This is a genomic window from Marinobacter sp. (genome assembly GCF_048266785.1).
GTDB lineage: Bacteria > Pseudomonadota > Gammaproteobacteria > Pseudomonadales > Oleiphilaceae > Marinobacter.
The window spans coordinates 280,691-445,446 of the sequence record NZ_JBLWYX010000002.1 but is presented as its reverse complement, the minus strand read 5'-3'; the positions used below and the strand labels follow the sequence as shown (position 1 = coordinate 445,446).

The 164,756-nt window shown below is 55.4% G+C and carries 145 protein-coding genes (1 of these 145 cut by a window edge); 72 read left to right on the top strand and 73 right to left on the bottom strand.

The annotated features are described in order from the left end of the window. From ACN0V1_RS05540 to cysQ, 8 genes are all read right to left on the bottom strand, one after another. A partial coding sequence (locus tag ACN0V1_RS05540) for a sugar nucleotidyltransferase (protein WP_417544035.1) occupies window positions 1-448 on the bottom strand: 448 nt, incomplete at its 3' end. Then, the gene (gene rfbD, locus ACN0V1_RS05535; RefSeq protein ID WP_417544034.1) at window positions 449-1,297 is read right to left on the bottom strand and encodes a dTDP-4-dehydrorhamnose reductase; all 849 of its coding nucleotides are present in this window, start codon (window positions 1,295-1,297) and stop codon (window positions 449-451) included. It lies immediately after the preceding gene. After that, window positions 1,294-2,421 (bottom strand): dTDP-glucose 4,6-dehydratase, encoded by a 1,128-nt coding sequence (locus ACN0V1_RS05530; RefSeq protein ID WP_417544033.1) that lies wholly within the window; start codon window positions 2,419-2,421, stop codon window positions 1,294-1,296. The genes rfbD and ACN0V1_RS05530 overlap by 4 nt, the downstream gene beginning before the upstream one ends. Next, window positions 2,418-2,819 carry a GNVR domain-containing protein gene (locus tag ACN0V1_RS05525; protein ID WP_417544032.1) on the bottom strand — a complete coding sequence of 134 codons (402 nt, stop codon included), beginning with the start codon at window positions 2,817-2,819 and terminating at the stop codon, window positions 2,418-2,420. Before ACN0V1_RS05525 ends, ACN0V1_RS05530 begins: the two co-directional genes overlap by 4 nt. Continuing rightward, on the bottom strand, window positions 2,807-2,962 hold the full coding sequence (locus tag ACN0V1_RS05520) for a hypothetical protein (RefSeq protein ID WP_417544031.1): 156 nt from the start codon (window positions 2,960-2,962) through the stop codon (window positions 2,807-2,809). Before ACN0V1_RS05520 ends, ACN0V1_RS05525 begins: the two co-directional genes overlap by 13 nt. Before the next feature lie 204 nt (window positions 2,963-3,166). After that, window positions 3,167-3,940, bottom strand: coding sequence for a Wzz/FepE/Etk N-terminal domain-containing protein (locus ACN0V1_RS05515; RefSeq protein ID WP_417544030.1), 774 nt, complete (start codon window positions 3,938-3,940; stop codon window positions 3,167-3,169). A 137-nt stretch (window positions 3,941-4,077) separates the two neighbouring features. Further along, window positions 4,078-4,557, bottom strand: a complete 480-nt coding sequence (gene rfaH / locus ACN0V1_RS05510) for a transcription/translation regulatory transformer protein RfaH (protein ID WP_417544029.1) — start codon at window positions 4,555-4,557, stop codon at window positions 4,078-4,080. A 46-nt stretch (window positions 4,558-4,603) separates the two neighbouring features. Further along, entirely contained in the window at window positions 4,604-5,371 is a 768-nt protein-coding gene (cysQ, locus tag ACN0V1_RS05505) for a 3'(2'),5'-bisphosphate nucleotidase CysQ (RefSeq protein ID WP_417544028.1), read from the bottom strand. Between the two features lie 162 nt (window positions 5,372-5,533). Here cysQ and ACN0V1_RS05500 point away from each other — a divergent pair, with 162 nt between their 5' ends. Both ACN0V1_RS05500 and ACN0V1_RS05495 read left to right on the top strand, forming a co-directional pair. After that, entirely contained in the window at window positions 5,534-6,895 is a 1,362-nt protein-coding gene (locus tag ACN0V1_RS05500; RefSeq protein WP_417544027.1) for an MBL fold metallo-hydrolase, read from the top strand. Next, window positions 6,892-9,099 carry a mechanosensitive ion channel domain-containing protein gene (locus ACN0V1_RS05495; protein WP_417544026.1) on the top strand — a complete coding sequence of 736 codons (2,208 nt, stop codon included), beginning with the start codon at window positions 6,892-6,894 and terminating at the stop codon, window positions 9,097-9,099. Before ACN0V1_RS05500 ends, ACN0V1_RS05495 begins: the two co-directional genes overlap by 4 nt. 81 nt (window positions 9,100-9,180) lie before the next feature. Here the strand turns inward: ACN0V1_RS05495 and ACN0V1_RS05490 are convergent, their stop codons facing one another. The 3 genes from ACN0V1_RS05490 to ACN0V1_RS05480 form a co-directional block, all read right to left on the bottom strand. Next, window positions 9,181-10,653 carry an O-antigen ligase family protein gene (locus tag ACN0V1_RS05490; RefSeq protein ID WP_417544025.1) on the bottom strand — a complete coding sequence of 491 codons (1,473 nt, stop codon included), beginning with the start codon at window positions 10,651-10,653 and terminating at the stop codon, window positions 9,181-9,183. A gap of 52 nt (window positions 10,654-10,705) precedes the next feature. Beyond that, a complete protein-coding gene (locus ACN0V1_RS05485) occupies window positions 10,706-11,314 on the bottom strand; it encodes a pilin (RefSeq protein ID WP_417544024.1) in 609 nt (202 codons plus the stop codon). A gap of 236 nt (window positions 11,315-11,550) precedes the next feature. Then, window positions 11,551-12,036 (bottom strand): pilin, encoded by a 486-nt coding sequence (locus tag ACN0V1_RS05480; protein WP_417544023.1) that lies wholly within the window; start codon window positions 12,034-12,036, stop codon window positions 11,551-11,553. Between the two features lie 386 nt (window positions 12,037-12,422). Here ACN0V1_RS05480 and pilB point away from each other — a divergent pair, with 386 nt between their 5' ends. The 11 genes from pilB (at window position 12,423) to ACN0V1_RS05425 (ending at window position 24,549) form a co-directional block, all read left to right on the top strand. Continuing rightward, a complete protein-coding gene (gene pilB, locus ACN0V1_RS05475; protein WP_417544022.1) occupies window positions 12,423-14,138 on the top strand; it encodes a type IV-A pilus assembly ATPase PilB in 1,716 nt (571 codons plus the stop codon). Between the two features lie 2 nt (window positions 14,139-14,140). Next, the gene (locus tag ACN0V1_RS05470; protein WP_417544021.1) at window positions 14,141-15,361 is read left to right on the top strand and encodes a type II secretion system F family protein; all 1,221 of its coding nucleotides are present in this window, start codon (window positions 14,141-14,143) and stop codon (window positions 15,359-15,361) included. Window positions 15,362-15,524: 163 nt separating this feature from the next. Further along, window positions 15,525-16,400, top strand: a complete 876-nt coding sequence (locus ACN0V1_RS05465) for a prepilin peptidase (RefSeq protein ID WP_417544020.1) — start codon at window positions 15,525-15,527, stop codon at window positions 16,398-16,400. Window positions 16,401-16,408: 8 nt separating this feature from the next. Next, on the top strand, window positions 16,409-17,008 hold the full coding sequence (gene coaE, locus ACN0V1_RS05460; RefSeq protein WP_417544057.1) for a dephospho-CoA kinase: 600 nt from the start codon (window positions 16,409-16,411) through the stop codon (window positions 17,006-17,008). Next, window positions 16,980-18,101: a hypothetical protein gene (locus ACN0V1_RS05455; RefSeq protein WP_417544019.1), complete on the top strand. Its 1,122-nt coding sequence runs from the start codon at window positions 16,980-16,982 to the stop codon at window positions 18,099-18,101. The genes coaE and ACN0V1_RS05455 overlap by 29 nt, the downstream gene beginning before the upstream one ends. Before the next feature lie 177 nt (window positions 18,102-18,278). After that, the gene (gene tsaA, locus ACN0V1_RS05450) at window positions 18,279-19,022 is read left to right on the top strand and encodes a tRNA (N6-threonylcarbamoyladenosine(37)-N6)-methyltransferase TrmO (protein ID WP_417544018.1); all 744 of its coding nucleotides are present in this window, start codon (window positions 18,279-18,281) and stop codon (window positions 19,020-19,022) included. A gap of 43 nt (window positions 19,023-19,065) precedes the next feature. After that, window positions 19,066-21,426, top strand: a complete 2,361-nt coding sequence (locus ACN0V1_RS05445) for a response regulator (RefSeq protein WP_417544017.1) — start codon at window positions 19,066-19,068, stop codon at window positions 21,424-21,426. A 56-nt stretch (window positions 21,427-21,482) separates the two neighbouring features. Then, entirely contained in the window at window positions 21,483-21,671 is a 189-nt protein-coding gene (gene yacG, locus ACN0V1_RS05440) for a DNA gyrase inhibitor YacG (RefSeq protein WP_417544016.1), read from the top strand. 137 nt (window positions 21,672-21,808) lie between these two features. Continuing rightward, on the top strand, window positions 21,809-22,369 hold the full coding sequence (locus ACN0V1_RS05435; protein WP_417544015.1) for a YfaZ family outer membrane protein: 561 nt from the start codon (window positions 21,809-21,811) through the stop codon (window positions 22,367-22,369). Window positions 22,370-22,661: 292 nt separating this feature from the next. After that, entirely contained in the window at window positions 22,662-23,597 is a 936-nt protein-coding gene (locus ACN0V1_RS05430; RefSeq protein WP_417544014.1) for a glucosaminidase domain-containing protein, read from the top strand. A gap of 37 nt (window positions 23,598-23,634) precedes the next feature. Further along, window positions 23,635-24,549, top strand: a complete 915-nt coding sequence (locus ACN0V1_RS05425; RefSeq protein WP_417544013.1) for an acyltransferase — start codon at window positions 23,635-23,637, stop codon at window positions 24,547-24,549. Between the two features lie 27 nt (window positions 24,550-24,576). Here the strand turns inward: ACN0V1_RS05425 and ACN0V1_RS05420 are convergent, their stop codons facing one another. The 4 genes from ACN0V1_RS05420 to zapE form a co-directional block, all read right to left on the bottom strand. After that, window positions 24,577-27,264 (bottom strand): LuxR C-terminal-related transcriptional regulator, encoded by a 2,688-nt coding sequence (locus ACN0V1_RS05420; RefSeq protein ID WP_417544012.1) that lies wholly within the window; start codon window positions 27,262-27,264, stop codon window positions 24,577-24,579. Between the two features lie 162 nt (window positions 27,265-27,426). Next, a complete protein-coding gene (locus ACN0V1_RS05415) occupies window positions 27,427-28,788 on the bottom strand; it encodes a DUF1329 domain-containing protein (RefSeq protein WP_417544011.1) in 1,362 nt (453 codons plus the stop codon). A 33-nt stretch (window positions 28,789-28,821) separates the two neighbouring features. After that, window positions 28,822-30,723 (bottom strand): DUF1302 domain-containing protein, encoded by a 1,902-nt coding sequence (locus ACN0V1_RS05410; RefSeq protein WP_417544010.1) that lies wholly within the window; start codon window positions 30,721-30,723, stop codon window positions 28,822-28,824. 257 nt (window positions 30,724-30,980) lie between these two features. Continuing rightward, on the bottom strand, window positions 30,981-32,114 hold the full coding sequence (gene zapE / locus ACN0V1_RS05405; protein WP_417544009.1) for a cell division protein ZapE: 1,134 nt from the start codon (window positions 32,112-32,114) through the stop codon (window positions 30,981-30,983). Between the two features lie 194 nt (window positions 32,115-32,308). Between zapE and ACN0V1_RS05400 the strand changes: the two genes are divergently transcribed. Continuing rightward, complete coding sequence (locus ACN0V1_RS05400; protein WP_417544008.1) at window positions 32,309-32,737, top strand: YhcB family protein; 429 nt, start codon at window positions 32,309-32,311, stop codon at window positions 32,735-32,737. On the opposite strand, the gene ACN0V1_RS05395 is transcribed toward ACN0V1_RS05400, so the two are convergent. The 11 genes from ACN0V1_RS05395 to ACN0V1_RS05345 form a co-directional block, all read right to left on the bottom strand. Further along, window positions 32,738-33,481: a Nif3-like dinuclear metal center hexameric protein gene (locus ACN0V1_RS05395; RefSeq protein ID WP_417544007.1), complete on the bottom strand. Its 744-nt coding sequence runs from the start codon at window positions 33,479-33,481 to the stop codon at window positions 32,738-32,740. Between the two features lie 68 nt (window positions 33,482-33,549). Further along, a complete protein-coding gene (hisC, locus tag ACN0V1_RS05390) occupies window positions 33,550-34,602 on the bottom strand; it encodes a histidinol-phosphate transaminase (RefSeq protein ID WP_417544006.1) in 1,053 nt (350 codons plus the stop codon). Then, entirely contained in the window at window positions 34,595-35,905 is a 1,311-nt protein-coding gene (gene hisD / locus ACN0V1_RS05385; protein WP_417544005.1) for a histidinol dehydrogenase, read from the bottom strand. The genes hisC and hisD overlap by 8 nt, the downstream gene beginning before the upstream one ends. A gap of 279 nt (window positions 35,906-36,184) precedes the next feature. Continuing rightward, a complete protein-coding gene (hisG, locus tag ACN0V1_RS05380; protein WP_417544004.1) occupies window positions 36,185-36,823 on the bottom strand; it encodes an ATP phosphoribosyltransferase in 639 nt (212 codons plus the stop codon). Between the two features lie 29 nt (window positions 36,824-36,852). After that, a complete protein-coding gene (gene murA, locus ACN0V1_RS05375; protein WP_417544003.1) occupies window positions 36,853-38,115 on the bottom strand; it encodes a UDP-N-acetylglucosamine 1-carboxyvinyltransferase in 1,263 nt (420 codons plus the stop codon). Window positions 38,116-38,312: 197 nt separating this feature from the next. Then, entirely contained in the window at window positions 38,313-38,549 is a 237-nt protein-coding gene (locus tag ACN0V1_RS05370) for a BolA family protein (protein WP_417544002.1), read from the bottom strand. A 25-nt stretch (window positions 38,550-38,574) separates the two neighbouring features. Further along, window positions 38,575-38,898: an STAS domain-containing protein gene (locus ACN0V1_RS05365; RefSeq protein WP_417544001.1), complete on the bottom strand. Its 324-nt coding sequence runs from the start codon at window positions 38,896-38,898 to the stop codon at window positions 38,575-38,577. Further along, on the bottom strand, window positions 38,895-39,506 hold the full coding sequence (locus ACN0V1_RS05360) for an MlaC/ttg2D family ABC transporter substrate-binding protein (protein WP_417544056.1): 612 nt from the start codon (window positions 39,504-39,506) through the stop codon (window positions 38,895-38,897). Before ACN0V1_RS05360 ends, ACN0V1_RS05365 begins: the two co-directional genes overlap by 4 nt. Window positions 39,507-39,579: 73 nt before the next feature. Then, window positions 39,580-40,029, bottom strand: coding sequence for an outer membrane lipid asymmetry maintenance protein MlaD (gene mlaD, locus ACN0V1_RS05355; protein WP_417544000.1), 450 nt, complete (start codon window positions 40,027-40,029; stop codon window positions 39,580-39,582). 34 nt (window positions 40,030-40,063) lie between these two features. Next, complete coding sequence (mlaE, locus tag ACN0V1_RS05350; protein ID WP_417543999.1) at window positions 40,064-40,846, bottom strand: lipid asymmetry maintenance ABC transporter permease subunit MlaE; 783 nt, start codon at window positions 40,844-40,846, stop codon at window positions 40,064-40,066. Continuing rightward, a complete protein-coding gene (locus tag ACN0V1_RS05345) occupies window positions 40,843-41,655 on the bottom strand; it encodes an ABC transporter ATP-binding protein (protein WP_417543998.1) in 813 nt (270 codons plus the stop codon). The genes mlaE and ACN0V1_RS05345 overlap by 4 nt, the downstream gene beginning before the upstream one ends. Window positions 41,656-41,929: 274 nt before the next feature. Here ACN0V1_RS05345 and ACN0V1_RS05340 point away from each other — a divergent pair, with 274 nt between their 5' ends. The 12 genes from ACN0V1_RS05340 (at window position 41,930) to yjgA (ending at window position 51,284) form a co-directional block, all read left to right on the top strand. Further along, window positions 41,930-42,910 (top strand): KpsF/GutQ family sugar-phosphate isomerase, encoded by a 981-nt coding sequence (locus tag ACN0V1_RS05340; RefSeq protein WP_417543997.1) that lies wholly within the window; start codon window positions 41,930-41,932, stop codon window positions 42,908-42,910. A 21-nt stretch (window positions 42,911-42,931) separates the two neighbouring features. Then, on the top strand, window positions 42,932-43,498 hold the full coding sequence (locus tag ACN0V1_RS05335) for a KdsC family phosphatase (protein WP_417543996.1): 567 nt from the start codon (window positions 42,932-42,934) through the stop codon (window positions 43,496-43,498). Window positions 43,499-43,500: 2 nt separating this feature from the next. Then, a complete protein-coding gene (gene lptC / locus ACN0V1_RS05330; protein WP_417543995.1) occupies window positions 43,501-44,121 on the top strand; it encodes an LPS export ABC transporter periplasmic protein LptC in 621 nt (206 codons plus the stop codon). Next, window positions 44,105-44,647: a lipopolysaccharide transport periplasmic protein LptA gene (gene lptA, locus ACN0V1_RS05325; protein ID WP_417543994.1), complete on the top strand. Its 543-nt coding sequence runs from the start codon at window positions 44,105-44,107 to the stop codon at window positions 44,645-44,647. Before lptC ends, lptA begins: the two co-directional genes overlap by 17 nt. A 27-nt stretch (window positions 44,648-44,674) precedes the next feature. After that, a complete protein-coding gene (gene lptB / locus ACN0V1_RS05320; protein WP_417543993.1) occupies window positions 44,675-45,400 on the top strand; it encodes an LPS export ABC transporter ATP-binding protein in 726 nt (241 codons plus the stop codon). Window positions 45,401-45,573: 173 nt separating this feature from the next. Next, a complete protein-coding gene (locus ACN0V1_RS05315; protein ID WP_417543992.1) occupies window positions 45,574-47,121 on the top strand; it encodes an RNA polymerase factor sigma-54 in 1,548 nt (515 codons plus the stop codon). Window positions 47,122-47,226: 105 nt separating this feature from the next. Continuing rightward, window positions 47,227-47,535 carry a ribosome hibernation promoting factor gene (gene hpf / locus ACN0V1_RS05310; RefSeq protein WP_417543991.1) on the top strand — a complete coding sequence of 103 codons (309 nt, stop codon included), beginning with the start codon at window positions 47,227-47,229 and terminating at the stop codon, window positions 47,533-47,535. A gap of 85 nt (window positions 47,536-47,620) precedes the next feature. Continuing rightward, window positions 47,621-48,091, top strand: coding sequence for a PTS IIA-like nitrogen regulatory protein PtsN (gene ptsN / locus ACN0V1_RS05305; RefSeq protein WP_417543990.1), 471 nt, complete (start codon window positions 47,621-47,623; stop codon window positions 48,089-48,091). A 29-nt stretch (window positions 48,092-48,120) separates the two neighbouring features. Continuing rightward, window positions 48,121-49,005: an RNase adapter RapZ gene (gene rapZ / locus ACN0V1_RS05300; protein WP_417543989.1), complete on the top strand. Its 885-nt coding sequence runs from the start codon at window positions 48,121-48,123 to the stop codon at window positions 49,003-49,005. Between the two features lie 6 nt (window positions 49,006-49,011). Beyond that, window positions 49,012-49,281: an HPr family phosphocarrier protein gene (locus ACN0V1_RS05295; protein ID WP_417543988.1), complete on the top strand. Its 270-nt coding sequence runs from the start codon at window positions 49,012-49,014 to the stop codon at window positions 49,279-49,281. 94 nt (window positions 49,282-49,375) lie between these two features. After that, on the top strand, window positions 49,376-50,737 hold the full coding sequence (gene mgtE, locus ACN0V1_RS05290; protein WP_417543987.1) for a magnesium transporter: 1,362 nt from the start codon (window positions 49,376-49,378) through the stop codon (window positions 50,735-50,737). A gap of 22 nt (window positions 50,738-50,759) precedes the next feature. Then, window positions 50,760-51,284, top strand: coding sequence for a ribosome biogenesis factor YjgA (gene yjgA, locus ACN0V1_RS05285; protein WP_417543986.1), 525 nt, complete (start codon window positions 50,760-50,762; stop codon window positions 51,282-51,284). 9 nt (window positions 51,285-51,293) lie between these two features. On the opposite strand, the gene ACN0V1_RS05280 is transcribed toward yjgA, so the two are convergent. Genes ACN0V1_RS05280 through ACN0V1_RS05250 form a run of 7 tightly spaced genes read right to left on the bottom strand, consistent with a single transcriptional unit; the run spans window position 51,294 to window position 60,435 of the window. Beyond that, window positions 51,294-52,133 (bottom strand): carbon-nitrogen hydrolase family protein, encoded by an 840-nt coding sequence (locus ACN0V1_RS05280; protein WP_417543985.1) that lies wholly within the window; start codon window positions 52,131-52,133, stop codon window positions 51,294-51,296. An 11-nt stretch (window positions 52,134-52,144) separates the two neighbouring features. After that, window positions 52,145-55,912 (bottom strand): YhdP family protein, encoded by a 3,768-nt coding sequence (locus tag ACN0V1_RS05275; protein ID WP_417543984.1) that lies wholly within the window; start codon window positions 55,910-55,912, stop codon window positions 52,145-52,147. Window positions 55,913-55,951: 39 nt separating this feature from the next. After that, a complete protein-coding gene (gene rng / locus ACN0V1_RS05270; RefSeq protein ID WP_417543983.1) occupies window positions 55,952-57,433 on the bottom strand; it encodes a ribonuclease G in 1,482 nt (493 codons plus the stop codon). Beyond that, window positions 57,430-58,032, bottom strand: a complete 603-nt coding sequence (locus ACN0V1_RS05265; protein WP_417543982.1) for a Maf family protein — start codon at window positions 58,030-58,032, stop codon at window positions 57,430-57,432. The genes rng and ACN0V1_RS05265 overlap by 4 nt, the downstream gene beginning before the upstream one ends. A 2-nt stretch (window positions 58,033-58,034) precedes the next feature. Next, window positions 58,035-58,511, bottom strand: coding sequence for a rod shape-determining protein MreD (gene mreD, locus ACN0V1_RS05260; RefSeq protein WP_417543981.1), 477 nt, complete (start codon window positions 58,509-58,511; stop codon window positions 58,035-58,037). Further along, window positions 58,511-59,365 (bottom strand): rod shape-determining protein MreC, encoded by an 855-nt coding sequence (mreC, locus tag ACN0V1_RS05255; protein WP_417544055.1) that lies wholly within the window; start codon window positions 59,363-59,365, stop codon window positions 58,511-58,513. The genes mreD and mreC overlap by 1 nt, the downstream gene beginning before the upstream one ends. A gap of 29 nt (window positions 59,366-59,394) precedes the next feature. Continuing rightward, a complete protein-coding gene (locus tag ACN0V1_RS05250) occupies window positions 59,395-60,435 on the bottom strand; it encodes a rod shape-determining protein (RefSeq protein WP_072797766.1) in 1,041 nt (346 codons plus the stop codon). A 273-nt stretch (window positions 60,436-60,708) separates the two neighbouring features. On the opposite strand from ACN0V1_RS05250, the gene ACN0V1_RS05245 reads away from it, so the two are divergent. The 5 genes from ACN0V1_RS05245 (at window position 60,709) to ACN0V1_RS05225 (ending at window position 67,012) form a co-directional block, all read left to right on the top strand. Beyond that, entirely contained in the window at window positions 60,709-62,118 is a 1,410-nt protein-coding gene (locus ACN0V1_RS05245) for a mechanosensitive ion channel domain-containing protein (protein WP_417543980.1), read from the top strand. A gap of 92 nt (window positions 62,119-62,210) precedes the next feature. Beyond that, window positions 62,211-62,498, top strand: coding sequence for an Asp-tRNA(Asn)/Glu-tRNA(Gln) amidotransferase subunit GatC (gatC, locus tag ACN0V1_RS05240; protein ID WP_417543979.1), 288 nt, complete (start codon window positions 62,211-62,213; stop codon window positions 62,496-62,498). A gap of 40 nt (window positions 62,499-62,538) precedes the next feature. Beyond that, a complete protein-coding gene (gatA, locus tag ACN0V1_RS05235; protein ID WP_417543978.1) occupies window positions 62,539-63,996 on the top strand; it encodes an Asp-tRNA(Asn)/Glu-tRNA(Gln) amidotransferase subunit GatA in 1,458 nt (485 codons plus the stop codon). A 6-nt stretch (window positions 63,997-64,002) separates the two neighbouring features. Then, the gene (gene gatB, locus ACN0V1_RS05230) at window positions 64,003-65,469 is read left to right on the top strand and encodes an Asp-tRNA(Asn)/Glu-tRNA(Gln) amidotransferase subunit GatB (protein ID WP_417544054.1); all 1,467 of its coding nucleotides are present in this window, start codon (window positions 64,003-64,005) and stop codon (window positions 65,467-65,469) included. A gap of 187 nt (window positions 65,470-65,656) precedes the next feature. Next, window positions 65,657-67,012: an MBL fold metallo-hydrolase gene (locus ACN0V1_RS05225; protein ID WP_417543977.1), complete on the top strand. Its 1,356-nt coding sequence runs from the start codon at window positions 65,657-65,659 to the stop codon at window positions 67,010-67,012. 3 nt (window positions 67,013-67,015) lie between these two features. Here ACN0V1_RS05225 and ACN0V1_RS05220 read toward each other — a convergent pair whose 3' ends face one another. Next, window positions 67,016-67,963, bottom strand: a complete 948-nt coding sequence (locus ACN0V1_RS05220; protein ID WP_417543976.1) for a LysR family transcriptional regulator — start codon at window positions 67,961-67,963, stop codon at window positions 67,016-67,018. A gap of 133 nt (window positions 67,964-68,096) precedes the next feature. On the opposite strand from ACN0V1_RS05220, the gene ACN0V1_RS05215 reads away from it, so the two are divergent. Continuing rightward, on the top strand, window positions 68,097-69,512 hold the full coding sequence (locus ACN0V1_RS05215; RefSeq protein WP_417543975.1) for an acetyl-CoA carboxylase biotin carboxylase subunit: 1,416 nt from the start codon (window positions 68,097-68,099) through the stop codon (window positions 69,510-69,512). 19 nt (window positions 69,513-69,531) lie between these two features. Continuing rightward, window positions 69,532-71,337, top strand: coding sequence for a sodium-extruding oxaloacetate decarboxylase subunit alpha (oadA, locus tag ACN0V1_RS05210; RefSeq protein WP_417543974.1), 1,806 nt, complete (start codon window positions 69,532-69,534; stop codon window positions 71,335-71,337). A gap of 99 nt (window positions 71,338-71,436) precedes the next feature. Here the strand turns inward: oadA and rimO are convergent, their stop codons facing one another. Further along, the gene (rimO, locus tag ACN0V1_RS05205; RefSeq protein ID WP_417543973.1) at window positions 71,437-72,780 is read right to left on the bottom strand and encodes a 30S ribosomal protein S12 methylthiotransferase RimO; all 1,344 of its coding nucleotides are present in this window, start codon (window positions 72,778-72,780) and stop codon (window positions 71,437-71,439) included. Window positions 72,781-73,088: 308 nt separating this feature from the next. On the opposite strand from rimO, the gene ACN0V1_RS05200 reads away from it, so the two are divergent. The 4 genes from ACN0V1_RS05200 (at window position 73,089) to ACN0V1_RS05185 (ending at window position 77,508) form a co-directional block, all read left to right on the top strand. Then, window positions 73,089-73,499: a PilZ domain-containing protein gene (locus ACN0V1_RS05200; RefSeq protein WP_417543972.1), complete on the top strand. Its 411-nt coding sequence runs from the start codon at window positions 73,089-73,091 to the stop codon at window positions 73,497-73,499. A 167-nt stretch (window positions 73,500-73,666) separates the two neighbouring features. Then, the gene (gene cysD, locus ACN0V1_RS05195) at window positions 73,667-74,575 is read left to right on the top strand and encodes a sulfate adenylyltransferase subunit CysD (protein ID WP_417543971.1); all 909 of its coding nucleotides are present in this window, start codon (window positions 73,667-73,669) and stop codon (window positions 74,573-74,575) included. A 1-nt stretch (window position 74,576) separates the two neighbouring features. Further along, window positions 74,577-76,235: a sulfate adenylyltransferase subunit CysN gene (cysN, locus tag ACN0V1_RS05190; protein ID WP_417543970.1), complete on the top strand. Its 1,659-nt coding sequence runs from the start codon at window positions 74,577-74,579 to the stop codon at window positions 76,233-76,235. Between the two features lie 256 nt (window positions 76,236-76,491). Beyond that, complete coding sequence (locus ACN0V1_RS05185; RefSeq protein WP_417543969.1) at window positions 76,492-77,508, top strand: nucleoid-associated protein; 1,017 nt, start codon at window positions 76,492-76,494, stop codon at window positions 77,506-77,508. Window positions 77,509-77,656: 148 nt separating this feature from the next. Here the strand turns inward: ACN0V1_RS05185 and trmH are convergent, their stop codons facing one another. Then, window positions 77,657-78,388 (bottom strand): tRNA (guanosine(18)-2'-O)-methyltransferase TrmH, encoded by a 732-nt coding sequence (trmH, locus tag ACN0V1_RS05180; protein WP_417543968.1) that lies wholly within the window; start codon window positions 78,386-78,388, stop codon window positions 77,657-77,659. Window positions 78,389-78,723: 335 nt separating this feature from the next. Here trmH and miaB point away from each other — a divergent pair, with 335 nt between their 5' ends. The 5 genes from miaB (at window position 78,724) to lnt (ending at window position 84,358) form a co-directional block, all read left to right on the top strand. After that, complete coding sequence (gene miaB, locus ACN0V1_RS05175) at window positions 78,724-80,070, top strand: tRNA (N6-isopentenyl adenosine(37)-C2)-methylthiotransferase MiaB (protein ID WP_417543967.1); 1,347 nt, start codon at window positions 78,724-78,726, stop codon at window positions 80,068-80,070. 449 nt (window positions 80,071-80,519) lie between these two features. Further along, a complete protein-coding gene (locus tag ACN0V1_RS05170; protein ID WP_417543966.1) occupies window positions 80,520-81,503 on the top strand; it encodes a PhoH family protein in 984 nt (327 codons plus the stop codon). Further along, window positions 81,500-81,973, top strand: a complete 474-nt coding sequence (gene ybeY, locus ACN0V1_RS05165) for an rRNA maturation RNase YbeY (RefSeq protein WP_417543965.1) — start codon at window positions 81,500-81,502, stop codon at window positions 81,971-81,973. The genes ACN0V1_RS05170 and ybeY overlap by 4 nt, the downstream gene beginning before the upstream one ends. After that, complete coding sequence (locus ACN0V1_RS05160) at window positions 81,970-82,818, top strand: HlyC/CorC family transporter (RefSeq protein WP_417543964.1); 849 nt, start codon at window positions 81,970-81,972, stop codon at window positions 82,816-82,818. The genes ybeY and ACN0V1_RS05160 overlap by 4 nt, the downstream gene beginning before the upstream one ends. Next, complete coding sequence (gene lnt, locus ACN0V1_RS05155; RefSeq protein ID WP_417543963.1) at window positions 82,808-84,358, top strand: apolipoprotein N-acyltransferase; 1,551 nt, start codon at window positions 82,808-82,810, stop codon at window positions 84,356-84,358. The genes ACN0V1_RS05160 and lnt overlap by 11 nt, the downstream gene beginning before the upstream one ends. Window positions 84,359-84,532: 174 nt before the next feature. On the opposite strand, the gene ACN0V1_RS05150 is transcribed toward lnt, so the two are convergent. Next, on the bottom strand, window positions 84,533-85,081 hold the full coding sequence (locus ACN0V1_RS05150; RefSeq protein WP_417543962.1) for a zinc ribbon-containing protein: 549 nt from the start codon (window positions 85,079-85,081) through the stop codon (window positions 84,533-84,535). A 286-nt stretch (window positions 85,082-85,367) separates the two neighbouring features. Between ACN0V1_RS05150 and leuS the strand changes: the two genes are divergently transcribed. The 4 genes from leuS to ACN0V1_RS05130 all read left to right on the top strand — a co-directional run bounded on the left by leuS (window position 85,368) and on the right by ACN0V1_RS05130 (window position 89,921). Beyond that, window positions 85,368-87,953, top strand: a complete 2,586-nt coding sequence (gene leuS / locus ACN0V1_RS05145; RefSeq protein WP_417544053.1) for a leucine--tRNA ligase — start codon at window positions 85,368-85,370, stop codon at window positions 87,951-87,953. 1 nt (window position 87,954) lies between these two features. After that, entirely contained in the window at window positions 87,955-88,542 is a 588-nt protein-coding gene (gene lptE, locus ACN0V1_RS05140) for an LPS assembly lipoprotein LptE (RefSeq protein WP_417543961.1), read from the top strand. Continuing rightward, the gene (holA, locus tag ACN0V1_RS05135; RefSeq protein WP_417543960.1) at window positions 88,539-89,546 is read left to right on the top strand and encodes a DNA polymerase III subunit delta; all 1,008 of its coding nucleotides are present in this window, start codon (window positions 88,539-88,541) and stop codon (window positions 89,544-89,546) included. The genes lptE and holA overlap by 4 nt, the downstream gene beginning before the upstream one ends. A gap of 111 nt (window positions 89,547-89,657) precedes the next feature. Next, the gene (locus ACN0V1_RS05130; RefSeq protein ID WP_417543959.1) at window positions 89,658-89,921 is read left to right on the top strand and encodes a hypothetical protein; all 264 of its coding nucleotides are present in this window, start codon (window positions 89,658-89,660) and stop codon (window positions 89,919-89,921) included. A gap of 214 nt (window positions 89,922-90,135) precedes the next feature. On the opposite strand, the gene ACN0V1_RS05125 is transcribed toward ACN0V1_RS05130, so the two are convergent. The 8 genes from ACN0V1_RS05125 to bioB all read right to left on the bottom strand — a co-directional run bounded on the left by ACN0V1_RS05125 (window position 90,136) and on the right by bioB (window position 99,427). After that, a complete protein-coding gene (locus tag ACN0V1_RS05125) occupies window positions 90,136-91,932 on the bottom strand; it encodes an acyl-CoA dehydrogenase C-terminal domain-containing protein (RefSeq protein ID WP_417543958.1) in 1,797 nt (598 codons plus the stop codon). 236 nt (window positions 91,933-92,168) lie between these two features. Beyond that, window positions 92,169-93,968: an acyl-CoA dehydrogenase C-terminal domain-containing protein gene (locus tag ACN0V1_RS05120; protein ID WP_417543957.1), complete on the bottom strand. Its 1,800-nt coding sequence runs from the start codon at window positions 93,966-93,968 to the stop codon at window positions 92,169-92,171. Window positions 93,969-94,579: 611 nt separating this feature from the next. Next, window positions 94,580-94,825, bottom strand: a complete 246-nt coding sequence (locus tag ACN0V1_RS05115) for a flagellar biosynthesis protein FlgE (RefSeq protein WP_417543956.1) — start codon at window positions 94,823-94,825, stop codon at window positions 94,580-94,582. A gap of 64 nt (window positions 94,826-94,889) precedes the next feature. Further along, window positions 94,890-95,582 (bottom strand): dethiobiotin synthase, encoded by a 693-nt coding sequence (gene bioD / locus ACN0V1_RS05110; RefSeq protein WP_417543955.1) that lies wholly within the window; start codon window positions 95,580-95,582, stop codon window positions 94,890-94,892. A 15-nt stretch (window positions 95,583-95,597) separates the two neighbouring features. Continuing rightward, window positions 95,598-96,437 carry a malonyl-ACP O-methyltransferase BioC gene (gene bioC / locus ACN0V1_RS05105; RefSeq protein ID WP_417543954.1) on the bottom strand — a complete coding sequence of 280 codons (840 nt, stop codon included), beginning with the start codon at window positions 96,435-96,437 and terminating at the stop codon, window positions 95,598-95,600. Further along, window positions 96,434-97,180: an alpha/beta fold hydrolase gene (locus tag ACN0V1_RS05100; protein ID WP_417543953.1), complete on the bottom strand. Its 747-nt coding sequence runs from the start codon at window positions 97,178-97,180 to the stop codon at window positions 96,434-96,436. Before ACN0V1_RS05100 ends, bioC begins: the two co-directional genes overlap by 4 nt. Then, entirely contained in the window at window positions 97,177-98,352 is a 1,176-nt protein-coding gene (gene bioF / locus ACN0V1_RS05095) for an 8-amino-7-oxononanoate synthase (protein WP_417543952.1), read from the bottom strand. Before bioF ends, ACN0V1_RS05100 begins: the two co-directional genes overlap by 4 nt. A gap of 16 nt (window positions 98,353-98,368) precedes the next feature. Next, complete coding sequence (gene bioB / locus ACN0V1_RS05090) at window positions 98,369-99,427, bottom strand: biotin synthase BioB (protein ID WP_339781522.1); 1,059 nt, start codon at window positions 99,425-99,427, stop codon at window positions 98,369-98,371. A 329-nt stretch (window positions 99,428-99,756) separates the two neighbouring features. On the opposite strand from bioB, the gene ACN0V1_RS05085 reads away from it, so the two are divergent. Beyond that, complete coding sequence (locus tag ACN0V1_RS05085) at window positions 99,757-100,212, top strand: ComF family protein (RefSeq protein WP_417543951.1); 456 nt, start codon at window positions 99,757-99,759, stop codon at window positions 100,210-100,212. An 11-nt stretch (window positions 100,213-100,223) separates the two neighbouring features. Here the strand turns inward: ACN0V1_RS05085 and ACN0V1_RS05080 are convergent, their stop codons facing one another. Then, window positions 100,224-101,333 (bottom strand): NAD(P)/FAD-dependent oxidoreductase, encoded by a 1,110-nt coding sequence (locus tag ACN0V1_RS05080; protein ID WP_417543950.1) that lies wholly within the window; start codon window positions 101,331-101,333, stop codon window positions 100,224-100,226. A gap of 181 nt (window positions 101,334-101,514) precedes the next feature. On the opposite strand from ACN0V1_RS05080, the gene ACN0V1_RS05075 reads away from it, so the two are divergent. From ACN0V1_RS05075 to cmoB, 4 genes are read left to right on the top strand one after another with little or no spacing between them, the layout of a single operon-like run. After that, entirely contained in the window at window positions 101,515-102,516 is a 1,002-nt protein-coding gene (locus ACN0V1_RS05075; RefSeq protein WP_417544052.1) for a serine/threonine protein kinase, read from the top strand. A 30-nt stretch (window positions 102,517-102,546) separates the two neighbouring features. Further along, complete coding sequence (locus ACN0V1_RS05070; protein ID WP_417543949.1) at window positions 102,547-102,933, top strand: kinase; 387 nt, start codon at window positions 102,547-102,549, stop codon at window positions 102,931-102,933. Then, window positions 102,926-103,681: a carboxy-S-adenosyl-L-methionine synthase CmoA gene (cmoA, locus tag ACN0V1_RS05065; protein WP_417543948.1), complete on the top strand. Its 756-nt coding sequence runs from the start codon at window positions 102,926-102,928 to the stop codon at window positions 103,679-103,681. Before ACN0V1_RS05070 ends, cmoA begins: the two co-directional genes overlap by 8 nt. Before the next feature lie 25 nt (window positions 103,682-103,706). Next, on the top strand, window positions 103,707-104,699 hold the full coding sequence (cmoB, locus tag ACN0V1_RS05060) for a tRNA 5-methoxyuridine(34)/uridine 5-oxyacetic acid(34) synthase CmoB (protein WP_417543947.1): 993 nt from the start codon (window positions 103,707-103,709) through the stop codon (window positions 104,697-104,699). A gap of 70 nt (window positions 104,700-104,769) precedes the next feature. On the opposite strand, the gene ACN0V1_RS05055 is transcribed toward cmoB, so the two are convergent. From ACN0V1_RS05055 to ACN0V1_RS05005, 11 genes are all read right to left on the bottom strand, one after another. Beyond that, complete coding sequence (locus ACN0V1_RS05055; protein ID WP_417543946.1) at window positions 104,770-106,065, bottom strand: adenylosuccinate synthase; 1,296 nt, start codon at window positions 106,063-106,065, stop codon at window positions 104,770-104,772. An 87-nt stretch (window positions 106,066-106,152) separates the two neighbouring features. Then, window positions 106,153-107,334 carry an ATP phosphoribosyltransferase regulatory subunit gene (locus ACN0V1_RS05050; protein WP_417543945.1) on the bottom strand — a complete coding sequence of 394 codons (1,182 nt, stop codon included), beginning with the start codon at window positions 107,332-107,334 and terminating at the stop codon, window positions 106,153-106,155. 182 nt (window positions 107,335-107,516) lie between these two features. Then, entirely contained in the window at window positions 107,517-108,392 is an 876-nt protein-coding gene (gene hflC, locus ACN0V1_RS05045) for a protease modulator HflC (RefSeq protein WP_417543944.1), read from the bottom strand. Window positions 108,393-108,394: 2 nt separating this feature from the next. Further along, window positions 108,395-109,588: an FtsH protease activity modulator HflK gene (hflK, locus tag ACN0V1_RS05040; RefSeq protein ID WP_417543943.1), complete on the bottom strand. Its 1,194-nt coding sequence runs from the start codon at window positions 109,586-109,588 to the stop codon at window positions 108,395-108,397. 79 nt (window positions 109,589-109,667) lie between these two features. After that, window positions 109,668-110,966 carry a ribosome rescue GTPase HflX gene (gene hflX / locus ACN0V1_RS05035; RefSeq protein WP_417543942.1) on the bottom strand — a complete coding sequence of 433 codons (1,299 nt, stop codon included), beginning with the start codon at window positions 110,964-110,966 and terminating at the stop codon, window positions 109,668-109,670. 115 nt (window positions 110,967-111,081) lie between these two features. After that, window positions 111,082-111,333 carry an RNA chaperone Hfq gene (hfq, locus tag ACN0V1_RS05030; RefSeq protein ID WP_144775711.1) on the bottom strand — a complete coding sequence of 84 codons (252 nt, stop codon included), beginning with the start codon at window positions 111,331-111,333 and terminating at the stop codon, window positions 111,082-111,084. A gap of 40 nt (window positions 111,334-111,373) precedes the next feature. After that, window positions 111,374-112,381, bottom strand: coding sequence for a tRNA (adenosine(37)-N6)-dimethylallyltransferase MiaA (miaA, locus tag ACN0V1_RS05025; RefSeq protein WP_417544051.1), 1,008 nt, complete (start codon window positions 112,379-112,381; stop codon window positions 111,374-111,376). A 130-nt stretch (window positions 112,382-112,511) separates the two neighbouring features. After that, on the bottom strand, window positions 112,512-114,431 hold the full coding sequence (gene mutL / locus ACN0V1_RS05020; protein WP_417543941.1) for a DNA mismatch repair endonuclease MutL: 1,920 nt from the start codon (window positions 114,429-114,431) through the stop codon (window positions 112,512-112,514). 20 nt (window positions 114,432-114,451) lie between these two features. Further along, window positions 114,452-115,792, bottom strand: coding sequence for an N-acetylmuramoyl-L-alanine amidase (locus tag ACN0V1_RS05015; protein ID WP_417544050.1), 1,341 nt, complete (start codon window positions 115,790-115,792; stop codon window positions 114,452-114,454). A gap of 52 nt (window positions 115,793-115,844) precedes the next feature. Beyond that, on the bottom strand, window positions 115,845-116,342 hold the full coding sequence (gene tsaE, locus ACN0V1_RS05010; protein WP_417543940.1) for a tRNA (adenosine(37)-N6)-threonylcarbamoyltransferase complex ATPase subunit type 1 TsaE: 498 nt from the start codon (window positions 116,340-116,342) through the stop codon (window positions 115,845-115,847). Next, window positions 116,339-117,901 carry an NAD(P)H-hydrate dehydratase gene (locus ACN0V1_RS05005; protein ID WP_417543939.1) on the bottom strand — a complete coding sequence of 521 codons (1,563 nt, stop codon included), beginning with the start codon at window positions 117,899-117,901 and terminating at the stop codon, window positions 116,339-116,341. The genes tsaE and ACN0V1_RS05005 overlap by 4 nt, the downstream gene beginning before the upstream one ends. A 147-nt stretch (window positions 117,902-118,048) precedes the next feature. Between ACN0V1_RS05005 and queG the strand changes: the two genes are divergently transcribed. Further along, window positions 118,049-119,128 (top strand): tRNA epoxyqueuosine(34) reductase QueG, encoded by a 1,080-nt coding sequence (gene queG / locus ACN0V1_RS05000; RefSeq protein WP_417544049.1) that lies wholly within the window; start codon window positions 118,049-118,051, stop codon window positions 119,126-119,128. Here queG and orn read toward each other — a convergent pair. Next, window positions 119,123-119,665, bottom strand: coding sequence for an oligoribonuclease (orn, locus tag ACN0V1_RS04995; RefSeq protein WP_417543938.1), 543 nt, complete (start codon window positions 119,663-119,665; stop codon window positions 119,123-119,125). The two genes, queG and orn, sit on opposite strands and share 6 nt — an antisense overlap. A 257-nt stretch (window positions 119,666-119,922) precedes the next feature. Here orn and rsgA point away from each other — a divergent pair, with 257 nt between their 5' ends. Continuing rightward, a complete protein-coding gene (rsgA, locus tag ACN0V1_RS04990; protein ID WP_417543937.1) occupies window positions 119,923-120,978 on the top strand; it encodes a small ribosomal subunit biogenesis GTPase RsgA in 1,056 nt (351 codons plus the stop codon). Window positions 120,979-121,002: 24 nt separating this feature from the next. Here the strand turns inward: rsgA and motB are convergent, their stop codons facing one another. Together motB and motA are read right to left on the bottom strand one after the other, a co-directional pair. Then, window positions 121,003-121,962 (bottom strand): flagellar motor protein MotB, encoded by a 960-nt coding sequence (gene motB, locus ACN0V1_RS04985; RefSeq protein ID WP_417543936.1) that lies wholly within the window; start codon window positions 121,960-121,962, stop codon window positions 121,003-121,005. A gap of 39 nt (window positions 121,963-122,001) precedes the next feature. Then, window positions 122,002-122,853: a flagellar motor stator protein MotA gene (gene motA, locus ACN0V1_RS04980; protein WP_417543935.1), complete on the bottom strand. Its 852-nt coding sequence runs from the start codon at window positions 122,851-122,853 to the stop codon at window positions 122,002-122,004. 196 nt (window positions 122,854-123,049) lie between these two features. On the opposite strand from motA, the gene asd reads away from it, so the two are divergent. Beyond that, on the top strand, window positions 123,050-123,907 hold the full coding sequence (asd, locus tag ACN0V1_RS04975; protein WP_417543934.1) for an archaetidylserine decarboxylase: 858 nt from the start codon (window positions 123,050-123,052) through the stop codon (window positions 123,905-123,907). A gap of 168 nt (window positions 123,908-124,075) precedes the next feature. On the opposite strand, the gene epmA is transcribed toward asd, so the two are convergent. Both epmA and efp read right to left on the bottom strand, forming a co-directional pair. Beyond that, window positions 124,076-125,044: an EF-P lysine aminoacylase EpmA gene (epmA, locus tag ACN0V1_RS04970; RefSeq protein WP_417543933.1), complete on the bottom strand. Its 969-nt coding sequence runs from the start codon at window positions 125,042-125,044 to the stop codon at window positions 124,076-124,078. Between the two features lie 7 nt (window positions 125,045-125,051). Then, on the bottom strand, window positions 125,052-125,627 hold the full coding sequence (efp, locus tag ACN0V1_RS04965) for an elongation factor P (RefSeq protein ID WP_144775687.1): 576 nt from the start codon (window positions 125,625-125,627) through the stop codon (window positions 125,052-125,054). Between the two features lie 45 nt (window positions 125,628-125,672). Between efp and epmB the strand changes: the two genes are divergently transcribed. From epmB to ACN0V1_RS04950, 3 genes are all read left to right on the top strand, one after another. Then, window positions 125,673-126,722 (top strand): EF-P beta-lysylation protein EpmB, encoded by a 1,050-nt coding sequence (gene epmB / locus ACN0V1_RS04960; RefSeq protein WP_417543932.1) that lies wholly within the window; start codon window positions 125,673-125,675, stop codon window positions 126,720-126,722. Window positions 126,723-126,946: 224 nt separating this feature from the next. After that, complete coding sequence (locus ACN0V1_RS04955) at window positions 126,947-128,755, top strand: GTPase (protein ID WP_417543931.1); 1,809 nt, start codon at window positions 126,947-126,949, stop codon at window positions 128,753-128,755. Window positions 128,756-128,946: 191 nt separating this feature from the next. Continuing rightward, complete coding sequence (locus tag ACN0V1_RS04950; protein ID WP_417543930.1) at window positions 128,947-131,031, top strand: EAL domain-containing protein; 2,085 nt, start codon at window positions 128,947-128,949, stop codon at window positions 131,029-131,031. A 43-nt stretch (window positions 131,032-131,074) separates the two neighbouring features. Here the strand turns inward: ACN0V1_RS04950 and serB are convergent, their stop codons facing one another. Both serB and parC read right to left on the bottom strand, forming a co-directional pair. Next, a complete protein-coding gene (gene serB / locus ACN0V1_RS04945) occupies window positions 131,075-132,307 on the bottom strand; it encodes a phosphoserine phosphatase SerB (protein ID WP_417543929.1) in 1,233 nt (410 codons plus the stop codon). Continuing rightward, entirely contained in the window at window positions 132,300-134,594 is a 2,295-nt protein-coding gene (gene parC / locus ACN0V1_RS04940) for a DNA topoisomerase IV subunit A (RefSeq protein ID WP_417543928.1), read from the bottom strand. The genes serB and parC overlap by 8 nt, the downstream gene beginning before the upstream one ends. 276 nt (window positions 134,595-134,870) lie before the next feature. Here parC and ACN0V1_RS04935 point away from each other — a divergent pair, with 276 nt between their 5' ends. Continuing rightward, complete coding sequence (locus tag ACN0V1_RS04935; RefSeq protein WP_417543927.1) at window positions 134,871-135,113, top strand: hypothetical protein; 243 nt, start codon at window positions 134,871-134,873, stop codon at window positions 135,111-135,113. 85 nt (window positions 135,114-135,198) lie between these two features. On the opposite strand, the gene ACN0V1_RS04930 is transcribed toward ACN0V1_RS04935, so the two are convergent. Beyond that, window positions 135,199-135,780 carry a YceI family protein gene (locus ACN0V1_RS04930; RefSeq protein ID WP_417543926.1) on the bottom strand — a complete coding sequence of 194 codons (582 nt, stop codon included), beginning with the start codon at window positions 135,778-135,780 and terminating at the stop codon, window positions 135,199-135,201. Between the two features lie 58 nt (window positions 135,781-135,838). Next, entirely contained in the window at window positions 135,839-136,399 is a 561-nt protein-coding gene (locus ACN0V1_RS04925; RefSeq protein WP_417543925.1) for a cytochrome b, read from the bottom strand. 534 nt (window positions 136,400-136,933) lie between these two features. Between ACN0V1_RS04925 and ACN0V1_RS04920 the strand changes: the two genes are divergently transcribed. Then, window positions 136,934-138,229 (top strand): EAL domain-containing protein, encoded by a 1,296-nt coding sequence (locus ACN0V1_RS04920; protein WP_417543924.1) that lies wholly within the window; start codon window positions 136,934-136,936, stop codon window positions 138,227-138,229. Here ACN0V1_RS04920 and ACN0V1_RS04915 read toward each other — a convergent pair. The 5 genes from ACN0V1_RS04915 to ACN0V1_RS04895 form a co-directional block, all read right to left on the bottom strand. Further along, window positions 138,216-139,991, bottom strand: coding sequence for an SLC13 family permease (locus ACN0V1_RS04915; protein WP_417543923.1), 1,776 nt, complete (start codon window positions 139,989-139,991; stop codon window positions 138,216-138,218). The genes ACN0V1_RS04920 and ACN0V1_RS04915 overlap by 14 nt on opposite strands. 112 nt (window positions 139,992-140,103) lie before the next feature. Beyond that, window positions 140,104-141,999: a DNA topoisomerase IV subunit B gene (gene parE / locus ACN0V1_RS04910; RefSeq protein WP_417543922.1), complete on the bottom strand. Its 1,896-nt coding sequence runs from the start codon at window positions 141,997-141,999 to the stop codon at window positions 140,104-140,106. Between the two features lie 116 nt (window positions 142,000-142,115). Then, the gene (locus ACN0V1_RS04905; protein ID WP_417543921.1) at window positions 142,116-142,637 is read right to left on the bottom strand and encodes a protease complex subunit PrcB family protein; all 522 of its coding nucleotides are present in this window, start codon (window positions 142,635-142,637) and stop codon (window positions 142,116-142,118) included. Continuing rightward, window positions 142,634-145,309 (bottom strand): S8 family serine peptidase, encoded by a 2,676-nt coding sequence (locus ACN0V1_RS04900; protein ID WP_417543920.1) that lies wholly within the window; start codon window positions 145,307-145,309, stop codon window positions 142,634-142,636. Before ACN0V1_RS04900 ends, ACN0V1_RS04905 begins: the two co-directional genes overlap by 4 nt. Window positions 145,310-145,428: 119 nt before the next feature. Then, window positions 145,429-146,049 (bottom strand): TetR/AcrR family transcriptional regulator, encoded by a 621-nt coding sequence (locus ACN0V1_RS04895; RefSeq protein ID WP_417543919.1) that lies wholly within the window; start codon window positions 146,047-146,049, stop codon window positions 145,429-145,431. Window positions 146,050-146,205: 156 nt separating this feature from the next. On the opposite strand from ACN0V1_RS04895, the gene ACN0V1_RS04890 reads away from it, so the two are divergent. The 8 genes from ACN0V1_RS04890 to ACN0V1_RS04855 all read left to right on the top strand — a co-directional run bounded on the left by ACN0V1_RS04890 (window position 146,206) and on the right by ACN0V1_RS04855 (window position 157,993). Continuing rightward, entirely contained in the window at window positions 146,206-148,002 is a 1,797-nt protein-coding gene (locus tag ACN0V1_RS04890) for an acyclic terpene utilization AtuA family protein (protein WP_417543918.1), read from the top strand. Window positions 148,003-148,153: 151 nt separating this feature from the next. Continuing rightward, complete coding sequence (locus tag ACN0V1_RS04885) at window positions 148,154-149,020, top strand: SDR family oxidoreductase (protein WP_417543917.1); 867 nt, start codon at window positions 148,154-148,156, stop codon at window positions 149,018-149,020. Between the two features lie 9 nt (window positions 149,021-149,029). Beyond that, on the top strand, window positions 149,030-150,646 hold the full coding sequence (locus ACN0V1_RS04880) for an acyl-CoA carboxylase subunit beta (protein WP_417543916.1): 1,617 nt from the start codon (window positions 149,030-149,032) through the stop codon (window positions 150,644-150,646). Window positions 150,647-151,024: 378 nt separating this feature from the next. Further along, a complete protein-coding gene (gene atuD / locus ACN0V1_RS04875; protein WP_417543915.1) occupies window positions 151,025-152,191 on the top strand; it encodes a citronellyl-CoA dehydrogenase in 1,167 nt (388 codons plus the stop codon). A 148-nt stretch (window positions 152,192-152,339) separates the two neighbouring features. Then, complete coding sequence (locus ACN0V1_RS04870; RefSeq protein WP_417543914.1) at window positions 152,340-153,158, top strand: enoyl-CoA hydratase/isomerase family protein; 819 nt, start codon at window positions 152,340-152,342, stop codon at window positions 153,156-153,158. Window positions 153,159-153,312: 154 nt separating this feature from the next. Next, window positions 153,313-155,283 carry an acetyl/propionyl/methylcrotonyl-CoA carboxylase subunit alpha gene (locus ACN0V1_RS04865; RefSeq protein ID WP_417543913.1) on the top strand — a complete coding sequence of 657 codons (1,971 nt, stop codon included), beginning with the start codon at window positions 153,313-153,315 and terminating at the stop codon, window positions 155,281-155,283. Then, window positions 155,280-156,107, top strand: a complete 828-nt coding sequence (locus ACN0V1_RS04860) for an SDR family oxidoreductase (RefSeq protein WP_417543912.1) — start codon at window positions 155,280-155,282, stop codon at window positions 156,105-156,107. The genes ACN0V1_RS04865 and ACN0V1_RS04860 overlap by 4 nt, the downstream gene beginning before the upstream one ends. A gap of 62 nt (window positions 156,108-156,169) precedes the next feature. Continuing rightward, window positions 156,170-157,993 carry a long-chain-acyl-CoA synthetase gene (locus tag ACN0V1_RS04855; RefSeq protein WP_417543911.1) on the top strand — a complete coding sequence of 608 codons (1,824 nt, stop codon included), beginning with the start codon at window positions 156,170-156,172 and terminating at the stop codon, window positions 157,991-157,993. A gap of 390 nt (window positions 157,994-158,383) precedes the next feature. Here the strand turns inward: ACN0V1_RS04855 and ACN0V1_RS04850 are convergent, their stop codons facing one another. After that, complete coding sequence (locus ACN0V1_RS04850; protein ID WP_417543910.1) at window positions 158,384-159,364, bottom strand: NADPH:quinone oxidoreductase family protein; 981 nt, start codon at window positions 159,362-159,364, stop codon at window positions 158,384-158,386. Between the two features lie 224 nt (window positions 159,365-159,588). On the opposite strand from ACN0V1_RS04850, the gene ACN0V1_RS04845 reads away from it, so the two are divergent. From ACN0V1_RS04845 to ACN0V1_RS04825, 5 genes are all read left to right on the top strand, one after another. Further along, the gene (locus ACN0V1_RS04845; protein ID WP_417543909.1) at window positions 159,589-160,206 is read left to right on the top strand and encodes a trimeric intracellular cation channel family protein; all 618 of its coding nucleotides are present in this window, start codon (window positions 159,589-159,591) and stop codon (window positions 160,204-160,206) included. 119 nt (window positions 160,207-160,325) lie between these two features. Further along, window positions 160,326-161,624, top strand: coding sequence for an NCS2 family permease (locus tag ACN0V1_RS04840; protein WP_417543908.1), 1,299 nt, complete (start codon window positions 160,326-160,328; stop codon window positions 161,622-161,624). Window positions 161,625-161,654: 30 nt separating this feature from the next. After that, the gene (locus ACN0V1_RS04835; RefSeq protein ID WP_417543907.1) at window positions 161,655-162,197 is read left to right on the top strand and encodes an adenine phosphoribosyltransferase; all 543 of its coding nucleotides are present in this window, start codon (window positions 161,655-161,657) and stop codon (window positions 162,195-162,197) included. A 52-nt stretch (window positions 162,198-162,249) separates the two neighbouring features. Beyond that, window positions 162,250-162,912 (top strand): fumarylacetoacetate hydrolase family protein, encoded by a 663-nt coding sequence (locus ACN0V1_RS04830; RefSeq protein WP_417543906.1) that lies wholly within the window; start codon window positions 162,250-162,252, stop codon window positions 162,910-162,912. Between the two features lie 47 nt (window positions 162,913-162,959). Continuing rightward, the gene (locus ACN0V1_RS04825) at window positions 162,960-164,270 is read left to right on the top strand and encodes an ABC1 kinase family protein (protein ID WP_417543905.1); all 1,311 of its coding nucleotides are present in this window, start codon (window positions 162,960-162,962) and stop codon (window positions 164,268-164,270) included. 203 nt (window positions 164,271-164,473) lie between these two features. Here the strand turns inward: ACN0V1_RS04825 and ACN0V1_RS04820 are convergent, their stop codons facing one another. Then, window positions 164,474-164,756, bottom strand: partial view of an SIR2 family NAD-dependent protein deacylase gene (locus ACN0V1_RS04820; RefSeq protein WP_417543904.1) — the 3' end only. The gene runs 401 nt beyond the window's last position; the window shows 283 of its 684 coding nt (coding positions 402-684); its start codon lies beyond the right edge, outside the window; the stop codon is at window positions 164,474-164,476.

Here is a 164,756-nt window from a genome sequence, read left to right as displayed (position 1 = left end):
CGTCAAACTCCACCACGCCAAAGCGTTCCGGGTCGGTAACCTGATAGCCGAATACGGTGGCGCCTTTGCCCCTGGCTGCTGCGGTTTGCAGCATATTACTCAGACCCTGGCCGTAGTAGATGTTATCGCCCAATACCAGGCATACGGTGTCTTGCCCGATAAACTCCTCACCAATGATAAACGCCTGCGCCAAACCATCCGGGCTGGGTTGCGCGGCGTAGGTCAGGTTAATACCCCATTGGCTGCCATCATCGAGCAAGCGTTTGAAACCACCCTGATCTTCCGGGGTGGTGATCACGAGGATGTCCCGGATACCCGCGAGCATGAGAACAGACAGCGGATAGTAAATCATCGGTTTGTCGTACACCGGGAGCAACTGTTTGGAGATGCCTCGGGTAATGGGGTACAGACGGGTGCCGGAACCGCCAGCGAGGATGATGCCTTTCATTTACTGCTCCAGGTATTCGCTAAGGGTCTGACCCAGTTGGCTTTGCCAATCTGGCAGTCGGATGCCCAGCGATTGTTCGAGTTTGCTTACGTCCATACGCGAGTTCAGCGGCCGGGTTGCGGGCGTAGGGTAATCGCTGGTCGGGATGGGGTTTGCTGCGGTGTTTTGGCCCGCCAGGCGGAAGATTTCCCTAGCGAAGCCCTGCCAACTGGTTTCGCCTTTGGGGGCCAGATGGTAGAGGCCTTTTGCCATCCGGCTGTGGATGGCCAGGGTGGTTACCTGGGCAATCAGCCTTGCGGGCGTGGGGGCGCCAATCTGGTCTGCCACTATGTTGAGTTCGGTTTTGCTTTGCGCCAGGCGCAGCATGGTTTTCATGAAGTTGTCGCTGCGGGCGCTGTACACCCAACTGGTACGGAAGATGAGGTAGTCCGCGCCACTGAGTTCGATGGCCTGGTCACCCTGAAGCTTGGTTTTGCCGTAGTGGCTCAGAGGACTTGTGGGGCTGGTTTCCTGCCACGGCGTTTCGCCAGTGCCTGGGTAGACATAATCGCTGCTGTAGTGGACCAAACGGGCGTTGTTGGCGGCGGCGTATTCCGCTAACTGTTTTGGTAGACCAGTGTTGAGGCGCTCGGCTTCTGCCAGTTGCTGTTCGGCGGCATCTACCGCAGTCCAGGCGGCGGCGTTTACGATCAGATCCGGCCTGGTGTCGGTCAGGTATTGGTTAACGGCCTGTTCATCCATCAGGTCCAGTTCTGCCCTGCCCGGGGCTGTGGTGGTGCCAAGGGGGGAGAGGGTGCGGTGGAGTTCGAAACCCACCTGGCCAGTTTTACCCAGGAGTAGAATGTTCATGCCCCTGCCCCCAGACGTTCTCGCTGATAACTGCCATCTTGTACCCGTTGGCACCAGTCCAGGTTGTTGAGGTACCACTGCACGGTTTTGCGGATGCCGGTTTCGAAGGTTTCTTCCGGGGCCCAGCCGAGTTCTTTCTGGATTTTGCTGGCGTCTATGGCGTAGCGCATGTCGTGGCCGGGGCGGTCTTTTACGTTGGTGATCAAGTTCCGGTAGCTGCGCTCCTGCGGACGGAGTTCCTGGAGGATGTCGCAGATGGTGTGGACGACTTCGATGTTCTGTTTTTCGTTGTGGCCGCCGATGTTGTAGGTTTCGCCGGGTGTGCCTTCTTTGACCACTTTGTAGAGGGCACGGGCGTGGTCTTCCACAAATAGCCAGTCGCGGATCTGGTCGCCTTTGCCGTAAACCGGGAGTGGCTTACCTTCTAGGGCGTTGAGGATCACCAGCGGGATTAGCTTTTCCGGGAAGTGGTAGGGGCCGTAGTTGTTGCTACAGTTGGTGACCAGTACCGGCAGGCCGTAAGTGCGTTGCCAGGCTCGTACCAGGTGGTCTGAGCTGGCTTTGCTGGCTGAGTAGGGGGAGCTGGGGGCATAGGGGGTTTGTTCGGTGAAGAGTGGTAAAGATTGCCCCCTCTCCCCTGGCCCCTCTCCCACACGGGGAGAGGGGAAGTTTCTCTCACCCTCGGAATTGTCGTTGGGGTGCGGGAGGTCGCCGTAAACTTCGTCGGTGCTTATGTGGTGGAAGCGGAAGTTTTCGCAACGGTCAGCGCTCATTGTCTGCCAGTATTGACGGGTAGCTTCCAGCAGGGTGTAGGTGCCGACGATATTGGTTTCTATGAAATCGGCGGGGCCATCGATGGAGCGGTCTACGTGGCTTTCGGCGGCCAGGTGCATGATGGCGTCTGGCTGGTGTTGGGCTAACACGCGATCCAGTTCGGCTCTATTGCAGATATCTACTTGTTCGAAGGCGTAACGTTCGTTACTGCTCACCTCAGTTAGGCTTTCCAGGTTGCCGGCGTAGGTGAGTTTGTCGAGGTTGACCACTTCATCTTGGGTGTTGCTGATGATATGGCGGATGACTGCGGAGCCTATGAAGCCGGCGCCGCCGGTTACTAACAGTTTCATAATTTCTCTTCAGCTTTATTGGATTTGATGAAGGCACGTATGAAGACAACAAATATACCCAGCATGCCCCCAAGCATGACGGCTGAAATAACAATCAAAGCTCGCTTTGGCTCACTCTTCTCTTGCGGTGCAACAGCCGGGTCTACGGTCTTGAACACGTATTCCGGCTGCGCGTTGGCCAGCATTACCGTGCGGGTTTCGCTTTCGATCAGTTGATAAAATACCTGTTGCATGCCGGCGATGTTTGTTTCACTAAGCTTGCCTTCCAAATAGGCTATGCGTGCTTCTGAGGTTCCTACATCTTCCCGGCGCATGTGCTCGTTGATGCTCGCAATCAGTTTTGTGGCCCATTCTTTCGCAGCAATCGGCGACAAGCTCTTGATGCTTACCGTAAGCATTCCGCGGTGTCTTTATTCTCGCTTACGCTCAGGTGATTTTCCCTAAAGGCTTTGACCAGGTCCCAATCGGTCGGTGCGAAGCTTTCGTCTTTATCGTCTAGTTGCCATTCACCGGTGTCGGTGTCGGCTTCGTCTTCGCCCATCACCTGGCCTTACACACCCATGGACTGCCAGCCGGGCACGTACATCCCCCGGCTCAAGCCAGGGCGCCGCTGACGCTAAATTGCCGGTCAGGCACGCTACCGCCCCACCGACCAGGGCCCAGTGTTTTAAGGTCATAGAAATAAGTTGCCGGCAATTACAGAAAAAGCCAAGGAGAATAAAACACGCTCCCAACTGCATCGCTGTCAGCGCGCGCTTGCCAAATGCTCTCTTACAGTAACCGCAAACTCACTCATAAAGGCGACAAAAACACCCAACATGCCACCGAGCAATACCGCCAACACCATAATCAGGCTGCGCTTCGGCGCTATTTTCTCAGCACTTTGACGGCTGGTAACAAGCACCTCAACTCCATGAAAGCCTTCGAGCTCACCCTCAAGCCTTGAACGCCTCTCTATGGCGCCAGCTATCGCTTCACCGGCGTCCTTCTCACCCTTCAATGTGTCAATGGCGCTTTCCAGCGACTCTATTTGGCGCTTAAGACTTTCCTGCTTTCCCTCAACCAAGACATCTTGATGCCCCTTTACGCTTTTGACCAACGCACTATGAGCGGCGCTAACGGCTTTTCCATCATCCTTGGTCGCGCTGCTGCTGAAACGAATGAGGCCGGTGCTTTCGGGGTTATTGAAGGACAGATCAAAGGGCAGTTTTCTGCCCTGTTTTTCGCGATAAATGGTTTGTACTTCCGGTAACCAGCGGCTTTCCAATGTTGCAATTGTCGTTTCTGGTGGCTGAACAAACTCTCCGTTGTCTTTTTGAGCGATCTGAATAAGGCTGGAGTACTCATACTCATCCGGCATCCACACTGCGTATGCTAAGCCAGCTAGCGTGACGGTAATAAAGACAACGTAAAAAACCCGACGCCTGCGGATAAACGTTGCAACGAGGTCAACCAGACTGATTTCATCAGAATAATCTGGCCGTTGACCGCCAGGAATCGTGTTTTGCGTATCATTCATTTAACTGTAGCCCGCGATATATAACTTGTAATTGAAGTATGAGATTTGGCGAGATCTAATTCAGCGCCGGAAAGACCTCCAGTTTACAGTGTATGGCTGATCATTTCCGTTACCTGCCAGTAAGTAATTCTCGCTGTTTAACGCTTTATTGCCGAAACTGGCACCTTCACCGATTGCTGCTTCTGCATAAAGCTAATCAGCACAATGGCCCGATCTTCACCATCATACGCCTGAAAAACGGCATTGATTCCCTCAAAGGGGCCTTCGCCCAGTTGAACCGCCTCACCAGACTTGAGCCCACCCTGCCGTGTAACAGAATCAAGACTGTCTTTGACGTGCCGAATAACGTCATCTGCTATGGCGGCAGGCTTGTTAGCGAAGCTGACGACACGAATCACACCGCGGGTGGAGCGCAGTTTTGCCCATGCTGGGTCCGTTTGCTCCAGGTTGACGAACAAATAACCGGGAAAAAGCGGCTCAAGCTTTTTGATGCGCTTCCCCGCTTTGATTTTTTCAACCTGGATCTTCGGGTAAAAACAGGCGATATCCTGATTCTGCAAATGGGCAAGTGCCCGATCGCCTTGGGCGGGCTTGTGTTGGAGTGCGTACCAAGTCATACGATTCCGGTGTCAGTTGATAATGAGCCGTGATCCTGAAAGCGCCTCAGAAGTACCAGTTCCCTGCAGCGATGAAATACGGATTTAGCACATCCTCTTTGCCGTACTGCAAAGGCTGGCCCTCCAACGAGTGCACGTTTCCGCCGGCGGCAAGCAGCACGGCGTGGGCTGCGGCGGTGTCCCACTCGCTGGTCGGCCCCATGCGCGGATATATATCGGCGTGGCCTTCTGCTATTCGGCAGAATTTGAGGGAACTGCCAGCCTGAATCGTTTTGTGAGCTCCGAGAGCCTTAATAAAGGTACGCGTCTCATCATTCATGTGATTCTTGCTGGCAACGACGCGCTTGGTTGCCTGGGGCTCTGCCACGCGGATGCGGTGAATTCGCCCGGTTCGGTCACGCTTGTGAGCGCCTTCACCTTTAACACCCCAAAACGCTTCCTTTAGTGCGGGGGCCGTGACGACGCCCATTACCGGCTCACCGCCTTCAATCAGCGCAATATTTACCGTGAACTCGCCAGAGCGTTGGGTAAACTCTTTGGTGCCGTCAATCGGATCAACCAGCCAGAACCGCCGCCATTGCTTGCGCTCCTCCCAATCGGCCTGGGCACCCTCCTCTGAAAGAATCGGTATGTCCCGGCTTAAACTGCGCAGGCCCTTTACTATGATCTCGTGGCTCGCAACATCTGCCGCTGTGATGGGCGATTCGTCTTCCTTGTAGCTCACTGTAAAGTCGGACTGGTAGATACGGAGCACTTTTTCACTGGCTTCATCCGCGATTTTAATCACATCCGCGAGTAATGAGCTGTATGGCATGGATTGCATCCTGCGTCGTTTGTATACCCGTATAGTAACAAATAGTGAGGGCCAGTCGCATTCGGGCTTTTCTGACTCGTCGCTTTCAGGCACCCTGATACAACAACATTAACTGCGTCTCAGAGGCCCTGTTGCCTCGTCAGCCAGAAAGGTCTTTTACGTATGAAACTTCGTTTCCTCGGCGGCACCGGCACGGTAACCGGTTCACGCTACCTGCTTTCCGATGATAAACACCGGGTGTTGATCGACTGCGGTATGTACCAGGGCGTGAAAACCCTGCGCCGAAGGAACTGGGCGAAGTTCCCTGTAGACCCCAGCACCATTGATGCCGTGGTTTTGACCCACGCCCACATAGACCACACAGGGTACCTGCCGGCGCTGGTAAAAAACGGCTTCAAAGGCAAGATTTACTGCACACAGGGCACCCACGATTTGTGCAAGGTACTGCTTCCGGATGCGGGTTACCTGCAGGAAGAGGACGCGAAATACGCCTTCCGCAAGGGGTTCTCAAAACATGCACGCCCCGAGCCGTTGTTTACCGTGAAGGATGCCTGGGAAGCCCTGAAACACTTTGAACCCCTTCACTACCACGAAACCTTCGAGCCGGTGAAAGGCTTTGAAGTGACCTTTACCCCCGCCGGGCACATTCTGGGCTCTGCTTGCGTGCACGTTCATCACAAAGCTCATGACCGCACAGTGGTCTTCAGCGGTGATGTGGGCCGCCAGAGTGACCCGATCATGCGACCACCGGAGCCCATCAGGAAAGCCGACGTACTGGTGTGCGAATCCACCTACGGCGACAGACTGCACGAGGAAACCGACCCGGAGACCGAGTTGGCAGAGATTATCACCCGCACCGCAAGCCGTGGTGGCATTGTTTTAATACCGACTTTCGCCGTTGGCCGTGCCCAGATGTTGCTCTACGTGATCCACAAGATCATGAGAGAGGGGCGCATTCCAAAACTGCCGGTATTTCTCAACAGTCCCATGGCGATCAAAGCCACAGAGATTTTTTGCAAACACCATAAAGAACACAAGCTGAGCGCCAGCCAGTGCGAAGTAATTGACAACCATACCGAGTTCGTCCGCACCGTGGACGAATCCATCAAGCTGGACTCGGTTCGCTACCCCTGCGTAATTGTATCCGCCAGTGGCATGGCCAGCGGCGGCCGGGTTCTCCACCACCTGAAAACTCTGCTGCCAAATCACCGGAACAGCGTGGTTTTCGCTGGTTTTCAGGCTCCAGGAACCCGGGGCGATCGGTTAGTGGCGGGTGTAGAGTCGGTAAAAATACACGGGGAATACTGGCCAGTAAAAGCCGAGATCCACAATATGGGCTCCCTCTCCGCTCACGGCGACTATAATGAGCTCCTGCAATGGCTTGAACAGGGCTCTCTTGAACCAGAGAAGGTGTACGTTACCCACGGCGAGATGCTGGCCAGCGACATCATGCGCAAGCGCATCAGTGAGAAATTTGGATGGGACTCAGAAGTGCCGGATTTGTTTGAAGAGGTTGAAATTTGAAGCTCACTGCGCTCTTTTTTGGCTTTTTCTTACTGTTTTCTGCGGTTGGCGCGGCTCAAGCCCAACCCTTCACGCTCCCCGGTATACCCGGGCTTTCGGGCGGATCTTCCGAACAGACAGACAAAGAAGAGGCTTCGCCCGAAGAACTGGAGGCGTCCCTTGAGGTAACCATTCAGGCCCTGCAAGACGACGATAGCCGGCGGGCTCTGGTCAAGCAACTCAAGTCCATACAGCAGGGGCTGCAGGCTGAAGCGTCGCAAACTGCAAAAGAATCCGCCACCGACCATGGGCTGCTCGGTGCGCTTTCAGTTTTTTTCGGTGACGCAACCAGCCCAAATAGCTCTGCAGAAACATCCCTTGGAAAATGGAAAACGCATTTTCACAACGCCTACCTTGCTGCCGATAAACTGTTGACGGGGGCATCGTTTCGCGTACTGGCTGAAACCATAGCCGGGCTTACGGTGTGGCTCGTGGCACTTTGGGGGCTTTCACGCCTGGCCCGTCTGTTTTTTGCCTGGCGCGACTGGCCAGTGCAAATGCCAAGACAGCCCAGAACGTGGATGCTGGTCGCACATTTCGCGCGGCGCATTTTACCCTGGCTGATTACCTTTACCGCGCTTCTGGCAGGCCTGCCGACGTTCGGCATGTCGGAAAGCGCTCAAACCACGGTGTTAATTCTGGCTTACGCCGCTCTCGCTGCCCGCGGGCTGACGTCATTCTTTGATGTAACTATCTCCATTTTCTCCAGTGGCCATCGCCAGACCGCCGTGCTTATCCTGCGCCGGCGAATGCTGGTGCCCCTGTTCATTATCGGCGTACTCTTCGCCCTTGGGGATGCGCTGGGCACAGCGGAGCTCACCTCACTGCTCGGCACAGAACTGGCCAGTGCGCTGGCTCTGACCTTCAGCATCGTTGCCGCCCTGCTGAGCTTCTTCCTTATCGTTCGAAACCGCCGCCCTGTTACTCACCTGATCCGCAACCGGCCCTACAAGCAGCGCAAAGACCAGAGCGTATGGCGGGAAGTAACCGCCCTGCTGGCCCGGCTTTGGCATATCCCGATGCTGCTGGCCATCAGCGCCTCGGTGGTCGCGGCGTTTGTGAACGATGGAGAGGCAGATGCGGCCTTGGGTAAGGCCATGATCGGCGCGCTACTGCTTGCGGTAACGCTCACTATCCAGGGGCTCTTTGGCATTCAGGAGAACAGTCCCAAGCACCAGGCGCTTAGCAAGTTCAGCCAAAGGTTGGTGCGCTTTGGTTATCGCTTGCTACAGACCGCAGCATGGCTGGCGTTTTTTGAGCTGATTCTGCAGATCTGGGACTTGTCCCTGCTGGGCCTGGGTGAAAAACCGCCGATCAGCATCGGCTTAACCAACAGCCTGATCGGTATAATTCTCACATGGCTGATTGCCAGTATCGTCTGGATTTTTGTGGATGAGCTTCTGGAGCGGGCGCTGCGCGGCGACGAACGCAATAAGCGGATCAACCCCGCAAGGGCTCAGACCATTGTTCCCATTGCCCGAAACACCCTGTTCATCACGATTATAATTATCGCTATATTTGTGGGCTTGGCCACGCTGGGCGTCGATGTAACACCCCTTCTGGCAGGTGCCGGTATCATTGGTTTGGCAGTCGGTTTTGGTGCCCAGACGCTGGTTCAGGATTTGATTACAGGCCTGTTCATTGTGGTTGAAGACTCCATGTCCGTGGGCGACTTTGTGGAGATCAACGGCTTCATGGGAACCGTGGAAGGGTTTAACTTACGCACCGTTCGGATGCGAGATCTTGAAGGCGTTGTTCACCATATTACCTTCAGCAAAATCAGCTCCATTCACAACATGTCTCGCCAGTTTGGTATCGCGCTGATCAAGATCCGGATTCCCCGCGAACTGCCTATTGATGACGCCATACTTCTGATGAACGAGACCGCTGAGGAATTGCGAACACAGCCGGATATGCGGTGGCTGATCTGGTCGCCGCTTGAGATGCAGGGCATTCACTCGTTTGAGGAAGGTTGCCCGGTGTTGCGGATGCGGATGCGGACCAAGCCAGAGTGCCAGTGGGATGTCTCTCGGGCCTTTAATCTACTACTGAAGCGGAACATGGAAGAACGATACCTTGATGTTGCGGCACCGAGGATTAGTGTTCAGATGGATGGGGAGGGGGGGACTCGCTCACCATTGATAGAAGGCCAAACAACAAGATAGCGTTTAATTATAAGGGTCAAGTGCTCATTGCCCAGACAATGCTCTAACCGACTGATTTTGGCTGTCCATCATTAGTTTTTACTAGGGCATTTGGCTCGGGTGGCGAGGGAAATTCCCGTGAAACCAAAACCGTGGCAGCGTACCCGCTGACACATTTTCATTATAGAACTCTAGATCGTTCTCCATAGCCTTGTGATATGCCGACACCTCATTCAGCCAGTAGAGAGATGACAAGCTTATTAGCAACCCGACCAAAACGGCTGCCGCCCCCCTTGCTTTGGGATATATGGGTGTAACCGGTCGCGACTCTGGCGTAATCAACCTCCAGAACACACAGAGCACCAAAAACCCGATTAGCATCGAACCGGGAGCCATAAATACTGCGGAAACACCGGCATGCAGTAAAGCGGCAGAAACCGATGCAGTATAGGCCGCTAAAGGCAGGGCCAGATCATTATTTTCGCCGGCACGCACTTCATCTCGTCGCTGCCAGAAAAGTCGGACTGCCTGACCAACCAGCAGCAAAAGAACACCAATCAAGAGCCAGCCATACTCAGCAGCCCACATTAAATACATATTGTGGGGGTGGCCAAATTTAGGAGACTGCCGGTAGCCTTCAGTCAAAATTTCATGGGTCAGCCAGGATTGTGGCCCCACACCAAAGGGGAAGTTTTCAAGGCTCATTCGCCAAGCTTCGATGAATAAAGGCATTCGGCCAGAGGTATCCGCCTTCAATGCACGAATACTAATTTCATCCAGCAACAACGAAGGGATGAGTACGGAAAGAAGCAACCATGCAATTACGCCATACACCAGATACCGTAAAAATATCTTCATCCAGGGTAGCGCCGGGCGACCAATCAAAACAATCGCGACAAGCGCCCCGAATGCGAGCCCCAACATAGTTCCCCGAGAAGACGACAGTAACACCACCCACCACCAAAGCGCCGCGCCCAGCGCAATGAAAAATCGCCACAACCTTTGATTCCGGAGCGGCCCCACAAGCACTGCCAGTGGAAGTAATGGCAGGAGCCAAGTGGCAATATGGCTCCAATAGCGAATACTCACAAAGCCCCAGGGAATAAAACTCGACAAGTTTGCGACCTGATCAGAAAGTGCAAACAGGTAAACAGTTATAGTGGCGCCACCATAAAAAGCAGCTGTGGTCGCTGCGACACTCACCAAAACAACGACCCAGTATTGCCTATGCTTGTCACTTCCCGGCAAACTGCCCACCAGCACGAAACCAAGAAAGAACACTGCATACATTCCAGGCTCAGCCCAGTTATAAGGGGCCTCGCCAAACGCCTGTGCCAACAAAACAAACCCACCCGCGACCAAGGTGACAGGCCATATACGCCCAAGCAGAGCCCAACCGTGCTGATAAACCAAAACGGCTACTGAAAAGCTAACCGCCAGCCCCAGAAGACCCACCAATATAAACCGCTGTGAAGCATAACCACCAAATGGCAGCGACAAAAAATCTGCAAATAAAACGCTGGCAAACACCGCAGCAACCAATAACCAAAGAGCAGCATTCCAGGATTTTTGCATTACGTCCTCTGGTGCAAGGGAAAAAACTGAATTTGGGGTTAGATTGGTAGGTTTACAGCCGGCAACCGGAAGGCAGATATGACGACTTCCAGCTTGATGCGGCTGTATTATCAACTACACACTCCCACTTCCCTGTTGCATCGCGATCAAAGCGCAGAATCAAACCTGTCAAATTTGGGTGGGCACTGCCGCCCAAGGTCACTTGAAGCTGACCTGACCCGTCAGGATTGAGTGTGCCTATATTGACGGCCTGGACGCCATTAGTAAGGTTTGACGGGTTATAGCCAATATCATTATTGGCAACGCTTCCACCGGAACCTGTGCGCTCTTCAAATGAGGCCTTATAAGCTGACAATTCACCTACCGCCCGGTTTGTCTGGGTTTTTATTATATATCCCTGATAGGCAGGGATAGCAATGGCAGCCAATATGCCGATGATCGATACAACGATCATGAGTTCTATTAAGGTAAAGCCGGAATTTTTAGACATCAGCGTCCAGACTCTGGCAGTTGACTTACATCCTAATTTAGCAAATTCAGAGCCAAAATCCTGATTGGAGATTAAATTATTGCGAGGAGGGCTTATGTTGCTGCGTGTCTGTCCATGGTGATTATAGCCGGGCCTTTGGAAATCAAGCCAGGCTAGGCTGCGCCTGTCCATGATCAATCTACCTCCCTTCCCTCTGAATACAACCTTCTAATCTGGCAAACCTAGCCGGAGCTTTGGCGTGCCTGGTATGCAGTCCAATCGCTGAAGATTGTTTATTTTACACACAGGTTTTGACATAAACCCCGGAATACACGTATCAGAAACAGCAAAGGCCCGAGGGTCGAAACCGCCGGGCCTTCGGAAATCAAGTCAGGCTAAGCTGTGCTGTCCATGATCTGTGATTTATTTTAGCTAGCTGGGCACCCTGCTGGAGCGTAGCTATCCTTCCAAGCGCCAGCAGGAGCACTGCTGGGATCAATAGTACAAGTCCATACGCCAGTTGCATCCCGTGCGACATTAACTACTGCGCCGGTAACAGCCGCACTTGAATCTCCGCCCAAGGTCGCTACGAGTGTGGGAGCTGCAGTACCGCCAGCCGTAATTGTAAATGTAGAAACTAGATTAGACTTCGCTTGATCAAAACCAACGTAGAAGTCGGTCGGACCCTCGTCGGCGGGGACGTTCGTAATTGTGCCACCGCGAAGAAGCGCTTCTTCAGCGTTAGTCTTCACCGCTGAAATTTCACCAACTACACGAGTAACCTGAGACCGCGCAATATAATCCTGATACTGCGGAATTGCGATAGCAGCCAAAATACCAATAATCGCCACAACGATCATCAATTCAATCAGCGTAAAACCCTTCTGAGCATGATTAATTTTCATGTTCTTCATATTCGACCTCTGCTTTTGTCGTTAAGAAACCCCAAATGACCCGGGATCGATGGAGCCTTGCCCCGTGACCAATTCTATTGAGCCTGAACCAGCACAAGCACCTTGTATGCCAACCACAAAAACACCGCCACAAAGCACCACCAATCAACCACCTACCCCATACCGTCACGCCCAAAACGAAACACTCAGCCCGTCAACTCTCAGCCCCTACCCGTCACCCACTGACAAATTTTGTCACCTGCCTCATTCACGTCCCTAACAGGATCAACCCAACTAATCCCCCTAAACCAACACACACCTTTCCAAACCCGGAGCAGCCATCTAAACTCTCCTCAATCGACAAAAACCTTTTTTCAGTCACTTAGGCGGCACTCTTTACTCAGTTTATGGCTACTAACCAAAGTAACATCACGCTTACCGGTCTTGCCCGGCGCTTTGTGGATGACGGGCTTCTTGAAGAAACCGTCGCTAAGGATGCTTTTTTACAGGCATCTCAGAATCGGATTCCACTGATCACCTACCTCACCCAGAACAAGCTGGCAGACAGTTCCAAACTGGCTTTTTCGGCTGCGATGGAATTTGGAGTGTCGGTTCTGGACCTTTCGTCATTTCTCCCGGAAATGATGCCGGAGAAGGTGGTCGACGAAAAACTGGTGCGAAAGCACAACGCTCTTCCTCTATACAAGAGAGGCAATCGTCTTTTTATTGCAGTGTCCGACCCTACGAACATTCAGGCGCTGGATGAAATCAAGTTCAACACCGGCCTGAGCACCGATCCCATCCTGGTGGACGATGCGAAGCTCCGTGAAGCTATCGACAAATATCTGGAATCCCATGACACCAGCATGGGTGATCTGGACGATGCGGATCTGGAGGGTGTGGAAACCGAGAGTGGCGAACAGGAAGATGAAGGGGCCGTGTCTGCAAATGATGTAGATGATGCGCCCATCGTAAAGTATGTGAACAAGATGCTGCTGGACGCCATTCGTGGTGGCGCCTCGGATGTGCATTTTGAGCCTTATGAGAAAACTTACAGGGTTCGATATAGGACAGACGGCATTTTGAAGGAGATGTCACGGCCCTCCATCAAGCTGGCACCCAAGATTTCGGCCCGTATAAAAATCATGGCCCAACTGGACATTTCCGAGCGGCGGGTTCCCCAGGATGGCCGGATCAAGATGAAGCTGTCCAAGACCAAGGCCATCGATTTCCGGGTCAACACCTTGCCGACGCTTTGGGGTGAGAAAATCGTTCTTCGGATTCTTGATCCCAGCCAGGCCAAACTCGGCATTGATGCGCTGGGCTATGAGGAAGACCAGAAAAAGTTGTATATGGATGCACTAGCCCAACCACAAGGTATGGTTCTGGTTACCGGCCCTACCGGCTCGGGTAAAACCGTCTCTCTTTATACCGGCTTGAACATCCTCAACACCGCAGACATCAATATCTCCACGGCGGAGGATCCGGCGGAGATCAACCTTGAAGGCATTAACCAGGTTAACGTGAACAACAGGGTAGGCTTGGGCTTTGCTGAGGCACTGAGGGCATTTCTACGCCAGGATCCGGATGTGATCATGGTGGGTGAGATTCGAGACCTTGAAACCGCCAATATTGCCATCAAAGCGGCGCAAACCGGTCACCTGGTTCTCTCTACACTCCACACCAACAGTGCGGCAGAAACCCTCACCCGAATGATGAACATGGGCGTCCCCGCCTTCAACATTGCAACGTCCGTCAGTTTGATTATTGCTCAGCGCCTTGGTCGACGCCTGTGCAGTGCTTGCAAACAGACTGGTGATGTACCTAAAGACATACTTTTGACCGAGGGGTTCACACAGGAACAAATTGATACAGGGTTCAAGTTGTACCACCCCAAGGGCTGTGATAAATGCAATGGTGGATATAAAGGCCGCGTCGGTATTTACGAGGTGGTCAAGGTTACCGAGAAGCTGGCCAGCATGATTATGGAAGAAGCCAGCTCCATTAAAATTGCACAGCAGGCTCAGGCAGAAGGCTTCCGGAATTTACGCCAATCGGCACTACTGAAAGTGATGGAGGGCGTGACCAGCCTTGAAGAAGCCAACCGCGTGACGAAGGATTAAGCATGGCAGAGAAAGCGCAAAAGCTGGAATCGTATATCTGGGAAGGTAAAGACCGGAGGGGCAACAAGTCCAAAGGCGAGCTTACCGGCTCCAATTTGGCGCTGGTAAAGGCTCAGCTCCGAAAGCAGGGCATCATTCCGGATAAGGTCAAGAAAAAGCCTAAGCCTCTGTTCGGCGGCAGCAAGAAGATCACACCTTTTGACATTGCCATGCTTACGCGGCAACTGGCAACGATGATGAAAGCGGGTGTGCCGTTGGTTCAGAGTTTTGATATCGTCACTGACGGCCTCGAAAACAAAGGACTGCAGGACTTGGTGATGGCTATCAGGAATGATATTTCATCTGGCACCAGTTTTGCCGGGGCGCTTCGCAAACACCCTAAGCACTTTGACAATCTTTACTGCAACCTGGTGGATTCCGGTGAAAAGGCTGGTGCGCTGGAGAAGATGCTGGATCGCATAGCTACCTATCTTGAGAAAACTGAACTACTCAAGAAGAAAGTCAAAAAGGCGATGACCTATCCCATTGCGGTCGTTGTTGTAGCGATCGTTGTTACTGCCATTCTTCTGGTTAAGGTTGTTCCCCAGTTTGAAAGCCTGTTCCAGGGCTTTGGAGCAGAACTTCCGGTGTTTACCCAAATGGTTGTACGACTTTCTGACTGGATGCAGACGTGGTGGTTTGTGGTGCTTCTGGGCATTGTGGGCACCATATTCCTGTTCAAGGAGGCCAATCGCCGATCACAGAAGTTTTCGGATTTTGTAGACAAATATGTCCTTAAACTGCCTGTTGTAGGCGAAATTCTTGATAAATCTGCTGTTGCCAAGTTCGGCAGGGTTCTGTCCACTACCTTTGCTGCGGGTGTTCCCCTTGTAGACGCTCTGGATTCTGTTGCAGGTGCCACGGGCAACGCAGTTTATCGCGATGCCATTCAGCGCATCAAAAACGATGTTTCCAGCGGCACCCAGCTGCAGGCTTCCATGCGGGAGCAGGATATTTTCCCGGTGATGGCGGTGCAGTTGACGGCTATTGGTGAGGAGTCCGGTAATCTGGATGAGATGCTGGAAAAGGTGGCTGAGCATTATGAAGGCGTGGTTGATGACATGGTGGATAACCTGACTGCTTTGATGGAGCCGATGATTATGTCGGTTCTTGGTGTGCTTGTGGGTGGGTTGATTATTGCTATGTATCTGCCGATCTTTCAGATGGGGCAGGTTGTTGGGTAGGGTGCCGCCCCGGCCCCTCTCCCCCGGCCCCTCTCCCGCTGGGGGAGAGGGGAGCTAACTGCACTGGCCCCAGACTTTGGTTTTTAGCCCCTCGCCCCCTGCGGGAGAGGGGTTGGGGAGAGGGGTGGGTGTTTTTTTGAACATTAATAATTTGAGCTTTTGAATGGCTACACTAGACATCTTCCTCTCAACTCCCTGGCTTCTATACCTCGTTGTTATTTTCGTCTCCCTATGTATTGGTAGCTTTCTGAATGTGGTGATTCTGCGCTTGCCGAAAATGATGCATCAGGATTGGCGCTGTCAGTGCGAGGCGTTTCTGGAGGTTTCGGAAGCGGAGCGGAAACAGGAGGAGCCTGTAACGCTTTCCAGCCCGGCCTCTACCTGCCCTTCCTGCGGCCATAAAATCCGGGCCTGGGAGAACATTCCGGTTATCAGCTATCTGTTTCTTGGCGGGAAGTGTGGCAGCTGCAAAACACACATTTCGATCCGTTATCCGGTGATTGAAGCGGTAACGGCGTTGTTTTCCGTGATGACGGTTGTGATCATTGACCCATCCGAGGCCGCCTTGTGGTCGCTTCTTCTGGTCTGGGCGCTGGTTGCCCTGACCGTGATCGATTTCGATACCCAGCTTCTGCCGGACAGCATCACCCTGCCCTTGATGTGGCTTGGGCTGATGTTGAGCTATTTCGGGTATCTGGGCGATTTTGACAGCGCTTTCCTGGGGGCAGTTTTTGGTTATCTTTCCCTTTGGTCCGTTTACTGGCTGTTCAAGCTGGCAACTGGCAAAGAAGGCATGGGGCACGGTGATTTCAAGCTGCTGGCTGCTTTGGGCGCCTGGCTGGGGTGGGAGTTGTTGCCCGCAGTGATTCTGTTGTCTTCTGTGGTGGGTGCCGTTGTGGGTATCAGCCTGATGGCGTTCAAGAAGCATGGCCGTGAAGTACCTATTCCGTTTGGACCCTACCTTGCGGCTGCCGGGTTGTTGTGTTTATGGTTTGGCGTTGAGATTCAGGAATTCTGGTACGGGCTGTTAGGGGTTTGACGCATCAGATGATCATTATCGGGCTTACAGGCGGTATCGGTTCTGGCAAATCCACAGTCGCGCGTCAGTTTGGCGCTTTGGGCGTGCACTGGGTGGATGCGGACGATGTAGCCAGGGAAGTGGTTGAGCCGGGCATGCCTGCGCTGACCGCTATTGCCGATCACTTCGGGCAGGACATTCTCACAGTCGGCGGGGCGCTCGACAGAGCACGCCTTCGGCAGATTGTGTTTGAGCAGCCGGGGCAGCGCGCGTGGCTTGAGGGCCTGCTGCACCCGATTATTCGCGAAGAGCTGATTCGCCAACTACATCCTATAGATTATACTTTGCCTTACGTTCTGTTAGTGTCTCCCTTGCTGCTGGAAACCGACCAGCACAAACTGGTTGAAAAAGTACTGGTGGTGGATGTTCCCGTGGCGGTTCAGATAGAGCGTACCGTGGCCCGGGATACCAACTCCCGCGAACAGGTTGAGCGGATTATTGCCGCTCAGATATCCCGTGAGCAGCGCATCAGCAAGGCGGATGCCGTAATTGATAACAACCAGCCCACAGAAAACGTTGCTGCCGAGGTTCGCGCATTGCATGAAAGGTTCATGGTGGACTTTGGTTGATCAACTCCGCTTCAGGCACGGTTCGGCTTTTGCCCGAACGGTTACAGCATTGTTCCTTCTAATCAGCACAAACAGTTACGGCATTGAACCCGTGTTCAAGGTTCAGGAACACTCGATAAGCGACGCCCTGGCGCCTGACAAACTGCCACTGTCGTTCTATACGTTTGACCCGGATGAGTACTGGGCAGAGCCGATGGACTCTTATTGGACGGGCTTCAGCAATTTTATCCTGCGGCAAGAGCGTATTCAGAGCCCAAAAGTTCAATCCCTTGGGAATTGGGCCGATCGGACACTCTCCGGTGAGAGCCATAACCTTCCAAACAACGAAAGCTACCTGCGCCTTGGCTTCGCCACCGAATCCGAATACGGCGACCCGGCCCAATTCGAGCCGGAAGTCCGGTTCCGTTTGGATATACCCACCACGAAACGTAAACTGCGCCTGGTTATCGAAAGCGATAGCGACGAGCTGATTCCCCTGGAGGAACGTCAGCGCGACCGGCAACTCACAGACCCCAACCGAACAGACACTGAAACAACCGGCGCTTTACGGTACCTCTCGCAAATCGGCGATGCCATCAACCTGTCCAACGACATCGGCGTGCGCCTGCGCCTTCCTCCGGATGCGTTCTGGCGGGCAACCGCGGAAAAGCGCTGGAAAGCGGATGCCGACTGGGCCATGCGCGCACAGCAGCGTTTTTATTTTTACCATCAGGATGGCTGGGGTGCCCGCACCTGGCTCAGTGCCAGTCGGGCTGTTGGTAATGGCTGGCGGTTCTGGTCGTCCTCTGAGCTAGAATGGGTTCACCGTGACAGCAAGTTTGTGGCGGCGCAGATTTTCAGTACAGACAAGCGGATCAATAATCGTTCCACCCTCACCCCCCGTATCGGCGTTGTTGGCGAGAGCAAACCTGGCTGGCGCACAACGTCTGCTTTTGCCGATCTCACATGGCGTTACCGGCTCCACAGCGACTGGCTGTTTGCCGAAGTCATCCCGGCGTTAACCTTTCCCAGAGAAGAGAGCTTCAAAGACCGGGGTTCGTTGCTTTTTCGCGTAGAAATGTTCTTTTCAGGTAGTATTGATCGTGACTTCTAGTACGCTTATACCGCTGACTCGGTGCCAAGAAGGTCTGCAAGCAGGGTCTTCCGGGAATGTCGGAGGCCATGGACGGCCGGAGACAAGCGCACATGGATGTGCTCGTAGCGGTTCCCGGAAGACCCTGCTTGCAGACCTAGGTTCGGTGCATGAACTTGTAATCGCGAATTAAGGCCTATGCCCAGACACCACTCTATTCCTGCATCAGATGCTCTGGCGCTTAAACCCATTGCCATTACCCACTCCTGCTTCAAAGACAAATTCGGAGTCCCGCGCCAACCTGGCCTCACTCGCCACGCCAGAGCCGATCTGATTATTCAGCCACCCTACGATCGGGAAGATGCTTTTCGGGGCCTGGAAACAGCCAGCCATCTTTGGCTGATCTTCCAGTTTCACGAAGCCGTTCGGGCAGAGTGGCGGCCAGTAGTTCGGCCACCTCGTCTGGGTGGTAACCGGAAAATGGGCGTGTTCGCCAGCCGTTCACCGTTCCGGCCTAACAGCCTTGGGTTATCCGTAGTCCGTAACGAAGGGCTTGTGCGTAACGACGACCATCTGGCCCTGCAGATAAGCGATCACGACCTGATAGAGGGCACGCCGATTCTGGATATCAAACCTTACCTGCCGTTTGCAGATTCGGTACCGGATGCCGCTCTGGGTTGGGCTGAAACGGCGCCTACTGAACGCCTGGACGTTTCTTTCCTGCCAGAAGCCGAGGCACAGCTTGCCAGCTTGCCACCAGAGCAGTACCCGGATCTGAAGCTGCTTATTACCGATGTGGTGAGCTACGACCCCCGCCCTTCCTTTCGCAGAGGTCGTGATGAGGAGCGTATTTACGGAGCACATCTTTATGATCTGAACGTGCGATTCCGGTTTATGAACGATCATTCACAGAAACGTGTCGAAGTGCTGACGGTCTGTTAGACTTCCGTTGGTGATTTAGTAGTCGACACAGGGAATTTGTGCCTTGCCTTCAAATCGGTTTTTCACGCGCATGGGTATCCGGCCGCTGGCAATGCGGCTGCTTGTGTATGTGCTGCTGTTCAGCCTGGTCATTTCCCTGGTTGCCACCGGCGTGCAGATGATCGGTGAGTTTGAGCGTCGCAAATCCGATCTTCAGGAAACCCAGCAGCGCGCCGCAGGGCTGGTCTCCGGCAGTATGAGCAACAACATCTGGCTGATGAATTTCAGCGAGGTGGCCAACAGCCTGGATGACATGCGGGCGGTAGAGGCCATTCACTACGCCAGAGTTGTGACCTCCACCGGTGAGGAGTTCAGTACCGGCGGCTATCCTGAAGGCCGGGTTATTTCACAAACCTTCCCGTTGATATTCGATCGCTCAACCTTCCGCGGCCCGGAAAACATGGGCACGCTTACGATCACCTCGTCGGTTGAGCAGATTTATTCGGGGCTACGCAACGGCGCGCTGATTAACTTGCTGTTTCAGTCGATTGTGGTGATGCTGGGCACGCTGGGGCTTGTGATCATCGTGCGTTTCACCCTCTCTCGCCACATGGAATCCATGGCAGACTACGCTGCACGGCTGAACCTGGATGCACTGGTGGATCCGCTCAAGCTGAAGCGCAGACCACCCATAAAACCTGATGAGCTTTCCGAGCTTGAACAGGCGCTTAACAAGATGCGGCTTCAGATTCTGGAAGATACCCGGTCACTCCGGCAGACCACCCTTCAATCCCAGGATGAACGGGATGAGGCGATACGGGCCAACCGCGCCAAAAACCAGTTTCTCGCCAATGTAAGTCATGAGCTGCGCACACCTCTGCAGTCTGTTCTCGGATACGCCAACCTGCTGACCGACACACCGCTTGACCAGGAACAGAGCGAGTACGTGCACACCTTGCTCAACGCCTCTGAAAGCATTTCTGCCATCATTAACGATCTGCTGGACATTTCCAGCATGGAAGCTGAAAAGCTTGTGCTTGAGGATATTCCTTTCGATCTGCGGGAAACCCTGAACGACTTGGTGCACATGCTGGGCCACCGTGCACGTGAGAAAGGGCTGGCATTGGAACTACGCATTGACGAGGAGCTGCCCTGGGCGCTCAGGGGTGACCCGGCGCGGATTCGCCAGGTCTTGCTGAATCTGGTATCCAACGCGATCAAATTTACAGATTCCGGGCACGTGTTGATCAGTATCGAAGTGCTGGGGCGCCGGGATGAGAAGGTTCGCCTGCGCCTGGCGGTAGAAGACACGGGCATTGGCATTAACCCGGAAGACAGTCCGCTGGTGTATGAGCCTTATGTGCAGTTGGGCCAGAGATTCCAGCGCCAGCTACCCGGTGCCGGGCTGGGGCTGACTATTTGCCGCCAACTGGTCAATCTGATGCAAGGCTCTCTGGATCTGGAAAGCCGACCCGGGGAGGGCTCTACCTTCTGGGTTGAACTGACGCTGCCCGCAGCGCCTGAGAATGGATCACGCATGCGCCCGGACACACGCATGCTGAAAGGAAAGCGCGTACTGGTTGCCGATTCCTACGAGCTGTCCCGCAAGATTACGCTGGAAATGCTGTCGCGCCACGATGTCCACATCGAGGCCGTCAAATCCGCCGGAGAGGCCCTGACCTCGTTACGCCTGGCGTTCGACAGCCAGGAGCCGTTTGACGCCATTATCCTTGACGGCTTTTTGCCGGATATGGACAGCAATCTGCTGTGTCGCCAGGTACGCGGCAACCCGTTATGGGCGGATATGCGCCTGCTGATTCTCTCATCCAACCCACAGCGTGGCGATGCCGAACATTTCCGCCAGGCCGGGGCGGATGCCTTTCTCAGCAAGTCCTTGAGGGAATCCTGCCTGACCCCCATTCTGAACCGGCTATTCGAGGACGCCACAAAGGAAGATCGGTGCTTCCTTACCCGGTTCTCGCTGCAAGCCACTGATGATACTGAAAAACGCCGCGAGCTCACCTCTCGCCGTATGAAGGTGCTACTGGTCGAAGATAACCCGGTAAACCGAACGTTAACCCGAAGGCTGTTAGAGAAACTGGGGTGCGATGTGATGACGGCAAATGATGGTGAGGCGGCATCCAGCTTGTGGCAATGGCATCCTTTTGATTTGATATTTATGGACTGCGTGATGCCCAGGGTTGACGGCTTCGAGGCCACCCGTCGCCTGCGGGCATGGGAAGAAGCCCGTAAGCGCCAACGGGTACCCGTCGTCGCTCTTACCGCCAGCGCTATGGAAGAGGATGAAGAGCGCTGCCGTCGGGCCGGGATGGATTCATTTGTTGCCAAGCCTGTCAATATTGAAATGCTACGGGCAGTACTGGAACAATACGCCCATGGCGCTCCTGCAAAAGCCCCTGTATAACGCCGCCGAGCTCCATGCGGCAACCGCACATACGATTAACGATTTGAAAGGTCCACATGAACGTAGAATGTCCCACCTGCAAAAAATCCGTGGAATGGACGGAGTCCAATCCTTCAAGACCATTCTGCTCAGAACGCTGCAAGCTGATTGATCTTGGCGCCTGGGCCAATGAGGAATACAGGGTTCCGGCGGAGAATGCGTCTCCGGATGACCTGGATCAAGGTGGCGAAACAACGCGCCACTGAATTTTATGGGTACAGCTGCCTGACTCCTGTCCACTAGCTTACAGCGGGCTTACACGCTTGTAAGTTGTGGTACCCGGAGTAGGCCGTTACCATTCGCCCACAATCAATACCTGCACTGCAATCAAGAAGGTAAAAGAATGAAAGTATCCCGTATTTCCGTGTTAGTTCTCTCTATCGCTGCTGCACCTGCGTTTGCCAGCGACCTGGATTTGAGCCTGACCAACGACTCCGTAAAGGGCCAGGTGAACTTCTTCGGCAACAATAACGACCTCCAGCTCGGCGCCGGTTACACTTACCATGAAGGTAGTCGCCATATTGGCAACGTGGATTTTCATGCCCAAGGCCGCACTGCGCTGGGTAACCTGCCCACCACTGCGGGCATCGGTTTGCGCGCCATAGGCTGGGACGACGACCGCCTGGATGGTGGCGCAGTGGGCCTTGGTGGCTTTGCTACTGTGAATATTCCCACCGTCCCGGGCCTGTCGTTCACTGGCGGCTTACACTATGCCCCACGAATCCTCTCGTTTGGTGATTCGGAAGACATGACCAGCCTTGAGCTACGCGGCAGCTATCGCGTTATCCGCAACGCGGAACTGTTTGCCGGTTATCGGTACCTGAATACCGAGCTGGATTCGCCGTACCGGGGTAACATTAATCTGGACGAAGGCGTTATGGCTGGTATGAAGATTTTCTTCTAAACCCGCTTGATTATCTGGCACGGGCGCCCTCTCCGGGCGCCCGTTTCCTGTCCTTCCTCACGCTGTCCTGAAACCTGCACTGCTAGACTGATCAGAGCCAGTTTTTCCTCATGTACCGGGACAATGTTAACAGCGAAGAGCGACTCGGCCTTTTGAGCGCGACTCAGCTACTGTGAACCCTCAGACAACCCTGCTCGTACAACCTGTTATAATTATGAACATCATCACCCGGATCGACCGAGCGTTCAGGCTCGCTCGCCGGGTACACAAACAGGTTGTGACGAGAGGTTTTATGTCGGCTGCAATGCGCTCGCTAATGCTGGTTGTTCCCTTAATCGCTTTTGCCGTAGGGGGCGCTCTTTACGTTCCATCGGAACGCTCAGCCAATGACAGAAATACCGGTTCGGAACCCGCCCTGAGCTCACTACCTCCACTGCCCTCTTGGGCTCGCGAGGACCTGCCGGATTTCTCGGGTTATCAGGACACCACTGAAAAGAAGGTCGCGTTTTTCTCGTTTTTGTACCCTCGCATTGTGCTTGCCAATTCCCGCATTCTCATTGAGCGGGATTATCTTGACAGCCTCGCCAACGAAACCGCCCTGTCAAAAAAAGAGCACACCTGGCTTGCAGCTCAATCCAAACGTTTGCGGGTGGAGGAAGAGCCTGGTAGTCCCGCGCAATTTGCCCTGCTGAGAAAGCGCCTGGACGTTATTCCGCCTTCCTTGATTCTGGCGCAGGCGGCCAATGAGTCGGCCTGGGGTACGTCGCGTTTTGCGCTTCGAGGCAACAATCTGTTCGGCCAGTGGTGCTTCTCCAGGGGCTGTGGCCTGGTACCCCTGAGCCGCATTGAGGGTGCCAGCCATGAAGTGGCCTCCTTCCCGTCGCCCTACCACTCCGTAAGGGCCTACATCCAGAACCTGAACCGGCATGCGAGTTATCAAGGCCTGCGCGACACTCGCCTCGATGACAGGGCATCCGGCGATCCGCTATCCGGGCTTGCCCTTGCCCGCGGTTTGATCAGCTACTCCGAGCGCGGCGAAGAATATGTTGATGAAATTCGCTCGATGATCCGCTATAACAATCTGGAGTTCTATGATATTGAATTCAGGAAAATTCTAAGCGACCGCAGCCCCTCGCACCTGAAGGATCTGGCCTCGGCAAGCGCGGAGGAAGCTCTGCTCCCGGGTCAGATTGCGAGAGAGAACACCCGCACTTCGGTCGAGGGCTGAGCTCCGATTAACCCCTGATAACCAGAGACATTCCCGCATGCTTTATTTTCTGCCTGCGCCGCTGAAGGGAACCCTGGCAGCCCTGTCTGTGCTCGTCAACACGCTCGTACTCTTCCCGTTTCTGATGTTGTTTGCGCTACTCAAACTTGTGCTGCCCGTAATTACTATTCGCAAGGGTTGCACCGTTGTGCTGAATAACATTGCCCGTTTGTGGATCGGGGTCAACAACCTGGTGATGGATGTTCTGCACCAGGTTGAGTGGGATGTGCGGGGTGCAGAACATCTCAGCCGCGAGCACTGGTATTTCGTTACCTGCAACCATCAAAGCTGGGCTGATATTCCGGCCATACAGTACGTACTCAACAGTCGGATTCCTTTGCTCAAGTTCTTTCTGAAAAAACAGCTTATATGGGTTCCGTTGCTGGGCGTTGCCTGGTGGGCACTGGACTTCCCCTTTATGCACCGCCACACCAAAGAGCAACTTGCCCGGAAGCCAGAATTGAAAGGCAAGGACATCGCCGCTACCCAGGCTGCGTGCGAGAAGTTCCGCTATACGCCGGTGACCATCTTCAACTTCATGGAAGGAACCCGCTTCACCCTCGCCAAACAAAAACGCCAGAACTCTCCTTACAAACACCTCCTCAAGCCAAGGGCGGGCGGTACGGCGTTTGTTCTGGGCGCCATGGGCGAAATGCTGCATACCATGCTGGATGTGACGATTGTTTATCCCGGGGAGCACCGCAGTATAGGTATCTGGGATTACCTCAGCGGGCGTATCCGTACCATTGTGATCGATATCCGGGTGCGGGAAATTCCGACGCAGTTTCTTGGAATGGACTACGAGAACGGGCGCGAAACGCGGGTGGAATTTCAGCGCTGGGTTAGCGAATTATGGGCCGAGAAAGACGCCCGTATTGAAGCCATCAAAAACGAGAACCGTGCCCAAGCCTGACTCGGCTCCTCACACGTCTCACCGGCGTTACAGGAGCCCCAGCTCCCGGGCACGAACAGTCGCCTGGGTACGGGAGCGCACTTCCAGCTTGGCGTTTATACGCCGGGCGTGAGTCTTTACCGTATGCAGCGAAATGTGCAGCTTGTCGGCGATTTCCTGGTTCGATAAACCTTTGGCGATCAGCTCAAGCACGCTCTGCTCGCGGTCACTGATTGGCTCAGCCAGCAACGCAGGCAAGGTTTTTCCCGCTATGCCAAACAGCTGACCCAAGGCGTCCCGGAACGGGGTTTCAGGCAGTTGGCCGTATGTCTTTTCCATCAGATCCCTGAGTTCAGGCTTGAGCTCTGCGAACGGGCTTATGAAGTGTTCCTTTTCCGCTTCGGATACAACACCTACAAGAATCTTCTGAGCCGATGTAATGCCTTTATCTTCGCTGACGAGCAGAGCAGCCAACAGCCGCATGTGTATGTCTACGCCCCAGGGAATCGCTTCATCATAGCGTTTACGTATGTTCGCCAGGGTTTCCCGAGCCCTTACGGTTTCGCCTCGTGCGAGATCCAGGCGTACCTGAAGGCAGTCCAGTAACCCGGGCATCATCGGAAAGAGTTCCGGCACGCATCTGGCTTCCCGATAGGGCTCCAGCCGCGCAAGCGCCTGGGCAACACTTTCAAGCTGATTCTGAGCCAGCCAGCAACTGGCTTTCAGGGCTTCAAGCACCGGAACATAGAGGGATTCATCCACCTGCCAGGTATGCATGGTGCGCTCGGCTCGCCCGATCCACACAAACGCATCTTCCAGACGGCCCTGAGAGCGACACATTAACACCCGTATTGCCATCGCCAGCAGTAGCCCGAGATCCCGGGTCTGCTCTGCATGGCGACCACAGGTGACCAGTAGCCGATCGGCCTCTGCGTCGCGCCCCTGATGCCAGAGCACGAGGACCAGATTCAACTGCAGCCGCGTTTCCCCGATTCGGGCGGGACGGGCGAGTTCCTGTACAACGGTATCCAGGCCAGTCCGCAGCAACTGCTCTGCATGCCGAAGCGCGCCTTTACCCAATTCAATCCGGGCATGGGCGTATACCGCCAACGCTTCTGAGCCGGAATCCCCTGCCTCCCTGGCCAAGCGGGAAGCAGCACGATTGGCTTCCCGGGCTTCTGAGAAACGCCCGGATGCACACAAAGCACTGGCACGCACCATCTGCGTGACCAGTTGGCCCTGAGTTGAAAGTTCCCGCCCGGAAAGCGCACGCTCAGCCATTTCCAGAGCCGGCGCCACCTGCCCTTCTCCGCGTAGAATAAACGCTCTGAGTGCGCAGATCCGTGTTTCATGTTCTTGCCGGGTCATATCATCCATGCCATCAATCAGGGCCCGAGCCTGTCGGAACTGTCCGCCAATGGCATGCACCCAGCTGTAGACAATTCTCAGCCTGGGGCTGCGCTCAAGCAATGGTGCCGGAAGGCTTTTGCGCAAGCGCAGTAACGAAGCCGTATCCTGCCCCAGCAACAGCGCCTCGGAACCCTCAGATGCAATGCGGATCACTTCCTCTGCATCGCCTGCCAACAGCGAGTATTTCAAAGCTTCGGGGAATTGGTTGCGACTGCCAAACCAGCGGCTCGCTGCCAACATCCTGTCGGAATAGCCCGCCATCACCGGTGTTCTGAGCCACTCCATCAACAAGGGATTGAGCCGGTACCAGCGCCCCCAACCCGCCATGACCTTTATCGGTAACCCACGCTCACAGGCCTCGGAAGGCAGCAACACACCCTCTGGAATCAGCGATTCAAATGCGAGAAACAGCTCGTCAGAGCACAGCCCCAGTTCTGATATGGCTCTGAGGGAGCGGACCTGCCCGGGAGTCAGGCTGCCCAATACGGATTCCTTTAAAAACCGTTCAACACCGGGTGTATCTGAAACAGCGTGCCTTTCCGAGCTTTGACGGATATCCCGGCGATAAAGCGCCAGTGGCGTAGGCCAGCCCTCCGTGAGATCGTACAGATGATCAATCGCCACACTGGTTAACTGTTGATCACTCAGAACCTCCCGGAAAAATTCAAAGGTTTCGCTTCGGCTGAACTCCAGCTTTTCGGTGCCTATGCGGGTGAACCGGTTTTCCAGTTCCAGAGCGTGGGTCTCATAGGGCAACGCCTGCCTTGAAAGCATGACGACTGAAAAATGAGGCGGTATATCGGCCACCAACTGCTGAAGCAAGGCAACGGCGGCCGGGTTCGTAATGTGGTGAAGGCCGTCCAGAACCAGAATGGAAGACCGTGGTGCCTGCGCCTTTCTCAGACCCATGAGCATTATCGCAAGCGCATCAGGGAAGGTAGCGCCGCCTTGCAGGCTGCTTTCAGAGGATTCGGGAATATCCAGTGCTACGGACAACAGGCTAAGAAAACGGGTGGGCGCGTTATCCTGTGAGTTCAGTGTCAGCCACCGGACACAGTCATCGCTGATCCCCGCGGTCTGAATTCCCATAGCCAAAGAGTGGGATTTTCCATATCCGCAGGGGGCTTCCACGAAAAGCACACCGCGCGACGTTAATGCATCGGCAATCAACGCATTGAGATGATGGCGCGCCAACGAATCCCCTGGAACGATCGGTGCCTGTAATCTCTGCTTCAGCATATCTCTTACGAGTTCGCCACGCTGAAGTCCGCTGTTTGCTGACTGGAACTCGTCATTGGCTGCATAGCCATCATGGAATGATTTCACACACTGCCCCGGTACGCCTTTAGTATGATAGTGAGGTTAAACCAATTGAGGGGCTGGCTGCAAAGTTTTGACGTGAAAGGTATTTATTTGGTGGCAGTTTTTTATCACAGAAACAGAAACGGCGGGCCGAGGCCCGCCGTTTCTGTAGATCTACATACCCGTTTAGCGGGTTCCGGCTCTGCGTAGAGCAGCCGGAGTGTAATCTCTGGACTGGCGCTTGACGCCAAACTGATAAGGATCGACTTCCTCGTTTGTCAGACCCAGAACCAGATAGCGGCCAGACAAGAGATCGTACAGGGTTTCAACCGCATACCAGGGAACGATCTGATCGTAAAACTGCATGGCGTGGGCTTCTGCCACACGCCAGAGCTCACCACGACCATCGTAGTGGTCGATGACCGATGCCTGCCAGGTGTCTTCATCAATATAGAAATCACGCTGAGCATAAATATGGCGCTCGCCCTCTTTCAAGGTTGCGCGCACATGCCACACTCGGTGGAGCTCGTAGCGAGTCAAATCCTGATTGATATGACCAGCCTTGACGATATCATCGTAACTCAGGCCCCGGTCTACCAGCTTGTAGGAGTTGTACGGAATGTACATTTCCTTCTTGCCAACCAGCTCCCAGTTGTAGCGATCTGGTGCGCCGTTGAACATATCGAAGTTATCTGACGTACGCATGCCGTCAGATGCAGTACCCGGTCCGTCGTAGGCAACCTGAGGTGCACGGCGAACACGTCGCTGGCCAGCGTTGTATACCCATGCCCGACGCGGTTCTGCAACTTGGTCAATGGTCTCATGAACCAGCAGCACGTTACCTGCCAGACGCGCCGGAGCCGTGATGGCCTGCTTGAAGTAGAACAGCACGTTGGGGTCTTCGCCCGGTTTGTAATCCGTCAGGTAGCTTCTCCAGGTCAGTTCATCCTGAAACTTCACGACGGAGTAGGCGCCGTTGGCGGTAGGCGTTGCCTGCCCGACATTACGCTGCACCGAACCACCACGATAGCGCGTGATGTGGTTCCAGATTGCTTCCAGGCCGTTCTGCGGGATCGGGAATGGCGTCGCATTCTGGTAGTTGCCCAGACCGTTACCGTCCTTGATCAGCTCTGTACCGGTCGCATTCTTGACCGTTTCATCCATGATGTCTTTCGGATAGGCCGCTGTGCGATGAGTCTCGTAAACGGGAAGCACATAGTCCGGGTATTGCTTGATCATTGCTACCTGCCCGGGGGACAGCTTGTCTGCGTATTCCGCTACGTTGCTCTGATCAATGGTGAACTGGGGCGTCTCATTCGGAAACGGATTCACATAAATGCCGTCTCCCTTGTAGCCAGCGGGGGGCGTTGTCAAACCCCCTGTCCACGCAGGAATAGCGCCGCCATTACCGGCTTTTTCTGCGCCCATCGGTGTCAGGGAATCACCGAGCTTGGCTGCTTCTTCGGAAGAAACTGCACCCCAGGCTTGGCCTGCGACAAGAGTCGCGGCCAAAACGCCCGTCGCCAGTAATTTCTTGTTTAGTTTCATTTAAATTACCTCGTTAAACGAATTCTTGGCGGTTCAGAATGAGTAGGAAACGCTAGCGCTCACAAAATCACGATCCGTCAGCTCATTATACGGCTTGCCGCCGAAAAAGTTTGTGTAACCGATGTTGCCTGTAATCCTGTTCTGATAAACCGCCTGAAGGGAGAGGCCAATAGCCTTGCTACCTTCGTTGAAGGCCCCACCCGGCTGCGGGCTGTAACCTTCCACATCGTGGCTCCAAGCCAACTGAGGTAACAGATTTACCCCTGCAATTGCGTTCGAATACTCCCAAACCAGCCGTGTACGATAGCCCCAGGAGAAGTCGGTTGTGAAACCCTCGTTGTTACAGTAATTGGTGTTGATGTTCGCACCAGCGGCACAGAAATCGCCCGTGAAGTTGGCCCCATCCAGCGGCAAGGCACCGATACCGAATGTTCCTGAGCGTCCGTAACGGGCTTCATCGTAATCCGGCAGGTCGTGTACGTAGGTCGCGCCAAACTCTGTAATCAGAGACAGGCGGCTGGCTCCCATTACCTGATCAAAGAATTTGATCAGCGTGAACTGAGCCTGGGACACATTAAACCGGTCGTAACCCGCAACAGGCTTGCCGGCAAGATTGGCGCCCCCGCTTTCTTCAAGTCGCTGCCGTTCAAGGCCGCTCAGGGTCTGGCCGTCAGGCCCCCGCTGCTGCAGGCCACCGAAGATCAGCTCGAATGCGTTCCACTGCAGAGGGACATTGTCGCGGAAACTGTACTCGGCCCCAAGAGACCAACCACCGGGTGTAGTGGTGTTGATGCTGATACCATAAAGGTTGATGTTCTCGGGATACTCAATGAAATAGCTTGGGAAAGTCGAGAACGGCAAGCTCGGGTCGTTTGTCTGGGTCGCACCAGGGCTGGACGGGTTGTTCACCAGCCCACTTACGTATGGCAGGCGGCTGTTGTACTTGATGTAATAGAAGCCAAGCTCGGAATCGTTCAGGGCCGGCACGTACCAGCGCAGAGCCACACCGAACTGATCTTTCTCATCCGCCTCAACATCTCCGATACGCGGCGCAACAAAGCCCTGCGCGAACGCCTGGGAATCCGGCAACTGGCCGGCCAACAATACAGGGCCACAACCGTCAGCCGCGAAGTCGTTGGTCGAAAAGAAGGTTCCGCAATCGTCGGGACGAACCGGCTCCCAGTCTGTCTGAACGAACGTTTCGATTGTTACATTCTCGGTAATGCCGGCAGACATGTACAACATCTCCACCGGCAACAACGCGTCTTTCAGCTCAGACCCCGGGGCCCGGAACGCAGGTACGTCTACAGGGTTGATAACGTTGATGCCGCCCTGGATAAAGGTACTTTCACCCCAACTGAGCACCTGATTACCATAACGAATGCTGACGGGCACGTCGCCGAAGTACCAATTCGAGAAAATGTACGCATCAAGAATTTCGCCGCCGGAAGCATTGTCCTTTGCGCTGCTGTTGAGCTCACGCTGCTGGCCGACATCATCCGTTGCACGCCCCTCATCTTTCAGTTCGAAGTCGTACCAGTAACGCCCGCGCAGAAAGCCACCGACCCGGGTCAGGTACTGACTGTCGACTGCGTAGTCGAGGAACAGCTCACTGTTGCCTTTGACGATCTTGGAGTAGGTATCGCCCTTGTCAAAGTTCTGGTTGCCATCATCGTAGTTATTTGTAGACGCGCCAATATTTGCAAGCGGCCCGCCGGGAGCATATTCGGGGCCAAGGTTACCTTGGCCAATCAGACGCTTGTCACTATCTTCGACTCGCCAGCCGGCACCGGCGGAAAGCGTGGTGTTGAACTGCGCTTCCACATCCCCGAGGTAAAAGGAGTACGCAGAAGCCTGACCGGACATACCGGCCGCCACTGCCACAGCGAGCGGTAATCTTGTCCAACGCTGCCATTGGTGTGTTTTTCTTGTCATTGGAAGGCTACTCCATTGTTGTTCTGAGTCGCTGCTCTGATTATTGGTGTTCACGATGTATAGGAGGCTTCATGCACAGTGCTCGTGATGTAAGCACTATAGCTAACGCTGTCCAGTGCTTTGATCAGTCAAAAGTATGATTTTGCACTCGCTACCCGCTCACCACCCCGATCGGCGCCGGGTTTCCTTGTTGTGCGTTCACTATAGACAACAATTCCGGATGCAACCACTTTGCTTTTGATCGTTTTTTGCTCTTGCTACGGCTTGTGCGGAGCCTCCAGATATTCCTGTGACTGCATTTCCAGAAGGCGCGATTCGGTGCGTTCGAATTCAAAGCTCAGGCGCCCGCCGGAGTATAGTTCGGTTATCGGAGCAGCCGCTGAGATAATAACTTTCACATTGCGATCGTAGAACTCGTCAATCATGTTTACGAACCGGCGCGACTGATCGTCTTTTTCACCTCCCAGAACGGGAACATTACCGACAACGATCGCGTGGAACTGGCGAGCCATCTCAATGTAGTCGTTCTGGCTACGAGGACCATCACAGACATCCTTGAAATCAAACCAGACCACGTCATCGGCGTGGGCCTGTGCGGGAATCTTGCGGCCGTTGATCTCGATGGACTTGCTGTGCTTGCCGGCCTCAAGCGCCAGAGCGTCAAAACTACTGCGCAGAGAAGCATCGGCCTCTTCGTCCAACGGCGAGTGGTAGAGTTCGGCCTGTTCCAGAGTACGCAGCCGGTAATCAACGCCGCCATCTACGTTCACCACATCGGTGTGCTTGTTTACAAGCGCGATGGCCGGCAGGAAACGCGCCCGTTGCAGGCCATCTTTATAGAGGCCGTCGGGAACTATATTGGAGGTGCACACCAGGGTGACACCACGTTTGAACAGCCCATCCATAAGCGTTGCGAGGATCATGGCATCACCGATGTCTGACACAAAAAACTCGTCGAAGCAGATCACGCGGGTTTCACCGGCAAGCTTTTTAGCCACAAGATCCAGCGGATTCTTTTCGCCCTTGAAGTTCTTCAGCTCCTGATGAACCCGTTGCATAAAGCGATGAAAGTGCACGCGCATCTTGCGTTTAAACGGCAAGGATTCGAAGAATGTGTCCATAAGATAGGTTTTGCCACGGCCAACACCACCCCAGAAATAAAGGCCTTTGACCGGCTCTTCCCTGCCTTTTTTTAACTTGCGCCGCAATTTGGTCATTGCTTTGCCGCGTTCGCTTTCCGCTTCCACCAGTTTGTCGTAAAGTATCTGAAGGCGTTGCACAGCATCAGCCTGAGCGGCATCCTTGAGAAAGTCCGGACGCTCAAGATCCGTTTGGTAGCGCTGCCATGGTGTCTGGTACGCAGGCGTTTCAGAAGGCGTAGAAGCTGTCATCAGGAAATCCCGAGGTCTGATCGTTGATTTTGGGCGGCGAATTATCGCGTATTTCCGATTTTTTCGCCACGCTGAACCGTTGCAGGGCAATACGACGATTGGCGCAGCACTCAAACATGGGCTGATGAGGCTGCGGACGTTATACTGGCTCACATAGCTTGGTTCATTTTTTAGGCAACAGGACGACACAGCATATGACAAACCTGATTCTGGCAGCGATTGCCGCATTGATTGTTGGCATTGTCATCGGAGCGATGGTTGGCCGCTCGGGGCAAGGATCTACGCTCCGGCAGCGCCGTGCGGAGCAGCAGACAGAAGAACTGCGCAACGAGTACACCCGCTATCAGGCCCAGGTGAACGAGCATTTTATGGAGTCAGCCCATTTGCTGCGCCGGTTCAATGATGCGTACCGTGATGTGAACCAGCATATGGCTCGCGGGGCGAACCGCCTGTGCAATGATGAGGAATGGATGGCTGAGCTTGCTGAGCAGACCTCCCGCAAGCGCCTGGAGGAAGTCAGCGAGGACGGCGCTGAACCACCCCGGGATTATGCTCCCAAGACTTCAGGTACGCTTTCTGAAGACTTCGGTTTGAAGAAAGGCGAGAAAGCACCGCAGGTTTGATCAGACCGGATTATCGCAATCGATGAACCGATGACTGATACCAAATTCCTTTTCTAACGCTGCACCGAGCGCTTTTACACCATAGCGCTCGGTTGCGTGGTGGCCTGCGGCGTAATAGTGGATACCGCACTCTCTGGCGGTGTGGGTAGTCGGCTCGGAGATTTCACCGCTGATGTAGGCGTCGAGGCCTGCATCAATGGCTGTGTTGATAAAACCTTGTGCAGCACCGGTGCACCACCCTACCCGTTTGATTTCCGCTTTACCGTCGCCAACTCTTAGCGGATCACGGTGAAGTGCTCTGGCGATTTGGAGCCCGAACTTTTCCGGGCTCATCGCTTCGTGAAGCTCACCTTCCCAGACAAGGCCGTTTAACGGTCGCGGGTTCCTGACATCGAGGATATCTGCAAGCTGCCGGTTGTTGCCGTATTCCGGATGATCATCCAGTGGCAGATGGTAGGCGACCAGGTTGATGTCGTTATCCAGCAGTCGTTTCAGACGTTCACGTTTCATACCTCGGATGCTTTGATCTTCGCCTTTCCAGAAGTAGCCGTGGTGAACGATAATCATATCTGCGTTGGCTGCGATAGCGGCTTCGATTAATGCGCGGGAGGCGGTTACGCCGGTGACGATGGTATTAACGTCGCTCTTGCCTTCAACTTGCAGACCATTTGGGCAGTAGTCTTGAAAGTTTTCAGGCTGGAGCCATTCATTGAGTTTCGCGAGAATGCTGTCACGATTTGCCATGTGCTTTCTCCTCCTGTTTTGACCTGGACTCTGGAGTTCCCTGCCGGCCTCTATCGAACTTTTCTCGTTTACAGGGAGTTAAGGCCTGAAATCAGTGAATTGTTCTGTTCAGGAGTGCCAATGGTTATTCTCAGGAAGTCGCTAATTCTGGGCTTGTTGAAGTGGCGAACAATGATGCCTTGCTCCCTCAGAGCTTTTGCCAGACTTTCACCAGACTTCGCCCTGTGACGGGCGAACACGAAGTTCGCTTTAGAAGGTAAAACTTCAAAGCTCAGGCCTTCCAGACTTTTCGTCACGCGTTCGCGTTCGGATATCACACCTTTGCAGGACTTCTGGAACCAGGCTTCGTCTTCGTAAGCGGCTTTTGCGCCAGCCAAGGCAAGCCTGTCCAAAGGATAGCTGTTGAAGCTGTTTTTAACCCGGTTCAGGGCTTCGATCAGATCCGGATGACCGATGGCGAAGCCAACGCGCAGGCCCGCCAATGAACGGGCTTTGGACAGCGTCTGGCTGACCAGCAAGTTGGGATATATGTCGACGAGCTTGATGGCAGATTCGCCACCAAAATCCACGTAGGCCTCGTCCACCACGACCACGCGCTCCGGGTTGGCCTGCAGGATTGCTTCTACGTGCTCGAGCCCGAGGTAACGGCCGGTAGGCGCGTTGGGGTTGGGGAAGATGATTCCGCCGTTGGGTTGTTTGTAGTCTTCCGGGTTGATCTCGAAGCTGTCTGTGAGGGCTACGGTTTTGCCTTCAATATTGTAGAGGCCGCAGTACACCGGATAGAAGCTGTAGGTTACATCCGGAAAGAGAACGGGCTGGCCGTGCTGGAACAGGGCGTAAAAAATGTGGGCCAGAACTTCGTCGGAGCCGTTGCCCAGGAATATTTGTTCAGGCTTTACGCTGTGATAGCCGGCGATGGTCTGGCGCAGGTTTTCACCTTCCGGATCCGGGTAGAGGCGCAGGCTATCATTGAGTTCGGCCTGTATTGCTTCGATGACTTTTGGTGAGGGGCCAAACGGATTTTCGTTTGTGTTCAGCTTTACCAGATTAGCCATTTTGGGCTGTTCGCCTGGCACATAAGGAACCAGGCTGCTGACCAAAGGACTCCAGAATTTACTCATCGTTTTTAATCCTGTATTCAGCTGAACGAGCGTGAGCCGTCAGGCCCTCACCCCTTGCCAGAACAGAAGCGACACGCCCCATTCGGTCGGCGCCCTTAGCGCTGAACCCGATAATGGAGGAGCGTTTCTGGAAGTCGTAGACACCCAACGGGGATGAGAACCGCGCTGTTCCGCTGGTGGGCAGTACGTGATTTGGTCCGGCGCAGTAATCGCCTAAGGCTTCGGCTGTGTAGCGGCCCATGAAGATGGCGCCTGCATGGCGGATTTCTTCCAGCAGGGCTTCCGGATCCTCCACGGATAGTTCCAGGTGTTCCGGAGCTATGCGGTTGGATACTTTTGCGGCTTCGCTGAGGTCAGCAACGTGAATCAGGGCTGCGCGATCGGTCATGGAGGTGCGGATAATGTCAGCGCGCTCCATGGTGGGCAGCAGTTTGTTGATGCTGGCTTCAACCGCATCAAGGAAGTCTGCGTCTGGACTGACCAAAATGGATTGGGCCTGTTCGTCGTGTTCGGCTTGGGAGAACAGGTCCATGGCGATCCAGTCCGGATCTGTTTTGCCATCGCAGATTACGAGTATTTCCGAAGGGCCGGCGATCATGTCTATGCCGACGGTGCCAAAAACTTCTCGCTTGGCGGTGGCGACGAAGATGTTGCCGGGACCGACGATTTTATCTACTGCCGGGATGGTTTCTGTGCCGTAGGCCAGAGCGCCAACGGCCTGTGCGCCACCCACGGTGAATACACGGTCAACGCCTGCGATGGCGGCGGCGGCCAGTACCAAATCATTCACCACGCCATCTGGAGTGGGAACCACCATAATAACTTCTCCCACACCGGCTACTTTCGCAGGAATCGCGTTCATCAAAACAGACGATGGATAGGCCGCCTTGCCGCCGGGTACATAAAGCCCTGCGCGATCCAGCGGCGTTACCTTCTGGCCCAGCACAGTGCCGTCTTCGTCCTGATACTGCCAGGATTTCTGATTCTGACGCTCGTGATAATCCCGCACCCGATCTGCAGCCTGCCCCAGTGCCACGCGCTGATCTTCCGGGATTGCTTTCAGAGCCTGCTGCAAACGGCTCTGACTCATCTCCAGCTCTGCAACACTGCCCACGTTCAGCCGATCAAACTTTTCCGTGAACTCCAAAACCGCCTGATCACCGCGGGTTTTCACTTCATACAGGATATGACGCACCGACTCGTTCACCTGATGATCAACACTGTCATCCCAAGCCAGCAGTGTAGCCAGCTCACTGTCAAAGTCACTTTGGGTAGCGTTCAATCGTTTGATGCTAACGGTCATTTCTCAAATCCTGCTTTGGATATAGGTTCACTATTCAGGCGGTCTACTTAGCCATTCTCAGGCCCGGCGAGAAGTGTTCAGGAAGAGCTTTCGAACACCCATAGTCCGGGGAAGCGATTGGGGCAGGCTTTCCAAAACTGTGCGAAGCCATGGATGGCGTAGCCAAGCGTACACGGACGTATTCACAGCGTGTTTTGGAAAGCCTGCCCCAATTGCTTCGTACTCCAGAACTATCGTTAAAAGCCTTACCCGATTGCTTCAGCGCACAAGATTATATTTCTAGCGGCGCCTATCCACAGCAGCCGCCATCTTCTCAATGATGGGGTTAATCTGCTCGTGTTTCATCTTCATAGAGGCACGATTTACCACCAATCTGGTGCTGATATGGTCGATCAGCTCCCGCGCTTCCAGGCCGTTGGCCTTCAACGTATTACCAGTATCCACAATATCGACAATCTCGTCGGCCAAGCCAAGAATCGGCGCCAACTCCATCGCGCCGTAAAGTTTGATGATATCGGCCTGCCGCCCTTGCGCAGCGTAATAGCGGCGAGCCATGTTCACGAACTTGGTGGCTACACGAATACGCCCTACCGGCGGCGCTTCACCTTTCGGGCCAGCGGTCATCAGACGGCAGCGAGCGATGTTAAGATCCAGAGGCTCGTAAAGGCCTTCCCCGCCATGCTCCATCAACACGTCTTTACCCGTAACGCCCAAATCGGCACCGCCATACTGCACGTAGGTGGGCACGTCGGTCGCGCGGAGAATGAGCACGCGCACATTCGGATCCGTGGTGGGAAACACCAGCTTGCGGGATTTCTTGATATCGTCGACCAGCTCAATCCCGGCTTCTGCCAGCAGTGGCAGGGTTTCTTCCAGGATTCGCCCCTTCGACAAAGCGATGGTGATGGAATCTGTCATGCGTCCTTCCGGTTGCCCGTTTGTGTCTGTCACGCTGGCAGGCGGCGAATACTTCCACCAAGCAGCTGCAGTTTCTCTTCAATACACTCGTAGCCACGATCGATATGGTAGATACGATCGATAATGGTATCGCCCTCTGCCATCAAGCCCGCGATGACCAGGCTGGCGGATGCGCGCAGGTCGGTTGCCATCACCGGCGCACCGGTCAGGTGGTCAACGCCTTTGATAATCGCGGCATTTCCCTCCAGAGTGATATCGGCGCCCATGCGCGTCAGCTCCTGCAGATGCATGAACCGATTCTCGAATACGGTCTCGATTATGGTGCCCGTGCCTTCTGCCACAGCGTTCATCGCGGCGAACTGGGCTTGCATATCTGTCGGGAAAGCCGGGTAAGGCGCCGTACGAATATTGACCGCTTTCGGGCGCCGGCCTTTCATATCCAGCTCGATCCAGTTCGGGCCAGAAGTGATGTGGGCGCCGGCTTCTTCCAGCTTCAGCAGTACAGCGTCGAGAAGGTCCGCACGGGTATCTTTCAGTTTTACCCGGCCACCGGTCGCAGCTGCTGCCACCAGATAAGTCCCGGTTTCGATACGGTCTGGCAACACGTTGTAGTGGCAGCCGTGCAGGCGCTCAACGCCTTCAATTTCAATGGTTGAGGTGCCGTGCCCGGTGATCTTCGCGCCCATAGCAATCAGGCATTCGGCCAAATCCACCACTTCCGGCTCACGAGCGGCATTTTCAAGGATGGTTTTACCATCCGCCAGCGTTGCAGCCATCAACAGATTCTCAGTACCGGTTACCGTCACCACATCCATGAAGATGTGCGCGCCTTTGAGGCGCCCGTTGGTTTTCGCCCGGATGTAACCGTTTTCCACCTTGATATCCGCGCCCATCTGCTCAAGGCCCTGGATATGCAGGTTTACCGGCCGGCTACCAATGGCACAGCCACCGGGCAGAGATACTTCTGCTTCGCCAAAGTGTGCAACCAGAGGGCCAAGCACCAGAATGGAGGCGCGCATGGTTTTGACCAGCTCGTAAGGCGCGTGGAAATGGTTGATGGTGTTGGCGTGAATTTCCACGCTCATTTTCTCGTCAATCATCAGTTCCACACCCATGCGCCCAAGCAGCTCGATCATGGTGGTAACGTCGTGCAGATGCGGCAGGTTGCCTACGGTAACCGGTTCATCGGCCAGCAGAGTTGCCGCAAGAATAGGAAGGGCAGCGTTTTTTGCACCGGAAATCCGGATTTCGCCGTCCAGAGGCTTACGGCCCCGGATCAAGAGTTTGTCCACAATAGTAATCCTGTCGTGTGCGAGCGGTTCAGCCCCAGTGTCCCGTCTAGCTAATTACTTAACCTACTGAGCCACTGAGGGCTTTGAGAGCTAGGCGCGGTGGCGAAGATTTGGTGGTTCCAAATCGAGACGGCGCAACGCGGCTATCAAAGCCCTCAGCGCTACGCAGTAGGTTAAGTAATTAGCCAGACGGGACACTAACGCGCGGCCCATTCAGCCGGTGTAAACGGTTTCGGGTGAAGGGCATGAATAGTGCCATCCATGATTTGCTGGAATAGCGCCTTGTTGATCAGTTGCTGCCGCTTGATGCTCGACAGGCCTTCAAAAACGTCACCTATGACCACTACCATATAATGGTTACCGTCGATCTGTACCTGCACCTCACAATCGGGCAGTGCTTTTTTGACCAGCTCGGTGACTTCAGTGGCGTCCATAGTAAATCCTCGGGTGTTTTTGAAATCAGGGGCGGGATTGTAACCAATCCTCGAGGTTGCTCAAAGCGGCAAGAGAAATGAGACGGTCTGGTGCTTCTCTGAACGACAGAAAAATACCCTGTTTTTCAGCCAGCCGGCTCCAGCACAGGAGCATGGATAGAGCAACGCTGTGGGTGTTGGCCAAGCCTGCAAGATCAACCACCAGGCTTTTCAAGCTCTCACTGGCTGCTTTGATCAGTCGCTCGCCTTCTGCCCGCAGCGGTATCACTGTATAGGCGTCGATGGTGCCCGAGACCGAGAGCACGCCCTCTTCCATCTGAACGGTCGGAAGTTGTGCCTCCGCACTCATGACTTATTCACTTCATCTTCCAGGTTGAGGGATTTCACGGCATCGCTCCATCCGTCAATCACCACCTGAACCTGCCCTCGATTGGCTTCCATTTCCTGAGTGAAACGGTCCCGGAACGAAAGGCCAATGTTGACCCCTTCAACAATTACATTTTCCATCATCCAGTCGCCGTCTTCCTTACGGTACATGGAATAGGTGACTGAATGGCGGTTGCCGGAGGCGGTTATCACCTCCATGGCCACAGAGGCTCGGTTGTCGTCCTGCGGGTTGATGATGGCGTCGTTAACCTTGATTTTGAAATCTTCAGCGCTCACCAACGCCTGGGCATAACTGTCAAACAGGCTGCGTTTGAACTGGACTACAAACTCGTCGCGCTGCTCAGGGGTTGTCTGGCGTGCATAGCGCCCCATTACCCGGGCCGCAATCCGGCGAAAATCGACAAAGCCTTCCAGCGCATCATCCATGTGCCGGTAAAAGGCTTCGGGATCACGCTCATAAAGCCCGCGTTCAGCATTGAGTTGATTTACCAGGCGCTGGGTATTGTCATCCACATAGCGCTGCAAGTCTTCTTCCGGACCCGCCTGAACCGATGCTACGTAAAACGCCATCAGTGTCAGAGCGAGAAAAAATCGCTGTATAAAAGCAATCATGTGGCCTCTCCTGTTCTGTCGCGAAGCCGGCTTACTTGCCAGACGCAAAATTGCTGATCAACCGCTCAATATTCATGGCAGACTGAGTGGAATAAAACGTATCGCCCGGTTTGAGGGAATCCATTTCACCACCGATGGATATATCAATGTACTGCTCCCCCAGCAGACCGGATGTGCGTATTACTGCAGCGCTATCTGCTGGAATATTATCCACGTCGCCATCAATGGACATGGCGACCCGCGCCTGGAAGGTTTCCTTGTTCAGTGTGATGGACTCGATACTGCCCACCGTCACACCCGCCATGGAAACCCGGCCCCGAGGCGTAATGCCGCCGGTATCGTTAAAATCCGCGTAAATGGTGTAGGTGCTTTTGGCCGATTTGGGGGACAGCCCGCTTACCTGAAGTGCCAGAAAAAGCAGCGCAGCCAATCCGGCAAGCATAAACAGGCCAACTGTGATGTCCGTTGTTCTTTGTGTCATTACCGGCTCCCGGTGTTATCTCGTCTATCGTTAATCAGAAGTTGCCGAACATTACGGCGGTCAGCACAAAATCCAGCCCCAGCACGGCAAGTGAGGAGTAGACCACGGTTTTCGTGGTGGCCGAGCTGATTCCTGCGGATGTGGGCACGCAATCGTAACCTTGGTAAACCGCAATCCAGGCACAGACAAAACCGAAGACCACGCTTTTGATCACGCCGTTTACGACGTCGTCCCAGAAATCCACAGAGGCCTGCATATTACCCCAGTAGGAGCCTTCAAATACGCCGAGCCATTCCACGCCTACCAGCATACCGCCCCAGATACCCACCATCGAAAAAATAATAGCCAGTACCGGCGTGGCTATAAAGCCCGCCCAGAGTCTAGGGGCAATAACTCGGCGCAGGGGATCCACACCCATCATCTCCATGCTGGACAACTGCTCGGTCGCTTTCATCAGGCCGATCTCAGCGGTCAACGCAGAGCCTGCGCGCCCTGCAAACAGCAAAGCAGTTATCACGGGCCCCAGTTCGCGCACCAGGGTAAGCGCAATCATCTGGCCGATCGCGGATTCGGAACCAAAATCACTGAGAATGGTGTAACCCTGAAGGCCCAGCACCATGCCGATGAACAGCCCTGACACCACCACAATGGCCAGTGAAAGCACGCCGACCGAGTAAAGTTGTTTCAATAAAAGCGGAAAACCGGTTGCCGGGCGCGGAACGCCTGACAGCACGCCAGCCAGAAAACGACCGGCGTGTCCGAAGGAAATAACAAAATCTACCCCGCTACGCCCGAGGGACGCGATTCTGTCGATCAAGAGACACCTCCAGAAAGACCGAAATCCTCAGAAGCCGTCGAGGACGGGTAATGAAACGGCACAGGGCCATCCGGATGCCCCTGCAAAAACTGCTGCACCTGTTCAGACGGATGGCCCTGCAACTCGGCGGGTGTGCCTGTGCCAATCACTTTTCCATCCGCAATGATGCAGGCGTAGTGGCAGATGCTCAGGGATTCTTTAACATCATGGGATACCAGAACGCTGGTGAGCCCCATGGAGCTATTGAGATCACGGATCAGTTTCACCAGCACACCCATGCCAATCGGATCCTGCCCGGCGAAGGGCTCATCGTACATGATCAGCTCCGGGTCCAGAGCGATACTGCGGGCCAGGGCCACGCGCCGATTCATGCCACCGGAAAGTTCAGACGGCATGAGTTTGCGGGCACCGCGCAAGCCAACCGCTTCCAGCTTCATCAACACGATGTCGTGAATCATGTCTTCTGGCAGTTTGGTGTGCACGCGCATCGGGAACGCCACATTCTCGTAAACACTCAGGTCGGTAAACAACGCACCGCTCTGGAACAGCATGCCCATTTTTTCCCGAAACGTGTAAAGCTCTTTGCGGCGAAGTTCAGAAATCGAGTGTCCATCCACCAGTATGCTGCCGGAGTCCTGCCGAAGCTGACCGCCAATCAGGCGCAACAAGGTGGTTTTTCCGCTGCCGCTGGGCCCCATAATGGCCGTGATTTTGCCACGGGGAATCTCTGCGGAAACCCCATTGAAAATACGGCGACCAGAGCGGGAAAATACAACATCCTTCAATGAAATGTACGAGCTCAAACCCATATTCCTTACCTTTCAGCCCATAGCCTTTAGCTTTCAGCCCGTTGCGTTTAGCTCTTCAACGCATAGCGCTTAGCTTTCAAAGAGCGGCTACATTATGCCAAGGAGCCCTCAAGCTCAATCAGTGGTTCCCAAAATGAATTGATAGCAATGATCAGTTTTGCTGATCGATCCAATGAACTTGCCGTAACCAGGCCGCGCCAGCCACGGGAAATGTTATACTTCGCCAACTCTATCGCAATCACGTAACTTTACGACAAAACAGGTTCTTTGCCCGATGACTGAGCAGAAAATATACGATTTCCGGAACCCCGCACTTCAGGCCATTCGCATTGAGCGCGATGCAATCAGCGCCCTGGAAAACCGAATCGACGACCACTTTATACGTGCCTGTGAAGTCATCATGGCTTGTAAGGGCCGGGTTGTAGTGACTGGCATGGGCAAGTCCGGCCACATTGGCCACAAGATTGCGGCCACTCTGGCCAGCACCGGAACACCTTCGTTTTTTGTTCATCCCGGGGAAGCCAGCCACGGCGACATGGGCATGATTACCAGCCAGGATGTGGTTATTGCCATTTCGAACAGCGGCAACACCAGCGAAGTGGTTACCATTCTGCCACTGATCAAACGCATGGGCGCGCCGCTGATCAGCATGACCGGCAATCCAACCTCCACTCTGGCAAAAGAGGCGGTTGCGAACCTGGATGTCAGCGTTGAAGCGGAGGCTTGCCCGCTGGGTCTGGCGCCGACATCCAGCACAACCGCCACTCTGGTGATGGGCGACGCCTTGGCCGTTGCCTTGCTCGAAGCCCGGGGCTTCAGCGCTGAAGACTTTGCGTTCTCGCATCCGGGCGGCAGCCTGGGGCGCAAACTCCTGCTGCGGGTTAGCGACATCATGCATACCGGCGACCGCATCCCCATTGTAAATGAGAGCACCACTTTGAGTGGTGCCTTGCTGGAGATATCCCGTAAAGGGCTGGGCATGACAACCGTCGTAAACGATACGGGTGTCATGACCGGAATTTTCACAGACGGCGATCTGCGCCGCACCCTGGACAAGTCCATTGATGTGCACACCACCCCTATGCGGGATGTTATGACACGCAATGGACGCACCATTCAGCCGGATCAACTGGCTGCGGAAGCGCTCAACGTTATGGAAGGCCTCAAGATCAGCGCACTCCCGGTTACCGACGAGAACGGCGCCCTCGTCGGCGCCATCAACATGCACGACCTGCTTCGCGCCGGCGTTATCTAATAGGCAAATTCAAGAGGCAATATGATGGGAGAACTGAAAAGCCCGCTTCAGGAAGCCTGGACTGAAGCACTGCTGGCCAAAGCTGCGCACATCAAGCTTGTTGCCCTGGATGTTGATGGCATTATGAGCGATGGCAAGATCTACTTCAGTGCCAAAGGTGACGAACTGAAAGGCTTCAACATTCTGGACGGGCTGGGCCTGAAGCAGATTATGGCCGCAGGAATCATTGTAGCCGTCATCACCGGTCGCAGCTCACCATTAACTGAAAAGCGCATGAGAGATCTGGGGATTCACCATCTGATGCAAGGACGGGAAGACAAGAAGGTCGCTTTGCAGGAGCTGGTGGACAAACTGCACATTCTTCCGGAAGCTATCGCCTATATGGGCGACGACTTGCCGGACCTGCCCGCTATTCGCTACGCAGGCTTCGGAGTTACGGTGCCGAACGGATATTGGCTGGTGCGCGAGCATGCGGATTATTGCACCCGGGCTAACGGCGGCAGCGGTGCGGTGCGGGAGCTTTGTGATTTACTGCTGACAGCCGGCAACCACCTGAACGCAACCCTGATGCCTTACCTGGAACCATAACCATGGCGCAGAGCGAAAAAACCAGCCGGCTTTCCGTATTGGCCATAGCAAACAGGCCCTGGCTTCGCATGCTGGCGCTTGCAACCACGGTTGCGGCAACGGTTTTCCTGCTATGGCAAAGCGATGAACCGCCAATATCCAGCTACAGCGACCCACGCCAGCTCCGGGGTGAGACAGAACCCGATGGTTTTGTAATCAACGGCAACTATACTTCCTACGATGAAACAGGCCACCGCAAGATCGTTTTTACAAGCCCTCGCATCGAACAGTTTGAAGAAGAAAATCTGGCGACCATGGAGTCGCCCAACGCAGAACTGTTCAGCGCAACCGATCCCGAGCCCTGGATTCTCGAAGCCGATAATGGCAGCCTGCTTCGAAACGAAGATCTGCTGGACCTTACCGGCAACGTTCGCGTGGTGCGGACCATTGGTGACCGGACAGCAACACTGAATACTGAAAGCCTGACCCTGGATAATGATCAGGGCATTGTCTATACCGATGACCCGGTGGTCATTGTTGACAGCGTTGGCACTACCCGGGCAAAGGGTATGAAGGCGTGGATCAATGAACGCATTCTGGAACTCAACTCCCAGGTGGAAGGACGTTATGAAACCGTTAAATAACCCGATGCGCAGGCTTCTGGCCACCATTCTGGCAGCAGGCCTTGCCAGCCCGGCGCTGGCATTTGATCTTGGTTCCGATGAACCGATCACCGTCAGCGCCGACAGCGCCCGCCTGGACGATGGCAAGGGCATTGCCACTTACACCGGAGCGGTTGAACTGGTTCAGGGCAAAACCCGCCTTACGGCTGAACGGGTAGTGCTGTACCGCAGTGCAGAAGGCCTTAACCGTATTGAGGCCAACGGTTCACCCGCCCGTTACCAGCAGCCCGTCACCAGCGGCGAAGGTGAAACCGATGCCAGAGCCCTGTACATCACCTGGTCAGCCTCAGATAAACAGCTCACCTTTGAGCGGGAAGCGGAAATTGAGCAAAATGGCAACCTGTTCCGCGGCGACATCATTCATTACGATACCGAACAACGTGTGGTCACGGCCGAGGGAAGCAAAGATACCGGCTCTGGCCCCGGGCGCGTTGAGATGGTTATCCAGCCAGGCAGTGGCACTATCAGCAACGACTCTACCCAATAGCAGCTGATTACATTAGACAGGGATCCGATGGCAGTTCTCAGAGCAAGTAACCTGGCAAAAAGCTACAAGCAGAAAAAAGTGGTCATTGATGTCTCGCTGGAAATTCGCAGCGGTGAAATCGTCGGCTTGCTCGGCCCTAACGGTGCCGGCAAAACTACTTGCTTCTACATGATCGTAGGACTGGTAAACGCCGACAATGGCCGCATAACCATCGACAGCCAGGACATTACGCCATTACCCATGCATGGGCGCGCCCGCAAAGGCATCGGCTACCTGCCGCAGGAGGCTTCGGTATTCCGCAAGCTCTCGGTGCGGGATAACATTATGGCGATTCTGGAAACCCGCAAGAACCTCAACCGTGCTGACCGTCTGAGCAAGCTCGAACAATTGCTGGAAGAGTTTCACATTACCCACATTCGCGACAGCCTCGGCATGGCACTCTCGGGGGGCGAGCGCCGCCGGGTCGAGATTGCCCGCGCTCTGGCGATGGAACCTGCCTTCATTCTGCTGGACGAGCCATTTGCCGGTGTAGACCCTATCTCCGTCAGTGATATCAAACAGATTATCCGCCACCTCCGGGATAAGGGCATTGGCGTTCTGATCACTGATCACAACGTGCGCGAAACGCTGGATATCTGCGAGAATGCTTACATCGTATCCGGCGGCCACATTATCGCCTCCGGAAACTCGGAATCCATTCTGGCCAACCAACAGGTCAAAGAAGTTTATCTTGGCAACGAATTCCGCCTGTAAACACTGTTTTCAGCACTGGGATAGACCCGTTCGATTGTTTTGCTGAGCCGGAGCAAGTAAACTCGGCAAAGAACTTGCAGGGCATTCTTAAATGGCGGCAAGTAACCGCCATACAAAGATTTTTTAGCTAGCGCAAGAAATTCAGAACGGGTATGAATGACGGATCCTGAGCGATGGTTATGAAAGCCTCATTACAATTAAAGCTGGGTCAGAGCCTGACAATGACGCCCCAGCTGCAACAGGCGATCAGGCTTCTGCAGTTATCAACTCTCGACCTTCAGCAGGAAATCCAACAAGCACTGGAGTCCAATCCCCTGCTGGAAACGTCGGAAGATGATGACCAGACTGAAGCGCCATCAGCGGATGGCGATCAGAATCGGGACAACGCCTCCAACGAAACCCCTGCTGACAACCCTGCAGATATGGCTGCTGACGCTGCCAGCTCTGACTGGGACGAGAGTGAAACCGGCCCGGACTGGCAATCTGAAAACGACATTCCGGATACGCTTCCCGATGACCTTCCCGTTGATACCGCCTGGGAAGACGTTTACCAGTCTGCCCCTGCCCCGGCTGCGCGGAATGACGATGAAAACGATCACGATTTCGAAACCCGGAATTCACCGACCGAAACCCTCAGGGATCATCTTGAGTGGCAGCTTAACCTTACACCTCTGAGTGAACGGGACCAGGCCATCGCCCACGCACTGATGGATGCCGTAGACGAGCGCGGGTACCTCACCAGCTCTCTTGACGAGATCTACGCAGGCCTGACCGACGATACCGAAGAAGATCCTCTTGAAATGGATGAAGTGGAGGCCGTTTTACGCCGGCTACAATACTTCGATCCGCCGGGGGTTTTCGCCCGGGATCTTCAGGACTGCCTGTTGATCCAGCTTAACCAGCTGCCTCCGGAAACGCCCTGGCTGGCCCAGGCACGCCTGGTTATCACCCATTACATAAACCTGCTGGGCAATCGTGATTATGCCCAGCTGCTTCGCCGTAGCCGCCTTAAAGAGGACCAGCTACGCGACGTTCTTACACTGATCACCAGCCTCAACCCGCGGCCCGGCGACATCATCGATCGCACGGAACCGGATTACGTCATTCCTGATGTCATCGTGCGCAAACACAACGGTCGTTGGCGTGTGGAACTGAATCCTGAAATTGCTCCGCGCATACGCGTGAATGCCAGCTATGCTTCATTGATAAGGCGAGCAGATAGCAGTGCTGATAACACCTACCTTCGCGACCAGCTCCAGGAGGCAAAGTGGTTTATAAAGAGCGTGCAAAGCCGGAACGAAACATTGCTTAAGGTTGCCACTCGTATCGTTGAATATCAGCAGGGTTTTCTGGATTACGGGGAAGAAGCGATGAAACCGCTGATTCTCTCGGACATTGCCCAGGTTGTGGAAATGCATGAATCCACAATTTCCCGCGTAACAACCCAGAAATACATGCACACCCCCCGGGGCATCTTTGAGCTGAAGTACTTTTTCTCCAGCCACGTCAGTACCGACGAAGGCGGCGAATGTTCTTCTACTGCGATCCGCGCAATGATCAAAAAGCTGATTGCGGCCGAAACACCGAAAAAGCCGTTGAGTGACAGCAAAATTGCGGCCATGCTGGGAGAACAGGGAATTAACGTTGCGCGGCGCACGGTTGCCAAGTACCGCGAGGCGATGCACATTCCGCCCTCGAACGAACGTAAACGCCTGGTTTAAGCCAGCACGGTTTAACGGTTCACACGAATTTCGCTGGCGCAGCCACAAGCGCCGGCACTTAGGCCGGCTCCCCGGAGCCGGAACGGATGACAACAGGAGACGTCTATGCAACTCAACATTTCAGGCCATCACGTAGAACTGACTCCCGCCCTGAAGGATTATGTATCCGAAAAGTTTGAACGACTGGAGCGGCACTTCGACCACATCAGTAACTGCCAGGTAACACTGGAAGTGGATAAGGTTCGTCAGATCGCGGATGCTACGCTCCACGTGGTGGGTGGTGAGATTCACGCAAAGGCGGAAAACGACGACATGTACGCAGCGATCGACGGCCTCGTCGACAAGCTTGACCGACAGATCCTCAAGCATAAAGAAAAGAGTTTGGACAGGATGCAGGGAAATACCGCCCGCTAGGCGGTTGTTTTCAGGCATGTCATCTAATCAGGCTGCGGCGCGGACAACGTGTCGCAGCTTTTTTTAACAGAAGCGCGGTCGATTCATGAGCGACACACCCCTGACGATAGAGAGCATTCTTGCACCGGAACTGACCCTGTGTAAGGTACCCGCATCGAGTAAAAAGCGGGCTTTGGAGTTCATTGCCGAGCAGATCCGTCAGTACAATGATTCACTCAGCGAAAGCCAGATCTTCAATAATCTGATCGCTCGCGAGCGGCTGGGCAGCACTGGAATTGGCCAGGGGATCGCCATCCCTCACTGTCGCCTGGAAGGGCTGGAACATGTAATTGGCGTTCTCATGACTCTGGAAGAAGCGGTAGAGTTTGACGCTATTGATAACCAGCCGGTGGATCTTGTATTTGCACTTGTTGTGCCTAAGGAGGCCACCAGCGAGCATCTTGAATTACTCAGTCAGCTCGCCGAAAAATTTAATGACCGCACCTTCTGCGACCACATCAGGCAGTGCGAAGATGCCGGTACGCTTTACCAACGCATGACCGCCGCAAGCGGCTGATATCCACTCTGGCAACAGGCTGTTTCACCATGAAGCTGATCATCGTCAGTGGCCGGTCCGGCTCCGGCAAAAGTACCGCTCTTCACGTACTGGAAGACCTCGGATACTACTGTATTGATAACCTGCCTATCGGACTTCTGTTTCCGCTCACCCGGGAAGCTGCCAACCAGAGCGCTCCGGGGCGGCTCGACAAGATGGCGGTCAGCATTGATGCTCGCAACTTGTCCGGGGAGCTGGCTAATTTTGAAGAGATCTACCGCAAGCTTCGCAGAGACGACATTCAGGTAGAGATCATCTTCCTGGACGCCGATGAGCAGTCCTTGCTGCAGCGTTTCCACGCCACCCGGCGAAAGCACCCGCTGAGTGATGACAAAACCTCTCTCAGAGAGGCCATCAGTAATGAAAAGAGCCTGCTCGAGCCCCTTTCCAAGCTCTCGGACCTCTACATCAACACCAAAGGGCTGTCGATGTACGAACTCCGGGATATGGTGAAACAGCGAGTAGCCGGCCGCAAAGATCAGGAACTGGCCTTGCTTTTCCAGTCTTTCGGTTTCAAACACGGCGTTCCACTGGATTCCGATTACGTGTTTGATGTTCGCTGCCTGCCCAACCCGCACTGGGACACCAACCTGCGCAAGTTTACCGGCCTTGACCAGCCGGTTATCGAGTTTCTGGAGAAAGAGCCTGCCAGCCAAAAAATGGTAAACGATCTTATTGCGTTCCTGGAAAACTGGATCCCCTCTTTTGCAGACAGCAATCGCAGTTACATGACCATTTCCATTGGATGCACGGGCGGCCAGCACCGTTCGGTTTATATCTGCGAGCAACTGGGACGACATTTCCGGGAACACAGCAGCAACGCCCAGGTACGTCATACCGAGCTGCCGCATTTGCAGGCCCGGAATGAGGCGTGATACAGCGTGATACGCCAGCCGATTGTTATTATCAATAAACTTGGCCTGCATGCCCGGGCCACGGCCAAGCTGGTTGCCACTGCATCGGCCTTCCCGTGCTCCGTGAGGGTCTGCGGCAAGGGTCGTGAGGTGGATGCAAAAAACATCATGCAAGTGATGATGCTCGCAGCCAGCAAAGGCACAGAAGTGGAGCTTGTGGCGGATGGGCCGGATGAGCAGGAGGCCATTGACGCACTGGTCGCTCTGATCAACGACTATTTCGGAGAGGGTGAATAGCCCGCCATTTTTTACGGTACATCCCTGCAACTCTTACTCACGTGCACCGCCTAACTCCGTTATAATGCGGGCGTTTTCTGACTGCAGGTGATTCATGTCCGAGATTCCGGAGAAAAGCCAGGCCCGCCAGCGTTTACGCTCACTGAGTGAAGCTCTGGACAGTGGTGCCCTGAAACAGGTAGCACGCATTCTCAATGGCGGCCTGAGCCCCAGTGATATTGCGCACCTGCTCGAATCCTCGCCACCGCGCCAGCGTGCCCTGCTCTGGAATCTGGTCGACAAACAGCTGGAAGGCGATGTTCTCCAGTACCTCAATGAGGACATCCGTGCCGAATACCTGAGCCGGCTGAACGCCCAGGAACTGGCCGATATCATAGAGGACTTCGAGTCCGACGATCTCGCCGACCTGCTGCAACAGTTGCCGGATACGGTGATCCAGGAAGTTCTGGACACCATGGACGAGCAGGACCGGCAACGGGTCGAAGAGGTGCTTTCCTACCCGGAAGACACCGCTGGCGGCCTGATGAACACGGACACCATCACCGTGCGTCCGGACCTCAGCATTGATGTGGTGTTGCGATACCTGCGCAGGCACAGGGCTCTGCCGCCGATGACCGACAGCCTGATTGTTGTAAACCGGCGCGACGAATTTATCGGCATGCTGCCCATTACGGCAATGCTGGTATCCAGCCAGACCGCAACCGTGCGGGAAGTCATGGATACCGATATCGAGCCGATACCCGTCACCCTCTCCGACACCAAAGTAGCCCACATGTTTGAGCGCTACGATCTGATTTCTGCACCGGTGGTAGACGACCAAGGGCGGCTGCTGGGCCGGATTACCATCGATGACGTAGTGGATGTTATCCGCGAGGACGCGGACCACTCACTGATGAGTATGGCCGGCCTTGATGACGACGAAGATACCTTTGCACCGGTCTGGAAAACCACCAGGCGCAGGGCTGTGTGGCTTGGCATTAACCTGATCACCGCCTTTATTGCATCTGGCGTGATCGGTCTGTTCGAAGGCACCATCGACAAAGTCGTGGCTCTGGCGATACTGATGCCGATCGTCGCCAGCATGGGCGGCATCGCCGGCAGCCAGACCCTGACCCTTGTAATCAGAGGTATGGCTGTAGGGCAGATCAGCGGCGCCAACGTGGGCTGGCTACTGAACCGGGAGTTTCTTTCCGGTATTCTGAACGGCGTGCTTTGGGCAGCGTTAGTCGCGATAGCCGCCATGATCTGGTTTCAGGACGTAATGATCGGTGCAATCATTGCTGCCGCTCTGGTTATCAATCTGGTCGCCGCCGCGCTGGTGGGCACGGTACTGCCACTGTTCCTGAAGTCTCGCAATATCGACCCGGCACTGGCAGGCAGCGTTATACTGACAACCGTCACAGATGTGGTCGGCTTTACGTCTTTTCTGGGCCTTGCCACCCTTTTCTACGCCTGATCCGACAAACCTGGAAGGAACAATGATCGACAGCAACCAAGACGAAACCCCGCAATACTCCGGCCCCAGCAAATCCCAGCTCAAGCGGGATATGCACGCACTCCAGAATATTGGCAAACGCATGCTGGAGTTGAGCAATGAACAGCTTGATACGCTGACCATCAGCGATACGCTGAGAAACGCCATTGAGGAGTCCCGCAGGATTCGCCAGAACGAAGCCAAGCGGCGCCATTTGCAATACATCGGCAAAATCATCCGGCAGGAAGACGACCCGGAAGCGGTGGAGCGTGCCATTGATGCCTTCGATTCAGGGAGCGGGGAACACACTCGCCGGCACCACCTGGCTGAGCGCTGGCGTGACCGAATGATTGCGGAAGGAGACTCGGTGGCCGGTGAGTTTTTCAATTACTGCCCGGGCGCTGATATACAGCACTTGCGCAACCTGGTTCGCAATGCCCGCAGGGATGTGGAGAAGCAGAACAACACCGGGCAGGCCCGCAAACTGTTCCGTTATCTGCGGGAGTGCGTTGACGAAGCCGAGGCGTAAAACTCAGGCCTACAGCCGTCGATGCTCCCACACCGGCATCCGGGAACGGGTTTGCTCCATAAGCTCCAGACTCAGCTCTGCAGTAACAACACCGGGGCCTTCGTCGATCTCGGCAACCACTTTACCCCATGGGTCACAGATAAGGCTGTGCCCCCAGGTGGTCCGCTGTGAGCTGTGCTGACCGCCCTGTGCCGGTGCGACCACCCATATCTGGTTTTCAATAGCCCGGGCACGAATCAATGGGTGCCAGTGTGCATTGCCTGTTTGCCAAGTAAACGCACTGGGCAGACACACCCACTCCGCGCCCTGCTCCCGAAGTGCCCGAAAGAGTTCAGGGAAGCGCAGGTCGTAACAGATGGCAAGGCCCAGTTTACCCGCCGGCGTATCCACTGTGACCACCTGACGGCCTGATTCGAAGGTGTCTGATTCGCGGTATTGACCATGGGCATCGTCTACCATGGCATCGAACAGGTGTATTTTATCGTAACGCCCTACTTCCCCGCCCTTATCATCAAATACCAGGCAGGTAGCCCGTACTCGCCCGTCAACCAGGGCTCCGTCGGGGCGTGTCGCCATAGGAAGAGAGCCGCCCACTACCCATAGTTTTTTACGGCGGGCCTGCTCTGAAAGAAAAGGGCGAATAACAGGGTCTGGTCCCGCTTCGCGCTGACCACAGGCGATCATCTTGCCTGTCGCCATCAGGGCAAAGTTCTCCGGCAAAACGGCCACAGATGCGCCGTCTCGTGCCGCCTGAGCCAACAGCTTTTCAGCTCTGGCCAGGTTCGCCGACATATTGTGCGTACTTACCATCTGGATAGCCGCAACGCGACTGGAGACCGGATTACTCATAGGCACCCCCATCATTTACCGGTATCAAATACCCGCCTCATATCCACTTTGGGCTCGTCCCAACTGCCGGTAACGTTATAGGTGGCGCTGGTCAGTTTGCTCAGTGGATCGCCCAGCACCTTGTCCAGTACAAAAAGAGCACCACCTATCGGCGCGCCTGCGCCCATCAGCAGCGCTGCCAGTGGCAGATTCTGAGTCAGCGGCAGCACGACGACAAGGCGCATATCAAGAATCTCATTCGCCATATCGGTAGTGCCGCTGAGCTTGAAGGCACCTGATGGCCCCACCACCTGAAGTTCCGGGTCCATGGTCAACAAGCCATCACCGAGCTTGGCCGTGCCTGAGATGGCATCAAATGCGACACCTCGTTCATAGAGATCCGAAAAGTCCAGCTTCAGCCTGCGCCATAGCGTATCGGAGTTGAGCAGGTTGAAAATCCGGAACACCTGGGCGCTGTTGTTGCTCTGCAGGATCACGCCATCGTCCAGACGAAAGCTGACTGAACCGCTAAGACTCGCCAATTCAAACTCATCCGGGCGCCCCGGCCAGTCAAGATCCAGCTCGATATTCGTCTGCTTGTTGGTAAGTGGAATCTCCGAATCGAAAAGCGCCCCCAGATCCGCCAGCGCCCCGCCGGATATGGACCCGGAAAACTTGCTGGTCTCCCGGTTGTCTATAACCCCCCAGGTCATGTCACCGCTCAAGACAAGAGAATGGAGCTGACCTTCAATTCCTGTGATATTGAGCTGTTGATGCTGAGGCCGAAGTTGGAGCGACCAGCGACCCAGGCTATCGTTATTGAGGAGCAATTGGGATATCGTGATATCCACATCTGGCCAGTTCACCATATCCATTGCCCGGAAAGCTTCCAGTTGCTGTTCTATGGTCAGAAGCTCCGGTGCATCTTTTGCGCTGGCGTTATCCCGCAGGAGTCGTAGTACTTCAAAATTTACGGTGACAGCACTGTCATCATCGGGAACGACGATGCGGCCAACAGCACGCTCTGAATTCGTGGTAAGCACCCAGCGATCACCCAGGTCCAGTGCTTCCAGGTGTATGTTCGTGAGAGTCTGATCACCGAGGTACAGCTCGCCGAACGTCAGTTCAACGCCAGAGGCTTTCAACAGCAGGTCAAAGGTCGCGCGATCCTCCCAACTGCCAGTGATCGCGACCCCGTTGGCTGATTCCGGATCAATCCGGGCGACCAACGGGGCTGCTTCTTCCGACTCTTTCGAAAACGGGCCAGGCCAGTCGATGGACAGCCCTTCAAGGCTGGAGCGAACGGTAATGCGCAACGCTGTGTCCGTCGCCACATCCAGCTCCGCAGAGTAATCAATGCTGCCTTTCAGTCCGTAATTATCCCCACCATCGCCACTGCCGGATCTGACATCTGATCCCATCAACCCGGCATGGCGAAGCGCGCTCGGCACCGACAAAGAGCCGGTCTGCCGAATAGTGAGTATGTCCGGGCCAGACGCGTTACCCGACGATGCCTGGCCGAACATTACCTCGACCGGCTCATCCAGAAACCGGGCGCTAAGCGGCCCCCCGGAAAAACCCTTGCTCGTGTCATAGGTCAGGGATCCGGAAATATTTTCCCAACTCAGATCCGCGTCCGGATACCCCACATCACCATTCGAAGTACTGACACCGGCTTTCACTACTACGTCTTCGCTGTTGTCCAAAGGTAGGTCAATGTCCAGATCAAGCGCGTAATCGCCGCCATACTTCAGGCTTGCGGCCTGAGGTCCCGCCATCTCTCCAAAGGGGCTATTTGCCATCCAGAAGGCAATGGCATTGCCCGGCACGGGCGCTGACACTTTTACCCGAACAAGTGCTCCGCTATCCTGGGGAATAACGGCAACCGTGCTCGGGTTCAGTGACAGGCCACCGGTTTTTCCGGCCTCAAGAGAGACCAGAGTGTCGCCATTTTGTACGACGACCCGCCCGCGCACACCCGTCACCTCCGGCCATGCTTCGTCATACCGGACACTGCCTTCATCAAATTCATACCACATGGAGGAGACAAATGACCCGGAGGGCGCGTCCGCACCGATCTGGCCATGGCCATAATAGATACCCGAGGTGATATCAGCTTCTTGAATTGCGGTCGTGAGCCAATCATAAAGGCCCGCATCTACCAATTTTTCAGGCACGAAATCTGCCAGCATGGAGGCATCGGCATTCTCGACACCTACCCTCAGCCCAAGATCGTCTTCACCTTGCTGGTTGAGCTTGAGGTCAAAGGCCCCGTTGAACCTGGCATTGTTTCCGTAGCTCAACTGTATATCATCCGAATACACGCGGATGACCGGGCCGTTCAGTTGCCAGGCAACGGTGGCAGCCAGTTCGGACAGGGACCACTCACTACCAAAAAGTTCGGGGAACGCGAGAGTGACGGGCTGGCTGCCTGAACCGGCTTTCACATAGCCGGAGCTGTCATCAACATAGATAAAACCATTCACATTATTTGCCGCCGGTGCGCCGCCATAGGCTGCTGCTCCAACGTTCCTCATACGGCCGGACAATTCAAAACTATTGCCAGCAGTGCCCGGAATATTGAGCGTCATGCTGTCGAGAAACCCAACCGGCCGGTAGTTCTCCAACGCATCCCGGGCCACGCCGGGCAGCAGCGGCAGGGCTCCGACCAAACGTCTTAACGGGCGTAGGGGAAGTGCGTCGGCCGTTATTGCGAAGCCCTCCGGATTGGGAGCCAAAAGGAGGCTGAACGGCGGAACATTGTCCCCGTTCCAGGTCCAGCCAAGCTGTTTCAGGTGCCACTCGCCAATGGTTTCTGATTGGTTACCCTCGTCATCCCGTTCTCCCATCACAGCAGAATGACGGCGCCAGCCGAAACGGGCGCTGATGTCCTCCAGCGGTGCCAGAGATTCACCGGCAACTCCAAGCTGCAAGTACGGCGTTTTTACCGTTCCGTTGACTTGCTGCAAGACACCTTCCCGAAAGGTAAGCCAGGCTTCACCGCCCAGATCAAACCCTTCTATGCGCATGTCCCGCCATTGATATTCATCAATTAGCCCGTCGAACAGTCGCCCGGAATCGACATCAAGGTACAACTGGCCAGTAAAGTCACCGCGAAAGAACTGTTTTCCGACCAGGGTAAAGCTGGCAAGCTGTTGGGTTGTTGAGGATTGCAAGGCGCGTCCGGACGCACGGAACAGGCCCTGATGGTAAAGCAAATCAAGCTGGGGAATATCGAGGTGTCGGAGCTGGCCCTGGTTATCACGAACCCCAAGACTGACGCGTGTTACTTTTATGTAGGGGTCTGACAGCCATTTTCCGGAAACCTCAAGCCAGTGTCGGAACCGGTTGTTAAGGGAGTCCGGCAAGTCGGCACCCCGAACACCCAAATCGCCGCTATCCTTCTGGTTCAGCGTCAGCTCAAGCCCTTCGGCTTCAAAATCCTCAAACACAATCCTGAAACGCATCAGCGAAGCCAATGCATCCAAACGAATGGTCAGGTGCTGGAGGCTCAGCACTCGCACCCCGGAGTCGGGGTTCGTCACTTCTATACCCTGTGCCGTAAAGGAGGGGTCCAGCCAAAACCAGCGCGAAGAGAGACTATCAATGCTTACGTCGTGCGCCAGGCGGACGGAAAGCTCACGGGAAAGATCTTCCCGGAAGGTGTCGATGTTCTGCGTGAGCTGCCGGCCAACCCCGGCATAGAGCGCAAACAGCACCAGAACAACCACCAGAAGCCACCAGATAACGTTGGCGAACCGCGCTATCACGCGGGCGGGCAGGCGTTCGGAGGTAGGCATCGGGGGTATTATTCCCAACGCCGGTGCATCACCCCGGAATCAGAGCAAAACGACATCGTACTGCTCCTGACTGTAAAAGGGCTCTACCTGGAAACGGACCGTCTTGGTAATGAAGGTTTCAAGATCTGCCACGTTGTCGGATTCCTCATCAAGAAGGCGATCTACCACGCTCTGGGAGGCCATAACCAGATAGCTTTCTGCGTCGTACGCGCGGTTAATCCTCAGAATTTCCCGGAAAATCTCAAAACACACTGTCTCGCTGGTTTTCAGGAAGCCTCTGCCATCACAGATCGGGCAGGGTTCGCACAAAACCTGGCCGAGGCTTTCGGTGGTTCGCTTACGGGTCATCTCCACAAGGCCCAGCTCGGAAACGCCGGTGATCTTGGTTTTGGCGTGATCCCGTTCGAGCATCTTTTCCAACATTCTGTGAACCTGGCGTTTGTGTTCTGCATCGTCCATATCGATGAAGTCGATGATGATGATGCCGCCCAGGTTGCGCAGGCGCAGTTGGCGACTGATCGCCCGGGCCGCCTCCAGGTTGGTCTTGAAAATGGTCTCTTCCAGATTCCGATGACCCACAAACGCACCGGTATTGATATCGATGGTGGTCATTGCCTCGGTCTGGTCAATAATCACGTAGCCACCGGACTTGAGCTGAACCTTGCGGCTGAGCGCCTTCTGGATCTCGTCTTCCACCGAATAGAGGTCGAAAATCGGCCGTTCGCCGGGGTAGTACTCCACCTTGTCGGCAAACTCGGTCACAAACTCGTCGACGAACTCCATCACCCGCTGGTGGCTCTCGCGGCTGTCGATGCGCACTTTTTCTGTCTGCGGCCGGATGAGATCACGAATGGTGCGGATAAACAGCGGCAAATCCTTGTAAACGGCCGCAGGTGCTTGTGTTTTTTCAATCCGCTCGTGAATGGAATGACTGAGGTGATGCAGATAGTTCATGTCTGCCATCAGCTCTTCTTCCGATGCGGCCTCAGCCGCGGTGCGGATAATATACCCGCCCTTTACATCAGGGTGCGCTGCCGCGCCTTCTTCAACAAGGGTCTTCAGCCGGGTGCGTTCGGCATCGTCTTCAATCCTCTGGGAAATGCCCACGTGACTCACGTCGGGCATAAAAACCAGATAGCGGGAGGGTATGGAGAGTTGCGTAGTGAGCCGGGCACCTTTTGTTCCGATAGGATCCTTGGTTACCTGAACCACTAATGACTGGCCTTCCCGCAACAGGGTACGGATATCCGGAACCGTTTTTGGCCCGTCACCGGACTCTGCAGAGCTGGACTGGCTCGAAACCACATCAGAGGCATGAATGAACGCAGCCCTTTCCAGGCCGATGTCTACGAACGCCGCCTCCATGCCGGGAAGCACGCGCACAACCTTACCTTTGTAGATATTACCGACAATGCCTTTGCGACTGGCACGCTCGATATATGCTTCTTGCAACATACCGTTCTCGACCAGCGCCACGCGGGTTTCAACCGGCGTTACGTTGATCAGGATTTCTTCACTCATGATTGGCTCTCCCGACTACTCGGCCAATGTGTCCAGACAGGGCAGCCAGCACCGGCCAGCAAGGCCGCTGTTTCCTGCAATGGCAGTCCAACAACCGCACTGTAGCTACCTTTAAGTTCTTTCACAAAAATACCACCAAGGCCCTGAATTCCATAACTTCCGGCTTTGTCCATGGGCTCACCTGTGGCAACGTAGGCTGTAATTTCCGCGCTCTGCAACGTGCGAAACGTAACTTCGGTCGTCACCAGACAAGATGTGCATAAACCGTTGTGTGCCAATGCAATGGCCGTCATAACCTGATGGGTTGCGCCGGAGAGCCGCCCTAACATGGCTCTCGCTTCACGGTGGTCAGATGGTTTACCAAGAATCTCGCCGCCCAGCACCACTGACGTATCCGAGCCGAGAACCTGTGCGCCGGCATAGTTGCCCGCAACCGCGAGCGCTTTCTCTCGCGCCAGCCGCTCAACGTAATCACCGGGCATTTCTGCGATCCGTGGAGTTTCGTCAATATCGGCAGGCTGTATCGTAAATCGGACACCGATCTGCTCAAGAAGTTCTGACCGACGCGGCGACGCAGAAGCAAGAATGATCGAGTCCATGACTATCCAAGCTTCCGGTTGATGTTGTCCATCAATATGGAAAACACGGGCCATATCAGGGCACTTGTCAGTGCCGGCCACAGGTAGCTGAAACCGGCGTCCTCGCCTCCGAACACCTGCTTGAGAAAGTGCACCAGCATCTGATTTATGCCCAGAAGCAGAAAAACCATAAGGCACTGCTGCGGCCAGGGATACATCCTCAGCCGCTGGTGAATGGTGAGCACAAGAAAGGCGATCAGGGCCATTCCCAAGGCATTAACGCCCAACGGCGTCGCTTCCAGCACATCGAGCAACAGGCCAAGACACCAGGCAAACAGGACGCCGAATTGCGCCGGGGCCCGGAATGTCCAGTAGAACACAATCAAGCCCAGCCACTCCGGCCGGAACTCAAACCAGCCAACGGGGAACAGGGAAATGCTCAACACCAGTGATACGATCACCGACAGCACAAATACCGGATAACTGATTTCAGATAACATCAGTCTTGCCGCTCCTGAGCCGATTCGGTGGTCGGAGTGTTGTCCAGCGGAGGGAACACAACCAGTACCAAACGGCTCTGATTGAGCTTTGCCTTTGGCTGCGCCTGAATCGATACAAAAGGCTCGCCTGGCTCTTTGTTGATGAGGCTGACTTCGGCAACCGGATAGCCTCTTGGAAAACGCCCCCCCAGGCCGGAGCTGACCAGCAGGTCACCCTCACGAATATCCGCAGTATCAGGGACATGAACCAAATCAAGCGCGCCAGAATCGCCGGTGCCCAGAAGAATGGCTCGCAATCCGTTGCGCACAACCTCGACCGGCACAGCGTGGCTACTGTCTGAAACAAGAAGTACACGGGAGGTAACCTGGCTGGTTTGCACTACCTGCCCTACAAGGCCATGGGCGTCCAGTATCGCCTGCCCGACCTGCAAGCCGTCACTGCGACCTTTATTGATAATGATTTCGTGGGAATACGGATCCGGCGACACGCCCACCACTTCACCGACGATGACTCGGTCATCCAGAAGTTCTGACGAATTCATCAAGCGGCGAAGTTCGTTGTTTTCAGAAGCCAGGGCAGCGTACTTGAGAGCCCTTCGCTCAAGAATGAGCAGGCGGGCTTTCAGGTCTTCATTTTCCTGTTTCACGTCTTCGCGGGTTGTAAACAGCCCGGCAACCCAATCGCTGAACTCATAAGGCGCATTGCCAAGCCAGTGAACAGGGGTGAGGCCGGTGGCCAGAGCACTGCGGACAGGTGCAAGCCGATCGAACTGCTGATCGGCAACGATAAGGGCTGCCGATACAATAATTACGAGCAACAGCCTGAGGCCAGGCACTGGCCCCTGGACAAAAATGGTTTTAATGGCGATCCCTCCCCAAAGGATTATCCCTCCGGTGAGAACATTCCGATGCCACCCCGGTCAATAACTTCCAGCGCTTTGCCGCCACCACGGGCAACACAGGTCAGTGGATCCTCGGCAATGATCACCGGCAACCCGGTTTCTTCACTGATCAGCTTGTCCAGCCCGCGCAGCAATGCGCCGCCGCCGGTCAATACGATACCGCGCTCGGCGATATCCGAGGCCAGTTCTGGTGGGGACTGCTCCAGCGCACTTTTAACGGTCTGTACAATCTGCGCCAGGGATTCCTGAAGCGCATCCAGAATTTCTTCGCTGTTAAGCGTGAACGCCCGTGGCACACCTTCGGCCAGGTTGCGGCCACGCACATCAATTTCGAGAATTTCCAACCCTTCGTAAGCACAACCGATTTCGTGCTTGATACGTTCGGCAGTAGATTCACCAATAAGACTGCCGTAGTTACGGCGCACATAGGTAACAATGGCTTCGTCGAACTTGTCGCCGCCCACCCGCACTGAATCTGCGTATACGATGCCGTTAAGGGAAATAATGGCGATTTCGGAGGTACCACCGCCAACATCCACAATCATTGAGCCGCTGGCTTCTTCTACCGGCAGGCCGGCACCGATCGCGGCAGCCATGGGCTCTTCGATCAGGAACACTTCCCGGGCACCGGCACCCAGGGCCGACTCGCGGATAGCTTTGCGCTCCACCTGAGTGGATTTGCTGGGAACACACACCAGAACCCGTGGGCTAGGGGTAATAAAGCTGTTCTCATGCACCTTGTGAATAAAGTGCTGGAGCATTTTTTCTGTCACTACAAAGTCGGCAATTACGCCGTCTTTCATGGGGCGGATGGCAGTGATGTTGCCGGGCGTGCGGCCCAGCATGCGCTTGGCTTCGGCACCGACGGCGGCAACCATTTTCTGGGAGTTAGTGGTACGAATGGCTACAACGGAAGGCTCGTTCAGCACAATCCCGCGGTCACGCACGAAAATAAGGGTGTTGGCGGTGCCCAGATCGATGGACAGGTCGCTGGAGAATAAGCCTCGGAGTCTTTTAATCAACATTCGTGTAGTTTCAACCTGAAAGTTGCGGTTGCGGAAAGATGCGGCAACTTTAGCAGTGCCCCCCCGCGCAGGCAAGGCGCAGCCCGTTGCAAAGGCAAATGATATTGCTCTGCTCATGAACAAATGTTCATATGACTGGAGAGCCTGGCATCCCGTCGCGCGTTAATTGCTGGTTGACGCGGGCGGTGAGTTGAACTTTGCTTCACATTAAAGATCGCCCGTAAGGCCAGCCACATCACTCTGATCAACCTGCCATCGTTGAGGCAAACCTTGAGAATACCAAAGATTTACCTGCCACAGTGCTTCAATACGGCACACCTTGGCCGGCGTTTGCTTTTCGTTCTGGCGTTGATGGTTGCTATGCCCTCTGTGACTCTGGCGCAGCAACACGAAGCAGAGCCACCTGGCACAATTACTCTTGAGCCAGGTGCAGACAGCGACGCGCTGATCGCGCAGCGAATTTCCGGCATCTTTTCCCAGATTCCACAGTTCGGATCGTTGCAGGTTAACGTTAACAGCGGCGTAGTAGCGCTGTCTGGCCAGATCGCCAACGAGGCCCAGGCCCAACGGGCATTGAAGCTGGCTGGCCGGGTGGAGGGTGCCATCGCCGTTGATGACAGAGTGGTCCGCACTCTGGACTTGCAAGACAACCTCAACCCGCTATGGGATTCGTTGCAAAACACTCTTCGCGGTTGGGTAAGAGCCCTGCCCTTATTGCTGGTGGCATTCAGTGTTTTTGCCTTTGTGGCGGTCACCGGGCACCGGCTAGCAGGTCATACACCGCTGTGGTCACGGCTAACCAAAAATCCGTTTCTGGGGGAGCTTGCGGGCCACGCTGTTCGGCTTGTTACCATACTTCTGGGCCTGTTGCTCGCTCTGAACATACTTGGGGCCACGGCCTTGATGGGCACGCTACTGGGCGGCGCGGGCGTCCTGGGACTGGCCATCAGCTTTGCTGTCAAAGACTCCATGGAGAACTACATTTCCAGCATCATGCTGAGCATCCGGCAGCCGTTCCGGGCGCAGGAACATGTGGTTATCAACGACTACGAAGGCGTTGTGGTAAGGCTGACATCGCGCTCCACGGTATTGATGACGCTGGACGGCAATCATTTGCGCATCCCCAACGCGACCGTTTTCAAAGCCGTTATTCTGAACTACTCCCGAAACCCTCAGCGCCGCTTCGATTTTGTTCTGGGGGTAGACGCAGAAGACGACCCGGCCCTGGCTATACAAACCGGCCTGGCGGCTATGCAGCAGCTGGACTGGGTGCTGGGCGACCCCGCGCCCAACGGAATCATCGAATCGGTGGGCGATTCCAACATCCTTATCAAATTCATGGGCTGGATTGACCAGCGCGAGTCCGATTACGGCAAAGCCCGCAGTCTCTCAATTCGTTCCGCCAAGAATGCACTGGAAACCCAGGGCTTTACGTTGCCCGAACCCATATACCGGCTGCGCTTCGATCAAACGCCCGCCACGCTGGCCGCCATGGACTCACCCGAAAAGCCCGAGAAGGCGGAAAGACTGAACAAAGACGCTGCTAAATCCGCGCCCGAGGCGCCGTCTGGCAATGTGTTGAATGTGCGCCCGGACACGCATATTTCCAGACAAGTACGGGAAGAGCGCAGCGACACCGCCGCTGAAGACCTGCTGGACGATACCCGACCGATTGAATAGATTTACGGCAGCGCAGCCCCCCTCCCGCCCAGCTGCGAATCTGTTACCATAACGGCCTTCATAAAAACGCCGCTTTATACTTTGGAGCCAACGTGACCATTTCCCGCGAAGACATTGAAAAAGTCGCCGTGCTGGCCCGTATCCGTCTCGATGAAGAGCAGATACCGGCGCTGGAAAACGACCTGGGCAACATTCTCAGCCTGGTTGACCAGCTCAGCGCCGCCGATACTGACAACGTAGAGCCGCTGGCTCACCCGCTGGATGCCGTGCAGCGTTTGCGCGCCGACGACGTGACCGAGACCAACCAAAGGGAAGCCTTCCAGGCCATCGCGCCAGCTACTGAAGATGGCCTTTATCTTGTACCCCGGGTTATTGAGTGATCTGACGAAGCCCACCATCAGCCCACTATCAGGATTGAACATGCATAACAAATCCGTAGCAGAGCTTTCCCGCGAGCTGGAAAGCGGCAAGATTTCAAGCGTGGAACTGACCCGTGAGTTCCTCGATCGCATCAAGGCCGAAGACGGCCAGTACAACAGCTTTATTACCGTAACCGAAGATCGGGCCATGGCCGATGCCAAAGCCGCTGACGAACAGCGCGCAGCCGGCAAAGCGGGCGTTTGGACGGGTGTACCCTTTGCCCACAAAGACATTTTTTGCACCAACGGTGTAGCAACCACGGCCGGTTCGAAAATGCTGGCCAATTTTGTGCCGCCCTACGATGCCACGGTAACCGCTAACTTCCGCGCAGCCGGGGCGGTGTGTGTGGGTAAAACCAACATGGACGAGTTCGCTATGGGCTCCTCCAACGAATCCAGCTTTTTTGGCCCGGTGACCAACCCCTGGGGCCTGAGCAATGGCCAGAAACGCGTACCGGGTGGCTCCTCCGGCGGTTCCGCAGCGGCCATTGCGGCACGCCTGGTACCTGCAGCCACGGCTACGGATACCGGCGGCTCCATCCGCCAGCCTGCAGCTCTATGCGGCGTCACTGGCCTGAAGCCCACTTACGGCCGGGTGTCCCGCTACGGCATGATTGCGTTTGCCTCCAGTCTTGATCAGGGCGGCACCATGGCGCGCACGGCAGAAGACAACGCGCTGATGCTGAATGTTATGGCCGGGTTCGATCCGAAGGATTCCACATCTGCTGATCGCGCCGTGCCCGATTACACCGCCTCCCTGAACGAGCCGCTGAAAGGCTTGCGCATTGGTCTCCCGAAAGAGTATTTCTCAGACCAGCTCAACCCCGCGATGGAAGAACAGGTACGCAATGCGGTAAAGGAATACGAGAAGCTGGGAGCCACCGTAAAAGAGGTTTCCCTGCCTCACGCCAAGCTGGCTATTGCCGCCTACTACGTGATTGCCCCGGCCGAAGCCTCCGCCAACCTGTCGCGCTTCGACGGCGTGCGTTACGGCTACCGCTGCGAGAACCCGCAGGATCTCAACGACCTTTATACCCGTACCCGCGCCGAAGGCTTTGGAGGCGAGGTGAAGCGCCGCATTCTGGTGGGCACCTATGCGCTTTCAGCCGGCTATTTTGATGCCTATTACCTGAAGGCCCAAAAGGTTCGCCGTCTGATCCAGCAAGATTTCATCAATGCCTTCAAGGAAGCGGATGTGCTGATGAGCCCGGTTTCACCTTCACCTGCGTTTGTGCAGGGCGAGAAAATCAGCGACCCGGTGACCATGTACCTGGAAGATATTTTCACCATCGCCGTAAACCTTGCAGGCGTTCCAGCCATGTCGGTTCCGGCAGGTTTTGTTGACGGCCTGCCGGTCGGGTTGCAGATTATCGGGAACTATTTTGACGAGGCCCGTCTGCTGAACGCAGCTCACCAGTTCCAGCAGGTTACCGACTGGCACCAGAAACTTCCCCAGTAAGCCCGAATCAGGAGAACCGTTATGCAGTGGGATATTGTGATCGGGCTGGAAATTCACGCTCAGCTTGCCACCAAAACCAAGATTTTTTCCGGCTCCAGCACCGCCTTTGGTGCCGAACCCAACACCCAGGCCAGCGCCGTTGACCTGGCCATGCCTGGCACCTTGCCTGTTCCGAATGAACAGGCGTTCCGTTACGCGGTTATGTTCGGGTTGGCGGTAAACGCCGAAATCGGCCGGCGTTCGGTGTTCGATCGTAAAAACTACTTTTACCCGGATTTGCCCAAGGGTTATCAAACCACACAGCTGGACCACCCCATTGTCGGCCCCGGTTTTGTGGATGTTGATCTGGCTGACGGCACCAGCAAACGTGTGCGCATTCATCACGCCCACCTGGAAGAAGACGCCGGCAAATCGCTACACGAAGACTTTCATGGCATGACCGGCATCGACCTGAACCGCGCCGGCACACCACTGATTGAAATCGTCACCGAGCCAGACATGAACAGCGCCGAAGAAGCTGTGGCCTTCGCCAAAAAGCTGCACAGCCTGGTGTCCTCGATCGGCATCTGCGACGGTGATATGAGCCAGGGTTCGCTGCGCTTTGACGTGAACATTTCGCTCAAGCAAAAAGGCTCAGACACTCTGGGAACCCGCACGGAAACCAAAAACCTGAACTCTTTTCGCTTTATGGAGCAGGCCATCGCTCACGAAGTAGAGCGGCAGATGGACATTCTGGAAGACGGCGGCCGTATCATTCAGGAAACCCGACTGTACAACGGCGAGCGCGACGAATCCCGCTCCATGCGCAGCAAGGAAGAAGCCAACGATTACCGCTACTTCCCCTGCCCGGACCTTCTGCCCGTGGTGATCGACGATGCCTTTATTGAAAGTGCCCGTGATCTGTTGCCGGAGCTACCAGACGAGCGCAAAGCACGATTCAAAGCGCAGTATGGCCTCAATGATTACGACGCGCGCCTGCTCAGCGATGATGCGCGTATGGCAGCGTTCTTTGAAGAAACTGCCCGCCACGGTAAGGACGCAAAGCTGGCCGCCAACTGGGTGTTGGGTGAGTTCTCCGCGCGCCTGAATGCCGAAGACAAAGTCGTAGCTCAAGCCCCCATCTCTGGTACACAGCTCGGCCAACTGGTCGCGCGCATTGCCGACAACACTGTGTCGTCGTCCGGGGCCAAGAAAGTGTTTGAAGCGCTTTGGAACAGTGACGAAGACAGTGTCGATGCCATCATTGATGCCTTGGGTCTGAAACAAGTGTCGGACACCGGTGCACTGGAGCAGATGGTGGATGAGGTTCTGGCAGGCATGCCGGATCAGGTTGCACAGTACCAGCAGGAGACCGACCCCAAGAAGCAGAAGAAGATGCTCGGTGGCTTTATGGGGCCTTTGATGAAGGCCTCCAAAGGGCAAGGCAACCCGAAGCTCTTCAATGAAATTCTGCTAAAAAAACTGAACCATTAACCAATTTGAAGTGCGATTGAGTTATCAGTCAGCGGTCTCGGGTCATTCGCTGAGGCCTGGCTGATAACCCGTGTTAAGCAACTTTAATCTTGCAACTTCAATACGGTAATCTGCTGGCGACCCGAAGCCCCCTGTGCTGTGTTAAATATGGTAAGTGTTCCTCAATCTGATTTGAGAAGGAGGCTCCATGTTTATTCAGACGTTCAAATCCGAAGGGTTGTCGCATCTTTCGTACCTGGTTGGTAACAACGGCCAAGCCGCGGTTATTGATCCCCGCCGCGACTGTGAAGTCTATGCCGAAGCTGCTGCCGCAGAAGGCTGCCGGATAACGCATATCTTTGAAACGCACCGCAACGAAGATCTTATCTCCGGCGCGCCCATACTTGCGCAACTGACCGGCGCTACTGTCTTCCACGGGCCGAACGCTGCGGGAACCGTGCGCTATGCGAAAACCACCCGTGAAAGCGACGAGTTCAACTTCGGCAATCTGCAACTTCGTGTACTGGAGACACCTGGCCACACCGACGACAGCCTGTCATTTGTGCTTTACGATACCGAATTCGGTGATGACGCCGTGGCCGTATTCACCGGCGACGCCCTGTTCATCGGCGATGTTGGCCGCACCGATTTCTATCCGGAGCGCGCCGAAGAAGTCGCCGGCCTGCTCTACGACAGCCTGCAAAAACTGGTAAATCTGGGCGACCAAACGCTCATTTATCCGGCCCATGGTGCCGGTTCTGTCTGTGGCGACAATATGGCCGACCGGGAATTCTCGAGCATCGGCTACGAACGCCGCAACAACCCCATGATGAAAATCCGGTCACGCCAGGAATTCATCAAACGAAAAGTACAGGAACATCATTATCAGCCACCCTATTTCCGTGAAATGGAGCGTCTGAATCTGGAGGGTGGCCACGCGACGAGCCCGGTGCTGACTCCCGCAGCGCTTTCACCGTCCGCGTTCAAAGATCTGCCAGACGAGACTGTAACCATCGACGTGCGCGGGATCAGCAGTTTCCTCGGCGCCCACGTACCTGACAGCCTGGCGCTCCCGACGCCGATGATTCCGGCTTTTGCGGGCTGGTTCCTGACCCCCGATGACAAGATGGCTCTGGTCGCTGCCAGCGCTTCGGAAGCCCAACTGGCTGCACGACATCTGGCACGTATTGGCTTTGACAAGCTACTCGGGTACCTGGCCCCCGACATGCCCCAATGGGCCGCCATGGCAGAACCGTTCAGAGCCATAACGGTGATTGATCTGGAGGATTTCAAAAAGCGCAGATCTGCGCCTCCGGAGAACTGGAGCCTGCTGGATGTTCGGGGTAAAGGCGAGGTGGAGGAAAACCCCGTTGACCAAGCCATCCACCATTACACAGGCAATCTGGCGGAGGTGGCCAGCGAGCTGGACCCTGACAGACATTACACCATCATGTGTGGCAGCGGCGCACGAGCAGCAATCGCCGCATCGGTATTGATGCGCAAAGGCTTCAGCAACGTTGATGTATTCCTCGGATCCGTCGGCGCGCTGATGGCCGACTCCTGAGCTCTACTCCGGGCGCCGCAGGAACATCTGCTCAAACTGGCGGATATTCTGCTGCACGTAGTCAATAAATGCCCGCATGGCCGGCGTAGGGTGCCGCGCCTGCGGGTAGACTACACACCAGCTACGCCTCAGTGGAAAGCCTTTGATATCAACAATGTGCAGGCTACCCAAGGCAAGTTCTGACAACACACCCAGCTTGGGCAGAACGGCCACACCCAAGCCCGCGAGAACAGCGTGCTTTAACGCATCATTAGAGCCTAACTCTATACTTGGCTTCGCCCGTAAACGCTGGTTCTGACAGTGCAGCTCCAGCGCCAAGCGACTACCTGAACCACTTTCCCGCACCAGCAGCCCACTATCCAGAAACTCCTGAGCCGTCACATTTTGCTGCTGGAGCAGCGGATGGCCACTGGGCACCACCGGCACCAGTTCGTTATCCAGAAACGGTAACGATGTCAGCGGCCGCTCGGCGGGAACCATACCCATAATCACCAAATCATCGGCATTGTCATTCAGCCGCTGCAGGGCCGTTGCCCGGTTAACCACCGCCACCGAAACAGTCACCTGCGGGTTCAACTGCAAAAACGCACTCAGCATATAAGGCACCACGTACTGCGCGGTATTCACCGCCACCAGCCTTAGCTCCCCTGCCACCCGCCCTTCAAGCGCCGCCAGGCTATTTTGCACACGCTCCAGCTCCCGGAACACTGAACGTACACAACCCGCCATCTCCTCGCCTGCAGCAGTGCAATAGAGCTTGCGCCCAACATACTCAAACATCGGCATACCCAGCGCCTGCTCCAGGTGGCGCACCTGGCTGCTGACGGCGGGCTGGGTCAGGCCAAGCAGCTCTCCTGCCTTGCTGTAGCTTTTCAGATCATTCACGGCCTTGAAAACCTGAAGCTGTCGGAAGGTCAGGCGGCTGGCCAGTTTCTGGACACTGAGGGGCATAAAACATATTTCCTTCTGCCACTTATAAGTTATTACTTATAGATAAACAAAATAATATCAATTTTTCGTCGAAGATCTATCCCTTTACTCTTTTTGTCACCTTCATTCGGGACGAAGCAATGAGGAACCTCCCATGCTGAAGAAAGTGTTAATCGCCAATCGCGGCGAGATCGCCGTCCGCATCATTCGCGCCTGTGCAGAAATGGGGATACGCTCGGTGGCCATCTACACCGAACCGGACCGTTACGGATTGCACGTCAAGCGAGCCGATGAATCCTACTCGTTGGGCGATGACCCTCTGGCAGGCTATCTCGACCCGGCTCGCATCGTAAATCTGGCGGTCGAAACCGGCTGCGATGCCATTCACCCTGGCTACGGATTCCTGTCAGAAAACGCCAACTTTGCCCGCCTGTGCGAACAAAAAGGCGTGGCGTTCATCGGCCCGAAATCCAGCGTAATCCATGGCATGGGTGACAAAACCCAGGCCCGCGACAGCATGCGGGCCGCAGGCATTCCCATTACACCGGGCTCCGAGGGCAATCTGGACAGCCTTGATGAGGCCCTGGAACTGGCCAACGACATCGGCTATCCGGTGATGCTGAAAGCCACCTCTGGCGGCGGCGGCCGCGGCATTCGCCGCTGTGACACACCACAAGAGCTGAAAGTGCAGTACCCACGGGTCATTTCTGAAGCCACGAAGGCTTTTGGCTCCGCCGAAGTGTTCATGGAAAAGTGCATTGTGAACCCGCGCCACATTGAGGTGCAGATACTGGCGGACAGCCAGGGCAACGCTATCCATCTGTTTGAGCGTGACTGCTCCATACAGCGCCGCAATCAGAAACTGATCGAGATTGCCCCCAGCCCGCAACTGACGCCAGAGCAGCGACAGTACATCGGCGATTTGGCCGTTCGGGCTGCCAAAGCCGTGGGCTACGAGAACGCTGGCACCGTGGAATTTCTGCTGTCTGGCAACGAAGTGCACTTTATGGAAATGAACACCCGGGTTCAGGTGGAACACACCATTACCGAGGCCATTACCGGTGTGGACATTGTGCGCGAGCAACTGCGCATCGCCTCCGGGCTGCCCCTGAGCTATCGACAAGAGGATATTCAGTACCGGGGCTATGCGCTGCAGTTTCGCATCAACGCGGAAGATCCGAAAAACGACTTTCTGCCCAGCTTCGGTCGCATCACCCATTACTACGCGCCCGGCGGCCCCGGCGTGCGTGTCGATACCGCCATCTATACCGGTTATGAAATCCCCCCTTACTACGATTCCATGTGCCTGAAACTGGTGGTGTGGGCGCTGACCTGGGATGAGGTGATCGCCCGGGCCAAACGCGCACTGGACGACATGCGCCTGCACGGCATCAAAACCACCGCCAACTATTACCAGCAAATTCTGGATCACCCGGATTTTCGCAAAGGGACATTCAACACCAGCTTTGTGCCCGACCACCCGGAACTGCTGAACTATTCAACCAAGCGCCACCCCAGTGAAATTGCGCTTGCCCTCGCCGCCACCATTGCTGCGCATGCAGGTTGGTAATCCGCAGGAGAAAGACATTATGAGCCAAGCAAAACGAATTGAAGTGACGGACCTGACCTTGCGTGACGCGCACCAGTCGCTGATTGCGACCCGCATGCGCACCGAAGACATGCTGCCTATCTGCGACAAGCTGGACAAGATTGGCTACTGGTCGCTGGAAGTCTGGGGTGGCGCCACCTTTGACGCCTGCGTTCGGTTTTTGAAAGAAGACCCCTGGGAACGGCTGCGCCAGTTGCGAGAGGCCCTGCCCAACACCCGCCTGCAGATGCTGTTGCGAGGCCAGAACTTGCTGGGCTATCGCCATTACGCCGACGACGTCGTAGAGGCTTTTGTACAGAAAGCCGCAGACAACGGCATAGACGTATTCCGGGTGTTCGATGCACTGAACGACCTGCGCAACATCGAAACGGCCATGAAAGCGGTGAAAAAAGCCGGCAAGCACGCCCAGGGCACCATCTGTTATACCACCAGCCCAGTGCACACCCCGGAGTTGTTTGTGCAGCAAGCCAAAGCCATGCAGGCCATGGCCGCAGACTCTATCGCTATCAAGGACATGGCGGGGCTGCTAACACCCTACGCCACCTTTGATCTGGTGCAAGCCATCAAGGCTGAAGTGGACCTGCCGCTGGTCATTCACAGCCATTCCACCTCAGGCCTGGCGCCTTTGTGCCAGCTCAAGGCCATTGAGGCCGGAGCCGATCGTATCGATACGGCCATTTCATCGTTTTCCTCGGGCACCAGCCACCCGGCCACTGAATCCCAGGTGGCCGCACTCAAAGGCACCGCTTACGACACCGGACTGGACTTGAAGCTGCTGAGCGAGATTGCCGACTACTTCCGCGAAGTCCGCAAGAAGTACCAGCAATTTGAAAGCGAGTTCACCCGCGAGGACGTATCGGTACAGATCAACCAGGTACCCGGCGGCATGATGTCTAACCTGGCCAACCAGCTCAAAGAGCAGAACGCCCTGGACCGCATTCGCGAAGTATTCGATGAGATTCCGCGGGTGCGTGAAGACCTGGGTTTTCCGCCACTGGTCACACCCACCTCGCAGATCGTAGGCACTCAGGCCGTTTACAACGTTCTGGCCGGCCAGCGCTACAAAACCATCACCAACGAGGTAAAACGCTATCTTCAGGGCGGCTACGGCCAGCCACCGGCGCCGGTAAATGAACAAATTCGCAACAAAGCCATCGGCAATGAGTCCGTCGATGAAGGCCGCCCCGCCGATCAGCTCAGCCCGGAGATGAACCGACTGCGCAAAGACATTGGCGAGCTGGCCCCAAGCGAAGAAGACGTGCTCACCTACGCCATGTTTCCAGACCTTGGCCGAGAATTTCTGCAGCAACGCAAAGACGGTACTCTGGTACCCGAACCTCTGTTGCCGCCAGAAGCAAAATCGCAGGAGCGTTTGGGCACCGGCGTTGCCACTGAGTTCCGGATTGAAGTCCACGGCGAGAGCTATGAAGTGGCTGTTACCGGCTCCGGTGACTCGGGTGCGGGCAGGCGCAAGTTGTACTTGTCGCTGGACGGTATGCCCGAAGAAGTGGTGTTTGAACCCCTGAACGAATATGTGGCCAAAGGCAGCAGCGGTCGCAAAAAAGCCTCAACACCCGGACACGTCAGCACCGCCATGCCCGGCAATGTGGTGGAGGTTCTGGTGAACGAAGGCGATACAGTCAGTGCGGGCCAGGCGGTGCTTATTACCGAGGCCATGAAGATGGAAACCGAGGTTCACGCCGACATCGATGGCAAGGTAGAGGCCATTTACGTAACCAAAGGCGACCGGGTGACGCCGGGTGAGGTGCTGATCGATATCGTCTGATCGTCATACCCCCCCCCCCCCGGAAAGTAAAACCAAAAAACGCCGCCCCTGGAATCAGAGGCGGCGTTTTATTTTCAGCACACTGTTTTCAGGACATCGTCAGACCAGAGACGCCCACAAGTCATGCTCGTCGGCGTGCTCAACGACTACACGAACAATCTGCCCCGGCTCAAGGTCGGTGATGTCGTTCAGGTACACCATGCCATCAATCTCTGGCGCATCGGCTTTGGAACGACCTATGGCGCCCTCTTCGTCTACCTCGTCAATCAGCACATCAATGGTTGTGCCAATCTTCGCCTGCAAACGGGCGGCAGATATTTCAGCCTGTTTGGTCATAAAGCGAGCCAGGCGCTCTTCCTTGACCTCTTCAGGCACTGCGCCGTCAATTTCGTTGGCCTTGGCACCCTCGACCGCACTGTAAGTAAAGGCGCCCACGCGATCGAGTTGAGCCTTGTCCAGCCAATCCAGCAGGTACTGAAAATCTTCTTCGGTTTCACCAGGAAAGCCCACAATAAAGGTGGAGCGAATGGTCAGTTCCGGGCAGATTTCCCGCCACTTGCGAATGCGATCCAGGGTTTTGCTGTCGTGGGCCGGGCGCTTCATGGCCTTCAGCACTTTCGGGCTGGCGTGCTGAAATGGAATATCGAGATACGGCAGGATTTTGCCTTCGGCCATCAGCGGAATGATATCGTCTACGTGGGGGTAAGGGTAAACATAGTGCAGACGCACCCACACGCCCATTTCGCCCAAGGCCTCGCACAGCGACTGCATTTTGGTTTTCAGCGGGCGCCCCTGCCAGAAGCCGGTGCGGTACTTGGTATCTACACCGTAGGCCGAGGTATCCTGGGAGATCACGAGCAGCTCTTTCACGCCGGCGTCGACCAACCGTTGCGCTTCGTCCATCACGTCGCCAATGGGTCGGCTCACCAGATCACCGCGCATGGACGGAATGATGCAGAAGGTGCAACGGTGATTGCAGCCCTCAGAAATCTTGAGATACGCGTAATGCCGAGGTGTCAGCTTTATGCCCTGGGGCGGCACCAGGTCGGTGAACGGGTCATGCTTGCGGGTTGGTGGCACAAACTGATGCACGGCGCCAACCACTTCTTCATACGCATGCGGGCCAGAGACCGCCAGAACGCCAGGATGAGTTTCGCGGATTTTATCGGCTTCGACACCCATGCAGCCGGTGACGATCACTTTGCCGTTTTCCTTGATGGCCTCACCGATGGCATCCAGAGACTCCTGCTTGGCCGCATCAATAAAGCCGCAAGTGTTCACCACCACAATGTCTGCATCGTTGTAGGTGGGCACCACGTCGTAGCCATCCAGCCGCAGCTGGGTCAGGATACGCTCGGAATCCACCAGAGCCTTGGGGCAGCCCAGACTGATGAAGCCAACTTTGCCGTTACCAGCCACTGTGTTCTCGGTTTTTTCTGTCATAAAGCGTTTCAGGATTCCTGGCGCCCGGCGGGAGCACGCGAATGAATGGAGCCGCTGATTTTACACCAGTAGGGCATCCTTCTGCAGCAAAAGCCGAGTCGCAGGGGAGGCTAAACGTCCCTGACCTGAATCAATTTTGTGAACCATCATTCAGAAAATTATAATAAATCTGCCAAAATATTCGACACTTGAGTTGCTGATCAGAAAACAAGCAACTACACTTTCTGTCCTTTACGCGTTGTTCTGAAACATTATTTGAATCCGAGCATGCCCTGACAGGACTTGCAGGATTGCCAACAAGAGCGTCCATGAAAGCTGCCACAATGAAGCCAAATTTGCGCAACCAGCAACGTGCGGATGTTGTAATTGACATCGTTATCGAGAAGCCGGATGGTTGTCAGCTCACCTGCAAAACCTCCAATCTCTCTCGCACAGGCGTTATGGTTTCCTGCAATCAGGAAACTGCGAGTCAGCTCATACCAAATCTGAAAACCCCCGCTCCGGGGGACTGGATTTCGGTTAAAGCCCGGTTCTCCGTTCCCGTTGTCACAACCCAATCCGTATCAATTTTAGCAACCGGGAATATCGTTCATCTGCGAAGAACGGCGAAGGACGAATTTCAACTGGGCATTCACTTTGCGGACTTCGAGGGTAATGGGCTTGATTACGTAGACAGGTATGTGCGAGAGCTTCTGGCCAACACGTGCAAACCTGCATGAGGCCGGACAACCCAAGACTTTCGCTTACCCCCCATAGCGTTCACTTGAGCGCTATATTGCTATAACGTAAAACTCTAACCGTAAGACTTCTTATAGCCTTATCGCGTCTGATATAATTGCCGTTCAAATTTGCACGCCCTCAAGGCCCGCTGCGGCAACGGATTATCATGACCACATACAGTCTTACGCATCTGAAGCAACTGGAAGCGGAAAGCATCCACATCATCCGCGAAGTGGCCGCCGAGTTTGATAACCCGGTCATGCTCTATTCCATTGGCAAGGATTCTGCGGTCATGCTGCACCTGGCCCGCAAAGCCTTTTTTCCCGGCAAGCTGCCCTTCCCTCTGATGCATGTGGACACCACCTGGAAATTCCGGGACATGATTGATTTCCGGGAGCGGAAGGTGAAGGAGTACGGACTGGATCTGATTGTGCACATCAATCAGGACGGCGTGGAACAGGGTATCGGGCCCTTTACCCACGGCAGTGCAAAGCATACAGATGTGATGAAAACCCAGGCACTCAAGCAAGCGCTGGATAAGTATGGGTTTGATGCCGCATTCGGTGGCGCTCGCAGGGATGAAGAGAAATCCCGAGCCAAGGAGCGAGTCTACTCCTTCCGCGACGAATATCACCGCTGGGACCCGAAAAACCAGCGCCCGGAACTCTGGAACACCTATAACGGCAAGGTAAACAAGGGTGAGAGCATTCGGGTGTTCCCGCTCTCCAACTGGACCGAGCTGGATATCTGGCAGTACATCTATCTGGAGAACATTGAAATCGTTCCACTCTACTACTCGGCGGTGCGCCCGGTGGTGGAACGCGACGGCTCACTGATCATGGTGGACGATGACCGCATGCCGTTGAAAGAGGGTGAAACGCCGATGATGAAGTCCATCCGTTTCCGCACCCTTGGATGTTACCCACTGACCGGTGCCATTGAATCCGAGGCAGCCACCTTGCCCGAGATCATCCAGGAAATGCTGCTGGCCACCAGTTCAGAACGTCAGGGCCGCGTGATTGATCACGACTCGGCTGGCTCCATGGAACAGAAAAAGCGGGAAGGGTACTTCTGATATGTCACACCAATCTGATCTTATTGCCGACGACATCCAGGCCTACCTGAAGCAGCACGAGAACAAGGAGCTGCTGCGTCTGTTAACCTGCGGCAGCGTCGATGACGGCAAAAGCACCCTGATCGGCCGCCTGCTGCACGACACCAAAATGATCTACGAAGATCACATGGCCGCCCTGAAAACCGACAGTGCCAAAATGGGCACCACCGGCGAAAAGCTCGATCTTGCCTTACTGGTTGATGGCTTGCAGGCCGAGCGCGAGCAAGGCATTACCATTGATGTCGCCTATCGGTACTTCTCCACTGACAAGCGCAAGTTCATCATTGCAGACACCCCGGGACACGAGCAGTACACTCGCAACATGGCCACCGGCGCCTCTACGGCACAGGTCGCCATTCTGATAATCGACGCCCGCCGTGGTGTGCTGACCCAGACTCGCCGGCATTCGTTTATCGCCTCCTTGCTTGGTATCCGGCACATCGTGGTAGCGGTGAACAAGATGGATCTGGTGGATTTCAGCGAAGACCGCTTCAACGAGATCAGAGAGGAATACCTGGCCTTCGCCGCCAAACTGGGGCTGAACGATATCCGCTTCGTGCCGATCTCGGCGCTGGAAGGTGACAATGTGGTCAACCGCAGCGAGAACATGCCCTGGTTTAACGGCCAGCCGCTGATGAACATTCTGGAAACCGTTGAAGTAGGCCGCGACAAGAATCTGGAGCACTTCCGGTTCCCGGTGCAATACGTCACCCGCCCCAACCTGAACTTCCGCGGCTTCTGCGGCACCATCGCCTCCGGAGTGGTCCGCCCTGGAGACAAGGTCATGGCCCTGCCCTCACGGCGCACCAGTACCATCAAGGAAGTCGTGACATTCGATGGCAATCTTGATGAAGCTTATATCGATCAGGCGGTAACACTGACGCTCGCGGACGAGATCGATTTGAGCCGCGGTGACATGTTGGTAAAGCCGGAAGACGAGCCGGAAGTGGGCAACCGCTTCAAGGCCAACATCGTATGGATGACCGATGCACCGCTTCAAACCGGGCGCCTGTACGACATCAAACTGGGCCCGACATTCACCTCTGGCACGGTTCGGAAAATCCATTATCAGACCGACGTAAACACGCTGGAACAACACGCCAACCCTACCCTGTTGCAGGTGAATGAAATCGGCCTGTGCGACCTGACACTAAGCCAACCAATCGCATTTGACGCCTACCAGCGCAACCATGCCACCGGCAGCTTCATCGTTATCGACAGACTGACCAACGTAACAGTCGGCGCCGGCATGATTGATGGCTTGGCAGACACTGCCGGAACTCTGGAACCCGTCAGCCCGGAAGAACGTGAACGCAGGCTTGCGCAAAAACCACTGATTATCGGTTGTTCTGGCAAGCAGGCACCTGCCCTCGCACTGGCAGTGGAGCGCGCGTTGTTTGACCAAGGCAAGACCACCGTCATTCTTAGTGAAGATAACGCCGGCAATGCCGATGACCGCTGTCGCACTGCGCAACTGCTAACAGCTTACGGCCTGATAGCAATTGTCGTGAACCTAGGCACTGACGTAGCCAACGTCTCCATAACAGCTGATAGCACTGACGAAGTATCAGGTGTCGCTGCAACACTGGTGCAGGAGCTGATTCGTAATAAACGGATCTAAACCAAGACAAGCATTAATATCGCCCTGATTCGGTGATGGAAGCCAAGGAGTGGGGGTGTCTTTTCTGCCGGAAAAAGATGTCTGAGCGCAGCGAGTTGCTTTTTCCAGAAGAAAAGACACCCCTGCTCCTGGGCCAACTCCCAACCAGACAATTATCGTTTTAGTCGTGAATGTAATAGTTGTCCGTGGCAGAATCTGTGGCCCTGAAGGTTTCCTTCGGGGCTTTTTTGCTTATTCATTAAGGATTTTTCTGTTTATGGCCATCAAACACCTGCGCACCGCTTTTTCCAGTCAGTATCAGCCGGGGCAGCCTGCTCGCCTCCAAAGTGGTGAATCTCTGCAAGAGCCGGGTGGTGATTATGAGGCCCTGCACAAACAGATGAAGCGGCTGTTTAACAGCAAGCCGGGTAAAAAGTACGGGCGGTTTTCGGATGACATCGGTGAAAGCCCGCTTGCAAGCTGGCTGAAGGATTATCTTGAGGACAAGCAGAGCTTTGCGTCTTTCACTGACCGGTTGCTCGGCCAATGGCAAGAACTGCTTACGGGCTCTCAGGAGGAGTTCCAGGGACAGCTGATGATCGTCCATGAAGCTTTGGCAGATTCAGATGTCGTTTATCTGCTGGTTCTGGAGAGCGACAGCGCCCTGCGTTTTGATGGCACTCAGGCGCTCGACACAACAGATGTGCTGAGCACGTCGCGCCTGAACCTGGCGATGCGTGTTGAACTGGATGACTGGCTGGGCGATAACGTGGCGGACAACTACCTTACACTGGTTCATGCCCGTGGCACGGGCGAACCCGGAGAGCTGTTTATCCGGCTGTGTGGCTTTACCAATCAGGTGGATGTTGAGAAGGAAACTCTGACGTTCCTGGATGCTGTGGAGGCTTTTGCGAAGTCTTCGGAGCCGGAGAAAGCCGGTGAGGTGCGTACGCGGGCCTATGAGTTCTGTAAGGAGCAGCATGCGCTGGGTGAGCCGGTTGCCATTGAGGCGCTGTCAGGCTATCTGGATGAGGATGAGCCGGGGCGCTTCAAGGAGTTTGCCAGCAAGACAGCGGAGATGCCGGAAAGTGGCGTACTGCACCCGGATCATCGCAAGGTGAAGAAGCTAGTGCGTATTGCGGGTTCTGGTGGCGGTATGAGTGTTTCTTTTTCTTCGGATCTGGTGAATCAGGCGATTTACTACGATCGGGATAAGGATGCGCTTACGATTACGCGCTTACCCAAGGCTTTGCGGGAGCAATTGGAGCGGTATCTTCAGACCAGGGAAGATTAATTTTCTCCTTCCCGTAGCACAAGGGCTGGCTCCGGGGCGCGGTGGCTCTTTTCTTCTGGAAAAAGCAACTCGCTTCGCTCAGACATCTTTTTCCGGCAGAAAAGAGCCACCACACCTCGGGCCGATCAGGCCTGTGAGATATATTTGGCTAGCTGGTCTCTACTGGGTTCTTATCGGTCCACCGGGGGCGATTGGCTCTTAGCACCCTTACTTCCTGCATCCAGCTTACTCCGTCAATTATTTCCCCGGTTTTGTGATCGAGTGGCGGATACGGCAGTTTGCGGTCGTCGCAATAGCGTTTCACGACTGGCTGGCACCAGCAGAACAGCAGTCGGTTGTATTCTTCATCGGGTATGCGCCGGGTGTCGAAGAGGCCGGCTTCTTTGCGTTGTCTTTGGGCTTCGGAGAGGATAATGGCGCAGGCTGCGGATACGTTGAGAGATTCCACCATGCCCATCATGGGGATGACGATGTGTTCGTCGGCCTGCTTCGCTGCTTCTGCGCTGACACCGTCCACTTCGTTGCCCATGATAATGGTACAGGGCACGGTGAAATCTGCGCAGCGGTAGTCGATAGCGCGGCCTGACAGCTGCGCGGCGTAGATTTTGTGGCCCTGCCCTTTCAAACTCGCTATGGCTTCGTCCATGGTGCGATGGGTGCGGGGTGTTACCCACTTGAAGCTGCCACCGGCGGTTTTCCGGAAGGCCCGGAAACCTTCTTTGGGCCACACTACGTGCATATTGGCCAACCCGAAGGCGTCGCAGGATCGCAATATGGCGGAGAGGTTCCTGGGCTTGTGAACCTGGTCGGTCAGGACACTCAGATCAGGCTGACGGGTGTTTAAAACCTGTTTGATGCGGGCAAGGCGTTCGGGTGTCATCGCTTTCTACTGCTTTATGTGAAACGGTCGTTACGCCGAAGTACGACGAAGCGATTGGCGCAGGGGTGTCCAAAAACGTGGAGCGCCAAGGATGGCGCGACCGAGCCCTACAGGGAAGTATTTACGGGCGCTTTTTGGAGAGCCCTGCGCCAATCACTTCAGACTCCGAAACTTAAACGCCGAAAATAATACCACAGCAAAACTGGCAGATTACCGAGACAACGCTGGTTGCAGAATGATCACCCCGTTATAATGCGCAGTTCTCCTTTTCAGTGCGCCCAGTCCGGACAGTTCAAAGGTCCAGGCGCCAAATACATCCAGTTGTGTTGAGACCCATGGCCAAAAAGCTGTACATAAAGACCCACGGTTGCCAGATGAACGAATACGATTCATCCCGCATGGCCGACCTGCTTAAAACCGGCGAATCGGTTGAAATGACGGAATCGCCGGATGACGCCGACATTTTGCTGCTGAACACCTGCTCTATCCGTGAAAAAGCACAGGAGAAGGTTTTCCATCAGCTGGGTCGCTGGAAAAAACTCAAGGCCAACAAACCGGAACTGATAATCGGCGTTGGCGGCTGTGTCGCCAGCCAGGAAGGCCAGGCGATTCTTGATCGGGCGCCTTATGTCGATATGGTGTTCGGCCCACAAACCCTGCATCGCCTGCCGGATATGATTACGGAAGTGCGCATGAAAGGTAACGGCGTGGGCGTAGTGGACGTCAGCTTTCCGGAAATCGAGAAGTTCGACAATCTTCCGGACCCCGGCGCCGATGGCCCCTCTGCGTTCGTATCCATCATGGAAGGCTGTAGCAAGTACTGCACTTTCTGCGTGGTGCCCTACACCCGTGGTGAGGAGGTCAGCCGGCCGGCAGACGATGTAATCGCCGAAGTCGCTCACCTGGCCAGCCAGGGCGTGCGGGAAGTGAACCTGCTCGGCCAGAACGTTAACGCCTACCGCGGCGAGACCCATGATGGCGACGTGATGGACCTGGCAGAGCTGATTACTCTGATCGCGACCATCAATGGCATAGATCGTATTCGCTACACCACTTCGCATCCCGTCGAATTTACCGATGCCCTGATTGAGGCATATGAACAAGTGCCCGAACTGGTCAGTCATCTGCACCTGCCAGTACAAAGCGGCTCGGATCGCATTCTGGCTGCCATGAAGCGAGGCCACACAGCGTTGGAGTACAAATCCAAGCTTCGTCGCCTGCGCAAGATTCGTCCGGACATCAGTTTTTCATCAGATTTTATTATCGGTTTCCCCGGTGAAACGGAGAAAGACTTTGAAGACACCATGAAGCTGATCAACGATATCGGCTTCGATATGTCCTTCAGCTTCGTTTACAGCGCCCGCCCGGGCACGCCGGCATCTGATCTGCCGGATGAAACGCCGATGGAAGTGAAGAAGCAGCGCCTGAAAATTCTGCAGGATCGCATCAATCAGACGGTGATGGATATCAGCCGCAAGATGGTGGGTTCGACCCAGCGCATTCTGGTAACCGGGTTGTCGAAGAAAGATCCGGGGGAATATTCAGGGCGCACCGAGAACAACCGGATTGTGAATTTCCGGCATGAGAATCCGGGGATTATCGGGCACTTTATCGACGTTGAGATTGTTGAGGCTTACGCTAACTCTTTGCGCGGTTTGCCTGTGGGTTCGGAGTTGTATTAGGCCTCGGCTCCTATGCTCTTGAGTTTTGGAGTATGAGAGTGGTGGTGGCTTCCTCCCAAAAAACGCTACGAGCACATCCATGTGGGCTTGACTGCGGCCATCCTTGGCCGCAGACATTTTTGGGAGGAAGCCACCACCACTCTCGGCAAAGTTCAGTGCGGCATGCAGAAGACTTTCCAGTACAGTTGACCTGATCTCAGGTTTAAATCGCCGAACCATCTAATTGCTACCGATTACTTGTTTTAAAGTTTTCGGCCAACACATAGTTCAAACAGGGGCGGAGCGGGAACCCCCTTCCAAAAACGTGGAGGGCCAAGGATGGCCCGACCGAGCCCTACATGGACGTATTCACGGGCGCTTTTTGGAAGGGGGTTCCCGCTCTGCACCGAGAGCATCAAAGCCAGCTATGCGCACTCCCAAAAAGTAAAAGGGAGTAAAACGGAGAAAACTTGAACACCAACGATTCCAGACAATTTGATTTACACCCGGCAGACCAGCGCAGGCTAACAACCCTTTGCGGCCAGTTTGATGAAAATTTGAAACACATCGAACGGCGCCTGCAAGTGTCCATCAGCAGAAGAGGCCACCACTTCCGGGTGGAAGGCGAGACCGAACACGTTGCCGCTGCAGTGGAAGTGATTCGGCACCTGTATCGGGAAACTGAAGCCACGGATCATATTTCACCGGATACCGTACACCTTTACATCCGGGAAACCGGGTTTGAACGGCTGCCAGAAGACATCCCGTTTGACGGCGCTGTAACCATCATCAAAACCCCCAAGCTCACCGCCAAGCCTCGTGGCGCGAATCAGCAGAAATACGTGCACAGCATTCGCTCCCATGATATCAACTTTGGTATTGGCCCCGCCGGTACGGGTAAAACCTGGCTAGCCGTAGCCTGTGCGGTGGAAGCTCTGAAAGACGAGCAGGTAAAGCGGATTCTGCTGGTGCGCCCGGCGGTTGAGGCAGGTGAGAAACTCGGCTTTCTGCCCGGGGATCTCGCACAGAAGGTGGACCCGTATCTGCGGCCACTGTACGACGCACTTTACGAAATGCTCGGGTTTGAGCACGTCACACGGCTGATAGAAAAAAGTGTGATCGAGATTGCGCCGCTGGCATTTATGCGTGGCCGCACTCTGAATAACTCTTTTATTATTCTGGATGAAAGCCAGAACACCACCCGCGAGCAGATGAAAATGTTTCTGACGCGGATTGGCTTTGGTTCCACTGCCGTGATTACCGGCGATACCACTCAGGTAGACCTGCCGCGCGGCCAGAATTCCGGGCTGATTCATGCAGCGGGTGTGCTCAACAACGTCACCGGCATTGGCTTTACCCGTTTTGAAGCCAAAGACGTTGTAAGGCACCCTCTGGTTCAGCGGATTGTGGAGGCCTATGACTCGCTTGATGACGGGAGCGACCGTAAACAGTGAATGAACTGACGGTTGATCTGCAGAACGTGTTTGAGGGGCCAGGCGTCCCCGCAGAATCCCTGTTTCAGGCCTGGGCCCAAGCGGCTTGGCTGGGGCAGAATCCATCAGAGGTGACAATACGTATTGTCGGAGCCGACGAGAGCCAGGCCCTGAATCATCAATACCGCGGCAAGGATAAACCAACGAATGTGTTGTCCTTTCCATTTGAAGCCCCAGCCGGTATAACGGTGCCATTGGCCGGGGATCTCGTTATTTGTGCCCCGGTCGTTGAAGATGAAGCCAGAGAGCAACTCAAAGAGTTGTCTACACACTGGGCACACATGGTGGTGCACGGTATGTTGCATCTTCAGGGCTACGATCATATTGACGACGAAGACGCAGAGGCCATGGAGGCCCTGGAAATCCGGTTGCTGGCACAGTTTGGGTTCGGCAATCCCTACGCAGCAGAGGAAACGGTAAAAGACTCATGAGCGACGATCAGTCGAGTCGCAGTCAGGGCTCCAACAAGTCCTGGCTGGAGCGTATATCACATGCCTTCTCCAGCGGGCCAGAATCTGTCGAAGACGTGCTGGAAATATTACGGAGCGCCGAATCACAGGCCATCATCGATGTCGATGCCATGAGCATCATCGAAGGCGCGATGCAGGTGGTGGATATGCGGGTGGATGAGATCATGATCCCCCGCTCCCAGATGGTCACCGTTCGAGCTTCTCAGGATCCGAAAGAGTTTCTGGATGAAGTCATTTCGTCTGCCCACAGCCGGTTTCCGGTGATTGGCGACAGTCAGGATGATGTCATCGGCGTTCTTCTCGCCAAAGACCTTCTGCCACTGGCTCTCAATGACGACATGGACTGGTCTCATGTACGCGAGATCCTGCGCCCGCCCACATTTGTTCCCGAGAGCAAGCGCCTGAACCAGTTGCTCAAGCAATTCAAGGAAAACCGCAATCACATGGCAATCGTCGTGGATGAATACGGTGGCACGGCTGGCCTTGTAACCATTGAAGACGTACTGGAACAGATCGTCGGGGAAATCGAGGATGAGCACGACTTCGACGAAGAAACCCATATCAAGGCCCGGGGCGATGGCTCATACGCGGTAAAAGCAGTGACGCCGGTCGATGACTTCAACGAATTCTTTGATACGGGGCTGGATGAAGAGGAATTCGACACCATTGGTGGCGTTGTGCTCAAGGAATTCGGACACCTGCCCAGACGTGGCGAAACGGTTGAATTTGGCGGGCTGCGCTTTACCATTGCCAATGCAGATAACCGTGTCATCCGTCTGTTACAGGTAACCCGTAGTGAGCCGTGACGATTCACCCCCCCTGATTGCAATTGCCCATTCTTTGTTCTCCAATCGCTGGTCACGTGCGGCAACTCTTGTGGTTGCCGGCGCTCTGCAAACCCTGACCTTCTCGCCCTTCCACCTCTGGTGGTTGGGGCCTGTTTCCATGCTGCTCATTCTGCTGCTCACCCTTCCTCTGCCGGCAAAAAAACTCTTCTTCGCTGGTTTGCTGGCAGGCCTCGGCCTGTTTGGTTCAGGCGCAAGCTGGGTTTACATCAGCATCAGTGAGTTTGGCAATACACCGATCCCTGTTGCGGTATTACTCACCGTTGCCTTTGTCGCTGTGCTTGCGCTGTTCCCGGCTCTCGCATTCTGGTTCTGGGGCAAGCTGGCGAAAAACAGCGCGGTACGGCGGCTCATTCTCTTCCCGGCCATCTGGATTCTTGGGGACTGGCTCCGCGGGTGGCTGCTTACCGGTTTCCCCTGGCTGTATCTGGGCACAGCCCACACCGATGGCCCATTGGCGGGGCTGGCGCCGATGGTTGGCGTTCATGGCATCACGTTCTGGATTGCGGCCAGCAGCGCAGCGATCTTTGCAACCGGCTGGCTCATCTCCCGGCAGCGCCATACCAGCGCCGGTATTGTGGCGGTTGTAGCACTCACCCCCTGGCTCGCAGCTCCTGCACTTAATCGCGTTGACTGGACAGACATCAGCACAGAGCCCACTTCGGTGGCCGCCATGCAGGGTAATATTCCGCAGCAGATCAAGTGGGACCCGGAGTTTCTGAAGGATCAGATCGTAACCTACCTGGGCATGACGGAATCCTACTGGGATACTGACCTGATTCTATGGCCCGAGACGGCTATTCCCATTCCCCAGGATCAGGCGGGGAAAATTATTGATCACATCAAGGAAAACCTCGGCGAAGAGAGCACGTTGATTACGGGTATTCCCTGGTACGGTTTCAGCGAGCGAGCCGGCGGTTTTACCTATCACAACAGTATTACAGCCATTGGCAACGGCGAGGGGATCTACCACAAGCAGAAGCTGGTACCTTTTGGAGAGTATGTTCCGCTTGAGGGCATTTTGCGCGGGCTGATCGGCTTTTTTGACCTGCCCATGTCGAGCTTTACCCGGGGCCCGGAAAATCAGGCGCCTTTAATCGCAAATGGCACAAAGGTGATGCCGTTCATCTGCTACGAGGTGGCTTATCCGGACTTTCTTGCCCGCAATGCGGTGAATTCGGATTTGCTGCTGACGATCAGTAACGACGGCTGGTTCGGCGATTCGGTGGGGCCGTTGCAGCATTTGCAGATTGCTCGTATGCGGGCGCTGGAAACCGGGCGCTATATGATTCGCGGCACGAACAATGGTGTGACGGCGATTATTGATCACAAGGGCCAGATTACATCGCGTATTCCGCAGTTTGAGCGGGCAGTGCTGACGGGTGAAGTGTTCACGGCGAGTGGTAATACGCCTTATATGATGACGGCTTCGTGGCCGGTTCTGACGTTGGCGTTGATTCTGATTGTGTTTGTCCGTGAGCGGGTTATTCCTAAAACCTGAACTGACCGCAAGCCTCTTGGACTTGGTGCACACGGCTGAGGGTGAAGGGGCTAGTCAAAACACGCCGCAAGTACGTCCCTGTAAGCTCGGCTCCGCCATCCATGGCTCCGCACGGTTTTGCCTAGCCCCTCCACCCTCAGCCGCCTCGACATCTTGCGCGCCGGCTAAACGAACTCAACTTTCTTTTCGCGGCCAACGGCTGGTCACACGCTTGTAATATCGCGAACCGCAGGCATCACAGGGTTCCAGATGGCTGGTGGAGGTGAGGCACAGCATGTGCTCGCAATTCAGGCACTGGAACATGCCGGCCGTCGCAACCTCACCGGCGATGTACTGCCCGGCGCCGTGGCTTTCAAGTTTTTGCCGCAGCGACAGAGTGTCGACCAGGGTTTGGTCCGCCACCGACAGCAGGCGCTCAGTAAGACTGTTTTCCAGCAGTGATATATCAAGCTGAAGCCACTCCGCCAGGCCTTCGCCGGTTTCGTCCACGAAGTGCATGAGGTGTTCCAGATCCCTCTGCAGGTAGGTTCCGAGGAGGCTGATTTCGTCCTTGGTCATTTCCTCCAGTTCCTGCTCTACCTCTATTGCCTTATTAACCTCTTCTTCCAGGGTTTCCAGCGTGGTTTCCTGCACTGAGTGCAAGCGATTCTGCACTTGCTCAAGCATGCGGTCATAGGCTTCAAGCGCCTGACCTGAGAGGTGACTTCTTTCCGGGGCCTTCATCGCATCTTCCTTTTTTGAATGCCATAACTCCATTGTGGGCCATCACCCGCAGCCCGACAAGCATGTGGCTGGACCGGCTCCCGGGATCGTGCGGAGCCATGGATGGCGGAGCCGAGCTTACAGGGACGTACTTGCGGCGTATCCCGGGAGCCGGTCCGGCCACATGCGACTGCGCAGAAGCGTCAGGCCGCTCTTTGACGGACTACCTGTTACGCCTTGTGTGCGCTAGAATGTCCGGCCGCTCCGCACATCATTTTTATACAGGGTAACTTTGGTAATGGCAGGTATGGACGAGCACTACAATCCCCGTGACGTTGAACACACTGCGCGCACCTTCTGGGACGAAAACAAGACCTTTGAAGTCAGGGAAGATCCGGACAAACCGAAATACTACTGCCTGTCCATGTTCCCCTACCCCAGTGGCAAACTGCACATGGGGCACGTGAGGAACTACACCATCGGAGACGTGATCTCCCGCTATCAGCGCATGCAGGGCAAGAACGTTATGCAGCCAATGGGCTGGGATGCGTTTGGCCTGCCCGCGGAGAACGCCGCCATTGCCAACAAGACTGCCCCGGCAAAGTGGACATACGCCAATATCGAATACATGAAAAACCAGCTCAAACAGCTGGGTTTTGGCTACGACTGGAGCCGCGAGCTGGCAACCTGCAAGCCGGATTACTACCGTTGGGAACAGTGGTTCTTTGCACGCCTTTACGAAAAAGGCCTGGTGTACAAGAAAATGGCCACCGTGAACTGGGATCCTGTCGATCAGACCGTTCTTGCCAACGAGCAAGTTGTCGATGGTCGTGGCTGGCGCTCCGGCGCTCTGGTTGAGCAGAAAAAAATCCCCCAATGGTTCATTCGCATTACCGATTACGCCGAAGAACTGCTGAACGATATGGACGATCTGGATGGCTGGCCGGAACAGGTCAAGACCATGCAGCGGAACTGGATCGGTAAATCCGTGGGTACCGAGCTGACCTTCCCTCTGAAGAACCGCGAAGACGGCCTCACAGTTTATACCACCCGTCCGGACACACTGATGGGCGTGAGCTATATGGCGGTGGCTGCAGAGCATCCGCTGGCTAAAGCAGCCGCTGAGCGCCATGCAGACGTAGCTGCGTTTGTGGAGGAATGCCGTAACAGCAAGGTGGCTGAAGCGGACATGGCCACCATGGAAAAGAAAGGGGTTGATACCGGATTCAAGGCCATCAACCCGCTGACGCAGGAAGAAATCCCGGTCTGGATCGCCAATTTTGTACTCACAGATTACGGAACCGGCGCCCTGATGGCGGTGCCAGGCCATGATGACCGCGACCACGAATTTGCACTCAAGTATCGCTTGCCAATCAAACAGGTTATTGCGACCACTGATAGCCGTGAAATCGACGTACAGGAACAGGCTTTTACGGGGAAAGGTGTTTTGGTCTCTTCCGGCAAATACACTGGCCTGACCAGCGATGAAGCCTTTGATGCCATTGCCGACCATTTGGAAAAGACCGGCATTGGCAAGCGCACGATTAACTATCGGCTGCGTGACTGGGGTGTGTCACGCCAGCGATACTGGGGTGCGCCCATTCCCATGATGACCATGGAAGACGGTACCCAGCGTCCGGTACCGGATGACCAGCTACCGGTTCGCCTACCGGAAAATGTTGAGATGGATGGCGTACAGTCTCCTCTCAAGGCCGACCCTGAGTGGGCGAAAACCTCCTTCAACGGCCAGCCTGCAACACTGGAAACCGACACCTTCGACACCTTCATGGAGTCGTCCTGGTATTACGCCCGGTTCTGCAGCCCGAATTACGACAAGGGCATGCTGGACCCGGCGGCAGCAAACTACTGGCTACCGGTAGATCAGTATATCGGTGGCATTGAGCATGCGATCCTGCACCTTCTTTACGCGCGCTTTTTCCATAAGCTCCTGCGTGACGTCGGGCTGGTAAACAGCTCCGAGCCTTTCAAACAGCTTCTGACTCAGGGCATGGTGCTGGCAGATACCTACTACCGCGAAGATGAAAAAGGCGGCAAGGTCTGGATTGCTCCAGCGGATGTTATCGTCGAGCGGGACGAAAAAGGCCACGCAATTGGCGCGGTTCACAAAGAAGACGAACGGCCCGTTATCGCCGGTGGCGTAACCAAGATGTCCAAATCGAAGAACAACGGTATCGACCCGCAATCGATCATTGACGCTCACGGCGCAGACACAGTGCGTCTGTTCATGATGTTCGCAGCCCCACCGGAGCAATCCCTGGAATGGTCAGACAGCGCTGTCGAAGGCGCTCACCGTTTTCTTAAGCGCCTGTGGCGCCTGGTGAATGAGCAGGTCGCAGGCGGAGCCGCACCGATGCTGGACGCGAGCTCTCTGAGTGATGCACAGAAAGGGCTCAGGCGTAAAACTCACGAAACCATCACCAAGGTGAGCGACGATATCAGCCGCCGCCTGACGTTTAACACAGCCATTGCTGCGGTGATGGAGCTGCTGAACGATGTCAGCCGACAGACCGACGAAGAGCCTCAGACCCGAGCTGCCCGCCAGGAAGCACTCGAAGCCGCCGTCGTAATGCTGGCTCCTATTGTGCCGCACATCTGCCACACTCTATGGGAAGCTCTTGGCCACGAAGGTCCCGTTGTCGACGCGCCCTGGCCGGTAGCCGATGAGTCCGCCATGGTCCGTAGCGAGATCCAGGTAGTGCTGCAGGTTAACGGTAAAGTGCGCGCCAAAGCAGACGTCCCAGCGGACATCAGCAAAGCCGACCTGGAAGCGCTGGCTATGGGAAATGAGAACGTTATGCGCTTTACCGAAGGCGCTACCGTTCGTAAGGTGATTGTTGTGCCTGGCAAACTGGTTAATGTGGTGGCTAACTGATATGCAACTGCGTGCTCTACACGAAAACAAAGCCCTGCTGATTCTGGTCAGCGTGATGGCAACCAGCTTGGGTGCCTGTGGTTTTCAGTTGCGGGGTGCGCCGCCGGTTTCTTCCGCCTTGGAGCCTCTGGAGCTCGACTGTCAGGCCCCTGTACCCACGCCACTTTGTCTGTCGGTTCGCGAGCAGCTCAAGCTTGGAGGTGTGCAGCTTGTTTCGGGCGAGGAAGCAAAGTATCACCTCAGAATCCGGAACTTTGAACAGGATCGTCGAGCCTCTGCAATTACGGTTCAGGCCGCCGCTGCTGAATATACACTCAGGAACTCAGTCAACCTCGAACTGATCAGTGCCGACGGGGTTCCGGTTATTGCCAGCACGCGCCTCACCACCTCAGAAAGCTACAGGTACGACGAGACCAACGTGCTCGCCAAACAGCGGGAGGAAGATAACGTGCAACAGCAGCTACGCGACCGGCTGGCGCAACAGATCATCTTCCGTCTGGCGCCCATCACACCGGAACGATTGCAGGAAATTCGCGACAGCCAGCAGAAGGCCACTACCGCGACCGACACGCAACCTGCCAAACCATGAAGACAAACCCGGGCCAACTGCCACAGCTGCTGCGCAAGGGCCTTGCGCCGGTCTACCTCGTCTCCGGAGATGAACCACTATTGGTTCAGGAATGCTGCGACCAGATTCGCAGCGCTGCCAGAGAAGCGGGCTTCCATGATCGCCTGACCTTCCATGCTGACCAGCAGCTCGACTGGAATATGGTGGGTGATGAGTTTAATGCCATGTCCCTGTTTTCTGAACGGCGCCGCATTGAGATCCGCCTGCCTACAGGAAAACTGGGGGATGGTCGGGCGGTTCTGGAGCGGATCCTGACCCAACCTCCCGAAGATATTATTGTTCTGCTGATCAGCACCCGCCTGGACGCCGCCGAAACCCGGCGTAAATGGTACAAGGAATTGCAGTCCAAGGGCGTCCACGTGCCGGTGTGGCCCGTGGACGCCGACAAGTTTCAGGGCTGGTTGCAGCAGCGGGCGGGGAACCGTGGCCTGACCCTGACGCGCGGAGCGCTAGCCATGCTGGCAGAACGGCTGGAGGGCAACCTTCTCGCTGCCAGCCAGGAGCTCGACCGGCTCACGCTATTGGCCAACGGTAACACTATTGATGAAGAAACCGTTGAGCAGGCGGTCCAGGACAGCTCACGCTTCAACGGTTTCGAACTGGTCACTGAACTGCTTAGCGGTCGGGCACCCCATGCCGGAAAGATGATTGGGGTACTGCAACAGGAAGGGGAAAACCCACTTGGCCTTCTGGCTGTATTGAGCCGAGATCTCAATCTGCTACTTGAACTGAAGACAGCGGGGAATAGAACCGAGAACCCCTCCGCATTTTTTAAAAAACGGGGCGTCTTTCAACCTCAGCGAGCCCGTGCACTGGAGCAGGCAGCGCGGCGACTGACCCCGACCCATTTGCGCGAAGCAGTGAAACTCTGCAGCCAGATCGACCGCGCAGCGAAAGGCTTTGACGAGCTCTCTCCCTGGCACTACCTGCGGGATATGTCAGCGCTTCTGGCGGTCAGATCCTGACATGGATCAAGTGCACCTGATATAGAATCTTTCGTGCCTGACTGTCACTTGACAGTTTTTCGGTACCAAGCGCATGGTTAGGGTATCGCTAACTCAAGGAGGTGCATGGTTATGGGCATTCAAGAAGAACTCAAAACTCTCTCGGATAAAATCAAACAGTATCGCGATGAAGCGCGTGTTCAACTTCATTTGGCTCGTCAGGATGTAAAAGATGAGTTCGATGAGCTTGAGCACGAGTGGGATAAATTCAGAACCCGTTTTGACCAAGTAATGGATGATGCAACCGAGGCATCCCAGGAAGCGCGCCAGACTGCAAAGAAAATTGGCGAAGAACTGAAAACAGGCTACAAAAATATTCGCAACAAAATGAAGTGAAAACGTTAAACCGCTAACAGAACGCTACAAATATTTACCATGAGGACTCTTGTAGCGAGAGCCCTCATGCCGACAGAGAAATCTCCCGCCATAAAAGAGTTGCTGACATTCAGGGTAACGAGAACTCGTATATCACCGACCCAACACGTGTAGAGCGCCTTTAGCACAAAAAAGGCAGACTAAAGAGCCTGCCTTTTTTACCTTCCGGGAGGAATCAGAATTCGTCAGCGGTATGCGCCATCATGGAGTCACTTCCGCTGCGAATGCCTTCTGCAAGCGAAACGGTTTTCGGTAACAGGCGATCGTAGTAGAAGCGTGCGGTTTTCAGCTTGCCGCTATAAAAGCCAGACGTATCATCTCCAGCCTTTGGTGCTGCTGCCTTGACAATACGTGCCCACATGTAACCCAACGCAGTGAGACCAAACAGGTCCAGGTAGTCTACGGAGGCAGCACCAACGGCATCGGGGTTGTCCGAAGCCTGCTTGATCACATGCTCAGTAACGTCTGACAACCGCTCAAATGCTGCTGCAAGTGGTTCCAGAAAAGGACGAAGGCTCTCTTCAGCGCTGTTTTCCTCGATGAAGTTTGCTACGTCTTCAGCAAACAGCTCATACAGCTTACCTTGGCTGCCCACGATCTTGCGACCCATCAGGTCCAGCGCCTGGATGCCGTTGGTGCCTTCGTAAATCTGGGTGATACGGCAGTCGCGAACCAGCTGTTCCTGGCCCCATTCACGGATAAACCCGTGGCCACCAAGCACCTGCTGGCCCATGATGCAGGCGTCCAGGCCCCGATCGGTCAGAAATGCTTTCGCCACTGGCGTCAGCAGTGCAACCATGCCTTCTGCGTGCTTGCGGCGATCCTCTTCCGCGGCATCCGCATATTTAGAGATATCCAGCCACTGAGCCACATAGGTTGAGAAGGCGCGACCACCTTCAACATAACCTTTCATGGTCAGCAGCATGCGACGCACATCCGGGTGGACCAGAATCGGGTCTGCGGCTTTTTCAGGCTGCTGGGCACCCGTAGGCGCACGACTCTGAATTCGCTCCATGGCGTATTCCCGGGCACTCTGCAAGGAAGCTTCTGCTGCGCCGATACCCTGGATACCCACACCCAGACGCTCGTAGTTCATCATGGTGAACATGGCGTTCAGGCCTTTGTTCTCTTCGCCCACAAGCCAGCCTTTGGCCGCGTCAAAGTTCATCACGCAGGTGGCAGAGCCTTTGATGCCCATCTTTTTCTCGATGGAGCCGCAGCTCAAACTGTTGCGCTCACCCAGGGAGCCGTCATCATTCACCATGAACTTGGGAACCAGCAGCAGGGAGATACCTTTGGGGCCTTTAGGCGCGCCCGGCAGCTTGGCCAGCACCAGGTGAATAATGTTCTCCGCCATATCGTGCTCGCCCCAAGTGATAAAAATCTTTGTGCCAGTCACGTTGAACGAGCCGTCGCCGTTGGGTTCGGCTTTCGTGCGGATAATACCCAGGTCGGTTCCCGCGTGAGGCTCTGTCAGATCCATAGCCCCGGTCCAGACACCTGAGTACATGTTAGGGAGGTACTTTTCTTTCAATTCCTGGCTGCCATGTGCGTCTACAGCCAGACAGGCACCAGCGGTCAGCATGGGTGCAAGGCCAAAGGCCATATTGGCGCCCTGCATCATTTCCTCAAACTGGGCTACCAGAGTTTTGGGCATACCCATGCCTCCGAAATCCTGGTTGCCACCAAGGCCATTCCAGCCGCCCTCGACGATCGTCTGATAAGCCTCTTTAAAACCATCCGGCGTGGTCACTTCGCCCTGGCTCCACTTGCAGCCCTGTTCGTCCGCTTCACGGTTCAGAGGGGCCAGCACGCCACTGGTAATTTTACCGGCTTCTTCAAGAATCGCATCGGCGGTGTCGGGATCTACATTCTCCGCTACTTTGGGCAGAGACGCCCACAAAGCCGGCGCATCAAATACTTCGTTCAGTATAAAGCGCATGTCACGCAGGGGTGCCTGATAATCAGCCATCAATTCTCTCCAATTTCAAAAACAGTCCAATTTCAAAACAGTCCAAGCTCCAAGCTTGTCTGTGCAGGCAGCTTACGAATGCACAACCAGCCCACCTACTCACGCCGTGTGTCGTGGTTTGTATTATTTTATTGTCGAATATTCTACCGCAAAACCAATCGTAACTCATGAAAAAAGCCCGGCTCCTGAGGGAGCGCGGGCCTTTCATACCGGTTAACCTTGAACGGTCTCTGCAATCAGATTGCGAAGGCTTCCTCCGGCATATCAAGCAGGGTGTCAGCACCCGCCAGCATAGTTACAGCGTGGGTCTTGGTACGCGGCAACATGCGAGCGAAGTAGAAGCGTGCAGTCTGCAACTTGGCGTTGTAGAACAACTCTTCACCGGTGCCTTGGGCCAGCTTGTCCTGAGCAATTTTGGCCATACGGGCCCAGAGGTATGCGAATACCGCATAGCCGGAGTACATCAGGTAATCCACAGATGCAGCACCGACTTCTTCACGGTTTTTCATGGCGGTCATACCCACTTTCATGGTCAGATCGCCCCACTCCTTGTTGATGGCACTCAGCGGCTCGATAAATTGCTTCATCTGCTCGTTATCGGCGTTCTCTTTGCAGAATTGGTGCACCTGTCTGGTAAAGCCCTTGAGGGACTCACCCTGAGTCATCAGTACCTTGCGGCCCAGCAAGTCCAACGCCTGGATACCGGTCGTACCCTCGTAGATCATGCCAATACGGGCATCACGTACGTTTTGCTCCATGCCCCACTCGGAAATGTAACCGTGGCCACCAAATACCTGCATACCCAGGTTGGCTGCTTCGTAACCGATCTCGGTCAGGAACGCCTTGGCAATCGGGGTCAGGAAACCCAGCAGCTCGTCGGCTTCTTTGCGCTCTTCCTCTGACTTGCCACGCTCAACAAGATCCGCCTTCTGCGCAGTCAGATAGATCAGTGCACGGGCACCTTCCGCAACGGCTTTCTGAGTCAGCAGCATACGGCGAACATCCGGGTGCACAATAATCGGATCGGCATAACCTTCCGGATTCTTGGCGCCGCTCAGTGAACGCATGGCCAGACGGTCTTTGGCGTAGGCCAGTGATCCCTGGAAGCCCAGTTCTGCTGCACCCAGGCCCTGAATGGCGGTGCCAATACGAGCAACGTTCATGAAGGTGAACATGCAGTTCAGGCCTTTGTTCTCCGGCCCAATCAACCAGCCTTTGGCGCCGTCGAAGTTCATTACGCAGGTAGCGTTACCGTGGATACCCATTTTGTGCTCCAGCGAGCCACAGGATACCGCGTTACGCTCGCCGGCGGAGCCATCTTGGGCAGGCACACACTTGGGCACGATAAACAGGGAAATGCCTTTGGTGCCTGCAGGCGCGCCCGGCAGACGTGCCAGTACAATGTGAACGATGTTATCGGTCATGTCGTGCTCACCGGCCGAGATAAAGATCTTGGTGCCGGTAATGCTGTAGGAGCCGTCGCTATTGGGCTCTGCCTTTGTGCGCAGGGTGCCCAGATCCGAGCCACAATGAGCTTCGGTCAGGCACATGGTGCCAGTCCATTCGCCACTGATCATTTTTGTGAGGTAAGTCTGCTTCTGCTCTTCCGTACCATGCGCTTCAATAGTGTTGATTGCGCCGTGGCTCAGGCCGGGGTACATGCCCCAGGACCAGTTAGCAGTGCCGTTCAGCTCGCTCATCACGATGCCAAGCGAATCCGGCAGACCCTGACCACCATAGTTGGGGTCAGCCGCCAGTGAAGGCCAACCGCCTTCAACAAACTTGTCGTAAGCTTCCTTGAAGCCTGTCGGTGTTTTTACACCGTCTTCGCTCCAGAGGCAGCCTTCCCTGTCGCCAACCGCGTTCAACGGGGACAGTACCTGTTCAGCAAACTTCGCACCTTCCTGGATAATAGCATCAAGCATATCCGGAGTTGCGTCTTCAGCGCCTTCCAGATTGGCGTAGTGGGCCTCGCTGTCGAGCAGCTCGTTCATTACGAATTTGATATCACGCAGGGGCGCTTTGTACTCAGGCATGTAAACCACCTCGGTTTTCGGTCTTGGCTGAAAAAGTAATAACAGCTTGTGGCCTTGGGTTTGCTCAGACGCTGCAGCTTTGTGTGATGCAGTATTAATTAAACACTTGTTTGAAACATACGTTTAGAGACACAGAATTGTCAATAGGCGAGTAAACAATTTATGTAGAGATTGGTGACCGGCACACGTTTCACGGGGGCGGTCGAAACCCGTGAAACAGGCATATGGGACTTGCCTGCGCGCGCAGTGCAAAGGTTTCGGATCTTCAGGGAGTGTTAACGACATTCGCCCGATTAATCAGCAGGCTGACAGACACTAAGGTCAGGCCGAAACCTGTAAAAACCCAACCTAGGACGAGGTTGCGCCTGGCCCGAAGCCAGCAATATTCTGGTAGGTAGTTCTGGCCTGCTGTCCGGTTCTGGAAGTGTCTTCAGAGGCGCCTCACCTTTCGCATTTCCAGTACTACGCGATTCGCTAACAGAAGGGGTTACAGAGTTGGAGGGCAAATCAGACGGAGCGTTAGCAGGAAAACGTCCCGAAGGGGTTCCGGTGGCGTAGAGAGACAAATAGGAGAGAGGTGAAAGCGGGCTCACTTAGTCAAAAGTCAAAACTCAGACCATAATGTCCAAAAGGGTACCAAGGGTTTCATCAGCAGCTTTCACCACCTGTGCAGATGCTTCCACGCTACGCTCGTATAGTTTCAGATCGATTATGGGCTCAATCAGACTGCTACCACTCTCGGCACTGCCTTGAGGGCCGTCAACGCCTGCGCGGGCGATTTTACGGGCGGCATTTTCCATGCCGTACATGCCGTCCTGAATACCTTGAATGCCAATTGCGAGCGTATTATTGATCATGACTGCAGCTTCCTCTGACCATCAAATAGCACCATTAATTGATATCATTAGGCCACATCGCTGTTCAATTTTCAAACAGCGCATCAACGCCAAGATAGCCACTCAGGGTTGCCGGCTCGGCGCCTTCTATCCAGGGTATAACACCAAGACAGGGAGCCCGGATATGCTCCATGAGATAATCCAGTGTTTCCTGCTCACAGCTCATTGCCACAGGTTCCGCGTGGTTAGCTACCCACCCCGCCAGCACTAATCCATCGTTGCGAATAGCCTCCGCTGTTAGCAGCGCCTGGTTAATGCATCCTAGCCTGAGAGCAACCACAAGAACCACCGGCACACCGAGCTCCCGGGGTACCGCCGAGTAGGTTTCCCGTTCATTCAGCGGAACTCGCCAGCCGCCCGCACCTTCAATCAGCAAAAGATCCGCCGGGCGCATTTGCATGCCACGGCAGAACCCCACCAGACGGCCCGCCGAGATGCTTCGCCCGGCCTGCGCGGCTGCCACATGGGGTGCAATGGCCGGCGCCAGCGCAATAGGGTTAACGAGATCGTAGGCAAGCGTTTCAGTGGCCTCGCGCTGAAGAATCAGTGCATCTCCATTGCGCAGCCCCTCTGGCGTGCTTTCGCAACCGGAAGCAATGGGTTTCATGCCTAGCGTGCGCTTGCCGGCTGCTTTGGCGGCTTCCAGAATTGCCGCAGATACCATGGTCTTACCAACCTCTGTATCCGTGCCTGTCACAAAAAGCGTTTTTTTAGCCATACATGCCTGCTTGGATCACTCTTTTTCAGTCTGTGTCTTATAGTTGATACCGTGGCACGACCAGGAAACCCAGGCGGCCTCATAACTCGCCACAACGCCGCCCTCAGGCTCTCTGGGATAATGCCGGCACATGGCGCGCAACCGGCCTGGCGCCGTCATCGACCTGCGCCTGCTGACATTTTTGTAGCCCGCACCCAGGTGTTTGAGCTCTGCTGCCAACGTGAGTGGGGATGTATAGGGTAACCGCAGGGCTTTTGTTTCGATTCCAGCTCCCGGTAGCTCTCGGGATACAGCCTCCCGGAGCGTCGCTTCAGACTCAAAGCGATTTACATGATTCTGACCGGGGTCTGCCTGCCGCCAGGCCTTATCCAACTCCCTGAGAGTCCCATCGAGAAGCGTTGAGACCACTAACGTGCCTCCGGGCCTGAGCACCCGCCGGCACTCTCGCAGAACTTGTGCTGGAGCAGCACACCACTGGATCATGAGGTTACTGAATATCAGATCACAACTCTGGTCCGGCAGCGGAATCGCCTCAGCATCCGCAACAGTCCAGATGATGTCATACGGGGTGTTTGCGCCAGCGTGTTCTATCATGCCGGGCGAAAGATCCATACCAGTAACGGACACAAAGTTTCCAAGGCCAGCCAGCTTGCGGGTAAACCAGCCGGTGCCACAGCCGAGATCGAGAGCGCAGCCCGCCATGCGAGTCTGACTCTGAACCGTCTCGAACATCGTATTACCCATCAGGCGCTGCAACCGGGAAGAGCTGTCATAGGTCGTCCGGGCATTACCGAACTCGCGAGCTATGTCGGCTTTATTTGCAGGGCGAGTGTCAATCGCACCCAGGGCACTCATGACTTCTCGCTCAACGACTGGAAAAACGTTTCGATCACTGCGCGGCAATCGCCGGCAAACACGCCACCAGGCCAATGGGCCATGCCGGGGATACTAATTTCAATAGTAGCGGGCGGGGTTTCCAGAGCGCCAGCCCAGGTTGCCACCACCTGATCGCAAGCCCCCGTAATATGAAGAACAGGAACTTCAACCTGAGACCACAGCAAGCGCTGATCCGTTTGTTGCAGCCAGTTCAGGCTTTTCATCAGATTGCCCGGTGATACCGGCGGCCCTTGATCGAGCCAGATTTTGAGGCGCTGGCGCTCAGCCCGACCCTCTGCCGCCCCACTTATCATCAGCAGCAGGAAGTGAATCCAATAACGCTCACTCTCCCGGCTCAGGCCCCGCCTGAACACATCAAACTCATCTTCCGACATGCCGTTGAGCCAGCGTTCGTCTGCGATAAACTTCGGGAAACCTACAAGCGTGATCACCGCAGAAACCGCCGCGGTGTCCCGACTCGCCGCCTCCATAACAATCTGAGCCCCCAGAGACCAACCCATCCAGACGGACGTTTCGGGATACCGTGATAGTAATTCATCGGCTACGTCAGCCACCGAATCACAGCGTGCTATAAGACTGTCATTCAGGGACACCAACTCAACAGTACCCGGCCAGAAGCCATACAGACCTTTCAGCATTTCCACGCGAACACCCCATCCGCCAACGACGACAAGGCGTCCAGCCATTCGTGGAAAACTCATGACGCGACATCCTTGCGATCCAACAAATGCCGGCAATCCGACAGCGCCTGCATCAGGCAATCCAGGTCGCCGTGTGAATGAGCCGCACTGAGCGTAACCCGCAACCGCGCCTTTCCTTCAGGTACCGTTGGCGGCCGGATAGCCGTCACTAACAACCCACACTCTTCAAGCGCCTGGCTCAACGCCAAGGCCTCGCGGTTACCCCCGATCATAATCGGCTGAACGGGCGTTCGCGAGGGCATTAGCTCATAACCCAAAACAGTGGCCTCCTGCCGGAACCGTTCAATCAGACTCTGCAGGTGAGTTCGTCGCTCATCACCCTGTTCAATCAGGTCAAGACTGGCACAGGTTGCCAGTGCCAACGCCGGAGGCATCGCCGTAGTGTAAATGTAGGTTCGGGCCTTTTGCACCAGATAGTCCATCAGCACCCCCGGCCCAGCCACAAACGCCCCGCTGGTGCCTGCAGCCTTCCCCAATGTTCCTATAAGAATCGGTACATCTTTTTCAGACAAACCGAGCTCTGCCACACTCCCCTGCCCGTGCGGCCCAAGAACCCCGAAACCATGGGCATCATCAACCACAAGCAAAGCCCCATGATCCCGGCAAACCTGCGCCAGTTCCTGCAGGGGCGCCACATCGCCATCCATACTGAACACACCGTCGGTAACCACCAACTTGTGACCTGAAGTCTCAGCAAGCATGGCCACAAGCGACGAAACATCTCCATGGGCATACCTGCGCACCTTCGCCCGGCTCAGGACACAGCCATCAACAATAGAGGCATGGTTCAGCCGATCCGAGAAAATCGTGTCCCCACGCCCCGCCAAGGCTGAAATCACACCCATATTGGCCATGTAGCCGGTGGAGAAAAACAACGCCGAACTGCGCCCGGTAAACGCCGCGAGACGCTCTTCCAAAAGGTGATGCGCCTCATGATGGCCGCAAACAAGATGGGAAGCCGCACCACCCAGCCCCGTTTCCGGCAAGGCATTCCGGAGCGCTTCAATATTGGAAGGGTGATTGGCCAGGCCAAGGTAATCGTTGCTGCAAAACGAAAGTAATCGCTTACCATCGGCGGTTAAAACCGGCTGCTGAGGGCCTGAAATCTGCCGGCGTGTCCGGTAAAGCCCCGCCTGTTTCCGTTGTTCAAGTTCTGATGCAAAATCCCGCATGTTGCTTGCCCCAAAACTAGGCAGATTCCCGAGTGGCGTCATAAAACATATGCCGCGTGGCCTCATGCTCCAAAGCCCCGACAATCGACTCTTCATCCTGCGCCTCAGATGCACACTGCTCCCGCTGCTCGGGCCGGATACCCAAACGACGGAACAAAGCCATATCCGCATCCGCCTCCGGGTTCGAGGTCGTCAGCAACTTCTCACCATAAAAAATGGAATTGGCGCCCGCCAGGAAGCACAGCGCCTGCATCTGCTCATTCATCGTCTCCCGACCTGCAGACAAACGCACATGGGACGCTGGCATCATGATTCTGGCGACCGCAAGAACGCGAATAAACTCAAACGGATCCAGATCCTCCACATCTTCCATGGGCGTCCCCTTCACCTTCACCAGCATGTTCACCGGCACACTTTCCGGGTGGTGTGGCAGGTTTGCGAGCTGAACCAGCAAGCCAACCCGGTCATCTTCTTCCTCACCCATGCCCATAATGCCGCCACAACACACCTTCATGCCCGCGTTGCGAACGTTATCAAGGGTATCCAGCCGGTCCTGATAGGTGCGAGTCGTAATGATGTGGCTGTAGTATTTCTCGGAGGTATCCAGGTTGTGGTTGTAATAATCCAGCCCTGCCTCCGCCAGCTCTTCCGCCTGCTCGGGCTTCAGCATACCCAGCGTCATGCAGGTTTCCAGACCCAAAGACTTTACCTGCCGAACCATATCCAGCACGTAGGGCATATCCTTCGCAGCCGGGCTGCGCCATGCGGCGCCCATGCAGAAACGCGATGCACCTTTTTCCCGGGCAGCGCGGGCTTCCGCAACCACCTTCTCGAGCTCCAGCAGTTTTTCCTTTTCCAGACCGGTATTGTAATGGCCGCTCTGGGGGCAGTATTTGCAGTCCTCCGGACAAGCTCCGGTTTTGATCGACAGCAAGGTGCTGACCTGAACCTCATTAGGATCAAAATGCTGCCGGTGCACCGACTGTGCACGGAACATCAGATCATTGAAAGGCAATTCAAAAAGGGACCGGGCTTCCTGAAGCGTCCAGTCGTGGCGTATTGATGTGGCAGTCATACAGAAGTCCTGTTAACCTTTTTCGGTCGCTTGGTTTACGGATGAATCAGATGATAAAGGGACTGAACCGGCTGTCAACCTTAAAATCAATAGTGGTTAACAGCGGAAATACCAAAGGCCTATGCGTTGGCTGCCTCTCCACCAGCGCTTTCAACGGTTTATGTGATTTTTGCCGGGCCGACCTTCCGGTAAACCGATGGCATTGTCATTGCTGTGCCTTGCCTCTGGCGCATTCCAGTGATCGCCATCTTTGCGGCGATTGCCTGAAATCGCCACCTCCTTTCGATCGCTCTCTTATACCCTGGCGCTATCAGTATCCTGTCGACAGCATGATCAGCCGCTACAAATACAACGGCCAACGCAAATTTGCCCGGCCATTGATTGCAGGCTTTGCGGACTATCTGGAATCCACCTTCCAGGATTGCAGCGACTCAAAACCGGACACGCTCATCCCCTCACCCATGCTCCCTGCCCGCCGTCGCGAACGCGGTTTCAATCAGGCCAGAGATATTGCAGAAAGTCTGGGCCTGGCACTGAGTATTCCAGTTGGCTCCGATATCGTTCGGCGCGTGTGCAAAGTTCAGGCACAGCGAGGGCTGGGCAGGGAGGCCAGGCTGGCGAACATGCGCGGTGTTTTCGAGGTGTGTAAGGCGGTGCCAGAGAGGGTCGCTATCGTGGACGATGTGGTCACAACGGGTGCAACGGCAAGGGTTCTTGCATCGGTTCTGCGAGAGGCAGGAGCACAGGAGATTCAGGTCTGGGCACTGGCGCGAACACCTGGCTGAACTGGCTTCGTCTATACCAGTTTGCTCTTCACCAGATCGGCAATGGCCAGGCAAGACGTCAGCCCCGGCGATTCTATGCCAAAAAGATTTACCAGCCCCGGAACACCATGCTCCCCGGGGCCATCGACTCTGAAATCAAAAAAACCGCCCTCTGCATTTTTCAACTTCGGCCGGATGCCTGCGTAAGCTGGCTGAAGGCGCGCAACCTCAAGGCCGGGCCACCACTGCCTTATACCCGCAGCAAAAGCATGCACCCGCTCGGGGTCGACCGCATAATCTTCTCGCTCAATCCACTCTACATCCGGGCCGAAGCGTGCCTGCCCGGCCAGGTCAAGAGTAAGGTGAACGCCCAGACCACCTGGCTCAGGAACCGGATAGATCAGGTTGCTGAAGGGATGGCGGCCGCTGTAACTGAAATAGACACCCCGGGCGAACCACTGCAAAGGCTTCTGTTCATCGGGCAACCCTTCCCAATTCCGCGTCAGTGGCACCGCCCCTAACCCGGCGGCATTAACAAGGTTCCGGACTTTGAGCGTACACGGCATAGCGCCGGCGACCTGAAGCAAATGACAGTCAGCAGCCGATTCCACGCGCGCAACAGGAGAACGCAGCACCAGCGAGCCGCCCGCATCCTCCAGCTCACCCAGTAACGCGAGCATAAGACCATGAGTATCCAGAATGCCGGTTTCCGGTGACCAGAGCCCGGCGCTGACACGGACTTCCGGCAACTGCCGTGCAACGTCCTCGCCGCCTACCAGAGACAGCGGAACACCATTGGCTGCAGCGTGCGACTGAATGCCTTCAAGCAAACGGTTTTGCGCATCACTGGTAGCGATAATCCATTTACCACTCTTCCGATACCCCACCTTTCGGCTTTCGCAGTAGTCGTATAATTGCCTGCGTCCTTCCACACACAGGCGGGCTTTCAGCGAGTTCTTCGGATAATAGATACCGGCATGGACAACCTCACTGTTTCGTGACGAAATACCTTCACCAAAGTGGTCCCCAGCCTCCAGAACAACCACATCCCGGCCTGTCTGCGCCAGAGCCCGGGCAACCGCAAGCCCCACGACACCCGCTCCGATAACGGCGGTATCCACTTCCAGAAGATCGCTTGTCACGAGATAAACCTGTTACCTGTTGCGTGCCGGTTGAAGGTTTCCAGTTAACAGAAACCGATGAGGCTTACGTTAACTCAATCCTGTACACGCAGGAAGCCATTGAAACATCCGGAGCCCGCATTACGGGAGGGCTGCCAAGCAGGTATACTGGGGCCCAAATATGCCAGCCTGGCCTCGCTTTATGATGAATGTCTCAGCCCATCCTTATGATGCCCTGACGCCAGACGCAATTCTGGATGCCATGGAAGAGGCCGGTTTTGCGGTGAGCGGTCGCCTGTTTGCCCTGAACAGCTATGAGAACCGGGTTTACCAGATTGGGCTGGATGAGGGCGGCCCCGTGATCGCCAAGTTCTATCGCCCCGGTCGCTGGTCCGAAGAACAGATACGGGAAGAGCATGAATTTACCCGGGAGTTGCTGGTAGCAGATATTCCTGTCGTCGCACCGTTGGTGATGCCATCCCGCGACACACTCGGAAAACACGGTGACTTTTTTTTCGCAGTATTTAACCAACGCGGTGGCCAGGCCCCTGATACAAGCGTTACCGACACCCTCTACCGACTCGGACAGTGGCTCGGGCAGATACACAATATTGGTGCTCTGAGGCCTTTTCAGTACCGCAAGTCCTTATCGCCTCTGGATGGTATGGAAGCGAGTAACCAGTTGCTGCTCGAAGGCGACTGGATCCCAAAGGATCTCCGGCCTGCCTGGGACAGCCTGATACCAGATCTGCTGACCAACTGCCGCGCCCGTATTGCAGATGCAGGCGAGGTTGAAACACTGCGACTGCACGGAGACTGCCATGCCGGTAACATATTGTGCCGCGATGAGCAGATGCTTTTTGTGGATCTGGACGATTGTCGTACCGGCCCAGCCATTCAGGACATGTGGCTGCTGCTGAATGGTGATGACATTGAACGCGGCGCGCAGCTGGGCGAATTACTGGAAGGTTATGAAATGTTCCGGGATTACAATCGCCGCGAGAGACATCTGATTGAACCTTTGCGCTGTTACCGCCAGATCAGCCACTGCGCCTGGCTCGCAAAACGCTGGGATGATCCTGCGTTTCCGCGCTTTTTCCCATGGTTTTCCCAGCCCAGATTCTGGTCAGATCAGGTGTTATCACTGAGAGAACAGTTGGCGGCTTTGCAGGCGCCATCTATCGTACTTCCCGGTCAATACTGATCGTTCATTCACGTTCGAAATGAGGTAGACATGAGCCAGAACGAGGCCCGTTACACCATCCGCAGTTTGTTTGTCACCGCCCTGGTCACCATCATAGGTACCGTGCTGGTACTTGAGGCCAGCGGAAGTATCAAGCATTCGGATAACAAGGATCATATGCCGGTGGGCGATTTCCAGGCGATTCATATAACGCCGGGTGAGACCTTCCGCATGTCACCCAAGGCCTCCGAGCTTCACGCAGCCTGTGAAAACGGCTATCTGGCCGTCGCTGCAGATGTCGATCCGTCCTTCCGTGGAATTCTGGTGGACTACAAAAACCGCGGCGTACGCTGCTACCGACCCTCGGCCACTGCTCCGGCGGTCGTGCCGCAGGCGGAGGAGCCCGCTCAACAAGAGAAACCCGCTAGCGATGAGTAAAACCGACCGCTCACCGGAGCAACAGACAGACCGGCTTTTCGCCACCGAACGGCAGCCCGAAGACTTCCGGTTCAATGCCGCGGTTGCCCGCGTATTCCCGGATATGATTCGTCGCTCCGTGCCCGGGTACACCACGATCATACCGATGATTGAGGTCATCACCGAACAGTATGCCCAGGCGGGATCCAACTGTTATGACCTGGGTTGCTCACTGGGCGCCTCGACCCTGGCCATGCGTCATGGCATTTCATTTGATAACTGTACTCTGGTGGGAGTTGATAATTCCGAAGCGATGATCGAGCGCTGCGAGCATTACATAGCATTGGACGATCACTCGCTGCCGGTCAGTCTTCGCTGCGAAAACATTCAGGAAACGGAACTTACGAATGCTTCCGTAACGACTCTGAATTTCACGCTGCAATTTGTTCCGCCAGAGCAGCGAAGCAATCTTCTGAGAAAAATTGCCGAGGCCACTCAACCTGGTGGCGTGCTGATCCTTTCGGAAAAAATCCGCTTCGATTCCGAGGATGAGCAGGCTGTTCAAACGCGCCTCCATCATGAGTTCAAGCGTGCCAATGGTTACTCCGATCTGGAGATCAGCCAGAAACGCAGCGCCATTGAGCAGGTGCTGATTCCCGAGACGCTTGAAGCACACAAACAGCGCCTCAAAGAGGCGGGCTTTGACCGGGTTCTGGTCTGGTATCAGTGCTTCAACTTCGTATCCATGCTGGCTATCAAGGCCGACTGAACCCCATACGGAGAGAGAGCAAACCATGTCGAATTTTGACTGGAAAACCTGTTTCGGCCAGCTTCTGGCTGAATTGGACGATACAGGCCAGGCCAGCTGGGCCGAGATCATAAGAACCCAACTGACCCGCCGTTTTGACGAAAACCCCCACGGCGACCTTGGCCGCTGGCAGTCGGCACTGAACGACCTCCCCAATATTTCCGGGATAGCATCCGAGCTGAACACCTCCGCGATTACCCTTGGCTCAACGGCCACTCTGAGCCTTAGCCAGCAACAAGCGCTTGAGCGCGGGCTCAGGGGCCTTATGCCTTGGCGCAAGGGGCCTTTTGACTTCTTCGGTACCCGCATTGATACCGAATGGCGTTCCGATTGGAAGTGGGACCGGGTTTCACCTTACCTTTCTGACCTGACGGGCCGCCGCATTCTGGACGTGGGTTGTGGCTCGGGTTACCACTGCTGGCGCATGCTGGGCGAAGGTGCAGGACGGGTGATCGGTATTGATCCCGGGTCGCTGTTCCTGTTCCAGTTTCTCAGCGTAAAGCGCTACCTGCCTGAGACTCCTGTCGACCTGCTACCAATCCGCGTGGAAGACCTGCCTGAAGGGCTCGAAGCCTTCGATACCACCTTCTCCATGGGTGTCCTCTACCATCGCCGATCGCCTCTCGATCATCTTCTGGAGCTCAAAGGCACCTTGCGCAGGGGTGGCGAATTAGTGCTGGAAACTCTGGTGGTGGATGGGCCTGAAGGCTACAGCCTGATGCCCGAAGACCGCTACGGACAGATGCGCAACGTATGGTTTTTGCCGAGCTGCGACACGCTGCTGCGGTGGCTGAATCGCACTGGATTTCGCAACGCCCGGGTTGTGGATGTTTCGGAAACGAGCATCGAAGAACAGCGCAGCACAGACTGGATGCGTTTCAATTCCCTTCAGGATTTTCTGAATCCCGATGACCCAGGCAAAACCGTCGAAGGCTATCCCGGGCCAAAGCGTGCCACGATCATTGCTGAGAAACCCTGAACATAAAAAAAGAGCACAAAAAACCCGCCGTGCCGATTAAGGCAGAGCGGGTTTCTGAACCTCTTAACGCTTAACAGTCAAAAGGGTGACGCAGGACAATCGTTTCAATACGGTCCGGGCCAGTGGAAATAATATCGATCGGCGCTTCAATCTGCTTTTCAAGAAAACGGATATACGCCTTTGCATTCTCCGGCAACTGCTCAAGTTCAGTCAGCCCGAATGTGCTTTCGCTCCAGCCCGGCAACTCCGCATATACCGGCTCGATATCCTTATAGCTGGCACAACCGATCGGCGGACGGGTAACTTCACCATCAGGCGTTTTATAGCCCACGCAGACCTTGACGGTTTCCAGCCCATCAAGAACATCCAGCTTGGTCAGGCAAATGCCGGACACGCTGTTGATCTGGATTGCATGGCGCAGGGCAACTGCATCAAACCAGCCACAACGGCGTGAGCGACCGGTTGTTGTGCCAACCTCGTTGCCTTTGACTGCCAGGTGTTGCCCCATTTCATCAAAGAGCTCAGTGGGGAACGGACCAGAGCCCACGCGAGTGGTGTAGGCCTTTGTAATACCCAGTACATAATCGAGGTACAAAGGACCAAAACCCGAGCCGGTAGCGGTGCCGCCAGCGGTCGTATTGGATGAGGTTACGAACGGGTAGGTTCCCAGATCTATGTCCAGCAAGGAGCCCTGGGCGCCCTCAAACATGATGTCCTGACCGCGCTTGCGATAGTCGTGGAGCAAGTCGGTAACGTCCGCCGCCATCGGCAGAATTTCCTCACCCATCTGCATCAGTTCTTCCAGAGCAGCATCGATATCTTCAGCTTCTTCCTTGAAGTACTCAGTCAGCACGAAGTTGTGATAGGACATGATTTCCCGCAGCTTCATTTCGAAGTCTGCCGGGCTATGGAGATCGCCAAGACGAACGCCACGGCGTGAGACCTTATCTTCATACGCCGGACCGATGCCCCGGCCAGTGGTGCCGATTTTGTCGATCCCTTTAGCGCGTTCGCGGGCCTGGTCTATTCGCACGTGCGTGCGCAGAATAATCGGGCACGCCAGGCTGATACGCAGCCGGTCGCGGACCGCCACGCCAGAGGCTTCCAGCCCCCGAACTTCCTTCAGAAGGGCCTCTGGCGACAAAACCACGCCGTTACCAATCAGGCACTGAACGTTCTGCCGGAGAATGCCAGAGGGAATCAGGTGCAGAGCCGTTTTCTTGCCGTCAATGACCAAGGTATGACCCGCATTGTGGCCGCCCTGAAAACGAACCACCGCTGCGACTTTCTCAGTCAGCAGATCAACGATTTTACCCTTGCCTTCATCACCCCACTGGGTGCCCAGCACAACAACGTTTTTACCCATGATTCTCTCTCAATGCGCACACGGTATGGCGTGCGTCTTGCAAATTTGGCAAATGTACTTTCACACGTTCGTAACAGCTCGCTGGTTTCAGCTCAGCGTCTGAACGACCCAATGATCACCCTGTTTCACCAGCTTCCGGTCGCAGCCCCGGGTTGAGGGATCCACTCCGCTGTCTTCCGGTAGCGCCCGGACGACGATATCCGTCGTCCGCAGTTCCGAGACCACCTGCTCCAGCGCTGCATCATTGTCAGCAGGCGCCCACACGGCTTTGCTGCGACAGACCGAGCGCTTGCCCAGCGTTACCAGAGCCCGAATGTCAAGGCTGAACCCTGTAGCCGGGCGTGCACGCCCGAAATCACTGCCAATGGCGTCGTAACGACCACCCTTCGCAACCGAATCGCCATGGCCCGGCACATAAGCCGCAAACACCAGGCCGGTGTGATAGTTGTATCCGCGGAGTTCGCAGAAATCGAAGCCAAAACTGACTTCCGGAAAATCTCTTTCCAGCATCTCCGCAACCCGACTCAACTGATCCAGGGCAGCACTCAGATTATCAGACGCGCCGCTCAGGATTCTACGCGCCTCGGCCAGCGCTTCCGGGCCACCGCTGACGCGAGCAAGCTCACGCAGACGCGCTCCCGCCGAACCGCTCGGGCAGTCACCAAGAAGCCTGTCCAGCTCGGGCACAGACTTGCGTGCCATGGCGTCGAAGATGGCCGCACTGGTATCCCGATCAAATTCGGCTTCACCAATGAGGCTTTCGTAGATGGATACGTGTGCCAGGTCCAGATGAACTCTCGGAAGGCCGGCAATGCGAAGGGCCTCAAGCATCAGGCTGATGACTTCAAGGTCCGCAGATTCAGAAGCACTGCCAAAAAGCTCACAACCTGCCTGAATCGGCGTACGTCCGGTCAACATGTGCTTTGGGCGGGTATGAAGTACATGCCCGGCATAACAAAGGCGAGTAATTCCTTCCTGCCCCAGAGTGTGGGCGTCAATGCGCGCAGCCTGGGGAGTCATATCGGCACGAACACCCATCATGCGCCCCGTCAGCTGATCAGTCAGCTTGAAGGTCTGCAACTCCAGATCGTGTCCGGTTCCGGTAAAAAGCGATTCGAGGTATTCGATAAGCGGCGGGATTACCAGTTGGTAGCCCCAGCGCTGGCAGGTATCCATTACATCCCGGCGCAGGGATTCTATCTGTCCGGCAAGGGGCGGCAAGATATCCTCCACCCCGTCCGGCAGTAACCAGCGATCAGATACTGTCATGAGATTCCGTTGTCCGTCCCGCACACTGCTCCTGCTTGTTATACAGAAGAAGTACGCAGGTTTTAGGGTGAAATTCGGGGCAGAAAAACCCGAACCAAAACCTGAGGGATTTTACACTGTTGGCGAACACAAAAAAACCGGAATACCAGGGTATTCCGGTTTTTCAACGTCCAGAGGGGGTTTTAGTTTCCGCCCTTTGAATCCTTCAGGAATCTCATGAACTCGCTTTTGGCGTCAATAACCATGAGATCACCTTTGTCAGAAAACGTATTCCGATAAGCCTGAAGGCTACGATAGAAGCTGTAGAACTCCGGGTTGGAGCCGTAAGCCTCTGCGTAGATCCGGGCAGCTTCACCGTCGCCTTCGCCCCGGGTTTCTTCAGCAGAGGCAAATGCCGCCGCAAGAGTAACGGTTTTCTGGCGGTCGGCATCGGCGCGGATACCTTCTCCCAGTTCACGACCCCGGGACCGGAATTCCTGAGCCAGTTTCTCACGCTCAGTCGCCATGCGGCGGTATACGTTTTCACTGACCTGCCCCGGGAACTCGATGGCTTTGACCCGGATATCTTTTACATCAATACCAAATTCCTTGACGGACGTTTCATTAACCCGGTCACGCAGGGTGTGCATCAGTTCATCGCGTTGACCTGAAACCACTTCGTGCATGGTGCGGATACCAAACTCATCTCGCAGGCCATTATCTACCCGGGATAACAACAGCGACTGAGCACGAAACTCATCCCCGCCGGTAGCCCGGTAGAACTGATCCACATCGCGGATCTTCCAGGCGATATAGGACGTGACATCGAGCGGTTTCTTTTCAACCGTCAGATACTGCCGCGATGGCAGATCCATGGTCAGCACGCGAATATCAAACTCCCGAACCTGATCGATGACCGGCACCTTGAAGTGAATGCCCGCTTGGATGTCGGTCTCAACCAACTCACCAAACCTGAGCATGACCCCGCGATGAGTTTCCGGAATAATAAAAACACTCGAAAGTACCAGCAGGACAACGATAAGAGCGCCTGCAAGACCCACTACACTTTTAGGTCCCATGATTATCTGCTCCTCCGGGTATTAGTGTCCTGTCTGGTTCGAATCTCCTGGATAACCCGATCAGTGACGCTCTGGATGTCCATCTGCCCATCGCTGTCGGAAGACTGGCCTCCACTCCGTGACATCGTGCCCTGAGTCAAACGATCCAGCGGCAGATACATCATATTGCCACTGCTTTCGGTATCCACAAGAATCTTGCTGCTATTCGAGAGCACCGTTTCCAAAGTCTGCAGGTACATACGCTCCCGGGTTACGACCGGCGCCATCTGATACACCGCCAACAACTCCAGGAAACGGGCGGTCTCACCACGAGCACGCTCGGTAACTTCTTCTTTATACGCGCTGGCCTCTTCGATCATGCGCTGAGCCTGACCACGAGCTTCAGGAACCACCTTGTTGCGGTAGGTTTCTGCTTCTTCTTTCACACGCTGCTCGTCTTCACGGGCACGCTGAACCTCACGGAACGCGTCTTGTACCGCCGGAGGCGGCTGGGTGCTTTCAACGTTAACACGGACAATTTCGAGGCCGGTCCCATATTCCTGAAGAAAGCCCTGAAGGCGCTGCTCAACACGAACGGCCAGCTCGGCACGCCCCTCAGTAAGCACATCATCCAGGGAGGAGCTGCCTACTTCGTGGCGCAGAGCACTGTCGGTGGCAAACTCCAGTGCCTGGTTGGAATCCCGAACGTTCAGCACGTAATCGCGGGCATCGCCAACGCGGTACTGCACCTGCAAGTCAACTGTGACCAGGTTTTCGTCCTGGGTCAGCATCTGGCCACTGGACTGGGCGGTTCTCACACTGGTGACGAGCACTTTGGTGACATCATCAATGAGGGGCACCTTGAATCTCAGGCCGGGGCTTTCAGTCTTGGAATACTCTCCAAATCTCAGCACAACCGCGCGCTCCTGCTCGTTCACCGTGTAGAACGACTGGAAGATTACGTAGCCCACAACAAGAATGGCTGCCAGCGCGAGCACGGCACCAAAACTGCCCGCCGCGCCTGAACCGCCGCCGCTGTTACCGCTATCGCCGCCCGATTTCTTGCCCTTGCCACCCAGCATTTTGTTAAGTTTGTCGAGACCCTTTTTCAGCGCCTCATCAAGGTCTGGTGGCCCCTGATCATTGCCGCGACGACCACCACCATTTCCCCAGGGGTCATTATCGTTGCGGTTTCCACCCGGTTCATTCCAGGCCATAGTGCTCTCCGTTCCTAAGATTTCGAATGGCTGCAAATACTAGGGATTTATCATCGCCCCGGCAATAGCTGCTATGGTTTCAGGCTTGCCCATTATCCAGGCGCACCATTTCTTCACTCATACCCGCACGGCTCAGAAGTTGCAGCCAGTCCCGGCGTTCCAGCCGGGTTTCAAGCACTGTTTCTCCGGTTGCCCGGTGCTCTTCGCTGATCACCGAGCCAGCCTCATGCAGGAGCGCCCGGAGCTTGCCGTCAGCAGGCCCGAGCAAAACAAAGTGGTGAACAACATCTTCCGCCAACCGCTCAACGATGGCATCGTAAAGCCCATCAATGCCTGCGCCCGTAACGGCCGAAACCCAGGCCCGCACAGGAACCCCATCTTCATTGCGCTCGACTCGTGGCGTAAAATCGTCCAGCAGGTCTATTTTATTAAACACCTGAAGCACGGGGATTTCATCGGCGCCGATTTCGGCCAGCACATTTTCAACCTGCTCAATGTTTTCATCACGACGGCTGTCGTGACTGTCAACAATATGCAGCAGGATAGTTGCTTCCGTCGTCTCTTCCAGAGTTGCCCGGAATGCCTCAACCAGTTTGTGCGGCAGGTGCCTGATGAAACCTACCGTATCCGCCATTACGACCGCCCCGACATCCGGAAGTTCCAGGCGCCGGATAGTAGGATCCAGTGTTGCGAACAACTTGTCTGCAGCGTAGACGGACGAAGTGGTAATACGGTTGAACAGGGTGGACTTGCCAGCGTTGGTATACCCGACCAGGGATACCGTCGGAATATCAGCTCGTTTACGTGCACGGCGACCCTGATTGCGTTGTCGGCGCACTTTCTCGAGACGCTTGTGAATGGACTTGATGCGTTCACGCAGCAGCCGGCGGTCAGTTTCAAGCTGGGTTTCGCCGGGGCCACGCAGACCAATACCACCTTTCTGGCGCTCAAGGTGCGTCCAGCCGCGAATCAGGCGTGTTGACATGTGTTCAAGCTGAGCCAACTCTACCTGCAGCTTGCCTTCGTGCGTGCGTGCGCGCTGCGCAAATATATCGAGAATGACTCCCGTGCGATCCAGCACGCGACACTGGAGTTCGCGCTCAACATTTCGCTCCTGCCGGGGGCTGAGTGCATGATTGAAAAGAACAACATCAGCCTCATGCAGCGTTACCGCATCCCGGATTTCCTCAAGTTTGCCTTCTCCTACGAACAGCCTGGGGGTTGGCAGTTTGCGGGATCCGGTTACAGTGCCAACCGCTTCAACTCCAGCCGATGACACAAGCTCCCGGAACTCATCCGGATCTTCAGAGCCATCATGGGACGTAAAATCGATGTGGACGAGGATAGCTCGCTCACCGACATCAGGGCGCTCAAACAAAGGGCATCAACTCCAAAACAGTCATTTTTCAATATTATAAAAACAAACACCCGCGGCCATCGGAACCCAGGGGCTCGTCAGGAACGCGGGTGGAAATACCGGCAACCGAATCAATTCAGTCTTCAGGCTCACCCTCTTCCGCCGGGTTCTGCTGCGGAAGACGTACATTCCGTGCAGGCACAACGGTGGAGATTGCGTGCTTGTAAACCATCTGGCTGACCGTATTTTTCAGTAAAATCACAAATTGGTCAAAAGACTCTACCTGCCCTTGCAGTTTGATGCCGTTAACCAGAAAGATGGAAACCGGAATGCGTTCCTTGCGTAAGGCATTGAGGTAAGGGTCTTGTAACGAATGCCCTTTTGACATGGGTCTTCTCCTGTTTATAGGTAAATGCAGATCGTCATTATTAAGTGCTAAATGTGGTATGAGTTTTGATTTTTTTCAAGGCTTCCTCGACGATAAAACCGTCTTCGCTGTCCAGCCAGTTCAAATCAGACCACTTTCGGAGCCAGGTAAGCTGCCGTTTGGCAAGCTGACGAGTAGCCGCTACGCCTTTGCTTACAAATGCGTCATAATCATCTTCGCCGGACAAGTGACTCCAAGCCTGACGATAACCGACACAGCGCATGGAAGGGAGGTCCCTGTGCAAGTCTCCTCTGCTCATCAAAGCACGGACTTCGTCGAGAAGCCCCCTTGCCAGCATATTCACAAAGCGCTGGTGTATCCTGTCGTGAAGCACTCGCCTCTCCGGAGGTACCATGGCAAGCTGAATGACAGTATACGGAAGCGATGAAGTTTCGTCTGCCTGCCATTGAGTAAAATAAGTGTAATCCTCAATACCCTGGCGACCCGCCCCTTGCAGATCTGTCTGTTGCGGAGAGGGCTGACTGCATTCTGCCTCCCAGAAAGCTGAAATCGGCCGACCAGTCAGGCGGATAACTTCCAGAGCTCTCAAGAGGCGCTGGTGATTATTTGGATGAATCAGTTTAGCCGCTACCGGATCGCGTGCTTGCAGCTCTTCGTGCAGCGCAGACCACCCAAGCTTTTCTGCTTCTGCCTCAAGCGTTCTGCGCAATGCCGGGCTGGCCGCGGGCAGCCCTGACATGCCGTGCATCAGCGCCTTGAAGTACATCATGGTGCCGCCTACCAGCAACGGGATGCGCCCGGCAGCGGATATTTTTCCCATCTCAACCAGCGCATCACGGCGAAAATCGGCAGCGGAATAGGTTTCAGACGGGTCACAGATATCAATCAGCCGATGGGGAGCCCGGGCCAGTTCATCGGCAGTGGGTTTGGCCGTGCCAATATCCATACCTCGATAAATCATTGCGGAATCGACGCTGATGATGTCGCAGGGTAGCTGTTCGCATAGCGCCATGGCCAGATCCGTCTTGCCAGAGGCCGTAGGCCCCATCAAAAAGATGGCGGGAGGCTTACCCTCTGCACCACTGGCATTACTGGCTTGTGGCGCCTTCAATGGCACTCTCAATGGCAATCTCAATGGCGCTCTCAACCGCACTCCCAATGGCGTTCTCGATGACACTCTAGCGCCCCCGCAGAAACAACTTGTCCAGCTCTGCCAGAGAAACGAGCGTCCAGGTGGGGCGCCCGTGATTACACTGCCCGCTGCGTTCCGTTGCTTCCATATCTCGTAACAGAGCGTTCATTTCCGGAATGGTCAACTGGCGATTTGCCCGCACAGAACCATGACACGCCATGGTGCCCAGGAGCTCATGGGTAACGGCTTCGACCCGATCACTTTGGCCGTGCTCAATCAGGTCCGATAACACGTCCCGCACGAGTTGCTCTGTATCGGCGCCCCGCAACAGCGCCGGTGTCTGACGAACGGCGAGCGTCTCCGGCCCGATACGTTCGATCTGCAGCCCGAGCTGTTGCAGCTCTTCTCCGTGGGTTTCCGCCAACGCAGCCTCTTTCTGGCTTACTGCAAGAGAAAGCGGTACCAGCAAAGGTTGGCTTTTTAGATCCTGCTCTGCCAGTGCACGTTTCATTCGTTCGTAGGTGATGCGCTCATGGGCCGCGTGCATATCGACTACGATCATCCCGGCACTGCCTTGAGCCAGCACGTAAATGCCATGCAACTGGGCAATGGCATAACCCAGAGGCGGCTCCTCATGACCGTCCGCGTCAGCCGGATGATTCAGCGGCGACGAGTATGCTGCATCATTACTCCCAAACGACCCCGGCTCTTGCCGGGCACTGACACCACCGCCACGGAGGGATTGATACAAGCCCATCTGATCACTGGCTCGCCATTCCTGCTGTGGCGTTACCTGCCCTCCAAAACCGGTACCTGGAGCGTGACTGCCGGTCGAAGGCATCGCTGGCTGCCCGTTCCACGGCTGGCGCTCGCCTTGCGCTGCCCCGGTGGCCATCGCCTCTTCCTGCCCCGCAGTCTCGCGACCGAAAGATTGGGCAACTGCTCCCCGAAAATGGTCATCCGGCCGCACATCTGCCAGAGCCTTGTGCAGCGTACGGAAGATAAAATCATGAACCAGGCGACCATCACGAAAGCGCACTTCGTGCTTGGTCGGATGCACGTTGACATCAACGGTGGCGGGATCAACTTCAAGGTAGAGGACAAACGCCGGGTGACGGTTATTGTAAAGCACATCGCGGTAAGCCTGGCGTACCGCGTGAGCAACCAAACGGTCACGGATTACACGTCCGTTGACAAAGAAATACTGCAGATCGGCCTGGCTGCGGGAGAAAGTGGGCAGTGCTACCCAGCCCCACAGGCGCAAACCGGTGGCTTCTGCGTCAATTACCACCGTGTTGTCGATAAACTTCTGCCCGCACAGAGCGCCAATGCGGCGCTCCCTGTCCAGCATGGATTCCGCTGGCCGGAGGTTCTGAACAACACGCTGGTTGTGCCGCAGGCTAAAGCCCGCATCGAATCGGCTAAGCGCCTGACGCCGCACGCATTCTTCTACATGATTGAATTCGGTTTTTTCGGTACGCAGAAACTTGCGCCGCGCCGGAGTATTGAAAAACAGATCGCGGACTTCAACGGTTGTGCCGACGGGATGTGCAGCTGGCGAGATTCGGGCATCCATGTCACGCCCCTCGACTTCCACCCGGGAAGCCGCTTCCTGCCCCTCTGTGCAAGAGGTCAACGCAAGGCGCGACACAGAACTGATACTGGCCAGAGCTTCTCCCCGGAAACCGAGGGACGCTACGGATTCCAGATCATCAAGACTGGCAATTTTGCTGGTGGCATGGCGACTGAGAGCCAGAGGCAAGTCATCTTCAGCGATACCGCTGCCGTCATCGCGCACCCGGATCAGCTTTACGCCGCCCTGCTCCACTTCAACATCAACGCGGTCTGCGCCCGCATCGAGCGCGTTTTCAACCAATTCCTTGACGACAGATGCAGGGCGCTCAACCACCTCGCCCGCGGCAATCTGGTTCGCCAGCCGCGGCGAGAGCAATCGGATGGAGGGCATATTTCGGAACTACCTCTTGTTCAGGATGAGGGAATACGAATGGTTTGCCCTACCATAACACGGTCGTTCCTCAGGCCGTTAAACTGCATCAGCTCACTGACGGTGGTCTGGTTTTCCCGAGCCAACCCTGAGAGCGTGTCGCCGCTCCGCACCCTGTACTGGCTGACGCGACCGCCACCCTGGCGATTCTGTTTCTGCCATGCCAGCAAAGTTCCGGGCGGGGGCGTTTTACGAAAGTACTCATCAACACCGTTCATGATGGCGCCAGCCAGTTTGCGGCGGTACCAGTCCGTAGCCAGATTTTTCTCTTCCTGGGGATTGGAGATGAACCCCGCCTCTACAAGAATCGAGGGGATATCCGGTGACTTGAGCACCGCAAATGCAGCCTGCTCCACGCCAGGCTTATGCAAATGAGCCACGCTGTTGAGCTTGCCAAGTATCGAACTCCCTACACCCAGACTGGCGTTGATACTGGCCGTCATGGACAGGTCAAGCAATACGCCCGCCAGCATGTCATCACGCCCATCAAGAGACACACCTCCTGTTCCGCCGATGAGGTCAGAGCGATTTTCACTCTGCGCAAGCCAGCGCGCCGTTTCACTGGTGGCACCGCGCTCAGACAGCGCAAACACTGAAGCGCCTTTAGGCCGAGGAGTCCGGAACGCGTCCGCATGCACCGATATAAAAAGGTCGGCGCTGTATTTGCGGGCCAGAATGGTGCGATTCCGCAGCCCGATATAGTAGTCTCCGGTGCGGGTAAGCTTGGCGGTATAACCCGGCTGTTTGTTGATCATATCCTCAAGAATATGAGCCATTTTCAGGACGACATCTTTTTCCCGGGTTCCCCTTGGTCCTATGGCACCCGGATCTTCTCCGCCGTGGCCTGCATCAATAACCACGATTACATCGCGCTTGCCGGCTGAGTTGTGGGTTACCGTTGGCTTGGTCGCCTTTTCCAGTCGGCTGCCACTTTCATCAATGAGGTCAAGCACAAGGCGATGCCCATACTGCTGATTGGGCTCCAACTGAAAGCTTCTGGGTTTGATATCGCTGGCAAGGTCAAGAACCACTCGCAGATCGGTACCATTACGCGTCGCACTGCGGATGCGTTTTACAGGGCTGCCTGTCAGATCAAGTTTCCCAAAGTCCGTTTTCAACCGGGTGTTTTTCAGATCAATCACCAGGCGCGACGGGTTGCTCAGAGCGAACATGTCGTGATCGACCTTGCCCGCCGTATCCAGCACCAGACGGGTGTGGTCGGGCGCCGGCCAGATGCGGATACCCTCAACCTGGGTTCCGGCGTGAGCCAGCGTGGTTGCCGCCGCCAGCCACAGTGTCATCACGGCCACCAGGGTTGTCATTGTCAGCTCGAGTCTTTTCATACGGCTTGCCTGTTTATCTGGTTTCGGTCAATCAATGGCCCGGCCCGATCAGTTCCAGCTCGTTCAGAAGTGATGCGCCCAACTCAGAGCGCGCCCCGACAACTGCCGAACGGCCTTCGCCCTGATATTCAAGATGGATTTCGAGATCCGGTGGCGGCAAAAGCCCGTCACCCCGTTCCGGCCATTCAATAAGACAGAGGCTGTGGCCGCTGAAGTAATCCCGAATACCCATGTATTCAAGCTCCTCAGGGTCGCCCAGCCGATACAAATCAAAATGATAGGTCGGCGGGGTCAAGTCTTCGTATGGCTCAACAAGCGTATAAGTCGGGCTCTTCACCGCGCCCTCATGTCCGAGACCTTTGATAATGCCCCGGCTGAGCGTGGTCTTGCCCATTCCGAGATCGCCTTCGAGAAATATCGTCAGCCCCTGGTCTGACTTTTTTGCCAGACGAGCCAGTTCACGGCCCAGCCTTTCGGTCTCGGCCTCGTCTTCCAGAAACAGCCTGCGCTCGTTCCCGAAAATGCTCATTCCCCCTCCTCGCTGCCGCCACTGACCGGCTCAGCTTCCCGGAAAACTCGCGGTAGTGCCTCAATCACGTCGGTGGGTATCAACCCCAAATATCCTTTGTCAGCCGAAGCTCTGCAGGCGGCCTCAAGATGTACCACGGCCCCCAAAACGGCAGCGTGGAGAGGTGAATCCTTCATCTGCGCATAAAGCGCACCGGTGATTCCCGATAGCACATCTCCCATGCCCCCGGTCGCCATACCCGGATTACTGCCGCCGGCAACATCCACAGTGTCCGCGCCGGATGCGATAATTGTCCCTGCCCCCTTGAGCAAGATCACACCGCCGTAGAGGGATTGCAGCTTATTGGCCGCCGCCATACGATCCGCCTCTATTTCCGGAACCAGGCAATTCAGCAGTCTTGCCGCCTCTCCCGGGTGCGGCGTCAAAATCTGATTGCTGACAGGCATTGCGACCCGGGACGAAAGCAGATTCAGGGCATCAGCATCCAGAACGCGAGGTTTACCGCTTTCAACCACCTGCTGCAGCATCTGCTGCCCCCAGGCGCCCTGACCCAACCCTGGCCCACAGACCACTACCGACGCGGCATCCAGCAGTGCTGGCAGTTCCGAGCCATGCGTCAGGCCGTGAACCATGACCGACGGGCATCGCGCCAAGGCGGCCGTCATGTGCTCAGGACGCGTCGCCAGCGAAACCAGCCCGGCACCTGAACGCGCCGCCGCTTCTGCAGCCAGCAATCCGGCGCCTCCAAACCCGCGGTCTCCTGCCACAATCAGAACATGACCAAAGCGGCCCTTGTGTGCGTTTGCCGGGCGAACAGGCAACCAGTCGCGAACGGAAGGCCAGTGTCGAAGCCTGGCTATCGGGCTCTCGCCGCTATCGGCGACGCCGACACTAACATTCAGCGCTTCAAAAACCACATCGCCACACACTGCAGCACCCTGACCGGTATACAGACCGGCCTTGCGTCCGATAAACGTGACGGTCATGGCAGCCTGCACTGCCTCGCCCTTGGCAGCGCCAGTGGTGGCATTCAGCCCGGATGGCAAATCCACCGCCAGCACAGGAAGCCCGGAGCGGTTGCATTGTGCAATCACCGCAGCAAATGGCTCTCTGGGCGCACCGGAAACACCGGTACCGAGCATTGCATCAACAATCAATGTTGCTGTCTCAAACAACCCCTCCAGCTCTGACTCGCCGATATCCGCCAGCTCCAGAACCTCCACACCATCCGCGACAGCCTTTTGCCACGCCTTGCGGGCATCTCCACTCAATTTTTCCGTGGGGGCAACTGCAACACAGTGCACAGTGAAACCGTGCCGAACGGCATTTGCCGCTATCAGATATCCATCGCCACCGTTATTGCCCGCGCCACACAGTACCAGCAAGGGTTCCATACCGGGCCAGCGCATAACCAGCCGGCGAAATGCCGCGCGGGCTGCAGACTGCATCAGTTCAAAACCGTCAACGCCCTGATGTTCAATCACATACTGATCAATGCGGCGCACAGAATCGGCGGAAAACAGCGCATCTGATAAACTGCCTCCAGCGTGCTGTGGCATGAGCCTTTGCTCCCGTTACAGAAACCGGTTTAAGAAAATTGGCCAGCTATCTGTAAAGCATAGCAAAACCTCGGAAAAGGTCATAACTTAATCAAATTAAATCTCCGTACCCTTCCCTTTAAAAGTAGGGTATAAACAATGGCATCTATGAGCAAGACAGAAACTGATACGCCGATAGCACCGGAACTGGCTGATTTACCGGCACTTATCTGGCAATGGGCCGGGGACCTCGGGTTTTCGGATGCGGGCATCACGACGGCTGATACCGGTGAACATGCCCGGCACCTGCAGGAATGGTTGAACAAGGGTTATCAGGGCGAGATGGAGTACATGGGCCACCACGGGGATAAACGCTACACCCCGAAGTCTCTGGTGCCAGGCACAACCCGCGTCATCTCTGTACGCATGGATTACATGCCCACGCCTGACAGCCCGAAAGAAGCACTCACTAACCGGGAAAACGCCTACATTACTCGCTACGCCCTTGGCCGTGATTACCACAAGCTGATCCGCAAGCGGCTGGCAACCCTGGCGAAAAAGATTGACGAGGTCGTAAGCGGATATGACCACCGGGCCTTCGTAGATAGCGCGCCTGTGCTGGAGCGAGCGCTCGCTCAAAGGGCGGGTCTGGGCTGGATCGGCAAGAACAACATGTTAATTCACCCGAAGGCCGGGTCATTCTTTTTTCTTGGCGAAATATTCACCAGTGCACCTCTGCCAGTAGACCCCGCCTTTGAAACTGACCACTGCGGTAGCTGTTCGGCTTGTCTGGACCTGTGCCCGACCAATGCTTTTGTGGGGGCGCACAATTTGGACGCCCGGCGCTGCATCAGTTATCTCACCATTGAACTCAAAGGCAGTATCCCGGAGGAGCTGCGCTCGCTAATGGGCAATCGGGTTTTTGGCTGCGATGATTGTCAGCTCGTTTGCCCTTGGCAGAAATTCAAGAAACCCACCCGTGAAGATGACTTTCAGCCCAGGCATGGCTTGAACAATAGTTCTCTGGCGGAGTTGTTTTTATGGACTGAGGAGCAGTTCCTGAAGCGCACCGAGGGCTCGGCTATTCGCCGCACCGGATACGAGGGCTGGTTGCGCAATCTGGCGGTTGGGCTGGGCAATGCGCCTTCGACCATTCCGGTCATTGAGGCTCTTAAACAGCGCGCGGACTATCCTTCGGAATTGGTCCGCGAGCATGTTCAATGGGCTTTGGCGCAACACGGTTTATAGTTTGAAGAAGTGCTCGCGGTAGTGGCGCAGTTCGTTGATTGAATCGCGGATGTCGTCCAGTGCCAGGTGGCTGCCCTGTTTCTTTACACCTTCCAGCACATCCGGGCGCCAGCGGCGGGCCAGCTCTTTTACGGTAGAGACGTCAAGGTTGCGGTAGTGGAAGAAGTCTTCCAGTTCGGGCATGTATTTCACGAGGAAGCGGCGATCCTGGCCGATGCTGTTGCCACACAGCGGGGATTTGCCTTTTTTCATGTATTCTTTGAGGAAGGCGAGGGTTTGCTGTTCGGCTTCGGCTTCTGAAACTTTGCTTTCGCGGACGCGTTTGGTGAGGCCGCTTTCGCCGTGGGTCCGGGTGCACCATTCGTCCATGGCGTCGAGCAGGCTATCGGGTTGATTAATCGCGACAACCGGGCCTTCAGCCACCAGATTCAGTTCTGAATCGGTGATGATGGTGGCCATTTCGATGATGCGTTCTTTTTCCGGATCAAGGCCGGTCATTTCCAGATCAATCCATACCAGATGGGTGCCTGCAGACATTCTGCTTTCCTCATTCATCAAACATCGGTGGTGGGTGGGGCTGCCTTTCACCTACCGGGAACCGCTACAAGCACATCCATGTGCACTTGACTCCGGCCATCCATGGCCTCCGACATTCCCGGTAGGTGAAAGGCAGCCCCACCCCGTAATTTGGTGTTATATCGCGCGTGAACCAGCCAGATTAAAGCCGATCAGGCTTTATTACCGTATGATGGCACAGCAACGTCACCACTTTCATCCGTGTTAACTGAGACCCTATGGCAAAACGGCAACTGAACAAGCAACAGCAATTCCGGATCAAGAAGGTTCAGGAGGAACGTGCGGCCCGCGCAGCTCGCAAGGAGAAGTCGGTTCAGGCGCAGGCTGAAGCCGGTGAACTGGGGCCTGAGCAGGAAGGGTTGATTATTGCCCACTACGGGCAACAGCTTGATGTGGAAGCCTTGGAGGGTGACCGCAAAGGCGATGTTGTGCGCTGCTTTGTTCGGGCGAATATCGATAGCCTGGTGACGGGTGATCGGGTTGTCTGGCGGCCTGGCAAGAATGAAACGGGTGTGATTGTTGCCCGCTGTGAGCGTGAGAATCTGCTGCAGCGGCCGGATAATTTTGGTGCGGTGAAGCCTGTGGCGGCGAATATTGATCACATTATTCTGGTGATCGCGCCGGAGCCGGAGCCCCATGACAATTTGATTGACCGGTATCTGGTGGCCTCTGAGATCACGGATATTCCCGCGGTTATCCTGCTGAATAAAACGGATCTGATCACGGATCAAAACCGGGGCCAGATTGATGCTCTGCTGGCGCGCTATGCGGAACTGGGTTATGAGATTGTGCGCACTTCTGCGGTGCAGTTTGATGGTGGGCCTTCGCCGGAGGTTGAGGCGCTGGTGAAGGACAAAACCAGTGCCTTTGTGGGTCAGTCAGGGGTTGGCAAGTCGTCGATTATTCAGACGCTGATGCCGGATGAGGCGATTCGCGTGGGTGCGGTTTCTGAAAGCACCGGCAAGGGTGTTCATACCACGACGACGGCAAAGCTGTTTCACCTGCCGATGGGCGGCGATCTGATTGACTCTCCAGGCATTCGGGAATTCGGCCTCTGGCATATGTCGCCGCAGGAAATCGAATATGGGTTTCGTGAGATTCGCGAGGTGATCGGCTACTGCAAGTTCCGCAACTGCCGACACATGGGTGACCCGGGGTGTGCCATTGATGCGGCAGCTGACGCGGGCAAACTGAGCCCGGAGCGGCGGCGAAGCTTTCACCGCATTCTTCAGGATATGGCGGAGCAGCAGTCTCGGGGCCTGAAAGCCGATTAAACGGCTATGGCTATACTCCGCAGCCTACCAGTTGAGTTCACCCGGTGCAGGCTTGGTGTTTTCCTTCAGCCAGTCGCCGCTTTCCAGGTTTTCCATGGCTTTTTCCTGTTCTTCTTCAGAAGGCACCGTAAGGTCAATCAGCGGGGCACCCTGGGCGCTGGCGCTGCTGTGGATACTGTTCACGGTTTTCTTGTTAAGCACGATGATGGAAATTCTGCGATTCACGGGCGCTGTGGGCTCGTTCTGATCCAACAGCACGGAATCACTCAGCCCCACCACTCTTGCGATCTGCTGGGCGTGCACGCCACCAGCAACCAGAGCACGGCGGGCGGTGTTGGCTCGGTCTGCTGAAAGTTCCCAGTTGGTGTATCCGGGGCGACCGCCAAACGGTGTGGCATCGGTGTGGCCGGTAATGCTGAGCCTGTTGTCCACTGAGCCGAGGGTTTTTGCCAGTTCGAACAGAATTTCCTGCGAGTAGTATTTCAGCTCGGCTTTACCGCTATCGAACATCGGGCGGCCAGAACGGTCAACTATCTGGATTCGCAGACCTTCGTCAGTAATATCAATCAACAACTGGTCCTTGAACTCTTGCAGCGTTTCGTTCTCTTCTATTCGCTGTTTCAATTCCTGAAACAGCTCTTCCATACGACGCTGCTCAAGCGATTCTGAGAGAGTGTCCACCACATTATCATTGATCGCAATCTGGCCTGGCTCAATATTCGGGCTGGCTTCGTTAACCACGGAAGCGCTGCCCTCAAGATCCACGGGGCTGGGAGACCCGCCTTCTGTAAAGCCGACCGGGTCACGAAAATAGCCCTCCACGGCTTTTATCTGTTCCGGGGATGCGGTTGCCGTCAGCCAGAGCACAAGAAAGAACGCCATCATCGCCGTTGCAAAGTCGGCAAAAGCCACTTTCCAGGAGCCACCATGGTGGCGTGCGGCAATGACCTTTTTACGCTTGATGATTATCGGCTGCTGTTCCAAAAGTCCGCTCCTGGGTGTGGGGTCAGAGAGCAAGCTGCGCTATTTGGCGCGCACATGGTCATTCAGTTCCTGAAAACCAGGGCGTTTGTCTGTGGGTAGTGCTTTACGACCAAACTCGATGGCCATCTGGGGTGCCTGCCCCGAAACCGTGGCAACGATTGCGGACTTAACGCACTCGTAGGCTTTGAGTTCGTATTTCGCAGCGTGTTCCATGGCGATGGAGGTGGGTCCCACAAAGCCGTATCCCATCCAGATACCCAGGAAAGTTCCCACCAGCGCCGCTGCCACACTCAGGCCAATGCGCTCGGGCCCCTCGCTCAGGAAGTTCATGGTGATAACAATGCCAAGCACCGCCGCCACAATACCAAGGCCCGGCAAGGCATCCGCAATTTTATTCACGGCGTGGGCAGGTTCTTCAAGTTCGTGCTGGCGGCTATAAATTTCGTTCTCCATCATACCTTCCAGCTCATGGGTGGCCATGTTCCCGGCACTGATAATTCTCAGATAGTCGGTAATGAAGGCAAGCAGTTCTTTTGATTTCATAATCGCCGGATAGCGACTGAAAATCTGGCTGGATTCCGGATTGTCGATATCTTCTTCAATGGACATAACGCCCTGCTTGCGGGATTTATCGAAAATCTCATACAGCATACTCAGCAAATCCATGTAATAGGGCTTGTTGAACGGGGAGCCGGTCAGCAGGCGCAAAATGCTGGCGAACACCTCCTTCACGGTATGCAGCGGGTTGGCAATCACAAAAGAGCCGATGGCTGCACCGAAGATAATGAGCAGCTCTGTCGGTTGCCACAGCACCATAAGGTTGCCGCCATGGAGAACGTACCCACCAAGGACACTGGCAATGACAATAATCGAGCCAATAATAAGTAGCATAGGAAGAATGTAAGCCTTTTTATTGAGGTAGCGGTTAGTGCCGGTAATGATCAGGCATTTTCTGGCCTGATCATAGCAAGCCCCCGCATTATCCGCGAAGCCATGAAACAATTTCTATACATACCGGTGGCTGCGCAACACTCCTGCCACAGTATTTGGTAAACTTATCGCTTTTGAGCGCAGAGGATCCCTTTAAATGTTCGACAAGCTGTTTATCCTGAGCCAGTACGTGACGCCGCAACTTGCGGTTTCACGCCTGGCCGGTCGCCTGGCAGATGATGATCACAACCCAGCGCTCAAAAACCGGGTCGTAAAATGGTTTGTGAAGCGCTATGGCGTAGACATGAGCGAAGCCGCCGAGCCGGATCCAACGGCGTATTCCAGCTTTAATGATTTTTTCACCCGGGCACTGAAGCCCGGCATTCGCCCCGTTGCCGAGGGGGATAAGACGTTTGTAAGCCCTGTAGATGGTACCATTAGTCAACTTGGGCCTGTGTCCGGTGACCGGATCTTCCAGGCCAAGGGCCAGTCGTTCAGCCTGATTGAGCTGCTTGGTGGTGACACACATCGAGCAGAGGCTTTCAATGAGGGCGCATTTTCAACGATTTACCTCTCTCCCAAGGATTACCACCGCGTTCACATGCCATTGGCAGGTAAGCTGCGGGAAATGGTTTACGTTCCGGGCAAGCTGTTTTCGGTAAATCCGGCCACTGCGGAGAATGTTCCCAATCTGTTCGCCCGCAATGAGCGGGTTGTCTGTATTTTTGATACAACTGCTGGGCCTATGGCGCTGGTTCTTGTGGGCGCGATGATTGTGGGTAGCGTGGAGACGCCTTGGGCAGGGGTTGTTGCGCCCAATAGCAGTGGCGTGAAGGCGATCACCTATGAAGGCGAGAGTGCTATTTCGTTTGCTAAAGGCGAGGAAATGGGGCGCTTTCGCTTGGGCTCTACGGTGGTGATGGTTATGCCTAAGGGCAGTGTTAGCTGGGATGCTGAGCAGGTTGCGGGGAAGCGGGTTCGCATGGGTGAGGCATTTGGGCGGGTTGAGGCTTGATTTCGCCCCGCCCTCTCTTAAAGCTGAGCCTTTGAGTCCGGCACTGTCGGAGGGTTGACTCCGAAACACGCTGTGAATACGTCCGTGTACGCTCGGCTCCGCCATCCATGGCTCCGCACGGTTTCGGAGTCAACCCTCCGACAGTGCCCTGTGTCTTTTGTACAGCTTTTAAGCTCTCTCTAGTGGGAATGCCAGAACATCTGCTATGGCGCGGGTCCCCATTTTCAACATCAGCAGGCGATCAAGCCCCAGGGCCACACCTGAACAGTCGGGCAAGCCATATTCAAGGGCAGCCAGGATGGCTTCATCAACGTCCATTTCGATTTTCCCAGCCGCTTTCCGCGAGCAGTTATCTGCCTCGAAACGGGCGCGCTGTTCGTCTGCGTTGGTGAGCTCCCAGTAGCCGTTGCATAACTCCAGGCCGTCTATATAGAGCTCGAAGCGATGGGCTACGTCGAAGCCGTCAACGTTGGAGATTCTGGCCAGTGAGGCTTGGGAGGCCGGGTATTGATTGATGAATACCGGAGTTCCTTTGCCGAGGTTGGGCTCGACGGCGAAGCCCATCAGTAAGTCGAGGCAGCCGTCGCGACTGAGATCTTGCAGCTGTTCGGGTTCGAGCCACTGCCGGCAGCGTTGGCGCAGGTCGCTTTCCGCTACCACAAAGGGGTCGATGTCGACCCAATCGATCATGGCCTGGCGGTAGCTTGTTACCTTTGGCTGCGGGCATTCCAGCCAGCCGCATACCAGGTCGGAGACCTCTGTCATCAGAGCTTCATCGTCAAAACCCGTGCGATACCATTCCAGCATGGAAAACTCGGGGTTGTGGCGGCTGCCGCGTTCGCCGTTGCGGAAGACTTTCGAGATTTGGTAGATGGAGCCAGATCCTGCGGCCAGCAGGCGTTTCATGTGGTACTCCGGGGAGGTTTGCAGCCAGCCGCCCTTGATGCCCCGAGCATCTATTTGTGCGGATATACCGTCGAGGTTGGGCTCTGTTACGCCGCAGCGGCCCAGCACCGGGGTTTCGACTTCCAGTAGGTCCCGCTGCGCAAAAAAGCCGCGCACAAAGGCTGATTGTTGTGCGCGGCTTTTCAGGGCTGCCCGGGAGGCAGTGGGCTGCCAGTCACGCCGGTTTTTCATGTTGAAATCAGCTGCTTTTCACCCGGTTCATATACTCACCCGAGCGGGTGTCGACCTTGAGCACTTCGCCGATGGTGATAAACAGCGGTACGCTTACCACTGCACCGGTAGACAGGGTTGCGGGCTTGGAGCCGCCCTGGGCGGTATCGCCTTTCATGCCGGGGTCGGTTTCAACCACTTCCAGTTCGACAAAGTTTGGCGGGGTTACTGTCAGGGGTGCACCGTTGTACAGAGTGACGGTGTAGACGTCCTGTTCTTTCAGCCATTTGATCGTGTCGCCGACCGCTTTTGCGTCTGCAGCGTATTGCTCGAAGGAGCCGTCGGTGAGCATGAAGTGCCAGAATTCCCCGTCGGTGTAGAGGTATTCCATATCCTGGTCCATCACGTCGGCTGCCTCGAGACTTTCACCAGACTTGAAGGTGCGTTCCCAAACCCGGTTGCTCATCAGGTTGCGAAGCCTGACACGGTTGAAGGCCTGGCCTTTACCGGGCTTTACAATTTCGTTCTCGAGGATAATACAGGGGTCGCCATCCAGTAATACTTTAAGACCGCCGCGAAATTCGTTGGTAGAATATGAAGCCATGAAATGTCCACCTGCCAAAATGCTGTTTAAAATTCAAAGGCGGCTATGATACAGCGAACCCCTGCCTCTATAGAAGCCCGGCTTTCAGATGATGACAACCGGAGCTGGCAACAGTTACTTTCCGACTCGATAACTTCGCCACGGGAACTGCTGGCGCGGCTGGACTTGCCTGCGGAGACCTGGCTGAAGGGCGCAGAAGCTGGCCATCGATTGTTTTCTGTCAGGGTTCCAGAGCCTTTTCTGGCACGAATGGAAAGAGGAAATCCGTCAGACCCATTGCTACGACAAGTCCTTCCACTGGGGCTTGAAACCAACGCTGCCGAGGGTTTCGTTACCGATCCATTGCAGGAAGACGGCGCGATACAAACCACGGGGCTGATTCGAAAGTACCGCAGTCGGGCTCTGCTTATGGTGACCGGCCAGTGTGCGATTAACTGCCGCTACTGTTTTCGTCGCCACTTCCCCTACGACGAGCAGCGCCTTAGCCCGTCCGACCGGCAACGTGTGCTTGATGTGCTCGTCGCATCTCCGGAAATCAATGAAGTCATTTTCAGCGGCGGCGACCCGCTGGCGGTTAACGACCATTTATTGGCCCAATGGGCATCAGCCATCAGCAGCATTCCTCACATCCGCCGTATACGGCTTCATACCCGCCTCCCGGTAGTTATACCGCAACGAGTGTGTGGTGCACTGCTCAAGTGGATCAATAGTACGCCCGTGCAGATTATAATGGTGCTGCACGTCAATCACCCGGCAGAGATGGATCGGACTACCCGACGCGCTCTGGGCTATCTTCGCGCAGCCGGAGTAACCCTGCTGAATCAGAGCGTGATCCTCAGGGGCGTCAATGATCATGCGGACGTACTTGAGCAACTGAGTGAAACGTTATTCGACGCCGACGTTCTGCCCTACTACCTCCATGCGTTTGACCCGGTAGCAGGGGCCCAGCATTTTGACGTACCTGACGAGGAGGCCCGCCTGCTGGTTCGTGAGTTACTGTCCAGACTGCCGGGATTTCTGGTTCCACGGCTGGTTCGCGAAGTTCCTGGAAAGGCAGCCAAGACACCCATAGATCTGTATTCGGAAGCGCTCTAATCGTGTTTATGCAAAGCTGGCCCGATTTCACATGTCAAACATTGTCAACACGCTACTTTCTCGCTTTCTTAGACTGGCTTGCTACTCTAAAGTCCAGTACCGTCTATTTTGTAAAAAATGTATTTACGGTGTTTTTCTGGTGAACTGACATGCCGAGCAACGTTTGTTGCGCTTGATGAAAGAGCCCGGAATACGAAACATTGTTCTGATATTGGCGCATATTCATGGAAGGCATGATCCTGAAACCAGATCTCCGTGTACCAGAGCAAAAAACAGCAAGTCTGTCGTTCTGTGATACAACGCCCAAGGCGTTCAGGGCCTGGATCAAGCAGCTCCCCATGGCCAATATTGGCGAGGTGTCGCGCCAGCTTTACCACGCGATTATTGAGCTCAACCATCTGTTTCTTGCGCCTCAAAACCGCCTGCAGTTCCTCGAGCTGATTCGTGAAAAGATTCACTTTGTCTGCAGCGAACTTTCCCGTCACTACCTTGGCCTTGCCGTGGCTCTGCCAGAGAAGCAACGTAAAATTGCCAACCTGTCGCAGGCTCTGCAGTTGCACTTGGCAAGTGGCTACAAGCTGTGCCTTCTCGAAGCGCTAGACAATGGCGGGCTGGAGAAAAACCGCAAACTGATTGCTACGGCCGTCCACCGGGCTACCTCCGAGCTTGCCTCGACCATCCTGAGATCTCATCAGCTCTATTGTCCGAGCCCGGCGCAAAGCTGGCTGGAATGTCATCGCATGTTCCGGTTTTCTCACCGCAATCAGCTTTCTGACGTAATCGTTGAAGACGGCACCCTGAGACAGGGGCGGGCAAGCACCGTGGCGGCCAGCTACAAGCGCCTTTTGCTTCTTGGCTGCGCGCGACCCAATCAGCTCAGACAGTCAGAACTGCTTCACGCCTACGAACTGTTCGAATCCTGGGCTGAGCAAACCCGCTGTGGACCTGAGATCGGGGAAGACACTCTTTTCGTTGTCAACATGGAGCGCGACAGCTCCCCAGTCTACAGAAGCCTGCTGGAGGCCAAGCCCGGGGAGGAAAGCTTCGGGTTCGATACCCGCGAGCTGGCAGCCGCCATTTCTGAGAATCTCGATGCCCGGCTTCGCCAGCTTCCAGCACCTGACACTCTGAAAATACCGGGCAATGTCAACGACACTCTGCTCACTCATCTGAGCCAGGCGCTGGGGATTCTGGCAAAGCGCAATTTCAACCGGATTGCCAGTCAAGGCACGCTGGAAGTATGTGTAGGACTTTCGGCAGCGCACTATTTTATTGCTGGTAAAAAGTCATTTACCGAGTTCGTAACCGGCAACGACAACAGCGATTCGAATGAAGAAAACGTTTTTGTCCGCAAGTCCCGCAAGCGCAACGACGCCTGGTCTCACGCCCATGACGCGTCCCCAAGCGATGAGCACTTGTATTCCGCTGACACACCCATCAATTTTCGCGGCAGCTTCGGGGATACAGCAGCGCCTGCAACCGACAGAAATCAACCCAGATCACACACAACACTGCTGGTGAATACCAGCCCCGGCGGCTACTGCGTCTCGTGGGAAACCAGTGTTCCTACGTCCATGCAGGCGGGCGAGATACTTGGGGTGCGAGAGCAACGCTCTCATCCATGGAGCATTGCCGTTGTTCGCTGGATCCGGCAGATCAGAAATCATGGCACTCAAATCGGCATCGAGCTGTTGGCACCTAGTGGTTCACCCTGCGGTGTGCGTCTGATCCAGAAAGTCGGCAGCAGCAGTGAATATCTGCGCGGTCTTATGCTGCCTGAGATCAGTGTCGCCAATCAGTCTGCTACCTTGATCACGCCCCGGCTGCCCTTCCAGCCCGGCAGCCGGATCTCCATACTGCATGATGGCAGGGAAGAACAGGGCCAGTTGTTGAAGCAGGTTTCTTCAACCGGCAGCATCAGCCAGTTCGAGTTGAAGCTTCACAATAATGTCGCAGCGTCGACGGTCGCATCCCCATCCACGTCACCTGCGACCAGTGAGGACGATTTCGATTCCTTGTGGCCATCTCTCTGAGCACTTCCGGCGCCTTCGTAAATCCGCTGGAGGCTTGTTATTAATCCTCAACCCCTGCATCATTCAGCGATAGTGACAGTCCGGTCTCGCAGTGCCTGCCAGTTCACAGTTTCTTGCAAGATACTGTATTTAAGGCGGAATTTTTCTGCCGGGGCCGGCTCAGCCAACCTGTATTATGAGACGCCTTAGGAATGCAGAAACAGAATGCTACCGTACACCTGCTGATCCTCGACCCTTCCCAGAATGATGCCGAATCCCTGGTAAGCCTGCTCAGAAATGCTGGCAGAGCGACTCGGGCGCACCGCATTACCTCCGAAGAGGATCTGGAAGAAGCGCTGAAAAACAGCAACTGGGATCTGCTTCTCGCCCGTGACATCGAGCAGGAATTCTCGGCCGATAGCGCTTTGGCCATGATCCGGCGCATGGACAAAGACATCCCGTGTCTGTTTCTGACAGAGGAAGAAAGTCGCGAAAGAACGGTGGCCGTCATGAAAGCTGGCGCCCAGGATACAGTGCAGTCCGGTCACAACGATCTGCTGATACTGAAAGCCAAGCGCGAGCTTGCAGCGCTTGAAGATCGCCGCTGCCGCAGAGCACTGGAGTCGCATCTGCGTGAAGCAGAGCAACGCTGCCAACTGCTACTGGAAAGCTCTAAAGATGCCATCGCCTATATCAATGACGGCATGCATATCTATGCAAACCAGTCTTACCTTGAGTTTCTGGGCTACGACGACATCGACGACCTGATGTGTGTCCCCGTGCTCGATACGCTAACGTCCGAAAGCCAGACCGACTACAAGACGTTTATGAAGTCTTTCGCAGAGAAGGGTGAAGATGGCATGACCATCAACTGCACTGCGAAGCGCAGCGATGATCATGAGCTGAACGTGACCATGTCGGTGTCCGGTGCAACTTACGATAGCGAAGTCTGTACCCAGATCGTGCTGCAGCCGGAACACAGCGATGCAGAGTTGGAGGAGAAGTTACGGGAAATCAGCAGCCAGGACCTCCTTACCGGCCTGTATAACCGGCAATATCTGATGAGAGAGCTTGAACAGGCCATCGCTAATGCCGGTAAAAACAACCAAACCGGTGCCTTGGCGTATATCGCTCTTGATAATTTTATAACCATGAAAGGCCAGGTAGGTATTTCCGGCGCAGATTTGCTGCTTGGAGACCTTGCCACTCTGCTGAAAAAGGAGGTCGCCGATGATCTGGTGCTGGCCCGACTCAGCGATGATGCATTCTGCCTTCTATGCCTGCCCGGTGATGAAAAATCCCTGGCTAGCCGATGTGAGGAGATTCGCAAAGCCGTCGATGAGCACCTGTTTGAAATCAACGGCCGCACGGTTCCATTGACCGTCAGTATCGGTGTTGCCTCTATTACCGAAAACTCGCCAAAAGCAGAAGAGCTTATGGCCCGGGCCCACACCGCATCATCAGACGTTCGCAAGCAGGAAGGCCAGGCTCAGGGCAACGGTGTCCGCGCCTACAACCCGGCAGACCATGAGGCGCTGGATGACAGCAGCTCCATAGAGGCAATACTGAAGGCGCTGGATGAGAGCCGTTTCCGGCTTCTGTTCCAACCTATCATCAACCTCCGCGGAGGGGGTGAAGAGCACTACGAAGCCTTCGTGAGGATGCTCGACCAGGATGACAAAGAAGTTTCACCCTACGATTTTCTTCCGCCCATGGGGCCCAGCGATACCGCCATCAAGATCGATCGCTGGGTTATCCTGCAGACGATCAGGCAGCTTTCAATCCATCGCTCCAGCGGCAACGATACCCGTTTGTTCCTCAACGTGACGGCTGAAACCCTGCAGGACAAAACCTTCACGCCATGGCTAAGCGTAGCGCTGAAGGCAGCACGCCTGCCAGGGGACGCCCTGATTTTCCAGATCCGCGAGTGCGACGCGAACAATTACATGAAGCAGGCCAAGGACTTCACCAAAGCCCTGCATCAGCTTCACTGCAAAGTATCCATTGCCCAGTTCGGCTGTGCACTGAATCCGTTCAATACTCTGAAACACATCGATACGGATTATGTGAAGATTGACGGCTCCTTCACTGAAGAAATTCAGAAGAATGATGAAGCCCGCGAGCAGTTAAAGGAAATGGTGAAGAGCCTGCAAAGCGCCGGCAAATTAACCATTGTTCCTCTGGTGGAAAACGCCGCTGTTCTTGCGACACTCTGGCAGGCGGGCGTAAATTACATTCAGGGGTATTATCTACAGGCTCCAGTACCGGAAATGAACTACGACTTCGGCGATAACTGAGTGCCGCGGTTTGAGAGAGCCACGGACTGAAAGCGACGCCGGCTCAGAAACCGGCGTCTTTCAATCCTTGATTCGTTTCACTTTCGCGAAAGCCGATCAGGTAGAGAATCGCGTCCAGGCCGAGCGTTGAGATCGCGTGGCGCGCAGATTCCTTGACCAGCGGTTTGGCCCGGAATGCAACGCCAAGGCCAGCCTGGCTCAACATGGGCAGGTCGTTGGCGCCATCACCCACGGCGATAACCTGTTCCCGGGAAATGTGCTCTTTCCCGGCAATCTCCAGTAGCAATTCGGCCTTGCGTTGGCCATCCACGATCTGGCCGGCAACCTCACCAGTCACCTTGCCATCGCGAATTTCCAGCTCGTTCGCGTACACGTAATCAATGCCCAGCTTGTTTTGAAGGTGCTTGGCAAAGTAGCTGAAGCCACCAGACAAAATCGCTGTGCGGTAACCCAATGCCTTAAGGCTCCGGATCAGGTGCTCCGCACCCTCCGTCATCTTCAGCCGACCGGCAACCCGCTCCAGCACAGATTCATCCAGGCCTTTGAGCAGCGACAGGCGCTCAGCAAAACTCTGACTGAAGTCCAGCTCGCCCTGCATCGCACGTTCGGTGATCTCCGCGACCTGTTCACCAACACCGGCCTCCATGGCAAGCTCGTCGATCACTTCGGCTTCAATGAGGGTGGAATCCATATCAAACACAACCAGACGGCGATTACGCCGGAAGATGGAATCTTCCTGAAAGGCGATATCCACATTCATCTCACCTGCAATGTGCAGGAAGTCGGCTCTCAGCTGTTCAAGGTCCGAGGGTGTGCCTCGCACGGAAAACTCCACGCAGGCAATCCCGTTACCGGCCGTGTTGAGTGATGGCCTTGCCGACAGCCTGGAGATATTGTCGATGTTCAGGCCGTGACGGGCCGTGATCGCAGAGACGCGGGCAATCTGCTCCGCCTTGATATCACGGGACAGCAGAGTAACGATGTAACAGGCGCGGTTACGTCCTTCAGCCCAGGTCTGATATTCCTCTATAGTAATCGGCGCAAACCTGACCTGAAGATCCAACGCATGCAGGCGGAAAAGCAGATCACGAATCACCGGAGAGGATTTCGACTCATCGGGTATTTCTATCAAAATCCCCCAGGTCAGATGATCGTGAATAACCGCCTGCCCTATGTCGAGAATCCGGACGTCATACTGCCCCATGATGCCGGTAATTTCCGACGTGAGCCCGGGCTTGTCGCGCCCGGATACGTTAATCAGAACCAGTTCACTCACTGTCTGAGCTCTCCTCTTCCTTTGCCCTTGCGGCAGAAGGGATAACGTCAATGGCATCCACGCGCTGCAGCCCTCGCGGCAGCTTGTGCCCGCGCCGGCCGCGCTCGCCCAGATAATGCTCAAGATCACTGAACTGCAGACCCATCTTGCGCTTGCCTGCCCGAATCTCCAACTGGTCATCCCTGGCGAATACCGCTACGGCGACCACGTACTCCTCTCGGCTCTGCACCCGTGCAGAGGGAATGCTGATAATCTTGTTGCCCTTGCCCTTACTCAGTTCCGGCAGTTCGCTGAGGGGGAAAACAAGCATTCTGCCCTCGTTGGATATTGCTCCCAGATACAAGACGTTGTCCGTAACGGGGATAACCACCGGCGGCATGATCTTCGCGCCTTTCGGAACACTGACCACGGCTTTGCCGTTGCGGTTTTTGCTGATCATCTCCTCCAGCGAAGTCACGAATCCGTAACCACCATCCGTTACCAGCAACGTTTTACGCGCAGGATCGCCCATCAGCAGGCCGGAGAAGCTCGCCCCCGAGGGAGGGTTGATCCTTCCTGTCAGAGGCTCGCCCTGCCCCCGGGCCGAAGGCAGGCTATGGGCCATCAGTGAATACGCCCTGCCGGTAGAGTCAAGAAAGATTGCTTGCTGGTTGTTGCGACCTCGAGCTGCCAAAGCAAAACGGTCGCCAGACTTGTAGCTTAACCCGTCCGGGTCGATATCATGGCCCTTGGCGGCGCGCACCCAGCCTTTGTCAGACAGAACCACGGTAACGGGATCATTGGAAACCAGATCGTTTTCACTGAACGCCCGGGCCTCTTCACGCGCAACAATAGGAGAGCGGCGATCGTCTCCATAAGTTTCAGCATCGGCCTGCAGCTCGCTCTTGATCAGCTCGCGCAGACGATCTTCAGAACCGAGAATAGTCTGGAGCTCATCCCGCTCTGCGGCCAGCTCGTCCTGCTCGCCGCGAATTTTCATTTCCTCAAGCTTGGCCAAGTGCCGTAATTTCAGCTCAAGGATGGATTCGGCCTGATCCGGGGACAACCCGAACCGCTCCATCAACACCGGCTTGGGTTTGTCTTCGGTGCGAATAATATGAATGACTTCATCAATATTCAGATAGGCAATCAGCAAGCCTTCAAGAATATGCAGCCGTGCAAGCACCTTATCAAGGCGATACTGCAAACGCCGGGTGACCGTAGTGCGCCGAAATGCCAGCCATTCCGTCAGCATCTGGCGCAGACCCTTCACACCCGGGCGGCCATCATTACCGATGACGTTGATGTTAACCCGGTAGGTTTTTTCCAGGTCTGTACTGGCAAACAAGTGGGCCATCAGCCCGTCGAGATCGACGCGATTTGACCGCGGCACAATCACCAGTCGGGTCGGATTCTCATGATCTGACTCATCGCGAAGATCCGCTACCATAGGCAGCTTTTTGGTTTGCATCTGGTGTGCTATCTGCTCAAGCACACGGTTACCAGAAACCTGGTGCGGCAAGTCTGTGACTACAATTTCGCCAGTATCCCGCACCCAGCGGGCCCGCATACGCAGAGAACCCCGGCCGGTTTCATACATTTGGCGCAGCTCTTTCCGGGGCGTGATGATTTCCGCATATGTCGGAAAATCCGGCCCTTTAACGTGCTCGCAAAGCTGGTCGACGGTCGCCTCAGGGTCGTCCAGTAACCTGATACAAGCTGCAGTCACCTCCCTGACGTTATGAGGCGGGATATCGGTGGCCATGCCGACTGCAATACCGGTCGTACCGTTCAGCAGCACATGGGGCAGCCGAGCCGGCAGCACTGAAGGTTCGTCCATGGTGCCGTCAAAGTTGGGTGTCCAATCCACAGTTCCCTGGCCGAGCTCAGTGAGCAGTACATCAGCAAAACGCGCCAGCCGGGATTCTGTGTACCGCATGGCCGCAAACGATTTGGGATCGTCTGGCGCCCCCCAGTTGCCCTGGCCATCAACTAGCGGATAGCGATAAGAAAACGGCTGGGCCATCAGCACCATGGCTTCATAGCAGGCACTGTCGCCGTGCGGGTGGAACTTACCAAGCACATCACCCACGGTACGGGCAGATTTCTTGTATTTGGACGTGGACTTCAAGCCCAGCTCTGACATGGCGTAGATAATACGCCGCTGAACCGGCTTCAGTCCGTCCCCGACATTGGGAAGTGCACGGTCAAGAATGACGTACATGGAGTAGTCGAGATAGGCCTTTTCCGTGTAGTCCCTGAGTGAAACTCGCTCAAAGCCTTCATCCGTCGTCTGAAACTCTGGCATGGATGCCTCTTTTGCCTGTATTGCCTGATGTTGAAGGAGTCCGTGATGCTACCCTGTGCGCCCGCAATAATCACGGGGCGGAGCAGTGTGACATTATATGAAGCACCGGGCTTATACACCAACAACCTGCGGATTTATCGGCTAAAAACGCTCAACGGCGCCAGCCGCGCCGATGCCAATAGCGGGATTCCCGCATGGAAAGTCGGTAATGCGGGCCGTATGCTCGTAAGTCGATAGTGAAGAAAGACAGTTTCTCCTCCAAACAAGCGGAACACTATGACACCAAATCTCAAAGCCTGCGGGCAAGCCATGGTTACGGCGATGGTGAATGCGGCACTGGCCGTTGCGCTTATGCTTCTTGTGGAGTTTGCAATCAGCGGCGACTTTCGGGTGCCTGCGACCTATCTATGGGCAGGATTGTTGGTGTGGCTGGTCATTTTCGCTGCTCAGTTCTGGCGTCAGCGGCACCTGTGTCGCGCCTGTGATACAAACAAGGAAACCACCAGAACTTCACATTGAATGGGCTCTCAGGCCCGGAAAAGCAGATAACGACATCAGGTTCCGGCTTTCGCCAGAGAACCTGATCCGCGGAAGCAAGCCAGATTTACTGACGAATACCTTCAACAGAGATAATAATCTCTACAGTCTCGGACGCCTTTCCAAGGTTCATTGGAATGCCGAAGTCTTCAAGCCGCAGCTCAGTCTCTGCCTCAAATCCCATACGGTAGCCTCCCCAGGGATCTTTACCGTGGCCCAGCATGTCGACATCCAGGGTAACCTCACGAGTTACGCCGCGCAGCGTGAGGTCGCCAACGATGTCCGCCTCGCCTTCTTCATCAACGACCACACGCTTACTTTTGAAGCTGGCTTCCGGATACTCACTCACATGTAAAAAATCTTTGCTTCGCAAGTGCTTGTCGCGTTCAGCATGGTTCGAATCCACACTGGAAGTATCAATAGTGACGTTTACTGAGCTATTTTCCGGGTTGGCAGCATCGTAAGTAAACTGCCCATCAAAATCATTGAATCGACCGTAGAGCCAGCTGTAACCCAGATGAGAGATCTTGAAAGTGATGAACTGGTGCGCGCCCTTGTCATCAAACTCATAGGTTCCGCTGTGTTCATCAGCATGAACGCCGCCGACCATGGCCAGTGAAACCGAAGCTGCAAGCAGTAGTTTTTTCATGATTGTCTCCTTTGACGAAAAATAAGAAGCGCTCTGAGCCAGAGCGGCGATAAGTAAGTCAATAATCCCGGCGCCCCGGAACCAGCATTCGACGCAGCGTGGCATCCCGATCAATCAGGTGATGCTTCAGCGCGCCGGCGGCGTGAACCAAGGCAAGAACGATCACTGCCCATGTGCTCCAGTGATGCACCAGCCCTGCCGTATCCTCAAGCCCTTTTATCTGACCTGTCACTGAAGGCACCTCAAACCAGCCGAACACGCTTACAGAGGAGCCGTCGGCAGTTGAAATCAGAAATCCGCTCACTATCGCGACAAAAACCAGACCATACAGAAGCCCATGCGCTACCCGGGCGCTAATCGTTTCCCAACGTTTATGCCCCGATAGCGGATCGGGCGATGTGGCGAACAAACGCCAAACCGACCGGAACACCATCAGGCCAAACAATAAGACTCCGACACTACGGTGGATGTCCGGAGCGCGACGGTACCAGTCATCGTAATAAGTCAGGTCAACCATCCAGAATCCCAAAGCGAAGGTTCCGAACACGGTCGCAGCAACAACCCAGTGAATGACGACAGTCAGCCAACCGTAACTGACAGGTGTATTACTTAACTGCATAGTGACTGATACCTCTTTTCCTTGTCTGCAAATCCCAGGCCGAAGTATAGGAAGCCACTCTCACAAAGGAAATCGGAATGTTTTGCCCTCCATCATCAGAAATTCTGATCATGTATCGGGGGTTCTCCACCTATCTGCCTTTGGTCGCATGCGGGTTTTACGGATTGTTAAAAACCATAGACTCGATAGACTTCGTTCATGTTTAACCGCCCCGTCGGGGGCCTCACTGAACGAGAGGACAAGACATGGAACTTGAATTCGACGAATCCGTTGTAATCCCAAGCAATAACTGATTTTGCGTGGCCCCTGAGCGGGGCCGGCCTTTTCTCTGCAACCCACATTTACTACGTAAAATTGCAAATCACCTCCAGTTTCTTCATGAAACAGTGGCAATACTCTCCTTTTTTTGGCAATCTCTCGCCAACTATCAGTTTACTCACGCTTTTCCGGTTTCAGTAGTGACTGACCAGTGGCCGTTCAGGCGCTTGACGTCCAAAGCACCTGATGTATTCGCTCAATGACTCAAAATTCACTATGCGTCACTCCCTCGCGGAAAAGCTGACAGCCTCCGAAGTAGACCTTCTGTCGCCAATGCTGTACCGAAATGGCAATACCTGGACTGCGGAGTTTCGCGGCCTGGTTCTGAGTACGGCACTCCAGCCTATTTACAGCATTTCCCATAAACGGACCGTTGGCTACGAAGCTTTGATTCGGGCTCAGGACCCGGATAACGCCAGTGTTCTGCCGATACATCTTTTTGAACTGCCTACCTCAGACGCCGAAGCCCTTCTACTGGACCGACTCTGCCGATATCTGCACATCCAGAATTATAGCGGCTCAGAGGATCAGCTCAACTGGCTGTTTCTGAACGTCTCCCCCCGGGTTGTAACCAGTGGCAGCCAGACGGATTCGTTTTTCGGCGAATTGCTGGCAAAAACCAAGCTGCCACCACACCGCATCGTTATCGAAATAGTCGAACAACCAACGGATGACGCTGATCGCCTGCGTGAAACCGTTGCTTATTACAAGCAACTCGGATGCCTGACGGCCATTGATGACTTTGGTGCTGGTCACTCGAACTTTGAGCGGATCTGGAATCTGTCACCGGACATCGTCAAGCTGGATAGGACACTGCTAGTACGAGCAACAGACGATCACAAAGCCCGACAGATACTGAACGGAATCGTTTCACTGCTGCATCAGTCGGGTTGCCTGGTTTTACTGGAAGGCGTAGAAACCATTGATCAGGCTATGATTGCCATTGATGCAGGCGTGGATTTTGTTCAGGGATTCTACTTCTGTCGCCCCAGTACTGATCTGGCGCAGCTCTGCAATGCACCCACAGACTTCGACCAACTGCTGCAAGAATACAAAGCTCGCCACCAGATAACGCGGGACCCGACCCGACAGTTGGTGGAATTCTTCCAGCGGGACTTCCACAAAGCGACAGAGCAACTGCAGAGCGGCGCCACTATGGCCAAGGCCTGCACAACACTGCTGGCTCACCACATGGTTTCACGCTGTTATCTGGCAGATGATAAAGGCGTGCAAATTGAGGATACACTAATATCCGACACAGGGACCCGAAGCCTGGACCCGCGTTTCAAGCCGCTTGAACACACCAGCAAGGCGGATTGGTACCGGCAACAATACCTTCGGCAGGCGCTGGCTCAGCCAGGCGACCTCCACGTTACAGCACCCTATCTCTGCGTGACCGGTGCCTACATGTGCGTCACCCTTTCACTGTGCTTTACTCACGGAAGCGAACTGCACGTGCTGTGCTGCGACATTATCGCCAACCCACCCACTCTTTCTGTTACCCCGGGCTAATTCCGTACACAAGGGAAATAACAGCAACAGAAACCAATCCAATGAACACATTCATTGGCAAGCCGACCCGCACAAAATCCCCGAACCGGTAACCGCCCGGCCCGAATACCATCATGTTGGTCTGATACCCCAGGGGCGTCGCAAAACTGGCGGATGCAGCCATCATTACCGCGATAACAAACGGCTCGGATGCAACGCCCATGGTGTTGGTCATCGACAACACCACCGGTATGACCAGAACGGCCGCCGCATTGTTCGTGATGACCTCAGTAAGTACAGAAACCGAAAAATAGATCAGAAAAAGTGCGAGCAACACGTGCCCCTTACTGAGGCCAAGAATAGCGCCGGCAACATAGCTTGCCGCTCCGGTCTGCTGCAGGGCTGCACCCAAAGCAAAGGAAGCCGCGATGGTTAGAACCACGGGAACATCAACAGATTTCTGTGCTTGCCCTACCGAGCAGCAGCCACTCAGGATCATCAGGGCCGCGCCCAGCAAAGCGGCATTCAGCATGCTGAGAACACCGCAGGCGGCCAGCCCTACCAACACAACCAGCACGCCCCAGGACAGCCAGGCACGATCATGCCTCGGAGTCTCGGTCCCCAAGTCGTTTATAAGCAGAAAATCCTTATTGTAGCGCTGCCGGCTCACAAATGCCGGCCGGGCTTCAAGCAACAGGACATCGCCGGGCTTGAGGCGAATGTTGCCAAGATTGCCGGATACCCTGCTACCACCCCGAGCGACCGCCAGAACGACGGCGCCGTAGCGCTCGCGGAACCGGGCATCGCGAATGGTCAGGCCAAGCACTTCTGACTGGGGAGACAAAGCCGCCTCCACCAGGCTCCGCTCTGCACGATCTTTGCTCAGGCTGGGCTCGTCCGCGTGCACGGATGGCACAATGCCGTTAATGCGCAGCAAATCAGAAATTGCCTGGGTATCGCCCGCAAACACGAGCCGATCCCCGCCGCGCAAGCGTTCCTCGGAAGGCACTGCCGTTACCACGCTGCCATCGCGCTCAATCTCAACCAGGTAAAGGCGTTCCAGCTCGCGTAGACCAGCCTCACCCACAGCCTTCCCAACCAGCGGTCCATCAAACGCAACCGCAACCTCCAGCGTAAACTCCCTCATGGAGCCAAATTTGTGCTGGTCCTCCCGATTGGGCAGCGCTCTGGGCAAAAACAGCAAGATGGCGGCAATACCAAGAATCGCCACCGGCAGCCCAACGGCGGTAATGGAAAAAATGGAAAGTCCGACATCGCCGGTCAGTTGCTGGTACTGACCATTTACAACCAGGTTGGTGCTGGTGCCAATCATGGTCAGCGTGCCACCAAGGATGGCGGAGTAACTGAGAGGAATCATAAGCTTGGAAGGAGCTATTCCGATCTTTCGGGACCAGGCATGAATAGCCGGAATCATTGTGGCCACGACCGGCGTATTATTGAGAAAGCCGCTCAACAGGGCAACCGGAAGAGTAATCCGCGCCTGAGCAGAACGAACGGTCTTGGGGTTTCGAAGCAGGTGCCTCACCAGCAGGTCAACCCCGCCGGAATGGTGAATGCCCGCAGCCACCACAAACAGCGCCACAACAGTGATCAGCCCGGTGTTACTGAAACCCGCAAGCGCCTGGTCAGCTGAAATAATGCCACTTGCACTCAGGATCACAAGCACCCCCATCATGACCAGATGGGGCGCATATCGTCCTGAACTCATAAGTAATAGCGCGCTGCCTGCGAGGCCCAACGCAAACCAGCCTTGCCAATCCATCTGCGGTTTGTCCCGATCAGAAAACCGGCAGAATAACGAGTTTAATGAATACTTAAAAAGAATAACGAATTCTTTTTATAGATTCTTTTGGAATATAGCGCAAATAGCAAACCTACCCTGCTACATCCGCCATATTACCGTAAGCCTCAAGCCAGGACCTCCGGTCAGCCGCGCGCTTCTTGCCAAGAAGCATATCCATCCGGCTGTCGGTATCGTCGCCTTCTTCGATGGTCAGCATAACCAGACGGCGGGTATCCGGAGCCATGGTGGTCTCCCGGAGCTGGAGCGGGTTCATCTCACCCAACCCCTTAAAGCGAGTCACGGAAATCTTGCCCTTACGCTTTTCGGCTTCGATGCGATCGAGAATGCCCTGCTTTTCATGCTCATCGAGTGCGTAGAAGGTTTCCTTACCCAGATCCACCCGGTACAGCGGCGGCATAGCAACAAACACATGGCCTGCCGCAACAACCGGGCGGAAATGTTTCAGAAACAGAGCGCATAAAAGTGTCGCAATGTGCAGGCCATCAGAGTCTGCGTCGGCGAGGATACAGACTTTGTTGTAGCGCAGGCCATCGAGCTGATCCGAGTTGGGGTCGACACCGATAGCCACGGCGATATCGTGAATTTCCTGGGAAGCCAGAATCTCACTGGAATCCACCTCCCAGGTGTTCAGAATCTTGCCTCGCAACGGCATAACTGCCTGGAACTCGCGGTCACGCGCCTGCTTGGCGGAACCGCCAGCGGAATCACCCTCAACCAGAAACAGCTCGGAACGGGCAGTATCGCCCCCGGAGCAATCGGCCAGTTTGCCGGGCAAGGCTGGGCCGGAGGTTACCCTTTTGCGTGCCACCTTCTTACTGGCTTTGAGCCTGCGCTGCGCATTGCTGATGAACAGTTCCGCCAGCACTTCGGCGACATCGGTATGATGGTTCAGCCATAGGCTGAAAGCGTCCTTGACCACACCGGAAATAAACCCGGCCGCCTCCCGTGACGACAAACGCTCTTTGGTCTGGCCGGAAAACTGCGGCTCCTGCATCTTGAATGAAAGCACGTAAGCTGCTCTTTCCCAGATATCATCGGGCGAAAGCTTTACGCCTCGTGGCAACAAGTTACGGAACTCGCAGAACTCACGCATGGCCTCCAGAAGTCCAGTCCGCAAGCCGTTTACATGGGTGCCGCCCTGAACAGTGGGGATCAGGTTAACGTAGCTTTCCATGAGCGCTTCACCGCCTTCCGGAAGCCACTGAATTGCCCAGTCAACCGCTTCCTGGTTACCGGAAAAACTGCCAATAAACGGTTCCAGCGGAACCACCTCAACATCGACCAGTGCCGAACGCAGATAATCCCGAAGCCCCTCCTCATAGAACCACTCGTCTTTCTCGCCGGTTTTTTCCTGAACAAAGGTCACGGTCAGCCCGGGGCAAAGCACGGCTTTTGCGCGAAGATTATGGCGCAGGCGGCTGGCGGAAAAGTTAGGGCTGTCGAAATATTTCGTATCCGGCGTGAACTTGATGCGGGTGCCGGTGTTGCGCTTGCCAACGGTGTCGATCACTTCCAGCTCGGAGGCCTTGTCTCCATTCGCAAACGTCATACGATGGAGCTCGCCATCGCGCTTTATGGTCACTTCAAGGTGGGTCGAAAGCGCGTTCACGACAGAAACGCCGACGCCGTGCAGTCCGCCTGAAAAGTTGTAATTGGCCTGGGAAAACTTTCCACCGGCGTGCAGTCGGGTCAGAATCAGCTCAACGCCGGGCAGCCCTTCTTCTTTATGGAGATCAACCGGCATGCCCCGACCATCATCCTCAACGCTGAGGGCTCCATCGGCGTACAGCACCACATCGATACGGCGGGCGTGACCCGCGAGAGCCTCATCGACACTGTTATCGATCACTTCCTGCGCCAGGTGGTTCGGACGACTGGTGTCCGTATACATTCCGGGGCGCTTGCGCACCGGGTCCAGGCCGCTCAGTACTTCGATGGCGTCGGCGTTATATTGTTGCTGGCTCATAGGCAGAAAGTGACTCCGCAGGTAGTAAAAATTCGTTCCCATAGCTTAGGGATTCGCCGCCAAAGATCAACGGCTGATTAGTGTTTGTATGAACAGCCAAAATAAGGGAGGGATAGTCAGAGCTTCACAACAAGATCCGAGTCACGGACACCCGACACCCGGATTTCCAGCCAACCAGTGGCCGGAACGGCAAGCACCACACAGGGCGAGGTGATCACTTGTGAAACCATAGTGCCCGGCGCCGGCGCTCGCACGGCCATGACAAGGCGTAAGGTCTTGTCGTTGTTCTTCATCTCAGCCGAAGCCAGGCTGACACTGTGCCCGCCTGTTGGCTTTTCTCCCAACGTCACAAAGACCAGATGCTCCTTCGCCAGATCCACCTGCCGCAGTTGTTGAATCGCCATATTCTGAGCCGGTAACTCCAGCATCTGCTGCAGCCGTTCGGAGGTCTGGACATAAGCCAACCCCGGACCAGTCAGCCCGCAATGTGCGGACTGGGTAACCTGGCGAGCCAAAGGCGCGCTGAGCTTATCACCCAATGTGTCTGTCGTCGTTGCACAGGCAACCAGAAATGCGCACCCGGCCAGCAGCGGAACCACGCGCAAACCTGTTATTATTTTCTCGATTGCTTCGATCAACGTTCTGCTCCGATGCGTTTGGGTGCAACTTCACTGCCCGGCTGTGGCACTTTCAGTTTGTAGCCCGAGAATCCGGGGCGAGGCAGAACATCTGGTGTTGCCGCTGATATGGTGGGGCGAGAATAGCTTGTGGTCATACGGATGCCCGTCAGATTCGTGTTTTCATCTATGGTAATCACCTCTCGCAAGCCAGTCACAGGGTACTCCGCACAAGCCTCACCTGCCTGACAAATAATTCCGTCATTGTCCAGATCTGTGCCCGCGACAAGGTAGTAATCACCCGGAGGTACACCCGTAAAAGCGGAGCCTTGCCCATCAGCCAGGCGAAAGTCGAACTGGTAAGTTCCATTTACGGCAACCATAGAGTCCTGAGCCACTGTTTCCAGCTGGCCTTGGGCGTTCGGTTCGGTATTGACCAGAAGCACAAAATGCCGACCTGCATCCCGCGCATTTTCATCCGTCACAAGCTCAGCCACCACGGGAATCTCAAGCACTCTGTCGCTGTCAGTGTCAGTGGTGTAGTTAACCTCCAGCTTCGTGCGTACAGGACCGCCCGGCGGCAACTGACCGTTCAGCGCGACGGTCAGTGAAAACGGCTGCGTCTGTGAAAGAGACACGTCGAGCCAATCCGGGCTCACAATGTCCGGGTCAATCGTCAGTCCGCTACTCTCGTCACCCAGCACCTGCAAGTCAATATCCTGAAATTTTCGGGTCTCCGACGACAGGCTGACGGTTGAGGGCGATGCGGAAAGAATCGTGACGGATGGATTCTCTATCGCCATCAACGCCGCCTTTGCAGCATCAATTACCCCATACCCCAACGCATCTGAGCGACCGCCAGGAACCGGCGAAGTAAGCTTCCCATCCTCAAGCCAGCCTATCAACGTTCCGGTATCCAGATCTGGCTCTAATTTTTTCATAAGTGCAAACACGCCAGCCACATGAGGCGCCGCCATGGAGGTACCCTGAAGTCCGGAATAATCCGGCTCAAACCCATTTGCGCCTAAACTGCCACTGGCGCTGATCACCAGATCCGCTAGGCCATCCAGGTTCGCATCCCTGAGTACATCGCCGCCAGGAGCCGCAAGATCAACCCATGAGCCGAAGTTGGAATAGCTGGCAAGATTGCCACCACCATCCACCGCACTGACAGAAAACACGCCATCCGCGGCGGCCGGGTATACGGGTTGGGAGCTTGTCTGGTTGCCTGCAGCCGCCACAACAATCACGCCATTGTTAACAGCATCGGTTATAGCATCCTGCAACGCTTCTATTGCAGGCAAGCCACCAAGGCTGAGATTGATGATGTCAGCCTTGGGCGGTGAGCTGTCGCCCACCCACCGGATTGCATCAATCAAATCTGTGGACGATCCGACACCCCCCTCCCCCAGCACCCGCACGGGCAATACCTCACTACCAAATGCCACACCCGTTCCGCCCAAAAGGTTAGTAGCGCTGGCCGCAACTGTACCGGCAACATGGGTGCCGTGAAACACATTGGTACCCGCAGCATTTCCCGGGTCCCGTGGATCGTTATCCCGGCCTGGAGAGCTATCATTGTCGAATTCTGCTGAGACGAAGTCGGCTCCGGGTGGGTCAGAGGGAAGAGGATTGACAACAGCCGAGGCAAGGTCCGGATGCCAGCCGGAACCGTCTCTGAACAACCCTGTATCCAGCACCGCTACTGTGACACCAGAACCGCCCTCGGCGTCCAGTTGCCAGGCAGCGGGAAGGTTTATCAGATCGTAATGCCACTGTTTTGGATACAGCGGCTCATCGAGCGGCCCTTGGGCCGATACAACATAGTCAGGTATCGCGCTCGTAACCCCGGGTTGCTGCCTCAGGGTATCGATCCAATCCAGAGTGTCTTGTCCATTGGTGGCCGCTTGCGCTGACATGCGACTGGCCGGCATGGCCATTAACCAGTGTTTGTGATCCAGCTCCCGGATAGTCTGCCCCACGGCCAGACTGGATGCGGCCATCCGCTGGCCGGATGAGTCCGACATGGCCACGATCGCCCTTCCAGGAACAAAGAGATGGCTGGGCCAGTCCAGACTCAGCGCCGCGGACTGAACACCCGCTGTTTTTGACAGCACATAACGAACGGGGGGCGGATCAAAATCTCCGGCGGAAACTACCACAATATAATCATCTGCAGCCTCAGCTAAGGGCAGGCTCACACTGGCGGAAAACAGCCCGCTAAGCGGGTCAGTAGCCTGAGACTCCAGAACCGCGCCATCCAGGCGTTGTAGTTCCAACGTTACTGTCGCCCTCCCCGAATCATCAAGAAAGGTACGGAGAAACACACGCTCACCCGGCACAACCGGAACTTGAAAACGGTCTTCCGGATCCTGAGGAAAGTCATCATAAGGATCGCTGATGTCTCGGAAGTCTTCGCTATAACTAACATACCCTGCGAGAACGAAAGAGGCTGGTAGCAGCTGAGGTTGTGTCAGCGGGAGCCTGCCGACCACAAGACGATCCGCAGAATCACCGTCAACCCGGGTGTTGGCTTCAATACCGATAGAGCCACTTACAACAACCGGAGCCAAAGGCAGCGGGACATCAATCGTCCCATCCCCGCTTTCACCCGACGATGATGACCCGCCGCAACCGCTTATTACCAGCGAAAGAATCAGTACACCAGCAACCCGGTTGTTTTTACAATCCATTACACGTGCCCCGAAACATCAGCCATTGAACATCTATAGTGCCACTATACTGCGGATTCGTGACAGGCTTCCCTGACTGAAACACCGACTGCTGCGCAACTCTGTCCCCAGATCGCAGATTACGACTGACTGAGACCCAACATTGCGACCACCTGATCGGTCAGTCCATCCCGGGTCAGACCACCACCTTCCGGCCGATACCAGGTTACGGTCCAGCTCAAAGCACCCGTCAGCATTCGGCGCACTACAAACGGATCGGCAATCAGAGCGCCCTCGTCTTTCAGAGCGCCAAGCACATCCAGCCACAAGGCTTCATAGATATCACGAAGCTTCAGTACCTCTGCCTGCGAAGCCTCCGACAGGCTGCGCCATTCGAATACCAGAACCGCCATAGCTTCGCCGGTCTGGCCGTTAATCGATTCCAGCTCGGCGCTGACCAGCGCCCTCAGCTTGTCCCGACTGGAATCAGCAGCCTCCATGGCCGCCTGCATGACCGCCGTGTTGAGCCTGATGGTTTCAACCATGACCGCTTTGAGAATTTCCTCTTTGGTACGGAAGTGGTGAAACAGGCTTCCGGACTGAATACCCACTGCCGCCGCCAGGTCCCTGACGGTGGTGCGCTCATAACCTTTATCACGGAACAAGCGGGCCGCCTCGCGAAGCAAACGACCACGTGCACTGTCCGGGTCCGAAACCAGATTCTCGGCAATGAGTGACTGAAGAATTTTGTCTTGATTCACGGGCAGATCCAGCGGATTTAAAAGAACCGACATTCTACCTGAAATTTACCTGTTTACAAACCAAGCGCTTGCTTGGTATTGTTTGACCAACGGTTCAATAGTTGGCCGGCACACAGCTGTGGTGCCCAGGGCAACACAGCTACAGGATGCGCAAACATGACCAATTCACCGAAGACCATCCGCATAGGTTGCTCCTCCGCGTTCTGGGGTGACACCGAAACGGCCGCGGCACAACTGGTTCACAAAGGTGATATCGATTATCTGGTTGCCGACTACCTGGCCGAAGTCACCATGTCGATCATGGCTGGTCAAAAGATGAAAGACCCCAGCCAGGGATACGCCCGGGACTTTGTTGAAACCGTTATGGGGCCATTGCTTGGAGACATCAAAGCAAAAGGGATTCGCGTACTGACCAACGCCGGCGGCGTGAACCCGGTGGCCTGCCGCGATGCCCTGAAAGCGCTGTGCGAAAAAGCCGGCGTAGACATGAAAATTGCCTTGGTGCTCGGCGATGACCTGCTGCCTAAAAAACAGGCCCTGAGCAAAGCCGGTATCACCGAAATGGCCACTGGCGAGCTCATGCCGGCAATGATGGTAAGCCTTAACGCCTACCTTGGTGCCTCTGGTTTGGTGGCCGCGCTGGGTCAAGGCGCCGACATTGTTCTTACCGGCCGAGTGGTAGACAGCGCCTTGATACTCGCCCCCCTGGTTCACGAATTTGACTGGGACTGGGGAGATTACGACAAACTGGCACAGGGCAGCCTTGCCGGCCACCTGCTGGAGTGCGGCGCACAGGCTACGGGCGGTAACTTTACCGATTGGGAAGACGTTGCCGAAGGCTTCGCCGACATGGGTTTCCCCATTGCCGAGGTAAGCGCAAATGGTGATTTCGTTGTTACCAAGCCGGAAGATACCGGTGGCAAGGTAAGTCAGGGCACCGTCGCTGAGCAACTGGTTTACGAAATTGATGACCCCCGGGCGTACTTCCTGCCGGATGTTACCTGCGACTTTACGAATGTGAGCTTGGAAGAAAGCGGGCCAGACCGTGTAACCGTTCGCGGCGCACAAGGCTTGCCGCCAACTGGCAGCTATAAGGTTTCCGGCACCTGGCCAGACGGTTTCAAGTGCACCGCAACCTTCCTGCTTGCAGGCATTGATGCCCCGAAGAAAGCCCAGGCTATTGCCGAAGCTATCCTTACCAAAACATCCCGGTTGTTTCAGGAACGCGGCCTGCCCGACTACACGGAAACCAGCATCGAACTGCTGGGTACTGAAACCACCTACGGCAAACAAGGTCGCGGCCAGGGCAGCCGGGAAGTTGTCGTAAAAATCAGTGCTGCACATGCAAAAAAAGGAGCTCTTGTGCTCTTCTCCCGGGAGATCGCACAAGCTGCTACCGGCATGGCACCGGGTTTGACGGGCATTGTGGGTGGCCGGCCAACGGTCTGGCCCAAGATTCGACTTTATTCGTGCCTGGTACCCAAGAGCGAGGTTGCGGTATCTGTTGATCTGAACGGCCAGGCAGCATCCGTTGATGTAGATTCTGCTGGTGGATTTCAGCCCGGCCAGATCAAGGCCCAACCCGCAATCCAACGCGCATCGGCTACCGACACCACGGTGCCTTTGATTGATTTGGCCTGGGCACGCAGCGGTGACAAGGGCGACCACAGCAACATTGGTGTTATTGCGCGCAAACCGGAGTTCGTTCCGTTTATTGCAGCTGCATTAACCGAAGAAGCCGTCGCCGAGTGGATGGCCCATACACTGAACCCGGAAACCGGCAGGGTTACTCGCTGGACGCTGTCCGGATTCCACGCTTTCAATTTCCTGCTGGAACACAGCCTGGGCGGAGGCGGCGTTGCCAGCTTGCGTATTGATCCGCAAGGCAAGGCGTTTGCCCAGCAGTTACTGGAGTTTCCGGTGCCAGTGCCTTCCGGGCTTGCTGGTTCTTAAACTTATGGTGCATGCACTCAGGCAGGGAGAGGACTCCAGGACACACCGTTAATACGTCCTTGTAGGCTTGAGCGCAGCATCCCTGCTGCTCACAGTCCAGGAGCCCTCTCCCTGCCTGAGCGCTCGGACATTTAAAGAAGGTTTTTGAATTATGAGTTATCAATCTGTTTTTCACCCTGATCTGTTTAAGGGCAAGACATTTATCGTGACCGGCGGCGGCTCCGGTATCGGGCGCTGTACCGCACATGAACTGGCGTCCCTCGGCGCCAGAGTTGCGCTGGTGGGCCGTAAAACCGAGAAAGTTGAAGCCGTCAAAGCTGAAATACTTGAAGACGGCGGCATCGCCTCGGCGCACGTTTGCGATATCCGTGAAGAAGAATCTGTAAAAGCCACGGTGAAAGCGATTATTGCAGAGCATGGAGGGTTGCACGGTTTGGTCAACAACGCTGGCGGGCAGTTCCCTTCCCCTCTGGCGGGCATCAACCAGAAAGGCTGGGAGACGGTGGTACGCACCAACCTCACCGGCGGTTTTCTGATGGCGAGAGAAGCCTATACCCAGGCTCTGTCAAAAACCGGCGGCGCCATCGTGAACATTGTGGCCGACATGTGGGGCGGTATGCCGGGCATGGGCCACTCCGGTGCCGCAAGGGCTGGCATGGTGAATTTCACCCAGACAGCCGCTGTGGAATGGGGCACTTCCGGTGTTCGCGTGAATGCGGTCGCTCCCGGTTGGATTGCATCGAGTGGCATGGACAACTACCCCGAACACATGAAGCAGTGGATTCGCAGCCTTGGCGATAACGTACCCATAAAGCGCATGGGTACGGAATCGGAAGTCAGCTCGGCCATCTGCTTCTTGCTGAGCCCGGGTGCCTCCTTTGTCAATGGCGACTGCCTGCGCATTGATGGCGCAGCGTCACAGGGTGGGCGCGTATGGCCGTTTCCCAAGGCCAAGAATAACGAGCCTTACAACGGTTTTCATCGGGCAGTCACACCCAAAGTGCTCAGCGAGGATTGAGAAATTTTTATGCAAACACTGGAAACCAGCGTTAATCCGCAGTCCGACGAGTTCCGTGGCAACACCGAGGCCATGAACGCACACATCCAGACCTTCCGGGATGTTGAGCAGAAGGTTCTCGACCTGGCAGAAGCCGCGCGAGAAAAGTTCACCAAGCGCGGCAAGCTCCTGCCCCGGGATCGGATTAATCGTTTGCTGGATCGTGGCACACCGTTCCTGGAGCTGTGCTCATTGGCAGGCTACAAAATGCATGACGACAAAGACGGCAGCATGGCTGGCGGCAACATCATCGCCGGTATTGGTACCGTCAGCGGTATCCGCTGCCTGGTAGTTGCCAGCAACAGCGCCATCAAGGGCGGCACCATCACCCCTGCGGGTCTGGATAAAACCTTGCGCCTGCAACAGATCGCCAAAGAAAACAAACTGCCGGTTGTCTCCCTGTCAGAGAGCGGCGGCGCCAATCTGAACTACGCCACCGATATTTTTGTGCAGGGCGCACGCGGCTTCGCTAATCAGGCTCGCATGTCCGCAGCTGGGCTGCCGCAGGTTACGGTAGTGCATGGCAACGCCACTGCTGGCGGCGCCTATCAGCCAGGCTTGTCTGACTACGTGATCGCTATCCGCGGCCAGGCAAAAATGTTCCTGGCCGGCCCGCCACTGCTGAAAGCGGCAACCGGCGAAATAGCCGATGACGAAGAGCTCGGCGGCGCGGAGATGCATGCACAGGTTGCTGGCACCGCTGAATACCTCGCAGAGGACGACGCCGATGGCATCCGCCAGGCCAGAAACATTCTGGAAGCGCTGCCTTGGAACGAGCAGCTCCCGCCGCGGCGCGAGTTGACATGGGACGAACCAGTGCATCCTGCAGAGGAGCTGCTGGGCGTTATTCCCTCGGATTCCAAAAAGCCTTACGACGTGCGTGAAATCCTGGCCCGCATCGCTGACGGTTCGAAGTTCATGGACTTCAAGAACGAGTTCGACGACCAAACCGTATGCGGCACCATCCGAATTGAAGGCCACGCCGTCGGCATCATCGGCAACAACGGCCCGATCACACCGGCGGGTAGCGCGAAAGCCGCCCAGTTCATCCAGCTCTGCGACCAGGCCGGCACGCCATTGCTGTTCCTGCACAACACCACAGGCTTCATGGTGGGCACGCACTCGGAACAGAACGGCATCATCAAACACGGCTCAAAAATGCTACAGGCTGTTGCCAACTGCCGGGTGCCAAAAATCGCAATCGTGATCGGCGGTTCCTATGGTGCAGGTAACTACGCCATGTGTGGACGCGGTCTTGACCCACGATTCATCTTCGCCTGGCCCAACAGCCGGACCGCCGTAATGGGCCCGGCCCAGGCTGGCAAGGTGATGCGCATAGTGGCGGAGGACAAGCAACGTCGCAGCGGCATAGAGCCTGATCCGAAAACCCTGGATTTTCTGGAACAGGCTACTGCCAAAAAACTGGAAGACGGTTCCACAGCCCTGTTCGGTACAGCCCGACTCTGGGACGACGGCCTGATCGACCCAAGGGACACCCGACGCGTAGTGGCTCTGGTTCTCGACGTATGCCGCGAAGCAGAGATCCGTCAGTTACGGCCCAATACATTTGGCGTGGCCCGCCTTTGATTGAGGCTTTGGTGATGCCCGCCTTGTGGATTGCTTGTTTGGGTGGGGGCACCGTCTGGGAGGGGGCACCACGAGTTAACTCCTTTGAAGAGCATGCTTAGGTAACAAAACACGAAAGTTGAGAGCCATGTGACAAGCTTGAGTGCAAGTAGCGCTCATCAAACAAAAATTTCAGAACGTAGCAATAAATTTGAAGACATGGGTGTGGGTGCGGGATTTCCTTCCAGAAAATGTTGGAGGCCATGGACGGCCGGAAACAAGCGCACACGGATGTGCTCGTAGCGGTTTTCTGGAAGGAAATCCCGCACCCACACCGCCCAGGCCAAAGAACGTGCACCAAAACAAAGAAAGCACGAACTAGATACTAGGAGAACAAAAGTGAAATTCACAGCCGAGCACGAAGCCCTGAGAAAAACCGTCCGCGATTTCGTGCAAAAAGAAATTAACCCCCATTGCGACGAATGGGAAGAAGCCGGCCAGTTCCCCATTCACGAACTGTTCAAAAAAATGGGCGACCTCGGTTTATTGGGCATTCAGAAGCCCGAAGAATACGGCGGCATGGGGCTTGATTACAGCTACAACCTCGTAGCAGCTGAAGAACTCGGCATGGCTCACTGTGGTGGCGTACCTCTGGCCATTGGCGTGCAGACCGACATGTGCACCCCCGCCATCTCCCGCTTTGGTTCTGACGAACTGAAACGCACCTTCCTGGCCCCGGCTATCGCCGGCGACATGGTGGGCTGCATTGGCGTAAGTGAAGTAGGTGCCGGTTCCGACGTGGCGGGCCTGAAAACCAACGCCAAAAAAGACGGCGACGACTACATCATCAACGGCTCGAAAATGTGGATCACCAACAGCCCACAGGCCGATTTTATCTGCCTGCTGGCGAACACCAGCGACGACAAGCCGCACAAGAACAAATCACTGATCGTGGTACCCATGAACTCGCCGGGCATCACCTTCAGCCCGCACCTGAACAAGCTCGGCATGCGCTCCTCGGAAACTGCGCAGATTTTCTTCGACGACGTTCGTGTACCCCAACGCTACCGCATTGGTGCCGAAGCCACCGGTTTCATGATGCAAATGCTGCAGTTCCAGGAAGAACGTTTGTGGGGTGCGGCCAACGTCATCAAGGCGCTGGAAAACTGCATCGATCAGACCATTGAGTATTGCCGCGAGCGCAAGACCTTCGGCACACCGCTGATCGACAACCAGGTCATTCACTTCCGCCTGGCCGAACTGCAAACCGAAGTAGAAGCTCTGCGCGCCCTGACCTATCAGGCTTGCGAACTGCATGTTGAAGGCAAAGACGTCACCAAACTCGCCTCCATGGCCAAACTGAAGGCCGGTCGACTGGGCCGTGAGGTTACGGATAGCTGCCTGCAATACTGGGGCGGCAACGGCTTTATGTGGGACAACCCCGCCTCCCGTGCATTCCGAGATGTCCGATTGGTGTCTATCGGCGGCGGTGCCGATGAGATCATGCTGGGGATCATTTGCAAGCTTATGGGGACTTTGCCTGGCAAGCGCAAAAGCAGAACTTAGGTGCAAGACCGGCACCCCGGCATGGCTGTTCAGGACACGCCCACAAGTACATCCATGTAGGGTTTGAATCGGGCCATCCATGGCCCTCAACAGTCCTGAACAGCCATGCCGGGCCGCCAGCCCCGTACAATATTCTTGGAGTCGTTTTATGGAAACCTTGCCTCATTGCGAAACACTGCTTCTGAAAAAACAGGGGCCAGCCCTGCACATCACCATCAACCGGCCAGACTCCCGCAACGCCATGAGCCTGCAGATGGTTGCGGAGCTGTCCACGATCTTTACTGAAGTGGAATCCGATAGCAGCATACGCGCCGTGGTGATCCGTGGTTCAGGCGGCCACTTCTGTGCCGGCGGTGATATCAAGGACATGGCCGGCGCCAGCAACCAGAAAGCCGGTGAAGGCGAAACCGACCCCTTCTACCGCCTCAACCGCGCCTTCGGGCAGATGATCCAACAAGTAAACGAATCCTCCAAAGTTGTCATCGCCATCACCGAAGGTGCCGTAATGGGCGGCGGCTTCGGCCTGGCCTGCGTCTCAGACGTCGCCATTGCCGGCCCCACAGCCAAATTTGGTATGCCGGAAACCTCCCTCGGCATCATCCCGGCCCAGATCGCTCCATTTGTAGTTGAACGCATAGGCCTGACCCAGGCCCGCCGACTAGCGTTGCTCGGATTAAGAATTGATGCGGAAGAAGCCTGTGCACTGGGCATTGTTCATCAGGCCGCCTCATCAGATGTTGAGCTGGATGACATGCTGACACATGCACTGGAACGCGTTCGCCACTGCGCGCCAAACGCCACGGCAGAAACCAAAGCCCTGCTCCATCGGGTTGGGCACGAATCCATGAGCGGATTACTCGACAGCGCTGCGGAAATGTTCACAGCAGCCGTCCGAGGCAGCGAAGGTACAGAAGGCACCATGGCATTCATGCAGAAGCGTCCACCAGCCTGGGCAGACACGAAATAAGTCAGAGGGAGTGAATGGCGGTGGAAGCACTTTCAGGAAATGTCGGAGGCCATGGATGGCCGGAGTCAAGCGCACACGGATGTGCTTGTAGCGGTTTCCTGAAAGTGCTTCCACCGCCATTCACGGACAGGCACAAATTTACGAGACCAGCACAATGCTAAAAAAGTTACTAATAGCGAACCGGGGCGAAATCGCCGTCCGCGTTATTCGCACCGCCAAAGCCCTCGGATACCGCACCGTCGCCGTCTACTCCGAAGCAGACGCCCACGCCATGCATACCGAACTGGCAGATGAAGCCGTTTGCATAGGCCCTCCACAAGTTGCCGCGTCCTACCTGAACGCCGACGCCATACTCGATGCCGCACGCCAAACTGGCGCCGACTGCATCCACCCCGGTTACGGCTTCCTCTCCGAGAACGCCGCCTTTTCCAATGCCTGCAAAGAAGCCGGTATCGTGTTTGTAGGCCCACCAGCCGGCGCCATCGAACTCATGGGCAGCAAACGACGCTCCAAAATCGCCATGCAAAAAGCCGGAGTCCCTGTGGTTCCCGGATACGAAGGCGACAACGCCGGCGATGACGAGCTCATTGCCGCTGCAGCCGACATCGGCTACCCATTGATGATCAAGGCCTCCGCCGGTGGCGGTGGCCGGGGCATGCGCCTGGTAAACAGCGAACCCGAACTGGCCGACAACATCAAACGGGCCCGCTCCGAAGCCAAACAGGCCTTCGGTGACGACGAACTGATTCTCGAAAAAGCCGTCATCGAACCCCGCCACGTGGAAATTCAGGTTTTCGCCGACCGCCACGGCAATGCCGTCTACCTGGGCGAACGGGACTGCTCGGTACAGCGTCGCCACCAGAAAGTGGTTGAAGAAGCGCCCTCCCCCTTTGTGACCCCCGAACTCCGGGCCGCCATGGGCGAAGCCGCTGTAAAAGCTGCCTTGGCCTGCAACTACGAAGGAGCGGGTACCGTCGAGTTCCTTGTGGACAAAGACCGTAACTTCTACTTCCTGGAAATGAACGCGCGCCTGCAGGTAGAACACCCGGTTACCGAACTGATCACCGGGCAGGATCTGGTGGCCTGGCAGCTGACGGTTGCCGAAGGCCTGCCACTGCCGCTGGCTCAGAACGACATTGAACTGAACGGCCACGCCATCGAAGTCCGGCTCTACGCCGAAGATCCATCCAACGGCTTCACACCGCAAACCGGCCCACTACACATCTTCAAGCCCGCAGAAGGTGAAGGCCTGCGTTATGACACAGGTGTGCGCTCCGGTGACGAAGTAACACCACACTACGACCCCATGCTCGCGAAGGTTATCGCCTGGGGCGAAAACCGGGATGAAGCCCGCCGGCGGCTGATCCGTGCGCTGGAAGACACCACTGTTTTTGGCGTCACAACCAACCGGTACTTCCTGAGTCGCCTCATCGCAAACAGCACTTTTGGTGCCGGCGAGGCCACCACGGCATTCCTGCAACAGGCCTTCCGCGATGACCCATCACTGCAGCCAGCCAAACCGCAAATCCGCCAGCTCGCTCTTGCAGCCTGCGTACTGGCCCATGGCAAGGCTGGTCAGCAAGCCTGGAGCAACGCACCGGCTACCAATACGCCGATGAAGCTCGACACCGGCGACGAAATTGTTGAATTGTTGGTGCAAAGCAGTGGTAACAAGCTTTCCTGTCGTTTGGGAGACGAACGACAGGAACTGACGGTCACCAGCGTGCAAAACGGTGTCTTATGCATTATCGACAACGGCATCCGTAAGCGTTGCCAATATCACCGCGACGGAGATTCCCTATATTTACAGGCGTTCGGGGAGTCGTGGTCGGTCACGGATCTTACTCACCAGCCGGCCGCAGGCGTCAACGGCACAGGCAGCGGGCACATTCAGGCCTCAATGGACGGCGCCATTATCGTCGTTCTGGCAGAGCCCGGGCAGACGGTTCGCCAAGGAGAAACCCTTGTCATACTGGAAGCCATGAAAATGGAGCACCCGGTAAAAGCTGACTGCGATGGCGTTGTCAGCCAGGTTCTGACTAACAAAGGCGATCAAGTGAAGCGTAACCAGTTGCTGGCCGAAATCACTGCCAACGAATCATCCGAACAGGAGAGCCAGAAATGAATACTTTGAACAGGAAAACCATATTTATTACCGGTGCAAGCCGGGGTATCGGCCGCCAGATTGCTCTCGCGTGTGCCCGCCAAGGTGCGAATATTGTGATCGCTGCAAAGTCGGACACACCGCATCCAAAACTACCCGGCACCATTCACACGGTCGCCGAGGAAGTTCGCGCAGCAGGAGGCCAGGCATTGCCTTTGGTGCTCGACGTTCGCGACGAAGAACAGATCAAACAGCGCATTGATGAAGCAGCCGAACACTTTGGCGGCATTGATGCCCTGATCAACAACGCCGGCGCCATTCGCCTGGCCGGCGTTGAGAAGCTGAAGGTCAGCCGCTTCGACATCCTGCACCAGGTTAATGCCCGTGCTGTGATGGCATGCAGCCAAGCCGCTTTGCCCTGGCTCAAACAGTCCGAGCGCGGCCACATCCTGAGCATGTCGCCGCCACTGAATATGGACCCAAAATGGTTTGCTCACTTCGGACCTTACACCTCCACGAAATACGCCATGACCATGATCAGCATCGGCATGGCTCAGGAGTTCAAGCGTTACGGCATTGCAGTAAACACCTTATGGCCTAAAACCATAATTGCGACCGCAGCGATTCAACACGAAGCGGGAGGCGAACAGTTAATGGCGCAAGGCCGGAAGCCAGACATCATGGCCGACGCAACCGTAAGCATCCTGAACCGGTCAGTCGACGAAATGACTGGCCTGAACCTGATTGACGAAGACGTACTCCGCGCAGATGGCGTAACCGATTTCGAGAGTTACCGGTACAAAGCCGGTGATAAACCCCTGCTGCCAGACCTTTACCTGGACTAGCCTCGCGGTGAGGTTAATCCGAAGCTCTTAACCAACTATAAAAAGCACCTTACGGAAAGACCATGAGCCAAGACAAAGTCAGAGCGATGGATATCGCACGCCGCCTGCCCGGGATAATGAAAAGATTCCCTGCGATCGCAAAAGGGCTTTACTATTACTCGATCAAAGATACGCAAAAAACCATCACCCTTGGAACGCTTGTTGAAAACAACGCCGAAAAGTATGCAAACAGACCTGCCATTCTCTTTGAAGACCGCAGCATAACCTGGGGCGAGTTCAATGCATGGTCCAACCGCATCGCAGGTTATTTTCAGGCTCAGGGGCTGAAAAAAGGCGATTCTATTGCCGTCTTTCTGGAAAACCGTCCCGAAATTCTGGCCGTGATTGCGGGCGCGGCCAAGATCGGCGTTGCCTGCGCCATGTTGAATTCGGCCCAGAAAGGTAAAGTGCTGGAACACAGCATTAACCTGGTTACCCCTGAAATGGTCGTGGTAGGCGAAGAGCTGGTATCTGCCTTTGACGATATGAAAGCAAGCCTTCAGCTTGGCCACCCCACGCCATTTTTATTCCTCGCCGATACAAATACCCTCAACGCCTTTGGCGACGCGCCCTCGGGCTATGCCAACATGGCTCAGCAGGTCAGCACCTTTAACAGCGACAACCCTGTTCTGAGTGACCCGCCCAGAACCGGAGATACAGCTATTTATCTGTTCACTTCCGGCACAACCGGCTTGCCAAAGGCTGCCCCCGGATCCCACAACAAGTTCCTGAAAGCCTACGGTGGCTTTGGCCTGATGTCTCTGGCCATGAAACCGGAAGACGTCTTCTATTGCACCCTGCCGCTGTACCACGGCACGGGCCTCGTCGTTTGCTGGGGCTCGGTGCTGGCCGGAGGTTCTGCGCTTGCCCTTCGCCGCAAGTTCTCCGCCAGCGCCTTCTGGGACGACGTGCGCCGCTACGATGCAACGGTTTTTGGCTACATTGGCGAACTCTGTCGCTATCTACTGAACCAGCCGCCAAGTGAACAGGATCGCAACCACCGCCTGACAAAGATGCTTGGCAATGGGCTGCGCCCCTCCATCTGGAAGGAGTTCAAAGAGCGTTTTGGTATTGAGACCATCTCGGAACTCTACGCTTCCAGCGAGGGCAACATCGGCTTCAGCAATTTCTTCAATCTGGACAATACCGTTGGCATGTCCACAGCGTCTTACAAACTGGTGAAGTTCCACGATGGCACCCGCGACCCGGTCCGGAATGAAAAGGGCACCATGCAGGAAGTTGCAAAAGGCGACCCTGGCCTGCTAATCGGTGAGATCACGAAAAAGTGGTCGTTTGAGGGCTACACCCGGAAAGAAGCCACGGAAAAATCCATTTTGCGCGACGCCTTCAAGAAAGGCGACGCCTGGTTCAACACCGGTGACGTTCTGCGAGAAATCGGCTGTCGCCACCTGCAGTTCGTCGATCGAATGGGTGACACTTATCGCTGGAAAGGCGAGAACGTTTCAACCAACGAGGTAGAAAATATCCTCGACGGTTCCGGAATGGTTGAAGAGGCCATCGTTTATGGCGTGGAGATCCCGAAAACCAACGGAAAAGCTGGCATGGTGACGCTGGTGCCGAACAGCGAAACCTTTGATATCGATAAGCTGCTTGGTTTCCTGCGGGACAACTTGCCGGCTTATGCGGTTCCGGTGTTTGTAAGGGTTACCCAAGCCATCGAGAAAACGGGAACCTTCAAGTACCGTAAGGTGGATATTCAGAAAGCCGGTTACACTCTAGAACGGTCTGATGAGGAAGTCTTCGCTTGGTTGCCCAAAACCGAGGGTTACGTTCGGCTGACCCCGGAGCTGGTTTCGGATATTGATTCCGGACAGTTTAACTTCTGACTTTGGTGTTGCCGGCTGGTTATGACCCTAGCCTTTTAGATCGGGGTTAGCCATACAGGGCGGGTCTTCCCAAAAACCGCTACAAGCACATCCGTGTGCGCTTGTTTCGGGCCGTCCTTGGCCCTCTACATTTTTGGGAAGACCCGCCCTGCATGGCTTTCAGAGTTTAGAGTAGTAGTCCTAAATCACAAAAACTTCTTCTCAAGGCCATCGTATTACTAGCGATAACTGAAAGTTTAAATGGTGAGAGTGGGCGGCCCCTCCCAAAAATGTCTGCGGCCATGGATGGCCGCAGTCAAGCGCACATGGATGTGCTCGTAGCGGTTTTTTGGGAGGGGCCGCCCACTCTCACCTACTCCAAAACCATCAGGCTACGATTCAGAAGGCCACTCAAGCCCCAACTTTAAGCACCACCTTCCCAGTAGCACGCCGCTCAGTAAGAGCCCCCAGAGCCTTGGCGTAATCTTCAAACTCGAATACTTCGCTTATTTTCGGGTCGATTTTACCTTCGGCATAAAGCTTCATCAGCTCCATCATGTTCTGGGCACTCGCTTCCGGCTCGCGCTGGGTAAAGCTGCCCCAGAACACGCCGACAACCGAACAACCTTTCAGCAGCGTCAAGTTCGCTGGAATCTTCGGAATATCACCTGCAGCAAAGCCAACAATTAAATGGCGGCCGTTCCAGGCCATGGCACGTAGCGCCTGTTCGGTAAAATCACCACCTACGGGGTCGTAGATCACATCCACGCCTTTGCTGTTGGTCAGGCGCTTTACCGCGTCTTTCAAAGGTTCTTCTGTGTAATTAATCAGCTCATCTGCACCAGCCGCCCTGGCAACCTCCAGCTTCTCGGCAGAACTGGCTGCGGCGATAACGTGAGCACCCATAGCCTTACCCAACTCTACCGTTGCCAGGCCAACACCCCCGCTGGCACCCATAACCAGGAGGCTTTCGCCTGGCTGGATGTTGGCGCGTTGTTTGAGTGCGTGATAGGACGTACCGTAAACCATGGTGAACGCAGAGGCTTTTTCGTCGCTCATGCCTTCCGGCACTGGCAGCAGATTGTGCTCGGGTACGATCACTTCCTCGGCAAAGGCGCCGTACCCGGTCAGGCCCGCAACCCGGTCGCCGACTTTGAAACGGGTGACCTTATCGCCCACTGCAATCACTTCACCAGACATTTCTCCGCCGGGGGAAAACGGCATTGTCGGTTTAAGCTGGTACTTGCCTTCGATGATCAGAGTATCGGGAAAGTTCAGGCCTGCGGCTTTTACGCGGACTTTAACGCCGCGGCCTTTGGCCTCCGGGCTGGGGACATCCTCGATGACCAATGTTTCAGCCGGACCATATTCCTTGCAGAGGATCGCTTTCATGGGAACTCCTTTGATAAAAATCAGTTGTTATTGAATCATGCCAAGCTAAACAGACTCTCTTCATGAAGCAAATAAAGAACCTTTATCCATGTGAATAAGTCGGGCTTATAGTACGACTTTCACAAGCGTATATCCTGAGGTGAATAAGAAACACGTTTCCGTTATCCTTCGCGCTCCTGATCCGAGCCGCTCAGAAACCATCCGTCTTCCTTTCAGGGTTGATTATGTTCGACGTTATTTACTCGCTTGAAATGATTGGAATTATTGCCTTCGCGATATCGGGCATGGTAGTTGCTCGCTCCAAGAACATGGACCCCGTCGGCGTTTTTACCATCGCTTTTATCACGGCACTCGGCGGCGGAACCCTGCGCGATCTGATCATGGCAAATCACCCGGTTTACTGGATCAAGCACGAAGAACAACCCATTCTCATTCTCGCCATGGCGATCATATTCAGCTACTGGAAGCGCTCGGAGCGCATTCGCGAATCCTGGATTGTTTTTCCGGACGCCATCGGGCTCGGTACTTTCTCGATTCTGGGGGCGCAATTGGCTCTCGATCTGGGCCACTCATGGTTTATCGCCTCACTGCTCGGTGTGATGACCGGCACGTTTGGCGGAGCTCTGCGGGACACCCTCTGTAACGAAGTACCTTTCATTTTTCGCAAGGATCAAATCTACGCGTCCATTTCATTTGCCGGCTGCTGGCTTTATTTTCTGTGCCAGTGGGCGCTGGAAAGCGAAACGCTGTCGCTGACGATTGGCCTGCTCTTTATTGTGGTTGTCCGGATGGCTGCAGTACGCTTTGATATCCGTTTACAGCGAGACCCACTACAGCGCTGACGACCGGAGCCTGTGGTCAGGAATCATCTCTTGGCCTGAGGGTCCTCAGCCGGTAAGATTGCCGCTTTTTCACGCAGCTAATCCTCACACTCTGGCATCCCGAGAGGCAGACATCCGTCATGCTCGAACGACTGTTCCAACTCCAGGCCCACGGCACCAACGTTCGTAAAGAACTGATTGCGGGCATCACTACCTTCCTGACCATGGCCTACATTATCGTGGTCAACCCCAGCATCCTGTCTGCCACTGGCATGGACTTCGGGGCAGTCTTTGTTGCCACCTGTCTGGCTGCAACCATCGGCACTCTGATTATGGGCCTTTGGGCCAACTATCCGATCGCCCTGGCTCCGGGCATGGGCCTGAACGCCTTTTTCTCGTTCACGGTTGTGGGTAGTCTCGGGTACACTTGGCAGGTTGCGCTTGGTGCCGTCTTTCTCTCGGGCCTGATCTTCTTCCTGCTGAGCATTTTCAAGATCCGCGAGTGGATCATCAACAGCATTCCCTTATCCCTGCGCTTCGGGATTACCGCTGGTATCGGCTTCTTCCTGGCACTCATCGCTCTGAAAAACGCCGGTATCGTAGTAGATAACCCCGCTACGCTGGTTGGCCTGGGCGAGCTGAAATCTGCCGAAAGCCTGTTGTTCTTTGGCGGATTTGTACTGATTTGTGCGCTTTCGTTCCGCCGCATAACCGGGGCGGTGATGATCGGCATAATTGCCGTGACCATTATTGCAATGATGCTGGGAATGATCGAATACAATGGCTTTGTCTCCGCCCCGCCAAGCCTTGCGCCCACCTTCATGCAACTGGATATCGCCGGTGCATTGAACGTCGGCATGATCAGCATTGTTTTCGCGTTCCTGTTCGTCGATCTGTTCGATACATCGGGCACGCTGATTGGTGCTGCTCAGCGCGGCGGCCTTCTGGACAAAGACGGCAAGCTCCCTCGTCTGGGCCGCGCACTGATGTCTGACTCTGTTGCGACCATGTCTGGCGCCGCTCTCGGCACCTCGACCACCACCAGTTACATTGAGTCCACGGCAGGTATTTCTGCGGGTGGGCGCACCGGTCTGACAGCCGTGGTTGTAGCCATGCTGTTCCTCGCCTCCCTGTTGCTGGCACCCATCGCGAGCATTATTCCAGCCTATGCCACGGCGCCGGCTCTACTTTACGTTGCGGTGTTGATGACCGGCGGCCTGAAACTGATAGACTGGGAGGACATTACTGATGCCGCACCAGCGGTCGTTACCGCGCTGGTGATGCCACTGACCTTCTCCATCGCCAACGGCATTGCACTGGGCTTCATCACGTACGCCGTGATCAAAGCCCTTAGCGGACGCTGGTCAGACCTGAACGCAAGTGTTGTGGTGATCTCTATCGTTTTCATCCTGAAATTCATCTTTCTGGACGCAGGTTAAGCTGCGCCCGGACTGAGAGCCGGACTTTTTATGGATTACTTTTCTCAAAGCATCAAGCAAGCCATCCGCACAGTGCCAGACTGGCCAAAGCCCGGCGTCGCCTTTCGTGATATCACCACGGTTCTGCAGGATAAAACCGCCTTCCGGAAGCTGATCGATGCGTTCGTTCACCGCTATCACGGCCATGATATTGATGCTGTGGCTGCGGTGGATGCACGGGGATTCACCATCGGCTCGGCGTTAGCTTATGAGCTCAATGCCTCGCTGGTACTGGTGCGCAAAAAAGGCAAGCTACCGTTTGATACGTTGGTGGAAGACTACGAACTGGAATACGGAACCGCCTCGGTAGAGCTGCACCAGGATGCGCTCAAACCCGGCGACAAAGTGATACTGGTGGACGATCTGATTGCCACCGGTGGCACCATGCTGGCCGCCAGCCGGCTGATTCGCCGTATCGGCGCAGAAATTATAGAAGTTGCTGCAATGATCGATCTCCCCGATCTTGGCGGATCTGCCAAGCTGCAGGAAGAGGGTCTGAAGGTCTATACTGTATGCTCGTTTGAGGGCGAATAGAAACTTCGCCCCGATTGCTGAGCAAGCACTGAAAGCTTATTGGGAGATCGCCATGGATCATTATCAGCACCACTGGAAAGACGGCACACCGGTACATCTGCCACTGGGCAAGATCGTTTGCGTTGGCCGCAATTACGCGGAGCACGCAAAAGAGCTCAACAACCCGGTGCCTGCCGAACCTCTGCTGTTCATCAAACCCGCCACCTCAGCAGTGCATGTAACACGCCCCCTCGCGTTTCCCGCCAATTATGGCCAAGTGCACTTCGAAACCGAATTGGCGGTACTGATCGGCAAACCATTAACCAATGCAACTCCCAGCGAGGCTCAGGCAGCCATTCTCGGTTACGGCCTGGCGCTGGATCTGACCCTTCGGGATCTGCAAAGCCAGTTGAAAGAAAAAGGACACCCCTGGGAGCGGGCCAAAGCCTTCGATGGGGCGTGCCCCCTGTCTCCGTTTGTGGCCGCAGAGCGTTTTCGTAACGATCACATTACTTTCAGCCTGGATATCAACGAGAAGCGCCAGCAAAGCGGTGATACCCGGGATATGCTTTTCCCGATCATTCCGCTGCTCGCTCACATAAGCAGCCACTTCACGTTGCTGCCGGGCGATGTGGTGATCACGGGCACCCCCAGTGGCGTTGGCCCATTGCACTCAGGGCAAACCCTGTCGCTGCAACTGGAGGATCAGTTGTCTGTCTCTACCAAAGTGGTTTAACGTGGGCTGTCACAATCTTTCTATCTGAAGAGCACGTATAGTCAGGCATGGCAAAAAAACCGGTTACCTCACGCAGTGGTCGTTTCTTCAAGCTTGCCGGCATGACTGCCTCGGTGGCAGGGCAATATGCCGGCCAGAAAGCCCGCAGCATGTTCAGCAGCGAGAATGACGACGGCGCCCGTAGCGAAAGCTACACCCGCATGGCTAACCGCATTACTGACACCCTCGGCGAAATGAAAGGCGCAGCCATGAAGGTGGGCCAGATTGCGTCCCAGACTCAGGATTTCCTGCCACGAGAATTTTCGGATGCCCTCCAAAAGCTCCAGAAAGAAGCGCCGGCCATGCCTTTCGAGATTATTCTTGAGCAGGTAGAAACCGGGCTGGGCAAGCCCGTAGGCGAACTGTTTGAATATCTTCAGGAAACGCCCTATGCCGCTGCGTCCATAGGTCAGGTGCACCGCGCCCGGTTGCACGACGGCACCAATGTGATTGTAAAAGTACAATATCCGGGTGTTGATGAGTCCTGCGATTCCGATCTGAAACAGTTGCGCCTGGCTCTCAAGCTCGGCGGCTTGCTGAAAATGCCGAAAGAGTCGGTTGACCAGTTGTTCACAGAGATTCGCGAGCGCTTGCGGGAAGAGCTGGACTACGAGAACGAAGCCCGCAACATTGAACTGTTCCGGGAGTTTCACAAGAATGATTCCTGGGTGGTTATTCCTGCTGTAATTCATAGCCATTCTACCCGCCATGTGCTTACGCTTGAGCTGGAGGAAGGCGACCACGTCAGCGAGGTTACGCCGGAACACTACGACCAGGCCACGATCAATCTGATCGGCCATCGCATGTTTACCACCATGGCCGACCAGCTATTCCGTTTTCAGTGTATCCACGGTGATCCTCACGCCGGGAACTTTGCGTATCGGCCGGATGGCAGCATTGTGGTGTACGATTTCGGCTGCATCAAGAAACTGAAGCCGGAGATTGTTGAGGCTTACCGCAATGCCGTGACCGCAGCGCTGGCTCAGGATTACAAGGCATTGGATTCGTATCTGATCGATCTGGGGGCCCGGGTAGGGAGTCAACCGGCTATTGATGAGGCTTATTACGCCATGTGGCGGGATATTCTCGTTGTGCCGTTCGATTCTGAGCAGCCTTATGATTTTGGCGAATCCAGTATTCACAAAAGTGTTGCTGCCAAGACGAGCACGGTGTTCAAGTATCTGGATTCGTTCAAGCCGCCGGTTGAGAGTATTTTTATTGACCGGATGATTGCGGGGCATTATTGGATGCTGAAACGGCTGGGGGTTCAGGCTGCTTTTGGTGAGGAGCTTCGTCGGTATCTTGCTGAGTCGCCCTGAGCTTTAGCTTTGGTGCTGACGGCGACATCCGAACAAGCTTTTCAAAACACGCTGTGAATACGTCCTTGTACGCTTGGCTCCGCCATCCATGGCTCCGCACAGTTTTGAAAAGCTTGTCCGGATCCCGCCTGCCGAGCTCAGCCGTTTGCTATCCACACTACTTTTGATTCTGCTTGGTTTTGACAGCTTCGTGCTGCCGATGTCTATCTGGCCAAAAAGTTCGCTACCCACTCGGCAATGCCCTCTCCTGCACCTTTGCGGATAACCCTTGCACGGGAAACACCGGGAGTTTCGCCCGGATCTATCACTGTAATCGGTACGTCTCTCTCCACCTCATGAACCAACCCGGCAGCCGGGTATACCTGTAGCGATGTACCAACGATCAGCAGCTCATCTGCGGTGCGGACGATATCGGCTGCCGGTTGGAGCATTGGGACTTCCTCGCCGAACCAGACGATGTGCGGGCGTAGCTGCTGGCCGTATTCG

Excerpts from the sequence above, each read along its gene's own strand:
- rfbD (WP_417544034.1), bottom strand. The coding sequence starts at position 1,297 with ATGAACATTCTACTCCTGGGTAAAACTGGCCAGGTGGGTTTCGAACTC.
- ACN0V1_RS05530 (WP_417544033.1), bottom strand. The coding sequence starts at position 2,421 with ATGAAACTGTTAGTAACCGGCGGCGCCGGCTTCATAGGCTCCGCAGTC.
- ACN0V1_RS05525 (WP_417544032.1), bottom strand. The coding sequence starts at position 2,819 with ATGCTTACGGTAAGCATCAAGAGCTTGTCGCCGATTGCTGCGAAAGAA.
- ACN0V1_RS05520 (WP_417544031.1), bottom strand. The coding sequence starts at position 2,962 with ATGGGCGAAGACGAAGCCGACACCGACACCGGTGAATGGCAACTAGAC.
- ACN0V1_RS05515 (WP_417544030.1), bottom strand. The coding sequence starts at position 3,940 with ATGAATGATACGCAAAACACGATTCCTGGCGGTCAACGGCCAGATTAT.
- rfaH (WP_417544029.1), bottom strand. The coding sequence starts at position 4,557 with ATGACTTGGTACGCACTCCAACACAAGCCCGCCCAAGGCGATCGGGCA.
- cysQ (WP_417544028.1), bottom strand. The coding sequence starts at position 5,371 with ATGCCATACAGCTCATTACTCGCGGATGTGATTAAAATCGCGGATGAA.
- ACN0V1_RS05500 (WP_417544027.1), top strand. The coding sequence starts at position 5,534 with ATGAAACTTCGTTTCCTCGGCGGCACCGGCACGGTAACCGGTTCACGC.
- ACN0V1_RS05490 (WP_417544025.1), bottom strand. The coding sequence starts at position 10,653 with ATGCAAAAATCCTGGAATGCTGCTCTTTGGTTATTGGTTGCTGCGGTG.
- ACN0V1_RS05485 (WP_417544024.1), bottom strand. The coding sequence starts at position 11,314 with ATGGACAGGCGCAGCCTAGCCTGGCTTGATTTCCAAAGGCCCGGCTAT.
- ACN0V1_RS05480 (WP_417544023.1), bottom strand. The coding sequence starts at position 12,036 with ATGAAGAACATGAAAATTAATCATGCTCAGAAGGGTTTTACGCTGATT.
- pilB (WP_417544022.1), top strand. The coding sequence starts at position 12,423 with ATGGCTACTAACCAAAGTAACATCACGCTTACCGGTCTTGCCCGGCGC.
- ACN0V1_RS05470 (WP_417544021.1), top strand. The coding sequence starts at position 14,141 with ATGGCAGAGAAAGCGCAAAAGCTGGAATCGTATATCTGGGAAGGTAAA.
- ACN0V1_RS05465 (WP_417544020.1), top strand. The coding sequence starts at position 15,525 with ATGGCTACACTAGACATCTTCCTCTCAACTCCCTGGCTTCTATACCTC.
- coaE (WP_417544057.1), top strand. The coding sequence starts at position 16,409 with ATGATCATTATCGGGCTTACAGGCGGTATCGGTTCTGGCAAATCCACA.
- ACN0V1_RS05455 (WP_417544019.1), top strand. The coding sequence starts at position 16,980 with ATGAAAGGTTCATGGTGGACTTTGGTTGATCAACTCCGCTTCAGGCAC.
- tsaA (WP_417544018.1), top strand. The coding sequence starts at position 18,279 with ATGCCCAGACACCACTCTATTCCTGCATCAGATGCTCTGGCGCTTAAA.
- yacG (WP_417544016.1), top strand. The coding sequence starts at position 21,483 with ATGAACGTAGAATGTCCCACCTGCAAAAAATCCGTGGAATGGACGGAG.
- ACN0V1_RS05435 (WP_417544015.1), top strand. The coding sequence starts at position 21,809 with ATGAAAGTATCCCGTATTTCCGTGTTAGTTCTCTCTATCGCTGCTGCA.
- ACN0V1_RS05430 (WP_417544014.1), top strand. The coding sequence starts at position 22,662 with ATGTCGGCTGCAATGCGCTCGCTAATGCTGGTTGTTCCCTTAATCGCT.
- ACN0V1_RS05425 (WP_417544013.1), top strand. The coding sequence starts at position 23,635 with ATGCTTTATTTTCTGCCTGCGCCGCTGAAGGGAACCCTGGCAGCCCTG.
- ACN0V1_RS05415 (WP_417544011.1), bottom strand. The coding sequence starts at position 28,788 with ATGAAACTAAACAAGAAATTACTGGCGACGGGCGTTTTGGCCGCGACT.
- ACN0V1_RS05410 (WP_417544010.1), bottom strand. The coding sequence starts at position 30,723 with ATGACAAGAAAAACACACCAATGGCAGCGTTGGACAAGATTACCGCTC.
- zapE (WP_417544009.1), bottom strand. The coding sequence starts at position 32,114 with ATGACAGCTTCTACGCCTTCTGAAACGCCTGCGTACCAGACACCATGG.
- ACN0V1_RS05400 (WP_417544008.1), top strand. The coding sequence starts at position 32,309 with ATGACAAACCTGATTCTGGCAGCGATTGCCGCATTGATTGTTGGCATT.
- ACN0V1_RS05395 (WP_417544007.1), bottom strand. The coding sequence starts at position 33,481 with ATGGCAAATCGTGACAGCATTCTCGCGAAACTCAATGAATGGCTCCAG.
- hisC (WP_417544006.1), bottom strand. The coding sequence starts at position 34,602 with ATGAGTAAATTCTGGAGTCCTTTGGTCAGCAGCCTGGTTCCTTATGTG.
- hisD (WP_417544005.1), bottom strand. The coding sequence starts at position 35,905 with ATGACCGTTAGCATCAAACGATTGAACGCTACCCAAAGTGACTTTGAC.
- hisG (WP_417544004.1), bottom strand. The coding sequence starts at position 36,823 with ATGACAGATTCCATCACCATCGCTTTGTCGAAGGGGCGAATCCTGGAA.
- ACN0V1_RS05370 (WP_417544002.1), bottom strand. The coding sequence starts at position 38,549 with ATGGACGCCACTGAAGTCACCGAGCTGGTCAAAAAAGCACTGCCCGAT.
- ACN0V1_RS05365 (WP_417544001.1), bottom strand. The coding sequence starts at position 38,898 with ATGAGTGCGGAGGCACAACTTCCGACCGTTCAGATGGAAGAGGGCGTG.
- ACN0V1_RS05360 (WP_417544056.1), bottom strand. The coding sequence starts at position 39,506 with ATGGCGTTTTACGTAGCATCGGTTCAGGCGGGTCCGGAAGAAGACTTG.
- mlaD (WP_417544000.1), bottom strand. The coding sequence starts at position 40,029 with ATGACACAAAGAACAACGGACATCACAGTTGGCCTGTTTATGCTTGCC.
- ACN0V1_RS05345 (WP_417543998.1), bottom strand. The coding sequence starts at position 41,655 with ATGGGTTTGAGCTCGTACATTTCATTGAAGGATGTTGTATTTTCCCGC.
- ACN0V1_RS05340 (WP_417543997.1), top strand. The coding sequence starts at position 41,930 with ATGACTGAGCAGAAAATATACGATTTCCGGAACCCCGCACTTCAGGCC.
- ACN0V1_RS05335 (WP_417543996.1), top strand. The coding sequence starts at position 42,932 with ATGATGGGAGAACTGAAAAGCCCGCTTCAGGAAGCCTGGACTGAAGCA.
- lptC (WP_417543995.1), top strand. The coding sequence starts at position 43,501 with ATGGCGCAGAGCGAAAAAACCAGCCGGCTTTCCGTATTGGCCATAGCA.
- lptA (WP_417543994.1), top strand. The coding sequence starts at position 44,105 with ATGAAACCGTTAAATAACCCGATGCGCAGGCTTCTGGCCACCATTCTG.
- lptB (WP_417543993.1), top strand. The coding sequence starts at position 44,675 with ATGGCAGTTCTCAGAGCAAGTAACCTGGCAAAAAGCTACAAGCAGAAA.
- ACN0V1_RS05315 (WP_417543992.1), top strand. The coding sequence starts at position 45,574 with ATGGTTATGAAAGCCTCATTACAATTAAAGCTGGGTCAGAGCCTGACA.
- hpf (WP_417543991.1), top strand. The coding sequence starts at position 47,227 with ATGCAACTCAACATTTCAGGCCATCACGTAGAACTGACTCCCGCCCTG.
- ptsN (WP_417543990.1), top strand. The coding sequence starts at position 47,621 with ATGAGCGACACACCCCTGACGATAGAGAGCATTCTTGCACCGGAACTG.
- rapZ (WP_417543989.1), top strand. The coding sequence starts at position 48,121 with ATGAAGCTGATCATCGTCAGTGGCCGGTCCGGCTCCGGCAAAAGTACC.
- mgtE (WP_417543987.1), top strand. The coding sequence starts at position 49,376 with ATGTCCGAGATTCCGGAGAAAAGCCAGGCCCGCCAGCGTTTACGCTCA.
- yjgA (WP_417543986.1), top strand. The coding sequence starts at position 50,760 with ATGATCGACAGCAACCAAGACGAAACCCCGCAATACTCCGGCCCCAGC.
- ACN0V1_RS05280 (WP_417543985.1), bottom strand. The coding sequence starts at position 52,133 with ATGAGTAATCCGGTCTCCAGTCGCGTTGCGGCTATCCAGATGGTAAGT.
- ACN0V1_RS05275 (WP_417543984.1), bottom strand. The coding sequence starts at position 55,912 with ATGCCTACCTCCGAACGCCTGCCCGCCCGCGTGATAGCGCGGTTCGCC.
- rng (WP_417543983.1), bottom strand. The coding sequence starts at position 57,433 with ATGAGTGAAGAAATCCTGATCAACGTAACGCCGGTTGAAACCCGCGTG.
- ACN0V1_RS05265 (WP_417543982.1), bottom strand. The coding sequence starts at position 58,032 with ATGGACTCGATCATTCTTGCTTCTGCGTCGCCGCGTCGGTCAGAACTT.
- mreD (WP_417543981.1), bottom strand. The coding sequence starts at position 58,511 with ATGTTATCTGAAATCAGTTATCCGGTATTTGTGCTGTCGGTGATCGTA.
- gatA (WP_417543978.1), top strand. The coding sequence starts at position 62,539 with ATGCATAACAAATCCGTAGCAGAGCTTTCCCGCGAGCTGGAAAGCGGC.
- ACN0V1_RS05225 (WP_417543977.1), top strand. The coding sequence starts at position 65,657 with ATGTTTATTCAGACGTTCAAATCCGAAGGGTTGTCGCATCTTTCGTAC.
- ACN0V1_RS05220 (WP_417543976.1), bottom strand. The coding sequence starts at position 67,963 with ATGCCCCTCAGTGTCCAGAAACTGGCCAGCCGCCTGACCTTCCGACAG.
- ACN0V1_RS05215 (WP_417543975.1), top strand. The coding sequence starts at position 68,097 with ATGCTGAAGAAAGTGTTAATCGCCAATCGCGGCGAGATCGCCGTCCGC.
- oadA (WP_417543974.1), top strand. The coding sequence starts at position 69,532 with ATGAGCCAAGCAAAACGAATTGAAGTGACGGACCTGACCTTGCGTGAC.
- rimO (WP_417543973.1), bottom strand. The coding sequence starts at position 72,780 with ATGACAGAAAAAACCGAGAACACAGTGGCTGGTAACGGCAAAGTTGGC.
- ACN0V1_RS05200 (WP_417543972.1), top strand. The coding sequence starts at position 73,089 with ATGAAAGCTGCCACAATGAAGCCAAATTTGCGCAACCAGCAACGTGCG.
- cysD (WP_417543971.1), top strand. The coding sequence starts at position 73,667 with ATGACCACATACAGTCTTACGCATCTGAAGCAACTGGAAGCGGAAAGC.
- cysN (WP_417543970.1), top strand. The coding sequence starts at position 74,577 with ATGTCACACCAATCTGATCTTATTGCCGACGACATCCAGGCCTACCTG.
- ACN0V1_RS05185 (WP_417543969.1), top strand. The coding sequence starts at position 76,492 with ATGGCCATCAAACACCTGCGCACCGCTTTTTCCAGTCAGTATCAGCCG.
- trmH (WP_417543968.1), bottom strand. The coding sequence starts at position 78,388 with ATGACACCCGAACGCCTTGCCCGCATCAAACAGGTTTTAAACACCCGT.
- miaB (WP_417543967.1), top strand. The coding sequence starts at position 78,724 with ATGGCCAAAAAGCTGTACATAAAGACCCACGGTTGCCAGATGAACGAA.
- ACN0V1_RS05160 (WP_417543964.1), top strand. The coding sequence starts at position 81,970 with ATGAGCGACGATCAGTCGAGTCGCAGTCAGGGCTCCAACAAGTCCTGG.
- ACN0V1_RS05150 (WP_417543962.1), bottom strand. The coding sequence starts at position 85,081 with ATGAAGGCCCCGGAAAGAAGTCACCTCTCAGGTCAGGCGCTTGAAGCC.
- leuS (WP_417544053.1), top strand. The coding sequence starts at position 85,368 with ATGGACGAGCACTACAATCCCCGTGACGTTGAACACACTGCGCGCACC.
- lptE (WP_417543961.1), top strand. The coding sequence starts at position 87,955 with ATGCAACTGCGTGCTCTACACGAAAACAAAGCCCTGCTGATTCTGGTC.
- holA (WP_417543960.1), top strand. The coding sequence starts at position 88,539 with ATGAAGACAAACCCGGGCCAACTGCCACAGCTGCTGCGCAAGGGCCTT.
- ACN0V1_RS05130 (WP_417543959.1), top strand. The coding sequence starts at position 89,658 with ATGGGCATTCAAGAAGAACTCAAAACTCTCTCGGATAAAATCAAACAG.
- ACN0V1_RS05125 (WP_417543958.1), bottom strand. The coding sequence starts at position 91,932 with ATGGCTGATTATCAGGCACCCCTGCGTGACATGCGCTTTATACTGAAC.
- ACN0V1_RS05120 (WP_417543957.1), bottom strand. The coding sequence starts at position 93,968 with ATGCCTGAGTACAAAGCGCCCCTGCGTGATATCAAATTCGTAATGAAC.
- ACN0V1_RS05115 (WP_417543956.1), bottom strand. The coding sequence starts at position 94,825 with ATGATCAATAATACGCTCGCAATTGGCATTCAAGGTATTCAGGACGGC.
- bioD (WP_417543955.1), bottom strand. The coding sequence starts at position 95,582 with ATGGCTAAAAAAACGCTTTTTGTGACAGGCACGGATACAGAGGTTGGT.
- bioC (WP_417543954.1), bottom strand. The coding sequence starts at position 96,437 with ATGAGTGCCCTGGGTGCGATTGACACTCGCCCTGCAAATAAAGCCGAC.
- ACN0V1_RS05100 (WP_417543953.1), bottom strand. The coding sequence starts at position 97,180 with ATGAGTTTTCCACGAATGGCTGGACGCCTTGTCGTCGTTGGCGGATGG.
- bioF (WP_417543952.1), bottom strand. The coding sequence starts at position 98,352 with ATGCGGGATTTTGCATCAGAACTTGAACAACGGAAACAGGCGGGGCTT.
- bioB (WP_339781522.1), bottom strand. The coding sequence starts at position 99,427 with ATGACTGCCACATCAATACGCCACGACTGGACGCTTCAGGAAGCCCGG.
- ACN0V1_RS05085 (WP_417543951.1), top strand. The coding sequence starts at position 99,757 with ATGATCAGCCGCTACAAATACAACGGCCAACGCAAATTTGCCCGGCCA.
- ACN0V1_RS05075 (WP_417544052.1), top strand. The coding sequence starts at position 101,515 with ATGATGAATGTCTCAGCCCATCCTTATGATGCCCTGACGCCAGACGCA.
- ACN0V1_RS05070 (WP_417543949.1), top strand. The coding sequence starts at position 102,547 with ATGAGCCAGAACGAGGCCCGTTACACCATCCGCAGTTTGTTTGTCACC.
- cmoA (WP_417543948.1), top strand. The coding sequence starts at position 102,926 with ATGAGTAAAACCGACCGCTCACCGGAGCAACAGACAGACCGGCTTTTC.
- cmoB (WP_417543947.1), top strand. The coding sequence starts at position 103,707 with ATGTCGAATTTTGACTGGAAAACCTGTTTCGGCCAGCTTCTGGCTGAA.
- ACN0V1_RS05055 (WP_417543946.1), bottom strand. The coding sequence starts at position 106,065 with ATGGGTAAAAACGTTGTTGTGCTGGGCACCCAGTGGGGTGATGAAGGC.
- ACN0V1_RS05050 (WP_417543945.1), bottom strand. The coding sequence starts at position 107,334 with ATGACAGTATCTGATCGCTGGTTACTGCCGGACGGGGTGGAGGATATC.
- hflC (WP_417543944.1), bottom strand. The coding sequence starts at position 108,392 with ATGGGACCTAAAAGTGTAGTGGGTCTTGCAGGCGCTCTTATCGTTGTC.
- hflK (WP_417543943.1), bottom strand. The coding sequence starts at position 109,588 with ATGGCCTGGAATGAACCGGGTGGAAACCGCAACGATAATGACCCCTGG.
- hfq (WP_144775711.1), bottom strand. The coding sequence starts at position 111,333 with ATGTCAAAAGGGCATTCGTTACAAGACCCTTACCTCAATGCCTTACGC.
- miaA (WP_417544051.1), bottom strand. The coding sequence starts at position 112,381 with ATGGGGCCTACGGCCTCTGGCAAGACGGATCTGGCCATGGCGCTATGC.
- mutL (WP_417543941.1), bottom strand. The coding sequence starts at position 114,431 with ATGCCCTCCATCCGATTGCTCTCGCCGCGGCTGGCGAACCAGATTGCC.
- ACN0V1_RS05015 (WP_417544050.1), bottom strand. The coding sequence starts at position 115,792 with ATGACAACCCTGGTGGCCGTGATGACACTGTGGCTGGCGGCGGCAACC.
- tsaE (WP_417543940.1), bottom strand. The coding sequence starts at position 116,342 with ATGAGCATTTTCGGGAACGAGCGCAGGCTGTTTCTGGAAGACGAGGCC.
- ACN0V1_RS05005 (WP_417543939.1), bottom strand. The coding sequence starts at position 117,901 with ATGCCACAGCACGCTGGAGGCAGTTTATCAGATGCGCTGTTTTCCGCC.
- queG (WP_417544049.1), top strand. The coding sequence starts at position 118,049 with ATGAGCAAGACAGAAACTGATACGCCGATAGCACCGGAACTGGCTGAT.
- orn (WP_417543938.1), bottom strand. The coding sequence starts at position 119,665 with ATGTCTGCAGGCACCCATCTGGTATGGATTGATCTGGAAATGACCGGC.
- rsgA (WP_417543937.1), top strand. The coding sequence starts at position 119,923 with ATGGCAAAACGGCAACTGAACAAGCAACAGCAATTCCGGATCAAGAAG.
- motA (WP_417543935.1), bottom strand. The coding sequence starts at position 122,853 with ATGCTACTTATTATTGGCTCGATTATTGTCATTGCCAGTGTCCTTGGT.
- asd (WP_417543934.1), top strand. The coding sequence starts at position 123,050 with ATGTTCGACAAGCTGTTTATCCTGAGCCAGTACGTGACGCCGCAACTT.
- epmA (WP_417543933.1), bottom strand. The coding sequence starts at position 125,044 with ATGAAAAACCGGCGTGACTGGCAGCCCACTGCCTCCCGGGCAGCCCTG.
- efp (WP_144775687.1), bottom strand. The coding sequence starts at position 125,627 with ATGGCTTCATATTCTACCAACGAATTTCGCGGCGGTCTTAAAGTATTA.
- epmB (WP_417543932.1), top strand. The coding sequence starts at position 125,673 with ATGATACAGCGAACCCCTGCCTCTATAGAAGCCCGGCTTTCAGATGAT.
- ACN0V1_RS04955 (WP_417543931.1), top strand. The coding sequence starts at position 126,947 with ATGGAAGGCATGATCCTGAAACCAGATCTCCGTGTACCAGAGCAAAAA.
- ACN0V1_RS04950 (WP_417543930.1), top strand. The coding sequence starts at position 128,947 with ATGCAGAAACAGAATGCTACCGTACACCTGCTGATCCTCGACCCTTCC.
- parC (WP_417543928.1), bottom strand. The coding sequence starts at position 134,594 with ATGCCAGAGTTTCAGACGACGGATGAAGGCTTTGAGCGAGTTTCACTC.
- ACN0V1_RS04935 (WP_417543927.1), top strand. The coding sequence starts at position 134,871 with ATGACACCAAATCTCAAAGCCTGCGGGCAAGCCATGGTTACGGCGATG.
- ACN0V1_RS04930 (WP_417543926.1), bottom strand. The coding sequence starts at position 135,780 with ATGAAAAAACTACTGCTTGCAGCTTCGGTTTCACTGGCCATGGTCGGC.
- ACN0V1_RS04925 (WP_417543925.1), bottom strand. The coding sequence starts at position 136,399 with ATGCAGTTAAGTAATACACCTGTCAGTTACGGTTGGCTGACTGTCGTC.
- ACN0V1_RS04920 (WP_417543924.1), top strand. The coding sequence starts at position 136,934 with ATGCGTCACTCCCTCGCGGAAAAGCTGACAGCCTCCGAAGTAGACCTT.
- ACN0V1_RS04915 (WP_417543923.1), bottom strand. The coding sequence starts at position 139,991 with ATGGATTGGCAAGGCTGGTTTGCGTTGGGCCTCGCAGGCAGCGCGCTA.
- parE (WP_417543922.1), bottom strand. The coding sequence starts at position 141,999 with ATGAGCCAGCAACAATATAACGCCGACGCCATCGAAGTACTGAGCGGC.
- ACN0V1_RS04900 (WP_417543920.1), bottom strand. The coding sequence starts at position 145,309 with ATGGATTGTAAAAACAACCGGGTTGCTGGTGTACTGATTCTTTCGCTG.
- ACN0V1_RS04890 (WP_417543918.1), top strand. The coding sequence starts at position 146,206 with ATGACCAATTCACCGAAGACCATCCGCATAGGTTGCTCCTCCGCGTTC.
- ACN0V1_RS04885 (WP_417543917.1), top strand. The coding sequence starts at position 148,154 with ATGAGTTATCAATCTGTTTTTCACCCTGATCTGTTTAAGGGCAAGACA.
- ACN0V1_RS04880 (WP_417543916.1), top strand. The coding sequence starts at position 149,030 with ATGCAAACACTGGAAACCAGCGTTAATCCGCAGTCCGACGAGTTCCGT.
- ACN0V1_RS04870 (WP_417543914.1), top strand. The coding sequence starts at position 152,340 with ATGGAAACCTTGCCTCATTGCGAAACACTGCTTCTGAAAAAACAGGGG.
- ACN0V1_RS04865 (WP_417543913.1), top strand. The coding sequence starts at position 153,313 with ATGCTAAAAAAGTTACTAATAGCGAACCGGGGCGAAATCGCCGTCCGC.
- ACN0V1_RS04860 (WP_417543912.1), top strand. The coding sequence starts at position 155,280 with ATGAATACTTTGAACAGGAAAACCATATTTATTACCGGTGCAAGCCGG.
- ACN0V1_RS04855 (WP_417543911.1), top strand. The coding sequence starts at position 156,170 with ATGAGCCAAGACAAAGTCAGAGCGATGGATATCGCACGCCGCCTGCCC.
- ACN0V1_RS04850 (WP_417543910.1), bottom strand. The coding sequence starts at position 159,364 with ATGAAAGCGATCCTCTGCAAGGAATATGGTCCGGCTGAAACATTGGTC.
- ACN0V1_RS04845 (WP_417543909.1), top strand. The coding sequence starts at position 159,589 with ATGTTCGACGTTATTTACTCGCTTGAAATGATTGGAATTATTGCCTTC.
- ACN0V1_RS04840 (WP_417543908.1), top strand. The coding sequence starts at position 160,326 with ATGCTCGAACGACTGTTCCAACTCCAGGCCCACGGCACCAACGTTCGT.
- ACN0V1_RS04835 (WP_417543907.1), top strand. The coding sequence starts at position 161,655 with ATGGATTACTTTTCTCAAAGCATCAAGCAAGCCATCCGCACAGTGCCA.
- ACN0V1_RS04830 (WP_417543906.1), top strand. The coding sequence starts at position 162,250 with ATGGATCATTATCAGCACCACTGGAAAGACGGCACACCGGTACATCTG.
- ACN0V1_RS04825 (WP_417543905.1), top strand. The coding sequence starts at position 162,960 with ATGGCAAAAAAACCGGTTACCTCACGCAGTGGTCGTTTCTTCAAGCTT.